The organism is Bradyrhizobium sp. CCGB12 (genome assembly GCF_024199845.1).
In the GTDB taxonomy this organism is placed as follows: Bacteria; Pseudomonadota; Alphaproteobacteria; order Rhizobiales; family Xanthobacteraceae; genus Bradyrhizobium.
This window is the reverse complement of record NZ_JANADO010000001.1, coordinates 7,054,345-7,281,047: the sequence shown is the minus strand read 5'-3', so window position 1 is coordinate 7,281,047 and position 226,703 is coordinate 7,054,345. Positions and strand designations below refer to the sequence as shown.

Genomic DNA, 226,703 nt, shown 5'->3' with positions numbered 1-226,703 from the left:
GAAGCCACGATCGAGGCGAACAGGGAGATGTTGTTGGCGCTGAACGGCAGCGATTTCCGCGAGGGCGTGGCGAGCTTCATGGAGAAGCGGCCGCCGCGGTTTACGGGGAGGTAGGGGGAGATATTCGGAGGGAGCCCGCCGTCGCCCTTCGGGCTATGGCGCGGCAGCCTTCGCTACGAAGCGGCTTGCCGAGCCGAAGCAGGCACAGCCTGCGAAGGCTGGTGGAGCCAGGCGGGATCGAACCGCCGACCTCGTCATTGCGAACGACGCGCTCTCCCAGCTGAGCTATGGCCCCTTTGCTGGCCGCTCTGGTGAACGCGGCCGACAACCGGGCGCCATTTAAGTCCCCGCCAAGGTCAAGTCAAGGACGGGTGTAACCCGGTTTTAGCCATTCGGGACGCCGACTTCCCTTGTTTGGGTCGGGGGGAACCGATATCTAGCAAAAGCCCTCAATCCCGACCGCAGCCAGCGTTTTCAAAGGCCAGAGTCTTCAAAAGCCAGAGTCCTGAAAAATCATGCGTGCCGTTCTCGATATCGTCATCATCGTGCTCGATCTCTACGTCTGGCTGCTGATCGCCTCCGCGATCCTGTCCTGGCTGATCGCCTTTAACGTGGTGAACACCCGCAACCAGTTCGTTTCGGCGGTCGCGGAGTTCCTGTACCGGATCACCGAGCCCCTGCTCGCGCCGATTCGCAATTTCCTGCCCAGCCTCGGCGGCCTCGACATCTCGCCGATCATCCTGATCCTGCTCATCATGTTCATCGAACGGGTGATCCTGTATTACATCTACCCGAACGTGATCTAAGCGGGCTGGAGCGCCTTGGTTGCCAAAGAATCTCGCAAGGAACCTTGGCGCTACTCAACCGCCGGCATCAGCATCGCGCTGCGGGTGACGCCGCGCGGCGGCCGCGACGACATCGACGGGATCGAGCAGCTCTCAGACGGCCGCAGCGTGCTCAAGGTGCGCGTGAGGGCCATTGCCGATGGCGGCGAGGCCAACAAGGCCGTTTTGGTCCTGCTGGCCAAATCGCTTGGTGTGCCCAAGGCCAGCGTCAGGCTTTTGTCGGGGGCAACCTCGCGGCTGAAGCAAATCGCGGTCGACGGCGATCCGGTGCGGCTTGGCGAAGACCTTCGCCAGCTCGCCTCCGCCAAATCGACAGACCAGGGAAACTGACATGACGGCCAAGATCATCGATGGAAAAGTCATTGCCGCGGAACTCCGCGCCCGCGTCGCCGACGAAGTTGCCCGCGTCAAGCGCGAGCACAATCTTGTGCCGGGCCTTGCAGTGGTGCTGGTCGGCAACGACCCCGCCAGCGAGGTCTATGTCCGCTCCAAGCACACCCAGACGCAAGGCGCCGGCATGGCTTCGTTCGAGCACAGGCTGCCGGCCGACGTCGCGCAAGCAGATCTGCTGGCGCTCGTTGCGAAGCTCAATCGCGATCCGGCCGTGCATGGCATTCTGGTGCAATTGCCGCTGCCGAAGGGGCTCAACACCGAAGCCGTCATCAATGCCATCGATCCCGCCAAGGACGTCGACGGGCTGCATCCAAACAATGCCGGCCGGCTCGCCGGCGGCTTCGAAGCGTTGTCGCCCTGTACGCCGCTCGGCTGCATCATCCTGACCAAAAGTGTGCACGCTTCGCTCGAAGGCATGAACGCCATCGTCATCGGCCGCTCCAACCTGGTCGGCCGTCCGCTGGTGCAGTTGCTGCTGAACGAGAACGCCACGGTCACGATCGCGCACTCGCGCTCGCGCGACCTGCCCGGCCTCGTGAAGCGCGCCGACCTCGTCTATGCCGCGGTCGGCAAGCCGGAGATGGTGCGCGGCGACTGGCTGAAGCCGGGTGCAACCGTGATCGACGTCGGCATCAACCGCATTCCCAAGGAAGACGGCAAGACGCGCCTCGTCGGCGATGTCGCCTATCAGGAAGCGCTCGGGGTTGCCGGCGCGATCACGCCGGTGCCGGGTGGCGTCGGCCAGATGACGGTCGCGTGTCTCTTGGTGAATACGCTGCGCGCGGCCTGCGCAATCGCAGGGCTGCCGAAGCCTGCGGTGTAGGCTCGGCGTCATTCCGGGGCGGCTCAAAGAGCCGAACCCGGAATCTCGGGCCACAAACGTCTGGATTCCGGGTTCGCGCTTCGCGCGCCCCGGAATGACGATCAACCCTTCTTCTTCTCGCGCTCGATGCCTTCGAGGATCAGCTTGTGCGCGTCCTCCGGGCCGCCCCAGCGCAGGATCTTCACCCATTTGCCCTTCTCGAGATCCTTGTAGTGCTCGAAGAAGTGCTGGATCTGCTGGAGCGTGATGTCCGGCAGGTCGGAGTAGCTCTTCACCTTGTCGTAGCGCTGCGTCAGCTTGGATGAGGGCACCGCCAAGATCTTCTCGTCGCCGCCGGCTTCGTCTTCCATGAACAGCACGCCGACCGGGCGCACGCTCATGACGGCACCCGGGATGATGGCGCGGGTGTTGATGATCAGGACGTCGCAGGGGTCGCCGTCATCCGACAGCGTGTGCGGGATGAAGCCATAGTTTCCGGGGTAACGCATCGGCGTGTACAGGAAGCGGTCCACGACAAGCGTGCCGGCTTCCTTGTCCATCTCGTATTTGATCGGTTCGCCGCCCACGGGGACTTCGATGATGACGTTGACTTCGTGTGGCGTGTTTTTCCCGATCGAGACCGCATCGATACGCATTCAAGGCTCCGTTGTTGCCGAGGTTAAATCGCGCCCGGCAGCGATTTTGGCGCTGTCATACGCGGGCTTGGCCCGCTGATCCATCGCGTTTTTGTGAAATAATGAATCCAGCGATCACCGGCGCGAAAGGCGGGCGGTATCGACGGATGGGGCGCGCTTCCGGCTAGATTTTCTAGCGGCTCAATTAGTCCAAGCGAAGGCAACCTTGTCGAGCGACTTCGGCCCGAACCGCTCGGAAGAGCGCGCCACCATGCGGCCGCCCAGGGCACGGTAGAACTCGGTGGCCGGATCGTTGTCCGAGAGCGCCCAGACCACCATGCTCTTCAGGCCACTCTGCATCAGGTCGCGGCGAGCGGCCGCGAACAGGCGGCGGCCGAAGCCGAGACCCTGGAATTCCGGCCGCAGGTAGAGCTCGTAAATTTCGCCGTCGAAGTGCAGGCTGCGGGCGCGGTTGCGGCCGTAATTGGCGTAGCCCGCGACCTTATCACCGAACACGAGCACGCTGACGCGGCTGCCCTTACGGATTGCGCTGTCCCACCACTGCGGACCGCGGCGGTTGATCAGCTTCTCCAGCTCGGCGCCGGGGATGATGCCCTGATAGGCCGAGCGCCAGGCTTCGTCATGGGTCGATGCCACCGCAGTTGCATCTGCAGCTTTGGCCGGCCGGACCTCGATCAGGGTTGTGCTCATGAACACGATCAAACCAAGTCGCCGCGCCGGCGGCAAGACCTATCGTTAATTATCGGTTAACGTGTGGACTTTCTGCATCAGTTTTTGGCCATGTTGTACCGAAAGAGGACAAGCCGCCGTTCTGATTGGCCGTGGATCGCCGTGCGTCGGTGCAAAACTCGTTGCGGCAACGAATGAACGGCAATGGCAGCGCAGAAAGTCTGCCCGGAGTGATTCGTTCCTGTCAGAGCGTTTTCGAGCGAAGTGGGTCCGGTTCGCGTAAGGAAAACGCGTCAAAACAAGAATCTAGAGCTTCGGTTCTGATTCAATCAGAACCGATAACGCTCTAATGTGACCATCGCTGTTCGTGTCCGCCTCTTCCGGCAATTCATGCGAATTCTCATCGCACCTGCGCTTCTGTCGTTGCTGCTGACTGCGCCGCCCCTGTGCGCTCAGGTCACGTTTGGCTCATCGGGAGAGGAGGGCGAACCGTTTCGCCGGCAGGAGTGGCGGGTGCCGTCGCCGGACACCGGGATGGCCGCGCATGCCTTGCTGTTTCGTCCCCGAGGCGCCGGCCCGTTTCGGCTCGCGGTCATTGCCCACGCCTCGACGCAAAATGGCTTGCGTCGCGCGCAAATGCCGCAGCCGGAATACCGCGCGCTCACGGCAGATCTTGTCGCGCGCGGCTTTGCCGTGCTGGTGCCGGAACGGCTCGGCCATGGCGCGACCGGAGGCCGCTATGTCGAAGACCAGGGCGGCTGCGACGAGGCGGACTACGCACGATCGGCCCGCGCAACGGCCGACGAGATCTCGCTCGCGATGGACTATTTGCGAAAGCAGGATTTCATCCGCAAGGACGCCGCAACCGTGATCGGCCATTCCGCCGGGGGCTGGGGTGCGCTGGCGCTCGCCAATGCCGATCCGAAGGCGGTCTCCGCCATCATCACCTTCGCGCCGGGGCGCGGCGGCCATGCCAATGATGAGCCGAACAGGATCTGCGCGCCGCACACGCTCCTTGCGGCAGCGGTCGAATTCGGCAAGGCCGCGCGCATTCCCGTCACGTGGCTCGTTGCAACCAATGACAGTTACTTCGCACCGGCCTTTTCCCAAAGGCTGGTCGAGGCGTTTCGCGGCGGTGGCGGCAAGGTCGATTTCCGTATCCTGCCGGCGGTCGGCAGCGAGGGGCATTGGATGATCGAAACCGAGGCTGGCGTCAAAGCCGCAAGCAGTGATCTCGCGCGTGCGCTGAGCCTGCCAAAGCCGATTGCGACCAGGCCATGACGCTGTATTTTCTGATCAAATATCTGCATGTGCTCGGCGCCATCGTCATTCTCGGCACCGGAAGCGGCATTGCCTTCTTCATGCTGATGGCACATCGCACCAATGACGCAGAGTTCATCGCGCGCACTGCCTCGGTGGTCGTGATCGCGGATGCGATCTTCACACTGTCGGCAGTTGTTCTTCAGCCGGTCAGCGGCGGCCTGCTGATGATGCTCTCGGCGACGCCGATCACCGAACGCTGGCTGCTGGCCTCGCTCGCGCTCTATGCCGTCGCAGGTCTGTTCTGGATTCCAGTCGTCTTGATGCAGATCGAGATGCGCGATCTCGCGCGCAAGGCGGTCGGGCGGCGTGCCGCGCTTCCGGAGCGCTACTTCGTGCTGTTCCGCCGCTGGTTCGCATTCGGCTTCCCTGGCTTTGGTGCGACGATGCTCATTCTCTGGCTGATGATCGCAAAACCGTTTTGAGAGACGCGATGGACCGACGAACCATTTTGGTATTCGGCGCCTCCGGCCTGATCGGCCGTTTCGTCACTGATGATCTGCGCGCACGGGGTTTTCGTGTCGTCGGCGTGGCGCGCAGCCTGGCGCCGGCGCAGACAATGAGCGCGCTGGACATCGAATTGCCGATCCTCATCCTCGACGCGGCTGCGCTGACGCGTCTCTTCAGCGAGCATGCCGTCGACGTCGTCGTGAATTGCCTCGGCGTGCTCCAGGACGGGCCCGGCAGCGACACCAATGCGGTGCATCGCGATTTCGTCGCGCGCCTGCTTCAGGCGATTGGGGATAGCGGCCGTGCGATTCGCCTGGTGCACATCTCGATCCCCGGAACGGCAGCGGCCGATCGCACCGCGTTCGCGACAACCAAGCGCGAAGCCGAACGCCTGATCGCGGCCTCAGGCATTTCCCACGCCATCCTGCGGCCGGGGTTCGTGGTTGCGCCATCTGCCTATGGCGGCGGTGCCATGCTGCGCGCACTGGCCGCCTTTCCGATCGATCTTCCGGCTGCGGAGATGGCGACACCGTTCCAGCCCGTTGCGGTCGAGGATATCGCCGCCACCATCGCCTGGCTCGCCGCGCGCGACAGTGACGACGCCTCCGTGAAAGCCGTGAGCTGGGACCTGATGCTACCAGAGCCGGTCACCATGGCCGGCGTCATCAAGCAGTTTCGCCTCGCGTTCGGCACGGCCGCCTGGCCGCGCATCGCGATGCCGACCTTCCTGCTCGATCTCGGCGCGAAAATCGGTGATTTCGCCAATCATCTCGGCTGGACGCCGCCGATGCGTTCCACGGCCATTGCCGAGCTGCGCCGTGGCGTGAGCGGCGATCCCTCGGCATGGATCGCTGCCACCGATATCGTGCCAAAGACATTGGCCGAGACGATCGGGCGTCATCCGGCAAGTATCCAGGACAAATGGTTCGCGCGGCTGTTCCTGGTCAAGGCGCTGATCTTCGCAAGCCTGGTTGCGTTCTGGCTCGTCTCCGGCTTCATCGCGCTGTTCGTGTCTTACCGCGCCGCCGCCGGCATTCTGGCGGCGCATAACTTTCCGCCTGCGCTGGTCGATCCCATCACCATCGGCACCAGCCTGATGGACATGGGCATCGGTATGCTGATCGCCCTCCGCCGCACCGCGGCGATCGGGCTCGTTGCAGGCATCGTCGCCTCGCTGGGCTACATGGTGGGTGCAGCCATCCTCACGCCCGATCTCTGGATCGAGCCGCTCGGCGCGCTCGTGAAGACCGGTCCGGCGATCGTGCTGATGCTGGTCGCGTTTCTGATGCTGGATAATCGCTGATGAGCACGTGGCCCGAAGATGACGTGATCCTGTTCGACGGCGTCTGCATCTTCTGCTCGCGCTGGGTGCGGTTCGTTGCCAAGCGCGATAAGGCGGGGCGATTTCGTTTCACGCCGATTCAGTCGGATTATGGGGCGCGGTTGGCGCGGACATTTGGCATCGATCCCGATGATCCCGACACCAATGCCGTAGTCCACGGCGGCGAGGTCTTCATGAAGTCGGACGCTGCGCTGACCGTTTTGTCACAGCTGCCGAGATGGGGCTGGGTGCGGGTGCTTTTCGCCGTGCCAAAACCGTTGCGGGATTCGGTCTACAGCCTCATCGCGCGCAACCGCTATCGCCTCTTCGGCAAGTACGATGCGTGTTTCGTCCCCGATGCCGATTTGCGGGCGCGGGTGATCGAGTGACGCGTCATTGCACAACTGTCTCATCACCGTCATTGCGAGGAACTCTTGCGACGAAGCAATCCAGAATCCCTCTGCAGAAAGATTCTGGATTGCTTTGCTGCGCTCGCAATGACGGAGGTTGTGGCTATGGCTTGATCAGGACCGCCAGCACTTCCTTCGCCGCCCGCTCCCCGCTATCCCGAGCCCCGTGGGCGGTTGAGAAGAAGTTCGGGGAGGTCGCCTCGCCGGCGAAGAACAGCCGTCCGTCCACCGGCTCCGCCAGCACGGCGCGACGTCCGGCATGGCCGGGGAGCGCGTGCGAATAGGCGCCGCGGGCGAACGGATCGTGGGCCCAGCGCGACTCGCGCAGCGGTCTCAGCTTGCGGCGGATGTCGTTGCCCAGATAGTCCGCGATCTCATCGATGCTTTGCGCGGCGAAGGCGCCGTCGCCGGCATCCTCCAATTCGCGCGCAAAGCGGCCGCCGAAGAAGCCATCGATGCAGGGCTGCCCGAACGGGCGGATGTGATAGGTGCCCATTGCGGTGCGCATGGTGGCACCGCGCAGATTGCCTTCCTTGGGAAAGGCTTCCGGATCTTCGAGCGCCAGCACCACCTTGTCGTCGACGCCGAGCGGCAGGCCGCGCGCGGCGTCGACTTTGGCCGGGAGCGCCGGTCGGAAGCGGATCGCCTCGTCTGCGATCAGGTTGGTCGGCACCGTGACGATCACTTTTTCCGCGGTGAGCGTACCTCGCGACGTTTCGAGCCGGATGTGCTTGCCGGAATGGTCGATCAGCGAGACGTTGCAGTCCAGCGCCACAGGACACGAGGCGCCATAGGCCGCGATCAGCGCGCCATATCCGGCCCGCACACGCCAATTGAAATAGGTGTCCTCGTAGGAATCCATGTCGAGGATCGAGACCCGATCGAGCTCAGAGCCGTTCACGTAGGTCGAGACGGCGTTAATCATCGGGTTCCAACGATTGCCTGGCTCGAGATAGCGCTCCGCCGGTGCATCCTCGCCCGTTTCCGCAGCGTCACTGACGCGGTCGTAGAACTCGTCGATCGCGTGCGCGAATTCGTTCCGCTCGCGCTCCGGAAATACTTCGCCAAAGGCACGATCGCGCCAGGGCGGCAGATCCGTGTTGACCTCGAAATTCAGGCGTTTCGCGATTCCGACGAAGGAGTTCTTGTCGGCCGAGTGCAGCCAGCCGCAGCCGACGTCGAAGGTGACCTCGGGCGAGGCCTGCACGGTCCAGGCGCGGCCGCCGAGCCGGTTGCGTGCCTCCAGCACAATCACGACGAGGCCGGAGCCTGCCAGCGCATGCGCCGCACCAAGGCCGGCGGCACCGGCCCCGATGATCGCGAGTCCACAGAGGAGGGGAAAGGCATGGGCGAGTGGTGAGTTGCGAATGGCGAGTAGCACTATAGCACACCGCGCCGCGCGGTGATTCCCCTATTCGCTATTCGCCACGCTCAGTTCGCCAACTTAAGCCACCGCTTCCTTGGCCTTTTCCGCACGCTTGCGCTCGTTCGGGTCGAGATGCTTCTTGCGCAGGCGGATCGACTTCGGGGTGACCTCGACGAGTTCGTCGTCCTCGATATAGGCGAGCGCCTTTTCCAGCGTCATGCGGATCGGCGGGGTCAGGCGCACGGCTTCGTCCTTCGACGTCGTGCGGATGTTGGTGAGCTGCTTGCCCTTGAGCACGTTGATCTCGAGATCGTTGTCGCGGGTATGCTCGCCAACGATCATGCCGCGATAGACCTTCCAGCCCGGCTCGATCATCATCGGGCCGCGGTCTTCCAGCTTGAACATGGCGTAGGCCACGGCGTCGCCCTGGTCGTTGGAGATCAGGACGCCGTTGCGGCGGCCCTGGATCTCGCCCTTGTACGGGGCATAGCCGTGGAACAGGCGGTTCATGATCGCGGTGCCGCGGGTGTCGGTGAGCAATTCGCCCTGGTAGCCGATCAGGCCACGGGTCGGCGCGTAGAACACCAGGCGCAAACGGTTGCCGCCGGACGGCTTCATCTCGTTCAGCTCGGCCTTGCGCTCGCTCATCTTCTGCACGACGACGCCGGAATGCTCCTCGTCGACGTCGATCACGACTTCCTCGATCGGCTCCATGGTGGCGCCGGTCGCTTCGTCCTTCTGGTACACGACGCGCGGACGCGACACGGAGAGCTCAAAGCCTTCGCGGCGCATGGTCTCGATCAGGATCGCGAGCTGCAATTCGCCGCGGCCCGAGACTTCCATCGCGTCCTTGTCGGAGGCTTCGACGACGCGCAGCGCAACGTTGCCCTCGGCTTCGCGCAAGAGACGGTCGCGGATCATGCGGCTCGTCACCTTGTCGCCTTCGGTGCCGGCGAGCGGGGAGTTGTTGACGATGAACGACATCGAGACGGTCGGCGGGTCGATCGGCTGCGCCGGCAGCGGCACTTCCACGGTCGGATCGCAGAAGGTGTCGGCGACGGTGCCCTTGGTCAGGCCGGCGATGGCAACGATGTCGCCGGCTTCGGCTTCATCGAGCGGCGTGCGCTCGAGGCCGCGAAATGCCAGGATCTTGGTGATGCGCCCGGACTCGACCAGCTTGCCGTCGGCGTTCAGCACCTTGACCTGCTGGTTCGGCTTCAGCGTGCCCGACGAGATGCGGCCGGTGATGATGCGGCCGAGATAGGGATTGGCTTCGAGGATGGTGCCGATCATCTTGAACGGACCTTCCTCGACCTTCGGCGGCGCGACGTGGCGCAGGATCAGGTCGAACAGCGGCTCCATGCCCTTGTCCTTCGGACCCTCGGGGGTCTCGGCCATCCAGCCCTGCTTGGCCGACCCATAGAGAATCGGGAAGTCGAGCTGCTCCTCGCTGGCATCGAGCGCCGCGAACAGGTCGAACACCTCGTTGATGACTTCGGTCGGGCGCGCGTCGGGGCGGTCGACCTTGTTGATGACGACGATCGGCTTCAGGCCGACCTTGAGCGCCTTGGAGACCACGAACTTGGTCTGCGGCAGCGGGCCTTCGGCGGCGTCCACCAGCACCAGCGCACCATCCACCATGTTCAGGATGCGTTCGACCTCGCCGCCGAAATCGGCGTGGCCGGGGGTGTCGACGATGTTGACGCGGGTGTCCTTCCACTGCACCGAGGCCGCCTTGGCCAGGATGGTGATGCCGCGCTCGCGCTCCAGATCGTTGGAGTCCATGGCGCGATCCGTCACCTTCTGGTTCTCGCGGAACGTGCCGGACTGCTGGAGGAGTTTGTCGACCAGGGTCGTCTTGCCGTGGTCGACGTGGGCGATGATGGCGACGTTGCGAAGGTTCATGAGTGAGCTTCTTTGCGGTCGAACAATGGGTTAAGCGCGATCTCGCCGGTCGGACCGGGACCTCTTCTCGAAACAACGCTGGAAGACTGGAAACGGGGCGCTTTCCGCCCAAAAAGGAAGCCCGGCCATATCAGACCGGGCACCCTGTGCGTTGCGGCGCAATATATGCAAAAACCGCCAAAAAACAATGTGTTCTTTGGGCCTTGGTTGACTGAATTTTGTCCGGGAATCTCCGGGGGTTAGGGGTTGGGCGGCGCGTTCTGGTCGCGCACCCGCAATGCCAGGCCGATGAACACGAGCCCGACGGGCAGGCCCATCAGCAGCCAGGTCACGCGCGAATGGTCGGCCCAATAGATGCGGCTTGCACCGTAAAGGACGAAGTAGAGACCGGGGACCAGCAAAGCGAAGCCCACCAGAGTCATCAGTCCGGCGGCGGCCGGTGGACGAACGATGGTCCACCAGATCATGCCACCCCCCGTTGAACCGGTCACGCAGCCGATCAGGAACATCGTAGCATAGCCGGCGTAATCGAAGAGGTCCCGCTCCGGCCCTGAAGGAGGAGGACCCAGCATCAAGAAGCCGAACACGAACGAGCACAGGCCGGGCAGCAACAGGACGATTCCGGCCAGAGCCATGAAGAGCGTGAGGCAGCCGTCCCTTCCGGACGGTGATTGAGGTGCTTCGGGTGCAGCAGCTTGCTTTGGGGATGACCGCCTGCGCTTGGCAATCCGGACCAGAGTGATCCCCGCGCCGCCAACGATGAGGCCGGAGAGGAAGAGCCAGAAAGTTCGGCCTATAGTCCAGTTGAGTGCGATCAAGGCGCGGGTGAGCGGCCACAGTCCGGCGAGGATCAGCAGGCTGCCCACTATCAGCAGTGAGGACGCCGAACAGCCAGCGTTGCCCGACAATCCAACGTAATCTGGGACGCCTTCCGGCGGTCCCTTCCATCGCTCCTTTGGAAGCGGCGGCTTTGCGTCACTCATCGGCGCGCGACTTAGGCAAGGGCGCGTTCATGCAGGGATCTCGTCTTCGCAGCTGTTGCGAGCATGATGGCCGCGTAGACGAAGATGCCAATCGACAGCAGGTGAAACAGCGTGAGCGGGCCGAGCAACGCGCCATACGGCTTGAGGAATTCCCACACGAAACGCTGCGCGCTGTAATAGGCGACAGCGAGGTCAAAGCCATTGGCAATCACGAACGCGTTCCGCTTCAACACGGCTGCCGAGTAAGCGGCCGCAAAAAGGGCCATCGCGGCGCTCTCGTAGAGCTGCACGGGATGGCGCAAAATGCCGTCGCCGAAATCAAGGCCCCAGGGCAGCGTGGTCGGCGTGCCATAGGTGAAGTCGTCGAGGCCGGCGAAGTAGCAGCCGAACCGCCCGACCGCGATGCCGACCGCCAGCGGTAGCGCAAAGCGCGCCCCGGTACGGAAGCTGATGCCAACAGACCATTTATAGAGCTCGACCGCGATGACGCCGCCGGCGATCGCCCCTTCGACCGAGCGCGCCACGCCGCTCTTGCCTGATAGCCACAGATTCAGCGAACCGAACAGGCAGGCGCCAAGCCCGGCACCGAACAGCAGCGCGGCGATGTAAGTCAGCTCGAAGGATTGCGCAGGAAATCGCAGGCCTTGTCGCGACAGAAAGTAACCCGCGCCGGCCGCCGCCAGCCATGCCGCAATATCGAAGATGGTGTGGAGGAAGGCCCCGCTCATGCGAGGCCAGTATAGCACCACCAGCCTCAATCGTAGAGGTTGAGTCTTGTTCTACCCTCTTCCTTCTGTGGAAGAAGCCGTGAGGATTATTGGGCCTGGCCCTCCCGCTCCTCGGTTGGATAGACCCCCCGCAGCACCTCCTCGAAGTGCGACTTGACGGCGTCGTTGCAGAGGCAGGCGCGCAGGCGCAGGCCGTCGCGGCTACGAACGAGAATTGAACCGCGCCTCGTGTCGAGCACGCCCTCGGCCTTGAACGACTGGAGCACACGACTCGCATAGCTGCGCCCGACCCCGAGCAATGTTGCAAGCTGCTCATGTGTCAGCGGCACGCTGCGCTCGTCGCCGGTCCGCTCCATCGCCGCCAAGATCCATTTGGCAGTGCGTTGCTCGATCGAGTGGATGGCGTTGCAGGCGGTCGATTGGAAGATCTGCGCCAGCATGCAGTCGGCATAGCGGGCGAAGATGTTGCGCAGCGTCGGTGAGCGCGCTTTGGCCGCTTCCAGCTTGCCGACGTGAATGCGTGCAAACGGCCCGCCGAACTTCACGCAGATGCGGGTATAGGCCGGCAGAAATCCCTCGCTGACGATGCCGCCCACCGCGCCTTCACGACCGACCAGGATGGTCTCGACATCGCGGCCATCCTCGTTGGGGACGAGAAACGTCGCGAGTGAGGGTCCGCAAGGAAAGTGGACAACCTGGACGTCGTCGCCGGGATTGTAGAGCAACTCGCTCGCCGCGCAGTCTTCGACAGAGACGTGCGGCCCAAGCAGCGCGTAGTCCGTCGGGCTCAGGCGCCGCAGCAGATTGTTTGTCGGCCGGCTGTCGACCTCGATTGTACTGGCGATACGCGCATCCATGGTGAAACCCCTGTCCTCCTTTCCACAATACCGAGTTCCGTCCGTTTCCTGTGTGCACAAGTGGACAGACTGAAGAACTGCGATGTGGTGGGTTTCGTTCCGGGAACCCTCCGATGCGCTGAGCGCAGGTATCGTGGCGCGGCTGTCCTGATCAAAAAACCTCTCGCTTCAAGATGCGATCATGGCACCCGCACTTTCCGATGGTTCACCCTGTCCTGCTGACGTCCTGGTCGTGGAGGACGATCCGATCATTGCAATCGATTTCGAGGACCGTCTGCTCGGGTTTGGCGTGACGCACGTGCGTACCGCCGGATCGGTGTCGCAGGCGCTGGACGCGATCGAGAAGCGCGCCCCGGATTTCGCATTGCTTGATGTCGAGCTGATCCGCGAGAAGAGCTTTGCGATCGCCGAGCGACTGGTCGCGCTCAACATTCCGTTCGTCTTCGTCACCGGCTATGGCGCCGAGACGCGGATTCCGCCCGAATTTGCGGCGCGCCCGCGGCTGCAGAAGCCGTGCTCGAGCGAGGCGCTGGAGGCCGCGCTGCGGACGCACGTCTCCTGAGGTTCAAGCAAGTTTCGGGTCGAGCGTGGTCGACCACAGCGCGACGTCGGCGCGGTCGCGCAGGGTCACCGTCATCTGGCCGGAGGCGCCGTCGATCTTGACGTGGCCGAAGAACTGCATGCCGGCGGACGGCGGCAGGTTCTGGCTGTCCTTGTCCGGTACCTTGACGAAGCGGACCTCCGGTCCAAACGTGTTGTCGAGCGCGTTCGGGCCGAAAGTGCCGGCGTGGAGCGGGCCCGAGACGAATTCCCAGAACGGCTCGAACTCCTGGAATTGCGCCTTGTTCGGGTCGTAATAGTGCGCGGCAGCGTAGTGCACGTCCGCGGTCAGCCATACCGTGTTGCTGATCGGTGCCATCTTGATGAAGCGAAGGATGTCCGCAATCTCGAACTCGCGGCCGCGCACCGGGCCGTCTCCTTGCGCGAATGCTTCCGAGCCACCTTTCGGCGTGTCCGATACGACGAGACTGAGCGGCATGTCGGAGGCGATTACCTTCCAGGTTGCGCGCGAATTGAGCAGACCGCGCTTGAGCCAGGCGATCTGGTCGGGTCCGAGGAAGTAGCTGGCCGGGCCGTATTCCGTTTCCAGATTGGCGCCGTTCGGGCCGCGATAGCTGCGTTCGTCGAGCACGAACACGTCGAGATGCGGGCCGTAGGAGATCTGGCGATAGACCCGGCCGGGCTCGTTGATGCTCTCGCGCATCGGATACATCTCGTGGAAGGCACGCGAGGCGCGCGCGGCGAGCAGGCTGATGTCCCGCACTTTGTAGGTCGCCGGCAGCTCCTTCGAGAGCGACCAGTTGTTGGTCACCTCGTGGTCGTCCCACTGCACGAAGATCGGCACTTCGGCATTGAAGGCACGGAGGTTGTCGTCGGTCAGATTGTATTTGTGCGCGGCGCGATACTCGTCCAGCGTCTCCGCGACCTTGGCCTTCTCGGGGATGGTGAGGTTCTTCCAGGTCTTGCCGTCGGCAAGCTTCACCTCGGACTGAATCGGGCCGTCGGCATAGATCGTGTCGCCCGAATGCAGGAAGAAGTCCGGACGATGCTTGCGCATGGCCGAGAAGGTGTACATGCCGCCGTCATCGGGATTGATTCCCCAGCCCTGGCCGGCGACGTCGCCGCCCCAGACGAAGCTGACATCGCGGCGGTCGGCCGGCGCAGTGCGGAAGCGGCCGGTCACCGCTTCACCTTCGACCGCGCTGTGCGAGAGATCGCGGAAGCGGACGCGGTAAAAGATGTCCTGGCCGGCCGGAAGATTTTCAACCAGCATCTTCGCGGTAAAGTCGCTCTCGGGCAGCGCCGCGATCGGCGGCAGCGCGCGGGCATTCCTGAACGTATCAGTCGTCGCGACCTCGACCAGCATCTGCGCCGGCCGGTCGGTGCGCGCCCAGACCACGCCGCCGTCGACGGTGACGTCGCCCGATTGCACGCCATGGGTGACCGCCGGCCGGTCCGCGGCGCGCGAGAGATAGGGCATCGCGACCGCGCCAAGCGCACCGGCGCTCGTGGAGAGGAAACGGCGGCGGGAAAATTGGATGTTCATGGGATGGTCTCGATATCGCGTGAGACGACCGCCCCGGCGGCCGCCCCGGTGAAGTCAGACGCTATACTGAGACAATGTGACGCAGCAATTACGCGCGCAAGCGTTTACGCGTTGCCGGCGGCCCTGAATTGCGCGCCGGTGCGTTGCAGGCTTGGCGGTAGGCTGAACAGCACCGCCTTGCGGTCGGCAACGGCGGCGTGGAACTGGTCGAGTGCGATGTTGAAGGCGGTGAGCGCGGCTTCCTCGATCGCGCCGTGATCGAAGCAACGCAACGTATCGCGCAAGATCGCGTCGGCTTCGGCCTGCATCTGGTCGAGCTCTTCGGTCGTCTCGCTCTTGCGTGCGGCGGCGATCATGTCGAGCAGGCGTTCGCGCAGATGGCTGTTGTTGTCGCGCTCGTCCTTCTTCAGATAGCCCGCAAACCAGGCGCCGATCGAGCCCGTGGCCGAGAGCGCCATCAGGCTCCACCAGATGTAGTCGCTGTATTTGTCGAGGAAGGTCTTTTCCTCGCCGTCGACGAAGGCGGCGGCACCGGGATGCACGGGGATCACCGCATCCTTGTCGGTGTCGGGCGTCTCGATCTTCGCCGCCAGCGGGAACTCCGCCACCAATTGCTGCCGCACGGCAAACAGCTGGCGCGTGAACGCGGCGATGGTGGTCTCGGACACACCTTTGCGCGCCACGACATGGTGCGAGAAGCTGATGGTCTTGACCTCTTCGTCCGGACGATCCGGTGAGCCGCCGTAAGTGCCTGCGGGAATCTCCGAGGATTCGTAGACCGGGTGGTTCTGCGCGATCGCGTCGGCGGAATCGATGGCGAGGAAGGTCGGTGTGCCGCCCTCCTTGACCGATGCCGTGATCGCGTCCGCCGTGATCTTGCTGTTGACCGGGCCGGCCGCGAGGTAGACGTCGGCCTTCTGCGCCTTGATTGCCTCGGCAACTTCATTGGCCGGGAATTGCACGATCTCGACCTTGGCGGGATCGACGCCGTATTGCTGGAGGATCACCCTGAGGAGGTTGACGTTGGCCTGGGTGCGGCCGACGACGCCGATCCGGTGCCCGGCCAGCTGCGCGACCTTGGTGATCTTCGCGCCCTTCTTCTTGCCCTTGCCGGGCACGGACCACAGCACCACGACGTTCTTGCGCAGCGTCGCGACCGCCTGTGCGTTCTTCGGCACGTCGAGGTCGCCGCGCACGATGGCAAGATCGACCTTGCCTTCCGCGAGGGCATTGGCGCTGGCGGTGGCGCCGTCGGTCTGGATCGGTCGCAGCCGCACATTGCTCTTGTTCTGCGTGAAAGCCTGGGTCAGCGCCTGCACGACCTTGACGTCATCGCTGTTGGCGGGACCAACCGCGATCTTCAGCGTCACCGGCCGCATCGCGAAATAATAACCGCCGGCGAGCGCACCGATGATCGCAAGCACGAGCGCAAGCGACGCCAGCGCCGTCTTCCGCGCTGCGGATCGCGGCGAAGGCGGAGAGGGCGTCTCGGCCAGGTCCAATCCCCCGGTCATCGATCTCCCAAACAGGCGCTTGAGGCTCAGTTTCATCTTGGCCGGCGATTTACGCCGGCAATTGTAGCAAATTTCTTGTCCGGCAGGGTTACATCTCCGTCATGGTTAGCGGATGGGGCGGATCCCGTATGAACCCGGGGCGTCAGGACAGTGTTAGGGTAAAGTTCCCCTAAAAACGGAGGCGATTATGGCAGAGCGGCTGACGGCAGAGGCGCGCAAGCAGGCACTGGGCGGATTACCCGGATGGGGCGAGATTTCCGGTCGCGACGCCATCGGGAAGACCTTTGTCTTCAAGGATTTCAATCAGGCCTTCGGCTTCATGACCCGCGCGGCGCTGGTGGCCGAGAAGATGGATCACCATCCCGAATGGCGCAACGTCTACAAGACCGTGGAGGTGGTGCTGTCGACCCATGATGCCGGCGGCGTCACCGCACGCGACATCGACCTGGCCAAGGCGATCAACGCGCTCGCCGGCTGACATCTGGCTGACGTCTTGCGGTGCCCGGCCTCATCCCCATCTTGTGATCAGCAGGCGATGCGGCGATGCGCCGCTGCGGCCGAACGGGGAGTTTTTGAGCATGGCTGCCGAACACAGCGTCGGCTTCGAGCCGGCCGATCGGCTCGCGAAAGACCGTGAGGGCGTGCGCCGCCGCTTCTGGCGCAAGTTGAAGCGCGTCGCTGCGCAACTGCCGTTCGCGGAAGATCTGCTCGCCGCCTATTACTGCGCTTTCGACCGGCAGACGCCGCGCCATGTCCAGGCCTCGCTGCTCGGGGCGATCGCCTATTTCATCCTGCCGTTCGACTTCGTCACTGACGTGATGCCGATCCTCGGTTTCGCCGATGACGCCGCCGTGCTCGCCACGGCGATCCGCATGGTCGCCGGCCACATCACGAACGAGCATCGCGACGCCGCCCGTACCGCGTTGAAGCGCGGGCTGGATGAGGCGGAGGCGGAGCAGTAGGCGGCTCAATCGCACGCGCTGCTTGTCATTCCCCGCGAAGGCGGGGAATCCAGTACGCCGCGGCGCCTCGGCTCAACCATTGACGTCACGGAGTCCTGGATCGCCCGGTCAAGCCGGGCGACGACGGTGAGTGTGGGGCAAGAGCGCGTCTCAATCGTCATTGCGAGCGCAGCGAAGCAATCCAGAGATGTTTCCGCAGCGGCGGTCTGGATTGCTTCGACGCTTCAGTGCGAAAATTGCTTCGCAAGGTCTATCGCGAACTCATCGCAATGACGGCTTTCACTTCTTCTTCTCCGGCATCGCCTGGGCCCGCGCATTCTCCGCGTCCCACGCCTGGAATTGCCTGAACAGCGCTTCCTTGTCCGCGTCGGACACTTTTGCGGCCGCCGGATTCTGCTTCAGGAACGCCTCGAAGCGCTTCTGCGTCACCGGCTCGACACCGTGTTTGTCGAGCCATTGCTGCGCCACCGGCAATCTGTTCCAGCTCGCCAGGGGCGCCGCGAGCGAGACCTCCTTCCACTTGGGATGGAAGGGCGGGTTCTGAAGCGAGGGGAATTTCGTGAAGAACGCGTCCACGAACAGCGCGATCTTGCGATAGCGCTCGGTGTTCGGCGCCCAATTATACGCCGCAAGCACGGCAGGCACTGCGATCGTGTCCACGCTCTCGCCTTCCTTGATCAGGTTGGGGTAGTCCTTGGCGGTCAGCGTTGCCGGCAGGTAGTCGCTCTGGAGCGGCTTTGCATAATCGACCTTGGCAAGATGGAAGCGGCCGTCATTATTGAAAGTCGAAACCGATTTGTACGGCTTGCCGCCGACCACGATGACGGCGTCGATCTGGCCGGCCTTCAGCTTCTCCATTGCGATGCGCTGCTCGACATAGACGAAGTTCGCCTTGAGCCCGAGACGCTCGAACACGGTGAGCGCGGTGACGAAGGTGCCGCCATTGGGCAGGTCCACGCTCACCGTCTTGCCTTCGAGGTCCTTGAGCGTGGCGATCGACTTCGGCGCGATGACCTGCATCTCTTCATTGTAGAGCTTGGTCACATAGGTGAACTGCTTCTTGATGTCCTTGGCAAAGCCCTTGCGCTCGAGATAGTCGAGCGTGTCGGCCCGCACGATGCCGAGATCGACACCCTGCAGGAACAGGATGTCGGCGACGCTCTGCACCGAGCCGCGGCCGACGATCGGCAGCACGCGGATCTTGTTGCCGTCGTCGAGCACCGAGGCGAGGTCGGCGCCGAACTGCACATAGGTGCCGCCGATCGTGCCGGTGATCAGCGTGACGGTGTTGGCGTTCAGCGCCTGCTTGGTCGAGGTCGAGCCGAACTGGAAGATGGCCTTCAGGCTGTCCGAAACCTTGGCCGGATCGTATTCGGTCTGCGACTCGGCACGTGCCGCGAAGGCACAGATCGTCATGATGGCGGCAAGCGCCATTCCCAAAGCGTTACGCATGATGTCCTCTAAATCAAAGAGTTCTAGTTCTGAAGCTGGCCGAGGCGCTGCCGCGCGTCCGCCGATCCGAGTGCCGCGGCTTTCTGGTACCAATCGCGCGCGGCGGTCGCGTCGGCGGAGATGCGCCGCGAGTCGCTGGTGCCCAGCACCGCCGGGTCATAGCTCTGCGCTAGCATGAACGCCGCCGTCGGATCCTGTGCATTGGCCGCACGTTCAAGCAGCAGGCGGGCCGCAGCGATATCGCCGACGCCCAGCAGGCTCTTCGCGCGCGTCATCAGCCCGGCCAGCGTGTCGGCGTCGAGCGTCTTGGCGGGCGGAGGCGGCGCGGCCGGCGCTGCGACGGACGCGGGCGGTGCCGCAACAGGCACAGGCGGTGCCGCAACGGGCGCGGGCGGTGCCGCGACGGCGGCGGGCGTCTGGGCTTGCAGCGCCGTCTGATAGGCGGTCGCGATCGCCTCACGGCTCGGCGTTGCCGGCGCAAGGATAGCCTGCGTGTCGGCGCTTGCCAGCTTCGTGTCGCTTACGCGGCCCGGATCCTTGAGCGGGGTCTGCGGGATGGCCGGCGTTCTGACCGCCGCCATGGCTTGGTCCGCCGCGAAGCCCACCCAATTGCCGGCATTGGCGGCGAGGAGGCCGCGAAAGTCGGACTGATACAGGGTGACCAGAACTGCCAGGGTGGATACCACCAGAACGGCCGCGAGCACGCGCGGGACGATTCTGGAGCGCAATTCCACCGGCGCATATTCGCTTGGGTCCGGCGCCCCGAGCGGATCGGACAGAAATAGTGGAACCGGATCGTCCTGCGAAAGATCGGCCCGTGCAGCACGCGCTCGGATAAAGGACGCGGTCTGCGGGTGTGATGCGGCTCGATTGAACTCGAACGCGCTTGATTCGTTCGACGGGCGGTATGCCGTCGTCTCCATGGTGAAGCTCCCCATTACTGACGCAACGCAGGGGGCACTCCCGGCTTCAGTTTTCTTGCTTTTGTCCAGAAAGTTCCCTGTCAACTGGAGCGAGTAAATCGCCGTCTGAATCAGCCCAAAAAGCGACAACGGTTTGCGCGAATCAGGAAATATTTAGGTTTGATTGAGGCGAGGTGGGGGAATACACCAAGATTTTGGCGCTATGGTTGAGGAAGGTTTTCCCAATTGTGGCGTCTTTCGCCCGCCCAAGTGCGCAACTGCGCATTGAGCGGTCGATGACAGTGATATGCTTGGCGAATGGGCGTAGCAGGCGACGCCGTCGTCGACATCCTCACGGATGCAAGATGACCTTGCCCATCGCCTGGCGTCCCGCGAGCACCTTCAACGCGTCCGCGGTCTGTGCCAGCGGGAAGGTGCGATCGACATGCGATGAGATCTTGCCTTCCGCCGTCCACTTCACGAGCTTCTCGAGATTGGCGCGGTTCTTCGCCGGATTGAGCCGCGTCCACGCGCCCCAGAATACGCCGCGGATGTCGCAGCCCTTCAGCAGCGCGAGGTTCAGCGGCATCTTCGGAATGTCGCCGGCGGCAAAGCCGATCACGAGGAAACGGCCTTCCCAGGCGATCGAGCGCAGCGCCTGCTCGGCATATGCGCCGCCCACGGGATCGAAGATGATGTCGACGCCTTTGCCGCCGGTGAGCTTGCGTAGACCTTCCTTCAGATCTTCCTTGCCGTAGTTCAATGTCAGCTCGGCGCCATGTGCTTTGGCGAATTCGAGCTTCTCCTCCGACGAGGCGCAGGCGATCACCTTCAGGCCCATCAGCTTGCCGAGCTCGCAGGCGGCAAGGCCCGTGCCGCCGGCCGCGCCGAGCACCGCGAGCGTCTCGCCCGGCTTCGGGCTCGCGCGATCCTCCAGCGCATGCAGCGCGGTGCCGTAAATGATGATGATGCCGGCCGCGCGGTCATAGTCGAGATTGTCGGGAATCTTCACGATCGAAGCCGCCGGCAGCGCGATCTTTTCGCGTGCGCCGTTGTGGCCGCAGGACGCGACGACGCGATCGCCGACTTTGAGATCAGTCACGCCAGCGCCGATGCTCTCGATCACGCCGGCGACTTCGGCGGCCGGCGAGAACGGGAACGGCGGCTTGATCTGATACTTGCCCTGGATCATCAGGATGTCGAAGAAGTTCAGCGCCGCCGCCTTGATCGCGATCACGGCTTCGCCGGGGCCCGCCACGGGGTCCGGCACCTCGGCCAACACGAGATCGTCGGGCTGGCAATATTGCGAGCAGAGGATGGCTTTCATGGCGGCACCTGGGGCGTTTCGAGTGGAATTATAGTTGGCCCGGTTTTGCCGGATATAGTTGGCCCGGTTTTGCCGGATTTAGGCACCGGCGACAATCGGGATTCTTTGCCAGATGCTATGTTCGGCCTATCCTCGTCATTGCGAGCGAAGCGAAGCAATCCAGACTATTTCCGCAGGACGGATTCTGGATTGCTTCGCTTCGCTCGCAATGACGAAGTGTGCGGAAACAGCGAGGATTCAAACGATGTTTGAAACAGGCCTGCTCAAGAACAAGCGCATCCTCGTCACCGGCGGCGGCTCGGGCCTTGGCGCGGCGATGGGGCGTCGTTTCCTCAGCCTGGGTGCCGAGCTCGTCATCTGCGGTCGCAAGCTCGATCGGCTCGAGGCTACGGCGAATGAGATGCGCGAAGAGACCGGTGGCAAGGTCAAGATCGTCGCCTGCGACGTTCGCGACGGCGCGGCCGTGGATGACATGATGGACGCGATCTGGCGAGAGGCGCCGCTCGATATTCTCGTCAACAACGCGGCCGCAACGTTTGTCGCGCAGAGCGAGCATCTCTCATTCCGCGCCGCGGATGCGATCCTCGCGCCAACGCTCCATGGCGCGATGTATTGCACGCTCGCCGCCGGGAAGCGCTGGATCGACGGCAAGCATGGCGGCGTCGTGCTCTCGATCCTGTCGACTTCGACCATCACCGGCCGCGCCTTCACCGTGCCGTCGGCGATGGCGAAATCGGCGGTGCTGGCGATGACCAAGAGCCTCGCGGTGGAGTGGGGTCCGAAGGGAATTCGCACCGTCGCGATCGCCCCGGGTCCGTTCCCGACCGCCGGCGCCACCGGACAGCTGCGTCCCGAAGGCCGCGACGAAGGCTGGACGTCGCGCAATCCGCTGGGACGCACGGGCGAGCACCGCGAGCTTGCCGATCTCGCCAGCTTCCTGGTCTCGGAACGCGCCGGCTACATCAACGGCGAGATGGTGGTGATCGACGGTGGCGCGCACTTGCGCAGTTCCGGCGCCGAGGACCTGCTCGGCTGGAGCGAGGCGCAATGGACCGAGCAGCGCGCCGCGCGATTCAGAAGCCAGCCGCTGTCATCCGGCTAACTGCCTTCCCAAACTGGACTTTTCCGGCTATCCCTGCACGGGGACAAAGCGCGGCCGGGCCATCTTCCAGTCACAATATTGAGGGAACCACTCCAGCATGTGGCGGGTGCTGATTTTAGCTGTGATGACTGGCGTGGCGGCCGGCGGAGTCGCCGATTCCGCGCGGGCGCAGACGACGCAACCGACGCAACCGGCGCCGAAGGCCGCACCGAAACCGGCTGCGCCGGCGGCCCACACGACTGCGAAGACGGCTGCAAAGCCCGAGAGCAAATCGGCGGCCCCGGCCGCCGCGGTTGCGGGCGGTGCAGAGCCGACCTTGATCGGCCAGTTCGGGACCTGGGGCGCCTATTCGGCGACGCCCAGCGGCAAGAAAGTCTGTTTTGCGCTGGCCAAGCCCTCGTCGTCGAAGACCAATCCGCCGAATCGGCCGCGCGATCCCGCCTATGCGTTCGTCTCGACCAGGCCGGCGGAGAAGGTCAGCAACGAAGTCTCGGTCATGATCGGTTACGCGTTGAAACCAGGCTCGGAATCGACAGTCGAGGTCGGCGGCGCTGCTTTCGCAATGTATACGCAGGGCGACGGCCTCTGGATCAAGAACGCGGCGGAGGAGGAGCGAATGGTCGAGGCCATGCGCAAATCCGCCGATCTCGTGGTCAAGGGCGTCTCAGCCAAGGGCACCGAGACGACCGATACCTTTTCGCTGAAGGGTCTCGCCCAGGCGCTCGACCGGATCGCCCAGGATTGCAGGCGGTAAAATTGCAGGCGTTAAGCCTGCGGGCGCTATCACCGTCGCAATCGGCAATTCCGGTTGCTATATAGGGGGCTATCCCAAAGGTGCTGCCGTCATGGCCGGGCTTGTCCCGGCCATCCACGCGCTGGTTCCGGGCGGGAAAGGACGTGGATGCCCGGGACAAGCCCGGGCATGACGACACAGCAGCAATCTCAGGCAACCGATGACCGAGCCGCACAACGCAATATTGGTGGAGAAGATTCCACTCGAAACTTATGTGCCGCCGGCGAAGCCGTCGCTCATCGGCCTGTCGCGCACTGAGCTTGCCGATCGTCTCGGCGAGATCGGCGTCGCACCGGCGCAGCGCAAGATGCGCGTGCAGCAGCTGTGGCACTGGCTCTATTTTCGCGGCGCCCAGAACTTCGACGACATGACCTCGATCTCGAAGGGCATTCGTGCCGAGCTCGCGCAGCATTTCACCGTCGATCGGCCCGAAGTCGTGGCCGAGCAGATCTCCAATGACGGCACCCGCAAATGGCTGCTGCGGCTGCCGAGCGGCGACAATGTCGAGCGCGCCCATGAAGTCGAGTGCGTCTACATCCCCGAGACCGATCGCGGCACGCTCTGTGTCTCCTCGCAGGTCGGCTGCACCCTGAACTGTTCGTTCTGCCACACCGGCACGCAGCGCCTGGTGCGCAACCTCACGGCGGGCGAGATCGTCGGCCAGATCATGGTCGCGCGTGATCGCCTGAACGATTGGGCCGATCGCGAGGACGGCACGCGCCGCGTCACCAACGTCGTCATGATGGGCATGGGCGAGCCGCTCTACAATTTCGACGCGGTGCGCGATGCGCTTTTGATCGTCGGCGACAATGAAGGCATCGGCATCTCCCGCCGCCGCATCACGCTGTCGACTTCGGGCGTGGTGCCGAACATCGTGCGCGCCGGCGAGGAGATCGGCGTGATGCTCGCGATCTCGCTGCATGCGGTGCGCGACGAGCTGCGCAATGAGCTGGTCCCGCTCAACCGCAAATATCCGATCAAGGAGCTGCTGCAGGCCTGCCGCGACTATCCCGGCGCCTCGAACGCGCGCCGCATCACCTTCGAATATGTGATGCTCAAGGACGTCAACGATTCGCTCGACGATGCAAGGCTGCTGGTGAAGATGCTCAAGGGCATTCCGGCCAAGATCAATCTGATCCCGTTCAATCCCTGGCCCGGCACGGTCTATGAATGCTCGGACTGGGACCAGATCGAGAAGTTTTCCGAGTATATCTTCAACGCCGGCTATTCCTCGCCGGTGCGTACCCCGCGCGGCCGCGACATCCTCGCCGCCTGCGGCCAGCTCAAGTCGGAAACCGAGAAGCTCAGCGCCCGCGAGCGCCAGGCGCTGCGCGCCATGGCGATGACGGATTAGCTTGTTATGCCCGCGCTCTCGCATCCTCGTCATTGCGAGGAGCGTAGCGACGAAGCAATCCAGGCAGTCTCCGCGGACGCATTTCTGGATTGCTTCGCTGCGCTCGCAATGACGGCAAAGGTGGCTTTCCCTTCATGTCCCTGATCGGCCGCCTTATCGTCATCTTCCTCGCCTTCCTCGCCGCCTGCTTCGTCGGCGGCATGATCGTGGTCGTCGCGCTGCTGTTTCCGGAATTCGCCGATCTCGGCGCGGGTCCCGTCGATCAAGGCGCGATCGATATCCTGCTCGGTTTCGGCTTCATCTTCGTGTCCGGCTTTGCGCTGGTGCCGGCGGCGGTCATCGTCGCGATCACCGAAGCGCTCTACATCCGCAGCGCGCTCGCTTACGCCGTTGGTGGTGGTGTCGTGGGGCTTGCCTGCTACCTCGGGCTCGTTCCTTTCCACTCCGATACTTTCCAATTCGAGGGCATCGTGCGGCGTCACCTGGAGATCATGACCGGGGCGGGAATCGTCTCCGGCGTGGTCTACTGGCTGATCGCCGGCCGCAATGCCGGTGCCTGGCGCGAGCGGCCGCCTCCGCGCAAGCCGCCCCCGCCGCTACCGTCGAATTCAAGGCCGGATGTGCGGTGACCACATACTCGGTGTCGTCCCGGCCTAGTGCGCAATTGCACACGGGGGCCGGGACCCATTACCCCGAGGAGGGGTTGTGAGCGAACTGGTTGAGTCTTCGCCAAACCACGGCCGGTGGCTATGGGTCCCGGCCTTCGCCGGGACGACGTCGTTGAAGCATTACGCTCCGACAAATGCATGCTCGCTCACGTCGCTTGCCGCGACCGAATCCAGGGTTTCCATCCTCTCTCCACTCCGCTAAACCGCGCGCCATGAACCGGACTGGACTTTTCATCGCCCTGGCGCTGTGGCTCGTGATCGGCGTTGTCTTCGGCCTCTATCCCGAGCTCGATCTCAAGCTCGCGTCGTTGTTCTTCGACCCCGAGACGAGGACGTTTCCGCTCAAGCTGGACGGCTGGGCCAGCTTCGCGCGGGATGCGGCGATGTGGATCGCCTGGGCGTTCGTATTGCCGTCGCTGGTCGCGCTCGTGGTCAAGTTGATCCGGCCCGACCGGCCGCTGCTGGTGTCGGGGCGCGCGATGGTGTTCCTGCTGGTCACGATCATCATGTCTGCGGGCATTCTCACCAACCTGACCTTCAAGACCTATTGGGGACGTCCGCGTCCCGTGGTGGTGACGGAGTTTGCCGGCGACCAGCAGTTCGTGCCGTGGTGGGATCCGCGCGGCGGCTGCGCGCGCAACTGCTCGTTCTTCTCGGGCGAGGGCGCGACCGCCTTCTGGACCCTGGCACCCGCCGCGCTGGCCCCGCCGGCATGGCGGCCGCTCGCCTATGCCGGCGCCGTGGTGTTCGGCGCCTTGACTAGCGGCCTGCGCATGGCCTTCGGCGGACATTTCTTCACCGATGTGGCGATTGCCGGCCTCGTCAGTTTTGTCGTGATCTGGTTCGCCTACGCGCTGATCTACCGCTGGCCGCGCACGCGATTTTCGGACGAGGCGGTCGATGCCGCCCTGACCCGGCTGGCCTGGCCCGGCTACCGGCTCCGCCAGCGCCTGTTTGGCGGCAAGACCGGTCCCGCGCCGTCGATTTGAGCCATTAAATGGGTGCCGAGGCGTGCGAAATTTGATATTCGCCCGGTCAAACCCGCCCTGACATCAGCCCTTGAGACCCGATTGGAAGAGCCATGACAACGATCCTGAAAAGCCTGCCCAAGGGTGAGAAAGTCGGCATCGCTTTTTCGGGCGGCCTCGACACCTCAGCGGCGCTGCTCTGGATGAAGCAGAAGGGCGCGCGCTGCTACGCCTACACCGCCAATCTCGGCCAGCCGGACGAAGCCGACTACAACGAAATTCCGCGCAAGGCACAGGAATTTGGGGCCGAGAAGGCCCGGCTCGTCGATTGCCGCACGCAGCTCGTTCACGAAGGCATCGCCGCGATCCAGTCGGGCGCCTTCCACATCTCGACCGGCGGTATCACCTATTTCAACACCACGCCTCTGGGGCGCGCCGTCACCGGCACGATGCTGGTCGCGGCGATGAAGGAAGACGGCGTCAACATCTGGGGCGACGGCTCGACCTTCAAGGGCAACGACATCGAGCGCTTCTACCGCTACGGGCTGCTCACCAATCCCGGCCTGAAGATCTACAAGCCGTGGCTCGACCAGCAGTTCATCGACGAGCTCGGCGGCCGCGCCGAGATGTCGGCGTTCATGACCGCGCAGGGCTTTGCCTACAAGATGAGCGCCGAGAAGGCGTATTCGACCGACAGCAATCTGCTCGGCGCGACGCACGAGGCCAAGGATCTCGAGAGCCTCGACAGCGGCATCAAGATCGTTAACCCGATCATGGGCGTGCCGTTCTGGCGCGACGACTGCACTGTGAAGGCCGAGAAGGTCGTGGTGCGTTTCGAGGAAGGCCAGCCCGTTGCCCTCAACGGCCAGACCTTCTCTGATCCCGTCGCGCTGTTCCTCGAGGCCAATGCGATCGGCGGCCGCCATGGCCTCGGCATGAGCGACCAGATCGAGAACCGCATCATCGAGGCCAAGAGCCGCGGCATCTACGAAGCCCCCGGCATGGCGCTGCTGCACATCGCCTATGAGCGCCTCGTCACCGGCATCCACAACGAGGACACCATCGAGCAGTACCGCATCAGCGGCATGCGCTTGGGACGGCTGCTCTATCAAGGCCGCTGGTTCGACTCGCAGGCCCTGATGCTGCGCGAGACCGCGCAGCGCTGGGTCGCGCGCGCCGTCACCGGCGAAGTCACGCTGGAGCTGCGCCGCGGCAACGACTATTCGATCCTCAACACCGAGAGCCCCAACCTCACTTATGCGCCGGAGCGGCTGAGCATGGAGAAGGTCGAGGACGCCGCCTTCACGCCGGCCGACCGCATCGGTCAGCTCACCATGCGCAATCTCGACATCGCCGACACCCGGACCAAGCTGAAGCTCTACAGCGACACCGGCCTGTTGTCGGGCAGCGAAGGCTCGCAGATCTTCCGGCTGGAGAGCGACAAGGGTTGAGGCCTTATGTCGCCCGATCGGGCGGCACGACATAATGACGGTGTCATCGTCGACCGTTAGGCTCCTTGCTTTCCCCTCGGAATGGGCATCGCGGAGCATCGAATATGGTCAAGGGATCGGCCGTCGCCTCTCTCATCGTTCTGCTTTGGGCAACGTCACTGTCGGCACAAACGGTCTATCCGATCGATCGTGCCGAGATTCTGGCTGGAGCCCGATTCGACTTCAAGGTCGAACTCCCCGGATTGGTTGATCCGGCCAAGTTGAAGGTGACGGTGAACGGCGCGGATTATGCGACTGCGTTCGGTCGTTCCGGGACCTTCATCGACCGAGAGGATGGCAAGGAACAGTCGGCCCTGATCCTGCGCGACGTCACGCTGACCACGCCGGGCAGCGTTGCCGTGGACGTGAGCGACGGCACGCGTCAGCGTAGCGTTACCTGGACGGTCTACGACACGGGTCCGCGCAAGGCGAAGAATGTCATCCTGTTCATCGGTGATGGCATGTCGCCGGCGCACCGGGTCGCGGCCCGAATCCTGTCCAAGGGTATTTCGGAGGGCAAGAGCCGCGGCAAGCTCGCCATCGACGATATGCCCCATATGGCGCTGGTGGCGACCGCAGGCTCGGATTCGATCATCACGGACTCCGCGAACTCCGCCAGCGCCTATGCGACCGGCCACAAGAGCGCCGTGAACGCCCTCGGCGTTTACGCGGACCGCACCGCAAGTCCGTTCGACGATCCCAAGGTCGAAACCATCACCAGCCTCGCCAGGCGGCGGCACGGCATGGCGATCGGCATCGTCACCAATACCGAGATAGAAGACGCGACGCCGGCGGCGATGGTTGCACACACCCGCCGGCGCGCCGCCTATGACGAGATCGTCGAACAGTTCTTCGCGGCGAAGCCGGATGTGCTGATGGGCGGCGGCAGCGCGAATTTTCTGCCGAAGTCCGCGGCCGGCTCCAAACGCAAGGACGAGGCCGATTACATCGCCAAGTTCCGCGACGCCGGCCATCAGGTCGCGACGACCGCGGGCGAGCTCGGCGTTTCTGCCGCAAAGCCCGAGACGGGCAAGCTGCTCGGCCTGTTCGCCGCCGGCAACATGGACGGCGTGCTCGACCGCAAATTCCTCAAAGGCGGCGGCGTCAAGAAATTCCCCGAGCAGCCTGACCTGACCGAACAGGTGCAGGCGGCGCTGAACATCCTCTCGAAGAACGAGACCGGCTTCTTCCTGATGGTCGAATCCGGATTGATCGACAAATATGCGCATGTTCTCGACATGGAGCGGGCGGTCTACGACACGATCATGCTCGACAACGCTGTGCGCCAGACGCGCGAATGGGCGCAGGCGCGCGGCGACGACACCCTCATCCTGGTGCTGGCGGACCACAATCACCCCAACAGCCTTGTCGGCACGGTGAATGACGACATGGGCACGACGCCCAACGTTCCCTTGCGCGAGCGCGTCGGTGTCTACGAGCAGGCCGGATTTCCAAACTATCCGGCGCCGGACGCGGACGGCTATCCGTCACGCGTCGATGTCAGCCGGCGGCTCGCCATCTTCTCCGCCAGCCTGCCGGACCACTACGAGACGTTCCGTCCAAAACTCGACAATCCCAACGAGCCGACCGTCAAGGCCGGTGATGACGGCACGTTCAAGGCCAACGACAAATACAAGGATGTTCCGGGCGCGGTGCTGCGCCCCGGCAACCTGTCGGCGATGATCGGCGCCAGCGTGCATTCGGGCGAGGACGTCATCCTGACGGCGACCGGACCGGGCAGCGAGCGCGTGCACGGCTCGATGGACAACACGGAAGTGTTTCGTGTCATGGCCGATGCGCTTGGGCTCGCCGCCGTGAAGTAGCGATGCGTGCGCCAAACAAAAATGGCCGGGATCGCTCCCGGCCATCTGTATTGGCTTTCCTGCTTCGACCGGCGCGCATTCAGTTTAGGTCGCGGCATGATCGTCCGATCGTCGCATGCTGCGCGACATTTTGCGGCACCATCTTCGATGAGACCGGAAGGAAGCTGAAACGACCGAACTAAGGGGGCCGGTCACGACGGAGCGTCAAATGGCCAGACACAGGCACGATCTGCCGCAGCATCGAGGCGGCATCTTCCTGACCGACGGTGGCATGGAGACCACCCTGATCTTTCAAAAGGGATTGGAGCTTCCGCACTTCGCTGCATTCGTGCTGCTCGAGAGCGCAGAAGGCCGATCACATCTGAAGCAGTATTACGAAGCCTATCTCACCATCGCACGGCAGCATGGGCTCGGCTTTGTGCTCGACAGTCCGACCTGGCGCGCCAATGCTGATTGGGGTGCCAAGCTCGGCTACGATGTGGACCGGCTCAAGGTGATCAACATGCGTTCCATTCGTTTTATCGAGGAATTGCGTGGCGCCTGGGAGGCTCCTGGCCGGCCTTGTGTGATCAACGGCGCGATCGGCCCGAGGGGCGACGGCTACAAGGCCGGGAACATGGATGCCACTGAGGCGATGGCCTATCACTCGCCTCAGATTGCGGCCTTTGCCGAGGCTGGCGCGGACATGGTGACCGCGTTCACGCTGAACAGCATCAATGAAGCCATCGGTGTCGTCCGCGCGGCGAAGATGCAGGCGGTTCCGGTTGCGGTCTCCTTCACGGTCGAAACCGACGGTCGACTGGTCAGGGGAGAGGCCCTGCGTGAGGCGATCGAAACGGTCGATGATGCAACCGAACGCGCTTGCGAATATTTTCTGATCAACTGTGCTCATCCGACCCATTTCGAGGGTGCCCTCGAAGCCGGCGAGCCATGGGTCGAGCGCATTCATGGTGTCCGGGCCAACGCCTCGACCAAGAGCCATGCCGAACTTGACGAGTCGGAGGTGATCGACAGTGGCGATCCCATCGATCTCGGCCGACGCTATCTGGCGCTCAGGCGCGCGTTCCCGCGCATGCGGCTGCTCGGCGGCTGCTGTGGCACTGATCACCGGCATGCCGCAGCGATCTGCGATGCCTGCATACCGCATCAGGCGCGAGGTGCTTGATCCAAACAAAAATGGCCGGGATCGCTCCCGGCCATTTTCTGTTTGCGACGGACTTACTGGCGCGGCGGAGGCGGCGCTGCGTTGGCCTGGCCGCCATTGAGCAGCGGCGTGATGCGGCGGACGGTGACGCGCCGGTTGATCAGGCTCGGCCCTGTCGTCTGCTCCTTCAGATACTGCTCGCCATAGCCCTGCGACGTCAGGTTCTCCGCGGGCACGTTGAACTGCTGGGTCAGCAATTCGGCCGCGGCCTGCGCGCGGCGGTCCGACAGCGACAGATTGTCGACGTCGTTGCCGACCGCGTCGGTGTGGCCCTCGATCAGGAACACCTCCTGCGGATTGGCCTGGAGCGCCTGGTTAATGCCGTCGGCAATCACCTGAAGCCGCGCCGCCTGGTCCGGCGGAATGGTCCACGATCCCGTCTCGAAGTTGATCGTGTTGACGTCGATGCTCGGCATCTGCATGCGAACATTGGGGCTGTAGCGGATCTCGTCGAGCGAGTAGCGCCGATCGATTCGCTGCACCGGCGGGGCCCGCATCGTGTCGTAGATCACCTGCGGCGACGCCTCCTGGGCGTCGACAATGTAGCGATCGTAGGGGATGCTGACCACCGGCGGCGGCACGTCGACATAGAAGCCGCCGACCGCCCGCGGATCGCGATAGCTGTTGTCGATGATGACGAGCTCGCGTCCGCGCGGGTCCCTGCGGATTCGTCGCAGCAGCGAACCGTCCGCACCGACCACGGTGATCACCTCGCTGCCATCAGGACGCACCACGACGGTGCGGGTCTCGCCGCCGACCGTGTCGGTGCGGATGTCGCGGGCGCCATAGCGGAAGCGATAGAGGTCGTTGCCGCGGACATAGGCCTGCCCACCGGGATCGCGGATGATGATGCGGTCCGGCTCGGTGTAGACGGTGCGGCCGCCTTCGACGACCTCGCGTCGCTGGCTGTGGAGGTCGGCGATGGTCGCGCCGATCACGGCGCCGGCCACTACGCCTGCACCGACCGCGAGCGGCGTCAGATCGCGCTGCTGCGGACGTGGCGGTGGTGGTAGCGGCGCTGCGACCCTAGGCGCAGCGCGGAAGGCGGGCGCAACCGTCGGCGGCGCGTATTGCGCCCTGTTCGGCGGTGGCGCTGCGGCCGGCGTGCCAGGGACGACGGTTGGCGCTGCGGCGCCGGCGGGAGGTGCCGGCGGTCGGGCCGGGGCGCCGGCCTGCGGCGGGGCAGCCGGGGCTCCGGCAGCGGGCGCGCCCGCGGGTGGTGTAGCACCCTGTTGGCCGGGTGTCGGCGTCGCCGTCGGGGCCGCGCCGGGAGCAGGCGTCGGTGCTGCACCGGGACGTCCGGGCGGCGGCGTCGGGGTGCCGGCACCTGGAGCCGGCGTGGCCGTTGGGGCGGCGCCGGGAGCCGGCGACGGTGATCCTGCGGCCGGAGGCGCGCCAGGACGTCCGCCGGGCGGCGGTGCGCCCGGGCGGCCTGGCGACGGTGCCGCGGGCGTCGGGGTCGCCGTCGGTGCGGGGGTGGTCGCCGGGGCAGGTGCGTTCGGGCGCGCCGCGGGCGCGGCTGTCGGAGCAGGGGGCGTCGCCGTGGGCGCAGGCGCAGGCCGTCCCGCAGGACCCGCCGCAGGGGGCGGCGGAGGCGTCGGAGACGGGCGTGCACCTGTCGGCGGTGTGGGCGCGTGCTGCTGCGGAGCCGCCGCGGGAGGCGGTGCCGGCGGCGTGGGAGCCGGGCGTGCTGCAGGCGGTGTCGGGGCATGCTGCTGCGGCGCTGCTGCCGGCGGCGGTGCGGGCTGCTTCGGCGCTGCGGCCGGCGGCTGCGAAGGTTGCTTCGGGGCGGCAGGCGGCGGGGGTGGCGGTGGCGGAGCCGGGCGGGCCGCAGGTGGTGGCGAAGGCGGCGGCGCTGCCGGGCGCGGCGGTGCGGCCGCCGGCGGAGGCGCTGCAGGCGGATGAGGTGCCGCCGCGGGTGGCGGTGTGGCCGGTCGCGCAGGCGGCGTGGCCGCTGGCGGTCCCTTCGGAGGCTGCTTCGGTTTTCCGTCAGGGCCAGTCTCTTGTGGCTGGGCCTGCGCAACCACGAGCGGCGGCGCACTTTGCGCATGCGATGCGGAGCTTGCGAATTGCATCGCGGTCAGAGCCGTCGTTGCAAGCAGCACGAAACGAAGGTTGGTCATGGTGGTGAACTTCCCCGGAAGGTTCTTTGACGAAGTGTCGGGATGAACAGCTACGCGTTAGGCCGCATTGTGGCGGGCGACGTCATCGCGGCCCGATTTATTTCTGCACACAAATCACCTCATTATGGTGACGTTCATTGCGCATTCAGACGCAGGTTGCAATCGCCTCACATGTGATTGCTCGCCTCATATGTGATGCCGCGGCGAACGTGCATCCGTCGCAGGATTGGGCGTGAGCGGTCCGTTCGGCCCGCGTGATGGAATCTCTTCGGGAACGTGCGGCGGCAATTCGTCGGGCCGCGGTGATTCGCCGGGCTCGTGCACCGGCGGCGTGATTTCAGGCTGCGGACCGCCCGGTGGAATCCCCGGCGGAGGCTCGGTCGGAGTCCCCGGTGTTGCCGGCGGAATCTCGGGCGGTTCGATTGGCATCACATCGAGACCTTGCGGTTTTCTCCGATGTCGGGACGTGTATTCGTGACTGCTGCGGCCGCCATCTTCACATAGGAGATGACCGTTCCCGGCGAATCCCAGAACTCGGCATCGTCGGGCGTCACCTTGAGCGCGCGAATGTTGGGATCTTCCGCGCTATCCCACCACGCCTTGGCTGGCGTCGAGAATAGCTCCTTGATCTTCGCACGGTCGTTGGAGACGACGGCAGTGCCGGTCAACGAAACGTACTTCTGGCCGCCGGCATCGGCGAACGACAGGTTGATGGACGGATTGCGCGCGATCTCCTCGTCCTTGTGGCGCCGCGCATCGGTCAGGAAGTAGATCGTGTTCGCGGTGCGGTCGAGATAGGCGCTCATCGGCCGCGCGCGCAGCTTGTCGCCGTCGCGCGTCACCAGCATCGCGAATCCGATCTTCTTCATCAGATCCCAAACGCGGTCGACGTCGCGGGCGTTGTCGTTGGCCATATCGTGCTCCTTGTTGCAAGAGACGATAACGGCCTGCCTGGAACGAGGTTCCTGCCGGAACCCGTCTATTCCGGTGCGTGACAGACGGCCTCGATATTGTGCCCGTCAGGATCGCGCACGAAGGCGCCATAATAGTTCGCGTGGTAATGCGGGCGGATGCCGGGCGGGCCGTTGTCGCGGCCGCCGGCCGCGATCGCCGCTTTGTAGAAGGCGTCCACCGTGGCGCGGTCCTTGGCCGTGATCGCGATGTGCACCGGCTTGTTCATGACGCCTTCGGCGCCGAACCAGAAATCCGGCTTGCCGTCGGCGCCGAAACCGGCGGCCGCAGCGTGGCCGGTCTGCTCCGCCGTCACTTCCATGATCAGGCCGTAGCCGAGCGGCGCCAGCGCCTTGGTGTAGAACGCTTTCGCGCGCTCATAGTCGGAGACGGAGAAACCCAAATGATCGATCATTACAACCTCCGTGGTTCGTCGTCGTCAGCGCGACAGGAACGTATTGCTCCGCGTCTTGCGCGCGATGGCAAAGCCGCGCCCGACCATGTCGGCAATACAATCCTGCTGCCAATCGTTTTGTGACAGGTGCTCGATCACCACCGCGCGCGGCCACAGCGATGGCGGTGCGTCGCGGAAGAAGCCGATCAGCACGCGGTCTTCGAAACCCTCGACATCGATCTTGAGCGCGTCGACGTTGGCAACGCCGGCCTCGTCGAGAATGCGCGTCAGCCGCAGCGACGGGACCCTGATCGCATCGGCGCTCGCAGAGCCCGTGACGACGTGCGTCGCGCCGAGATTGCCGCCGCCGCTCTCGATCATCAGCTCGCCGTCGTCGTCGCCGGCGGCGGCCTGCACCAGCCGCACCTGCGTCGCATGCGATGCGGTGTGATTGAAGACCAGCCGCGCGAACGTCAGCGGATGAGGCTCGATCGCAACGACCTTGCCTGTGGTGCCGACCTGCCGCGCCATCACCAGCGCAAAAGTGCCGACGTTGGCGCCGACATCGACGAACACGCCGCCCGCCGGGGTATGCTGCCGCAGGAAGTCGAGCTCGTCGAGATTGTAGTCGGGATTGAACAGCGCGCCGCGCTCGGTCGCGCTGCCCTGGTGGTAGAAGCGGAACGAGGCGCCCTGATAATGCACATCGACGGGGCCGCCGCGCAGCAAATTGACCAGCCGCGACAGCCAGGGCCGGAACGCGCCGCGCTTCAGCCCCGATCGTGTCGCGAGGCTGATGATCGCGGCCTGCGCCGCATTCGGCGCAAACGCGCCGAATGGCGCGGACGAAGGGACATTGTCGGTCGTCAAGCAGGCGGTCCTCGTTGCAGGCGGCGCATGCATAGCCGGTTTTGTCGGGGACTCCAACGAGGGAAAAGAATGTAGCCCGGATGGAGCGGAGCGTAATCCGGGGCCTTCGCCGCTTGCGGCACGAATCCCGGATCACGCTCCGCTCCATCCGGGCTACGGACTTCATGCCGCCTTCGCCGCCGCCTTGCGCTGGCGCAGGAAGCGGCCGAGCAGCTTGCGCTTGCCCTTGCGCGGGATCAGGTCGATGTCGCTGACCAGCTTGGCGCCGCCCTTGCGGCGCTCCAGCACGATCTTGCGGCTGTGGAAAGCCTCCAGCTCGGCGCGGTGCGCGACGCTGACGATGGTCGCCTTGGGCAGCTCATGGGTGACGACCTTCATCATCTTGTCCTGGCTCTTCTCGTCGAGCGCGGATGTGGCCTCGTCGAGCACGACGATGTCGGGGCTGTGCAGCAGCAGCCGTGCGAAAGCGAGGCGCTGCTTCTCGCCGCCTGATAGGGTCTGGTCCCACGGCCCCTCCTCTTCGATCTTCTCCTTGAGATGATCGAGGCCGACCTTGTGCAAGGCCTTGCCGATCTCCTCCACGGTCCAGTCGTTTTCGGCACCGGGATAGGCCACCGCGCGGCGCAGCGATCCCGAGGGCACGTAGGGCCGCTGCGGCAACATGAACAGCCGCCGGTCGGGATGGAAATTCACGCTGCCGCCGCCCCAGGGCCAGAGCCCGGCGATGGCGCGCACCAGCGTGCTCTTGCCGGTGCCGGATTCGCCGGCGACGAGCAGGCGCTCGCCGGGCTCGATCACCACCTCGGTCTCGCCGACCACGGCGGTACCGTCGTCGAGCGTGACCGAGAGATCGTTCAGCTCCAGCATGGCCTCGTTGCTGGTCTCGCCGCGCTTGATGCGACCAAGGCCGTCGCCCTGCTCGGCGCGCTCGAGGCCATCGAGCGACATCATCAGCGAGGCGATGCGGCGTGCGCAGGCGTTCCAGTCGGCAAGACGCGGATAATTGTCGACCAGCCAGCCGAACGCGCTCTGCACGATCGTGAAGGCGGAGGCCGCCTGCATCACCTGTCCCAGCGTCATGCTGCCGTCGAGGAATTTCGGCGCGCAGAGCAGCAGCGGAACGACCGGGGCAACGAGGCTCGATCCCTGCGACACCAGCGTGGTGCGCATGTGCTGCCCGGCGAGCCGCGCCCATTGCCTGAGCACGCGCGTGAAATTGCGATCGATGCCGTCGCGTTCCTCCTCTTCGCCGCCGAGCAGTGCGATGCTCTCGCCGTTCTCGCGCACGCGCGTCAGCGTGTAGCGGAAATCGGCCTCGGCCTGGTTCTTGTCCTCGGAGACCTGCACGAAGCGGCGGCCGATCACCAGGATCGAGCTGGAGGCGATCGCGGCGTAGAGGATCGCGGCGATCACCAGGAAGCCGGGAATGGTGAGGCTTGAGCCGCCGAGCGTGACGGTGAGCGCGCCGCCGATGGTCCAGAGCACGACGATGAAGGTCACTGCCGACAGCAGCGCGGAGGTCACGCCGGCGAGGAAATCGACCGGCGAGTCGGTCGCGATGCGCAGGTCCTCGGCGATGCGGTATTCGGGATTGCCGTGATCGCCGCCGACGAGGTTGAGCTGATAGTAGCGCCCGTTGGCGAGCCACCGCGTCAGCACGCTCGCCGTCAGCCATGCGCGCCAGCGCCGCTGGATGCCCATGCGCGCGAACACCTGCACGACGGCGAGTACGATGCTGCCGATCGCCAGCGGGAAGAACACCGCCGTGAGATGGAAGACGCTCGTCGCATCACGCTTTTCGATGGCGTCGAAGATCGCGCGATTCCAGACATTGATGCCGTACTGGAAGCCGACGGTCAGGACGATCAGCACGCCGAGGCCGATCGAGAACGGCAAGGCCAGGCGGTCGCCTTTGCGCCCCCAGAAGCCGCGTGCGCTGATCCAGAAGCGCGTCAGCAGATAATCCTTGCGGACCTGCTCGGCTTCCTCGGGGGACAGCTCGGGATCGGGCTCGAGCAGCTCAGGCGGCGGCGCTGCCACTTCATCGCCGTTCTCGCCTGTGATCTCGACGATGGGCGGCTTCCTGCCCTGTTCGCGCTTCGCGGCCGGCTTCTGCATGAGCGGACAACGCAAAGGAAATCAAACGGTTCCCTTTGGTTCCGGCGGCCGCCGAATCACTCGGCCGCGCCGTCCCGGACGCGCCGCAGCCGCGCGGCCCGGTGCAGAACCCGCGACAATTCTTCGATCGAATAGGGCTTTTGCACGAGATCGAAGCCGGTCGCGCCCTCCTGTGACAGGGCCTGGCTGTAGCCCGTGGTCAGCACGACCGGCACGCCGATGTCGCGCTCGCGGATCGCCTGCGCCAGGTCGAGCCCGGTCATCCCCGGCATCACCACGTCCGAGAACACGACGTCGAAACGATCTGCGTCAACGATGAGCTCGGCGAGCGCATCGGTGGCATTGTCGACCAGCGTGATGCTGTAGCCGAGCTCGGTGAGGCCGTCGGCGGCGAAATTGGCGAGCTCGATATTGTCCTCGACCACCAGCACCGACATGCCGCTGCCGGCCACCGCCGGCGCCGTGTTCGGCGCCAGCCGCTGCGGCAGCAGGTCCGGCGGCACGCGCGGGAGATAGAGCGAGAAGGCGCTGCCTTGCCCGACCTCGCTCGTCACCGTCACCTCGCCGCCGGATTGCCGGGCGAAGCCGAATACCTGGGACAGGCCGAGACCGGTGCCTTGGCCGACCTGCTTGGTGGTGAAGAACGGCTCGAAGATGCGGCCTAATCGCGCGGCAGGGATGCCGATGCCGGTGTCGCTGACGGTGACCCCGACGAAGCCATGTTTTGCCGAAACCTGGCTGCCCGAGACATGGGCCGGCCCGTCAGGAACGTTCTTCACGGGCTCGACCTCGAAAGTGATCCTGCCCTTGCCCTGCATAGCGTCGCGGGCATTGGTCGCCATGTTGATCAGCGCTGTCTCGAACTGGCTGGCATCGGCGTTGACGAGGCAGGGATCTGTCGGCAGCCGCATCGCGATCTCGATGGCGGGTCCGAGCAGCGTGGCGAGCATGTCGTGCAGCGACTGCATGCGCTGGCCGACGTCGAACACATCCGGTTTCAGGGTCTGGCGCCGCGCAAAGGCAAGGAGCTGCGAGGTCAGCTTGGCGGCGCGTGCGACCGCATCCGCGATGGCCGTGACGTAGCGCTGTCGCCGCTCGTCGGTCAGTTGCGGCCGGTTCAACAGATCGACGGACGCGCGGATCACGGTCAGGAGGTTGTTGAAGTCGTGGGCGACGCCGCCGGTGAGTTGCCCGAGCGCCTCCATGCGCTGGCTGTGCCTGAGCGCGTCCTCCGCTTCGCGCCGCGCTGCGGCCTCGGCCTGGAGATGCTGGGTGCGGCGGAATGCGAAGGCGAGCAGCAGGAACAGGAGCGCCGTGGCGGGGACGCCGAACACCAGGTGCTGGCCCATGGTGGCGAACCAGCGTGCCCGGATCGCCGAGGTCTCGAGCCCGGCGCTGACATAGATCGGATACTGGGCGATACGCCGATAGCCGATGCGCCGCTCGATCCCGTCCGACGGCCAGGCGATGGTCATCAGGCCATGCTCGGGGCTAGCGGCGATCTTCTGGCCGACAGGTCCACCCGGATCGAGCCGGACGTCGCGGTCGAGCCGTGGGTAATTCGCGAGCAACACGCCATCGGCGCGGCCCATCGCGAAGAAGCTGCCGGGATCGGAGCCGATCCTGGCGTAAAAGCTCTCGAAATATTCCGGCAGGACGGAGGCCTGGATCACGCCGATGAAGCTGCCGTCGTCGGAGTCGCGGCGGCGGCTGACGCTGAAGAAGCGCGCGCCCTGATAGGGGGGACGCGGCGTCAGGGCCGCGCCGATGAACGTGCCGATGCCCTGGTCGATGTGGGCATAGAAGTAATCGCGGTCCGCAAAGCCCAGCTCCGGCGGCGGCGAGGCGAGGCTGTTGACCAGCGCCTTTCCATCCGCATCGAAGATCCAGGCCGATTTGAGCTGCGGCAGCGTATCGGCCAGCCGCTTCAGGCGGCGATGCAGCGCCGGCTCCCGCGCGCGGATGGTGTCGTCGGGAAGGCCGCGCACGACCTCGTTGAGCTCGGCAAGGCTGCGGTCGATGGTCTCGAACACCTTGAGCGCGTGCTCGTGCGCGACATCGAGCGTGCGCTCGATCTCCCGGTCGGCGATATCTTTTGTCGATGCGTAGGAGATCGTCGCGGCAATGACGAACAGCGCGATCGGCAGCGCCAGGGATGCCGCCATCATCCACTGCAACAGTTTTAGCGAATTGCGTTGCGCGCCCTGCACGGTCGCTCCCGGTCCCCCAACCGGAGCTTAGCTGAATTTCCCGCTAAGAAGGAAGTCGCTTGTGAGGGGAACCGGAGGTTGTAATTCGCCGTTTCACGCGTGGCGCTGTGCGGAAGCAAATTTCGCTTGGGGCGGCCGCCGGAGAATGCCCCGGCCGTTCAGGCCGGGGATCGCAGCACGAATGGCCTCTAGATCTGCCGCTCGACCATCTTGAGCTTGAGCTCGGCGATGGCTTCCGCGGGGTTCAGGCCCTTCGGGCAGGCCTTGGCGCAGTTCATGATGGTGTGGCAGCGATAGAGGCGGAACGGGTCCTCGAGATTGTCGAGCCGTTCGCCGGTCGCTTCATCCCGCGAATCTGACACCCAGCGGTTGGCCTGGAGCAGGGCGGCGGGGCCGAGATAGCGGTCGCTGTTCCACCAATAGCTCGGGCAGGAGGTCGAGCAGCAGGCGCACAGGATGCACTCGTAGAGGCCGTCGAGCTTCTCGCGGTCCTCGTGGCTCTGCTTCCATTCCTTCTGCGGCGTCGGCGAGGTCGTCTTCAGCCAAGGCTCGACCGAGGCGTACTGCGCATAGAAATTGGTGAGGTCGGGGACGAGGTCCTTCACGACCGGCTGGTGCGGCAGCGGATTGATCTTCACCGCGCCGTCCTTCACGTCGTGCATCGAGCGGGTGCAGGCCAGCGTGTTCTGGCCGTCGATGTTCATCGCGCAGGAGCCGCAGACGCCCTCGCGGCAGGAGCGGCGGAAGGTCAGCGACGGATCGATGTGGTTCTTGATCCAGATCAGGCCGTCCAGCACCATCGGACCGCAATCATGGGTGTCGACGTAGTAGGTGTCGACGCTCGGATTCTTGCCGTCGTCCGGATTCCAGCGATAGACCTTGAACTCGCGGAGCTCGGTCGCGCCTGCGGGCTTCGGCCAGGTCTTGCCGCCAGTGATCTTGGAGTTCTTCGGAAGTGCGAATTCAACCATTTCGATAAAGCTTTCGCTGTTCGCTCAGTACACGCGAGCTTTGGGCGGGATGTACTGCACGTCGTTGGTCATGGTGTAGTCGTGAACCGGGCGGTACTCGATCTTGACCTTGCCGGACGAGTCCAGCCAGGCCAGCGTGTGCTTCATCCAGTTCTTGTCGTCACGCTCGGAGAAGTCCTCGCGCGCATGCGCGCCGCGGCTCTCGGTGCGGTTGGCGGCCGAGTCCATCGTCACCACCGCCTGCGAGATCAGATTGTCGAACTCAAGCGTTTCGACGAGGTCGGAATTCCACACCAGCGAGCGGTCGGACACGGCAATGTCGGTGATGCCGCTGTGGACCTTCTCGATCAGGTTCTGGCCTTCGCTCAGGATGTCGCCGGTGCGGAACACCGCGCAATTGTTCTGCATCACATGCTGCATGCCTTCGCGCAGTTTTGCGGTCGGCGTGCCGCCGGAGGCGTAGCGGTAATGGTCGAGGCGGCCGAGGGCGAGCTCGGCCGAGTTCGCCGGCAGCTCCGGCTGCTTGGCGTTGGGCGTCAGCTTCTCGGCGAGGCGGAGTGCCGCGGCACGGCCGAACACCACGAGGTCGATCAGCGAGTTGGAGCCGAGACGGTTGGCGCCATGCACGGAGACGCAGGCGGCTTCGCCGATCGCCATCAGGCCGGGAATGATGGCGTTGTCGTCGCCGTCCTTCTTGGTCAGCACCTCGCCGTGATAGTTCGTGGGGATGCCGCCCATGTTGTAGTGCACGGTCGGCACGATCGGGATCGGCTCGCGCGTCACGTCGACATTGGCGAAGATTTTTGCTGATTCCGAGATGCCGGGCAGCCGCTCGGCCAGCACCGCGGGATCGAGGTGGTCGAGATGCAGGAAGATGTGGTCCTTCTTCTTGCCGACGCCGCGCCCTTCGCGGATCTCGATGGTCATCGCGCGCGAGACGACGTCGCGCGAGGCGAGGTCCTTCGCCGACGGTGCGTAGCGCTCCATGAAGCGCTCGCCCTCGGAGTTGACGAGATAGCCGCCTTCGCCGCGCGCGCCTTCGGTGACGAGACAGCCCGAGCCGTAGATGCCGGTCGGGTGGAACTGCACGAACTCCATGTCCTGCATCGGCAGGCCGGCGCGCAGCACCATGCCGCCGCCGTCGCCGGTGCAGGTGTGCGCCGAGGTGCAGGAGGCGTAGGCGCGGCCATAGCCGCCGGTGGCCAGGATCGTGGTCTGGGCGCGGAAGCGGTGCAGCGTGCCGTCGTCGAGCTTGAGCGCGATAACGCCGCGGCAGGTGCCCTGGTCGTCCATGATCAGGTCGATGGCGAAGAACTCGATGAAGAACTCGGCCGCGTGACGCAGTGACTGGCCATACATTGTGTGCAGCATGGCGTGGCCGGTGCGGTCGGCGGCGGCGCAGGTGCGCTGCGCCTGGGCCTTGCCGAACTCCGTGGTCATGCCGCCGAACGGACGCTGGTAGATCTTGCCGTCCTCGGTGCGCGAGAACGGCACGCCCCAATGTTCGAGCTCGTAGACCGCGTCGGGCGCGTTGCGCACCATGTATTCGATCGCGTCCTGGTCGCCGAGCCAGTCCGACCCCTTCACGGTGTCGTACATGTGCCAGCGCCAGTCGTCCTTGTGCATGTTGCCGAGCGAGGCGGAGATGCCGCCCTGCGCCGCGACCGTGTGCGAGCGGGTCGGAAACACCTTGGTGATGCAGGCGGTGCGGAGGCCGGCTTCGCCGCAGCCGACCACGGCGCGCAGGCCCGCGCCGCCGGCACCGACGACGACGACGTCATAGGTGTGGTCTTCGATCGGGTAGGCTTTGCCGTTGGTGGCGGGAGCGCCGCTGCCCGTGCCATTCGTTGTGGTGGCCATGGGGTTACACTCCGGATGACAGTTTCAGGATCGCATAGGTCGAGGCGAGTGCCACCGCGATCGAGAAGAAGTTGTTGAGCATGATCGAGACGAGCTTCAGCTTCTCGTTGTGGATATAGTCCTCGATCACGACCTGCATGCCGATCTTCATGTGCCAGGTGCTGGCGAAGATGAAGAGGAGCAGGATCACTGCGACGGGGATGGAGCTCAGAGTCTGCGCAGCGTAGACCTGGTTGCGGCCGAGCAGCATCATGATGATCACCAGCGCCGGGATCATCAGCAGCGTCATGGCGACGCCGGTGATGCGCTGGCGCCAGAAATCGGACGTGCCGGAATGCGCGGCGCCGAGATTGCGGACGCGGCCGAGCGGGGTGCGCATGCTGCGCTTCGGCGTATCGGGTGCGCTCATCGGCCGCCTCCGTTCGCATAGGCGATGATCCAGATCAGCACCGTCAGCACGATGCCGCCGATCAGGGCGCCCCAGGTCAGCGCTTCGCGCTCATTGGCCTTGAAGCCGAAGCCGAGATCCCAGACGAAATGCCGAATGCCGCTGAGCATATGGTGCATCAAGGCCCAGGTGTAGCCGAACACGATCAGCCGTCCAATGATGCTGCCGGTGAAGGCCTGGACGTGCGCGTAGGCCGTGGGGCCGGAGGCTGCCGCGATCAGCCACCAGACCAGCAGCAGGGTTCCGACATAGAGGGCGATACCGGTGGCGCGATGGATGATGGACATGGCCATCGTCAGCGTCCAGCGATACACCTGCATGTGTGGCGAGAGTGGTCGTTCGATCCGTGCGGTCATGGGCTTTGATGTTGTATTGCGGGCCCAACAGGAGGGCGCGCGGGGATCGGAAAGGTCGGCTCTATTTACGGAGTCGATTCCGCCTGCGCAATCACCAAATCGCCATAAATCGAACCGTGGTTCAGCTCTAGAGCGTTGATGTAACAAGGCCAATCAGGGGCTTGGTATACCAGGACGCCGGTCCGCCAACGAAGAATAGAACATAAATTCAATCCTTCGAGCGAGACCGTGGCGCGTTGAAATTGCTGTTGGAACGCATCTAAACGGACCATGTCGTCCAAACCGGCGTGGGCCGGTCAGTCGTCTCCATCAAAACCCCTCGGTCCGCCCCAACCTGCTTCCACGACGATCGAGACCGACCCGGTCTGGATATGCGCAACCTGCATTCCACCCCAGCCGCGAGACGCGGTGTGTCGACCGCGGGAATCAGATCGCCTAAAGCTCGGCGTGCAGCTTTCCAAACACGTATCGGAGAAGCTGCGGCCAGTCGCGGGGGCAGGTCTGGGTGGTCGCAGGTCTTGATATCAAGGAGATCCTCGAGCTCGCGCTGTTGCTGATTGCAACCGGCGCGCTCTCCGGCTTTCTCGCAGGCGTGTTCGGCATCGGCGGCGGTGCGATCCTCGTGCCTGTCTTCTACGAGTGCTTCCGCATTGCCGGCGTGCCGCTGGAGGTGCGCATGCCGCTCTGCGTCGGCACCTCGCTCGCGGTGATCATTCCAACCTCGATCCGCTCGTTCCAGGCGCATTACAAGCGCGGTGCCGTCGACATGACCATCCTGCGCGCGTGGTGGCTGCCGATCGTGATCGGCGTCGCCGCCGGCAGTGTGATCGCACGCCACGCGCCGGAGCGACTGTTCAAGATCGTGTTCGTCGCTGTCGCCTGGTCAGCGGCTGTGCGGCTGATCTCCGCGCGCGAGACCTGGAAGCTCGGCGATGATCTGCCGAAAGGGCCCTTGATGCGCGTCTACGGCTTCTGCGTCGGAATTCTGTCGACGCTGATGGGCATCGGCGGCGGATTGTTCTCGAACCTGCTGATGACCTTTTACGGCCGGCCGATCCACCAGGCGGTCGCGACCTCATCGGCGCTCGCCGTGCTGATCTCGATCCCCGGCGCGCTCGGCTACGTCTATGCCGGCTGGCCGGCGGCGGCGACCTATCCGGCCGTAGCAGCCCTGCAAGTCCCCTTCGCGCTCGGCTACGTCTCACTGATCGGCGCCGTGCTGGTGATGCCGATGAGCCTCGTCACCGCGCCGCTCGGCGTGAAAGCCGCGCACGCGATGTCGAAGCGGACGCTGGAGATGGCGTTCGGGTGCTATCTGTTCATTGTCGGCAGCAGGTTTGTGATGAGCCTCGTGGGCGGGTAGCAGCCGCCGCAAACTCCGTCATTGCGAGCGGCTTGTCCGCCGTAGCTCGAAGAGCGAAGGCGGAAGCGAAGCAATCCAGAAAATTTTCCGCGGCGGCAGTCTGGATTGCTTCGTCGCAAGGGCTCCCCGCAATGACGAGGCTAGAGCGACTACCCCTCACTTCTTCGCGTAAATATCCTTATACGTGTCGCGCAAGATGTTCTTCTGCACCTTGCCCATCGTATTCCGCGGCAGCTCGTCGACGACGAAGACGCGCTTGGGCATCTTGAACTTGGCCAGCCTGCCGTCGAGCGCCTTCAGCACCGAGGCTTCGCTGATGTCGGCGCCCTTGTTGCAGACGAGAACGGCGGTGACACCCTCGCCGAAATCGGCGTGCGGCACGCCGATCACGGCGGACTCGACCACACCGGGCATGGCGTCGATCTCGCTCTCGATCTCCTTCGGGTAGACGTTGAAGCCGCCGGAGATGACGAGGTCCTTGCCGCGGCCGAGGATGTGGACGTAGCCCTTGCCGTCGATCTTGCCGAGGTCGCCGGTGATGAAGAAGCCGTCGGGGCGGAATTCGGCCTTGGTCTTCTCCGGCATGCGCCAGTAGCCCTTGAACACGTTCGGGCCTTTGACCTCGATCATGCCGATCTCCTCGCGCGGCAGCTCCTTGCCGGTCTCGGGATCGGTGACGCGCACGGAGACGCCGGGGAGGGGAAAGCCGACCGCGCCGGGCACGCGCTCGCCGTCATAGGGGTTCGACGTGTTCATGTTGGTTTCGGTCATGCCATAGCGCTCGAGCACGGCATGGCCGGTGCGCGCCGACCATTCGCGATGGGTTTCGGCCAGCAGCGGCGCGGAGCCCGAGATGAACAGCCGCATGTGTTTTGTGGTCTCGCGCGACAGCGCGGCGTTCTGGAGCAGGCGGGTGTAGAACGTCGGCACGCCCATCAGCACGGTCGCGCGCGCCATCAGCTTGATGATCAGGTCTGGATCGAGCTTCGGCAGGAAGATCATCGATGCCCGCGCGAACAGCGTCACGTTGGTCGCCACGAACAGGCCGTGCGTGTGGTAGATCGGCAGCGCGTGGATCAGCACGTCCTTGTCGGTGAAGCGCCAGTAGCCGACGAGGCTCAGCGAGTTCGACGCGAGATTGTCGTGCGTCAGCATCGCGCCCTTGGAGCGGCCGGTGGTCCCTGACGTGTAGAGGATCGCGGCGAGATCGTCGTTTTGGCGCGGCACCGTCGTAAATTCGCTGCTCGCCTTGTCGGCGGCCTCGGTCAGCGTGCCCTTGCCGTCGGGCCCGAGCGTCTCGACCTTGGCCTTCACCTTGGCGGCGATCGGAGCGAGGCCTTCCGCCTTGGAGGGATCGCAGACCACCAGCGACGGCTCGGCATCGCCGATGAAGTAGTCGAGCTCGTTCAGCGTATAGGCGGTGTTCAGCGGCAGATAGACCGCGCCGGCCCTGACAGTGGCGAGATACAGCACGATGTTGGCGACCGATTTCTCGACCTGCACCGCGATGCGGTCGCCCGGCTTCACGCCGCGCGCGACCAGCACATTCGCCATCTGCCCGGCCCGCGCGATCAGATCGCCATAGCTGATATGGCCGCCGTCCTGCGTCTCGATCGCGAGGCGCTCAGGGTCGTCGAGGCCGTCGAACAGGCGGGAAAACAGGTTGGCGTTGGCTGCTTGGTTCATGCAAGATTTCCTCGACCGCAAGACTGACAAGGCCGGTCAAAACCGAGGGTTGGATTAGCAAAAACCGCCCCGCAGAAGCAACGGAGACAGTTGGCATGACAAGAAACGGGAAACGCGTGGCCTGGGTGACGGGCGGGGGTAGCGGCATCGGGGAGGCCGGCGCCGAGGCGCTCGCGGCCGACGGCTGGACGGTGGTGGTCTCGGGCCGGCGCAAGGCCGCCCTGGATACCGTGGTGGCGAAGATCACCAAGGCGGGCGGGCTGGCCGAGGCCATTGCGCTCGACGTCTCCAACGCGGCTGAGGCCCAGAAGGCCGCCGATCACATCGTCGCGAAGCACGGGCGGATCGACCTGCTCGTGAACAATGCCGGTATCAATGTCCCCAAGCGCAGCTGGAAGGACATGGAACTGGAGGGCTGGGACCAGCTGGTCCAGGTCAATCTCAACGGCGTGCTCTATTGCATGCGCGCGGTACTGCCGACGATGCGCAAGCAGCAGGACGGGTCCATCATCAACGTCTCCTCCTGGGCCGGCCGCCACGTCTCGAAGATGCCGGGCCCGGCCTACACCACGACCAAGCATGCGGTGCTGGCGCTGACCCATTCCTTCAACATGGACGAATGCGTCAACGGATTGCGCGCCTGCTGCCTGATGCCGGGCGAGGTGGCGACGCCGATCCTGAAGCTGCGCCCGGTGGTGCCGAGCGAGGAGGAGCAGGCCAGGATGCTGCAATCCGAAGATCTCGGCCGCACCATCGCCTTCATCGCCAGCATGCCACCGCGCGTCTGCATCAACGAAGTGCTGATCAGTCCCACGCATAACCGCGGATTTATTCAGACGCCGTCGAACCGCGACTGAGGAGCGGCGGAGCCACGAACTCGTCATTGCGAGCGAAGCGAAGCAATCCAGGAATGCTTCCGCGGATACACTCTGGATTGCTTCGTCGCAAGGGCTCCTCGCAATGACGGCGGAGCTCACCACACGGACATGCCGCCCGATAGTTTCACGCATCACAAAGAATTTTTGTCCGAAACCGCCCCGCAAATCCTCCCGTAGTTCGGTCCAACGACGGCGCTGTTGCTTCACGCCTAGAGGTCGCAAGCACCGTTGTTGCCGCAACTCAACGCCGGTCATCACCGGTCACACTTCAATCGGGAGACTCTCCATGTCGAAGCGTATTGCCTATCTCGCTGCCGCCGCCTTCAGCGCCCTGGCCATCACCGCGACCGTCGTCGCCCCCGTCAGCGCCGAGGAAAAGACCGTCATGGTCGGCGGCGCCGCGATGTTCCCGTCCAAGAACATCGTTCAGAACGCGGTCAATTCGAAGGACCACACCACGCTGGTCGCGGCGGTCAAGGCGGCGGGCCTGGTGCCGACGCTGGAAAGCAAGGGCCCGTTCACGGTGTTCGCGCCGACCAACGCCGCCTTTGGCAAGCTGCCGGCCGGCACCGTCGACACTCTGGTCAAGCCGGAGAACAAGGCGACCCTGACCAAGATCCTCACCTATCACGTCGTGCCCGGGAAGCTCGCGGCCTCCGATCTCACCGACGGCAAGAAGATGAAGACCGCCGAAGGCGAGGAACTGACCGTCAAGAAGATGGACGGCAAGACCTGGATCGTCGATGCCAAGGGCGGCACCTCGATGGTGACGATCTCCAACGTCAACCAGTCGAACGGCGTGATCCATGTGATCGACACCGTGCTGATGCCGGCGACGTAACACCGCGCGGTCCTGTTTCATCCCCGACAGGATGCTCGAGACGGCGAGCCGGGGATGCCCCCGGCTCGCTTTTTTGTGACCACGATAGCCCCGCGGTATCGATTCGATACCGGACAGGGCGTAACGAAAGCCGAAGCAGCGGCGTATAATTGGTGTCACACGACGTTCAGGACGGAACCATCATGGCGAGCCTCACAGTCACTGACGAGCAGGTCAGGGCCACCCCGGCGAAAGTGATCCAGCCGGCCTGGGTCCGCGTCATGCATTGGATCAACGCCCTCGCCATGATCCTGATGATCCTGTCGGGCTGGCAGATCTACAACGCCTCGCCGCTGTTCGGCTTCAGTTTCCCGCGCGAGTATACGCTGGGTGGCTGGCTCGGTGGCGGCCTGCTCTGGCATTTCGCCGCGATGTGGCTCTTGATGATCAACGGCCTCGCCTATCTCATCACCGGTTTCGCCACCGGGCGCTTCAGGAAAAAACTGCTGCCGATCACGCCGTCCGGCGTGCTCCATGACGTCAGGGCTGCCCTGACCTTCAAGCTCGGCCATGACGATCTCACCGTCTACAATTACGTGCAGCGCCTGCTCTATGCCGGCATCATCGTGGTCGGCGTGCTGATCGTGCTGTCGGGCCTGTCGATGTGGAAGCCGGTGCAGCTCTATTACCTGGTGATGCTGTTCGGCGATTATCCGACCGCGCGCTACGTCCACTTCTTCTGCATGGCCGCGATCTGCGCGTTCCTCGTCATTCACGTCCTGCTCGCGCTGCTGGTGCCGAAGAGCCTGCGTGCGATGATTATTGGACGTTAAGGGAGCAAGCCATGGCGAAGCGTTCATTCCTGATCCCCGGCGTCGACAAGCGCCTGCTGATCAAGGACTCCCTCAAGACCATGCCTGACGTCACCCGCCGCCGCTTCATCGCGGGCGGCGCCAGTCTCGGCGCACTGACCCTCCTCACCGGCTGCGACGTCGTCGACTCCTCCTCGGCCGAGGCGATGCTGACGCAGGTCTCGAAATTCAACGACGCGGTGCAGGCCTTCATCTTCAATCCCGATGCGCTGGCGCCGACCTTCCCCGAGAGCGCGATCACAAAGCCGTTCCCGTTCAACGCCTATTATGATCTTGACGACGCACCCGACATCGACGGTCAGGACTGGAAGCTCGAGGTGCGCGGTCTCGTCGACAACAAGAAGTCTTGGACGCTGGACGAGCTCTATAAACTTCCGCAGGTCACGCAGATCACCCGCCATATCTGCGTCGAAGGCTGGAGCGCGATCGGCAGCTGGACCGGCACGCCCTTGCGCGATTTCCTCAAGCTGATCGGCGCCGACACGCGTGCGAAATACGTCTGGTTCCAATGCGCCGACAAGGACGGTTACAACTCGCCGCTCGACATGCGCAGCGCGCTGCATCCGCAGACCCAGATGACGTTCAAATATGCCAACGAGATTTTGCCGCGCGCCTACGGCTTTCCGATGAAGATCCGCGTCCCGACCAAGCTCGGCTTCAAGAACCCGAAATACGTGGTCTCGATGGAAGTCACCAACGAGTACAAGGGCGGCTATTGGGAAGACCAGGGGTACAATTCGTTCAGCGGGAGCTGAGGCACGCTGCCGTAGCTTTGTAGGGTGGATTAGCCGAAGGCGTAATCCACCATGCTTCCGCGTCTGCCGAACGAAGTTGGTGGATTACGCTTCGCTAATCCACCCTACGGCACCGGCTACTTGGCCGGCCGCACCTTCCTTTGGCACAGCGCCGCCACCGCCCCGAGCGCCAGCAGCGCGGCAGACACGTTCAGCGCGTAACTCAAGCTCCCCAGCGCATCCGTGATCGCGCCGACCACGATCGGGCCGAGCGTCTGGCCGACGCCGAACGAGATCGTCATCGCCGCGATCGCGGTCGGCCACACCTCCGGTGGATAGTTGAAGCGCACGAAGGCGGTGGTCGAGCCGACCACGGCGAAGAAGGCAACGCCGAACACCACCGCGGAGACCGCGAGCCAGGCCGGCGAGTGTCCGAGCATCGGCAAGGCGGCGCCCAACGCGTTGGTGCCGAGGATGATGGCGGTGGCAAGTCCGCCGCGGTCCAGCGCCAGCACGCCGCGCCAGGCCCAGGGCGTCGCGAAGGCGCTGAGCCCGATCAAGCTCCAGAACGCCGCCTGCGCCGCGGCCCCGCCGCCGCCGTCGCGCACATAGGCGATCATGAAGGTCATGTAGGCGATGTAGCCCGCGCCGAACAGGAAGTAGGCGGCGAGATAGATCAGCACCGGGACAATCGCGAAGGCGGCGTGGCTGCCTTCCGAGAAACGCGCGCCGCTTTCGATGCGGATCAGGAACAGCGGAATCGTCATTGCGACGGACAGCAGCGTCAGCGCCCACCAGACGATCCACCACGAGCCCGGCCCGAAATATTGCAGCGTGAACGGGGCGATCAGCCCCGAGGACAAAATGCCGATGCCGGGCCCGGCATAGAACAGGCTCAGCAGGAAATTGGCCCGCTCCGGGCGCGACTGGGCAATGATGGCGGCCAGTGCGCCGCCGGCGACGAAGCCGGCCGCCGCGCCCAAGCCCAGCACGAGACGCGCGAGACTCAGCGCGACGAAGTTGCCTGTCAGCGCGCAGGTGGCGAGGGCGGCGACGCAGGCCAGGGTTCCCAGGCGGATCGCCGCCGCCCAGCCGATACGCTGGATCAGCCGAGACGCGACAAGCGCGCCCACGAGGTAGCCGACGGCGTTGATGGTGTTCATGAAACCGGCCGCCGAGTAGGACCAGCCGAGGTCCTCTCGCATATCGGGCAGCACCAGCGCATAGGCAAAGCGGCCGATGCCGAGCCCGACCGTCGCCGCCAGCGACAGGGTCAGGATCAGCCGCGCGGGATGCGCGTCGAGTGGGCGGCGGTCTGGGGCGTGCAAGGGGTACTCCGGCAGCCCGCACTGTGGCAGGCCCTGCCTGTCTTGCACAGCCGTGAGGCGGCAATGGTGTCTTGCCAAGCGCGCAACGCCGCTCTAGCACTCCGGCCGAAATTAATCCCCGCTCGTCATGCCCGGGCTTGACCCGGGCATCCATCCTTCAAGAAAGCTGGATTGCCGGGTCAAGCCCGGCAATGACGAGAAAAAACTGAGGTGACGACCTATGGCGACCCACAAACTGCTGCTGCTCCCCGGCGACGGTATCGGCCCCGAGGTGATGGGCGAGGTGAAGCGGCTGATCGACTGGCTCAATTCGGCCGGGATCGCCAAGTTCGAGACCGACACCGGCCTCGTCGGCGGCTCGGCCTATGACGCGCACCAGGTGTCGATCTCCGAGGGCGACATGGCCAAGGCCATGGATGCCGACGCGATCATCTTCGGCGCGGTCGGCGGCCCCAAATGGGATGCCGTGCCCTACGAGGTGCGCCCGGAAGCCGGCCTGCTCCGCCTCCGCAAGGACCTCGCTCTGTTCGCCAATCTCCGCCCCGCCGTGTGCTACCCGGCGCTGGCCGATGCCTCGAGCCTGAAGCGCGAGGCGGTCGAGGGTCTCGACATCGTCATCGTGCGCGAGCTCACCGGCGGCGTCTATTTCGGCGAGCCCAAGACGATCACCGATCTCGGCAACGGCCAGAAGCGCGCCATCGATACCCAGGTCTACGACACCTATGAGATCGAGCGCATCGGCCGCGTCGCCTTCGAGCTTGCCAAGAAGCGCAAGAACAAGGTGACGTCGATGGAGAAGCGCAACGTCATGAAGTCGGGCGTGCTCTGGAACGAGGTCATGACCCAGGTCCACAAGCGCGAATATCCCGATGTCACGCTCGAGCATCAGCTCGCCGATTCCGGCGGCATGATGCTGGTGAAGTGGCCGAAGCAGTTCGACGTCATCGTCACCGACAATCTGTTCGGCGACATGCTCTCCGACATCGCGGCGATGCTGACGGGATCGCTCGGCATGCTGCCCTCGGCCTCGCTCGGCGAGGTCGACGTGAAGAGCAAGAAGCGCAAGGCGCTGTACGAGCCCGTGCACGGCTCGGCGCCTGATATCGCCGGCAAGGGCCTCGCCAATCCCATCGCGATGATCTCGTCGTTCGGCATGGCGCTGCGCTACTCCTTCGACATGGGCGCGCTTGCGGACAAGGTCGATGCTGCGATCGCCGCCGTGCTCGCGAGCGGCCTGCGCACCGCCGACATCAAGTCGGAAGGCACCACCGCCGCCTCGACCACGCAGATGGGTGAAGCGATCTTGAAGGAATTGCAGAAGCTGCACGCCTGACGGTGGACGCCGCTATCGCAGGGTGGGCAAAGCGCAAGCGTGCCCACCAATCGATTGCGATCAGGGAGAGATCGTGGGCACGGCGCTTCGCGCCGTTGCCCACCCTACGGCACCTGCGCCTTGGCGCACTCTACATAACCTCAAGAGCCATTTCATGGATGCACCCCGTCCCAAGATCGCGGAAACCATCATCCATGAAACGGTACGCCAGCGCGAGGCGCAGATCGGGCGGCGGTGCGAGGTCCTTAGCCATACGCGCATCGAATATGCCTCGCTCGGCGACTACTCCTATCTCGGCGAGAATTGCGAGGTCGCCGACGCCGTGATCGGCAAGTTCACGGCCATTGCCAATTCGGTGCGGATCGGCGCGCCGAACCATCCGATGGGCCGTCCGTCGCAGCATCGCTTCACCTATTGTCCTGAATATTACGAGGCGGGCGCGACCCGTGATCGCGACTTCTTCGCGGACCGCCGCGGCGACCGCGTCATCGTCGGCAATGATGTCTGGATCGGCCACGCCGCCATCCTGCTGCCGGGCGTGAGCGTCGGTGACGGCGCGGTGATCGCCGCGGGCGCGGTCGTCAGCCGCGATGTCGAGCCCTACACCATCGTCGGCGGCGTTCCCGCGCGTCCGATCCGCAAGCGCTTTCCTGATTCCGTCGCGGCAAGCCTGCGCCGCATCGCCTGGTGGGATTGGGCGGACCAGCTCATCTTCGCGCGCCTCGGCGATTTCCGCTCCGAGGCGATCGAAGAATTTTGCGAGCGTTATGACCCGGCTTTTGCGGCGGGCCGCTGAATCGTAGGGTGGGCAAAGGCGCAAAGCGCCGTGTCCACCATCTTTCCATAATTGCGAACGATATGGTGGGCATGCTGCGCTTTGCCCACCCTACGGCATCTCGTAAAAACAAATGGCCGGGCGCGAGCCCGGCCATTTTGATTCGATCAGTTACGTCCGCTCAGTACAGCGGGAAGTTCTGCGGATAGCCGCCGACATCGGCCGGTGGCGAGAGCGGCTGGCGGTCGATCGGACGGTTGAGGTTTTCGCGGGCGAAGGACGGATAGCCCACGGCCGGCGGGAAGGCGTAGTCGGTGAACTTGCGGTCGCCCGGATTGACCTCGGTGCCGCCGTCGAGCCAGGAGCGCTTGCTCACATAGATGCGGGTGCGGCCCTGCTGATAGACCGCGTTGGGACCGCTCGGGCCATAATAATGCCGGCCGCGCTCGTCATAGCGCTTGGTCTTGGTGTCGGCCACGGCCGGCGAAGCAAGGGACATGGCAATGACGGCGCCCGCCGCAAGCCAGGTCGCCAATGTGTTCGCCGCAGAGAATTTCAAGCTCATCACGTCCCCTTCAGGCGGCAGGCCGCCAGTCGATTTCATCCCATACTAGCCCGGCCGGGGCGGTTGCAACTAGGTCTATTGGGTCACACCAGGGGGGAATAATCGTGCGCGCCGGCAAAAGTTGCATGAATACCAGCCACTTGGGCTTCATGCGGCCCGGAGCGTGATCCGGACCCGCAGGGCCGCGTTAGCGCAAAGCGTGCAGCGGTTTTCCGGAAAGATCACGCTCAAACAATGACCTATAGCGCCCCGCGCAATTGCGCGTTCGCCGCGCCCAGCAGCCAGTCCGACGATCCCCGGGAATCGCAGGCGCGGCGCTTCAGGTCGGCATGGGCGAACAATTCCGCCAGCCTGGGCTCGTTGCCGGAGGCCAGCAGCGTCAGCCGGTTCAGCGTGCAGGCGATCGCCGCGCGCCTGATGGGCATTGTGTCGCCCTGGCAGGAGAAGCCGGAGATCTGCAGTGCCGGCTCCTCGTTGCGCTTGAGATAGCCGAGGCAAGCGCGCGCACCCTCCGCCGTGCCGATCGGCCGGAACAGGGCGACGGGGCCGAATTTGGTGTCGATCAGGCCGGCCTGCTCCAGCGTATCAGCTGCGCCCAATCCCATCTGGACCGCCAGATCCGCCGTCGCCGGACGGGTCACGTCGAACTCGCCGCCTTCCCGGTAGATTTCGAGCTGGGCCACAGGCTTGTCTGCCTCGCCGTCCCAGCGCAGCACGTCCCTGCGGCCGCCTTCGGGATGTCTGAAAATGGTGTAAGCGGCTGTTTTCTCGGATGAATCGAGCCGACTGACGGCGAAGGCCGGATGCGAGCGATCTGCCACGCTCCAGCCTGGTTTGTCCGCCGGCTCATCCTCGCGCAAGTCAGGCAGCTGGCCGAGCGCTGCGAGGGCGAGGATGGCAAACAGGGCGAGCGCCCCCACATAGGCGATCAGGCGCGCCAGCGTGCCGACGACCTCGTCGGCGAAGGCTGCAAGCGCCAGATGGATCTGGGTAGGGCTAACGGCCGTTCTGGCCTCAGGCGACTGCATCCACGGCCTTCGGGCATGGTCCAACGTTGTCTTGAGGCCGGTTCTCGCATAGAAGCGCTGCTCTTCCTGTTTAAGCGTCAGCTTCGGGAACGGGCTTTTTCGTCGGAGAGTGAACGATGGGTTACAAAGTCGCAGTCGTCGGCGCGACCGGCAATGTCGGACGGGAAATGCTCAACATCCTCGATGAGCGCAAATTCCCCGCGGACGAGGTCGTGGCCCTGGCGTCGCGCCGCAGCATCGGCGTCGAAGTCTCCTATGGCGACCGCACCCTGAAGTGCAAGGCGCTCGAGCACTTTGATTTCTCCGACGTCGACATCTGCCTGATGTCGGCGGGCGGCTCGGTGTCGAAGGAATGGTCGCCGCAGATCGGCGCCGCCGGCGCGGTCGTGATCGACAATTCCTCCGCTTGGCGCATGGATCCGGACGTGCCGCTGATCGTGCCGGAAGTGAATGCAGCCGCGACGGAAGGCTTCAAGAAGAAGAACATCATCGCCAACCCGAACTGCTCGACCGCGCAGCTCGTCGTCGCGCTCAAGCCGCTGCACGACAAGGCGACCATCAAGCGCGTCGTCGTCTCGACCTATCAATCGGTCTCGGGTGCCGGCAAGGACGCGATGGACGAATTGTTCTCGCAGACCAAGGCCGTCTACACCAATGACGAGCTGATCGCGAAGAAATTCCCCAAGCGCATCGCCTTCAATGTCATCCCCCACATCGACGTCTTCATGGAGGACGGCTACACCAAGGAAGAGTGGAAGATGATGGCGGAGACCAAGAAGATCCTTGATCCCAAGATCAAGCTCTCGGCGACCTGCGTGCGCGTGCCGGTCTTCGTCGGCCACTCCGAGGCCGTCAACATCGAGTTCGAGAATCCGATCACCGCCGACGAAGCCCGCGAGATCCTGCGCAAGGCGCCCGGCTGCCTCGTCATCGACAAGCAGGAGCCCGGTGGCTACGCCACGCCGTATGAGGCGGCCGGCGAGGACGCGACTTACATCAGCCGCATCCGCGAGGACGCGACGGTGGAGAACGGTCTCGTGCTGTGGTGCGTGTCTGACAATCTGCGCAAGGGCGCCGCGCTCAACGCGATCCAGATCGCGGAAGTCCTGATCAACCGCAAGCTGATCAGCGCGAAGAAGAAGGCGGCCTGACGGTGCCGTAGGGTGGGCAAAGGCGCAAAGCGCCGTGCCCACCATTTTTTCCGATTGCGATAGGCGGTGGGCACGCTTCGCTTTGCCCACCCTACGAGAGCGGTGCGCTACGCCGCGCCGCGCGCGCTCTTGAATTCCTTGCTCACCTTGTCCAGCACGAACAGCGTCCCCTCGGCGACGCCGAAATAAGCGCCGTGCAGCTGCATCTGGCCGCTCTCGACCGCCTTGCGCACGAACGGGAACGTCATCAGGTTCTCCAGGCTGCGGAACACGGCGGCCTTCTCGATGCGCTCGACGAACTGCGCCATGGTCTCGTGGTCGCGCTGCTCGACCACCTCGCCGGGCTTGATGAACATCTGCATCCACTTGCCGATGAAGTCGCCGGGCGTCAGCGGCTCGATCTTGTCGACGAAGGCGCGGATGCCGCCGCATTGCGCGTGGCCGAGGATGACGATGTGCTTTACCTTCAGCACCGTCACCGCATATTCCAGCGCAGCCGAGACGCCATGGGCGTTGGCGTCGGGCTGATAGGTCGGCACCAGATTGGCGATATTGCGGACGACGAACAATTCGCCCGGACCGACATCGAAGATCGCCTCGGGCGAGACGCGGCTGTCGCAGCAGCCGATCACCATCACTTCCGGCGATTGCCCCTTCACCGACAGTTCGCGGTAGCGGCTCTGCTCGGCCGGCAGCCGGTTGGTGGCGAAGGCGTTGTAGCCTTCCAGCAAGGACTTCGGGAATGTGATCATGGCCTATGCCTAACCATATGCCGCAGGGGCGAACAAGCCTTTCGAATAGGCAGGCCAGGTGCTATCGCCTCCAGTGAATAGCCAACCGGAAGGAACGCTTGCATGACCCGCCCGCGCCGCAGCCATCTGTTCATGCCCGGCTCCAACCCCCGCGCGTTGGAAAAGGCGCGCAATCTCGCCGCCGACGGCCTGATCCTCGATCTCGAGGATTCCGTCGCCCCTGACGCCAAGGCGGTGGCGCGCGACGGCATCGCTGCTGCGATCGCGGCCAAGGGCTTTGGCAAGCGCGAGATTTTGATCCGGACCAACGGTCTCGACACGGCCTGGTGGGCCGATGACGTCGCGATGGCCGCCAAGGCCTCGCCTGATGGCATCCTGGTTCCAAAAGTTTCAAGTGTCGAAGATCTCGACGCGATCGGCCGAAAGCTCGCCGAGCTCGGCGCCGCGCCGACCGTGAAGGTCTGGGCCATGATCGAGACCGCGCGCGCCGTGCTGGACGCCGAGGAATTGGCGGCCGCCGGCCGCGATCCATCGAGGCGGCTGTCAGGCTTTGTGTTCGGCCCGAACGACATCTCGCGCGAGACGCGCATCAAGATGCTGCCGGGCCGTGCCGCGATGATCCCGATGATCACCCATTGCATCCTGGCGACGCGCGCCCACGGTCTCGAAATCCTCGACGGCCCCTACAGCGACATCGCCAATTCCGATGGCTTTGCTACCGAATGCGCGCAAGGCCGCGATCTCGGCTTCGACGGCAAGACGTTGATCCACCCCTCGCAGATCGACGCCTGCAACGCGATCTTCACACCCCCCGAGGAGGAAGTCGCGCGCGCGCGAAAGATCATCGCGGCGTTCGAGCTGCCGGAGAACGTCTCGCGCGGCGCAATCCGCCTAGACGGCGCCATGGTAGAGCGCCTGCACGCCGACATGGCTCGCCGCACCATCGAGATCGCGGACGCGATTGCGGCGATGGCGAAGGGCTGAGGGTGGGCTCAGCGCGTTGCGTTCTCCTCGATCTCGACGGAACATTGGTCGATTCCCAGCCGGGCATTGCCGCGAGCTGTCTGGCCGCGTTGCGTGCGCTCGGTCATGAGCCCGGCGACGCACTCGATATCAAGCGCTTTATCGGGCCGCCGCTCGAAGACGTCTTGCGGGCGTTGCTTGCGACATATGGCGACGACCGGATCGATGAGGCCGTCGTGGCGTATCGCCAGCACTATGGCAAAAGCGGCCTGCTCGGAAGCGAGCCTTATCCCGGAATTGGTGATGCGCTCCGAGCGATGCGGCACGCGGAATTGCAAGTCTACCTGGCGACATCGAAGCGCGAAGTCTTCGCGCGGCGAATACTAGAGAACTTGAAGCTCGCGACGTACTTTGACGGCATCCACGGCTCGGTGCCGGGCGGAGAACTGGATCACAAGCCGGAGCTGCTCGCCCATATCCTGTCCGCGTATGATATCTCCGCCTCACACAGCCTTATGGTCGGCGATCGCAGTCACGACATCAACGGTGCTCATGCGGTCAAGATGCGCGGCCTCGGCGTGCTCTGGGGATATCGCAGCCGCGACGAACTCGAAATGGCCGGGGCTGATCAGCTGGTGGAAGACGCTGCCGATCTTGCGCGCGTGGTTGTCGCGATGCTGAACGGATAGTTCCCGTCGCCAGCCATGCCGCGTCGGCGTGGCTCGACACTGGAGCGCCTGCACGAATGAGCAAAAGCTAGAGCGGAATGGCTTTAGGTTGAATCGATTAGCGCGGCCGCTCGTTCACCTCTCCCGCTTGCGGGAGAGGTCGGCGCGTCCGGGCGATGCGAAGCATCGTCCCGCGCGCCGGGTGAGGGCTTTCTCCTCTTGGGGGGTGTCCCATTGCGGAAACACCCTCTCCCCGACCCTCTCCCGCAAGCGGGAGAGGGAGTCTGTAGTCGCAATCAGGCCTGATCCCATCGCGCTTTAGAGCGTGATCCGGAAAAGTGTGCAGCGGTTTTCCCTCGCGACAAACGCGGAACGCGTTTGCGCGGAGATCATGCTCAAACAACAGCCTAAAGCGCGATGACGATTGATCCAAATCCCCTCGCGCCTTAGGGCGTCGTTTCGGCTTGGCGCGCGATGCCGTGCCATATGGCATCCTTGAGAGCGATGAGTGAGGGCGGTGGAATGATCGGTGGATCGGCAGGTCCGTTCGCTGCTCCCGGCACCAGGACGGCGACGTGGATCTCGCCATCGGTATAGTAGGGGTCGCCGCCACCGTTTCGGCCGAACAGGGTCGGGCCTATGCCGGAGATCTGAAAGACATTGCTGACGACGCGGGCCGCCCGCAAGTCGGCCATCAAGAGATCCCGCTCGGCATCGATATTGGCCGCGATGTGATGGGTGACCTGTCCGGTATCGTGGCTCAGCCCGACGCCTCGGTCGAAAGTCGCCGAACCGAGCCAGACTGGTCGACCGTCATCACCCTTTTCGAGGGCCTTCCAGAACCGAACGTGATTCCGCCGATCTGCACTTTTCCCTGCAGGCTTCTCGAACGCGTATTGCTCCTTCTTTCCGAGATAATAGAGCGGGCTGACAGGTGCGTCGCGATACGGTCGATCCAGGACCACGCTCCCGACGATCTCGATGCTCGATCGCAGCGTCACGGCGTCGGCCGCAAACCATCCGGCCGCATTCATGGCGCGGACGACATCTTCGCCGTCGCCGACAAGTCCAACATTCAGGGGATCACCAGGGATATCGTCCGATGTTCTGGTGAGCATCGGCAACGAAGCGAGCCCTGCTTCGTGTTCGTGGTGAATCCACAGGGTGGGCACCAGAACATATGCGAGGGCTAGATAGACGAGCACAACAAGGGCCAGCACGAAAGGCCACTGTCGCTTCCTCGTCCCGGTCTTGGCGGAATTGGTCATGCGGTATCGTTCGAGCCAGTCTACGCGACACAATACTTATCCAGCATAGTCAGTTACAACGTCTAATGAGCGTACCCTGATCAGGGCGTCGACGTTCGCGATCCCTGCGGGCTCCAGGCCGACGGCCCCGTTCCGGCCGAGAAATTCATTCGTCAGTACCGCCGGCGACTCAGTACGGCACGATCTCTGCGCGGTCGAGTGACTCCAGTGTCGCGGCATTGCCGCAGTAGCCGTGAAAATTCTCCGCGGCGCTGCCGGCGGCGAGCTCGCGGTCGCATTGTCCCTTGTTGTTGCAGAGCGAGCAGACCCGCTCCATGTCGCGCAGCAGCAGCGGTTGCGCGCGGCCGAGCCCTTCGGCGTTGATGCCGAGCTGCTCCAGCATCTTCGGCAGTTCGTCGGCGACATGCTTGCCGTGGCGAACGAGCGCGTCCAGATCATCGGGCGCGATCCTGAGATCGCTGGCGATCCGGTCGAAATCGGCGCGATCGAGCTGCCGCATTTCGTTCATGTCGCGGCGATGCTTCAGCCAGCCGACAAAGGACTCGATGAGGTCCTGAACGATGGGATACGGCCTGCTTGCGGTGCTCATGCGAAGCTCCATTCGAATAGCGGTGTTGGAGCAAGATTAGGCACGATGGTGCAGGCGCGCGTTGCGCTGGATCAAACTGAGAATCGTTGGAGTTTGGCGTCTCTACAGTCGGTCTCGTGTCCCGGACGCGGTGCGGCGCGAAGTGCCGCTCCGCAGAGCCGGGACCCATCTCGCCACATTGCTGGGCCCCGGCTCAGCAGCACGAGAGTTAAGCGAACCGCTCCGCCGCCCACGCATATAGGCTGCCCGGAATCGGCTTCTCGCCGCCGCGTCCCTTGGGCGAGATGTGCAGGCCGATGATGTCGGGGGCGGTGACGAGGCCGAGATAGCTCGAGGGATCGAAGAACAGTTTTGGCTCGGCATGCACGGCGTAGAACGACTGCTTCGGCAGGGCGTTCTGTAATTCACCAGTACGGCGCGCGAGCGCGGTCAGTGCCGCGGGGCCATAGATCGCGACGCGGATGTCGGAGAGGCGGTTCGAGCCGCCGCGCAGGCGGCGGATCATGAAGGTGATGCGATGGCGCACGGACAGCCAGTTCGGCGTCAGCTCCTCCTGCTCCATCAGCTCCTCGAAGGCGGTGACGATGCCGTGCTCGGGCGGAAGGTAGATCACGGAATTGCCGAGCTGGCGCGACCGCTCCCAGGCGAAATAGGGTTTTGCCGGATCGATCTCGACGGGTTTTAGCAGCAGCACGTCGGCATCGAGCCAGAGGCCGAGATTCTTCGCCATCAGCTTCATGCGGAAGAAGTCGCTGAACTGCAGCGTGGTCCAGTCGCGCCAGCTGCCGTCGGGCTGCGGCGGCCGCAGTCTTTCCGAGAACGCGTGCGGCAGGATCGCCTCGGCATCCGCGTTCGCAATGCCCACGGGCAGGCCGGGAATGGTGTCGAAGCTGTAGACGGTGACCGTGTGGCCGGCAGCCAGCTGCGAGCGCAGACAGGTCTGGCGCAGCGCGTCCATCGGGCCATGCCAGAAGGTGACGATCTCGGGCAGCATGCGCAAAGCTATACGGGATGATGAGGGCAAAGAAAAAGCCCCGGCGCTTTGGACGCCGGGGCTCGAACGAAAATCAGAGCATGATCCGGAAACGTGTGCGGCGGTTTTCCGAAAAGATCATGCTCAAAAAAATGAGCTCAGGCCCAGGCGCGTTCGCGCTTGAGCTTGTCCTCATAGGTGTCGATCGACGACTTCTTCTCCATGGTGAGGCCGATGTCGTCGAGGCCGTTGATCAGGCAGTGCTTGCGGAACGGGTCGATCTCGAACTTGACCTTGCCGCCGTCAGGACCACGGATCTCCTGGTTCGGCAGGTCGATCGTCAGCGTCGCGTTGGCGCCGCGCTCGGCGTCATCGAACAGCTTGTCGAGGTCTTCTTGGGCAACGCGGATCGGCAGAATGCCGTTCTTGAAGCAGTTGTTGTAGAAGATGTCGCCGAACGAGGTCGAGATCACGCAGCGGATGCCGAAGTCGAGCAGCGCCCAGGGCGCATGCTCGCGGCTCGAGCCGCAGCCGAAATTGTCGCCGGCGACCAGCACCTTCGAATTGCGATAGGCGGGCTGGTTGAGGACGAAATCCGGGTTCTCGCTGCCGTCGTCCTTGTAGCGCTGCTCGGAGAAGAGCCCCTTGCCAAGGCCGGTGCGCTTGATGGTCTTGAGGTACTGCTTCGGAATGATCATGTCGGTGTCGACATTGATGATCTTCAGCGGCGCCGCAACGCCTTCCAGCGTGGTGAACTTGTCCATTTCAGGCTTCCCGGTTCGAAGTCAGGGGAGGGCTGTTTAGCCCGGTTGGCGCACAAATCCTAGGCCGGATTCGGCAATCTTGGCCTGTCAGCCTCGCGGAGCCATGCTGTCAGGGGCAAAGCCGGTCGGCAGGCCGTCGATGCTCTTCATGTTCTTCAGGCCCCAGTATTTTCGCAAATTGTTGACGCCCTGCGCGGTCCAGTAGCGCACGAGGCTGCCTCGCTCTTGCTTGTAGTCGAACAGTGGCACGCCCATACCGCACGACGTCTGCACGAGGTCGACCGAGAGGCGTACGATCTGGCGTGCTCCGGCCACGTCCTCGAAGTCAGAAACGAGATTGGCGTATTCCGGCGTGCCGCGCATGAGCGATCGACCCTGGCCATAGAGCCGCAGGATCATCGGGGCGCCATCGAAGGCGCAAAACATGATGGTCAACCGTTTGTCGTCAGAGGCGATCAGGTGCGCGCGGGTCTCGCTGCCGCTGCCAGTGCAATCGAGGTAGGCGGCATCAGTGTCTCCGAGGACCCGGAATGAGGAGAGGCCTTTGGGGGACACGTTGATGCGTCCCTTTGGCGGGGCGCTCGCGACGAAGAAGATCTTCTGCTGCTCGATGAAAGCCCTGTGCTCGGGTTCGATCCTTGCGAATTGCTTGCCCATGTCTGTGCGTCCTTTGCGCAGCGAGTCGGGACAAGAGCTAGCATTGCAGATATACCGGTTTAAGTACCTATGTTATACTGGTATAAATACTACCATGAAAGGACAAGACCCAATCGCTCCGGCGCTCTCGCTCAGCGCCTTCTTGCGGGCGCTCCGGGAGCGCCAGTCACCGGCCGAATTCGGCCTCGCCGCTGGACCACGACGGCGCACGCCCGGCCTCCGGCGCGAGGAGGTCGCTCAGCTCTGCGGATTGAGCGTCACCTGGTACACATGGATCGAGCAGGGGCGCGATGTGTCCGTCTCGGCTTCGGCACTTGCGCGCCTCGCACACGGATTGCGCCTGTCACGGGCCGAGCGCAGCTACCTGTTCGAAGTTGCGGGCAGGCGCGATCCCGAACGTCCGGGCAACAGGGATGATCCGCCCGAAGAGATACTGGCCTGCGTCGATGCGATCGATGGACCCGCCTACATCCTCGATCGCACATGGCGCGCGCGGCGCTGGAATGCGAAAGCGTCCCTTCTGTTTGCAGGATGGCTCGATGCAGACGGCGAAAAAAATCTCCTGCGCTACATCTTCCTCAGGCCGGAGGCTCGAACCCTGATCCTTGACTGGCCCTCCCGAGCACGCCGCGTCGTTGCCGAGTTCCGCGCCGCGGTGACAGTCTACTCCGACGATCCGGATATTCGCCGACTGGTGGAGGAACTGAGAATTGGAAGCCCCGACTTCGAACGCTGCTGGGACACGCAGGGCGTTCTGGCTCGCGAAGGAGGCGAACGTGCGTTCAATCATCCGACCATGGGGCCACTGCACTATCAGCAGGTGTCGCTGTCTCTCGCGGGGTGGCCCGACTATCGACTGACGATGCTTCTCTCCGGCACCGCGGCTTGATAAGTCCGCGCCCTAATCCGCCTGCGCCTCAATCGCGGCCATATCGTCGTCCGACAGACCGAAATGGTGGCCGATCTCGTGGATCAGGACATGGCGGACGATGTGCCCAAGGGTCTCGTCGTGCTCGGCCCAGTAGTCCAGGATCGGCCGGCGATAGAGCCAGACCAGGTTGGGCAGCCGCGCCACGTCGCCAAGGCTCTGCTGCGTCAGCCCGACGCCCTGGAACAGGCCGAGCAGGTCGAACTCGCTCTCGCATTGCATCTCGTCCAGGACTTCCTCGGTCGGGAAGTCGTCGACGCGGATGATCACGCCCTCGCAGAGCTTGCGAAACTCCGCCGGCAGCCGCTCGAAGATGTCGTGCGCCGTCGCTTCCATCTCGGCCAGCAAGGGCGCTTTCAATTCGGTCCACATGGGTGTGTTCTAAAGCGTTTTCGAGCGAAGTGGATACCGGTTCGCGTGAAGAAAACGCGTCAAAAACAAAATCTAGAGCCCGTTCCAATTCCATTGGAGCGGGCTCTAGCGCGGGTTCCGTGACGATGCATCTGGCTTTATAAGCGCGGCGAGGTTGACGGGCGCCACCAAAACGGGGAGCGTGGGGCCTCGAGCGGGGACGTTTCAGGTGGGCGGGAAAATGCGAGCGAAAACAGCGCTGACTCTACTGTGCATGGGGTTGTTTTCGCAGTTTTGCGTTGGTGCCGAGGCGCAGACCGCCGGCCCCGAGATTCGTCTCGCGCAGGCGGCCCCGCCGGATGCCCCGTCGCCGCGCAAACGGCCCCCGGCGCGCCTGCGCGTCACGCCCTATTACAGCCCGGACGGCGTCTATCCCCGCTACAATCCCGGCCCCAATGCGGTCCGCGAGTGCAATGCCCATTATGTGCAGGAATTTCGGCCGAGCGGCACGGTGATCGTTCCGCGAATGAACTGCTACTGGCGCCCCGGTTGATGCGCGGGTCAATGCCGTCGCCAACGAAACAGCGCGGTCGCCTCGCGGGGCTCATCGTGATGAGATGGGTTCCATTCGCCGTCGCCGTCGCGCTTGCCGCCGGTCTGCCCCGCGCTTTCGCTGCGCAAAGGGTGCCGTTGCCGGAGGCCTCGGCGGGGATTGCGGTTTTCGATGCGCGACGACACGCGCGAACCCATGACATTGCGCGGCCTGCTGTACGCCGTGATCCACGCTACTACGCGCGGCCGGTGTACTACCGTCCCTATCCCTATGGCGTGCCCGCTTCGTTCGTGTTCGGCTACGGACCCTTCTGGTGACGCCGCCGCGTTAGCCCGCTGGCGCAAATCCCTTGACCAGCAGCACGGTCGCCTGCGCGCCTGCCTTGCGATCGCGCGAGATGTCGATGTAGTCGGGCGCATGCGAGAAGGCGAAGAACGCGGCCTCGTCGGGGAACGACATCATGACGAGCTTGTCATGCGGCCATGCGCCTTCGAGCACGCGCGGATGCTCGTCGGCGGCAAGCAGCCTTCCGCCATACTTCTTGAACACGTCGAAGAACCGCGCCTGGTAGCGGTCATAGGCGGCGCGGTCCGTCATCTTCAATTGTGCAATCGCGTAGACAGTCATCTCCAAAAGTCCTTCCGTCGCGGCACGGCGTCGCATCGCGGAGCCCGACGTCGTTCATTCATGGCGCGTTCACGTCGCTTTCCGCAGTTTAATCCCGGGAGCGACCGTCATTGAACAGCGATGACGCGGCCGAGACCTCGCGTCGCAACTCCGCTGTGCAGATTCAGGGAGGATTCCATGCTGAGGATATTGGGTCTCAGGGCAAGCCCGATGCGCTTGCTCGGGCTCGCGGCCGCCGCGACGCTGATGCTATCGGCCGGCACGGCGCGTCGCGCTGAAGCACTCACCCTCATCAATCCGGCGACGTCGCCAGCGACGAAGGCTGCGGCCGACGACCTCGTCACGCAGGTTCGCCACGGCGGCGGCGGACATGGCGGCGGCTTTCACGGCGGAGGTTTCCGCGGTGGCGGCTTCCATGGCGGCGGATTTCGCGGCGGCCATATCGGCGGTTTCCGCGGTGGTGGATTTCGTGGCGGCCATATTGGCGGCTTCCGCGCCGCGCCGGCGTTTCGCAGCCATGTCGGCGGCTATCGCTATGGCGGCGCTCGCTTCGGCGGATATGGCGGCTACCATCGTCACTGGGGCTATCGTCGCCCCTATTACGGCTATCGTCACTTCCACCGGCGCTATTATTACGGCGGCTATTATCCCTACTACCACTATCCGCGCCGCTGCCGGATCATCTGGACCTATTACGGCCCGCGCCGCGTCTGCCGCTGGCCCCGCTGGCACTATCCGTACCGCTATTGGTGAAGTGAGTTAGCACCGTCATTCCGGGTCCGGCGCTTACGCGCCATCCCGGAATGAGTTTGGTGTTGGATGGCCTACAGCCAATCCTTCAGTTTCCACGACGCGGACTTCCACCGCATCAGGTTATCGAGCTTCCATTGTTTGAACATCGCCGGCGGCCAGCGGCTGAGCTTTGAGGTCTCCTCGACCTCGGGCTTGGCGACGATGCGCAGCGGCGTTGCGCGCCGCCGATGCTGGCGCGTGGCCTCGCTGATCAGATCGACATATTCAGGCTTGTTGGCCATGTGCAGCGTCCTCGCGAAACCGTCGCGAGGACGCAATCTGGGCGATGCGAATTAACGGCGCTTTGCCGCGATCGCTACAATTGCAGGAACTGGCTTACCGCCAGTCCCTGACGTCGACGAAGTGACCCGCGATCGCCGCGGCGGCGGCCATTGCCGGCGACACCAGATGCGTGCGGCCCTTGAAGCCCTGGCGGCCTTCGAAATTGCGGTTCGAGGTCGAGGCGCAGCGCTCTTCCGGCTTCAGCTTGTCCGGGTTCATGGCGAGACACATCGAGCAGCCCGGCTCGCGCCATTCGAAGCCGGCCTTGATGAAGATCTTGTCGAGACCCTCAGCTTCCGCCTGCTCCTTCACGATGCCGGAGCCCGGCACGACCATGGCGTTGACATGCGCCGAGACATGGTTGCCTTCCGCGATCTTGGCGGCAGCGCGCAAATCTTCGATGCGGCCGTTGGTGCAGGAACCGATGAAGATGCGATCGACTTTGATGTCGGTGATCTTTGTGCCCGCGGTCAGGCCCATGTACTTCAGCGCACGATGCTTGGAGAGTCGCTTGGCCTCGTCCGCGATCTTATCAGGATCGGGCACGATGCCCGTCACCGAGATGACGTCCTCGGGGCTTGTGCCCCAGGTCACGATCGGCGGCAGCTTTGCTGCGTCCAGCCGCAGCTCGTTGTCGAAATGCGCGCCCTCGTCCGAGCGCAGCTTCTCCCAGTAGCGCATGGCCGCGTCCCAGGCCGCACCCTTCGGCGATTTCGGGCGGTCGCGCAGGAAGTCATAGGCCTTCTGGTCGGGCGCAACGAGGCCGGCGCGGGCGCCACCTTCGATCGACATGTTGCAGACCGTCATGCGGCCTTCCATGCTGAGCGCGCGGATCGCATCGCCGGCGTATTCCAGCACGTAGCCGGTGCCGCCGGCGGTGCCGATCTCGCCGATGATGGCCAGGATGATATCCTTGCCCGTCACGCCGTCCGGCAATGTGCCGTCGACGGTGACGCGCATGTTCTTGGCCTTCTTCTGGATCAGCGTCTGCGTCGCCAGCACATGCTCGACCTCGGAGGTGCCGATGCCGTGCGCGAGCGCGCCGAACGCGCCATGCGTCGAGGTGTGGCTGTCGCCGCAGACGATGGTGGTGCCGGGCAGGGTAAAGCCCTGCTCGGGGCCGATGACGTGGACGACGCCCTGGCGCTTGTCGAACTCGTCGTAATATTCGATGCCGAATTCCTTGGCGTTCTCGGCCAGCGCCTTGATCTGCTCGATGCTTTCAGGGTCGGGATTCGGCTGGGTGCGGTCGGTGGTCGGTACGTTGTGGTCGACGACGGCCAGCGTCTTCTCGGGCGCGTGGACCTTGCGGCCCGTGGCGCGCAGGCCTTCGAACGCCTGCGGGGAGGTCACCTCGTGCACCAGGTGACGGTCGATATAGAGCAGGCAGGTGCCGTCCTCGGCTTCGTGCACCAGATGGTCGTTCCAGATCTTGTCGTACAATGTGGTCGGTTTGGACATGAGCGTCAGCTCCGAAGAATGTTGTGTAAGCGGATGTGCGCAAGCGGCGCGCAGGCAACAAAATCGTCAGCGCAGCTTTTAGGCTGCGCTCGTAAGCTCTGACGTTGCCGAGGTCGCGAAGCGTCCGAAGAACCGGCCAGGCAGCCGCGAGCGATCGTCGATGACGATGCGCTTGACGGGGGCGAGGCTGGTCAGATCTGGAAACATTCTAGAAGCTATATAGCACGCAGAAGTCAAAGCGCGAGAGTTTAGCGGCGCCGTCATTGCGAGCAGCCCTTGCGACGAAGCCCAGAGTGCTTCTGCGGGAAGACTCTGGATTGCTTCGCTGCGCTCGCAATGACAGCGGGACCAAACAAAAAAGCGCGGAGCCGAGCCCCGCGCTTCGAAAGACGTGCCAAGTGGGCGAAAGACTTACTCGCCGACGGCAGTCGCGCGGTCCTGCTTCTCGACGATGCGGGCCGACTTGCCGCGGAGGTTGCGGAGGTAATAGAGCTTGGCGCGGCGCACCTTGCCGCGACGCACCACCTTGATCGAGTCGATCATCGGCGACATCAGCGGGAACACGCGCTCGACACCCTCGCCATAGGAGATCTTGCGGACGGTGAAGCTCTCGTTGAGGCCACCACCGGAACGGCCGATGCAAACGCCTTCATAGGCCTGCACGCGGGTACGGTCGCCTTCGACGACCTTGACGTTGACGATCACGGTGTCGCCGGGGGCGAATTCCGGGATGTCCTTGCCGGCGGAGAGCTTGTCGAATTGCTCTTGTTCGAGCTGCTTGATCAGGTTCATGGGTAAATCTCCATCGGCGCGCCCAGCCTTCGAAACGGGGGCTGCGCGAAATTCGTCTATCCAGCTATTGCGGATTTGGCCGCTGCTATAAGGCAAGCCGGAGCGTTTGTCACCCGTCTGTCTTGTTTTTTGGCGTTTTTTGGCGCCCGGCCCGATGCGGGGGCTTGGCCGGGATTTGGGCCCACAAATCCGGCCGCCGGGCCGCCGTCAGGGCCTCCGATTGTGCCCGCCGCCACGCCGCAACCTTGGCGTGGTCGCCGGAGGTCAGGATATCAGGGATCGGAGCCCCCTCGAACAGCTGCGGGCGGGTGTATTGGGGGTATTCGAGCAGGCCGTCCGAGAAGCTTTCCTCGGTTCCCGAGGCCTCCTTGCCCATCACCCCCGGCAGCAGCCGGACGCAGGCGTCAATCAGGGCCATTGCGGCGATTTCGCCCCCCGACAGCACGTAATCGCCGATCGAGACCTCCTCCAGGCGCCGCCCGTCGATCACCCGTTGGTCCACCCCCTCGAACCGCCCGCAGACGACCAGGGGGCCGGGGCCTTGGGCGAGCTCCATGACGCGGGCCTGTGTCAATGGCCGGCCCCTGGGGCTCATCAGCAGGCGGGGCCGCTCAGGCCCGATCTCCGCGGCATCGATGGCGGCGGCCAGCACATCCGCCCGCAGCACCATGCCCGGCCCGCCGCCGGCCGGGGTGTCGTCGACGCTGCGATGGCGGTCGGTCGCGGAAGCCCGGATGTCCCGCGCCTCGATCTCCCACAGTCCCGAGGCCAGCGCCCGGCCGGCGAGGCTCACGCCGAGCGGCCCCGGAAACATCTCCGGAAACAGCGTCAGTACCGTCGCGCGCCAGGGTGAGGGGTCTGTCATCCGATCTCAATTGCTGTCGTCCCGGCGAAGGCCGGGACCCATAGCCACCGCAGGTAATTATGCGATGGCTGGAGCTGTCAGCTTAGCCAAAACCACGGCTTGTGGTTATGGGTCCCGGCCTTCGCCGGGACGACCCGAAGAGGGCTCCTCACCCTCGATCTCCTGCGGCAGCGCGATCACCACGCGGCCGCCGGCGAGATCGACCTCCGGCACCACCGCGTTGGAGAACGGCAGCAGCAGCGTCGTGCCTTTGGGCGGCGCGATCTCGATGATGTCGCCGGCGCCGAAATTATGGATCGCGAGCACGCGACCGAGCGCGTCGCCGTCGGTGGTGACGGCGGCGAGCCCGATCAGGTCGGTGTGGTAATATTCGTCCGCGTCGGTCGCGGGCAGCTTTTCGCGCGGGACGTAGAGCTCGATGCCGTTGAGCCGTTCGGCCTCATCGCGGGTCGCGACGCCCTTGAACGTCGCGACCAGATGATCCCTGGCCTCGCGCGCCGTTGCGACCTCGAACTGGCGCTTGCCGTCCTTGGACAGCAGCGGACCGTAGCGGCGGATGGCAAAGGGATCTTCGGTGAAGGTCCATAGTTTGACCGCACCGCGCACCCCATGCGCGGCGCCGATCCGCGCGACGCAGACCAGCGCCGACATGGTCTGACCTTAGCCCTTGGCTGCGGCTTCGGCCTGCGCCTTGCGCTCCTTGCGCGGCACAGCCTTCTGCGGGTTGTTGCGCGCTTCGCGCTTCTTGACACCGGCGGCGTCGAGGAAGCGAGACACGCGGTCCGAGGGCTGCGCGCCCTTGGCGACCCAGGCCTTCACCTTCTCCATGTCGAGCTTGAGGCGGGCCTCGTTGTCCTTCGGCAGCAGCGGGTTGAAATAGCCGAGACGCTCGATGAAGCGACCATCACGGGGAAAGCGCGAATCGGCGACGACGACGTGATAGACGGGACGCTTCTTGGTGCCTGCGCGGGCGAGGCGGATAACGACGGACATCTAGTTCTCCTTCAAAGTACGTTTTGTTCGGTTGATTGGTATTTTCGCGTTGCGCGGGACACTTGCGACCCTTGCGACGAATTCCTCATTTCTTCTTGCCGGGAAAACCGCCGAGCCCCGGAAGGGTCGGCTTGCCGCTGAGGCCCGTAAGCCCCGGCAAATTTGGTAGGCCCGAGCGAAGACCGGGCGGCAGATCCTTCGGCAGGCTGGGCAGACCTTGTCCACCGCCGGCCTGCATCTTCTCCTGCATCGCCTTCATCTCCTCGGGCGACGGCATCTTCATGCCGCCGCCGAAGCCCATGGCCTGCGCGATGCCGGCGAGCGGGCCGCGCTTGCCCGAGCCCATGGCCTTCATGACGTCGGCCATGTTCCGGTGCATCTTGAGCAGCTTGTTGACCTGCTCGACGCTCTGGCCGGAACCTGCGGCGATACGCTTCTTGCGGCTGGCCTTGAGCAAGTCGGGATGACGGCGCTCGTCGCGCGTCATGGAATCGATCACGGCGACCTGGCGCTTCAAGATCTTGTCGTCGATGCCGGCCGCGGCGATCTGGTTCTTCATCTTGGAGATGCCGGGCATCATGCCCATCAGGCCGCTGATGCCGCCCATATTGGACATCTGCAACAGCTGCTCGCGCATGTCATTGAGGTCGAACTGACCCTTGCGCATGCGCTCGGCGGTGCGCGCGGCCTTCTCGGCGTCGATGTTGGCGGCGGCGCGCTCGACCAGCGAGACCACGTCGCCCATGCCAAGGATACGGCCGGCGATACGGTCGGGATGGAAGTCCTCCAGCGCGTCGGTCTTTTCACCGGTGCCGATCAGCTTGATCGGCTTGCCGGTGACCGCGCGCATCGACAGCGCGGCGCCGCCGCGGCCGTCGCCGTCCACTCGTGTGAGCACGATGCCGGTGAGGCCGACGCGCTGATCGAACGCGCGCGCGAGGTTCACGGCGTCCTGGCCGGTGAGGCTGTCGGCGACCAGCAGCACTTCATGCGGGTTCGCTGCGGCTTTGATCGCGGCGGCTTCCGCCATCATGTCTTCGTCGAGCGTGGTGCGGCCGGCGGTGTCGAGCAGCACGATGTCGTAGCCGCCGAGCTTGCCGGCTTCGAGCGCACGCTTCGCAATCTGCGGCGGCTGCTGTCCCGCCACGATGGGCAGGGTCGGAATGTCGAGGTCGCGGCCGAGCACGGCCAGCTGCTCCATCGCCGCCGGACGATAGACGTCGAGCGAGGCCATCAGCACCTTGCGCTTGTCGCGCTGGACCAGGCGGCGGGCGAGCTTTGCGGTGGTGGTCGTCTTACCCGAGCCTTGCAGGCCGACCATCATGATCGGCACCGGCGGCACGGAATTGACGTCGATGGTCTGGCCTTCCGCGCCGAGCGTGTTGATCAGCTCGTCATGGACGATCTTGACCACCATCTGGCCGGGCGTGACCGACTTGACGACAGTGGCGCCGATCGCCTGCTCGCGGACGCGCTCGGTGAAGCTGCGCACGACTTCGAGCGCGACGTCGGCCTCCAGCAGCGCGCGGCGCACCTCGCGCATCGCGGCGTCGACGTCCTTCTCGGTCAGCGCACCGCGCCCCGTCAGACGATCGAGAATGCCACCAAGCCGTTCCGACAGATTGTCGAACAATGCCGTTGTCCTTTTTTACCTCTCCCCGCCTGCGGGGAGAGGTCGCCGCTCCCTTGAGCGGCGGGTGAGGGCGTATGGAACTATCCACGCGCGTCATACGCGGAGAGAGCCCCTCACCCGACCCTCTCCCCGCAAGAGCGGGGCGAGGGAGAAGAAAGTCCAAACACCTTTGCGCCCGAGGGCGCACAGCGCTGTCGGGCGTTGACCTCTGGCCTCCAGGGCCAGTCGGCGGGTCGAAAAGAAAGCCTTTCCGAGAAAGTGGCGGGGTTAAACGCCGCTCACGCCCAAAAGTCAAGGAAAGTTAGGATGCCTCGGCGACCCTGCCAGGGCAAAGCCCTGAAACCACGGGATTTTTTGGTAGCTGGTTCCTTTTCCCTGGGTTCCACCCATATTGGAGGTCATGACCTGCCTCCGCTACGATCGCTGAAGACCGCCGTGCCGATCACCCGCCGCCGCGTTTTCGGACTGCTTGCCGGCGCCGGCGCCTTGGTCGGTGTGTCCTCCCTCTGGATGTCCCGCATGAAAACCTATGACGGCCCGGTCTCCGACCATTTCGACGGCCTGCACTTCTTCGATCCGGACGGGGCGCCGCCACGATCGCTTGGCGAGGTGCTGCGTTGGCAATTGGGCGGCCGGGGGCAGCGTGCGGACTGGCCCGACTGGGCGCCCAGCCCCTATGCCGATACTCCGCCGGAGCGCGTCGACGGCGAAAAGGTGCGGCTTTCCTTCGTCGGCCACGCCAGCTGGCTGATCCAGGCCGGCGGGCTCAATATCCTGGTCGATCCCGTCTGGTCGATGCGGGTCTCGCCGGTCGCCTGGGCCGGACCGAAGCGGCACAATGATCCCGGCATCGCCTTCGATCGTTTGCCGAAGATCGACGTCGTGCTGGTTTCGCACGGTCACTACGATCATTTGGACATCGCGACGCTGTCGCGGCTCACAAAAAACTTTGCTCCGCGCGTCGTCACCCCGCTCGGCAACGACGTGACGATGCGCAGTACCGATCCCACGATCAAGGTGGAAGCGTTCGACTGGCACGACCGTGTCGAGCTCGGCGGCGGCATTGCCGTGCATCTGGTCCCGACAAGGCACTGGACGGCGCGCGGCATGTTCGATCGCAACAAGGCGCTGTGGGCGAGCTTTGTGCTGGAGACGCCTGCGGGGAAAATCTACATCGTGTGCGATTCCGGCTATGGCGACGGCAGGCATTTTCGTCGCGTCGCCGAGAAGCACGGGCCGCTCCGCATGGCGATCCTCCCCATCGGCGCCTACGAGCCGCGCTGGTTCATGCGCGACCAGCACATGAATCCGGAAGATGCCGTGAAGGCGCTAGACGATTGCGGCGCGCAGGAAGCGCTCGGGCATCATCACGGCACGTTCCAGCTGACGGACGAGGCGATCGATGCGCCCGCGAAGGCGTTGGTCGAGGCGCTGGATGCGGCGAAGATTCCGCAGGAGCGGTTCGTGGCGATGGTGCCGGGGCAGGTGGTGGAGATTTAGTCTCGCCACGGACACCGCTCGTGCCCCGGACGCAGCGCAGCGTCTCTTCGACGGTGCGCTGCAGAGCCGGGGCCCATACTGCGGCAATGTACCGTGTTGCTCTCTGGGTCCCGGCTCTGCGCAGCAGCGTTTCACGCTGCAGCGCGTCCGGGACACGAGAGTTATTGCTCCTTGGGCTTGATCGCCCAGCTCACATTCACCGTCACCGACAGCGTCTCCTCGCCCGGCGCGACCGCGGCGCCTGCGGCCATTGGAGCGGTGGCCATGCGGCCCTTGAACAGCGGCACCGGGCCGCCGCCCTCGGTGACGCTGAGCGGCGCGCCCAGCGTCACACCGGTGGCCCTGGCGTAGATCTCGGCCTTGCGGCGGGCGTCCGCGACCGCCTGCTCGCGCGCGTCGTCGAGCAGTTTTGACGCCTGCGTCACCTCGAAGGAGATGTTGCCGATGTCGTTCGCACCGGCGCTGACCAGCGTGTCGATGATGCCGGCCGCCTTGGTCACGTCGCGAATCTTCACGGTGACGCGGTTGGAGGCGCGGAAGCCGACCACGGGCGAGGCACCGGTGGATTTGTTCTGGCCGTATTGCGGCTGCAGCGACAGGCGCGAGGTCTGGTAGTCCTTCTCGGCGATGCCGGCGCCCTTCAGCGCCAGCAGCACCTTGCCCATCGCGGCGTTGTTGGCATCGGAAGCTTCCTTCGCCGTCTTGGCGTCATTGGCGACACCGGCATCGAGTTGCGCGAGATCGGGCGCTGCGGATACGGAGGCTTCGCCGCTCACCGAAATCGCGGAGGGGAAGTCGTCGGCGAGCGCAGGCGCTGCCAGCAGGACGGTGGCGAAAGCGGCGGCGAGTACGGCGGGCTTTTTCATCATTGTCACTTCAGTGGCACGAAAACATTGATCACGAGCTTGTCCTCGGCCGTCTTCAGGGGATCGGTGAGGTACTCCTCGATGAAGGTGTCCTTGGCTTCCAGTCTCTTGTCGTCGAGGTGATTGGTGATCGCCTCATAGGTGTTGTCCATGTTGTCGTAGGAGCCGCGATGGACGAATTTCAGCGCCTTGCCCTCCGGCGATTTGCCGACGCTTGTGTCCTTGGGCAGGTTCTTCGGATCCTGCTCGACCGGGATCTCGGCCAGGAAGGTGAAGCCGGTGTCGTCGGTGGAGGTGTAGACGATCATCGAATTGCCGGCGCGCTTGATGCCCTGCTTGTCCAGGAGCGCGTTCAGCGCCTTGAAGGCGTCGATCAGCGTGTCGAAGGCCGAGTCCCAATTGGCAGTGCCCTTGACCATCACGACCTTCTTGGGCTCGAGCGTGGTCTCGAGGCCAAAGGGATCGGCGGTCTGTACCGGGGCGGGGGTGGTGGCCGCCGCGGGCGGGGGCGCTGCCGGACTTGGTGAGGCACTGGCTGCGGGCGAAGGCGTTGCTGCCGGCGCGGGTGAGGCGCTCGCTGCCGGCGAGGGCGTCGCAGCAGGTGCCGGTGAGGCGCTGGCCGCCGGCGAAGGCGTTGCCACCGGCGCAGGCGAAGCGCTCGCGGCCGGCGCCGGCGAAGCCGACGGGGCCGGCGAGGGGGTTGCCGATGCGGCAGGCGCCGGGCTCGGAGTTTGTGCCCGAGCGGCGGACAGACCAAGCGACATGGCCGCCGCCGGGATCAGCGCGGCCAGAGCGAGACGACGAAACCTAATCATTTTATTCTCCCCAGGACCTTGGGCACCAAGACCTTGCCCACCAAGGCCAAACTCCCGCTTTGCGCCCGGCCGCGCCCCCCCGGCTTGCACGAGCGGCGCCGTTCTAACACGCGAGCGCCGAATTCGTCCCATGACAGATACGTCATGGCGGCTTCCCGAGCGCCCTGCCGCAAAGCGCTGGCCAAGCCGGCAAGGATCGCCATATAAGACGGGCGAAATTCGGGAATTTTCATGAGCGCGCTGGCCAACCACGCATTTGCCAAGATGAACGGCATCGGCAACGAGATCGTCGTTGTCGACATGCGCGATTCCACGGCAAAGGTCACGCCGGACGACGCGCGCGCGGTGGCGTCCGCGAACGGCGGCGTGGCTTACGACCAGCTCATGGTGCTGCAGAGGCCGCGGCTCGACGGCACCGAAGCCTTCATCCGCATCTACAACAATGACGGCTCCGAAGCCGGCGCCTGCGGCAACGGCATGCGTTGCGTCGTGCGTCGTATCTTCGAAAAGGGCGGGCAGACCACGGCAACGTTCGAGACGGCCGCAGGCCTGCTCAATTGCTGGCAGGGCCCCGCGCCCGACCTCTACACCGTCGACATGGGCGCGCCGAAGTTCGGCTGGCAGGACATCCCGCTGGCGGAAGAGTTTCGCGACACCCGCTACATCGAATTGCAGATCGGGCCGATCGACAATCCGATCCTGCATTCGCCCTCCGTCGTGAGCATGGGCAATCCGCATGCGGTGTTCTGGGTCGACGACGTCAACGCCTACGATCTCGAGCGCTTCGGTCCGCTGCTCGAAAACCATCCGATCTTTCCCGAGCGCGCCAACGTCACCCTCGCCCAGATCGTCGATCGCGACCACATCACGATCCGCACCTGGGAACGCGGTGCCGGCCTGACCAAGGCGTGCGGCTCGGCCGCTTGTGCCACGGCCGTCGCGGCGGCGCGGCTGAAACGCGCCAATCGCAACGTCGAGATCACGCTGCCCGGCGGCAAGCTCGGCATCGAATGGCGCGAGCGCGACGACCATGTGCTGATGACGGGCACCGCGACCTTCGAATATGAGGGCAGTTTCGATCCGGCGCTGTTCGCGCCGGTCGGCTGATGACTGTCGACATCGTCACCTTCGGCTGCCGCCTCAATGCGTTCGAGGCCGAGGTGATTCGCCGCGAAGCGGAGGGCGCCGGCCTTTCCGACACCATCGTCATCAACAGCTGTGCCGTTACCAACGAGGCGGTGGCGCAGGCGCGCCAGTCGATCCGCAAATTGAAGCGCGAACGTCCCGGAGTGCGCATCGTCGTCACCGGCTGCGCCGCGCAGACGCAAACGGCGATGTTCGCCGACATGGCCGAGGTCGATCGCGTCGTCGGCAATGACGACAAGATGCGCGGCGAAGCCTGGCGCGAGGCCCGCGATGCGTTTGCCATCGGCGCCAGCGAGAAGATCGCCGTCAGTGACATCATGGCGGTCACGGAAATGGCGCCGCATCTGATCGACGGCTTTGCGGCGGGCCTGCCGCGCGTGTTCGTGCAGGTGCAGAACGGCTGCGATCATCGCTGCACCTTCTGCATCATCCCGTTCGGCCGCGGCAATTCACGTTCGGTGCCGATGGGCGTGGTGGTCGAGCAAGTGCGGGCTCTGGCCCAGCGCGGTCACGCCGAGATCGTGCTGACCGGCGTCGACCTCACCAGCTACGGCACTGATCTGCCGGGCACGCCCAAGCTCGGCATGCTGACCAAGCAGATTTTGCGGCACGTGCCGGAGCTGAAGCGCCTGCGCATCTCCTCGATCGACTCGATCGAGGCGGATGCCGATCTCTTGGATGCCATCGCCGACGATTCGCGGCTGATGCCGCATCTGCATCTGTCGCTACAGTCAGGCGACGACATGATCTTGAAGCGCATGAAGCGGCGGCATTCGCGGCGCGACGCCATCGCGTTCTGCGATCAGGTCCGCCGCCTGCGCCCCGACATCGCCTTCGGCGCCGACATCATCGCGGGCTTTCCGACCGAGACGGATGAGATGTTCTCACGCTCGCTCGATCTCGTCGAGGAATGCGGCCTCACCTTCCTGCATGTGTTCCCCTATTCCCCGCGCCCGGGCACGCCGGCCGCGAAAATGCCGCAGGTTGCGGGCGGCGCGATCAGGGAACGTGCGAAGCGGCTGCGTGCGGCTGGCGAGGCGGCGTTGCGACGGCGGCTGCAAGCGGAGATCGATGCAACGCGCGAAGTGCTGATCGAGAGCGAGTGGCAGGGGCGGACAGAGCATTATCTGCCGGTGGCGATCGTGGGCGAGCGTGTGGGCAGCGTCGTGCCGCTGAGGATCACCGGTCATGACGGCGAGCGGCTGACGGTATAACGCGCCGCTTTCTTCCTTCTCCCCTTGCGGGAGAAGGTGGCGCGAAGCGCCGGATGAGGGGTTGCTTCTGCGAATTCAAATGAGAGTCGGAATCGCGGAGAGATACCCCTCACCCGTCTCGCCGCTATCGCGGCGAGACACCCTCTCCCGCAAGGGGAGAGGGGAAGAAAGCTACGACGCCCTTACCTGCCAGAACCTGAGCGTCCGCCGCGCGTTCTCCGGCGTCATTCTCGCAAAATGCCCCTGCGCCCGCGCAAGGTCCGCCGGCTTCATCACGCCTGTCGCAAAACGGCTTTCGAGCACGGCGGCGGTGGTGTCCCAGCTGAGCTGCGCTGCCTTGCACGGCACCAGGAGGCCGTCGTCGCGCAGGCTCTGCATCAGCGGGCGAATCACCTCGACGGTCGATCCGGACAGTGCTGCCAGGGCAGCGGCGGTCTCTTCATAGCGCCGCTGTGTGGCGAAGCCGAGCAGTGTCGCCTCGCTGAGCTGGCCGGCCGCCTTGAGATTTGCAATCGCGCGCTTGGCGCCTTCGAAATCGCGAACGGCAGACATCTCGCGCGCGACGCCGACGGTCACGGCGGCAATCGCGTTCTGGATTTCCTCGAACAGATGCGGCGGCGCGCGCGACAACAGGCGGGTGCGCACGGCATCCGTCGCGGAACGCAGCAATTGACGGCGCAGCTCCGACGGCAGATCGACGCGAACGCCGACGCTGATTGCGAGGTCCGGATCGCTTTCGGCCTGTCCGACGATGACGGCAAATCCGTTGCCTGAAACCCGAGCCCCCGGATTGGCCGCAAGCCGCCGGCTGACGCTGGGATAGCGGCGCGCCAGCAATGCGTCGGTGACGATCTCCTTCAGCCACCAGCGTCCGGCGACCGCGAGCAGATGCGGCTCGCCCTTGGATGATGCGATCTTCACCAATTCGCCATCGTCGAGGCGCGCGGATTCCTGCAGCACGGGACCGGCGATGCGGATCTCGTCATGGTTGGCGAGGCGGCGGATCACGGACGGAGGCGCCTGCGCGATCGGCGCGAGCTGGGCGCTGATCTCGGCGAGTGCAACGCGGGCGCCGATGTCGGCAATGGCACGCAGCTCGATGGTGCCGATCAGCCGCTCGAGCACGTCGTCGAACAGTGCAATCTGCTCGTCGTCGAAGCTGCCGGCGGAAGACAGGAACAGGTCGGTGACGCGCCGGGCCGTCTCCAGCCCCTTTTCCGGCGAGCCCATCCGTATCGCGGATTCGACCTCGTCGATGATCGATAGCTCGGCCTTGGACATCACGCGCTGCTCGTCCTGAGCGGTTACGGAAGCTTGTTCTAAGCAACCGCCATCATTAGAGGCGAGCGCTGAACGTTTCGTAAACCATGGCGCAATGAGACGAGGCGCGGCCGCGGCGGAGCTGGCGCTCCCTCCCCCGCTTGCGGGGGAGGGTTGGGAAGAGGGTGTCTCCGCAATGGGACAACCCCTAGAGGAGAGAACCCTCACCCGGCGCGCAGGACGATGCTTCGCATCGCCCGGGACGCGCCGACCTCTCCCGCAGGCGGGAGAGGTGCACCGACCTTGCGGCAGCTACTCTCCATTCCACCCGCAGGCGCGGAGTTTTTCGTGCATGTGCAGCGGGGCCGGCGCGACGACGCGGATCGGCTCCTTGTTCCGGGAGATCGGCACCACGATCTCGCGGGAATGCAGGTGCAGGCGCGGCTCGCCGAAGCGCGGGCCGTTGCCGTAAATGTTATCGCCGAAGATCGGCCAGCCGGTCGCGGCCGAATGCACCCGCAATTGATGGGTCCGGCCGGTGACGGGTTCCATGGCGAGCCAGGTCAGGCCCTCGCCCCGGCCCATCACCTTCCAATTGGTGATCGCCTTCTGCCCGTCCGGGTCCGGCTTCTGCCACCAGCCGCGCTCGGCATTGAGGCGGCCGAGCGGCATGTCGATGACGCCTTCATCTTCGGTGGGGCCGCCTTCGACCACGGTCCAGTAGGTCTTGCCGATCTTGCCGTGCTTGAAGAGGAGGCCGAGCGAGGCCGTCGCCTTGCGATGGCGGCCGAGCACGAGGCAGCCGGAGGTGTCCTTGTCGAGCCGGTGAGCCAGCACGGGCGGCCGCGGCAGGCCGAAACGGAGCGCCTCGAAGGAGGCCTCGAGGTTGGCGCCGCCCTTGGGGCCGCGATGCACCGGCAGGCCGGCCGGCTTGTCGATGACCAGCATCAAGCCGTCGCGATGGAGCACGCGCGCCAGGATCTCGTCTGCGGTCAATTCGGGAACATCGAGCAATTGCAAGACTTTCGTTTAATCGCCGGAACGGCTAACACACCCCCGCCATGAACGATACCTCCGAGACCCCCAAGCTGAGCTGGTGGCGCCGCCTGTCCAATGGGCTGAAGCGCACGTCGTCCTCGCTCGGGACCGCGGTCGCCGATCTCGTCACCAAGCGCAAGCTCGACCGCGCCATGCTCGACGACATCGAGGACGTGCTGCTGCGCGCCGATCTCGGCACGCAAGTCGCGGTGCGGATCGCGGACGCCGTCGGCACGGGCCGCTACGACAAGGCGATCTCGGCGGACGAGGTCAAGGACGTCGTCGCCACCGAGGTCGAGAAGGTGCTGGCGCCGGTGGCGAAGCCGCTCGATATCGACGCGGGCAAGAAGCCGTTCGTCATCCTCGTGGTCGGCGTCAACGGCTCCGGCAAGACTACGACCATCGGAAAACTCTCGCAAAAGTTCGCATCCGAAGGCCGCAAGGTGATGCTGGCCGCAGGCGACACGTTTCGCGCAGCAGCCATCGAGCAGCTCAAGGTCTGGGGCGAACGCACGAAGACGCCGGTCATATCAGGCGCGCAGGGCTCGGATTCGGCGAGCCTCGCCTTCAACGCGCTGACCGCGGCGAAGGAGCAGGGCATCGACGTGCTCCTGATCGACACCGCCGGCCGCTTGCAGAACAAGGCCGAGCTGATGAACGAGCTCGAGAAGGTCGTGCGCGTGATCCGCAAGGTGGATGACACTGCGCCGCATGCCGTGCTGCTTGTGCTGGATGCCACCGTCGGCCAGAACGCGCTGTCGCAGGTCGAGGCCTTTCATCGCACCGCCGGGGTCACCGGCCTCGTCATGACCAAGCTCGACGGCACCGCCCGCGGCGGCATTCTGGTGGCGCTCGCGGAGAAATTCAAACTGCCGGTGCATTTCATCGGCGTTGGCGAAGGCGTCGACGATCTCGCGCCGTTCACCGCGCGCGATTTCGCCAGGGCGATCGCCGGAATCGAATAGCGTCGTCCTTCGAGACGCGCGCAAGCGCGCTCCTCAGGACGAGGTTGTGCCACACATGAGGTCCTCATCCTGAGGAGACCGCGAAGCGGTCGTCTCGAAGGATGGGAGAGACGGAAGAGAGAATGGACAAGTCCCAGCCGCATCCGCTGTTCAAGCTCGCGACCGAGCTCGGTCCGCTGCTCGTGTTCTTCTTCGTGAACGCGAAGTTCAATCTGTTCGCCGCGACCGGCGCCTTCATGGTGGCGATCGTGGCGGCGTTGGCCGCCTCCTATGTGGTGACGCGCCACATCCCGGTCATGGCGATCGTGACGGGCGTGATCGTGCTGGTGTTCGGCACGCTGACGCTGGTGCTGCACGACGAGACCTTCATCAAGGTCAAGCCGACCATCATCTACGGCCTGTTCGCCGCGATCCTCGGCGGCGGCCTCCTGTTCGGCCGCTCCTTCATCGCGGTCATGTTCGACCAGATGTTCAACCTGACGCCGCAGGGCTGGCGCATCCTCACGCTGCGCTGGGCGCTGTTCTTCGCCGGCATGGCGGTGCTGAACGAGATCATCTGGCGCACCCAGAGCACGGATTTCTGGGTGAACTTCAAGGTCTTCGGCGTCCTTCCGCTGACCGCCATCTTCGGCATGATCCAGATGCCGCTGATCAAGCGCTACCATCTCGAGCCGGCGTCGCTGGAGGCGAGCGAGGCCGAGGCGGGCGATGTGAGCAAGGGGTAGACTCTCTCAGCTCGTCATTGCGAGCGAAGCGAAGCAATCCAGAATGCCTCCGGGGAGGGACTCTGGATTGCTTCGTCGCAAGAGCTCCTCGCAATGACGGACTTGGTTAGCTCCCCGCCTTCAACGCCTTCTCCATCTGCGGCAGCAACACGGTGCGCAGATTGTCCGGCGTGACCGGTCCGACCAGCTTGTAGACGATGGTGCCCTCGCGTCCGACGACGAAGGTCTCCGGCACGCCATAGACGCCCCATTCGATCGAGGCGCGGCCGTTGGCATCTACGCCGACGCGGCCGAACGGGTTGCCGTAGCGCCCGAGGAAGCGCCGCGCGTTGTCGGCCGCGTCCTTGTAGTTGATGCCAACGAGCTGGAAGCGCTTGTCCTTGGCGAGCTCGGTCAGGAGCGGCGCTTCGTCATGGCACGGCACGCACCAGGACGCCCAGACGTTGACGAGACTGACCTTGCCCTTGAACGCGGCGGGATCGAGCCCCGGCACCGGCACATTGTCGGCCTGCAATCCCTCGAGCGGCGGCAGCAGCGTTTGCGGCGCCGGCCGCCCGATCAACGCGGACGGAATCCGCGAGGGATCGCCGCTGCCGAGCCTGAACCAGAACAGCACCGCAAGGCCAAGGAAGGCGATCAGGGGCAGCGCCATCAGGAAGGTGCGGCGCTGCGGCGTCGCCGGGGTCGATTGATCGCTCATGATCGATGTCTCAAGGCCGATCCACCGCGCTGGCCCGAACGGCGCGTGACGCCGCTGCGGTCGAGCTCGCGCAGGCGCGCCGTCTGGTTGCGATAGTCGAGCACGATCCAGCCGATCAGGATCGCGACCACGACGGCGACCGCGGCATAGGACGTCACGATGAAGGAGGCATAGGGACCGAGCGACATGGTCAAGCGGCTCCGACTTCGTTTGACGCGTTGTCTCCACGCGAACCGGTTTCGCTCGAAAACGCGATGCGGCTGGCCTGCATCATTTGCAGGGAGCGGACGCGCCGGCGCAGGATCTCGTTGCGCATCGCCGCCAAATGGAGCGTGACGAACAGCAGCGTGAAGGCGATCGCCATCACCAGCAGCGGGATCAGGAAGGACTTGTCGAGCGTCGAGCCGCCCATGCGCATCACCGAAGCCGGCTGGTGCAGCGTGTTCCACCAGTCGACCGAGAACTTGATGATGGGCAGGTTGATCGCGCCGACCAGGGTCAGCACGGCGGCGGCGCGCGCCGCGCGCGAGGGATCGTCGACCGCCCGCCACAGCGCCATCAGGCCGAGATACATCAGGAAGAGAATCAGCACCGAGGTCAGCCGCGCGTCCCATTCCCAATAGGTGCCCCACATCGGCCGGCCCCACAGCGATCCCGTGAGCAGCGCGAGGAAGGTGAAGGCGGCGCCGATGGGCGCTGCCGCTTTCGCGGCGACGTCGGCAAGCGGGTGCCGCCACACCAGCGTGCCCAACGAGGCGATGCTCATCACCCCCCACACGAACATCGAGAGCCAGGCATTGGGCACATGGATGAACATGATCTTGACGGTCGCGCCCTGCTGGTAGTCGTCGGGCGCAAGCGCTGCCTGGTACAGGCCGATCGCGAGCAAGATGACGGTCGCAGCTGCGAGCCACGGCAGCAGGCGCGCTGTTAGCGCAAGGAACCGCGTCGGATTGGCCAAGTCGATCAGCGTCATGGTATTTTGATAATCATCCGGGAGCGCTCAGGCAATCAGCACGAATGCGCGTCGCGAAAGTTGATCCGGGTCAAGTTCGGTCGGGTCCATCTCAATCGAGTCCGTGCCGGAGGCTTGCCGCGGCCGCGAAGGGGCCGATCACGAGGCTGACCAGCGACAGCGCGCACAGGATCGAGAACGGCGCGCCGAACGTCATGGGACCGACGATCACGGCTTGCGAGGCGGCTACCCCGAAAATCAGGACGGGAATCGACAGCGGTAGCACCAGCACCGCCATCAGCAGCCCGCCGCGATGCAGGGTCACCGCCAGCGCCGCGCCGATCATGCCGGTGAAGGTCAGCGCCGGCGTTCCCGCCAGCAGTGTCAGCGCCACCGCGCCGGTCGCGACCATGTCGAGGTTGAGCAAGAGGCCGAGCACCGGGGTTGCGACAATCAGCGGCAGGCCGGCCGCCAGCCAATGCGCCAGCGCCTTGGCGGCACAGGCAAGTTCCAGCGGCGTCCGGCTCATCGTGATCAGGTCGAGCGAGCCGTCCTCGTGGTCGGCCATGAACAGCCGGTCCAGGGTGAGCAGGCTTGAGAGCAAAGCCCCGAGCCAGAGAACGGCCGGCCCCAGCCGCGACAGCAGCGCCAGATCCGGCCCCACCGCGAACGGCATCAGCACCACCACGGTCAGGAAGAACAGCACGCCGATCAGCGCCCCGCCGCCGACGCGAAGCGCGATCCGGATGTCCCGGCGAATGAGGGCGGACAGGGCGGTCATGGTGCGCTCCCGTCGTGCCCCGAGGGCGGTACGCTCCCTCCCCCGCCTGCGGGGGAGGGTTGGGGAGAGGGTGTCTCGACAACGAAGGCTCCCCCAGAGGAGAGAACCCTCACCCGGCGCTGCGCGCCGACCTCTCCCGCAAGCGGGAGAGGCGAAGGAGTCCGCGGCGACCACTGTCTCATCGGTCCGAGCGCCGCGCCTAGCCGCTCGAAAAACTGAGGGTCGGGTCGTCTCATGCCATCCCCCCGATCCGCAGCTCCCGCGAGTCGATCCCCAGCGGGGCGTGGGTGGCGGCGATGATCAGGCCGCCTTGGCCGAGGTGTTCGCGCATGAGGCCGCCGAACATGTCCTGGCCCGCGGCATCCAGCGCCGTGGTCGGCTCGTCCAGCAGCCAGACCGGGCGGCGCACGGTCAGCAGCCGCGCCAATGACAGCCGGCGGCGCTGGCCGGCGGAGAGGAAGGCGGCGGGCAGGTGGGTGGCGTGGTCGAGGCTGACCTTGGCGAGGCTCTCGGCGGCATCGCGGCGCTCGCCGCCGAGAAAATCAGCCCAAAACGTCAGATTTTCCACCACGCTCAGGGCCGGCTTCAGGGCATCGCGATGGCCGAGATAGTGGCACTGCTCCGGCAGGGTCAGCTCAGCGTCGCCCCCGTCCAGCGTGATCGTTCCGCCGGCCGGAATGAGCAGGCCCGCGATCAGCCGCAGCAGCGAGGTCTTGCCCGACCCGTTGCGACCCATCACCGCCACGGCTTCGCCCGCGGCGGCGGCGAAATCGAGCCCGGAAAACACCTCGCGCCCGCCCCGCACGCATCTGAGCCCGCGACCGAAAAGCTGCATCTCGCCTCGTTTCAGCCCGCTCACAACCAGGCCTCAGGAAAACTTGGGGTAGCGCATGGGAATTTTTGGCTCAGCGATTGCTGCGGCACGATTGTGGCTGTGGCGGCGCGGTTAGAAAGCTTCTATAAGCCCGGAACTACTTGATGCAGCAACTCAACCTGCCCCTGCAAGCGGCCCAGCCTGATACGCTGACGGTGTTAAGATACCCTGCCGGGTATAACTAACAATTGGGATTTCCTACATGACCTCGCTCGACAGCTTCAAATGCAAAAAGACCCTCAAGGTCGGCGCCAAGACCTATGTCTATTACAGCCTGCCCACGGCCGAGAAGAATGGTCTGAAGGGAATTTCGAAACTTCCCTATTCGATGAAGGTCCTGCTCGAGAACCTGCTGCGCAACGAGGACGGCCGCTCGGTCAAGAAGGAAGACATCGTCGCGGTGTCGAAATGGCTGCGCAAGAAGTCGCTGGAACATGAGATCGCGTTCCGCCCGGCGCGCGTCCTGATGCAGGACTTCACCGGCGTGCCCGCGGTGGTCGACCTTGCCGCGATGCGCAACGCGATGCAGAAGCTTGGCGGCGATGCCGAGAAGATCAATCCGCTGGTGCCGGTCGACCTCGTCATCGACCACTCCGTGATCGTGAACTTCTTCGGTGACAACAAGGCTTTCGCCAAGAACGTCACCGAGGAATACAAGCAAAACCAGGAGCGCTACGAGTTCCTGAAGTGGGGCCAGAAGGCGTTCTCGAACTTCTCCGTCGTGCCGCCCGGCACCGGGATCTGCCACCAGGTCAATCTCGAATATCTCTCCCAGACGGTCTGGACCAAGAAGGAGAAGATGACGGTCGGCAAGAAGACCGGCACCTTCGAGGTCGCATACCCTGACTCGCTCGTCGGCACCGACTCCCACACCACCATGGTCAACGGTCTCGCCGTGCTCGGCTGGGGTGTCGGCGGCATCGAGGCGGAAGCCTGCATGCTCGGCCAGCCGCTGTCGATGCTGCTGCCCAACGTCGTCGGCTTCAAGCTGAAGGGCGCGATGAAGGAAGGCGTCACCGCGACCGACCTCGTGCTGACCGTCACGCAGATGCTGCGCAAGTTAGGGGTGGTCGGCAAGTTCGTCGAGTTCTTCGGCCCCGGTCTCGACAATCTCTCCGTTGCCGACAAGGCGACCATCGCCAACATGGCGCCGGAATACGGCGCGACCTGCGGCTTCTTCCCCGTTGACGCTGCCGCGATCGACTACCTCAAGACCTCCGGTCGCGCGCCGGCGCGCGTCGCGCTGGTGCAGGCCTATGCCAAGGCGCAGGGCCTGTTCCGCACCGCCAAATCGGCTGATCCGGTGTTCACGGAAACGCTGACGCTCGACCTCGCCGACGTCGTGCCGTCGATGGCCGGCCCGAAGCGTCCCGAAGGCCGCATCGCGCTGCCGTCGGTCGCCGAAGGTTTCTCGCTCGCGCTCGGCACCGAGTACAAGAAGGCCGAGGAGCCGACGAAGCGCTTCGCCGTCGAAGGCAAGAATTACGAGATCGGCCATGGCGACGTCGTCATCGCCGCCATCACCTCCTGCACCAACACCTCGAACCCGAGCGTGCTGATCGGTGCCGGCCTGCTGGCCCGTAACGCTGCTGCCAAGGGCCTCAAGGCAAAGCCGTGGGTGAAGACCTCGCTGGCCCCGGGGAGCCAGGTCGTCGCGGGCTATCTCGCCGATTCCGGCCTGCAGACCGATCTCGACAAGGTCGGCTTCAACCTGGTCGGCTTCGGCTGCACCACCTGCATCGGCAATTCCGGTCCGCTGCCGGAGGAGATATCGAAGTCGATCAACGACAACGGCATCGTCGCCGCTGCCGTGCTCTCCGGCAACCGCAACTTCGAAGGCCGTGTCTCGCCGGACGTGCAGGCGAACTATCTGGCCTCGCCGCCGCTGGTCGTCGCCCACGCGCTCGCGGGCAGCGTCACCAAGAATCTCGCGGTCGAGCCGCTCGGCGAAGGCAAGGACGGCAAGCCGGTGTACCTGAAGGACATCTGGCCGACGACGAAGGAGATCAACGCCTTCATGAAGAAGTTCGTGACCGCGTCGATCTTCAAGAAGAAGTATGCCGACGTGTTCAAGGGCGACACCAACTGGCGCAAGATCAAGACCGTCGAGAGCGAGACCTATCGCTGGAACATGAGCTCGACCTACGTTCAGAACCCGCCTTATTTCGATGGCATGAAGAAGGAGCCGGAGCCGGTCACCGACATCGTCGAGGCGCGCATCCTCGCGATGTTCGGCGACAAGATCACCACCGACCACATCTCGCCGGCCGGTTCGATCAAGCTCACCTCGCCCGCGGGCAAATATCTCAGCGAGCACCAGGTGCGCCCGGCCGACTTCAACCAATACGGCACGCGTCGCGGCAACCATGAAGTGATGATGCGCGGCACCTTCGCCAACATCCGCATCAAGAATTTCATGCTGAAGGGCGCCGACGGCAACATTCCGGAAGGCGGTCTCACCAAGCACTGGCCCGACGGCGAGCAGATGTCGATCTACGACGCCGCGATGAAGTACCAGGAGGAGAAGGTGCCGCTGGTGGTGTTCGCCGGCGCCGAATATGGCAACGGCTCCTCGCGCGACTGGGCCGCGAAGGGCACGCGCCTGCTCGGCGTTCGCGCCGTGATCTGCCAGAGCTTCGAGCGCATCCACCGCTCCAACCTGGTCGGCATGGGCGTGCTGCCGCTGACCTTCGAGGAAGGCACCTCCTGGCAGTCGCTGGGTCTCAAGGGCGACGAGAAGGTCACCCTGCGCGGCCTCGTCGGCGACCTCAAGCCGCGCCAGAAGCTGACCGCGGAGATCGTCTCCGGCGACGGCTCGTTGCAGCGCGTTTCGCTGCTTTGCCGCATCGATACGCTGGACGAGCTCGACTACTACCGCAACGGCGGCATTCTGCACTACGTCCTGCGCAAGCTCGCGGCGTAAGCGCGGATTTGTGAACGATGGCTCACTGCGAAGTGAGTAGAAGCCTGAACGAAGGCGGCCTATCAAAAGGCCGCCTTCGCGCGTTTGCGGCACGTTTCGGATGGGCCCGCCCGGCGGAAAACTTCGCTTTGGACGGATAAACGTGGCGCCCCCGTAAGACTACGGTGACCATCAGGCGATAATCTTCCCCCACGAGTTCGGTGTGTGACGTTCGACATGACAGCAATGACGGCTTCTCATCTGGTTTCACGTTGGTCCGGCGCCCTCTGGTCGGGAGCTCTCGGCATCTGTGCGATCATCGCCGTCATCCGTCCCGCCGAGGCCGATCCCCGCGCCGTCGTCGAATTGTTCACCTCGCAGGGCTGTTCGTCCTGTCCGCCCGCCGACAAGATCATCGGCGATCTCTCCAAGGATCCCTCGGTCATCGCGCTGAGCATGCCGATCGACTATTGGGACTATCTCGGCTGGAAGGACACGCTGGCGGATTCACGCTTCTCCGCACGGCAGCGTGCCTATTCGCGCATGCGCGGCGATCGTGAAGTCTACACGCCGCAGGTCGTCGTCAATGGCTCAACCCATGTCATCGGCAGCGATCGGACTGGCATCGAAGGTGCGATCGGCAAGACCGACAAGGGCCTTGGTGTGATGAGCGTGCCGGTGACGATGTCTCTTGCGGGCAAGCAGATCAACGTCTCGGTGGCCGCGAGCAAGGAGCCCACGGTCTCGCATGGCGAAGTCTGGATCTGCTCGATCGCCAAGTCGGTGCCGATCACGATCACCCGCGGCGAGAATCGCGGACAGCAGGTCACCTACCACAACGTCGTTCGCAACCTGCTCAAGGTCGGCGACTGGACTGGCCGTCCGGAAAGCTGGACCGTGCCGATCGAGAATCTCACGCGCGATGGCGTCGACGGCGCAGTGGTCTATGTCCAGGATGGCAACCGGGAGAAGCCGGGTGCGATGTTGGGCGCGGCGTACACGTCGCTGCACTGATTCGAAATTCTCTCTAGCGTCACACTCTGCTCTCAACCCTCATGGTGAGGAGCGCGCCCTTGCATCCTTCGAGACGCCGCTTCGCGGCTCCTCGGGATGAGGAGAGAGAGTTTTTGCGCTGGTCGGGAAGAAGTCGGGCGCGCCAGAAATATCCCGACACAAACAAAAAAGGACCAACTTGCGTTGGCCCTCCTTGTCGCGCGAACAGACCCGATCCTGTCGACCCCGGGGGGCTGGGGGCTGAGGAATCCGGAACCGAAAGGACCGGGTCAACGCACGTGAGTCTTTTCGCAATGCAGGGCGGCAGGCGCTGGGCGGAAAAGCGGCGACACTATGATTCCTGCTAACGATCCCGTGACGGTTTGCCGCGACGAAGTTCCACCATTGCGTGTGCTCTGACACGCCGCTGATTCGATGGGTTGAACAAGGAGCCCCCTTGCGGTGGCGCACGGTTGGCGCAATCATGCAACTGTCATGATCCCAGGGTTCCGGGACGGTTTTCGCGGACCAGCGGGCATGCGAGGCGGGAGGCACTTCTCATGAGTCTGATGTCGGAGGATGCGGATCCGAGCGAGCAGCGCGCGGCGGCGCGCCCCGCCGCTGCGGCGACGCAGCCGAACCGGGTAACGTTCAACCGCCTCGAGTTGCACCGGATTCTCAATCTCTACGGCCGCATGGTCGCCGACGGCGAGTGGCGCGACTATGCCATCGATTTCCTGAAGGACCGCGCCGTGTTCTCGGTCTATCGCCGCGCCTCTGAAGTCCCGATCTACCGGATCGAGAAGGACCCGCGGCTCGCGCGCAAGCAGGGCATGTACAGCGTGATCTCGGCGACCGGCCTCATCCTGCGCCGCGGTCACGAGCTCGAGCGGGTGCTGCTGGTGATCGATCGGAAGCTGGCGGTGGTGTAGCCGCACGAACGGTGCCGTAGGGTGGGCAAAGGCGCACCGCGCCGTGCCCACCATGTTTCCTCAATCGCGCTGAAGTTGGTGGGCACGCTTACGCTTTGCCCACCCTACGGAGGCTGTCGCGTAGCGAGGCCTCGTAGCCCGGATGGAGCGTAGCGCAATCCGGGGCCGTTGTATCAGCGGATGGACCTGTCCCGGATTTCGCTGCGCTCCATCCGGGCTACAAGAGTGCCCCTACTTCCCCGGTACCGTGCTCGCACCCTCGCCGAGGTCGCGCTGCATCATCACCGTGTCTAGCCAGCGGCCGAATTTCAGCCCGACACTGGGATGCGTGCCGATCATCTTGAAGCCGCCCTTGGTGTGAACGCCGATCGAGCCGGCATTGGCGGAATCGCCGATCACCGCGATCATCTGGCGGAAGCCGCGCGCTTCGCATTCGGTGATCAGTCGCTCCAGCAGCAGAGAGCCGACGCCGCGGCGGTGGAAGGAGGGATCGAGATAGATCGAGTTCTCGACCGTGAAGCGATAGGCCGGCCGCGGCCGGTAGGCGCCGGCATAGGCATAGCCGGCCACGCGTCCGTCGAGCATGGCGACGAAATAGGGATAGCCGCCGTCGATCAGCGCGCGATAGCGGCGCGTCATCTCGGCAAGATCAGGCGGCTCCAGCTCGAATGTCGCGGTGCCTTCGCGGACGGCCTGCTGGTAGATGGCGGTGATGGCGGGGAGGTCGGCCTCGACAGTGGGCCTGATTTCGGGTGCGGACATGGCGGGAAGACTAGAGCCTTCCCGCAGCCGCTGGAAGGGGCTCCGGTGTTGCCGCACCCGTCATTGCGAGCGCAGCGAAGCAATCCAGAAATGCGTCCGCGGAAGGGCTCTGGATTGCTTCGTCGCATCAGCGCAAAATTGCTACGCAATTTTGTCGCGAGCTCCTCGCAATGACGCGGAGAGGTCACGGCCCCAAACAAAAACCCCGGCCTTTCGGCCGGGGTTCATGTCGTTCACTCGGTTGGTCGCTTAGTCGCGCTGGCCGAGGAGCTGCAGGAGCAGCGTGAACAGGTTGATGAAGTTCAGGTACAGCGACAGTGCGCCGGTGATGGCCGCACGCTCTGCGATTTCACCGCCGGCCGAGGCGTAACCGTAGATGTAGTCGTTCTTCAGCCGCTGGGTATCCCAGGCGGTGAGGCCCGCGAACACCAGCACGCCGACCACCGACACGATGAACTGCAGCAGCGAGCTGGCCAGGAACAGGTTCACCAGGCTCGCGATGACGATACCGATCAGGCCCATGAACAGGAACGAGCCCATGCCGGTCAGGTCACGCTTGGTGGTGTAGCCGTAGAGGCTCAGCGCACCGAAGGTCGCCGCGGTGATGAAGAACACCCGCACGATCGAGGTGTGCGTGAACACCAGGAAGATCGACGACAGCGAGATGCCCATCAGCGCCGCGAACACCCAGAACAGGATTTGGGCGGTCGAGGGTGCGAGACGGTTGATGCCTGCCGAGATCACGAACACCATCGCGAGCGGCGCGAGCATGAACAGCCACTTCAGGGGGCTGACGAACATCGCATAGCCAAACGGCGTCAGGAACAGCTTGCCGACGCGGACGGCTTCCGGGGTCGGAACGTCAGTCACGGCAGCCATGTAGACGCCGAGCGCGGCGAGGCCGGTGATGGCGAGGCCGATGCTCATGTAATTGTAGATGCGCAGCATATAGGCGCGCAGGCCGGCATCGACCGTCGCGGCGTCGACACGCCCGGCGGCCCTGCCGAAAGGAGAAGCGTAGTTACGGTCTAGGTCCGACATGGTCGAATTCCCGTTGGTTGGCCCGGTCCGGCATGAGGGTCGCCATGCCGCCGGTTCGTCAATTCTATCTCGGATACCGATGTCAGCCGACTAAATTCTGGCTCACAATCGGGGCTCCGAACCCATTAGATATGTGGGAAACTAACACATTAGCTGCAACCGTCCACGCGCGGCTGAATGTCGCCCTCACCCCACGATCCCGACGGGCAGTCGTGGTTAATCGCAGGAATCGTGCGATTCCGCTTCCGCGCCGCCACCCGCTACATTTTGTCACAAATTCCGCAACACCGTGGCAGGCTTTTTGTTCAACGCCAGCAGCGTGCCGGCGAGCCCGAGCCCGACCGTGACGACCAGAGCGGCCGCGACCACGCCGGCCGCGCTGCCGGCCTGCCAGACGAAGCTCAGCGTCATCAGCCGCGTCACGATCATCCAGGCTGCGATGCTGCCGGCGATCACGCCGAACAATGCGGTGGCGAGGCCGATCAGGAGGTATTCGAGCGCATAGGCTCCGAGCAGCCGCAGCCGCGTCGCGCCAAGCGTCTTCAGGATCACCGCATCGTAGACCCGGTGGCGATGGCCGGCGGCGAGCGCCCCGCCCAGCACCAGGATGGCCGAGATCAGGGTCACGGCGCTGGCGCCGCGGATCGCCAGCGCCAGGTTGGTCACCACCGAGCCGACCGTCTCCATCACCTCGCGCACGCGCACGCTCGTCACCATCGGATAGGCGTCCGCCACCTGCTTGATGATCTTGCCGTCGCCCGCGGCATCGCCGCCGGCTTCGGTCAGCGTTGCGACATGGGTATGCGGTGCGCCCTTGAACGCGTTCGGCGAAAAGACGAGGACGAAGTTGATGCCGAGGCCCTGCCAGTCGATGGTGCGCAGATTGCCGATTTTGGCCGGGATGTCGCGGCCGAGCACGTTGACCACGACCTCGTCGCCGAGCTTGAGGCCGAGGCCGTCGGCGATCTTCTTTTCCATCGAGACCAGCGGCGGGCCGGAATAGTCGGCGCTCCACCACTCGCCCTCGACCACCTTGGAGCCCTTTGGCAGCTCGCCGGTGTAGGTCAGGCCGCGGTCGCTCTGCATCACCCATTCGGAATCGGTGGAGGGCTTGAGCTCCTCGGCGCGCAACCCGCGCGCTCCGACGATGCGGCCGCGCAGCATCGGCACGTCCTCGACCTTCGCGCCGGGAGCGATCTGGTGCAGATAACCGTCGAACTGCTCGGCCTGCGTGCTCGGGATGTCGATGAAGAAGAACGATGGCGCCTGGTCGGGGAGCGCCGCCAGGAACTGCCGGCGCAAATTGCCGTCGATCTGGGTGATGGTGACCAGCACGGCAAGCCCAAGGCCGAGCGAGAGCACGACGGACGGCGTCAGCGCGCCCGGCCGGTGGATGTTGGCGATCGCCAGCCGCAGCATCGGCAACTGCGTCCGTGGCAGGCGTCGCGCCAACGCCATCAGCAAAGCGGCGATGCCGCGGAGCAGGGCGAACACGACGACGGAGGAGGCCACGAACACCGCGGCGATGCGCTTGTCGAAGGACAGGCCGATCACGACGGCGACGAGCAGGACGATCACGAGCCCCATGAACACGAGATAGCCCACACGCGGCCGGTGCCATTCGGAGCTGATGGTGTCGCGGAACAACGCGGCCACCGGCACGTCATGCACGCGACCGAGCGGCCACAGGCCGAAGGCCAGTGCGGTGAGGAGGCCATAGACGAAGGACAGCGCGAGCTCGTCGGCATGCACGGCCGGCACCACCGGCAGCGGCAAGAGCTTGCCGAACAGGCCGACGATGGCGAAGGGCATCGCGGCGCCGAGCGCAAGGCCGATCACCGAGCCGATGGCGGCGAGCAGGATGACCTGCGCGAGATAGATGCCGAACACGTCGCGGCCGGTGGCGCCGACGGCCTTGAAGGCCGCAATCACCTCGAGCCGGCGGTCGATATGGCTCTTCACGGCATTGGCAACGCCGACGCCGCCAACCAGCAGCGCGGCGAGACCGACCAGCGTCAGGAATTGCGTGAAGCGGTTGATGTTGCGCTCGAGCTGCGGCGAGGCGTTGGAGCGGCTGCGGATCTCCCAGCCGGCCTGTGGCGCGGCGTTGCGCGCATCCGCGATGAAGGCCTCGGTGGCACGCTCGCTGTTGGCGGCGGCAGGCAGCTTCACCCGGTAGACCCAGCGCACCAGGCTGCCGGGCTGGATCAGGCCGGTGGCGTGCAAGCCCGCTTCGCTGATCAGGAAGCGCGGCCCGAAGCCGATGCCGCCGGCGAGCTTGTCCGGTTCGGCCTCGACAGTAGAGCGGATCTGGAAGGTCGCCGAGCCGATGGTGACGCGATCGCCGGTCTTCAGCGAGAGCCGCGCCAGCAGCGTCGGATCGGCGGCCGCGCCGAACGCGCCGTCACGCTCCGCGAGCAGATCGGACATCGCCAGCTGCGGCGCAAGTTTGAGCTGTCCGAGCATCGGATAGGTGTCATCGACCGCCTTCATCTCGACCAGTGCCAGCTTGCCATCGCTCGAGCGCGCCATGCCGCGCAAGGTCGCAGCGGTCGAAACCGTGCCGCGCGAACGTAGGAACGCGACCTCTTCCGGTTTCGCTTCGCGCTGGAACAGCACGAAGGAGACGTCGCCGCCGAGCAGGGTGCGGCCTTCGCGCGCGAGCCCGTCGCTGAGGCTCGACGAGACCGAGCCGACGCCGGCGATCGCCATCACGCCGAGCGCAATGCAAGCGATGAAGACGTAGAAGCCGCGCAGGCCCCCGCGCAACTCGCGCAGCGCATAGCGGAGCGACAGCGCGACGCCGTTGGGCTTCACGAACGGTTCGGCAGCGGTGCTCATGCCGGTGCGGACTGCGTGTCGATGCGCCCGGAGCGCAGGCGGATGACGCGATCGCAGCGATGCGCGAGCGAGGAATCATGCGTGACCAGCACCAATGTCATGCCGCGCTCGGCATGCTTGCTGAACAGCAGGTCGACGATCTGCCTTCCCGTGGCCTCGTCCAGATTGCCGGTCGGCTCGTCGGCGACGAGAATGGCCGGATCGGGCGCCAGCGCGCGCGCGAGCGCGACGCGCTGTTGCTCACCGCCGGAGAGCTGCGTCGGATAGTGATGCAGGCGGTCGCCGAGCCCGACCGATTGCAGCTCCTGCGCCGCGCGCTTTGCGGCATCCGGATTGCCGGCGAGCTCGAGCGGCACCGCGACGTTTTCCAGCGCCGTCATGGTCGGGATCAGATGGAAGGACTGGAAGACGATGCCGACGTGGCGGCCGCGGAAGCGGGCCAGGGCATCCTCGTCGAGGGCATTGAAAGGCGTGCCTGACACCACCACCTCTCCACTATCAGGACGCTCCAACCCCGCCATCACCATCAGCAGCGTGGATTTGCCCGAGCCTGACGGGCCGATCAGGCCGATCGTCTCGCTCCGGCCCACACGCAGGCTGATATCCTTGAGGATGTGAACGCGTGCCGCGCCCGTGCCCAATGAGAGATTGACGTTGGAGATGGCGATGGTGTCCGCGGCGGTAGCGGCGAGCGAAGAGGTTTCGATGCGACTGTCCATGGTCCGGTCATATGGCAACTCCGATAGCGCGGTCGAGAGGCGTTACGGATTGTTCATGCACATAGCCGTGTTGATGCTCGCTTTGATGACGATTGCGAACCCCGCTTGGGCGGACGCGACAAAACCGGTCAAGCTTGTCGTTCTCGGCGATTCCCTCAGCGCGGGTCTTGGCCTCCCGGCCCAGGACGCATTCCCCCAGAAACTGAAAAAAGCCTTGCAGGCCAAGGGTATAGTGGTCGACATGACCAATGCCGGGGTGTCCGGCGACACCACGTCCGGCGGCCGCGACCGGCTCGACTGGTCGGTGCCGGAGGGAACCGACGGCGTCATCGTCGAGCTCGGCGCCAACGACGCGCTGCGCGGGATCGATCCCGATTTGACGCGCGCCGCGCTCACCGACATCATTCAGCGGCTGAAGGCACGCAAGATCGCGGTGATGCTGTGCGGCATGCTGGCGCCGCCGAATTATGGCGCCGATTACGCTGCACGCTTCAATTCGATTTATCCGGATTTGGCGAAGAAATTCGATGTGGCGCTCTATCCGTTCTTTCTCGAGGGCGTCGCCGCCGATGCGAAGCTCAACCAGGCTGACGGCATTCATCCGACCGCAGCCGGCGTCGACATCGTCGTCGGCAACATCATGCCCACGGTGGAGGCATTCCTTGGCACGATCGCTGAGCAACGGCGTTGAAAAGCAGGCAGCGCTCACCGTAATTCCCAGGGTTTTACGGGGGTGGCTCGCGTGATGCTTCGCAGAGTCACACAACTGCGATAGGAATCAGGGTACCGGTTGATTCGTCGCCGGCTCTAATTTGGATATGATCCTGCTCAGGGATTGTACCCAAGCATCGGGAGTGCGAAACGATGCCGCGTTTGTTCACTGGTCTGGAAATTCCGGCCGAGATCGGCCAGTCGCTTTCCAACTTGAGGGGTGGCCTTCCCGGCGCCCGGTGGATCGATCCCGAAAACTATCACGTCACTCTGCGCTTCATCGGCGATATCGACGGGCTGTACGCCAACGAGATCGCATCGATGCTGTTTCGCGTCGACCGCAAGCCGTTCGAGGTGAAGGTGCAGGGGCTCATGAGTTTTGGCGGCCGCAAACCGAGGGCAGTCGTTGCGACGATCGCGCCCAGCAAGCCGCTGATGGAATTGCAGGCCGAGCTCGAACGCATGATGCAGCGGATCGGCCTCGACCCCGAGGGGCGCAAGTTCATCCCGCATGTGACGCTGGCCCGGCTGCACGATGCCTCCGACCGCGACGTCGCCGACTATCTCTCGCTGCGCGGCTACTTCCCGAGCAAGGCGTTCATGGCCGAGCGCTTCGTGTTGTTCTCGTCGCGCGCATCCACGGGCGGCGGGCCGTATGTCGTCGAGGACGCCTACGAGCTGTGTGAGTAGCACCGCTCTCGTGCCCCGGCCGCAGAGCCGGGGCCCCTCCGTTCAGCGAGAATGGACGAAACAGTGGGTGGCTCTGCGGAGCGGCACTTCGCGCCGCACCGCGTCCGGGACACCAGCGCATGCCTCTCGCATCAATTCACGGCTTGCAATTTCCGCCAGTCTCTGGCCGTAAAGGGCCATGCTCTCGACCCCCAGTTCCACGTTCCGCGAAGCCTATCAGGCCCAGATCGCCTCAGGCGCGATCGAGCCCGATGCCGCGCAGGCCGAGGTCGCCGAGGCCTATGCGGCGCTCGACCAGCGGCTCGCCGACTACAAGCCGCAGCGCAAGCAGGGCCTGCTCAGCCGCCTGTTCAGCAGCGACAAGGACGAGGCGCCGCGCGGGCTCTACATCCATGGCGAGGTCGGCCGCGGCAAGACCATGCTGATGGATCTGTTCTTCCAGCACTCTTCCGTCGAGCACAAGCGGCGCGCGCATTTCCACGAATTCATGGCGGAGGCGCATGAGCGCATCTACGACTATCGGCAGAGCATTTCGCGCGGCGAGATCGCCGATGGCGACGTCATCGCGCTGACCGCGAACGCGATCTTCGAGGAGAGCTGGCTGCTCTGCTTCGACGAATTCCACGTCACCGACATTGCGGATGCGATGATCCTCGGACGCCTGTTCGCGAAACTGTTCGAGCTCGGTACGGTGGTGGTCGCGACCTCCAACGTCGCGCCCGACGATCTCTACAAGGGCGGTCTGAACCGGTCGCTGTTCCTGCCCTTCATCAAGCAGATCACCGACCACATGGACGTCGCGCGGCTCGATGCGCGCACCGACTTTCGGCTCGAGAAGCTTCAGGGCGTGCCGATGTGGCTGACGCCGGCAGACGTCGATGCGGATGCCGCGCTCGACCGCGCCTGGTCCAAGATGTCGGGCGGCGCCAAATGCAAGCCGCGCGATATTTCGATCAAGGGGCGCATCCTGCACGTGCCGTGCTCGGCCCATGGCGTCGCGCGCTTTTCCTTCGCCGATCTCTGCGAGAAGCCGCTCGCGGCATCGGACTACCTCAGGCTCGCACACGACTATCACACCATCCTGGTCGACCATATTCCAGTGATGGACTTGTCCCAGCGCAATGCCGCCAAGCGCTTCATCACGCTGATCGACACGCTCTATGACAATGCGGTGAAGCTGATGGCTTCGGCCGATGCCAACCCGATCTCGCTCTACCTCGCCCATGAAGGCAACGAGGCCAACGAGTTCAAGCGGACCGCCTCGCGCCTGATCGAGATGAGCTCAAAATCCTATCTGGCGCTGCCCCACGGCCGCAAGGATTCCACCGCCAGCGGCTCCACCAAGGGCCTGGTAGAGACTTAAGTCCTATTTGCCAGCGCTGTCATTTCCGGGGCGCGACTTAAGTCGCGAGCCCGCAATCCATCGCGCCACCAACTCTGCCGCCCGATGGATTCTGGGCCTTCGCCTGTCGGCGCATCCCGGAATGACAGGGATGCGCTTGAATACTCGGCAAGCCCGACAATTGGGCATCCACCGACTTGAACGGGGGAGGCGAAAGGGATAACCACCCGTCTCAGTTTTCCCTCCTTACGTGTCTAAAGGACAGGTTCACATGGCGCGCGACAAGATTGCTTTGATTGGCTCCGGTCAGATCGGCGGAACGCTGGCTCACCTCATCGGCCTGAAAGAACTGGGCGACGTCGTGATGTTCGACATCGCCGAGGGCGTGCCGCAGGGCAAGGCGCTCGACATCGCGCAGTCCTCGCCGGTCGACGGCTTCGATGCGCACTACAGCGGCGCCAACTCCTACGAAGCGCTCGACAACGCCAAAGTCTGCATCGTCACCGCGGGCGTGCCGCGCAAGCCCGGCATGAGCCGCGACGACCTCCTCTCCATCAACCTCAAGGTCATGGAGCAGGTCGGTGCCGGCATCAAGAAGTACGCGCCCGACGCATTCGTCATCTGCATCACCAACCCGCTCGACGCGATGGTGTGGGCGCTGCAGAAGGCCTCGGGCCTGCCGCATAAGAAGGTCGTCGGCATGGCCGGTGTGCTGGATTCGGCGCGCTTCCGCTACTTCCTGGCCGACGAGTTCAACGTCTCGGTCGAGGACGTCACCGCCTTCGTGCTCGGCGGCCATGGCGACACCATGGTGCCGTTGGTGAAGTACTCCACCGTCGCCGGCATCCCGCTGCCCGACCTCGTCAAGATGGGCTGGACCTCGCAGGCGCGCCTCGACGAGATCGTCGACCGCACCCGCAATGGCGGCGCCGAGATCGTCAACCTGCTCAAGACCGGCTCGGCCTTCTACGCGCCGGCGGCGTCCGCGATCGCGATGGCCGAGAGCTATCTGCGTGACAAGAAGCGCGTGCTGCCCTGCGCCGCCTATCTCAATGGCGAGTACAGCGTGAAAGACATGTATGTCGGCGTTCCCGTCGTGATCGGCTCCAAGGGCGTCGAGCGCGTCGTCGAGATCGAACTCGCGGGCAAGGATCGCGAGGCCTTCGACAAGTCGGTCGGTGCCGTGAAGGGTCTGGTCGACGCCTGCAAGAAGATCGCACCCGATCTTCTCGGCCGCTAAGCGCGAGCAAATCCCCGCCGAAGCCCGAAAACCGGTCTTCGGCGGTTTCATTTCCGGGGCCCGGCCGCAGCACTTGTTGAGGGCTCGGCAGGCTTCCCGGGTTCGACAGTCCAGAGACCGAAGTCAAAGAATCCGGGTTGCAGTTCCTGTGGTATATGGTATGCCAGCCACAAGACAGAGGTGGGCCGTTGAGGTCACCGCCCGCGGGTTCAGGGAGCGACCATATGAATATCCATGAATATCAGGCCAAAGCGCTGCTCAGCGAGTTCGGCGTTGCGATCTCCAAGGGCGTGCCCGTCCTGAAGCCCACAGACGCGGAAGCTGCCGCCAAGGCGCTGCCGGGCCCGGTCTGGGTGGTGAAGAGCCAGATCCATGCCGGCGGCCGCGGCAAGGGCAAGTTCAAGGAAGCTTCCGCCGGCGACAAGGGCGGCGTCCGCATCGCCAAGTCGGCCGCGGAGGTCTCCGAATTCGCCAAGCAGATGCTCGGCGCGACCCTCGTGACCGTGCAGACCGGCCCCGCCGGCAAGCAGGTCAACCGCCTCTACATCGAGGACGGCTCCGACATCGACAAGGAGTTCTATCTCTCGATCCTGGTCGACCGCGAGACCTCGCGCGTCTCCTTCGTCGTCTCGACCGAAGGCGGCGTCAACATCGAGGACGTCGCGCACAACACGCCCGAGAAGATCGTGACTTTCTCGGTCGATCCCGCCACCGGCATCATGGGCCATCACGGCCGCACCGTTGCGAATGCGCTCAAGCTCTCCGGCGATCTCGCCAAGCAGGCCGAGAAGCTCACCGCGCAGCTCTATGCCGCCTTCGTCGCCAAGGACATGTCGATGCTGGAGATCAACCCGCTGGTCGTGACCAAGCAGGGCCAGCTCCGCGTGCTCGACGCCAAGGTCTCGTTCGACGACAACGCGCTGTTCCGTCATCCCGAGGTGCTCGCGCTGCGCGACGAGACCGAGGAAGACGCCAAGGAAATCGAGGCGTCGAAGTACGACCTCAACTACGTCACCCTCGACGGCAACATCGGCTGCATGGTCAACGGCGCCGGACTTGCCATGGCGACGATGGACATCATCAAGCTCTACGGCATGGCGCCGGCGAACTTCCTCGATGTCGGCGGCAGCGCCAGCGTCGAGAAGGTTGCGGCCGCCTTCAAGATCATCACCGCGGACCCGAACGTAAAGGGCATCCTGGTCAACATCTTCGGTGGTATCATGAAGTGCGACGTGATCGCCGAGGGCGTCACCGCCGCCGTGCGGCAAGTCGGCCTCACCGTGCCGCTGGTGGTTCGTCTCGAAGGCACCAATGTCGAGCTCGGCAAGAAGATCATCCGTGAATCCGGCCTGAACGTGGTGCCGGCGGACAATCTCGACGACGCCGCGCAGAAGATCGTGAAGGCCGTCAAGGGAGGCTAACGCCATGGCCCAAGACCATCTCGCCGCATCATCCCCACTTGCAGAGCATGCGCGTCTCGCCGCGTTCGCCGGCGAATGGAATGGCGAAGAAGTGGTCTTTCCGTCACGCTGGACGGAGGGCGGACCGGCGACCTCTCACGTCGTCGCGCGCATGGACCTCAACGGGTTCTACCTGATCCAGGACTCGGTCCAGATGCGCGACGGCAAGCAGATCTTCGCCACCCACGGCATCTTCACCTACGACCGCGACGACCGGACCTACAAGCTGTTCTGGTACGACTCGCTCGGCTACACGCCGCCCGCGCCCGCCTCCGGCGGGTGGGTTGGCAAGACCCTGACCCTGGTGCGCGGCTCGCTCCGCGGCAATGCACGCCACGTCTACGAGATCATCGACGACGATTCCTACTCGTTGAAGGTCCAGTTCTCGCCGGACGCGGAAGGCTGGGCCGACGTTCTCACCGGCGTCTATCGCCGCATCCACTGACCCCTCACTCGTTAGTTCGCGAAAGCAGACCTCATGTCCATCCTGATCGACAAGAACACCAAGGTCATCTGCCAGGGCTTTACCGGCAAGAACGGCACCTTCCACTCCGAAGCCGCGATGGCCTATGGCACCAAGATGGTCGGCGGCACCTCGCCGGGCAAAGGCGGCTCGACGCATCTGGGCCTGCCGGTGTTCGACACCGTGCGCGATGCGCGTGAGAAGACCGGGGCCGATGCCTCGGTGATCTACGTGCCGCCGCCGGGCGCGGCGGACGCGATCTGCGAAGCCATCGACGCCGAGATCCCGCTGATCGTCTGCATCACCGAGGGCATTCCTGTGGTCGACATGGTGCGCGTGAAGCGCTCGCTGATCGGCTCCAAGTCGCGTCTGATCGGGCCGAACTGCCCGGGCGTCATGACCGCCGGCGAGTGCAAGATCGGCATCATGCCCGCCAACATCTTCAAGACCGGCAGCGTCGGCATCGTCTCCCGCTCCGGAACGCTCACTTACGAAGCCGTGTTCCAGACCTCCCAGGAAGGCCTCGGCCAGACCACCGCGGTCGGCATCGGTGGCGACCCGGTCAAGGGAACCGAGTTCATCGACGTGCTCGAAATGCTGCTCGCCGACCCCAAGACGGAATCGATCATCATGATCGGCGAGATCGGCGGTTCCGCCGAGGAGGACGCCGCCCAGTTCCTCAAGGACGAGGCCAAGCGCGGCCGCAAGAAGCCGATGGTGGGCTTCATCGCCGGTGTCACCGCACCTCCCGGCCGCCGGATGGGTCATGCTGGCGCAATCATCTCGGGCGGCAAGGGCGACGCTGGTTCCAAGACCGAAGCGATGAAATCGGCCGGAATCACGGTCTCTCCGTCGCCGGCGCGCCTCGGGCATACGCTTGCCGAAAAATTGAAGGGCTAATTCACTTCTTCGTGCTTTTCCGGGCGAAGTTTCGTAGCAAATAGGATAAATGGTGCCTGTCGCGCCGGGCCTCTGCCGGGGAGCCCGACGCCAGCGCCGTTTGTTATGCGCGAACCGAAATCGCCAGGAACTCAAGTATGTCTCGCCAGGACGCGAACGCAGCCTTTGCCCTCTCCTCCTTTTTGCAGGGCACCAACGCCACCTACATCGACGAAATCTACGCCCGCTACGAGAAGGACCCGTCCTCGGTCGACGCCGAGTGGCAGGAGTTCTTCAAGAGCCTGAACGACCAGCCCTCTGACATCAGCAAGAACGCCGAGGGCCCGTCCTGGGAGCGCGCCAACTGGCCGTTGACCCCGCAGGACGATCTGATCTCCGCCCTCGACGGCAATTGGGCCGAAGTCGAGAAGGCGGTCGGTGCCAAGATCGCCGCCAGGGCGCAGCCCAAGGGCGGCAAGGGCGCCGATATCTCCTCCGCCGACGTGCTCCAGGCAACGCGCGACTCCGTCCGCGCCCTGATGCTGATCCGCTCCTACCGGATGCGCGGTCACTTCCACGCCAAGCTCGATCCGCTCGGCATCGAAGCGCCGCGCAACCGCGAAGAGCTCGACCCCCGCAGCTACGGCTTCAGCGAGGCCGATTTCGACCGAAAGATCTTCCTCGATCACGTGCTCGGCCTCGAATACGGCACGCTGCGCGAGATCACCGCGATCTGCGAGCGTACCTACTGCCAGACGCTCGGCGTCGAGTTCATGCATATCAGCAATGCCGCGCAGAAGGCCTGGATCCAGGAGCGCATCGAGGGTCCGGACAAGGAGATCTCGTTCACCCGCGAAGGCCGCAGAGCCATCCTGATGAAGCTGGTCGAGGCCGAAGGCTTCGAGAAGTTCTGCGACACCAAGTTCACCGGCACGAAGCGCTTCGGTCTCGACGGCGGTGAATCGCTGATCCCCGCGCTGGAGCAGATCATCAAGCGCGGCGGCAATCTCGGCGTGAAGGAGGTCGTGCTGGGCATGCCGCATCGCGGCCGCCTCAACGTGCTGACCCAGGTGATGGGCAAGGCGCATCGCGCGCTGTTCCACGAGTTCAAGGGTGGCTCGGCCAACCCCGACGCGGTCGAAGGCTCGGGCGACGTCAAGTATCACCTTGGCGCGTCCTCGGACCGTGAGTTCGACGGCAACCGCATCCATCTGTCGCTGACCGCGAACCCCTCGCATCTCGAGATCGTCGATCCCGTCGTGCTCGGCAAGGTCCGCGCCAAGCAGGACCAGCACGGCGATCCCCCGGACATGCGTATCTCCGTCATGCCGCTGCTGATGCATGGCGACGCGGCATTCGCGGGCCAGGGCGTCGTCGCGGAGTGCTTCGGTCTGTCGGACCTGAAGGGCTACCGCACCGGCGGCTCCGTGCACTTCATCGTCAACAACCAGATCGGCTTCACCACCTATCCGCGTTACTCGCGCTCCTCGCCCTATCCCTCTGATGTGGCGAAGATGATCGACGCGCCGATCTTCCATGTGAATGGCGACGATCCGGAAGCGGTCGTGTTCGCGGCCAAGGTCGCGACCGAATTCCGGCAGAAATTCCACAAGCCCGTCGTCATCGACATGTTCTGCTACCGCAGGCATGGCCATAACGAGGGCGACGAGCCGGCCTTCACCCAGCCGGTGATGTACAAGCGGATCGCGGCGCATCCGTCGACGCTGGAGCTTTACGCCCGCCGCCTCATCAGCGAAGGCGTGATGACCGAGGGCGAGGTCGACAAGGCCAAGGCCGACTGGCGCGCGCGGCTTGATGCCGAATTCGAGGCCGGCACCTCCTACAAGCCGAACAAGGCCGACTGGCTCGACGGCAAGTGGGCGGGCTTCAAGATCGCCGACCAGGAAGAGGATGCGCGCCGCGGCGTTACCGGCGTCGACATCGCCGCGCTGAAGGACATCGGCCGCAAGATCACCAAGGTGCCTGACGGCTTCCGCGTCCACCGCACCATCCAGCGCTTCCTGGAAAACCGCTCCAAGGCGATCGACAGTGGCAACGGCATCGACTGGGCAACCGGCGAGGCGCTGGCTTTCTGCACGCTGCTCCAGGAAAACCATCACGTCCGCCTGTCCGGGCAGGATTCGGAGCGCGGCACGTTCTCGCAGCGCCACTCGGTCCTGATCGACCAGGAAGACGAGAGCCGCTACACGCCGTTCAACCATCTCGGCAACGAGCAGGGCCATTACGAGGTCATCAACTCGCTGCTGTCGGAAGAGGCCGTGCTCGGGTTCGAATACGGCTATTCGCTCGCCGAGCCGAACACGCTGACGCTGTGGGAAGCCCAGTTCGGCGACTTCGCCAACGGCGCGCAGGTCGTGTTCGACCAGTTCATTTCCTCGGGCGAGCGCAAATGGCTGCGCATGTCTGGTCTCGTCTGCCTCTTGCCGCACGGCTATGAGGGCCAGGGACCGGAGCACTCCTCGGCGCGTCTGGAGCGTTATCTGCAGATGTGCGCGGAAGACAACATGCAGGTGGTCTATCCGACCACGCCGGCGAACTACTTCCACGCGCTGCGGCGCCAGCTCCACCGCGAGATCCGCAAGCCGCTGATCTTGATGACGCCGAAATCGCTGCTGCGCCACAAGCGGGCGGTATCGCGTCTCGAGGAACTCGCGAAGGGAACGACCTTCCACCGCATCCTCTATGATGACGCCCAGATGCTGCCGAACGAGGCGGTCAAGCTCGTCCCCGACGAGAAGATGCGCCGCATCGTGCTCTGCTCCGGCAAGGTCTATTACGACCTCTACGAGGAGCGCGAGAAGCGCGGCATCGACGACATCTATCTGATGCGTGTCGAGCAGCTCTATCCGGTGCCGCTGAAGGCGCTGGTGGCCGAGCTGTCGCGCTTCAAGAAGGCTGAAGTGGTGTGGTGTCAGGAAGAGCCCCGCAACATGGGCGCCTGGCACTTCATCGAGCCCTATCTGGAATGGGTGCTCAATCAGGTGAACGGCGTGAGCCGGCGTCCGCGTTATGTCGGCCGCGCCGCCTCGGCTGCGACCGCCACGGGTCTGATGTCCAAGCATCAGGCTCAGCTGAAGGCGTTCCTGGACGAAGCACTGAGCTGAACTTTCTGAACTGCGTCATGCCCCGCTCCCAGTGCGCAATTGCGCACAAGGGCGGGGCATCCAGTAGCCTTGACGTCCGTGCAGAGTACGAACGTCCGGCTTGCTGGATGGCTTGCTTTTCGCAGGCGATGGCATCCGCACTTATGACCGCACCGGCGATCCCTGAGGACAAAGACCATGACTGAAATTCGTGTGCCGACGCTCGGCGAATCCGTCACCGAGGCCACCATCGGCCGCTGGTTCAAGAAGGCTGGCGAGGCCGTCGCCGTCGACGAGCCCTTGGTGGAGCTCGAGACCGACAAGGTCACCATCGAAGTCCCCGCGCCCTCGGCGGGTACGCTGAGCGAGATCGTCGCCGCCGATGGCGCGACCGTCGCCGTAGGCGCGCTGCTCGGCCAGATCACCGACGGAGCCGGCGCTGCGAAGCCCGCCGCGGCGCCGGCCAAGGCTGCCGCTCCTGCCGCCGCCGCTGCTGCACCCGCTCCGAGCGCGCCGAAGGCGCCGCCGGCCGACGCCCCACTCGCGCCGTCCGTGCGAAAACTCTCGGCCGAGACCGGCGTCGACGCCTCCACCGTTCCGGGCTCGGGCAAGGACGGCCGCGTCACCAAGGGCGACATGCTCGCCGCGATCGAGCGCGCCGCTTCAGCGCCGACCCCAGTCAACCAGCCCGCCGCCGCCGTGCAGGTCCGCGCGCCGTCGCCGGCCGATGACGCCGCGCGCGAAGAGCGCGTCAAGATGACCCGGCTGCGCCAGACCATCGCGCGCCGTCTCAAGGACGTGCAGAACACCGCCGCCATGCTCACGACCTTCAACGAGGTCGACATGACCAACGTCATGGCCCTGCGCGCCCACTACAAGGATGCGTTCGAGAAGAAGCACGGCGCCAAGCTCGGCTTCATGGGCTTCTTCACCAAGGCCGTCGTGCAGGCGCTGAAGGACATCCCGGCGGTCAACGCCGAGATCGACGGCACCGACCTGATCTACAAGAACTATTATCACGTCGGCGTCGCCGTCGGCACCGACAAGGGCCTCGTCGTGCCCGTCGTCCGCGACTGCGACCACAAGTCGATCTCCGACATCGAGAAGAGCATCGCCGATTTCGGCCGCCGCGCCCGTGACGGCCAGCTCAAGATCGACGAGATGCAGGGCGGCACCTTCACCATCACCAATGGCGGCATCTACGGCTCGCTGATGTCGACCCCGATCCTGAACGCGCCGCAGTCCGGCATCCTCGGCATGCACAAGATCCAGGAGCGGCCGATGGTCGTCGGCGGCAAGATCGAGGTCCGCCCGATGATGTATCTGGCGCTGTCCTACGATCACCGCGTCATCGACGGCAAGGAAGCCGTCACCTTCCTGGTCCGCGTCAAGGAAAGCCTGGAAGATCCGGCGCGGCTGGTGCTCGATCTCTGATCCCTGATGCTCTGCGAGCGCCGTCGTCATTCGCGACGGCGGATGTCGAACCATGGAGGCGCGCGTGACGGATAAAGTCGTTGTCATCACCGGCGGCAGCCGCGGCATTGGACGTGCGACCGCGATTGCGGCGGCCGCGCGCGGCTTCCGTGTCGTCGTCGGTTACGCCAGCAACAAGACAGCCGCCGACGAGGTCGTCGCGCAGATCGAGGCCAGCAATGGCAAGGCCATCGCAGTGAAATGCGACGTCGCCGAGGAAAGCGACATTCTCGAATTGTTCAAGGAAGCGGACAAGTTCGGCACGTTGGGCGCGCTCGTCAACAACGGCGGCATCGTCGGCAAGAGCGGCGTGCGCGTCGACGAGATGTCCGCCGAGCGCATCCAGCGCGTGATGGCGGTGAACGTCACCGGCTCCATTCTCTGCGCGCGCGAGGCGGTGAAGCGGATGTCGACCAAGCACGGCGGCAAGGGCGGCGTCATCGTCAACCTGTCGTCGGTCGCGGCCAAGCTCGGCTCACCCAATACCTATGTCGATTATGCGGCGTCCAAGGGCGCGATCGACTCCTTCACCGTCGGGCTCGGCCATGAGGTCGCAAGCGAAGGCATTCGCGTCGCCGCAATCCGCCCCGGCCTGATCGATACCGAAATCCACGCCGCCGGCGGCGAGCCCGACCGCGCCCATCGTCTGGCCCATATGGTGCCGATGAAGCGCGTCGGCACCGCAGACGAAATCGCCAACGCCATCGTCTGGCTGATCTCGGACGAGGCCTCCTACGTCACCTCAGCCATTCTCGATGTGTCCGGCGGACGCTGACGCGCCGCGCGGACGCTGACACATCCTCATCACGCTAAACCTACGGGACTTCCTCTCATGGCTACCTACGATCTCGTCGTCATCGGCACCGGACCGGGCGGTTACGTCTGCGCGGTGCGCGCCAGCCAGCTCGGCATGAAAGTCGCCGTGGTCGAAAAGAACGCAACCCTCGGCGGCACCTGCCTCAATGTCGGCTGCATGCCGTCGAAGGCGCTGCTGCACGCCTCCGAAATGTTCGAGGAAGCCGGGCATTCCTTCGCGAAAATGGGCGTGAGCGTTTCCGCGCCGAAGCTCGATTTGCCCTCGATGATGAACTTCAAGCAGCAGGGCATCGACGGCAACGTCAAGGGCGTCGAGTTCCTGATGAAGAAGAACAAGATCGACGTGCTCAAGGGCGCCGGCAAGATCTTGGGCGCCGGCAAGGTCGAGGTCTCCGCCGACGGCAAGTCGCAGGTGGTCGAGACCAAGAACATCGTCATCGCCACCGGCTCGGACATCGCGCGTCTCAAGGGCATCGAGATCGACGAGAAGCGCATCGTCTCCTCGACCGGCGCGCTGTCGCTGGAGAAGGTGCCTGGCAGATTGCTGGTCATCGGCGCCGGCGTGATCGGGCTTGAGCTCGGCTCGGTGTGGCGCAGACTCGGGTCCGAGGTCATGGTCGTCGAGTTCCTCGATCGCATCCTGCCCGGCATGGACGGCGAGATCGCGAAGCAGTTCCAGCGCATCCTCGAAAAGCAGGGATTTGCGTTCAAGCTTGGTTCGAAGGTCACCGGCGTCGAAGCGAACGGCAAGGCGTTGCTTGCGAAAATCGAACCGGCTGCGGGTGGCGCGGCCGAGACCATCGAGGCCGACGTCGTGCTCGTCTGCATCGGCCGCGTGCCGTACACCGAAGGGCTGGGCCTGAAGGAAGCCGGCGTTGCGCTCGACAATCGCGGCCGGGTGCAGATCGATCCGCATTTCGCCACCAGCCTGAAGGGCGTCTATGCCATCGGCGACGTCGTCGCAGGCCCGATGCTCGCGCACAAGGCCGAGGATGAGGGCGTTGCGGTCGCCGAGATCATCGCAGGGCAAGCCGGTCATGTGAACTACGACGTTATCCCAGGCGTCGTGTATACCACGCCGGAAGTGTCCTCCGTCGGCAAGGCCGAGGAGGAACTCAAGCAGGCGGGCGTGGCTTATACGGTCGGAAAGTTTCCGTTCACCGCCAATGGCCGTTCCAAGGTCAACCAGACCACGGATGGCTTTGTGAAGATTCTCGCAGATGCGAAGACCGATCGCGTGCTCGGCGTGCACATTATCGGCCGCGAAGCCGGCGAAATGATCCATGAAGCCTGTGTTCTCATGGAATTTGGCGGTAGTGCGGAAGATCTTGCGCGCACCTGCCACGCGCATCCGACCCGCTCGGAGGCCATCAAGGAAGCCGCGCTTGCAGTCGGCAAGCGAGCCATCCATATGTAGGCACGTGCCCAGCTCCAAATCGGGCGGGAAACACATGCTGCGCCGCCTTCTTCAACCGGTCTGGGTCCTGCTGGCGATCGTCTTCCTGATCGAAGCCTGGCTGTGGGACCATCTCGAGCCGATCGTAGCCAAGGTCGTCGCGGCCATCCCGCTCGCGCGCTTCAAGCAATGGCTCACGGAGCGCGTCGATGCGCTGTCGCCGGCCATGACGCTGATCGTGTTCGCGGTCCCGATCATCCCGCTGTTTCCGCTCAAGCTGGTTGGCCTTTGGCTGCTCGCGCACGAATACTGGGCCAGCGCCGTCTTCACGATCGTGTTCGCGAAACTGCTTGGCGTCGGCGTCACCGCCTTCGTGTTCGACGTGACGCGCGCCAAGCTTCTGGAGATGCACTGGTTCGAGCGGATCTATGATCTGGTGCTGAAGGTGCGCGCCAAGGCCGCGGAGCTAGTGGACCCGATCAAGCGTCGCATCCGCGAGCTGATCGCCGGCGACGGCGAGGGGTGGTCGTCACGTACGCTGCGTTTGATCCAGCGCTTTCGCAAGAGCGTGCACGAAGCGCGGTGAGTGCGCTCTCGGTTGTTGAGCCCGAGCTTTCGCCAATTCTCCAGTGTCGTCCCGGCGAACGCCGGGACCCATAACCCCAGGGAGAAGTTTGGCGAAGACCCGTAGTTCGGTACTGCTGCCGACCGCAATCGATGGATCACGCGGTATGGCTTCCGGCATTCGCCGGGACGACGGCGGAGTAGGCCGTCTCAATGCCTCAATGCAAATGCAGCAGATGCGGCCACCACAGGCCGAGCGCGGTCATGAGGAGGCCGGCGATGGTCAGCGCGCCGCCGACATAGGCGAGCGCGATCATGCCGGTGATGATGGTGGCCGACGCCAGCACGATGCCGATCTGGAACGCGGCCGAAGCCAGTTCGAAGTGGTGGTATTTCGCGGTCGCCTCGTCGCGAGCGTGCTCGGCGTGCTTGGCCTTCTCCGCGAGCTGCTCGGTGCCTTCGCCGGTCTCGGGCTCTGAGCGGTAGCGCTGCGCGGTCTTGGTCCAGTCGTCGACCTGCTTCTGCACCGCCGCCTTCATGGCGTCGTCGGTCGTACCACCCAGCGTCAGCTTGCCCTGCTCGGCAGCAGTGATCACCACGGTGCGGCGGATGCTCTTGGCCTGGAAGAATGCCCAGAGATTGGCGGCCTCGACGTTCTTGCTGATCGATTCGGTCTGGGCGCCCTTCCCGAGTGTCTCCGAGATCGCCAGGAACAGCGCCAGGACGGCAATCAGGAGCGCGATCTTCTTGTTCGAGCCGGACGCGTGTTCGGCGTGCTCGGCATGCTCCATGCTTTCATGTGCGCTCATGATTCCCCTCTTGGCTGTCGCGCGCTACGATTGACCGAATGTCCGGCCCGACGCAAGCACCAAGCCGCGTCCGCCGGCATTGGGCGCACGCTGCGCGCGGACTATCTCACGCGCTCCGCCGGATATTCGATGGCGCGGCCGAAATCCGCGCTGTTGTCATACGGCGTTACGAAAAATCGTGGATGATGCGGCTTGAACTCCGCGCCGGAGAGGCAGGAGAGCACCAGGGGAAACGTGTCGATCAGCGTCAGGTCGTCAGCCGCCATCGCACGACAGGAGCGGGGCAGCCGCATCGCGTCGAGGGCACCGAATCGTTCGTGCAGATCCTCCTCGGTCCATGCGGTCGGCGGCTTCTGGAATTGGCCGCGAAAGGCCGTGCCGTGATCCGACTGGAGCAGGATCAGCGCGTCCGGATCGGTTCTCGTGATGTCATGCAGCAGCGCCAGCGTCTGTGAATTGACGCAAGTCAGCTGCTCGACAAACGCCGGCCGCGCCTCCGGGCTCCAGAGCTGGAGATCCGGATCGGCAGGACGAAAACTGCAATCCGACCGGAAGCGGATCGGTGGATGCGGCGCCAGCACATGCGCATAGAGGAAGAATGGCGACGGCATCGCACGGATGGCGTTCAGTTTCGCGCTGAGATCATCGACGCCGCCCCACGCGAACGGCGTCGATTGACGGTGCTGCACCATCAGGTCGACGATCGGCGTGTTGGAGAGGATCGCGATATCGAGCTCGTCGAGACCGACATTGCCGCGCACGCATCGCGGCTCGTCGGGGGCGCATTCGGTGAGGTAATCGTAACCGTTCTCGAAATGCACATAGGTGTAGCCCGCCGATGTCAGGCGGGCCACCGTGCGGTTCTTGCCCCTGACGCGCGCCCGCATGTCCTGCAACGGCAGCGGCCGAAGCGCCTCGCCTTCGCCCTCGACGGTGTAATCGAAACTCACGGTGCTGGAAATCGAGTTGACGGTGGCGGGGAAATTGGAGCGGCTCTTGGCCAGCACGGTGAAGTCGAGCCCGCGCAGCGACCGGATGAAATCTCCGTTGTCGAACTTGAAATCCTCGGCGAGCACGTCCTGTCGTGGATATCCGTCGAGCACGATCCAATAGATGTTGGGCGAGCGCGCAAACCGTTCGCGGGTCCCGGCCAAGTCCGATTTGGCGGCGCGTGCGGTCTCGCCGCGCGTCGCAAATGTCGCAATGCGCGCGATCGAAGGCGCCGCGAATGCGGCCGACAGAGCGAGAGCGATAGACACAGCGGCGCGATTGCGGATGGTGGCGAGCGCCACGATGCCGGTGCCCAAGGCGGCTGACACCCAGACCAGCGGCGCGAAATGGCCCAGATGGATCTTCAGCTCGCGGTGGATCGGGTCGATGTCGTAGGCGCAGAAGACGAACACCATCAATCCGGTTGCCAGCAGGATGCGCCAGAGTGGAACTCTCCGCAGCATGATCTTCAGTGCGGCGGCCAGCATAGCCGTGATCGCCAATGTGCCGGCGGCGTAGTGCAGCACCCGGGATGGACCGGCAAGCGCCGTCATGTTCTCGGCGTAGAAATCGAGCAGCGCCACCGTGGACAGGATCGCGGCCGCCAGCAGCGATCGCAGAAGCAGCCAGTGATCGTCTCGTGTCTGCATCCCGGCTAACCCGCAGCGCGTTCGAATTCGTACAGCGTGCGGCCGCCCGCTGCGAGTTCGAGCCGTCCGACGATGCGGACGTGGCGGCTGAGCGCCTGCTCGAATTGGATGCTGTCGTAGTTGCCAAAGATGTCGTGCCGCAGTCGCAGCATGCGCTGGACCATCGGATCTGCCTTCGGCACGAACTCGATCACGCCGCGCGGTGCGTGACCGACCAGCCATTCCACGACGAAGGGCAGGGGCACGTTGCGGCCGATCGCGAGATGATGCACCAGCGCAAGCGCGATGATTGCGTCAGCGTTGCGGCGCGAGGCGAGGCCGGATCGCTCGGCCTCGGCCCAGCCTTGCGCGGGGCTCGGGTTGGCTGCATCGAAGAACAGCGGCAGGAAGTCGAGGTTTTTGCTTGAAGCGCGCGCTGCCGCGCCCTCCAGCGCATCGAGGTCGGCATCGAAGCCGATCACCGATTGCGCACCGTTTTGCAACAGCGCCTCGGCGTAGCGACCGGTGTTGCAGCCGATGTCCCAGGCGCAGGCGGGTGCGTGGCGCCGGGCGAAATCCGCGACGAAGTCCTGCTTCCTGCGCTCCTCGTCGCCGGCATAGGAGACGTTGCCGGTCTCGTAGCGCTGCCATTCCGTCGGCGCGATCGCTTTCGGCGTCAGCTTCGAGATCCAGCGGTGCAGCCGCCGCAACAGCAGTTGCAGCGCGGCCCTGGGCAGCGGCTTCGCCGGTCCGGCGGGCGCATCCGACGTGTGCCGTGCGCGTCGCTGCATCAAATCGGGCAGGGTGATGTTGGTCAGGATGTCAGGCGCGAGCCAGCGCCTGAGGCGGCCGAGCAGTGCGACGATGTCGCGGCTCGCGATGCCCTCGAGCGCGCCGCGGTACCAGGCATTGTGCGCAATCCCGAACAGCGCCCGCAGCAGCAGCGGATTGACGAATTGCTCGATGAACTGGCGCTGGCCGGTCCAGTAGTCGCCGTCGCGGTAGGGAACGAAGGACGGGATATCGATGAAGACGGGGCGGTGGCCTGCAAACTGAACGTTGTAGGCGCTCGCATCCGACAGCGCGAAGCCGAAATCGAGTGCGCGCAGCTGGACGTCGAGGTGCAACAGCGCGGCGCGCTTGAGCAGCGCGAAGGGCCACTCGTAGGGATATGAGACGAACGGCAGTTTTGGATGCACGAGGGTGCATGCGCCTCGCGCCGATGCCGGCACATCAGCAAGCAATTCCGCATCGGCCTCTTCCGCGCCGACGATCCATCCCCTGCCGACCAGATCGTCATAGGCGCCGGACGATTTCAGCCGCAGGAAGTTCTGCGCGGCCTCGCCGTTGATCGGGCGCAGGATCGTGTCGCCGGACGAGAAGATGGTGCCGGAGGGATCGCGGAATGAGCCGGGATCACGAATGGCCATTGCCGGAAGTATCCTTGGGCCAGTCCTCCGGCGGTGCCTTCGAACGCCAGAACATTCCCAGGATCCGTCGCCCATAGGCACGGATGGCAATCAAGCCCCCGGCGACGGCCGCGATCAGGCTCTGCACCGCGAAAGCGCCCGTTCCCGGATCGAGATAGGCATAGGCGCTGGTCGGCATGAGCGCGGCGAGACACGCCAGCGTGGTCATGAAGACCACAGGAGATTTCTTCTTCATTGAAGCCCCGTCACGACAGGTACGACCGGCCCGCAACGGGCTGGCCCCGCCATCTGTGACAGATTGTAGCATTCGATCTGCGCGCGTAACCTTAAATCTTGTCCATCAAGGCGCAGGTGGCCCGAATTTCGCCATCGCAGCACCGCTGCATTTCGCAAATAAGCCAGGTTGGAAATGCCGGGAAACAATTTCGTCGACGTGCGCGCGCCCGCGAATTTTCTGCATCCGGTTTACCGATGATTGACCGCACGGCGCAATCGATGGCGACGGCGCGCGCCTTGCTGTTCCCAATTAATGGTTTCGCGTGCGGGCTGTTCTAGTCCTGTCCCATGACCACGGCGGAATTCATCGCAGCCTGCTTCTGGCCCTTTATCGCCATCGCGGTGTTTGCGCTGCTGAAGGCCCGCGACACCGAGGCCCTCGGGTTCGTCGTCAAGATTGTGCCCGTGCTCGTGCTGGCCTACGTGGTCCTCGGGATACTTTACGACAAGAGCTCGATCATCGCGGTCAACGACGTCCATATCGGCCTCGTTATTCTGGGCCTGATCACGGCGGGCTCCCAGCTGCGGCAACCTCCGCTTTACGGTTCATGGCGCGACAAGGCGAAGGCGTTTGCCTCGATGATCCTGATCGTGCTGCTCGGCAGCGGCCTCGCATGGTATGCCGGACGAATGCTGTTTCTCGATCACCTGACGTCCCGGATTGTGATCGAAGGCCAGGTCGATCGTGCGTGGAGGTCAGGTGGCAGCCGCAAGGCGGACTATCTCGTCCGCATCGCAAACCAAACGGTGAAGGTTGCGGCGCCGCTCTACGAACGCCTGGAGAAATTCAGGCCGGCGGTCCGCGTCGAGGTCGGACGCGGGTCGAACTATGTCTACGATATCGAGTATCTCGCCAACTGAGCTGCTACCGCCGCGGATGCGCGCTGGCATAGACTTCGAGCAGGCGCTCGGAATCGATGCCAGTATAGATCTGCGTGGTCGAGAGCGAGGAATGGCCGAGCAATTCCTGGATCGCGCGCAAATCGCCGCCGCGTGACAACAGATGCGTGGCGAAGGAATGCCGGAGCGCGTGTGGCGTGGCGCTGTCGGGTAGGCCGAGCGCGCCGCGCAGCCGCTCCATCGCGAGCTGGATGATGCGCGGGCTCAAGGGGCCGCCGCGCGCGCCGACGAAGATCGGGCCCTCCGCCGGCAGCGGATAGGGGCACATCGCAACATATTCCTGCACCAGCGCGAGCACGTTCTGGAGTACCGGCACCATGCGGGTCTTGTTGCCTTTGCCCGTGACGACGAGCACGTCGCCTTCGCCTGGCTTCGGCACCTCGCGGCGCTTCAGGCCGAGCGCTTCGGAGATGCGCAGGCCCGAGCCATAGAGCAGCGCCATCACCGCGGCGTCGCGCGCCAGGATCCAGGTCTCGCGTTCCTCGCCGGCGCGCTCGTCGGCATCGGCAAGGCGTTTTGCAGATGCCATCGGCAACGGTTTTGGCAGGGACTTGGCGACCTTCGGCGCGCGGATTGCCGACAATGCGCCGACCTTGCCCTTGCCTTCGCGCTCGAGGAAGCGGCCGAAGGAGCGCAGGCCGGCCAGCGCCCGCATCAGGCTGCGGCCGGCAATGTCGTCGGCGCGGCGCATCGCCATGAAGGCGCGGACGTCGGTGGCTTCGAGCGAGGCAAACCGTTCGAGCGTCACGCGCTCGCCCCAATGGCTGCAGAGGAAATCCAGGCATTGCCGCAAGTCGCGGCCATAGGCCTCAAGCGTCTTCGGCGACAGCCGCCGCTCGGCGCCGAGATGCGACAGCCAGCGTGTCATCTCCAGCGCGATCGAGGGATCGGCGCTGGCGAGCTCGATTTGCGGGGCGACCGGTTTGCTCATGCGCTCTGGACGTAATGATTCCGCACAGTATATCGCATCACACAAGTTTACTGTTCGCTAAGGCCGCCGCTCGGCGCTAGCCTTGAGGTCCCCCAGGTTCCGATTCTCCCGCCAAAGACCATCGATGGATCATTCGTCGCGCAGCACGACCACCCCCGCCAACGCGACCCGCATGGTCGACGTGCTGGTGCCGGTCGCGCTCGACCAGACCTATTCCTACAAGGTGCCGCGCGGGATGGAGCTGAAGGCGGGCGATCTCGTCGGCGTGCCGCTCGGCCCGCGCGAGGTCTTGGCCGTGGTCTGGGCGGAAAACGCCAATCCCGATCCGCGCCTGCACAACCGCCTCAAGGAGGTCAGCGAAAAGCTCGACGTTTCGTCCCTGAAACCCGAATTGCGCTCAGTCGTCGACTGGGTCGCCAACTACACGCTGAGCCCGCGCGGCATGGTGCTGCGCATGTGCCTGCGGATGGGCGACAATCTCGGCCCTGAACGGGTGCGCCCCGGCGTGCGCCTGGTCGGCGATCCCCCGAAGCGCCTGACGCCGGCGCGCCAGCGCGTCATCGCGGTGCTGTCGGACCGGCTGCTGCACGGCAAGTCCGAGGCGGCCAAGGAGGCGGGTGTCTCGGCGGGCGTGATCGACGGCCTCGTCGACGAAGGCACGCTCACGGTCGAGCCGATGCCGCCGCCTCCGCCCCCGCCGGCGCCCGATCCGGAGTTTGGCCGGCCGGAGTTTTCGCCGCTCCAGCGCGCCGGCGTCGATGCGATGCGCGCGCTCGCGGCCAACGGCACCTTTCACGTCGCGCTGCTCGACGGCGTCACCGGCTCGGGCAAGACCGAGGTCTATTTCGAGGCGGTCGCGGAAGCCATCCGCCGCGGCAAGCAATCGCTGATCCTGATGCCGGAGATCGCGCTGACCGGCCAGTTCCTCGATCGCTTCGCGCAACGTTTCGGCGTGCGGCCGATCGAATGGCATTCGGAGCTGACGCCGCGCACCCGCGCGCGCAATTGGGCGGCGATCTCGGCGGGCACCGCGCCGGTCGTGGTCGGCGCGCGCTCGGCTCTGTTCCTGCCTTACGCCAATCTCGGCCTCATCGTCGTCGATGAGGAGCACGACCAGGCCTACAAGCAGGACGAGGGCGTGCATTACCACGCCCGTGACATGGCGGTGGTGCGCGCCCATATCGCAAAGATCCCGATCGTGCTGGCCTCGGCAACGCCGTCGGTCGAATCCGAGGTGAATGCACGCAAGAACCGCTATCAGCGCATCGCGCTGCCCTCGCGCTTCGGCGGCCAGCACATGCCGCATATCGAGGCGATTGACATGCGCCGCGAGCCGCCCGCGCGCGGCCGCTTCATCTCGCCGCGGCTGGCCGGGGAAATCAGAACCGCGATCGAAAAGCGCGAGCAGGCGCTGCTGTTCCTCAATCGTCGCGGCTATGCGCCGCTGACGCTGTGCCGCGGCTGCGGCCATCGCTTCGCCTGCACCATCTGCGATGCCTGGCTGGTCGATCATCGTTTCCGCCAGCGGCTGGTCTGTCATCATTGCGGCTTCTCGATGCCGCGCCCGCATCTCTGTCCGAACTGTTCCGCGGAGGAATCGCTGGTTGCGGTCGGGCCCGGCGTCGAACGCTTGCAGGAGGAGGCGGCCGCGCTGTTCCCGGACGCGCGCACCATGGTGCTGTCGAGCGACCTCATCACCTCGATCGAGACGATGCGCTCGGAGCTCGCCGAGATCGCGGAGGGCCGCGTCGACATCATCATCGGCACGCAGCTCGTGGCCAAGGGCCACAATTTTCCGCGGCTCAATCTCGTCGGCGTGGTCGATGCCGATCTTGGCCTTAGCAATGGCGATCCGCGCGCGGCGGAACGGACCTGGCAATTGCTCAACCAGGTGATCGGCCGCGCCGGGCGCGAGCAGGGCCGAGGCGTCGGCTATCTCCAGACCCACCAGCCCGATCATCCCGTCATGAAGGCGCTGATCGCCTGCGACCGCGAGGCCTTCTACGACAGCGAGATCGACCTGCGCGAGAGGACGCTCTATCCGCCGTTCGGACGGCTCGCGAGCCTGATCATCTCGGCGGGCGACCGCCCGAGCGCCGAAGGCTTTGGCCGCAGGCTGGTGGCGCTCGCGCCGCGCGATGAGCGCGTGGTCGTGCTGGGGCCGGCGGAAGCGCCGCTCGCGGTCATCAAGGGCCGCTACCGCTTCCGCATCCTGGTGAAATCGGCGCGCGGCTTCGACCTGTCGGATTACTTGCGCAACTGGCTCGCCGTCTGCCCGAAGCCGAAGGGCAACCTGAAGCTCGAAGTCGACGTCGACCCGCAGAGCTTTCTGTAAGGCTGCGCACACTCTCGCCACGTCATTGCTGTGGAGCTCTCGCGACGAAGCAATCCAGAATCCCTCCATGGAAAGATTCTCGATTGCTTCGCTGCGCTGGCAATGACGGCACGTAAAAAAGCCCGTGGTCCCCCAAGACCACGGGCTTGTTTTTTAGGCGCGCATCAAACTGATGAAACTGCGCGTGCGAGCTAAGGCGCTTGGAACGCGCCTTAGGAGATGACTTCCGCGGTCACGCGGCCGACGCCGGCCCCGGTGAGGCCGATGGCGCGGGCAGCGCCGGTGGAGAGGTCGAGCACACGGCCGCGAATGAACGGGCCGCGGTCATTGATGGTGACGATGACGCTCTGGCCGCCATGGGTGACGCGCAGCTTGGTACCGAACGGCAGCGAACGGTGGGCGGCGGTCATGGCGTTCTGGTTGAAGCGCTGGCCCGAGGCGGTCCGGCTGCCGGACTCGTTGCCATAATAGGAGGCGACGCCGGAGAAGCTGCGGCCCGTGCCCGACGACGGCGTCATCGCGGCGTTGGCATTGCGCCAATCGGAGGTCGCGTTGGTATCGGCCTGGGCGTGGTGGCGGTGATGATGGTGGTGATGCCGGTGATGCCGGGATTTGGCGGACGCCTCGGTGGCAGTTCCACCGACGACGAGGGTTGCGGCAACGAACGCGATCGCCGTGCGCGGCCGGGTCACAGCGCCCAGCTTCTTCAAAGACAGCATTGATTGGTCCCTAAGCTAGTATTGCCACATATGTGGCCAGTGGAGCCCCTATCAGTTTGAGAGCGGGATCGCGTTTCGATTCCTAATAAGGCGCGAGTTAGGCAGTAAATCCGTCCGACGTCGTCATGAAACATCTTGTTACTGGGCATCGATATTGCAGTCGAGTTTCCGTAGGCTTCGGCTTTAACGATTTGTTAATCTAATTATTACTTGCGAATACTGTAAAGCGAAGTTGTTGTTCCGGATATTTAGAATTGAGTAAGTATTCGACGCGGCGAGCAATGCCCGGCGGATTCACGCCTCTGCGATCTGTGTTCATGGCGGCTATGCGCTGAGAGCAGGAACAAGAACGTCGGATGCCGACGCGATGCTCGGGCAATTCCGCGACGCGGCAGGTCATCATGCCCGTCACTTAAAGCGTCGCGTACTGCGACGAACTGGCGACAGAACCTCGTGCCTTTAATTTGGCGTCATGTTGCACGTGCGCGCCTGCTATGTTAGCAAAGCCGCGATTTTAACGAGCCCGGCACCTCCCGTGCTGGTCGAAAAATCGAAGTCCCGCTTGAATTCCAAGGGCTTGGATCGCTAGGCGCCGCGTTCGTGGCGACGGTTTTTCCCTTGCGAGTTTGACAGCAAAAAGAGCGCGTCTGTGGCTGCAGAAGATACGTCCGTTTCAGGTGTGTCCGGCCGTTATGCAACGGCCTTGTTTGAACTGGCCCGCGACCAGAAAGTGGTCGACGAGGTCAAAGCCGATCTCGATAAATTCGAGGCGTTGCTGACCGAGAGCGCCGATCTGAAGCGCCTCGTCCGCAGCCCGGTGTTCGCGGCCGATACCCAGTCCAGGGCCCTTTCGGCCGTGCTGGACAAGGCCGGGATCTCCGGCATCTCCGCCAATTTCCTGAAGGTTCTGACCGCCAACCGCCGATTGTTCGCGGTGGCTGACGTCATCCGCGCCTACCGCGCCCTCGTCGCCAGGTTCAAGGGTGAGGTGACGGCCGACGTCACCGTGGCGGAAACGCTCTCGGACAAGAATCTCGACGCCCTCAAGGTTGCCCTGAAATCGGTGACCGGCAAGGACGTCGCGCTGAACGTGAAAGTCGATCCCTCGATCATCGGTGGCCTCGTCGTCAAGCTGGGCAGCCGCATGGTGGATGGTTCGCTTCGCACCAAACTCAATTCGATCAAGCACGCGATGAAAGAGGCAGGCTGATGGACATCCGCGCCGCGGAAATTTCCGCGATCCTCAAGGACCAGATCAAGAATTTCGGCCAGGAAGCTGAAGTCTCCGAAGTCGGACAGGTGTTGTCCGTCGGCGACGGCATCGCCCGCGTCTACGGTCTGGACAACGTCCAGGCCGGTGAAATGGTCGAGTTCGAGAACGGCACCCGCGGCATGGCGCTGAACCTCGAAACCGACAACGTCGGTGTCGTTATTTTCGGTGCTGACCGCGAGATCAAGGAAGGCCAGACCGTCAAGCGCACCCGCGCCATCGTGGACGCGCCGGTCGGCAAGGGCCTGCTCGGCCGCGTCGTCGACGCGCTCGGCAACCCGATCGACGGCAAGGGCCCGATCCAGGCCGACAAGCGCATGCGCGTCGACGTCAAGGCGCCCGGCATCATTCCGCGCAAGTCGGTGAACGAGCCGATGGCGACGGGCCTCAAGGCGATCGACGCCCTGATCCCGATCGGCCGCGGCCAGCGCGAGCTGATCATCGGCGACCGTCAGACCGGCAAGACCGCGATCGCGCTCGACACCATCCTGAACCAGAAGCCGCTCAACGCGCAGCCCGACGAGAACATCAAGCTGTATTGCGTCTACGTCGCGGTCGGCCAGAAGCGTTCGACCGTTGCCCAGTTCGTGAAGGTGCTGGAAGAGCAGGGCGCGCTCGAATACTCGATCGTCGTCGCCGCGACCGCCTCGGATCCGGCGCCGATGCAGTACATCGCGCCCTTCACCGGCTGCACCATGGGCGAATACTTCCGCGACAACGGCATGCACGCCGTCATCATCTATGACGATCTGTCCAAGCAGGCCGTCGCCTACCGCCAGATGTCGCTGCTGCTGCGCCGCCCGCCGGGCCGCGAAGCCTATCCGGGCGACGTGTTCTATCTGCACTCCCGCCTGCTCGAGCGCGCGGCGAAGCTGAACAAGGACCAGGGTTCGGGCTCGCTGACGGCGCTGCCGGTCATCGAAACCCAGGCCAACGACGTGTCGGCCTACATCCCGACCAACGTCATCTCGATCACCGACGGCCAGATCTTCCTGGAAACCGACCTGTTCTTCCAGGGCATCCGTCCCGCGGTGAACGTCGGTCTGTCGGTGTCGCGCGTCGGCTCCTCGGCGCAGACCAAGGCCACCAAGAAGGTCGCCGGCAAGATCAAGGGCGAGCTCGCACAGTACCGCGAAATGGCGGCGTTCGCGCAGTTCGGCTCCGACCTCGACGCCTCGACTCAGCGCCTGCTCAACCGCGGCTCCCGCCTCACCGAGCTCCTGAAGCAGCCGCAGTTCGCGCCGCTGAAGATGGAAGAGCAGGTCTGCGTGATCTGGGCCGGCACCAACGGCTATCTCGATCCGCTCCCGCTCAACAAGATCAAGGCGTTCGAGGACGGTCTGCTGTCGCTGCTGCGCGGCAAGAACGCAGACCTCCTCAACGCGATCCGCGACAGCCGCGACCTCTCCGATGACTCCGCCGCCAAGCTGAAGTCGGTGGTCGAAGGCTACGCGAAGTCTTTCGCATAAGACGGCTCCATGGCCGGGCTAAAGCGCGAAGCGCGTCTTCGCATCTGAAGTCCCGGCCATCCACGCGTCACCGCGTGGTGGGAGAAGACGTGGATGCCCGGGACAAGCCCGGGCATGACGAAAGGATCGGGTCGCGGTCGAGCCACAGGCTGATCGCTGGGGACGAAGAATGGCGTCACTTAAAGACATGCGGGTCCGCATCGCCTCCACCAAGGCGACGCAGAAGATCACCAAGGCCATGCAGATGGTCGCAGCCTCCAGATTGCGCCGCGCCCAGCAGGCGGCCGAGGCGGCCCGGCCCTACGCCGACAAGATGAGCGCGGTGATCGCCAACATCGCCGGCGCTGCGGCGGGATCACCCGGCGCACCGGCGCTGCTCACCGGCACCGGCAAGGACCAGGTTCATCTGCTTCTCGTCTGCACCGGCGAGCGTGGCCTGTCCGGCGCATTCAACTCCTCGATCGTTCGCCTCGCGCGCGAGCGTGCGCAGGCGCTGATCGCGCAGGGCAAGGAAGTGAAATTCTTCTGCGTCGGCCGCAAGGGCTATGAGCAGCTCCGCCGGCTGTATGACAAGCAGATCGTCGAGCACCTCGATCTGCGCAGCGTTCGTCAGCTCGGCTTCGTCAACGCCGAGGATATCGCCAAGAAGGTGCTGGCGCGTTTCGAGAACGGCGAGTTCGACGTCTGCACGCTGTTCTACGCTCAGTTCAAGTCGGTGATTGCCCAGATCCCGACCGCGCAGCAGATCATTCCGCTGGTCGTCGAAGAAAAGTCGGCGACCGCGCCGACGACGTCCTATGAATATGAGCCGGAGGAGGACGAACTCCTGTCCGGCCTGTTGCCGCGCAATATCGCGGTGCAGATCTTCCGCGCGCTGCTGGAAAACAACGCCTCGTTCTATGGGGCGCAGATGAGCTCGATGGACAACGCCACCCGCAACGCGGGTGAAATGATTCGCAAGCAAACCCAGATCTACAACCGAACCCGTCAAGCCCAGATCACCAAGGAGCTGATCGAGATCATCTCCGGCGCCGAGGCGGTCTGACGCACGAACTAACGACGGTCGTTCAAGTACAGAATTTCGAAGGAGAGCTTCATGGCTACAGCAGCTAACCCGGTCGGTCGCGTCACCCAGGTCATGGGCGCCGTTGTCGACGTTCAGTTCGAAGGCCACCTGCCGGCCATTCTCAATTCGCTGGAAACCAAGAACGGCAACATCCGCCTCGTGCTGGAGGTTGCGCAGCATCTCGGTGAGTCCACCGTGCGCACGATCGCGATGGACGTGACCGAAGGTCTGGTGCGCGGCCAGGAAGTGACCGACACCGGCCAGCCGATCGCCGTTCCGGTGGGCGACGGCACGCTCGGCCGCATCATGAACGTGATCGGCGAGCCGATCGACGAAGCCGGTCCGATCAAGTCCGAAGGCGTGCGCGCCATCCACCAGGAAGCGCCGACCTACACCGACCAGTCGACGGAAGCTGAAATTCTCGTCACCGGCATCAAGGTCGTCGACCTCCTCGCTCCGTACGCCAAGGGCGGCAAGATCGGCCTGTTCGGCGGCGCCGGCGTCGGCAAGACCGTGCTGATCCAGGAGCTGATCAACAACGTCGCGAAGGCGCACGGCGGTTACTCCGTGTTCGCCGGCGTCGGCGAGCGTACCCGCGAGGGCAACGACCTCTATCACGAGTTCATCGAGTCCAAGGTCAACGCGGACCCGCACAATCCGGATCCGAGCGTGAAGTCGAAGTGCGCGCTGGTGTTCGGCCAGATGAACGAGCCGCCCGGCGCCCGCGCCCGCGTCGGCCTCACCGGTCTGACCGTCGCCGAGCACTTCCGCGACCAGGGCCAGGACGTGCTGTTCTTCGTCGACAACATCTTCCGCTTCACCCAGGCCGGCTCGGAAGTGTCGGCGCTGCTCGGCCGTATCCCTTCGGCGGTGGGTTATCAGCCGACGCTCGCCACTGACATGGGCGCGCTGCAGGAGCGCATCACCACGACGCAGAAGGGCTCGATCACCTCGGTGCAGGCCATCTACGTTCCGGCGGACGACTTGACCGACCCGGCGCCCGCGACCTCGTTCGCGCACTTGGACGCGACCACCGTGCTGTCGCGCGCGATCTCGGAAAAGGGCATCTACCCCGCGGTGGATCCGCTCGACTCGACCTCGCGCATGCTCTCGCCGCTCGTCGTCGGCGAGGAACACTATCAGACCGCGCGCATGGTCCAGCAGGTGCTGCAGCGCTACAAGTCGCTCCAGGACATCATCGCCATTCTCGGCATGGACGAGCTTTCCGAAGAGGACAAGCTGACGGTGGCCCGCGCCCGCAAGATCGAGCGCTTCCTGTCGCAGCCGTTCCACGTCGCCGAAATCTTCACGGGATCGCCGGGCAAGTTCGTCGACCTCGCGGATACCATCAAGGGCTTCCGCGGCCTCTGCGAAGGCAAGTATGACCACCTGCCGGAAGCCGCCTTCTACATGGTCGGCACCATCGAAGAAGCCGTCGAGAAGGGCAAGAAGCTGGCGGCGGAAGCGGCCTAAGCTTTCTCATCTCGTCATCGCCGGGCTTGACCCGGCGATCCATCGAAAGAGAATTTTGATGGCTGGACCCGCGGGTCAAGCCCGCGGGTGACTAGCGGAAAACAACGGATAGCCCATGGCCACCTTCCATTTCGATCTCGTCTCTCCGGAAAAGCTCGCCTTCTCGGGTGAGGTCGATCAGGTCGACATTCCCGGCGTCGAGGGTGATTTCGGCGTGCTGGCAGGACATGCGCCGGTCGTCGCTGCAATCCGTCCGGGCATTCTCACCGTCACCGCCGGCGGCCGCCACGAGAAGATCATCGTGCTCGGCGGTCTCGCTGAAGTCTCCGAGAAGGGCCTGACTGTGCTCGCCGACGTCGCGACCTCGCTGGCCGAGCTCGACCGCGCCCAGTTCGCCGCGACGATCTCGGAGATGGAAGAGGGGCTGAAGGAGCACGAAGGCGGCGAGCTCGATCAAGCCATCGAGCGGCTCGACCATTTCAAGAGCATCCAGCAGCAGCTCAACTCGACGGCTATGCATTAAGCCCCGGGGCATTGCTCCGGGGCTCAAGCCTAGAATTCCTGAACAGGTTCAGCGCTCGTCACGGAAGTGGCGGGCGCTGAAACTTTGTTGCACCGCGCCGTCGATAGCGGCATTCTGCGCCCGCGAATTTGTTCCGGGGCGGGACACAGATGAAACGCAAGATCGCAGCGATTTTCGCGGCCGATATTGCCGGTTACTCGAGATTGGTCGCGGAAGACGAAGAGGAGACGCTGCGGCGTCTGGCCTCCTATCGCGAGGTCGTCGACGATTTCATCGCCAAGGCGGGCGGGCGCATTTTCAACACGGCGGGCGATGCCGTGCTCGCGGAATTTCCGAGCGCGGTCGATGCGGTGCGCTGCGCGATCGACATCCAGGAATCGTTGCGAACCCGCAATATGGCCTATCCGCCGAGCCGGCAGATGTCGTTCCGCATCGGCATCACCATCGGCGACGTCGTCGAGCGCGACGGCGATCTCCTGGGCGACGGCGTCAACATCGCGGCGCGGCTGGAGGGCCTTGCCGAGGTCGGCGGCATCTGCGTCTCCCGCGCTGTGCACGAGCAGGTCGCCAACAAGCTGTCGGTGCAGTTCGCCGATATCGGCGCGCAGGAGGTCAAGAACATCCCGACGCCGGTGCATGCCTACATGGTGGCGATGCGGCGCGAGGACGGCAGCTATACCAAGCCGGTGCTGAAGAAGCCGAGCGCAAAGCTCGCCGCCGCGCCCGTGTGGATGTGGCCGCTGGTGGTCGCCGTCGTCTCGGTCGCCGCGATCGGCGTCAGTGGCTTCCTCTACAACACCAAGCTGAAGCAGGCGGCCACCGTCACGGCGGTGCCGGCCGCGACACCAAGCGCTGCGCCGACTGCGAATGCAGCGGCGCCGAGCCCCATGCCGACGCAAATGGCAAAGTCGCCGATGACGTCGATGGCACCGGCGAATGCCGGCGCCGCGATGGCGCCGATGCCTGCACCGTCACCATCCGCCGCGCCGATGACTGGCAAATTTTCGGCTGCCAGCGTCCCCTTCATCAACGAGCGAGTCCGCAGTTACCTGGCTGGCGACTATGCTGATGGCGGGGACTACAAGGCGTTTGCCCTCAATGTCGGCGGCTTCACCGGCTCGGCATTGAATCAGCCGAACGAGGGGGCCGCGCGCAATATGGCGCTCGAGCAGTGCCAGAAGCGGGCCGACGCCGCGCAATCGCCGCGTCGCTGCGAGCTCTACGCGGTCGGCAACATGATCGTCTACGCGCACGGCAAGCCGCCGATGCCGCCGCAGCCCTGGGTGCGGCACGATGCCATGACCGAGCGGCCATTCGCGTCGAAGGACTTTCCAATGGTGCGCGATCCCCAGAAGGTCCGGCTTGAGAACATGTTCGTCCCGGCCGCGAAATCCCGCTCGGTCGCGCTCGGCCCGGGCGGACAATATTTCATGGTGCTGGGCGCGCTGTCCGCCGACGACGCCGCGCGACGTTCCCTGGAATCGTGCGGCGCGATCGCCGGCGTTGCCTGCCTGGTCGTCGTGATCGACGACAATTTCGTCGTGCCGATCCCGACCCTGTTCAGGACCACCGGCTTCTTCAATGCCGCCTCCAACGCCTCGATCATGGCGGATGCGCGCACTGAGGTCATGCGCAAGCTCGAAGGCGCCATGGGCTGGACTGCCGTCGCCGTCGGCACCGCAGGCCGGCCGGGCCTCGGCCTGAAGGCGGCCGACGAGCAGACCGCCGTCAATTCCGCACTCGCCGACTGCGCCAAGCGCGACAGCGATTGTCGCGTCATCGCGGTCGGTCCGTTCACGGTGGGCCCGATCAATTAAAGCGTGCTGTGCTTGGGCCCGATCGCTACCGCAAGCGAGATGCGCTCCCTCCCCCGCTTGCGGGGGAGGGCTGGGGAGAGGGTGTATCCGCAACGGGATAATCCCCAAGAGGAGAAAGCCCTCACCCGGCGCGCGGGACGATGCTTCGCATCGCCCGGGGCGCGCCGACCTCTCCCGCAAGCGGGAGAGGTACGAGGAGCCCGCGGCGGCCTGCGCAGTCCTCAAGCCCGATCGATTCCAGCGATGAAAAGTACCTCGCAGGGGCACTGCCAATTGACGTCGCGCCGCTTGCGCCTCGCCGCCGATTCCGTCCGACGTCTCAAATACTTCACCCAGCCCACCGCGCTTCGCATCGACGCTGGCCTTCTACTGTGCATGGGGTTGTTTTCGCAGATTCAGTTTGTGAAGCGCGCGAACTCTCGCGCGACCGCGCGGTAGACCTCACGGCGGAACGGCACCACGATTTCGGCGATGTGCTCGAGGCGCTCCCAGCGCCAGGCGTCGAATTCCGCGGGCTGGTCGTTGCGCGGCGTCAGCGGGTCGATCTCGTCGTCGCGGCCGGTGAAGCGCAGCGCGAACCATTTTTGGCGCTGCCCGCGGAACTTCGCCAACCGGTGCGTCTGCGGTCCGTCGTAAGGCGGGAATTCGTAGGTGAGCCAGTCGGTCTCGCCGAGATAATCGGCGCTGACCACGCTGGTCTCCTCCCAGAGTTCGCGCATCGCGGCATCGCGCAGATTCTCGCCCTCATCGACGCCGCCCTGCGGCATCTGCCAGTCGAGGCCCGGCAGGATGATCTCGGGTCCATCGCCCTTGAAGCGGTGGCCGATCAGCACACGGCCGTCGGCATTGAACAGGGCGATGCCCACGTTGGGGCGGTAGGGTTTTTCACTGGTCACTTGCGCGTCTTTCGTCGTCGTTTCCCGGGTGATGCGCAGCGTCGAGCCCAAAACCTCGAGATTCTCAGGTACGCACTGCGCACCAGGGTTCGTGCTTCGCACGCCCCGGAATGACGATGCAAATCATTCATCCGCCAGCGACGAAAATTCCTTCACCACGCGCTCATAGACCGGGCGCTTGAAGGGAATGATCAGCCCGGGGAGGTTCTTCATCGGTTCCCAACGCCAGCTCACGAACTCGGCCTTGTGGCCGCCGCCGCCGGGCTTCTCGACATTGATCTCGCTGTCCTTGCCGGTGAAGCGCATCGCAAACCATTTCTGACGCTGGCCGCGATAGCGGCCCTTCCAGGCGCGGCCTGCGACCGTGCGCGGAATGTCGTAGATCAGCCAGTCCGGGACCTCGCCGAGCCGTTCGAGCGAGCGCACGCTGGTCTCTTCATAGAGCTCGCGCTTGGCGGCCTCCCAAGTGTCCTCGCCGGGATCGACGCCGCCTTGCGGCATCTGCCAGACATGGGTGTCGTCGACGTGCTCGATGCCGCCGGCGCGGCGGCCGATGAACACCAGACCCTTCGTGTTGATCAGCATCACACCGACGCAGGTCCGGTAGGGCAGATCCTCGTAACGCGCCATTCCGCGAGACCCCTCGCATGTTGTTGTCGGTAAGGCACAATGCGACCCCGCAGGGACCCGTGCCGTACCAATTCGTTGATTTAGCTGGATTTTGATTTCAGCATCGCGGTTGTCAATGGCACCAAAAGGATACCCCGGTCGTTCAATGTCTTGGTCCAGGCGCCGATGCGCTCGATCGAGACGGGCAGGGCCGAGGCGGTGCCGACGGCGATGCCGCGCTCGCGCGCCGTCGATTCGAGCTTGTTCAGGGCGCGGTCGATCTCCGTCGGGGTCGGCACCACGTCGATCGCAATGTCGCCCTTGCCGAACGGCATCGCCTGGTTGGCCGCAGCCTGGGATGCGATGCTGCGGGGCGAGGAACCGTCATCGAAGAAGCCGAGCCCGCGCTTGGCCGCCTCGCGGATGATCGGCTGCATCGCGGGCTCTGTCGCGATGAAGCGGGCGCCCATGAAATTGGCGAGGCCGGCATAGCCCTGCATCCGGCTCAGATGCCAGTACAGACGATCCATGTTCTGGTCGGCACTGAGCGAGGTCAGCAGCGTCTGCGGCCCGGGATCATTGTCGGGGAAATCGTAGGGCTCCATCGGGATCTGGAGGAAGATCTCGTGGCGCTGGGCGCGAGCTCGCTCGGCAAGCTTGCCGGGATCGGATCCGTAGGGCGTGAAGGCCAGCGTCACCGCCGGCGGCAGCTTCATGATCGCATCGGTGGTCTTGGCGGCGCCGACGCCGAGTCCGCCGATCACGATGGCGACCACCGGCATCTTTGCGGCCTTGGCGCGGTCGGCGTCGGCCGCGTAGACGTTGAACGGCCTCAAGTCCCCGGCGACCACCGGGATCATGCCGTAGCGTGATTTCTCCAGCAGTTTGGGATCGATCCCGTTCATGACCGGCGGCGGCGCGGAAGCGGCAGCCGCCTCGCCCTTGTCGGCGGCGTCGCCCCCGATCACCACGTCATGGCGTGCGCCGGTGGAGCCGTCGATCATGGTGACGGTTTTCTGCTCGCCCGCCTGCTTCGGCGCGTCCTTGGTGTCGTGCTTGCCCTCTTGCTTGCTCTCGCTGCCATGGCCCGAGGCCACTGGCTTTTCATCCGTTCCTTTAAGCTCGCGGATCGCGATCCGCGTCATCGGCTCGCCGCCGAGCGGATCCTTGTTGAAGATGGCGAAGCCGGCAAAGGTAACGAGGAACAGGCCGAGCAGGACGGCGAGCAGCTGCATGGCCGTGAACGGCAGCCGCAGCCGGCGTTTCCGGCGCGGCTTGTCCTGTCCGAGCGGCGCGCTCAGATCATCGGCCGTTTCAGTCATGCGCGATCCCGAATCACTCGCGATGACGATACCACGCCGAGGTCAAGCGGCGGCAGGCCGGGATAGGCCGGGGCACTGGGAGTTCCAAGCAAAAAGGGCGGCTTCTGGAGCCGCCCTTTTCGTCAGATCGTCGGATGCGAGGACTTAGTTCGCAGCCTTGGGCTTGTCAGCGGCGGCCTTGTCGCCACCCGGCGTGGGTGCGGCCGAGGCGCTGTTCTTGATGCCATGGAGCAGGTCGTCGGCGAGCTTGAGCGCCTTGTCGTCCTTGGCGTCCGGCGGGACGTAGGACTGCGAGCCGGTTTTCTCGTCGCCGTCATTCTTGAGGTGGCCGCGCAGCGACGCCTCGCCCTTGGTGTCGGTACGGGACTTCAACTCGTCCGGCACGTCCTGGAGCACTTCGATGTCGGGCACGATGCCCTTGGCCTGAATCGACTTGCCCGACGGCGTGTAATAGCGCGCCGTGGTCAGCCGCAACGCGCCGTTGCCCGAGCCGAGCGGGATGATGGTCTGCACCGAACCCTTGCCGAACGAGCGCGTGCCGACGATGGTCGCGCGCTTGTGGTCCTGCAGCGCGCCGGCGACGATCTCGGAGGCCGAGGCCGAGCCGCCATTGACCAGCACGATAACAGGCTTGCCCTTGGTGAGATCGCCCGAATGCGCGGTACGGCGCTGGGTCTCCTCGGCATTGCGGCCGCGGGTCGACACGATCTCGCCCTTCTCCAGGAACGAGTCGGAGACGGTGACCGCTTCCTCGAGCAGGCCGCCCGGATTGTTGCGGAGGTCGATGATGTAGCCCTTCAGCTTGTCGCCGATCTGATTCGAGAGGTTGGTGACCTCGCGCTTCAGGCCTTCGGTGGTCTGCTCGTTGAAGGTGGTGATGCGGATATAGGCGATGTCGTCCTGTTCGACGCGCGCACGCACCGAGCGGACGCGGATGTTATCGCGCACGAGCGTGACGTCGAGCGGATTGTCCTGGCCCTTGCGGATGATCTTGAGCTTGATCTTGGTGTTGACCGGACCGCGCATCTTCTCGACCGCCTGGTTCAGGGTCAGGCCCTGCACCGCCTCGTCGTCGAGATTGGTGATGATGTCGTTGGCCATGATGCCGGCGCGCGAGGCTGGCGTGTCGTCGATCGGCGAGACCACCTTGATCAGGCCGTCTTCCATCGTGACCTCGATGCCGAGGCCGCCGAACTCACCGCGCGTCTGCACCTGCATGTCGCGGAAGCTCTTGGCGTCCATGTAGCTCGAATGCGGATCGAGGCCGGTGAGCATGCCGCTGATGGCGGATTCGATCAGCTTGGTGTCGTCCGGCTTCTCGACATAGTCGGAGCGCACGCGCTCGAAGACGTCGCCGAACAGGTTGAGCTGGCGATAGGTGTCCGCGGTGGCGGCGCGCGCGCTCGAGCCCATGAACACCGCACGCGGCTGGGTCACGAACAGCGTCAGCGCCGCGCCGGTGGCCGCGCTGAGGAGGATTACTGAAGTCTTGCGCATCATCCGCGAACCTTCTCGCCTTCATTTGTGGCCCACCATGGGCCTGGATCGATTGGAGTGCCGTCTTTACGGAACTCGACATACAGCACAGGTTGACTCGCGTTCGTGGCGAGAATGGAGGCGACTTGAGAAGTCGACCCCATGGTCGCGACCGGCTCCCCCGTGAGCACAAACTGTCCGATGTTGACCGAAATGCGCTCCATCCCGGCGATCAGGACATGATACCCGCCCCCGGCGTTGAGGATCAAGAGTTGTCCATAGCTGCGGAAGGGGCCGGAATAGACCACCCAGCCGTCACACGGCGTTGTGACCTGGGAGCCCGGCTTGGTGGCCAGCGAAATGCCCTTCTGGACCCCGCCGACCCCGTCGGAACCGCCAAAGTCCCGGATCTTGTTACCGTTAACCGGAAGCGGCAGGAGCCCCTTGGCCGACGCGAAGGCCATCGCCGGGGTGGTCCGGGATCTGTCCTTGAAAGCGCCCGGACCGGACTTGGCACTGGCCGCCGCCTTCGCCTCGGCCTGCCTTGCCGCCTCGGCCGCCTTCTCCGCAGCCTTGGCGGCGCTCTGCAGATCCTGCTCCATCTTGGTGATCAACCCCTGGAGGTCCCCGACCTGTCTCGACAGCGCGATGGCGCGCGTGTTCTCGGCGTCAAGATCCTTTTCACGCGCCGCCTGCTGGCGCTGCCGCTCGTCCACCAAAGCCGTGAGCTTGGTCTGGTCGTTGCGAACCTTGTCGCGATCCGACGCGAGCTGGTCGCGTTCGGTGGCGATGTTCTTGCGCAAGGCCACGAGCTCGCCGAGCTCGCCTGCGATCTTTTCCGCACGGCCGCGCAGCTCCGGCACAACCGCGCCGAGCAGCATCGCCGTACGCAACGATTGTAGCGCATCTTCGGGCCGCACCAGTAGCGCCGGCGGCGTCCGCCTCCCGGCGCGCTGCAACGCCGCCAGAACTTCGACGATGTCGGCGCGGCGCGAATCGAGCGAGGCGCGCATCTCCTGCTCGCGGCCGTTCAGGTTTCGCAGGCGGATCTCGGTTTCGTCGATCTTGGTCTCGACGGCGCGCACATTGGCGGCGGTGTCGATCAGCTGCTGATTGAGCTGGGTGCGGTCCTGGCCGAGTGCGGTGATCTCGGCCTTGAGCTTGGCCTGCGCTTCCTCCGCGCTCTTCTGGCTGGCGCGTGCGGCCTCGAGCTCCTGCTCACGCTGCTTGATCGCATCGGGCGAGACCGCCGCGGTCTGCGGCGGCGCCGCCGTCTGAGCTTGCGCGAGGCTTGCGCCGGCGCAGCTTGCGATCAGCAACAGGTTGAGGAGCGGTGCTCGCATCGTGTCGGCAAAGGTGCTCGTTGTGGCGCGCATCACGCGCGGTGATAGGGATGGCCAGCCAGAATGGTGGCAGCCCGATAAAGCTGTTCCAGAAGCATGACGCGGACCATTTGGTGCGGCCAGGTCGCAGAGCCGAACGCAATCGCGAGCTTGGCCTTACGGCGCAATTCGGGCGAAAGTCCGTCCGCCCCTCCGATCACGAAGATAGTATGTCCGGCACCCTCGTCGCGCCAGCGCCCGAGATGCCGTGCGAATACGGTGGAGTCGAGATTTTGCCCGCGCTCGTCCAGCGCCACCAGGATCGATTTTTCCGGAATATGCGCAGCTATCGCCGCGGCTTCTTCGGCCATCCGCGTCGCGGTGTCGCGCGCGCGGCTTTCCGGGATTTCGTGGACCATGAGCTCGCGGAATCCGAGCTTGCGGCCGGCCTCGTCGAACCGCTCGAAATAGCGATCGGCAAGCTCCCGTTCGGGGCCCTGCTTCAGCCGGCCCACGGCAATGACAGCAACACGCATGACGTCTCTAGGGCGATGGCTTCAGCGTCGTGTTTTCGAGGTCGCGCGCATCAGGCGCGCGCACGACGCTAGCATGCGCGTCAGCCGATTCGAAATCGGCTCAGTGAGCCTAGATCGCCTTCGCCGCCCCCGGGCCCTGCGTGTACAACCTCTCGAGGTTGTAGAACTCGCGGACTTCGGGTCTGAACACGTGCACGATCACGTCGCCGGAATCGATCAGCACCCAGTCGCAATTGGGCAAGCCCTCGACATGGATGTTCTTGATGCCGTTTTCCTTGAGGCTCTTGGTGACGTTTTCCGCGATCGCACCCACGTGCCGGTTGGCCCGGCCGGTCGTGACGATCATGTAGTCGGAGTACGCCGATTTGCCGCGAAGGTCGATGGTGACCGTCTCTTCCGCCTTCATGTCCTCGAGGCGGGAGAGGATCAGGCTCAGCGTCTTGTCGGCGTCGGGTTGCGCCTTCAAGGCCGCAGCTTTGGTCGATGTTTTACGCGTAGGCTTAGCAACCTTGGGTAAAACAGACTTGGACAATACAGACGTGGCCAGGGACCATTCCTTTCACTGTATCGCGAACACCGAATCCGGCGCTCACTGGTTACACTACATCATGTGGGGTTAAGGGTTTCAATATGCCAGAGAGCCCATATCCGCACACACTCTGTCTCACTTCGTACCTTTCCAGCTCCCGTCCGGGTTCCGCAGGCCCGTCGAGGAGAGGTTCAGCTTCAATCCGGTCAAAAACACCCAGGCCGGCGGCGTCTGGTCCGCAAGCAATGCGGCCTTGTCCTCGGGCAGGCGGTAGCGCGATAACGCTTGCCCTGCGGGAGAGGCGAGGGCGCGAAAACTCTGGGGCGGGCGATCGATCACTGCCATCGGCACCTGGGCGGCGATGCGCCGCCAGTTCTGCCAGCGGTGGAATTGAGCGAGGTTGTCGGCGCCCATAATCCAGACAAAGCGCAAGCCCGAGAAGCGGCGGCGCAAGATGTTGATCGTGTCGATAGTATAGCGTGTACGAATGACGGATTCGAGACAGCTCACCTCGATCCTGGGATCGTCAGCGACGTCACGCGCCGCCTGCATGCGCGCGCCGAGCTCGTGCAACGCGCCGTTCTCCTTGAGCGGATTGCCCGGGGTCACCAGCCACCAGACGCGATCGAGCTGCAATCGCTTCAGCGCGAACTGGCTGATGGCGCGATGGGCCTGGTGCGGCGGATTGAACGAGCCGCCGAGCAGGCCGATGCGCATGCCCGCCGTATGGGGCGGAGCCGCTTGCGCCACGAAACGCGGCACGACGAATGTGTTGCTCAATGCCCGCCCCGCGACATTGCTTACGGCCGCGTCTGCCCGGTGCCGTGAACGCGATATTTGAAGCTCGTCAACTGCTCGGCGCCGACAGGGCCGCGGGCGTGGAAGCGGCCGGTGGCGATGCCGATCTCTGCGCCAAAACCGAACTCGCCGCCATCGGCAAACTGCGTCGAAGCGTTGTGCAGCACGATCGCGGAATCGACCTCGCTCAAAAACTTCTTCGCGGCGGTCTCATCCGCGCTCACGATGGCGTCGGTGTGATGCGAGCCGTGATTCTGGATGTGTGCGATTGCGCCGTCGACGCCGTCGACCACCTTCGCCGCGATGATCGCATCGAGATATTCGGTATCCCAATCGTCTTCGCTGGCAGGCTTTACGCGCGCATCGGTCTTCTGCACGACATCGTCACCGCGCACCTCGCAGCCGGCCTCGATCAGCATCTCCACCAGCGGCTTCAGGCTCGATGCAGCAGCGGCGCGATCGACCAACAGCGTCTCGGCGGCGCCGCAGACGCCGGTGCGGCGCATTTTGGCGTTGAGCACGATCGACTTCGCCATGGCGAGGTCCGCGCTGCCGTCGACATAGACGTGGTTGACGCCTTCGAGATGCGCGAAAACAGGCACGCGCGCTTCCTGCTCGACGCGCGCAACGAGGCTTTTTCCCCCGCGCGGCACGATCACGTCGATGGCGCCGTTCAGGCCGGACAGCATCATGCCGACCGCCGCGCGGTCGCGCGTCGGCACCAGCGTGATCGCGGCTTCAGGCAGGCCCGCTTCGCGCAGGCCCTGCACCAAGCATTCATGGATGGCGCGGCACGACCGAAAACTGTCCGAGCCGCCGCGCAGGATCACGGCGTTGCCGGACTTCAGGCACAGCACGCCGGCGTCGGCGGCGACATTGGGCCGGCTCTCGAAGATCACGCCGACGACGCCGAGCGGCACGCGCACGCGCTCGATGGTCATGCCGTTCGGCCGCTGCCAGCTCTCGGTGACGACACCGATCGGATCGGTAATGCCGCGCACGATGCCGATGCCCTCGGCCATCCCTTCGACGCGCGCCGGGGTCAGCGTCAGGCGGTCGATGAAGGACGAGGTCGCATTGCCGGAGGCGCGGGCCTCCGCGACGTCCTCGGCATTGGCGGCGAGGATCGCCGCGGCATTGCTGCGGATCGCGCGTTCCATGGCCTCGAGCGCCCGGTTCTTCTGCTCCGGCGGCGCCAGCGCCAGCACGCGCGCGGCAGCGCGGGCACGGGTGGCGAGATCGGACATCAGCGCCAAGAGATCGCTGGTCCGATCGGCATTGCCGTCAACGGCTTTGAGGGGGGCGGCCATGGGGGTTCAACCTTCTGCTAAGGCGGTGTCCTAGCACGGAAATCCCGCATCTGCGAAGGGTCGGGAGCGTATGGCAGGGCTTCGGCTGGTGGTTTGGGCTAGGCCACTGGCCCAGCAAAAGGACCGTCGCGGTCTTACCCGCCCACCACCAGATCGTCGCGGTGGATCATCTCCGACCTGCCGCTGATGCCGAGGATGGCCATCACGTCCGGGGAGGAGCGTCCCTTGATCCGCTCGGCGACCTCGGCGTCGTAAGCGATCAGGCCGCGCCCGACCTCGCTGGTATCAGGACCGCGCACGATCACGGCGTCGCCGCGGGCGAACTGGCCCTCGACCTTGACCACGCCGGCCGGCAGCAGGCTGGCACCGGCGCGCAGCGCCGTCACCGCGCCGGCATCGATGGTCAACGTGCCCTTCGGCTCCAGCGTGCCCGCGATCCAGCGCTTTCGCGAGGTGATGGGATTGGCCGGAGTCAGGAACCAGGTGCACCGGCCGCCATCGGCGATGGCCTGGAGCGGATGCTCGATCTTGCCGGAGGCGATCAGCATATGCGTGCCGCCGGTGGTGGCGATCTTGGCCGCCTCGACCTTGGTGCGCATGCCGCCACGCGACAGCTCGGACTCGGCATCTCCCGCCACTGCCTCGATCTCCGAGGAGATGCTCTCGACCACCGGAATGAGCCTGGCGTTCGGATTGTTCTTGGGCGGGGCGTCGTAGAGCCCGTCGATGTCGGACAGCAGCACGAGCAGGTCGGCGCTTGCCATGGTGGCGACGCGCGCGGCGAGGCGGTCGTTATCGCCGTAGCGGATCTCGTTGGTGGCGACCGTGTCGTTCTCGTTGATCACGGGGATCGCGCGCCACTCCAGCAGCTTGCCGATGGTGGAGCGTGCATTGAGATAGCGACGGCGCTCCTCGGTGTCCTGAAGCGTGACCAGGATCTGGCCGGAATCGATGCCGTGGGCCCCGAGCACCTCGGACCAGATCCGCGCCAGCGCGATCTGGCCGACCGCTGCGGCGGCCTGGCTCTCCTCGAGCTTCAGCGGACCGCGCGGCAATTTGAGGCGGCTGCGGCCGAGCGCGATCGAGCCGGAGGAGACGACCAGTACGTCACGGCCCTCGCGGTGCAGTTTGGCCATGTCGTCGGCCAGCGCAGCCAGCCAGGATGCGCGCACCTCACCCCTGTCGGAGTCCACCAGCAGCGCGGAGCCGACCTTGACGACGATGCGGCGGAATTGACTGAGTTCGGGGCTGGCCATGTGTATTTGTGTTGGCGCTGGATGCGAGTTGCTCGGGAAACGGCGGAGCGACAGGCGGCGCCGATGAGCCTGCTTTTGCAGCAGGATGGTGACCGGCGCAAGGCAGCCGGCATGGTAAACGGCGCATGTCGGCCTTGTGTCGGGCGTCCGCCTGGCTCTAATTGCGGCCAACGATAACGAGCCGAAAGAGGAAACGAATGGATCGCCGCAAATTCGTGGCCGGATGTCTGGGTCTTCCGTTCCTGGCGCCGGCGGGCGGCGCGCAAGCCCAGGCTGGGCTGACAAAGGTCATCTTCCCGTTCGCAGCCGGAGCTGGCGGCGATACGTTGTGCCGGCTGATCGCGCAGGAGATGGCGCCGGTTCTGCAAAGGACCATCGTGGTCGAGAACCGCACCGGTGGCGACGGCCTGATCGGCATCAAGGCGGTGAAAGGCGCGAGCGCCGACGGCAGCATGGTGCTGGTGACGACGGGGCCGACGATGTACTTGCTGCCGATGGTGGAGACGACACCGAGCTTCGATACGGCCAAGGACTTCCTGCCGGTCTCGCTGCTGGCGCGGTTCGAATTCGCGCTGGTAATCAACCCGACGGTCGACGCCACCGATTTCAGGAGCTTTGTGACGTGGCTCAAGGCGCATCCGGACAAGACGTCGTTCGGCGTGCCGAGCAACGGCACCATCCCGCATTTCATGGGCTCCAAGCTCGAGAAGGATCTTGGCATTCCCCTGACCCGCGTGCCCTATCGCGGCAGTGCGCCGATCCTCAACGACCTCGTCGGCGGCCACATCTCGTTCGGCATCACGACGCTGGCGGATGCACTGCCACAGCATCGCGCCAAGGGCGTGAAGATCGTCGCGGTCAGCAGTGCAGAGCGTTCGCCCTTCGCGCCCGAGGTGCCGACGCTGAAGGAGAGCGGCATCGATCTCGTCGCGGATGCCTGGTACGGCATGTGGCTTCCCGCCGGCAGCCCGCCGGACTTCGCCAGCAGGCTCGGTGCAGCCGCGAGCGCCGCGCTCGCCAAGCCCGAGGTGAAGGAGAAGCTCACCGCGATCGGGCTCATTCTGGTCGGCAGCACCGCGGACGGGCTGTCGAAAGAGCTCGCCGCGAACACGGCGTTGTGGCAGCCGATCGTCAAGGCGACGGGATACAAGATCGAGAATTGAGTCTCTCCTCCCGTCATTGCGAGGAGCTCTTGCGACGAAGCAATCCAGAGTCCCTCCGCGGAGAGATTCTGGATTGCTTCGCTGCGCTCGCAATGACGACGTGGATGGATTTTCGATTGAATCGATGATGCGCTGCGCGCGTCGGCCTCTCCCCGCAGGCGGGGAGAGGCGAAGCGAAGCAAGACTTACATCTTCGCGCGCTGCGCGATGCCGTCCTTGATCGCCGCGAGTTCGGCTTCGTCCCAGATGCCGATCAAAACACCGCCCTTCACCTGGAGCTGGTTGTCGGCATAGGCCGCGATCTTCTCGCGCGGGGTGGTGATGTGGTCGTTCGGATGCAGCGCCCAGTCGAACAGCTCGGCTTGAAGCCGCGCGATGACGCCGGTGCAATCAGGGTCGTCGCCGCGATCGACGTATTCCTCCGGGTCGGTTTCGAGATCGTACAGCATCGGGCGGAAGCCGGAGGCATGGATGTATTTCCAGCGGCCGTCGAACACCATGAACAGGCGGCAGCGCTCGATCGGCTGGTTCAGCTTCAGCCGCACGTCCTGCATGGCGTAGTCGTATTCCGAGAATGCCACCTTGCGCCAATCCGGCGGCGTGGGACCACGGAGCAACGGCAGCAGCGAGCGTCCTTCGAGGATGTGGCCGGGCACCTTGCCGCCGAAATAATCGACGAAGGTCGGCGCGAGGTCGATGCCTTCCACCAGCGCGTCATTGCGCGTGCCGCGCGTGGCGTCGGCTTCGTTGAAAGGATCGATGATGATCAGCGGAATTTTTGCCGACTGCTCGTGGAACAGATCCTTCTCCCCCATCCAGTGATCGCCGAGATAGTCGCCGTGATCGGAGGTAAACACGATCATCGTGGTGTCCAGCAGGCCGCGCGCCTCCAGAAACTTCATCAGCACGCCCATCTGGTCGTCGATCTGGGTGATCAGACCCATATAGGTCGGGATCACCTTCTCGCGGGCATCGTCGCGCGCCATGTTGCGGGAATAGCGCATGTCCATGTAGGCGCCGAACACGGGATGCGGATTCTGCCGCTCGCGGTCGGAGCGGATCACCGGGATCATGTCATCCGTCGAATACATGCTCGCATAGGGCTCGGGCGCGATATAGGGCCAGTGCGGCTTGATGTAGGATAGATGCAGGCACCACGGCCGACCGTCGGTCTCGGCCTCGCTGATGAAATCCATGGCGCGCCGCGTCATGTAGGGCGTCTCGGAGTGCTCGTCCGGCACGCGCGCGGCCTTGTCGGCATGCACCAGCAGCCAGCCGTTCTGCAACGAGCCGTCGTCGGCCGCGCCGGAATTGGCCCAATGCTCCCAGGGGTTGGTGGCTTCAAAGCCCTGCTGTCGCAGATATTCGTCGTATTTCGGCCGCGGCCGGCCGGTCGGATGCAGGCCGTCGTCGCGCTCATAGGGCTCGAACCCGCATTCGGCGACGTGCACGCCGATGACAGATTCCGGGGGGATGCCGAGCGCCTTCATGCCTTCGATATCAGGCGCCATGTGGGTCTTGCCGACCAGCACGTTGCGCACGCCGATTTTCTTGAGATGATCGCCGAGGGTGGGCTCGCCGACACGCAACGGCCAGCCGTTCCAGTGCGAGCCGTGCGAGCGCATGTAGCGGCCGGTGTAGAACGACATCCGCGACGGGCCGCAGATCGGCGATTGCACATACGCTTTGCTGAACAGCACGCCACGCTTGGCCATGGCGTCGATGTTCGGTGTCTTTAGCGTGGGATGGCCGGTGCAGCCGAGGTAATCATAGCGAAGCTGGTCGCACATGATCCAGAGAACGTTCTTCGCGCGCGCCATGCGTCGTCCTGTCGTTTCTTGATGATGCGATGCTGCGCTATCAAGACGGCGATGACAAGCTATCAGCGAGGCGTGTCCCTGTGGCCGCATATTCCATGTCGTTCCGGCGAAGGCCGGGACCCATAACCACAGGGAGTGGTTGTAGAACGAGCTGGTAACTCCGAGTCTTCGCAAAACTATTGCTGCGGCGTATGGGTCCCGGGCTCTGCCGGGACGACAGTCAGGCCGACCACGGCTCCGCTTCCGCCGCACTCTTCGCCTTCGCGGAGACCGGGCTCTCGCCGATCACCTCCGCCAGCGCGCGCAGGGCTTCCTTGACGCCCTGGCCGGTCACGCCGGACAGCAGCAGCGGCGTCTTCTTGGCGGCGCGCTTCAGGCGGTCCTTCTGCTTCTTCAGCTCGTCCGGCTCGACCGCGTCGATCTTGTTCAGTGCGACGATCTCGATCTTGTCGGTGAGCTGACCGCCATAGGCATCGAGCTCCTTGCGCACCGTCTTGTAGGCCTTGCCGGCGTGCTCGCTCGTGGCATCGATAAGATGCAGCAGCACGCGGCAGCGCTCGACATGGCCGAGGAAGCGATCGCCGAGGCCGGTGCCTTCATGCGCGCCTTCGATCAGACCCGGAATGTCCGCGAGCACGAATTCGCGGCCGTCGGCGTTCACGACGCCGAGCTGCGGATGCAGCGTGGTGAAGGGATAGTCGGCGATCTTCGGCCGCGCCGCGCTGACCTTGCTCAGGAAGGTCGATTTGCCGGCATTGGGCATGCCGACCAGGCCGGCATCTGCGATCAGCTTCAGCCGCAGCCAGATCCAGCGCTCTTCACCCACCTGGCCGGGATTGGCGTTGCGCGGCGCGCGGTTGGTCGACGATTTGAAATGCGCATTGCCGAAGCCGCCATTGCCGCCTTCAGCCAGCACGAACTTTTCGCCGACCTTGGTGAAGTCGTGGATCAGCGTCTCGCGGTCCTCGTCGAAGATCTGCGTCCCCATGGGAACCTTCAGCACGATGTTCTTGCCGTTGGCGCCGTGGCGGTCCGAGCCCATGCCGTTCTCGCCCTTCTGGGCCTTGAAGTGCTGCTGGTAGCGGTAGTCGATCAGCGTGTTGAGCCCATCGGCGACCTCGATGATGACATTGCCGCCGCGGCCGCCATTGCCGCCGGAGGGGCCGCCGAATTCGATGAACTTCTCGCGGCGGAACGCCACGCAGCCGTTCCCGCCGTCACCGGAGCGGATATAGACCTTTGCTTCGTCGAGGAATTTCATGCGCCATAGGTAGGCCAGCGACGAGGACGCGGCAACCCGGATTGATCCGCAAATCGGCGGAAATTCCGCGATTTCGGAGCGTGCTTAACCAGCCGGTCGCCTCCGGATCAGGAATTTCTGCATGCCCTCCAGCACCAGCTCCTTGCGCTGGTTGAATACGGTGCTTCCAAGCGTCACCGCTCCGGTCGTGCGGCCCGGCGCCAGCTCGGTGACCTCGAGCGCCGGATAGAGCGTGTCGTCGGCAAACACGGGTTTGAGGAACCGGCTCGACTGCTCGAGGAAGCCGACCAGGGACTCCTCGACCATGAACGGAAACAGCCCGGCGCCGGGCGCGGTGTGGATCAGGGTCTGAAAACCGTGGGCGAGCAGATGCGGCATGCCGCGGGCGCGGCAATATTCCACGTCGTAGTGCACGGGGTGAGTGTCGCCGCTCGCGGTCTGGAACGCCGCGAACACCGCCGAGGTCTGGGTCCGGCTCGGCAGCACGAAGCGTTCGCCGACCATGAAATCCTCAAACCAGCGTTGCGTGGGGATCATGCGGTGCTGGGTCGGATCGAAGTCGGTCATGTCCATGCTCATTTATCGGTGGGGCGCTTATCGCTACCGCGATGCGAAGAGTGCGACAATCCGTTCAATTCGACTTGCGCGGGCTTGTCGCGCTCGCTCACGTCATTAAAACGACGGCAAGCGGCTCTAGTCGCCGGGTTTTCGACGCTCTCTCCTCCCGTCGTTGCGAGGAGCGAAGCGACGAAGCAATCCAGACTATTTCCGCCGAAGCACTCTGGATTGCTTCGCTTCGCTCGCAATGACGACCTCTCATAGTCCGACCGGTTCAATGCCCTTCTTCAAGAATCTCTCCGCCTATGACGACCGCTCCGCGCGCCTTGCCGGCATCGCGCTGATGGTGCTGTCGATCTTCATGTTCTCGTTCGGCGATGCCATGGGCAAGTTCCTGGTCGGGACGTATTCGGTCGGGCAGCTGCTGTTCCTGCGCGCCTGCGCCGCGCTGCTGCTGCTGTCGCCGCTGATCTGGACGCAGCGTCATCAGTTCCTGCATCTGGAGCGGCCGCGCCTGCAGCTGTTTCGCGTCGTGCTGTCGACGCTCGAGGTCGCCGCGTTCTTCCTCGCGACCGTCTACCTGCCGCTCGCCGACGTCATCACCTATTATCTCGCCGGTCCGATCTTCGTCACCGCGATGTCGGCGATCTTCTTAGGGGAGAAGGTCGGCTGGCGGCGCTGGACCGCGATCCTGATCGGCTTCTGCGGCGTCCTGATCGCACTGCGCCCTTCCGCGCAGACCGTCAGCCTGCCGGCGCTGATCGCGCTCGGCGGCAGCCTGTCCTTCGCGACCCTGATGCTGATCACGCGCAGCTTGCGCAAGACGCCCGACATCGTGATGGCGTCCTCGCAATTCGTCGGCACGTTTTCACTGGGTGCCGTGCTGTCGGCATTTCACTGGGTGCCGCCGACATCAGGCAGCCTCGTGATCTTCGCGCTGGCGGGATGTGTTTCGGTCACCGCGCTGTTCTGCGTCAACCGATCGCTGAAGCTCGCGCCGGCCAGCGTCGTCGTGCCCTACCAATATTCGATGATCGTCTGGGCCGTGATCTTCGGTTTCGTCGTGTTTGGCGACGTGCCGGAGGTCGCCACCATCGTCGGCGCGGCCATCATCATCGGCGCGGGATTCTATATCTATCTGCGTGAGCGCGATCTGGGCCGCGAGAGCGAGCCGGTGAATCCGCCGGCTTGAGGTCGATCGATTAATCTCGCCGTCGTCCCGGACAAGCGCAGCTCCCGACAACGCGCAGCGTTGTCTGGAGCGGAGCGCTGATCCGGGACCCATACCCCCAGGAAGAAGTTTGGCGAAGAATCGGAGTGGGAGCCTTCGCACGACGACAGTCGGGGTAACGGGTCCTGGCCTTCGCCAGGACGACACGCGGGAGGAGTTGGGGCTACCGCACCCTCCTCGCGCTGCTCCAGCTCTTCAGCGACGCCCACACGCCGCGCGAGAGGCGGAAGCAATCGACCGGCGTGGAGGATCCCAGCGCCAGGAAGCGGTGCAGCTGGACGCCGCTCCACTGGAAGCCGCACTTCTCCAGCACCTTGCGCGAGGCCGGGTTGGTGACGCGCGCGCCGGCATAGAGATGGTCGTCCTCGAATTCCTCGAAGAAGAAATCGATCGCGCCGCGCGCGGCCTCGGTGGCAAAGCCCTGGCCCCAATGCTCGACGCCGAGCCAGTAGCCGAGCTCGGCATTGTCGGGCGTGGAGCAGTCGATGCCGACCATGCCGACCGGCCCGGTGTCGTGCTCGATCAGGAACACGGTCTCGCTGCCGAGCGCGGCGGTGGCGCGGACGAACGCGACGGCGTCGTCCTGCGAATAGGGATGCGGGAGGCGGCGGGTGTTTTCCGCGATGCGGCGGTCGTTGGCGAGGTGGGCGATGGTCCTGACGTCGGCGAGTGTCGGCCGCCGCAAGGTCAGTCGCTCGGTGGCGACGACGTTCGGTCTCGCCTCCTGCAAGGTCGCGCTCGAGAAATCCTGCAACATGTCCGGCTCCTGGAAAGTCACTAAGTCAAAGTGAGCAAGTCAAAGAAAAGGGGAGGCCGGTTTCCCGCCTCCCCTTGGAGCCTTCGATCTCGATGATCTCTGGACTCCGCCGGTTTGGTCAGGACCCGGCGGACTCCAAATTGATCCACCGTCTATTCAGCCGCCTCTGCGATCGGGAGTACCGATACGAAGGTGCGGCCGTTGGCTTTGGCCTGGAACGCAACACGACCTTCAACCTTGGCGAACAAAGTGTGGTCCGTGCCCATGCCGACATTAAGGCCGGGGTGCCAGGTGGTGCCGCGCTGACGCGCAATGATGTTGCCGGGAGTGACGATCTCCCCGCCGAACGCCTTGATGCCGAGGCGCTTGCCCTTCGAATCGCGTCCGTTGCGCGATGAACCGCCTGCTTTTTTGTGAGCCATGGCTCGTCTCCGAAATCCTGCGTATGTCTAGATCAATTCCTTGACGGAATCATTTCACGATTTCTCACGCATCAATTCGTGAATTGGCGTGATCAAATCTCGTTATTCGGCGGCTTCCTGTGCGGGCTCCTTGGCCACCTTCTCCTTCTTCGGACGCGGGCCCTTGGTGGGCTTGGCGCCGTCCGTCAGGATCTCGCTGACGCGCAGAACCGTGATCTCGTCGCGATAGCCGCGCTTGCGGCGCGAGTTCTTGCGGCGGCGCTTCTTGAACGCGATGACCTTCGGTCCGCGCTTGTGGTCAAGCACCTCGACCGCAACGGACGCGCCTGCGACCGTCGGGACGCCCAGGACCGGCGTGTCGCCGCCGACCACGAGCACTTCATTCAGCTGCACGATCGTGCCGACTTCGCCGGCGATCTTGCCTACTTCGAGAACATCATCCGGCACGACGCGGTATTGCTTGCCGCCGGTTTTGATGACTGCGAACATCGTTTTTTTCTCCGTGTTCAATCCCGGCCTCGCGACGAGAAGCGTCGGGGCCGGCTTTTTGTCAGTCGCTAAGGGTTTATGCGCGTTTTGTGCGGGAGGGGAGTTATCCCTTTGAAAACCCACGCAAAAACAAGCGGCGCGAGAAACGCCCCGCGCCGGCTGTGGGACTTATAGCCGCCATCAGCGGCAAGTCAAGGAAAACCGGCGAAAAAGGCCCGGATTTGAAGGATTTGGCCGCGCTGTAGAGCTTCAGCGGAATCTCGACCAGCTTTGCAACAAACGGGTTCCCCCGCCGTTGTCCCCGCCGGAACAGGTAAGCGGGCAAGGGCTCCCATGGCAACAGACGAACTGGTCAAGACGACGGGCATCGCCCATCACGGCGCCGAGCGGCTGCCGTCGGTGGACGTCGACAGTTTCAACATCGAATTGAAGGACGAGGACGGCTTCCTCGGCGACCGCGCCAGCAAGGGCGCCTTTCGCGACATTCTCGACCGCTGGCGCAAGCCGCTGCGCAAGACCGGCGAGGACCCGTTCGGCAAGGAGCCCTCGGAAAACATCAGCAAGAAGACGCTGGACGCCATCCTGGTCGGCGACGACACCGAGGCCTCTGCGGTGGTGCACAGCGCGATCGAGGATTTTGCCCAGGAGCTCGCTTACGTCACGCGCCGCTTCCTCAAGACCAAGGCCTGGGCCAAGACCGAGCGTATCGTGGTCGGCGGCGGTTTTCGCGATTCCCGGCTCGGCGAGCTCGCGATCGCGCGCACCGAGATCATCCTGAAAGCCGAGGACTTCAAGATCGACCTGATGCCGATCCGCCATCACCCCGACGAGGCTGGCCTGCTCGGCGCGCTGCATCTGGCGCCGTCCTGGATCTTCGAGGCCCATGACAGCATCCTCGCCGTCGATATCGGCGGCACCAACATCCGCTGCGGCCTGGTGGAAACCAATTGGAAGAAGGCGAAAGACCTGTCGAAGGCCAAGGTGGTGCACTCCGAGCTGTGGCGTCATGCCGACGACGAGCCGACGCGCGAAGGCGCGGTGAAGCGCCTCACCAAGATGCTGAAGGGGCTGATCGCAGAGGCCGAGAAGGAAGGCTTCAAGCTCGCGCCTTTCATCGGCATCGCCTGTCCCGGCGTGATCAACGCGGACGGCTCGATCGAGAAGGGCGCGCAGAACCTGCCGGGCAATTGGGAGAGCAGCAAGTTCAACCTGCCGGCGAGCCTGATCGAGGGCATCCCCGTCATCGGCGAGCACGATACCGCGATCCTGATGCACAATGACGGCGTGGTTCAGGGTCTCTCGGAGGTGCCGTTCATGCAGGACGTCGATCGCTGGGGTGTGCTCACCATCGGCACCGGCCTCGGCAATGCGCGCTTCACCAATCGCCGCAAGGAGAATGGAAAGGACCGGGATTCTACGGAGAATGGCAAGAAAAAGGGCAAGGACAACGGCAAGAACGACACCAAGTAACCTTGACCGGTTAGGTTAAGGGACGGATTGCGTTGCGGTGCACGCCCTGCACGCTAGGGTCGAATCGTCGCCTCGCCTGGCCGGCGAAGCCGCCCTTCCTGGCCAGAGTTTCAATGAGCGGCACGGGACCGCCAGTGTTTACCGCGTCTGGCGGTCCCACCCCTTGGGGGCCGGACCTTCCGCTGGTCCCGCTCTCCCGATCATTCTGGCACAAACTGCACTGGGCGACCGCTGATCCAGTCCTAAAATGCCCGTCATGGGCAATGATCTCACCTTTTGCATCGTCGTGGTCGTGCTCGGGACCTTACCGGTTCTGTTCGCAGCCTTGGCCGCGTTTGGCGGCTAGCTCCAGTCAGCGGCTAGCTCCAGTCAATACGCTGAAAGAACGCCGCGATCTCCGCGGCCGCGCGATCCGGATCTTCCCGATGCGGGAAGTGGCCGACGTCAGGAAACATCGCAAGATCGAGCGCGCTGAACGTCTCGCCCAGCCGATCGGTCCACGCATAGGGAAACAGCGGGTCGTGCTCGGCCCAGCGCACGCAGGTCGGTACATCGATCGGCGGCAGCCGCACGGCCTCCCCCTTCATCATCGCGACCCGTCCGGCATGTGAGGCGCGATAATGCGCAAAGCCGCCGGCGAGGTTGCCTTTCTTGAAGAAATTGTCGGCGAAGGCGTCGAGAACATCGTCGAACGCGTTCTTGCGATGCGCCCAGCCTTTGAGGAAATGGCTGATATAGAGGGCGCAGGTCTCGCGGCTCGCACCGATCAGCGCAGGCGCCATCTCCATCTGGTGGAAGGACTGGTACCAGATGTGGTTGAGCCTGTCGGGCGCCGCCATGCGCGGCCCGATGCCGGGATAGACGAAATCGAAGAAGAACAGCCCGGCGAGCCGCTCCGGCGCCTGCCGCGTCAGCGGCTGCATCACGGCGCCGCCGACATCGTGGCCGACCAGGCCGAATCGCTCGATGCCGAGCCCGTCCATCAGCGCCAGCATGTCGGCGGCATGGCCGTCCGGACCAAAAGGCCCATCCGGCTTGTCGCTGTCACCGAAGCCGCGCAGGTCGGGCGCGATCAGCATGAAGCGGTCCGCCAGCCCAGATATCACCGGCTCCCAGGTCAGCCAGAATTCCGGCCAACCATGCAGCAAAAGCACCGGTTTTCCTTGTCCGGCGCGAGCCACGTGGAATTTGGCGCCATTGGCCGAGACCGTGAGATGCTCCATGGCGGTTCCCCTCAAAGGCAAAGCGTTTTCAAGCGAAGTGGACGCCGGTTCGCGTCAAGAAAACGCGTCAAGACAAGAGTCTAGAGCTCCGTTCCGATCCATCGGAGCGGGGCTCTAGGGATTGGGGGTCAAAGAGGCAGCGGATTTTCCCCTTTCGCGCCTTGTCTGGCCCGCCATCCTCGCCTATTAACGCCCCCAACCACAGGGGCCGCAGCTCCTATATGGCGCCTTCAGGAGAGGTGGCAGAGTGGTTGAATGCACCGCACTCGAAATGCGGCATAGGTGCAAGCCTATCGGGGGTTCGAATCCCTCCCTCTCCGCCAGCAGCCGCGAAAACATCGGTAGAAATCGCCGTTCTTAAGATCTGAATGGACTTTTCGCGTTCGCTCCGGACGACCATCGGCACACGGGACCATGGTCAACGCGCTGTTCACGCCGAACCGGCATCGGGAAAGCGGAATCTAATCCCTCTCTGGACGTCAAGTTCGTGCGAACGGCCGCGTCGGGCCCACCATCGTCCACGGCGACATCGGCCCCTTCCGCTCCTTCGCGATCGGTCGGCGCCGCCCCGACGGCCGCTCCTTCGCGTGCGCGACGTACACGGCCGTACGCCGAGCTACTGCGCACCGATCCCCGCGCTCTCGATCACCCGCTTGTTGCGTGCCGTCTCCTCGACGATGAACGGCACCAACTCGGCCGGGCCTTTGTCGGCGATCGACACCTGGCCGTTGGCGGTGAGGTCCGCGGCGATGCCGGGGTCGGCGAGCACGGCGGCCATCGCCTCGGAGAGTTTGGCCACGATTTTCGGGTCGGTCCCGGCCGGGAGCGAGACCCAGGTCGAGCCGGCATTGACCGCGTCGGGGTAGCCGGCCTCGAGCACCGTCGGCGCATCCGGCAGCGCGGCCATCCGCGCCGCGCCGGTGGTGCCGAGCACCTTGACCTTGCCGGTGTCGATCAGGGGCCTCAGCACGGTGAGGTAGTCGAAGGAGACGTCCAGGATGCCCGACATCATGTCGGTCATCTGGCTCGAGCCCGACTTGTAGGGCACGTGGGTCAGCTTGATGCCGGCGGCCGCCTGAAGCATCTCGCCGGCGAGGTGCTGGGCGGTGCCGGGGCCGGGGGAGCCGAAATTGACCTTGCCCGGATTGGCCTTCGCGTAGGCGACGAACTCAGCCAGCGTGTTGTAGGGCGCAGCCGCGGTCGCGACGAGGATCTGGTTCGACGAGCTCACGCCGCGGACGTGGACGTAGCTCTTGAGCGGGTCGTAGTTGAGCTTCGTCAGCCCGAGATTCGGCTGGATCGTCATCGGCCCGCCGGAGGCGTAGAGCACGGTGTAGCCGTCGGGCTGGGCCCGGGCCACGAACTCCGTCCCGATGGTCCCGCCAGCGCCGGGTCGGTTCTCCACCACCACGGGCTGCCCAAGCCGTATCCGCAGCAGCTCCGCGATCTTGCGCGAGACGAGGTCGGTGACGCCGCCGGCCCCGAACGGCACCACCCAGGTGATCGCGCGGTTCGGCCAGGATTCCGCGGTCGTCTGGGCCCTCGCGGCGCCCGCCTGGAGCGCCAGCGTCGTCGCGGCGACGAGACATAGCAGCGTTCTCGGGAGTGTTCTTGGGAGCGCTCTCGCCACCGTCCCTTCGGGGCGCCCGCTCAGGCCGCTGCGCGCGCCAAATCCCGCGGCGGGCCCTTGCGGACCGCCGGTATGATCCGCTCCCCCCATGGATGCAGTCCTCCCTCGTTGCAGTGTGGCCGCTCATGGCCATCTTGACCGAAGGCTACAGCCCCGAGTGTCTTCCAACCATTGGCGCAGTCCGAGCATCACTTTTGCAAAATATGAAAAGATCGATGCATCAGATGGTTCGTTGGACCCAGCAAACGCCAGGCCTGCAGTCGCGGGCTACGGTGCATGGGGTTGTTTTCGCCATTATTGTTATCCAGCCCTCGAAAACCCCCTCAGCCCGCCGCCAGCTTGAACCCATTCCCCGCAGGATCCGACCTAGCAAGGTCCCGCCATCAGGCGGGAGCCAGGTGATCTCACCACGATGTTCGACAAGACCTACCGGCAGCGCCTCGAAGCTGATCTTGTGCAATGGGAGGCCGATGGCGTGATCGCGCCGGCGGCTGCCGCCTCCATCCGCAATGCGCTGCCGCCGCTCCCTGCCGGCATCAACGTCGCCGTTGTCGTCGCCATCGTCGGCGGCCTCCTGATCGCGGCGGCTTTCCTTGCCTTCGTCGCGGCGCACTGGACCGAGATCGCGCGTCTCTTGCGGTTCGCGATCCTGATTGCCGGCATGGTCGTCGCAGGGGGGCTCGGGGCGTGGTTCGCCAGCACGGGTCGCACGGTTCTCGCCGATCTCTGCGCCAGCATCGGTGCGATCATCTTCGGCGCGGGCATCGCGCTGGTCGGCCAGATGTATCATCTCGGCGAGGATTTTGCCGGCGGCATGCTGCTGTGGTCGATCGGTGCGTTTGCCGGGGCATTGTTGACCGGCTCGCGCGGCGCGCTCGCGGTCGGTCTCGTCGCCGCCTGCATCTGGACCTGCATGCGGACTTACGATACGGCGGACGCCCTGCATCTTCCGTTCGTGGCGGCCTGGCTGATCGCCGCCGCGACGGCCTTCGCATGGAATTCCCGCGTGGCGGCGCATCTCGTCGCGATCGCCGTGATCCCGTGGTGGATCGCGACGTCACTTCGCTTCGAATTCGATGGCGCCCAGCCGTCATTCCTGCTCGCGAATGGCGCGGCGCTGTTGTTCGGTTCCGGGCTCGCGATCGCCGCTGCGCCGTCGCCGAGGGCGCTCCGTCTCGGCAGCGTGCTGTCGATCTACGGCGCGTTTGCGCTGGCCGGCGTCGCCTTCCTCGAGGTGACGACGGTCGACGACCTCATCCGCTTTCGCACCGGCACGGTGCCGGCCCAACCGCTTTGGGCGATCCTGTGCGGGATTGCGGGTGTGATCCTTGCGCTCGCATCCGCGGGGATCACCAGGCGCGCCGGCGAAGTCCTGGCGGGAGTCGCCATCGGGCTCGTGCTGCTCGCCGCGCCGATCTGGCCGGCATCTGCGGCCGGCGAGCCCTGGCTCGCCTATGCTGCGCTGCTCTGCGCCATGCTGTGCCTCGTTGTATCAGGCATGCTCGATGACGTCCGTCCGCGCATCGTTGCCGGCTGGCTCGGCATCGCCGGCGTGATCGCCGGCATCACCTGGGCGGTGAAGGGCTCGCTGCTGCGTCGCTCGGCCTTCCTTGCGGTGGCCGGGATCGTCGCCGTCGCATTTGCGACCGCGCTCAATCGCATGCTGCCGAGGGGTGCGCGATGATCGAGCTGGCTGTAACAGTCACCAAACTCTGGCAGCGCATTCCGAAAGCCGCGTTGGTCGGGGTCGCCGTCCTGCTGCAATGCGTGCTGCTGGTCCTGATGGTCGCCGATCGCATGCAGATCCTCCGCGAAGGGCGCGAGGTGACCTTGCAGACGCAGCCGGTCGATCCCCGCGATCTCCTGCGCGGCGACTATGTCGTGCTCCGCTACGACATCTCGCAAGTGCCGGCGGGCGCGCTCGCCGGCAAGCCCGCGGACGCGCGTCATCCCGTCGTGTTCGTCAAGCTCGCGCCCAATGCCAACGGCCTTTACCAGGCGGTCTCGGTGCATGCCGAGCCTGTCGCCGTCACGGCGCCCCAAGTGCTGATCCGCGGCCGCGTCGGCAATTACGGCGGGTCCTGTGGCGCAGACCGGCGTAGCTTCTGCGACAATCTGCCGATCAAATTCGGTCTCGAAAGCTATTTCGTGCCCGAAGGCGAGGGCAAGAAGCTCGAGCAGGCGCGCAACGAGCAGAAGCTGCGCATCGTCGCCGCGGTGTTGCCCTCGGGACGCGCCGCCATCAAGCGCCTGCTGCTCGACGGCGAGCCGGTCTATGAGGAACCGTTGTACTAGGCGCCATTGTTTGGGACGCGCTTCAACGCCCGCCGCAGCACGTCCCACACGAGCGGTTCGCTCATATGCGCTACATTGAAGCGCATGAAGTCCGTCGCCGTCTGTGACACGCTGAACACGTTGCCCGGCGCGAGCACGACATCCTCTTCGAGAGCGGCGCGCGCAACTGAGCTGGCATCTTGCCCATCGGCGAGGCGGCACCAGAGGAAGAAGCCGCCGCGCGGCATCAGCCACGGCTCGATGCCCAGCGCCTGAAGCTTTCGCGCGACGTCTCGGCGGGTCCGCGTGAGCTTTTGCCGGAGCTCGTCCATGTGCTTGCGATAGCTGCCGCCGGCCAGGACCCTGGCGATGATCTCGGTCGCGACCGGGCTCGGGCCGCCAAAACTGGTTGCGACCTGGAGGTCGACGAGATGCTCGATCCAGTCGGCCCGCGCAGCGATATAGCCGCAGCGCACCGAGGCCGACAGCGTCTTGGAGAAGCTGCCGATGCGGATCACGCGGGCGAGCCCATCGAGCGCAGCAAGGCGCGGCGAGCGCTCCGGCTCGAAGTCGCCGAAGATGTCGTCCTCGATGATGGTGAGGTCGTGCGCGGCGGCCGCGGTCAGAAGCCGGTGCGCGGTCTGGAGCGACAACGTCGCGCCGGTCGGGTTGTGCAGCGCTGAATTGGTGATGTAGAGCCGCGGCCGCTCGCGCGCGAGGATCTGCTCGAAGCCCGTCACGTCCGGGCCTGATGGCGTGTAGGGCACGCTGACGATCTTCGCCTGATGCGCCCGCAGTAGCGCACGGAAATTGAAGTAGCAGGGATCGTCGACCAGCACCGTGTCGCCGGGACGGAGCAGGAAGCGGCAGATCAAGTCGCAGCCCTGCGTGCCTGACCCCGTCAGCATGAGCTGATCGGTCGACGCCTCGATCGCATCTTCAGCCAGACGCGTAAGCAGCAGCCGGCGCAGCGCCATCGCGCCGCGCGTGCTGCCGTAATTGGTCAACACGCCGGCGTCGCTGCGGGCCAGCGCACGGGTGGCGCGTCGCAGCGCCGCTTCCGGCATCCACTCCGGCGGCAGCCAGCCGCAGCCGGGCTTCGGCACGGCAGCATCGGCGTCGAGCGACTGGCGCGAGACCCAGAAGGGATCGACCTCGCGGTCGCGGCGCGGCTCGACCTCGGCCAGCGCCAGAGGCGGCATGATCGTCGGCGCGACGTAGAAGCCCGAGCCGCGACGGGCACGGATCAGGCCTTCCGCGGCGAGGCGGTCATAGGCCTCGACGATGGTGGAAGGCGAAACCTTCATGGTCGCGGCAAGGCCGCGGATCGACGGCAGGCGGTCGCCAGCATTAAGCGCGCGTCCGGCGACCTTGGCACGGATGGCGCTCATCACATCAAGGGTCCGCGTTCCGCTCCGTCCCTTCGTTTGCGTCTCGCCGTCCAAGCTGTATTGCCTTCCATACCCATACAGATTTGCCAGATTGTACTGGATTGTCGCTGGTCTCGCCATTGCTGAAGCGCGAGGATCAGCACCCAAAAGACGGGACGGACATGCAATCTGCGGGCAGCGGCTGGGGCAACGGGCTTCTCGGCGTCATCATCTTCAGCGGCTCGCTCCCGGCGACGCGCGTGGCGGTCGGCGGCTTCTCGGCGCTGTTCCTGACGTCCGCGCGCGCGGTCATCGCGGCGCTGATCGGATTGGCCGTGCTCTTTCTGCTGCGTCAGGCGCGGCCGCAGCGACAGGATCTCGCCTCGCTGACCATCGTCTCGCTGGGCGTCGTGGTCGGCTTCCCCTTGCTGACCGCGCTCGCGCTCCAGCACATTACCTCGGCCCGTTCGATCGTCTTCATCGGCCTGTTGCCGCTGTCGACCGCGATCTTTGCCGTGCTGCGCGGCGGCGAGCGGCCGCAGCCGTTGTTCTGGCTGTTCGCCGTCCTCGGCAGCGCCACGGTAGCGGGCTTCGCCCTGTCGAACGGCGGCTCGGCCTCGCTCACCGGCGACCTCCTGATGGTGGCCGCGATCGTCCTGTGCGGGCTCGGCTATGCCGAAGGCGCCGCGCTGTCGCGCCGCCTCGGTGGTTGGCAGGTGATCTCCTGGGCGCTGTTGCTCGCGCTGCCGCTGATGGTGCCGGTTGCGGCCTGGACCTGGCCATCGACGTGGAGCGGCGTCAGTGCGCCCGCCTGGATCGGGCTCGCCTACGTCTCCGTGTTCAGCATGTTCGTCGGCTTCATCTTCTGGTATCGCGGGCTCGCGATCGGCGGCATCGCGCGTGTCGGCCAGTTGCAGCAGCTCCAGCCGTTCTTCGGTCTCGCGCTTGCCGGCTTCCTGCTGCACGAGCCCGTCGCCTGGAGCATGATCGCCGCGACTGCGCTCGTGGTCGTCTGCGTCTTCTTCGCGCGACGGTTTGCCTGAGCCGCTAGCGTCAGTCCTGCTTGATCAGCGTCCGCGTCAGCGCATTTGCGATGCAACAAACCGCGTTGATCTAGATCAACGCCCGTTCCGGTGCGCTGTGCCTCCCTTCATGGGGCGAGTTTATCTTGTTGGTGCGCCGCGGGCCTTATTCGCAGGGAACAGCATCCGCATATCCACCCGTCACGTGCGCGGGGGAGCGGCCACCGGCATCCTCGCTCGATTGAGAGAAGAGAGATATCCGCGCATCGTTGTTGAGCAAGTTCAGTTTGACCGTCTCACCTGTATTCAGGCCGCCGAATTGGCGAACCCACCGGGCCCGGCACCTCTAAAAGGCGCAAGCAAGAATCGGAACGCGAAGTAGCTTTTTCGGAAACTCAAGCGAGGGAGGTCGTCATGCGAAACACAACCAGGTTGTGGCTGGCCGGCGCAGTCGTTGCCTGCGCAGCCATGGGCTCGGTGCAGCCGTCAGAAGAAGGCGGTTTTTCATTCACCATTCAGAGCGCAGAGGCTCGCGTAGGGCGACCAGCGACTCCGGCAAGTGTCGCTGGCGTTGCGCGTCGAACGACGCGCCGTGCCGTCGTCGGCGGAGCGGCCGTCGGTGCAGCAGCCGCAGGAGCCGCCATAGCGGCGCCAACCTGCGCCCGCGTGCTGGTCAATGGCGTCTGGGTCTGCCGCTAGCAGAGCTGTCCTTGCTTGCGAGGTGATCGCCACGACCGCGCTCCTGGTCGTGTGCGTCTGCGCGCGGCGGTTCGCCTGAGGGGAGTAGGTCACTCTCCCCCCATCACGGTCCTTGTCAGCGTGCTCCTTGCAAATTTCTTCAGCGGCATCGGCTTGCCGAACAGAAAGCCCTGCACGAGATCGAAGCCGAGCTCGTTCGCGGCGACGAGGTCGGCGCGGCTCTCGACGCCCTCGGCGACCGCGCACGCGCCGTAGCCCTGCGCGAGTTCGACGATGTGACGACACACCGTGCGCTTCAGCCGGTCACTGCCGCTGCCGGTCACGAAGTGCCGGTCGGCTTTCAGCTTGACGAAGGGAATCTTGTCCAGGCCCATCAGCGCCGGCCAGTCGGCGCCGAGATTGTCGACCGCCAAGCCGATATTGTGCAGGCCCACCTCGCGCGCGATCTCGGTCAGGTGGTCGAGATCGCGGGTCGCCTCTTCGCTGTTGATCTCGATCGTCAATCCGCCGAAGGCCGGATGCGTCGGCACGCGGCGACAGAGATCGCGCACCGCCTGCGGCTCCTTCAGATAGGACGCCGGCAGGTTGATCGAGAGATCGACCGGGCTCTGCTGCTCCAGCAGATAGTGCCAGTCCTGCATGGCGCGCTCGATCACGAATTCCGAGAGGTCACGCAGATGCGGATCGTGCTCCTCGGGGATGAAATAAGCCGGCGGCACGACGCCCCAGGTCGGATGGCGCATGCGCACCAGCGCCTCGGCGCCGCTGCGGACCAGCGTGCGGGCGTCGATCCTGGGCTGGTACCAGAGCTCCAGCCAGCCGGCATGCAGGGCTTCGCCGACATGCACGGCCGGGCTCGGCGCCGGCTCCTCCGGCAGCAGCATCGCGATACGCTCGCGCAGCGTCTCCGCGGCAAAGGGCGTGGTCAGCGGCGGCAGCATCGCGAGGCCATATTCCTCGCCGACCTGCCGCACCGCCCTGACGATGATCGATTCGCGGGCACCGACCGCCAGGACTTTCCCGGCAAATGCCTCGCGCACCAATATCTCCAGGAATCTCCCCGGCTCGATGCCGTCGGTGGCGACGCCGAGCAGGATCAGGTCCGGCAATTCGGTGGCGAGCACGGTCTGCAGTTCGTCGGCGCTGGCGCATTCGCAGGTGACGAAGCCAAGATCCTCGAGCACCTCGCTGAGGAAGGCGCGCAAGTGCCGCTTGCTGTCGGCCACGCAGGCGCGCGGCGTCACCTTTCGTCGTCCGAAGGTCACAGGCCTTCGTCCGACGAGCTCAACAATCCCATCGTTCATCAACACCACTCCCGTTCCGTGACGGTTTCTTAAACGGCGAGCGTGGGTTCAAATAAGGAGAGCTTCACATCGTTCTTGAATTATTTGAGTAACGTTAAGCCCTGCAATTTGAGCTAATTTGTCGACAGTCTTTTCGAAAAATATCCGCATACTCGGGCACCGCACACGCAACGACAGCCAGCGCATGCGAAATTTCGCTCGCGCCATCGACGGCTGCTCGGCTTGTCGGCGGACGGGCTCGAGCGATGCAGCGGAGCGGTTCTGCAGTGCGATGATGGGGCTGTCGGGGAGTTAATTTCCGGCGGCTTTTTCGTGTTGCGCCATGCCGACCGCCTTGTAGTCGTAGGTCGGATAGAATTCGGTGCGATAAGAACCCCACGCCGTGTCCTCGATGACGCGGTTCACCTCGCGCAGCCGCGAGGCTGGCAGGCGCAGCGTGATCACCTGGCCGATTCCCATCATCACATACCAGCTCACGACCTCGATGCCGGGTGGCGGAAACGCTTTGTAGAAGCCCTGCTTCTCGAGCTGTGCGTTGAGCTCGTGCAGCGGCCGGGACTGATCATGCTTGAAGAAGACGGTCAGCAGCACCGCGTTGTCGGCGGTCGGCGCAGCATTGCTCTGCGGCGGCGACGTCGTCTGTGCCATCGTCGTCGACGTGAGCGCGAGCGCGCTCGCGAGCAACGTCACCATCGTCACTCTTCGTCGGTTCGAGCTCATCATGGCCTCCTTGCGATTTGTTGTTGCGTTGCATCGGAGGATAGGGGCGGCTGCTACGATCGAAGAACTCATTTTCGCGCGATGCGCGCAAGTTTCGCCTTCGCTCGTGACAGTTCTGCGACAATGCGTCTGCGCCTGGCGGCACGAATGTGAAGTAGATCACATGCGCATTGCTGCGGCTGCGCTATTGCTCCGCACAGCCGGTGGTGGGCTGTCAAGGATTGCAGCAATGACGACGCGGCGAATGATATATTGGTGGTTCAGATTCGTGCTGTCGGGGCGATTTCTCGATCGCTTCCTGTGCCTGCCGCGCGCGCATTAGCTTTGATGGTTGCGCGCTATCAGGTCTGTCCGATCAATTTGCGAAACGCGGCCGCGCCGTCCTGCACGGCGTCGCGTCCCTTCCAGGCCAGATAGGACAGCTTGCCGCCGAGGGTATCGTAGCTGCGCAGCCGGCGTGAGCCGAGGATGTGTCCGACATTGGAAGGGAAGCGACTGACTTCGGCGGACACCAGCGCCGCGATCGCGTCCATCAATTGCTGGAGGCGGATGCCCCATTCGCAATGCTCGAGGTCGTCGATGCGGACCTTCAGCGCATATTCAGTGTCGTAGATCTCGGCGAGCAGGTCGCGGGCAACCAGCACGCGGTTGTGCCGGAGCGCCACGCGAAGCGCGAGGCGCTTGTCGTCGAGCCGGTCGAGCACCATGGGAACGACGCAGGCATAGGGCGCGGCGGCGATGTCGGCTGCGCTCTTGCTCGCGGCGGGCTTGGTGGCGAGGCGCACCAATTGCCAGGACGTCTTCAGCCGCCTTGCCACCAGCGCCAGCGCGAAGGGCAGCGCCTCGGGATGGGTCTTCTTCAAGGCGTCGAGTTGCGCGGTGATCTGGGCGACCTGGCCGTCGTCGAATTTGGCGATCTTCTCGGGCAATTTTTCGTTGAACTTCGGCAATGCGTCGCCCGCGCGCAGCACTTGCTGCATCTTCCTCACATCGTCGAAGGCGCTGCGTGAGGCCGTGTACTGCGCGAGCTTGCCGCGTGCGAGCTCGGCGCTCTCGGACGAGGCGAGGGTGTTCTCGAGGACCTTGACGACCTTGATTTGGAAGGTCGAGGCGGTCTTCAGCACTTCCTTCGGGTTGTTGGCGGCGACCTGGTCGTTGATCGCCTTGATGTAGTCGCGCGCCATGGTCGGCAGCAGGTCGCGACAGATCCACTCCCAGATCGGGGTGAGGGTGTTGCGCGAGATCCTTCCCATATTGGCATGCTCGGGCGCACCGTCGATCAGGAGCAGCTCGAGCGGCGCGAAGAAATAGCGCGAGGGGCTGGTGGCGCGCGCCTGGGTCGATCCGTCCTTACGAAATTCGGCGCGCAGGCGGGACTGGATGTCGGCCGAGCCCGGCATGTCGATGCCGCACAGCTCGAGCCGTTCCAGCTCACTGAGCAGACAGCTGCGCGACAGTGGCGTCAGCCTCTGCAGGAATTCCGACAGCCGATTGATCTCGTTCATGGCACGCAATCTTTCGCAGCGTTTCCCGCAGGCGTGCGGGCCCAATGCGTGGAGGCATTTGCGCGCTCTCAACCTCCCAAGAGAAGCAAGTCGCCGTTAATTAATCCGTAAAACCCGGGGGATGGGCAGCGAGGCGAGGCGGCGGGTTAAGGGGTTTCCCGTCCGTTCGCCCAAGAACGGAGCGAAATCTCAACCCTGGCGTAGTCGGAGAGGAACCCGCGCAAGCACAAATTGTGCCTGTGACAATATTTTTGCGTAAAACTGCCGAAATCACCGTAGTCTTACGGAGCAAAAAGTTAACCACAGACGGGACCCGGTTCCGCTAAACGAGTGACATGGGGTCACAGAATGATACGGCCATCGATTCGCGGCCGTCGGAATGGTACGAAACCAGCGCTGCTCCAGCTGAAGAGCTCGATTTCGTCCGCCTGAACGCCGCCCGCGCCAAAGCTGCCGACGAAATGGCCGCCGCCATTGCCCGCGAGCTCAACGGCCCCCTGACTGCGCTCCTGCTCTACATGGGCGAGATCAAGCATCACAGCGATCAGCTCGCGCCCGTCACCGCCGACCGCGCCTATTTGCAGCGCGTGGTGGAGAACGCGCTGGCGCAGACCGAGCGCGTCTGCGGCCTGGTCAAGCAGCTTGCCGGTCCTCACAAGGGCAGCCCGCCGATCCCGTCCGGCATCGAGAACGCCGAAGTGCGGTCCGCCCGCGTGCCGCAGCCGCAGCGCGTGCCCAGCGCCGAACTGCTTGGCCTGCCTGGCCAGAAGCGGCTGACCAAGCGCGAGCGCGAGGTGCTGAGGTTGATCAGCGAAGGTTATTCGAACAAGCAGGGCGCGCTTCGGATGCAGATCAGTCCGCGCACGTTCGAAAGTCACCGCGCCGAGGCGATGCGCAAGCTCGGTGCGCGCAACACCGCGGACCTCGTCCGCGCCGCGCTGCTGCACTCGATCGACTGAGATTGATGATTGCATTGCGCCCGGCCGGCGGTGCGGCCCGGCAGAAAGCCGATCGGGCTCAGAAATAGTCTTCGGCAAAGGGGCGCGCGCGCGATGTGGGCCGCAGCGGCTTGATCTCTTCCTTCGGCGCGTTCGGGATGATCGTGATGGTCCAGCGGGGAGGCATGCTCGCTTCCTGTTCGAGCACCGAGCGCACGAAGCCAGTCACCGTCGACTCGCCAGACTTCACCGTCGCCATCCGGCCGTTGAACTGAGCGATGCGGAAGCGACGGACTTCCTTCTGGTCCGCAGTCTCGTAGGTGAACATGGAAACCCTCCTGGTTTCCCGCGACTATCGCCAGCTATGATTAGCCTTATATGAAAATCCCAAACCGTAGAAGTACGGCGGAATTTCGCGCATTTCGCTAGTCTCGCGACTCCTGCGCGCGCGCGGCGGCGTAGGCGGCATCCATCAGGTCCAGGAGATCATGGAATTCGGCCTCGCCGAGCCGCTCCGTGGACGTCTCCAGCCGCAGCGCCAGCGCTGCGAGCCTGACATAGCCGAACGTGCCGGCCGCGCTCTTCAGCGAATGCGCCTCGCGCACGATCCTGGCGTGGTGCTGCTCGCGCGGAAGCGTGCGGAACAATTGCAGGCGCGCGCAGGTCTCGCTCCAGAACACGGCGCGGACCTCGCAGGCCCCGTCCTCGCCGATCTCGCGCACCAGCGCCGCGTAAGCGTTCGGGTCGCGCGCGGGTGCGACGGTCACTTCAAACATGGCTCTGCCTGCCTCGATCACGGTTCGATGCCGCGCGGGCCGATATCGGTGCGAGGCACGCCGTGTCTACGGCATCCAGATTTCAGTTCCGGAAGCAGGACGGCTCGTGTTTAGGGGCCGGCGTTAGCCGCAGGTTTACCACGCGTACGGTCAGCGCTGGCCGAGCAGCCGGTCATACTGCGCCTTCACGGTGGCGTAGCATTCGCACGCGGTCTGGCGCAGCCCGTCCAGGTTGATGATCTGGATGTGTCCGCGGCTGTAGTGGATGAAATTGGCCTGCTGCAAGGTGTTGGCGACCAGCGACACGCTGTTGCGCCGCGCCCCGATCATCTGTGCCATAGCCTCCTGGGTCAGCAGCAGCCGGTAGTCGCCGCTGAGGTCATGGGTGTGCAGCAGGCAGCGCGACAGCCGCGACTCCACCGGATGGGCGGCGTTGCAGCCCGCGGTCTGCTGGACCTGCGCATAGACCGCCAGGCCGTGGCGCGTGAGCGAGGCCCGCAAGCTGCTGCTCTCGTCGGCAGCGCCGCGCAGCCGATCGAGATCCATCACGGACGCGACCCCGGAAACCAGCACGACGGCCGTGTTCAGCGCACATGCGTCGCCCATGATCGAGAGCGTCCCGAGCAGACTGTCGCGGCCGATCATCGCGACCTGTACATGCTCGCCCTTGGCGATATTCACCACCAGAGAGATGACGCCGCGGTGGGGAAAGTAGGCGCGCTTGAGCGTCTCGCCGGCCTCGACCAGCACCGCGTCATGGGGCAGATCGACCGTGCGCAGGTGCGGGCGGATCAATTCATAATCGTCCGCCGACAGCGCAGACAGGAAACCGTTGGCTGGGCGCACCATCGTTTCCAAGGCTGTCTCCCGTCTTCCTGCGCGAGTAAGTTCCATCATCTTCCCGTAGGGATATATTGGCAATTGGGACAATATGTCCGAGCACAGCGTGTCGGCTGATCGCCGCCCTGCGACATGTGCGCGCGTCGGCATGCAGTCCGGGCGTGCGGAGCTTCCCCATCACCGCCGGGAAAGAGCACGACGGCGTCTGCCGGCGCGATGCCGTCGGCAAGCGCTGCACCACCGCCCACGACGCTGTCACGGCCCAGCATCGCGATCCCGATCATCTGTCCGTCGGACAGGCCGACCGTGATCGAAACCGATCCGCCGTGCGGAAAGTAGAGTGTCTCAGCGCGGCGCCCGCCTCGCCCAAGACAGTTTCCCTGACCATTTCGACCGTCACCAGATGAGGGCGCAGCAGATCCAAATCCGCCGCGTCGAGCATTTGCAGCAACTGGTTGGGTGGGGGGCCGCTTGCGGTCATGCAGGTCAGTCCGGCGCGTTCGCTGTTCCAATCGGCGCCGCGCCCGTTCGTCGTCGATTTGCACGGCCACAAAACTATTGCAAAGGTTGTATCGCTGTCTATATACCCGTCAAAAGGCAGGCAGGTTGCGGCAGTTGGCGGAAATTAAGAGTGGCGCGCCGATCCGCTGGCAGGCCCGCCCGTCTTGCAGGGGTTGCGCAGGGAAAAAGCGGCAAAGGGGCCTTCATGAGCCGGAAGCATGGCGCCCGTGCTTGCGATCGGACGCCGGTGGACCCGCGCTGTCTTGTCCATCGGCGAGTGCTTTCAGCGACCCCGCATTGCTTCGAACCAAGGCGCCGCTTGGCCGCGGATTTCGCGTCCATCGTTCCCGTTTTTTACGGCGCCGCCAACGACATTGGCGACCACCCATTTCCCGATCGAAACCAGAGGAGAAAGGCGTGTCCCACGGCTCGATGAGTGAATTGCCGAAACGCGAAGGTCACATGGAGAGGGACGGTTTGCGTCATATCCTCGTTGTCGACGACGACCCGATGGTGTGCATGGCCATCGAGATCTATCTCCAGCGCAACCATTTTCGAGTGACGATCGCCGAGGGAGGCGAAGCCGGGCTGCGGGCCCTCAAGCACGAACAGTTCGATCTGATGATCATCGATATCTTCATGCCGCACATGCGCGGATTCGAATCGATCCGGGTCTTCCACGAGCGGGCGCCCGCCGTTCCGCTGATCGCGATGTCGGGCTACGCTTTCGCGAATCTGAATTCGCCCGCACCCGATTTCCTTCGGATGGCGCTGGAGCTCGGTGCCGCGCGCTGCCTGCGCAAGCCTTTCACCCCGCTCGCACTGCTCGCCGCCATCAACGATTGCCTGGCCGAGCATCGTCCGGATGCCGCGATGACCTCGCCCGCGCGACTGGGTTAGCGCGGCACGGGCCGCAGGGTAACCGTTCGTTTACCGAAAACGCGAACTTTTCCGATCCCGGCAAAGCACGCAACGAGGGTCGCGGAAGCATGCGCGATTGCGGGCGGCTTCGTTCAACTCCGCACGGGCCGTGCCTATCGTCCTTCACATGCAGGACTTTCTCGCGCGCACCGTCGCGCAATTGTCGGCGCGTTTACCCCACCTCTCTCGTCGTCGCGACCCGGCGCCGGTTCTGCCGAAAAAACTCGCATGGCAGCCGAACGGCAAACTTCTCTTCAAAATCCGTATTAGCACGGAGGCTGAAATTAACGGGACCGTGAAAGGGGTTGTCTAACGATCCAAGAGAGGACTTCCGTTGATTCCAAGCGAGGCTCAGGCGTCGAGGTCCATTCAGTAAGGCGTAGCTCATGGATGATCTGTTGCGAGAGTTTTTGACGGAGACCAGCGAGAGCCTGGACACCGTCGACAATCAGCTGGTGAAGTTCGAGCAGGAGCCGAACAACGCCAAGATCCTGGATAACATCTTCCGCCTCGTCCACACCATCAAGGGTACCTGCGGCTTCCTCGGCCTGCCCCGACTGGAAGCGCTGGCGCATGCCGGCGAGACCTTGATGGGCAAATTCCGTGACGGCATGCCGGTGACGGGGCAGGCGGTGACGGTGATTCTGTCCTCGATCGACCGCATCAAGGAGATTCTGGCCGGCCTCGAGGCGACCGAAGCCGAGCCTGAAGGCAACGACCGCGATCTCATCGACAAGCTGGAAGCGATGGTCGAGCAGGGCATGGCGGCAATGGCGGCTGGAAGTGCCGCTGCTCCCGTTGCAGAAGCCCCGCCGCTCGTGCCGGAAGCCCCGGCCGCTGCGCCGGCAAAAGATATGACCACGGGCACGCTGATCGAGCAGACCCTGGAGCGTCCCTTGCGTCCGGGCGAGGTCTCGCTCGACGAGCTCGAGCGCGCCTTCCGCGAGACCGCGATCGAAGCGCCGGCCCCGGCCCCCGTTGCCAAAGCCGAGCCCGCGCCTGAAGCTCCGGCCGCCAAGGAAGCTGCAAAACCCGCCAGGGAAAAGGCCGCGCCGAAGAAGTCGATGGCCGACGAGGCCTCCGGCGAGGGCGACCGCATCGCCAACCAGTCGATCCGCGTCAACGTGGATACGCTGGAGCATCTGATGACCATGGTCTCCGAGCTGGTCTTGACCCGCAACCAGCTTTTGGAGATCTCCCGCCGCAACGAGGACACCGAGTTCAAGGTGCCGCTGCAGCGCCTGTCCAACGTCACCGCCGAGCTGCAGGAGGGCGTCATGAAGACGCGCATGCAGCCGATCGGCAATGCCTGGCAGAAGCTGCCCCGCATCGTCCGGGATCTGTCGAGCGAACTCGGCAAGCAGATCGAGCTGGAGATGCACGGCGCCGACACCGAGCTCGACCGCCAGGTGCTCGACCTGATCAAGGACCCGCTCACCCACATGGTGCGCAACTCCGCCGATCATGGCCTGGAGACCCCCGCCGAGCGCCTCGCCTCCGGCAAGGGCGAGCAGGGCACCATTCGCCTGTCCGCCTATCACGAGGGCGGCCACATCATCATCTGCATCGCCGACAACGGCAGAGGCCTCAACACCGAGAAGATCAAGGCCAAGGCCATCTCTAGCGGTCTCGTCACCGAGGCCGAGCTGGAGAAGATGAGCGAAGCCCAGATCCACAAGTTCATCTTCGCGCCGGGCTTCTCGACCGCGGCCGCCATCACCTCGGTCTCCGGCCGCGGCGTCGGCATGGACGTGGTCCGCACCAATATCGACCAGATCGGCGGCACCATCGACATCAAGAGCGTGGCCGGCGAGGGCTCGTCCGTCACCATCAAGATCCCGCTGACCCTGGCCATCGTCTCGGCCCTGATCGTCGAAGCCGCCGGCGACCGCTTTGCCATCCCGCAGCTCTCGGTGGTCGAGCTGGTGCGCGCCCGCGCCAATTCCGAGCACCGCATCGAGCGCATCAAGGACACCGCGGTCCTCAGGTTGCGCAACAAGCTCTTGCCGCTGATCCATCTGAAGAAGCTCCTGAAGATCGACGACGGCGCCGCGTCCGATCCCGAGAACGGTTTTATCGTGGTGACGCAAGTCGGCAGCCAGACCTTTGGCATCGTCGTCGACGGCGTGTTCCACACCGAAGAAATCGTCGTGAAGCCGATGTCGACAAAGCTGCGTCACATCGACATGTTCTCCGGCAACACCATTTTGGGCGATGGCGCGGTCATCATGATCATCGACCCCAACGGCATTGCCAAGGCGCTCGGCGCCGCCGGCTCCTCGGCCCATGACATGGGCGACGAGAACGGGGCGCATCATATCGGCGCGGGCGAGCAGACCACTTCGCTTCTCGTCTTCCGCGCCGGCTCGTCGCAGCCCAAGGCGGTTCCGCTCGGGCTTGTCACGCGCCTCGAAGAGCTCCCCGCCGACAAGATCGAGTTCAGTAACGGCCGCTACATGGTGCAGTACCGCGAGCAGCTGATGCCGCTGGTCGCCATGGAGAGCGTCACCATTGCGAGCCAGGGCGCCCAGCCGATCCTGGTGTTCGCCGATGACGGCCGCTCCATGGGCCTCGTCGTCGACGAGATCATCGACATCGTCGAGGAGCGGCTCAACATCGAGGTCGGCGGCTCCAGCCAGGGCATTTTGGGCTCGGCCGTGATCAAGGGCCAGGCCACCGAGGTGATCGACGTCGGCCACTTCCTCCCCATGGCGTTCGCCGACTGGTTCACCCGCAAGGAGATGAAGCCGTCGATGCACTCGCAGTCGGTGCTGCTGGTCGACGACAGCGCGTTCTTCCGCAACATGCTGGCGCCGGTGCTGAAAGCGGCCGGCTACCGCGTCCGCACCGCGCCGACCGCGCAGGAGGGCCTCGCCGCGCTGCGCGCGCAGAGCTTCGACGTGGTGCTGACCGACATCGAGATGCCCGACATGAACGGGTTCGAGTTCGCGGAAGTGATCCGCTCCGACAACAATCTGGGCGCGATGCCGATCATCGGCCTGTCCGCCCTGGTGTCGCCGGCGGCGATCGAGCGCGGCCGTCAGGCCGGCTTCCACGACTACGTCGCCAAGTTCGACCGTCCCGGTCTGATCGCGGCGCTGAAGGAGCAGACCGCGGGTGCCGCCGGCGCCTCCGAGCTGAGCCGCGCGGCAGCCTAGGCAGGACCTGAGGAGAGACGAGATGAGCAAAAAGACGCAAGTGGGCGAAGGCGCCATGGTCGAATACGTCACCGCGATGATCGGCGGCCAGCTGTTCGGCCTGCCGATCTCCCGCGTCCAGGACGTGTTCATGCCCGAGCGCGTTACCCGCGTGCCCTTGTCCTCGCGCGAGATCGCGGGCGTGCTGAACCTGCGCGGCCGTATCGTCACCGTGGTCGACATGCGCGCCCGGCTCGGCCTGCCCAAGGCCGAGGACGGCAAGGTGCCGATGGCGGTCGGCGTCGACCTGCGCGGCGAATCCTACGGCCTCTTGATCGACCAGATCGGCGAGGTGCTGCGCCTGCCCGAGGACGGCAAGGAAGACAACCCCGTCAACCTCGACCCCCGCATGGCCAAGCTCGCCGGCGGCGTCCACCGTCTCGACGGACAGCTCATGGTCGTCCTCGACGTCGATCGCGTCCTCGAGCTCGAAACCAAAGTGCAAATGGCTGCGTGAGCCAACATCGAAGCCGGAGAACCAAAATGAAAACGTGTTTGGTGGTCGATGATTCCAGCGTCGTGCGCAAGATCGCGCGTCGGATCCTCGAAGGCCTCGAGTTCGAGGTCACCGAGGCCGAGGACGGGTCCAAGGCGCTAGAAATCTGTCAGCGCAAGCTGCCCGATGCGGTGCTGCTCGACTGGAACATGCCCGTGATGGACGGCTTCGAGTTCATGGGCCACATGCGCCGCCTGCCCGGCGGCGACCAGCCCAAGGTCGTGTTCTGCACCACAGAGAACAATGTGGCTCATATCGCCCAGGCGCTCAGCGGCGGCGCCAACGAGTACATCATGAAGCCCTTCGACAAGGACATCATCGCCGACAAATTCGCTGAGGTTGGTTTGATCCCGGTCGGACAAGCCATGGTCTGAGTGTGTCTGGCCGAGTGCTTTGGCCAGAGTGTTCCAGTACAGCTTCGAAGAGGCCATCCGTGACCCCGACCGAGTATGAGTATCTGCGCAAGTTCCTGAAGGACAATTCCGGGCTCGACCTGTCCGCAGACAAGCAATATCTGATCGAAAGTCGCCTGCTGCCGCTCGCCCGCAAGGCCGGGCTCTCCGGTATCGGAGAGCTCGTGCAGAAGCTGCAGGGCGGCTCGCGCACGCTGATCACCGACGTGGTCGAAGCCATGACCACCAACGAGACCTTCTTCTTCCGCGACAAGGTCCCGTTCGATCATTTCCGCGATACCATCATGCCCGAGATCATCAAGGCGCGCGCCGGACGTCGCAGCGTGCGCATCTGGTGCGCCGCCGGCTCGACCGGGCAGGAGCCCTATTCGCTCGCGATGTGCCTGAAGGAGATGGGCGCCGCTCTCACCGGCTGGCGCGTCGAGATCATCGCCACCGACCTGTCGCAGGAGGTGCTGGAGAAGGCCAAGGCCGGCGTCTACAGCCAGTTCGAGGTGCAGCGCGGCCTGCCGATCCAGATGCTGGTCAAATATTTCAAGCAGACCGGCGAGACCTGGCAGATCAATCCCGAATTGCGCGCGATGATCCAGCACCGCCAGCTCAACCTGCTGCACGATTTCGCTCAGCTCGGCGCCTTCGACGTCATCTTCTGCCGCAACGTGCTGATCTATTTCGATCAGGACACCAAGATCAACATCTTCAACCGCCTGGCGCGCCAGATCGAGCCCGATGGCTTCCTGGTGCTGGGCGCTGCCGAAACCGTGGTCGGACTGACCGACACGTTCAGGCCGATTCCGGAGCGGCGCGGCCTCTACAAGCCGAACGACCCGCGTGCCGCGGCCACCAAGCCGGTTCTGGCCGGCGCGGCGCCGCGCATGGCGGTCATGGCAGGACGCTAGACATGGCCGAGGATGGCAAGGGCACGGAACGCGTAACGTTCAGTCGCGGCTATGACGTCTGCATCATGGCCATCGACGGCACCTGGCGCCGCGACTGCAAGCTCAACGCGATCTCCGACACCGACGCCATCCTCACGGTGGAAGGCTCGATCCAGGGGCTGAACCTGAAAGAGTTCTTTCTGCTGCTGTCGTCCACCGGGCTTGCCTACCGTCGCTGCGAGCTGGTCCGCGTCAACGGCGCCGAGATGGACATCCAGTTCCTGCGCGGCAAGAACAGGAAGAAGCGCGGCGCGGCCGGCGGCCACGACGCGGCAGCCTGATCGGCGTGGCTGCCGCCACGTTGCTTTATATTTGCTGAAACATCCGCACGAATTTACCGTAGCTGCTTTACGTGGCCTAAGCGCGAACCGTGCAACCATTGCTGGTCTCAATCTCAGGATACGGTAATGCCCAGAAGCTCTCTCTCCCCCATCCCGTCAAACCTGCCCGACGTCGCCGAGCGCCGTGCGCTCCAGCTCCTGGTGGTCGATGACGACGCCACGCAGCGCAGCCTGATCACGGTCGCCGCCAAGCAGGCCGGGCACGAAGTTACCGTGGCGCCGTCCGTGGCGGAAGCGATCGAGAAGCTCCGCGCCGCGCGCTTCGACTGCGTGACGCTCGATCTCGTGCTGGAGGATGGCGACGGCATCGACGTGCTGCGCGAGATGGCGAAGGCGAAATTCGCCGGCTCCGTGATTGTCATCAGCGGCATGGACGGCAAGCGCCGCAGCGCCGCCCGCAGCTTCGCCCGTTCCGTTGGGATCGAGCTCCAGAGCCTGCCGAAGCCGCTGGATCTCGCGGCCCTGCGCATCAGCCTCGCCAATCTCGGCAAGATCGCGATGGGCCTGCCGGCGATCCATACCTGGGGTGGTGTCGCCACCGATGCGATCGTGGAGCGGCACCGCGCCTGAGGCGCGGAGCTGCCATGCGATCGGACGCGTCCGTCCGCCGCGCGATCGCGATCTAGGCCGGGATTCCGGATTCCGACAGGTATTGCAAGGCGTGGTCGAGGCCCGCCCTGCAGGCAGTGAGGGCCGCGCTCGCGGTGGCATAACGGGGCGTGACGTCGTCGAGTATGAAGACGTCTGCGGAACCTTCGGGATCGCCGGTGTGTTGATCCATGGCTGCGGCGATCCGGCGCATGCTGGTCTCGATCTGTGCGATCAGCAGGCGAAGGTCGGCCGCGATCAACTCACGGCTCTCGACGGCGGGTGTTGCGACCAGAGGCGGCGTATCGGCGAAATTTAACATGGATATTCTCCGTCCCCCGCAATTAGGCGCGTTGCCGCTACTTGTGCGTTAAGTCCATGTCCCGTACAAATACGGGTGGGCCGACTCCGCGCCGAGAGCCATAACGATTGGTGCGGACGCGAGTCCGTAATGCCAACTGGATGTGGCACATGGCCGAGCAAACCTCTCGTGGTGAAATCTTCGTGGTCGACGACGACCCTGCCGTTCGCGACACCTTGTCGATGGTGTTGAAGGCGGCGGGCTATGAAGTGATCTGTTTCGCGGACGGCGCAGCGCTGCTCTCCGTCGCGCGAAACCGCACACCGGCTGCGGTCCTGCTCGACGTGCATATTCCCGGAAAGTCGGGCCTCGACATTCTCAAGGAGCTGCAGGGCGAGGACTATCCGGCGCCGATCTTCATGATCTCCGGGCAGGGCGACATCGCGATGGCGGTGGGCGCCATCAAGAGCGGCGCGCTCGACTTCATCGAGAAGCCGTTTCGCGGCAGCGAGATCGTCGGCCGGCTCGACGAGGCGATCGGCGCCTATGCACGCAGGCAGGCGGAGAATGCGTCACCGAAATTCGGCGCGCTGCATTTCCCCGGACGCGAGCCGTTGACGCGAAGGGAGCGCGAGGTGCTCGAGCAGTTCGCCTCCGGCGCGTCCAACAAGGAAGCCGGCCGCACGCTCGGCATCAGCCCGCGCACCATCGAAGATCACCGCGCCAACATCATGAAGAAGCTCGGCGCGCGCAATGCCGCCGATCTGATCCGCATCGTGATGACCGCGGCCCAGCGGGCGTCGTAGGTCGTTTCGTTCTCTCGTGCCCCGGACGCAGCGCGTTTACGCGCGTCTTTGACGCGCTATGGTGATGCGTTGCAGAGCCGGGCCCCATTTCTCCTCACCGATAGCTTCGTAGCCCGGATGGAGCGAAGCGTAATCCGGGGCCGCTGTATCCGTGGATGATCCTGTCCCGGATTGCGCTGCGCTCCATCCGGGCTACAGGAGATTTGTCCTCAGGCGCCCAGCGCCTTGCGGATGATCCGCGCCAGATCCGATTTGCGGTAGGGCTTGGCCAGCAGCAGAACGCCCGCATCCAGCCGGCCGTGATGGATGATCGCATTCTCGGTGTAGCCGGACGTGTAGACCACCCTGAGATCTGGGCGGGTCTTCTGGAGCTCGTCAGCGAGCTGACGTCCGTTCATCTTGCCAGGCATGATGACATCGGTGAACAGGAGGTCGAACGGCTTGCCGGCGGCGACGATGGCGAGCGCCTCCGCGGCGTTCGCAGCCTGCAAGGTGACGTAACCCAGCGCATGCAGTTGCGCCAGCACGTAGTCGCGCACCAGCCGGTCGTCCTCGACCACGAGGATCGTCTCGTGTCCGCCCTCGATCGTCACAGGCGTCACGCCTTCGCCGACCGCCGTCGCCGTCTTGCCCGGCGGCAGATACATCTTGATCGTGGTGCCGTGGCCTTCCTCGCTGTAGATCTTGATGTGGCCCGCGGACTGCTTGATGAAGCCGTAGACCATCGAAAGCCCGAGTCCGGTGCCCTTGCCGGGCCCCTTTGAGGTGAAGAAGGGGTCGAATACCCTGGCCAGCATGGTCGCGGCAATTCCGGTACCGGTGTCGCTCACGGCGATCATCACGTAGTGCCCCGGCCGGACATCGTTGACGTTGGCATAGACCTCGTCGAGATAGGCGCCGCCCGTCTCCAGGATCAGCTTGCCGCCGCCAGGCATGGCGTCGCGGGCATTGAGCGCGAGGTTGAGGATCGCAGTGGTGAGCTGGTTGGGATCGACGATCGCGACGCAGTTCTCGTCCTCGAATACAGCTTCGATCTGGATCTGCTCGCCCAGCGTCGGTCGCAGCAGTTTCGCGGTGTCGACGATCAGCGAGTTGATGTCGATCTCGCGCGGCTGGAGCGGCTGCTTGCGCGCGAAGGCGAGCAAATGCTGGGTCAGCTCGGCGCCGCGCCCGGCGGCCTCGTCGATCATCTTGGTGATGGCCGCAAGCTGCGGCTCCTTCTCGACTGCCTCCGCGAGGATCTCGATCGTTCCGGTGATGACGGTGAGGATGTTGTTGAAATCATGCGCCACGCCGCCGGTGAGCTGGCCGACCGCCTCCATCTTCTCGGCATGGCGGATGCGCTCCTCGGCCGCGATCTTGTCGGTGAGGTCGCGGTAGAAGACGTTGAACAGCAGGCCCTCGCGGCGCTTCAGCGCGGTGACGCTCAGCTCGGCCATGAATTCCTTGCCGTCGCGGCGTTGGCACATCAGCTCGCGGCGGCGGTTCAGCGTCCTGCCGTCATCGTTTGCGAGGAATTGCGTCAGGCCCGCGCTGACCCTGTCACGCTCGCTCTCGGCTACGATCAGATCGATCGTGCTCTTGCCGAGCACCTCGTCGCGGCGCCAGCCGAAGAGCTGTTCGGCCTGCGAGTTCCAGTTCAGGATGCTGCTGGTCTCGTCGGTCTGGACGAAGGCGTCGAGTGAGGTCTCGACGATGTTGCGGGCGAGCCGTTCGCTCTCGCGCAGCGATTCCTGCGCACGCCGCGCCTCCGTCATGTCACGTCCGATGAAGAAGAAGCGTTGCGCCGGCTCGGACCAGTTGCCGAGCCAGGAGAGCCAGACCTCGTGCCGGTCCTTGTGGATGCAGCGGGTGTCGGCGAGCTTGGGGCGCTCGCCGCGCCGCAGCGCGCGCATGTCCTCGCGGGACTGCTCCAGATGATCGGGGTGAATGAAATCGGCACCGCTGCGGCCGATCATCTCCTCCGGGCTGAAGCCGAGAATGGCTTGGCTGCTCGGGCTGATCTGCACGATGTGGCCGCGCGCATCCATGACCATGATCAGGTCCTGCGAGGCATCGAAGATCTGCCGCCGCTCCTCGAGCTGCTGCTGGAGCGCCCGCTCGGCCCGCCGCGCCTCGGTGAGGCTGCGCGCGGTCCCGGAGGCCCCGATGATCTCGCCCGACGGGCCCCTGATCGGCGAGAGGCTGAGTGAGATCTCGACCGGGGTGCCGTCCTTGCAGAAGCGCACCGTCTCGAAACGTTCGATCGGCTCGCCCCGGGCGATCCGTCGCAGATAGTCCTTGCCGTGCTCGCGACGGTCGGGGGGAACGATGATCGCGGTGGATTTCCCGATCGCCTCGTCAGCCGAATAACCATAGAGGCGTTCGGCGGCCGGATTCCAGCCCGTGATGATGGCATCGAGCGACTGCATCACGATCGCATCGTCGGACGATTCGATCGCGGCGCTGAACAAGCGCTCGCGCGCCGCGTGGTGGCTTCGCGCGACCTCGGTGCGGCGATGCTCCTCGACCTCGCGTTGAAGCGCGGCTGTTTTCGCCCGGGTTTCCTCGACCATCTGGGCAAAGGCCCGTGCCAGCACGCCTGTCTCGCCGCTGGCATCGACGGGGATGTCCGCCGGCCGTCCGCTGCCGATTGCCTGCACCGCCGCGGTCAGACGCCCGATCGGGCGCGTCAATGAGCGCGCCAGCAGCACCGCAAGTGAGGCCGCCGCGAGCACGGCCAGGATGCCGACCACCAGAGAGGTCTTTTGGATCGCCGCCGGCACGCGGCCGAACACAGGCGGAGGGACCGTCTCGACGATCGCAACCCATTCCTTGCCGACCAGCAGCGCCGGCGCGATCGTCACGCCGCTCGGCCGGCCCGACCCGTCGGTCATGAGATGCGTGGTGCCCTCCAGCGAGCCGACCTGGGTTGCGAAGAATGGAAAGTCACGGCGCCAGTCGGTGGGGTGGCCACGCAATGAGCCGAATTCGCGCGCGCGATCGGGATGGACGAGATAGTCACTGCGCGAATTCACGACATAGATCTCTCCCCCTGCGCCCGGGGTCGAGCGGACGCGGTCGAGGGCCGTGCGCATGTCGATATTGGCGATGATGATGCCGAACGGCTTGCTGTCCGGCGTGAACAGGGGCGTCGCGACCCGCAACGTCGGAACGTGGAGCTCGGCCGTCCCTCCCTGGCGGGTGGCGAGATCGATGCCGGACACATAGATCTCGCCACCCGCCAGTCGAATCGTCTCCTGAAAGTAGGTTCGTTCGCTCTTGCGCTCCAGTTCCTCCTTGGGGACGATCCGCGCCTTTCCATTCGGGCCGGACCGATCGACGCGGACCAGCTCGCGCTGGTCGTCGTCCAGGCCGATGATTCGGAATTGTCCGTAGCTCGGCTTGGCGTCGATCTCGGCGGCGAGGCGCGCTGCGATGCGCTCGCGCCAAGTTTGCTCCGAAACGCCGTCGAGAGGATCGATGCCGCCACCGATATGAGCGCGGATCAGGCCGTTGATGGCTGCGGCCGAGCGATAGCCGAGCAGATCGCCGCGAGCTCCGGCAACATAGGATTCGAGATGGATTGCCAGCAGGCGAGACTGGGCCTCGACGCGTTCCAGCACCCGCGGAATGACGGCCTGGGTCGTGTTGCGGTAGCCCAGCCATCCGACGGCGGCCACGGTCACCGCCACCAGCAGGATCATCGCGATGGCAAGCCGCGTCGCGAGCGTCATGTGGAAATTCGCGCCGCTTCTCGAATGGCCGCGCCAGTTCCGGCCTGGAACGGAATGAAGCTCCTTGTCATCGGCGGCCGGCGCTGACATCGGGTGCCTCCGGCCGGGCCGCCTTCAGGCAGCCATCGACCGCGGCGAGCAGGGCGCCGGGGTGAAACGGCTTTTGCAGGCTTGCCACCGCGCCGAGCTTGGTCGCCATCTTCAGGAAATCCGGCTCCGCATAGGCATCTGGCGTCATCGAGCGGCCGGAAATGACGATGATCGGAATGGCCGGAGCCAGCGCCCGGATGTGGCGCATGGTCTCCAGCCCGTCCATGCCGGGCATGAAGATGTCGAGAAACAGCAGGTCGAACTGGCTGGCCTCGAACAGCGCCAGTCCTTTGCGGCCATCGCCGGCGACGGTGACGTGGTGACCGGCCCTCTCCAGGATCAGCCGGATCGTGATCTGCACGGCCGGGTCGTCATCCACGATCAGGATGTTGGCCACGTCTGAAATCCTCCGGGTCGGATGGGAATGTCCCAGCGACCGCAAATCAAGCCATCAAATACGAAATTGTTGCGCGGATTCTGCTCGACCTGCAAGCACTTCGCGACCGATGCGAATCCCGCATGTCGTGCTTGAAGATGATAGGCCCATATGCATGCTTCCGTGCACAAAATTACCGGGGACCGGCCGGAATATGTTTCCCGCCGCGGGTGCACGGAGCCCGGGCTTCACTGCGGATTAAAGAGGCCTGGTTAATCGGTCAGGTACTCGGGATAATGGCTCCGGATCTTGTCCAGTTCGCTCAGCGTGCCCGACAGATGCTTGCGCAGGTGTTGTTGCGCAGCGTCGGCGTCTCCGGCCTCGATCGCGCGGGTGATCAGTTTGTGGTGGCGCACGATGTTCTGGGCCTTGCCCGGCGAGGGCAGGTGCAGACGGCGCAAACGATCGCTGTGCCCGCTGCGGCTGCGCACCAGCGCCCACAGATCCTGCTTGCCGGCGGCCGTGTAGAGCTGGGCGTGAAAATCGTTGTCGCCGGCCATGAAGGCCTCGAACTCACCGGCCCTCGCGAATTGCTGCTGCAACGCGATGGCGTGATCGAGGCGAACGATCAGGGACGCGTCGGGGTTGGTTGCGAGCAGGCGGACGATCTCCAGCTCCAGCGCCTGGCGCAGGAAATGCGCCTGTTGCGCGCGATTGACGTCGATCCGGCTGACCACGGTCGCATGCTGCGGAAACACGTCGACCAGGCCTTCCTCCTCGAGCCGCATCAGTGCGTCGCGCACCGGCGTGGAGCTGACGCCGAACTGCCCGGCGAGCTCGGCGCGTGACAGCGGGGCGCCGGGCGGCAGTTCCAGGGCGATGATCGCATTGCGCAACCGCTCGAACACCTGCGGAGCGGCTTGACGGCCGCGATCGAGCCGGGCGGCGGGTCGTGGTGCCGCGCGCGGCGCGGGGTGGGGTGATTCCATGGCGGGTCCCGCGGGCTTGCCTTTGATGCACTAATATATTAGTGCATCAGCAGCGTCAACGCAGCTCGACGATGACCGGAGGAAACACACAACAATGATCACGCATCTTCGTAGCCGGCTTGCGGCTGCCGTCTTGATCGCCGCAGCCGCCCTGTCGGCATCCGCCGCGCACGCCCAGCAGAAATCCGAGATCGCGCTGTCGCGCCAGCCCGGCATCTTCTACATGCCGAGCCACATCATGGAGAAGCTGAAGCTGATCGAGAAGCACGCCGCTTCCCTCGGCGTCTCCGGTGTCACCACCAAATGGATCACCTTCTCCGGCGGCGGGGCGCAGACCGATGCGCTGCTCGCTGGCGGCGTCGACATCCTCAACACCGGGACAGGCAATCTGCTGCTGTTGTGGGATCGCACCCGCGGCGGCGTGAAGGGCATCGTCGCGACTTCGGCGCAGCCGATGACGCTGATCAGCCGTGACGCCAACATCAAGTCGATCAAGGATTTTGGCCCCGGCGACAAGATCGCGGTGCCGACCGTCAAGGTCTCGACCCAGGCGATCGTACTTCAGATCGCGGCCGCCGAGGCTTTTGGCGCCGACCAATGGTCGAAGCTCGACCCCAACACGGTGCAGCTCGGCCATCCCGACGCCTATGCCGCGCTGTCCAACCCGAAGCACGAGGTGCACAATCACTTCTCGATCCCGCCCTTCACCTTCCTGGAGCTGAAGAACGTGCCGGGTGCGCATGTGGTGCTGTCGTCGCCCGACGTGATGGGCGGCCCGCTCAGCCAGGCGCAATTCTTCACCACGACGAAGTTCGCCGACGCCAATCCAAGAATCATCCAGGCCGTGCGTGACGCCACCAAGGAAGCGCAGGACCTGATCCGCAGCGACACCAGGCAGGCGGTCGAGATCTACAAGGAGATCACCGGCGACAAGACCTCGGTGGAAGAGCTGCTCGACCTCCTCAAGGAGCCCGGCATGATGGAGTGGAATCTCGAGCCGCAGGGCACGATGAAATTCGCCGCCCATCTCTACAAGACCGGCACGCTGAAGAACCAGCCCAAGGCCTGGACGGATTATTATCTCCCCGTCGCGCACGACCTGAAGGGCAACTGATGGCGCTGCTCGACGTCAGCTCCGTGACGCTGCGCTACAAGACTTCCAGCGCAGTCGTCACCGCAACCGAAAAAGTGAGCTTCACCGTCGACCGGTCCGACCGCTTCGTGCTGCTCGGTCCCTCCGGCTGCGGCAAGTCGACCCTGCTCAAGGCCGTCGGCGGCTACATGACGCCGAGCGAAGGCCGCATGACCATCGATGGCCGCGAGATCCACGGTCCCGGCGCCGACCGCATGATGATCTTCCAGGAGTTCGACCAGCTCCTGCCCTGGAAGAGCGTGCTCGCCAACGTGATGTTCCCGCTGCTCACGGCGAGAAAGCTGTCGCGCAAGGACGCCGAGGCGAAGGCGCGGGCCTATATCGAGAAGGTCGGCCTCACGCGCGTGGTCGATGCCTATCCGCACACGCTCTCCGGCGGCATGAAGCAGCGCGTCGCGATCGCGCGCGGCATGGCGATGGAGCCGGACATCCTGCTGATGGACGAGCCGTTCGCGGCGCTCGACGCGCTGACGCGCCGGACCTGCCAGGATGAGCTGCTCCAGCTCTGGAGCGAGACCAAATTCACCGTGCTGTTCGTGACCCATTCGATCGCGGAGGCGATCCGCATCGGCAACCGAATCCTGCTGCTGTCGCCGCATCCCGGCCGCGTCAAGGCCGAGGTGATCGACGTCGACAAGGTTTCGAATGAGGACGGCAGCGCCGGCCGGCTGGAGAAAGAGATCCACGATCTTCTGTTCGCCTCCGAAGCAACCGCGCACTGAAGGAGCCACCATGGGCGAAGCGAGAATCCTGCTGCGTGAAGCGCCGGTGGCTGCCGGCGGCACAGGCGAAGTCGAGCGCAAGCTGAGCGTTGCCGAGCTGTTGTGGAATGACGGCTTCGTCCGCAAGTCCGTCATCATCCTGTTCCTCGCCGCGGTCTGGGAGGCCTACGGCGTCGCTCTCGACAATCCCCTGCTGTTTCCGACACTGCACGACACCTTCGTGACGCTGTTCGAGCGCGTCAAGGACGGCACGATTCCGATGCGCGCGTGGACCTCGCTGAAGGTGCTGTTCATGGGCTATTCGGCCGGCATCGTGCTGGCCGCGATCTTCACCGTGCTCGCGATCTCGACCCGGATCGGCACCGACTTCCTGGAGACGGTGACGGCGATGTTCAATCCGCTGCCGGCAATCGCGCTGCTGCCGCTGGCGCTGATCTGGTTCGGGCTCGGCAATGGCAGTCTCGTCTTCGTACTGATCCATTCGGTGCTGTGGCCGGTCGCGCTCAACACCCATTCCGGTTTCAAGAGCGTGTCCAACACGCTGCGCATGGTCGGCCGCAATTACGGCCTGCGCGGGCTGCCCTACGTCGCCAAAATCCTCATCCCGGCGGCCTTCGGCTCGATCCTCACCGGCCTGAAGATCGGCTGGGCGTTTGCCTGGCGCACCCTGATCGCGGCCGAGCTGGTGTTCGGCGTGTCTTCGGGCCAGGGCGGGCTCGGCTGGTTCATCTTCGAGAACCGCAATTTGCTCGACATACCTGCCGTCTTCGCGGGCCTCTTGACCGTGATCATCATCGGGCTCTTTGTCGAGAACCTGATCTTCCGCGCCATCGAGCGGAACACCGTCCAGAAATGGGGCACCCAATCGTGACCAAGACAAAAACGCCCGACCAGCTCCGCAGCGCGCGCTGGTTCGCACCCGACGATCTCCGCTCGTTCGGCCACCGCTCACGCGCCATGCAGATGGGCTATGCGCCGGAAGAGTGGAAGGACCGGCCGTGCATCGCGATCATCAACACCTGGTCGGAGGCGCAGCCTTGCCACATGCACTTCAAGTCGCGCGTCGACGACGTCAAGCGCGGCATCCTGATGGCCGGCGGCCTGCCGGTGGAGTTGCCGGCGCTGTCGCTGTCGGAATCGCTGCTCAAGCCGACCACCATGCTCTATCGCAATCTCCTTGCGATGGAGGCTGAGGAGCTCTTGCGCAGCCATCCCGTCGACGGCGTGGTGCTGATGGGCGGCTGCGACAAGACCACGCCGGCGCTGCTCTTGGGCGCGACCTCGATGAACATTCCGGCCATCTATTTGCCGGCCGGCCCGATGTTGCGCGGCAACTGGAAGGGCAAGACGCTCGGCTCCGGCTCGGATGGCTGGAAATACTGGGACGAACGCCGCGCCGGCAAAATCTCCGACAAGGACTGGCTCGATATCGAGGCCGGCATCGCCCGTAGCTACGGCACCTGCATGACCATGGGCACCGCCTCGACCATGACGGCGATTGCGGAGGCGATCGGCATGACGCTGCCGGGCGCTTCCTCGATTCCGGCCGCGGATGCCAATCACATCCGCATGGCCTCCGAATGCGGCCGCCGCATCGTCGAGATGGTGTGGGAGGATTTGACGCCGAAGGCGATCCAGACCCGCAAGGCGTTCGAGAACGCCATCGCGGTGGCGATGGCGATGGGTTGCTCGACCAACGCGATCATCCATCTGATCGCGCAGGCCCGCCGCGCCGGCCAGGACATCGGTCTCGACGATTTCGAGATTGCGAGCCGCAAGGTTCCCGTGATTGCCAACGTTCGCCCGAGCGGCGATGCCTATCTGATGGAGGATTTCTTCTATGCCGGCGGCCTGCCGGCGCTGATGGGCGAGATCAAGTCGCATCTGCATCTCGACTGCATCACGGTAACAGGCAAGACCCTCGGCGAGAACATCGATGGCGCCGAGGTGCACAACCCCGATGTGATCCGCTCCGTCGACAATCCCATCTACAAGGAGGGCGCGCTCGCCGTGCTCAAGGGTAATCTCGCGCCCGACGGCTGCGTCATCAAGCCGAGCGCCTGCGCGCCGCGCTTCCTCAAGCACACCGGGCCCGCGCTGGTGTTCGACGACTATCCGTCGATGAAGAAGGCGGTCGACGATCCCAACCTTGATGTCACCGAGGACCACATCCTGATCCTGCGCAATGCAGGCCCGCAAGGAGGGCCGGGCATGCCGGAATGGGGCATGCTGCCGATTCCCACAAAACTCGTGAAGCAGGGCGTGCGCGATATGGTGCGCATCTCCGACGCGCGCATGAGCGGCACCAGCTACGGCGCCTGCATCCTGCACGTCTCGCCGGAGTCCTATATCGGTGGCCCGCTGGCGCTGGTGCAGAACGGCGACTGCATCACGCTCGATGTCGCCGCGCGCACCATCAATCTCGATGTGCCCGAGGCCGAGCTCGCCAAGCGCCGCGCCGCCTGGAAGCAGCCCGAGCGCCGATTCGAACGCGGCTATGGCTGGATGTTCACAAAACACATCAAGCAGGCCAATGACGGCTGCGACTTCGACTTCCTCGAGACCGATTTCGGCGCGCCGATCGGCGAGCCGTCGATTTATTGATGTCCCCGTCATTCCGGGGCATCGCGAAGCGATGAGCCCGGAATCCATCGTGCCGCAGTCGGTGTCGCCCGATGGATTCCGGGTTCGCGCTACGCGCGCCCCGGAATGACAACAGAGAGTGCCCTTATGACCAAACTCAGCGAAGCCACCCGCAACAAGCTCAAATCCGTCTCCACCGCCACCGTCGCCACCGCCTTGTTCAAGCGCGGCCTGCGCATCCAGATGATCCAGGATGTGCATCCCGTCGGTGCCGATCAGCCGACCATGGTCGGCGAGGCCTTCACGCTGCGCTACATGCCTGCGCGCGAGGACCTCAACACCATCGATGTCTTCAAGGACCGCTCGCATCCGCAGCGCAAGGCGGTCGAGGATTGCCCGGCAGGTAGCGTGCTGGTGATGGATAGCCGCAAGGACGCGCGCGCGGCCTCGGCCGGCGCGATCCTGGTGACGCGCTTGATGAAGCGGGGTGTTGCCGGCGTCGTCACCGACGGCGGCTTTCGCGATTCCGCCGAAATCGCAAAGCTCGGCATCCCCGCCTACCATCATCGCCCCTCGGCGCCGACCAACCTGACGCTGCACCAGGCCATCGAGATCAACGTCCCGATCGGCTGCGGCGATGCGCCGGTGTTTCCCGGCGACGTCATCCTTGGCGATGCCGACGGCGTCATCGTGATCCCCGCGCATCTCGCCGATGAGATCGCCAACGAAACCTTCGAGATGACCGCGTTCGAGGACTTCGTCACCGAGGAAGTCGGCAAGGGCCGCGGCATCTTCGGTCTCTATCCCGCCACCGACCCGCAGACGCTGACCGACTTCGCGGAATGGCGGAAGAAGAACGGCCGCTAAGGCCGAGACGAATTCGCATCAAGATATGAGCCGGCGCATCAAGCGCCGGCCTTTTGTCAAGCAGGGAGGACTTCGATGAATTTCACGCGACGCAATCTCATGGCCGGCGCCGGCGCAGCAGTGGCATCCACGCTTCTCGCCCGCGCCGCCAGCGCGCAGTCGTTCCCGTTCACGCCGAACCAGCGTTATCCCGATCCCGCTGTTCAGATCCTCGATCCGGGTTTCGGAAAGTACCGGCTCTATTCCTCGACGGTCGAGCAGGTCGCGACCGGCATGCGCTGGGCCGAAGGCCCGGCTTATTTCCCGGACGGCGGCTATCTCCTGTTCTCGGACATTCCCAACAACCGGATCATGAAGTTCGACGAGAAGACCGGCCAGACCAGCGTGTTCCGCGCCAATGCCAACTACGCCAATGGCAATGCGCGCGACCGCCAGGGCCGTCTCGTGACCTGCGAGCACTCCGTCACCCGCTGCATCACCCGCACCGAGAAGGACGGCAAGATCACCGTACTCGCCGACAAGTTCGAGGGCAAGCGGCTCAACGCGCCGAATGACATCGTGGTGAAGTCCGACGACAGCATCTGGTTCACCGATCCCTTGTTCGGCATCAATGGCGAGTGGGAAGGCAAGAAGGAGAAGGCCGAGCAGGCTACCACCAACGTCTACCGCATCGCCAAGGACGGCAAGCTCACCGCCGTCCTCACCGACCTCGTCAATCCCAACGGCCTTGCCTTCTCGCCGGACGAGAAGAAGCTCTACGTCGTCGAGTGGAAGGGCACGCCCAATCGTAGCATCTGGAGCTACAATGTCGGCGACGACGGCAGTCTTAGCGGCAAGACAAAATTGATCGACGCCGCTGACCAGGCCTCGCTCGACGGCTTTCGCGTGGATCGCGACGGCAATCTCTGGTGCGGCTGGGGCTCGAACGGCGCGCTGCAATCCGAGCCCACCGAAGTCGGTGGCCGCAAGATCTATCAGCTCAAGGGCAAGCCGGAGGATCTCGACGGCGTGATGGTCTTCAACGCGGACGGCAAGCCGCTCGCCTTCATCAAGCTGCCGGAGCGCTGCGCCAATCTCTGTTTCGGCGGCCCCAAGAACAACCGTCTCTATATGGCCAGCAGCCACTCGGTGTATGCGCTCTACGTCGAGGCGCATGGGGCGGTGTGAGTCTCCGCCTCTCCCCGCAAGCGGGGAGAGGGAGAAGATCACGCCTCTGCCATCCCCGCCGCCCACAGCGCGAACGCATAGACGATCGCGACCTCATCCAATCGGTCGAACCGTCCCGAGGCGCCGCCATGGCCGGCGCCCATGTTGGTGCGGAGCAGGACCGGGCCGCCGCCGCTCATGGTGGCGCGCAGGCGCGCGATCCATTTGGCGGGCTCCCAGTAAGTGACCCGAGGATCAGTAAGCCCGCCCATCGCGAGGATCGCCGGATACTCCTTTGCCGCAAGATTGTCGTAAGGCGAATAGGACAGGATGGTGCGAAAATCCTTCTCGCTCTCGATCGGGTTGCCCCATTCCGGCCATTCCGGCGGCGTCAGCGGCAGCGTGTCGTCGAGCATGGTGTTGAGCACGTCGACGAACGGCACTTCGGCGACGATGCCGGCGAACAATTCGCCGGCGCGGTTGGCGACCGCGCCCATCAGCATGCCGCCGGCCGAGCCGCCATGGCCGACGATGCGTTTGGCGCCGGTGTATTTCGCCGCGATCAATGCTCGGGCGCTGGCGGCAAAATCGTCGAAGCTGTTCGTCTTCTTCTCGCGCTTGCCGTCGAGATACCAGCCCCAGCCCTTGTCGGCGCCGCCACGGATATGGGCGATGGCGTAGACGAAGCCGCGATCGACCAGCGACAGGCGGTTGGCGCTGAACGAGGCCGGCATCGCCATGCCGTAGGAGCCGTAACCGTAGAGCAGCAGCGGCGCGGTGCCGTCGAGCTTCAGCCCGCGGCGATGGAGGATCGAGACCGGCACCTCGGCGCCGTCATGCGCCTTCGCCATGATGCGCGTGGTGACGTAATCGGCCGCATCATGGCCGGACGGGATCTCCTGGCGCTTGCGCAGGATGCGCGTGCGCTTGATCATGTCGTAATCGTAGACTTCCGACGGCGTCGTCATCGACGAATAGGCGAAGCGCAGATTCGTTGTCTCGAACTCGTAGGAGCCCATCGTATCCAGTGAATAGGCGGCTTCGTCGAAGGCGATGGCGTGCTCGTCCCTGGTGGTGAGATCGCGGATCACGATCGACGGCAGCGCATTGGCGCGCTCCAGCCGCACGAGATGGCCGGCATAGAGATCGAGGTCGATGATGTAGATGCCCGGACGATACGGGATCAGGTCGCGCCAGTTCCTGCGCTCGGGCGCGCTGAGCGGCGCCGTGACGATCTTGAAGTCGATGGCGTCGTCGGCGTTGGTGAGGATGAACAGCTCGTCGCCGCGGTCGGCCAGCGAATATTGCACGCCTTCCTCGCGCGCCGCGACCAGGCGGGGCGGGGCCTCAGGGTTTGCCAGATCGATCAGCCGCTGCTCCGAGGTCTCGTGGTCGCCGCCCGCGATCACGCAGAAGCGGCCGCTGGTGCTCTCGTGCAAATGGGTGAACCAGCCGGAATCCTGCTCCTCATAGACCAGCGTGTCGTCGGCCTGCTTGGTGCCGAGCTTGTGCCGCCACACCTGCATCGGTCGGTGATTGTCGTCGAGCTTCACATAGAAGAAGCTCATGCAGTCAGCACTCCAGACGATGCCGCCATCGGTCTCCTCGACGAGGTCGTCGAGGTCCTTGCCGCTCGCCCAGTCGCGGACGCGGATCGAGAAATATTCGGAGCCCTTGGTGTCGGCGCTCCAGGCCTGCAGCTTGTGGTCGTGCGAGTGCCGGCTGCCGCCGAATTTGAAATATTTATGGTTTTTTGCCAGCGCATCGCCGTCGAGCACAATCTGGCCTTCGCCGCCGTCACGCGGCATGCGGCCGAACAGCTCGTGCTGCCCGCCCTCGCGAAACCTGCGGAAATAGGCGAAGGGACCGTCCGCCGACGGCACGCTGGAATCGTCCTCCTTGATCCGCCCGCGCATCTCGCGCACCAGCGTCTTTTGCAGCGCCGCGGTGTGGCCGAGCAGGCTCTCGGTGTAGACGTTCTCCTCATCCAGATATTTGCGGATGTCGAGATCGAGCACCGCGGGATCGCGCAGCACCTCCTGCCATTTCTCGTCCTTCAGCCAGGCATAATCGTCGGTCACGGTGATGCCGTGCCGCGTGAAGGAATGCGGCCGGCGTGGGGCGACGGGCGGCTGGGAAGCTGTTTTGGCTTGTGTCACTCGATCCTCGTTCATGTCCGTACGTCGCTGCTCTTCGCCTCTCCGCGCTTGCGGGGAGAGGCCGGAATGCGCGCGTAGCGCGGATTTCGGGTGAGGGGCACTCTCCGCGAGTCCAACTATCACCGTCCTTGCGGAGGCTCCCCCTCACCCCGACCCTCTCCCCGCAAGCGGGGCGAGGGAGAAGGCTCGTCCGCCTTATATCGTCCCGTTTCCGCGAATTGCCAGCGCGACGGCCAAGTCGCCGGGTTGTTGATCGCCCCCTTGTATGCTTTAGGCTCCATAATCCCGCCGCCGGTCCAGCCTGATGCTGTTCAATTCCTATCCGTTCATCCTGCTGTTCCTGCCGGCCGTGCTGGCCGGCTATTTCTGGCTCGGGCGGCGCAGCAATCTGGCGCCGGTGATCTGGCTGGCGCTGGCCTCGTTCGCCTTCTACGCCATCGGCAACTGGCAATTCCTGGCCCTGCTGCTGATCTCGATCGCCTTCAACTACGGCATCGGCCACCTCCTCATCGTGTCGAAGCTCGCCCCAATGCAAAGAAAAGCGGCGCTCGCTTTCGGCGTCATCGGCGATCTCGTCGTGCTCGGCATCTTCAAATATGCCGGCTTCGTCACCGAGAACATCAATGCGCTGGCCGACACGCAACTCGCCGTCCACATCCTGCTGCCGGTCGGCATCTCCTTCTACACGTTTACCCAGATCGCGTTCCTGGTTGACGCATATCGCGGCCAGGTCGCGGCCTACGCGTTGCCGCATTACGCGCTGTTCGTGACATATTTTCCGCATCTGATCGCGGGGCCGATCCTCCACCACAAGGACATGATTCCGCAATTCGAGCGGGAGAAGGCCAAGGATCCGGACCCGCATCTGATGCTTTGCGGAGTCATCATCTTCGCGATCGGCCTGTTCAAGAAGACCTGCCTTGCCGACGGCATCCAGCCGCTGGTCGCGCTCGCCTTCGAGGCGCGCTCGCCGAGCTTCGACCAGGCCTGGTGTGGTGTGCTCGCCTACACGTTCCAGCTCTATTTCGATTTCTCCGGCTATTCCGACATGGCGATCGGGATATCGCTGATGTTCGGCATCTTCCTGCCCGTCAATTTCAACTCGCCCTACAAGGCCACGAGCATCGTCGAGTTCTGGCGCCGCTGGCACATGACCTTGTCGCAGTTCCTGCGTGACTACCTCTATATCCCGCTTGGTGGCAATCGCAGGGGGCGCGTGCTGCGCTACGTCAATCTGATGATCACGATGCTGCTCGGCGGGCTCTGGCACGGCGCCGCCTGGACACTCGTGGCGTGGGGCGCGCTGCATGGCGCCTATCTCTGTGTCAACCACGCCTTCAATGCGCTGGTGCCGAGCATTCCGTCGCCTCTTGTGAGGCCGGTCCGCATCGCCGGCTCCGCGCTGACCTTCCTCGCCGTCGTGATTGCCTGGGTGTTCTTCCGCGCCGAGAGCGTCACATGGGCGCTGCGGGTCCTCCAGGCCATGGCCGATCCCGCGAATATCGTCTTCGGTCGCGAGGAGATCGCAGCGCTGGTGCTGGTCTCGATCTACGCCGCGCTGGTGTGGTTGGCGCCGAACACGCAAGCGATCATGGGATACGACCACGGCAACCGCAGGGTGGGCGAGGCCTTGCGGGCAGGGCGCATGCGACCGCTGTTTCTCTATGGCGCGTCGCTGGTGCTCGCGTTCGGGATTTTGGGCATCCAGAGCCACAGCGAATTCATCTATTTCCGGTTCTGATGCAGGGCATTTCCACCAGTCTGAAGCGTCTTCTCCTCGCCAGCATCGCGTGCGTGCTGGGCTCGGCGGCGCTCACCTATATCGTCGATCCCCTGCAGCTGTTCCGCCCGTCGCGCCTTGGCACGGCCTTCTATTCCGACGACACGCGCGTGCAAAATGCCGGGCTGATCCGCAGCCAGTCGTTCGACACCGCCTTCATGGGCACTTCGCTCGCGATCCATTTCCGCCAGAGCGACATCGATCGCGTGCTTGGCGTGCGCTCGCTCAAGCTGGCGATGACGGGCTCCAACTCGCGCCAGCAGGGTTTTGTGCTGGAGCAAGCGATCGACCGCGGCGCAAGGCGTGTGATCTGGGCGATGGACGATTTCATCTTTGTCGATGCCGCCGACATCGAGGCCGATCCCTATCTGTCCGTCGATCTCTACCGCGGGACGGCCAAGGGCATCGCGTCCTATCTGTTCAATGCGGCGATGGCGAAGGAATCCGTGTTCGCATTGCTGCGGTCGGTCCCGCCGCTGCGGACGCCGCTGACCCGGGCGGCGCCTTATCTCCCGCTCAAATTTGCGCTGCCCGACGTCGACGACATCTACGCGCTGCCCAGGGATTTCGATGTCACGAGCGGCTACAATGCGAAGCGGACGCGTGCCGCCTTCGCCTACATCACCGCTCCCGCGCGCAGCCGTTTCCTCGGCGAGGGTTACGGCTATGACGTCATGGTCAGGCATTTCGAGCGTGATGCCGTCGGGCTGATCGCACGCTATCCCGACGTGATCTTCGACATCTACTTCCCGCCCTATTCGATCCTGCAGTTCGTCGCGATGCGCGATGCCTCGCCCGAGACGCTGAAGATCGTCACCGATCTCACCGCACGCATCGCGCAAGACCTGACGCAGCTTCCCAACGTGCGCCTGCACGATTTCCGCGCGATCAAGCACGTGACGCATGATCTCGGCAATTACAGCGACGTCATCCACCATTCGCCGGTGATCGACGCGAAGGTGCTGGCGTGGCTGGCGAACGGGGAATATCGCGTCGATCCGAAGGCGCCGCTCATGTCGCTGGATGAGCTGAAGGCGCAGGTGGAGGCGTATCGCGTCGAGCGCTGATCTTCCCCTCTCCCCCTGTGGGAGAGGGTGGCTCGCCGCGTAGCGGCGAGTCGGGTGAGGGGTATCTTTCGGTGAGCCCGTCTGGCAGTTGGAGCTGAGGATAGAACCCCTCATCCGGCGCTTCGCGCCACCTTCTCCCGCAAGGGGAGAAGGAAGAGAGGAGCGAGGCTTTCGCAGGGACGACAGCGGAGTTTGTCGCTCCGCCTTAAACCGCCACCTCTTCACCGAGATACGCGACCGCGGCTTCCAGCCCGCCCTTGCCATGCAGGATCTTCAGTGCATTGAGCCCGACCTCGATCACGCCCAGCGTGCCGAGCAGCATCGGCGCATTCACATGACCCATATGAGCGATGCGGAAGGCTTGTCCGGAGAGATCGCCGATGCCCGTGCCGAGCACGACGCCGCACTTCTCCTTGCAATAGCGTTGCAGCACGGCCGGGTCATGGCCGTTGCTCATGGTCACCGTGGTCACGGTGTTGGAACGCTCGCTGGCTTCGGCGACGTTGAAGCCGAGCACCTGGCCTTCCGACCAGACGGACACCGCGCGGCGCGCGGCTTCGCCGAGCAGGCTGTGGCGGCGGAAGGCGCTCTCCAGCCCTTCCTCGTGCAAGAGGTCGATCGCCTGGCGCAGTGCGAACAACAGATGCACCGGCGCGGTGCCGGCATATTTGCGATAATTCTCGGTGCCCTCGCGCTCGCTCCAGCTCCAATAGGGCGTCGCCATGTTCGCCGTCTTGTGCACCTCGAGCGCGCGCGCATTGGCGGCGACGAAGCCGAGGCCGGGCGGCGTCATCAGGCCCTTCTGCGACCCGGACATCGCAACATCGATGCCCCATTTGTCCATCTCGAACGGCATGCAGCCGAGCGAGGCCACGGTGTCGACCATGTACAGCGCGGGATGCCCGCTCGCCTTGATCGCCTTGCCGATTGCCTCGATGTCGTTCTGCACGCCCGAGGCCGTATCGACCTGGACCACGACAACCGCCTTGATGGAGTGCTCCTTGTCGCGGCGCAGGCGCTCCTCGACCTCGTGCGGCCGCACCGCGCGGCGCCAATCGCCCTTGAGCACCTCGACCTCGGCGCCCATCAGGGCTGCCGCATTGCCCCAGCCGATCGCAAAGCGGCCGCTCTCCAGCACCAGCACCTTGTCGCCGCGCGACAGCACGTTGCTCAGCGCCGCTTCCCAGGCGCCGTGGCCGTTGGCGATGTAGATGTAGGACTTGCCCTTGGTCGCAAACAGCTTCGAGATGTCGCTGAGCAGGCTCTCGGTCAGATCGAGCATCTGCTGGGAGTAGATGTCGATCGCCGGACGGTGCATCGCCTGCAGCACCTCGTCGGGCATCGTGGTGGGCCCGGGGATGGCCAGAAATTCCCGGCCCGCGCGAACGGTCATTGCTGTTGGTCCTTGTTGCTGGAGGACAGGCTGGTGGGTTGCTGATTCAGGGTTTTACGCGCCGTCGGGCTCCTGGAAAAGCGCGTAAAATGCAGGTCTGGGGTGGATTATCTCTTGGTTTCGCGGCAGCCGGCGGCCTCGGCCTCTTCCACCGAGCAGAACCAGCGGGTGCCCTTGCTGATCTTCATCTTGATCTGGGTGTACCAGCGGCTGGTCGGCTGGTGGTAGATGCATTCGCCTGATGTGTTGACGTTGCCCTTGATGGTGCAGTCGGGCGAGGGCGCGACCGGCCCCGAGGCCGAGGCGAGCAGCACCGCATGCGCCCCGTCGGGCGGCTTGGTGGCGCCCAAGATGGCCGTCTTCTTGTTGCGCACGCGCCAGTCCCAGGGCGCGATGAAGGCGCCCTGCCACATCCCGGCCTTGGCCTCTCGCGCGGCGGCTTCGTCTGCGGCGTAATCATGGGACATGCGGGTGTAGGCCAGCGCCCAGCCGTTGCGCACCAGCCATTTCTGGATGTCCTCGCCGCCGACCTCGCAGCGTGCCACGGTGCGGCCGCGCCGGTCGATCGCGCGGGTGTGGCAGACCCAGTTCTTGCCCTCGGCGTGTTTGGCGAGCTCGTCGCGTGCGGCGACGCCGCAGGTCCAGCGCTCGGTCTTGGTGTTGAGGCAGAGCTGGTCGACCGCGGGCGCGTCGATGCCGCCGAGCCGGATCCGCGTGTTCCCGATCACGATGGCGTCGCCGGCGCGCACTTTTGCCATGCCGGTGATGTCGGCGGCCTCAGCCAGGGACGGGAGCGCGATGAAAGACAGCGCAATCAGGACTTTTCGCAACATGCCGGTCCGGGTTTTCAGGACATTTGGATAGATCGCGCAATTGTGGTCGGCTTTTGGTCGCCCGGCCAGCTTATGCCTGACGATTGAGCTTTCAACTTCCTGTCATTGAACGCGCGAGTTGCGAACAGGGAATCGCGAATAGGGATGCATGAGCCCCATTCGTTACTCGCCATTCACCATTCGCCTCCGCGCCACCGCCAGTCCCATCAGCACGAACGCCGACGTCACCTCGGGACCGCCGACCAGGATCCGTGTCGGTGTCTTCATCTTGTTCCATTCATAGGCGCGGAACGGGCCGCGGCGGCCGCCTTCGCCGATGGCGCCGACGATCACGTTCAGCGCCGGCGCGAAGGCGCGCGGGTCGGCGCCGAGATGGCCGAGCGCGATCAGCGCGAGCGCCGCGTCGAACACGTTCATCTCGGCGGCCATCAGCTCGCCCTTGACGTAGGATAGCACGCGGTGGCGGATGAAATCGAAATCGCCAGCGGGATCAATTGCGGCCTGCGCCGCCAGCGGCAGCGACAGGAAGGTCGCATAGCAGCGCCCGAAATAGGCACTGTAGAGCTCCGGCAGATAGTAGATGTGCGAGCGTGGATTGGCGAAGGCGCCGCTGGCCGCCAGGCGCTTCTGGAAGCCGATGATGCGATGCACGGTGGCGAGCCGCGCCGGCGTCTCCAGAATTTTCCAGCGCGCCAGGTTGCGAAAGCTGACCTCGAGAATGTCGAGATTGAGCGTCGGATCGAGATCGTTGCCGTAGGGCCGCTCGCCCGCGAGATTGTCGATCCAGGTCGCGACCCCGCCCTCATAGTCGATATTGTCGTTGAGCGGCACGGTCACGCGCGGTTCGTTGACGCCGGCGCGGACCTGGTAGCCGGCGTAGAAATCCAGTAGCGGCTGGTCGATGATGGGATCGGTGCAGCCGGCCTGTGTCGCTGCAGAGATCGAGCAGGCCGTGGTGTCGCAATCCGGCACGTAGATGCCGAAGCCGAGATCCTGCTTGATCTGGGCGAAGAAGCGCGAGAAGCGCGGATGCGGCGCCGGCGCGAGCGCGGTGATGACATTGAACCGCGCGCCGTCGATGCCCTCGACCTCCTCGCGGCTGATGTTGACGCAGAAATCCACCATGCCGGCGATCGCGCGCTCCGCCGCCATCTTGTCGGCGGATGAGGCGAGCCCGGTCTCGACATAGCTCAGCAGCGCCTCGATGAAGAACGCGTCGTAATAGGCTGAGCGGTGACGGATCTGCACCGGCTCCCACATCGGCTCGGCAATCCCTCGCCAGGGCGGATTGACGACCGCGCGCGCCGGCGAGCGTGCGATGAAGACGCGGGCGAGATTGAATAGCAGCGAGGAGTTCTTGTAGCCGCGCGCGTTCAGCCCCGTGAGCGCCATGATCAGCTCGCGCCCGCGGCAATCGGGATCGCCGATCAGGTTGAACGCGGCATAGGTCGGCAGGAAGCCGTTCTTGCGGTACGAGCCGAGCAGGTGCTGGGCGCAGTCGCGGATCACGCCGTCAATCTCAGATTGTTGCGGCGCGGAGCCGGTGAACATCGCCGGCGGCGGCCGGGGATGGTCGAGCGCGATGCTGTCGACGAGGTCGGCCACTGGCTGGCCGACGGCCGCCCAGTCGGGCTCGGCGTCGTCGCGGGCACGGGAGAGCGCCTTGCGCAGCGCCGTCAGCCGGGCCTCGTCGCGCAGCTCGGGGACGCCCGCGCGTCGCAGCAGTATCCGCAGTGCGGGATTGCCGAGCGCGGTCTTGTAGAACTTGGCCAGATGCGGATCGCCGTTGGCAGGGCCCGACAAGACGGGATCGCAGACGTCATAAAGAGAAGGCCCCTCCTTCGGCGCCGTCAGCGCCCGGCAGGCGGCGCCGGCAAAATATGGAAAGCTCATGAAATACCTGGTGGCGGGGTCTTGTCGCGGGAGCCTGGCCGGGGGCCAGCTAGCGCGCTCCGAGCCACGCGCCACCCCCCTGCAAGCCTTTGAAAAAGCTACCCGGATTCGCAGGAAATACAAATGTGATCGCAGTCACGGAAAAAGTCGGCATGAGGGCTGCATGATCCGGCTCCGGATGAGCACGGGGAACCAACAAAACAGAGGAATTTGGCTTGGAGAATTAACTAATATCTTCATGGGCTTAGCTCAAATTTTGGACGATCTATTGCTGCGAAGGCGATATCCGGTTAAGGGTTTGTTTGGTGCGGCGCCGCAAATTGCGCGCAATTCGGGGGCACTTCCCCGGCCAATCCCTCAAACCTAAAGACGCTATCGCGCTACTCAAACAGTGTGCGCGCGCTTGGCTGGTCTTTGGCACTGACAGGAATGAAGCGAGATGAATGTAAGGCAGCTCGACATTTCCCGACGCACGATCGCCCTCGCTGCGGCCCTCATCGGCACGGTTTCGCTCGTGATCGGTGCCCATGCTGCGCTCAACATGCGCGCCATCGATGCTGCCAAGGCCGTCTCGACCGACCAGATCACCGGCTCGATCGGCCAGACCTCGCGCCTCGCGCTGGTCATCGGCAATGGACATTACCCCGACGCCAGCGCGCCGCTGACGCAGTCGATCAACGACGCCCGCGCGCTGTCCTCGTCCCTGCGCAAGAACGGCTTTGACGTCGACATGGTGGAAGATGCGACCAAGGATGACATGGTCCGCGCCGTCAACCGCCTGAAGTCCCGGATCAAGCGCGACACCGTCGTCATGCTGTTCTTCGGCGGCTACGGCGTGCAGGCCGGCCGCGAGAGCTACATGCTGCCGGTCGATGCCGCGATCTGGAAGGAAAGCGACGTCCGCCGCCAGGGCGTCTCCATCGACGGCGTGCTCGACATGATGAAGGAGCAGGGCGCCAAGGCCAAGCTCGTCGTGGTCGACGCCTCCCGCCGCAATCCCTTCGAGCGCCGCTTCCGCTCCTACAGCCACGGCCTCGCGCCGATCAGCGCGCCCGACAATGCGTTGATCCTCTCCTCCGCCTCGCCCGGCAAGGTCGTCGACGACGGCAAGGGCGAGCACAGCGTGCTGGTCAGCGAGTTCCTCACCAACCTCAATGCGCAGGGCAGCGCCGAAAGCGTCTTCAACAAGACCCGCGTCGCCATCTCCCGCGCCAGCGAAGGCGACCAGGTCCCGAGCATCTCGTCCTCATTGCTCGAGGACGTTCATTTCGGCGAAGCCGGCGGCTAGTTCTTCGCGGCGATTGTAGGGTGGGTTAGCCCTGCAGATGCGTAAGGCGCATCTGCTCGGCGTAATCCACCTTCTTCATCCCCACGTCATTGCGAGCGCAGCGAAGCAATCCAGAGTCCCTCCGCGGAAAGATTCTGGATTGCTTCGCTGCGCTCGCAATGACGGTTGTGGTGACCTACTTCGCCGCCTCCGCGGCCATCACCGGGCGCACCGGATCGCCCTCGCGCAGCAGCGCGCCGGCGCGGGCGACGATGACGTCGCCATCGTTGAGGCCGTCGCGGATCTCGATATTGCCACCCGACATCAATCCGACCTCGACGCGCTTGGTCTCGACGCGATTGCGGCGGATTACCTGCACCACGGTGCCGGCCGAGGAATATTGCACCGCCGTCAGCGGCACCGCGACGTTGCAGCTCTGCCCGGACTTGATCAGCGCACGCCCGCTCGCGTTGAGCAACAGACGCTTCTGCGAGGAGATGCCGATATAGACCATGCCCTGCTGGATGTTCGGCTCGACGGTCGGCCCGATGCGGCGAATCTTGCCGTCCATATCGCCGGCGCCGGCGATGCGCACGGTCGCCTGCTGATTGACGGCGAGCTTGCGCATGTCGGTGGTTGCGACCAGGCCGACCAGGTCGTATTCGCTGCGCGCCACGATCGTGAACAGGGCCTCGCCCTTGGCCGAGGCGAAATTGCCGATCTGTGCGGTCGAGGTGGCGATCACGCCCGCCACCGGCGCGGTGACCTGAAGCGTGCCGCCTTCTGGCAGTGCCAGCCGTGCCAGCACCTGGCCGGCAGTGGTGGTCTGGCCGGCTTCCGCCAGCACTTCCGTCACCTTCAGGCCGGGACGCTCGGGCCGCACCGAGGTTTCCTCGCGCGCAATGATCGTGCCGGTCGCCTCGACGATGTCGGAGAAGCAGGATTTCGCGACCTTCAACACCGTGACCGCCGGTCCCTTGGGGGCGTCGTCCTCGGCGGCTCCGGCCGGATATTGGCCGAGAACGAACACGCCGGCGATGGCTGCGGGGAACAGGCTTCGGGCAACGGCACGGGGCAAATGACGCATCGAAAATTCCACCGGGGTTCAAGCCCTTCAATCGATAGCAGATGGCAACGGGCCGGACTATGGCAGCGTGGCCCCCTGGCAGGATGCCACGCCGGAGCGCGTCGCCGCGGCCAGTTCTTGATTACAAGTCCTTGATTAGTCGCGGGATTGGAGATCAGGTTCGCTGCCGTTGGGGCCGGCGCCGCTGCCCGTGGGATTTGCATCCCGCCGCAAGTCGCGGCGAAGCAATAGCTGCCCGTCAGCTTCGGCGATCACCCAGCAGCTTGCCGGTGGAACGATCGATCAGGTGCAGGCGCGTACAGGCCTGACACGGCACGGAAACATGCGTCCGATCGGCTGGCTCGTCGCCAAGCCGATACTGCACGTTAATGCCGGTCTGGGGGCACTTGAAGACGATTTGACGGTCCATCCCCGATAACATGGCGCCAAAGCGGGCCTCGCGAAATTGCGGATCTTTACGTAGGCCCGCCGCGCGCCCCTCATGGCAGGTTCAGGAACTCCACCCAGTTCGGCTTCTTGCCGGTGGGATAGGATTTCAGCTTGGTGAGCGCGCCGCTGTTCTGGTCGATCGCATAGACCGTCATGCCGTCGGAGAGCTCGCCGACCGCGGCGAGGTAGCGCCCCGAAGGATCGATGTTGAAACCGCGCGGCTGCTTCTCGGTCGGCACGCTGCCGATCGTGGTCAGCTTGCCGCTTGTTGTGTCGATCTTGTAGGCGGCGAGCGTGTTCGTGGTGCGCTCGGAGGCGTAGAGAAAGCGCCCGTCAGGGGTGATGTGGATGTCGGCCGCCCAAGGCTTTCCTGAAAAGCCTTCCGGCAGCGCGGTGGTGCGCTGGATCTCGGCCCATGCGCCGCTCTTGGCCTCATAGCTGAACGCCGCGACGTCGCCGTTGAGCTCATGGATGAGATAGACGAACTTGCCGTTGGGGTGAAATACGAAATGCCGTGGCCCTGATTTTTCCGGCACCTTGATCGCCGGCGGATCGCTCGGCGTCAGCGTGCCGGCGGTGGCATCGAATGCGAAGCTCAGCACCTGATCGGAGCCGAGATTGGTCGCGAACACGAAGCGGTTGTCGAGCGAGGGCAGGAAGGCGTGCGCGTTCAGTCCGGTCGGGATCACCTGCTTCGGCTCGCCGGCGGCGCCGTTTGCCTGAAGCGGATTGAGCGCAACCTTGTTGCCGCCATAGGAGGCGCTGAACAGGAACTTGCCGCTGCGGTCGACGGCGATATTGGCCATGCTGTCGGCGAGCGGTCCGTTGCCGATGTGACTGAGCTGACCGGTTTTGGGATCGATCGCGAAGCTCACCGCGAGATAGGGCTGCGAGCGGACGCCGGCGATCAGCACACGGTGATCGGGCGTGATCGCGAGCGGCGTCGAGGAGCCGGGCTTGTCGACGCCGGTGAAGGCGGCGGTCTGCACCGGTGTCATCTCGCCGCTCTCGGCCATCTTGAACACGCTGATGTCGTTGCTGTCGGCGTTGCCGACATAGGCGAAGGTTTCGGCCATGCCGGCGCGGACTCCAGGAACGAGGGCGAGTAAGGCGAGGGTGGTCGCGACCGCAGCGCGCGGCAGGCGCGATCCGATGCGTCGGGTCGATCTCAACATGTTTTCCTCCTCAAAGCCGGGACGGCATTGTCGTTTTGCCGTCGAGGATAGCGGGCGGCGCGCCGTCGCACCAAATTCCAGTTGAGGATCGATCGATGCCGAAATTGTATCGGTCGCGCGGGATAACTACCGCACCGCCGCGGTCACACTGCGGGAGGGCAGATGCGGGCCGGGCGGGGGTGCGGGCGGACCGAGCACGGTCCATAGGGTGACCGCGAGCAGCCCGCAGGTCAGGATGGTCCAGGCGATCAGTCGTTTCCGCATCAGGCCGAATCCGTTGGTCGAATGCCCCGCCAACGATCGTGCACTGCAAACCTCGACGATCCTATGACCTCGTTCACAGGCGAACCAATGCCACGCCAGTGCATTGAAGCATCATGCCCCGCGAAAACGATCTCGAAGGCCAGCCCGACATGGGCGGCAAGCATGGCGGTCAGAAAGGCCAGCCCAAACCGCCGCCGCGCCCGCAGGAGGGCGAGCGCGACGAGGACGTCGTGGCAAAGCGCCACACCGGCCAAACCGAGCGCGCGCCGCCGCCGACCAAACAGAAATAGCGCCGCCTCGCGCCGGAACGGCAACCTCACCTTGTCGTTACCCTGATCCCGCGGGCGGAAGAGATGGAAACGGAGGCTGGCACGTGTTTTGGATTTATTGGAACACCGCCTGGTCGCTCATCATCAGCGGCATCATGTTCGCCACCATCGTCAGCCATCCCGACGCTGAGTTCGCCGAGATCCGGGCGGCCAAGCTGGAGAAGTGAGCCGCTGGTGTCCGAGGCCTAAAACCTCGACTACTCGCAATCCTCAAGTCATGCTGCCGGGGATGAAGCAGCGGATCATGGCACGACCGTTGACGTAATAGGGCCAGACGAAGGTGCGGCCGGCGCGGTTCGGTACGGTGATCACGGCGTCGTCGGGCACCGCGATCCACTCGCCCTGAAGCCGCACCCGGTAATGGCCGTCTTGCGTGTCCCAGTCGACATCGTCGAGTGCGGTGCCGTCGGCGTCCGAGCAGCAGGGTCCACCCGCTTTGCTTTTCAGGCTCTCGAACCAGCCCTTGAGCGGTGAGTTTGCGTAGCGACCGTCGTCACGGGCCTCCGCGGGCAGGCCGATCAAGACTGTGATTGCCACCAGCGGGGTCATCCTGAAAGCCACGATCGCCATTTTGCCTCGCTCGATCTCGCCCGCGCAGCGGCGCTGACGCGCGCGAGGCGGCGTTGGCTGATGCCCGCCGGACGGAGTTCCGGCGGCTAAGCAGGGCGATAACCGCAAGGGTCGAGGTTTGATCCTATTTTCGACAGCGGCGGTGGGGCGCAGGCGGTAGCGCAAAAACGAGGGCGCGAGCTCATTGACGCAATGGAGCGCGCCCTCGTTCAGTCCCGTCTCGACGGGCGTCAATAGTCCCAGAAGACCGGGACCCAGCGGAAGGCGTCGCCCTCGGCCGCGACCCTGCCGACGGACGGGAACGGCAGGTGAGTGGCCACCAGCATCTCGCCGGACTCGGCAAGCTCACGCAAAAGGCGGATACGAACGCGCGCCGCCTCCTCGGGGTCGTGTTCGAAACCGTTGTGCCAGTCGGGCTGCTCGAACCCGACGGCAAACACGGCGTCGCCGGCGAAGGTCAGCGCGTCGCCGCCGGACGCGATGCGAACCACGCTGTGTCCGGGCGTGTGACCGCCGGTGCGACGGGCAACGACGCCAGGCGCAACCTCGTGCTGCTCATCGAACAGCCGCAGTTGGTTGCCGTACTCCTTCACGAACCGCTTCGCGGTCGACCGAAGCGCGTCCGGAAATCCCTGCGGCATGTTGGTGTGGGTGAAATCGGGCGCCTCCCAGAATTTGACCTCGGCGGCGGCCACATGGATCCGCAGATCCGGACGCAGTCGCTCCTTCACCCCGTCGACGAGCAGTCCGCCGATATGGTCCATGTGCATGTGGGTCAGCACCAGGTCGGTGACGGACGGAAGGTCGATGCCAGCGGCCTCCAGTCGCTTGATCAGCTGCCCGGCCCGCGGCAGGTGCAAGTCCGGATCTGATCCTAGTCCCGCGTCGATGAGAATGGTCTTGCCGCCGCTGCGCACCATGACGGCGTTCAGCGCCCAGTCGAATGCATCCGGCGGCAGGAACATGTGGTTCAGCCACGCAGACCGGGCGGCCGGGTCGACATTGTGTCCCAACATCACCGTTGGCAGCGGCAGCACGCCGTCGCTGACCACCAGCACGTCGATCTCGCCGATCTTCAGCGCATAGCGCGATGGCACGAGCTCTTCAGGGGCGGGCCCGCCGAGATGTGAGGTGTTGTGTAGATTCATGTTTGTCTCCTTCTGAGGGTTGGGGATCATCTGGTTCATTTTGAAATCTCCTTCGCTCTGTCTTGATGCTCAGTTCTGGGGGGGCGGCGATTGGCGATGGTGACGGTCTAACGGATCAGCTTTGCCGCTGCGCCAGAGCGATTGCCGTCGCTGTCGAGCGATTGCTGCGAACATCCAGCGCGAAAGCGTCTTCATGGCGCCTCTCCGTTCTCGCGAACGATGGCTGATTGGCATTGGCTCTCTGTGCGGTCCGGTTACCGTCAATAGAGATCGCGATGCCGGTGATCTCCGGCTCTTCGGTACGGCGTGCCTGCGCTGCGCGCATTTGGGCGTATCGGTGCAGCCCCAGCTTGACGGTGACGAGCACCGGCACCGCGAAGACAAAGAGCAGGGCGACCGCATTGAACGCCGCGTCGAAGGCGATCACCGTCGACTGGCCGATGAGCACGCGGTCCAGCAGGCTCGTGGCGGCGCGGCCGGCCGCCGCGTCCATTCCCCTCGCGGCGAGCATCGCGGCCGTCGAGGTCAGCCGCTCGCTGACTGCGGGCACGCCGGCAGTGAGGTTGGCGCCGAGCACCGTCAAATTGCCTGCGGTGTGGTGCTCGATCAGGGTCTCCAGGCCGGCGACGCCGATGAGGCCGCCGAGCTGCCTGCTCGTGTTGAACAGGCCGATGCCGAAGGCGCGGTTGCGTTCGCTGAGGTTGCCGAAGGCGATCAGGGTGATCGACAGGAACAGGAAGCCGAGACCGAGGCCGCGCAGGAGGATGGCGGCCATCATGTCATGCGCACCGCTTTCGCTGGTCGAACCCGACAACATCCACATCGCAACCGTGATCATCAGGATGCCAAAAGGCACCGTGGCGACGGGAGGGACACGACGGACCTGCATGAGGAAGGCAGCGACCAGCAGCGTGGCGACGAAGAACGCGCCACTCGGCAGCAAGAGCAGACCGGCGTCGGTCGGCCTGAACGCCAGAACCGACACGGCAAAGAACGGGATCAGGAACGCGCTGCCGAACAACGCGGCGCCCGCAACGAAGCTGACGACGAAGGCGAAGCAAAAATCCTCGCACTCGAACAAGGAGAAGTCGAGCAGGCCCTCACCCCCGGCCAGCACCTGCCTGCCGAGAAATGCCAGCAGCGCGGCCGTCCCGCTCACCGTGAGCCAGAGGATGCAGGGCTCCTCGAACCAGGCCCATCGACTGCCCTGGTTGAGGACATAAGTGAAGCAGAAGAGCGCGACCGAGATCAGCCCCAGGCCGATCCAGTCGAGCGGGCGACGCTGTTGCTCGACGGGCTTCGGGCCATCGGCGATCAACAGCAGGCCGGCAGCCGCCAGCGCCAGCGGAATGACGCTGAAGAAGATCCACGTCCAGGACCGGCTGTCGATCAGCCAGCCTTGCAGGGCCGGGGCGATCGTCGCGGGCGCGACCACCGATCCCATCGCAAACAAGGCCTGAAGGATCGGCTGGCGGGATTGCGGATAGGCGTGAAAGAGCGTCGCCTGGCCCGCGACGAGCAGGATGCCGCCAGCGAGGCCCTGCACCATGCGGAGCACGATCAGCAGATCCAGCCGTGCGGTAACGATCGTCAAGCCGCATGTGATGCCCATCACCAGGGTCGAGCCGATGATCAGGCGGCGAGGATCGACGCGGTGCACCAGCAAAGGCGCGGTCATGAACCCGATCAGCTTCAACGCGATGTAGCCGATGTCGAGCCAGGCGAACTCGTCGGGTGTGACATGGACGTCTCCGATGATGTAGCTGCGTCCGAGCGACAGAACCGTGCTCGCGATCGCCTCCGTCAGCGTGGCCAGCACGATGCCTGCGACGAACAGGGCTCCCGCCGCAGATCGTTCGCGGCGCGGCGCGATGGCGAGGATCGCCGTCATGAGCCGCTCCCTTGATCGACGTCGACGCGTGCCGACAGGCCCGGTACCAGCCGGCCGGGCAGCCGATTGCTGGTGAAGCGGATCTTCACCGGTACGCGTTGAACGACCCGAATGAAGTTGCCTGTCGCGTTGTCCGAGGGGAGCATGCTGAAGGCGGATCCGCTGCCTGGCGCAAAGCTGTCCACGACGCCGTCGAGCGCCGTGTGCCTGTAACCGTCGACGACGATGCGCACGCGCTGGCCCGGCCGGATATGCTCGACCTGGGTCTCCTTGAAATTGGCCACGACCCACACATCCCTGACCGGAACGATGTCGAGCAGGGCGGTACCTGGCGCGACCAGGCGGCCGATGCGAACCTGGCGGTTGCCGATGACGCCGTCGACCGGCGCACGGACGATGGTGTTGTCGAGATCGATTTGAGCGAGGTCGCGTGCGGCCTGTGCCTGCGCCACCGCAGCTACGGCAGCTTCGCGCTGGCTGGCGAGGACGGCGATGCGCTGCCGCTGCGCCTCGATCGTTGCTTCCGCTGCGGAGACCGCCGCCTCGGCCTTCGACAGCGCCGCGTCGCTTTCATCGACCTGGGCCTGGCTGACGGCATTGGTGCGGATGAGCTCGCGGCGACGGTCGGACGCCTTGCGGGCCAGATTCTTCTCGGCCACGCTCGCAAGCCCTTGAGCTTCGGCCTGCCGGATCAGGGCATGCTGAAGCTGGATCTCCGCATCGACGTTCGTCAAGCGGGCCTGTGCGGCTTCGACATTGGCGACGGCCTGGGCGAACCGCGCGCGGTGGTCCCGATCGTCGATCCGGAACAGGACGTCACCCGCCCGCACAGCCTGGTTGTCCTGAATCTCCACCGCCGTGACGTAGCCCGCAACCTTCGGCGCGAGCGAGGTCACGTCGCCGCGGATATAGGCGTTGTCTGTAGAGGTCTCGCCGGATTGGGCATAGGTAAACCCTGCGGCCACGACCGCGACGGAGGCAAGGCACAGCGACAGGCCGATCGCCCTCTTGTTCAGATGCATCACGACACCCTCCTGGAACGGCTATGATCACTGATGCCCATGTTGGCGCTCCCGGTTACTGTGCGGTCCACCCGCCATCGACCGAGATCGCGGTCCCCGTGATCTGGTCCGCCGCGGCCGAACAGAGGAAGGCGACCGTGCCGCCGAGTTGCGCGGGAGAGACGAAGTCGAGCGATGGCTGCTTTTCCGCCAATAGCTCGTTCGTCGCCTGTTTCTGGCTGATGTGCTTGTCGGCGGCGATATCGCTGATCTGCTTTTCGACCAGGGGCGTGCGCACCCAGCCGGGGCAGACCGCGTTGCATGTGACGCCGCTGCCGGCGGTCTCGAGGCCGACCACCTTGGTGAGGCCGACCAGCCCGTGCTTGGCCGCGACATAGGCGGCCTTGTGTGTCGAGCCGACGAGGCCATGCGCGGAAGCGATGTTGACGATCCGTCCCCAACGCTGCAGCTTCATCTGCGGCACCGCGGTGGCCATGCCGTGGAATGCCGCCGACAGGTTGATGTCGATGATGGCCTGCCACTTGGCCGGCGGGAATTCGTCGACCGGCGCGGTGAACTGGATCCCGGCATTGTTGACGAGAATGTCGAGCCGCCCGAACCTCTCGATCGTCGCCGCGATCAGGCCGCGCACCGCCTCGCCCTTCGACATGTCGGCGCCGTCATAGACGACGCGCACGCCATGCTCTCGCTCGACGCCGTTGCGGATATTCTCGATCGCGCTTGCGTCGCCAAAGCCGTTCAACACGATGTCCGAGCCGAGACGTGCGAGCTCTTTCGCGATTCCGAGGCCGATGCCGCTGGTCGAGCCCGTGACGATGGCGACCTTGCCCTTCAACATGAGATGTCCTTTCTGCAATCGTTCAGTTCCGTTTGCTCTCGTTCATGCCGGGCCTGATGCGCGACATGGCATTCGTCCGGGCCGGCGACGCTGCGACCCGCTCAGTCGCGGCGATGGATGTCGTGAGTGACGATGCCGCGCTCGGGCGGCGGCGGGTCGAGACGCCGCCGGTCCGAGAGCGTGCGGCGGATGTCCTCCAGCCCGCTCTGCCAATGCCTGCGCATCGCACTCAGCCCGAACTCGTAATCCCTCGAATGGCCCTCGTTGGGCTTGGTCTGATAGATCAGGTGGACGATGTTGTAGGAGCGATGGCGGGCCATGTCCGCGATGGTGCGGATTTCCGGATCCTGCTTCGCCGCTTCCGGCAATTTGTCGATCGTCCGCTGGAGCGCCTGTCGCATCTTCTGCATTTGCAGCACCTGGTCGGTGACGGCGCGCGTGCGGCTCGAGTACTGAATGTCTTTCTGGCGGCTCGACACTTCCATCATGTCGTAGGGGACGCGGCCCTTGGCCGACCAGAGGTCGATCTGGAACGTCAACGCTTTGCGCGCGTCGCCCGAGAGCACGCGGGAAAGCGGCGTGTTGGAGACGACGCCGCCGTCCCAGTAGTGCTCGCCCTCGATTTCAACGGCGGGGAATCCCGGCGGCAGCGCGCCGGACGCCATGAAATGCTTCGGCCCCAGCCGGCGCTCGGCGGTGTCGAAATAGGTCAGGTTGCCGGTGCGGACGTTGACCGCGCCGACGCTGACGCGCACGTCGCCCGAATTCAACCGATCGAAGTCGACGAGTCGCTCCAGGGTCGCGTGCAACGGTGCCGTGTCGTAGAAGCTGGTCGCCGCATCGCCCGAGAATGGCGACCAGAGCGGCGACGGGAAGCGCGGCTTGAAGAAGCCGGGCTGCCCCTGGACCAGCGCCCGCATCGCCGCCAGCGCATTCCGCACCGAGCTGATGTCGAATGCAAAAGGCAGAGCATTGGCCAGCCCCTCGCCGGCGGGCCACTCGATCGAGAAGGCGCAAATGGTCTCCCAGAACTCGCGCAGCCGCTCGACGCGCTCGTCCTCGGGCGAGCCCGCGATGATCGCCGCGTTGAGCGCGCCGATCGAAATCCCGGCGAGCCAGTTCGGCCGGATGCCGGCCTCGTGCAGCCCTTCGTAGACCCCGGCCTGATAGGCGCCGAGGGCGCCGCCGCCCTGAAGGACCAGCGCAACGACATCGTAAGGCAGCGGCTCGATCTGCTGCGCAGCCTCGATGGACTCCCGTGTCACATTCAACATTGCCAGTACTCCCTGCATTGCGGCCGATCCGGTCAGCCGGCGATCAAGTTTTCGGAAGCCGGTGCGCGCCGTCGTTCGGACGCGCCCGGCGACAGGTAGTCGTGCACGACGGTGCCGAGCCCGAGGGTGAGGTCGGCGACGACATGCTTGGCCGACAGCACTTGCAGCACCGGCAACTCGGCGACGGGTGCTAGGGCATGCGAGCAGAGGTCGAGCGCAGCCGGCCCGGTCCACGCGCCCTTCACGGTGATGTCCTCGCAATGGAAGCGCACCAGCTCGCAGATGCGCGCCGTGCCGTCGACATGCGGGATAACCTTGAGCAGGAAATTCGGGGCGGCGAGCTTCTTCGCCTCGGCAGCGGCATCGAGGGCGCGATGCTTGTAGCCCATGGTGCCGGTGGCGATGCGAACCGAGCCGTAGTTCAGCGTGCCGACGAGCGTGTCGATCTCGACCGCCAGCTTCGGCTGCGCCAGCTTCTTGGGGAAGCCCCACAATTCGCGTCCGCCGGCGATCGGCGGATGATCATTGAGGAACATCTGGTGGACGAAGCTGCCGGCCTGGCCCTGGTAACTCACCGGGATGACCTGGCCGCTTTCGGTGTAGTCGCCGAAGCCGGTCGAGTCGGGCATGCGAATGAACTCGTAGTTCACGACGGGCTCAGTGAGCACGAGCGGCTCCGGCACGATGCGACGCAGCGCCTCGGGATCGGTCCGGTACTGGATAATGAAATATTCGCGGTCGACGAAGCGGTAGGGGCCGGGCGGAAAGGCCGGGTTGGTCAGCGGCATGGCGAAGGCGCTGGTGCGCACGGTCTCGTGTTTCATCGCGGTCGAGCTCCAGAATGATCCAGGGTGTGAGCGGGCTGCGCCTCGGCGGCGACGCGCAGCCCGTTTCGCGTGAAGGGACTAGAGGAAGCCGGTCACGTCGGTCACACGCTCCGGATCGGCCGAGGCGAGCGCAGCGGCGCGCTCGGCTCTGGGCGGATAGATCCAGACGGTGTTGATCTCCTGCTTGGTCTTCTTGGCGACGTCGCCGACCATCGTCACCTCCCGCTCCCAGCCCCGCGTGAACAGCGCGCCGGCTCCGCCAAGGTCGAGGCAGGTGACGTAGCCCTTCTGGTGGTAAGGCCTGGTCGCAAGGCCGAGCAGCTCGGCCGCGGCATTGTTGCCGGCGAAAGCGCCCATGCGCGTCGCGTGCTGGCACGACATCAGCGCGTAATTGCCTTCGTCGTCGCAGGCCGCACGCGCCGCATCGCCGGCTGCGAAGACGCCCTCAACGCCTGTCACCTGCAGACAGCGGTCGACCAGCAACCGGCCGAAATTGTCGCGCTCGGCGGGAATCTGCGCGGTCAGGGGCGCGGCACGAATGCCCGCCGCCCAGATCACGGTCTCGGTCTCGATGTGCTCGCCGCTGGACAGGGTGACGCCGGATTTGTCGAGCGAGGCGACACCTACACCGAGGCGTGCCTCCACGCCGAGCTTGCCGAGGGCCTCCTCGATGACGGGGCGGGGACCTGCGCCCATGTCGGGCGCAATCGCGTTGTTGCGTTCGACGATGATGACGCGGGTGCTGGCGTTAGCGCCGAGGATGTCGCGAAGCCGCGCCGGCATCTCGGTGGCCGCCTCGATGCCGGTGAAGCCGCCGCCGGCGACGACGACCGTGTCGCGCCCGTTCGTGGCCGGCCGCTTGGCGAGGCCATGCAGATGCTTGTCGAGCGCGATTGCATCCTCGAGCGAATCGACGCTGAAGCCGTGCTCGACAAGACCCGGAATGTTCGGACGAAACAGCCGGCTGCCGGTGGTCACGACGAGGCGGTCGTAGGAGAGAGACTTTTTCGTGCCCTTCACTGTCGCGATCTTCACCATGCTGGATTTGGTGTCGACCGTCTCGGCGGTGCCTTGCACATAGGTGACGTCGATGGATTTGAGCACGTCGAGCAGGGGCGCCGTCAAGGTCTCCGGCTTCGGTTCATAGAGCCGCGGGCGAACCACGAGCGTCGGCTCGGGGGCAACCAGCGCGATATCGAGCTGGTCTGGCGAGACGCCCTGGATCTCGCGCAGGCGGGCTGCGGAAAGGGCGGCGTACATGCCGGCGAAGCCGGCGCCGATGATGACTAGTCGCATGGGTCTACTCCTTGATCTCTGCGTTTCGAAAGTCCGTGCGCGAGCCGCCGCTACCCCGCTCAGGGTAGCGTCCGGTGACGGCACGAAGAGGTGAAGTGAATTCCTGGTCTTAAGGCGCTACGCAGCGCGACAGCGGCGAGTTCTGCGGCCAGCCTTGGCGAAAGACGACCGACTGAGCTGCCCTTGGGCCCCAGTCCTGATAGGGAAGGCCGGAGGCATCCCGGTTCATGATGGACACCAGCGGGTAGATCGGGTGCATGGCGTGCGCGGGAATCTCCACCTCCTCGCCTGTCGCCGACGTGAAGCGAACGGCCAGCGAGAGTCCGTACAGGGTCGCGGTCGCAAGGCCTCGGCGGCGCGACGCGATCACTCGCCGGCTGATGAAGTTCTTCCAGGTCATCTTTGGTCTCCGTCGATTGGACTGAGCATGGTGATGGTTTAGCGGATCGGATCTGCCGCTGCGCCAGAGCGATTGCCGTGATTGCAGCGCGATTGCTGCTACCGTCGGCGTCTGCGCCAGTCGCTCGGGCTCCGGCCGGTCAGCTTCCTGAAGGCTGCGATCGGGACGATCGAATTGCTGCGCCATCTTGCGGACGCGCTTCACTTCCGCGTGGGCATGGGATGTTCGCCGAACGGCGAATCGCGCGCATTCGTTTCGGAGGCGTTCGGCTGGGTCTGCAAAGCGTCGCACCGGACCGGCTTGCAGCCCGTGGACGTGTCCTCGCTGTCGAGAACGATCTCGTTGCGCTTCGAGCGGTTGTCGTCAGCGCGTGTGGTGCCTGCGCCAGTCGCTCGGGGACTCGCCGGTCAACTTGCGGAACGCCGCTGCGAACGCCGTCTGCGAGGAATAGCCGAGTGCGGCCGCGATCGAGACAACCGGGTCGTCGCCGTCGCGCAGCATCTTCATGGCCTGCTCGAGCCGGTGCTGGCGCAGCCAGGCATGCGGGGACAGGCCGGTGCTTTCCTTGAAGGCCCGGCAGAAGTGAAAGCGCGACAGGCCCGCATCGGACGCCAGCGCATCGAGCGAGACGTCCGCATCGCTGTCCGAGCGCAATCGTTCGATCGCGCGGAGCAGGATTTTTGGCGACAGCCCGCCCATGGTCGTATGGAACGTGGTTGGCGAACCCGTATGCGCAGCCAGAACGCGCGTGGCCAGAAGATCCGTCAGCTGATGCCGGAACAGATTATCCAGCGCGCCATGGCCCTCCAGCGCGTCTGCCGCGCTCAGGAGCAACCGCGACGTAACGGGGTCGGGATGCGCCGTTCGCTCCAGCAGGTCGGCCGCGCCCGCGGTCCCGGCTTCGTCGGCAACGCGCTTCAGCGTCGCATCCGGAAGATAGAGCTGAACCACGTCGACGGGCTTGGGAATATCCCACCTGGAGCTCGATCCTTCCGGGATGATGATCAGGACCCCGGGGCGAAACGTTCCGATCGCGACCGATCGTCCCGACCGCCGCTCCATGCGCTGCATCACGCCGTTATATGCCATGATCACGTGGTGACTCATGGGCTCGACGACGTCGTGCAGCGGATCGTGCTTCCAATGTGCGATGCCGGCACCGGAGGAGTCCAGCGCCATGCGAAACGGCTCGGTCCTGAGCACGCGCGCCATTTCCGCACCGGCGACGGGCCGGTCGGAATGCGAGCTGTCCTCCGGCTGTGTGTGGGGTGCTGGTGGCAAGCCTTGCTGCTGCGAGGGATCGCGCATGGGAGCGGTGTTCCCGGTCATTGTGGCTCCTCCTGATCGCCTCAGGATTCCGATCGGTCGCCCGTTTTTGTACGTACCGGCGTGGGTTCTAAGCGTTGCGAGGGGTGGCGTATTGCCTGAAGCGGCCATGTCTTGCCCGATCCTGCTCCAAGCCGGCGCGCGCTTGCGCAAACGCACGACGGAGAGGCGGAGGAGGGAGGAATGGTCTGTGAGAACGGGCGCCGCAGCTCGTCACGTGGCTGTCGCTAGCGGACGTTCCGCGTTTGGTCGCGTGACGTCAATCGAGCCGCATAAGCGCGTCTCGATGCGATCGTCACGGATTCCGCCGATTCGGCTGCGGCAAGGGGCGCGCTAAGCCGCCGCCGCCTGCGCCGACAAAAGCTGCTTCAGCTTCGCCGCGGGCACAGCCGGGCTGAACAGCCAGCCCTGCATCTGGCTGCATCCGAGCTGGCGCAGCACCTCGCGCTGAGCTTCGGTCTCGACGCCTTCGGCCGTCGTCGCCATGCGGCGGGCGGCAGCCATGTGCACCACGGCCTGCACGATCGGAGAGGAATCCTCGGGCTCGCCGATGTCGCTGATGAAGCTGCGGTCGATCTTGATCTTGTCGAACGGGAAACGGTGCAGATAGCTCAGCGAGGAGTAGCCGGTGCCGAAATCGTCGAGCGCGATGCGCACGCCAAGCGCGCGCAACTGCTGCAGGATCGTCAACGCCTCCGCGTCGTCGCGGATCAGCACGGTTTCGGTGATCTCGAGCTCGAGCCGTCCCGGGGCAAGGCCGGACTCCGCGAGCGCGGCGGCGACCTTGAGCGCCAGCGTTCGCGAGCTGAACTGGACCGGCGAGACGTTGACCGCGACGTGGATCTGGCCGGGCCAGCTCGCAGCCTCGAGGCAGGCCTGCTTCAGCACCCACTCGCCGATCTCGCCGATCAGCCCGATCTCTTCGGCGATCGGGATGAAATCCGCGGGCGAGACCATGCCGCGCTCCGGGTGGCGCCAGCGCAGCAGCGCCTCGCAGCCGGTGACGACATTGGCCGCGAGGTCGACCAGCGGCTGGTAGTGCACCTCGAACTCGCCGTGCGCGAGCGCCTGGCGCAAATCGAGCTCGAGCTGCCGCCGCTGCCGCGCCTTGGCGTCGTATTCGGGCGAGAAGATGCGGAAGGTGCGGCGCCCTTCCGACTTCGCCGCATACATCGCAAGATCGGCGCGCTTGAGCAGATCGTCGATATTGTCGCCATGGTCGGGCGCGATTGCGATGCCGATGCTGGCATCGGTCGGGATCTCCTGGCCTTTGCAGCTCACGGGCATGCGCAACGCCCCAAGGATCGCTTCCGCCATCGCCGTCAGCTCAGCTGGGTCGTTCGTGCCGGCCTTGACGATGGCGAATTCGTCGCCCCCGAGCCGCGCGACGAGGTCGTTGCCGCTGACGCAGGCCCGCAGTCGGTTCGCGACCTGGCGCAACAGCTCGTCGCCGACCTCGTGTCCCAGCGAATCGTTGACGCCCTTGAACTCGTCGACGTCGATATAGAGGATAGCGAACGGCTTGCCCTGGCTGAGCTCGGCGACGCGGCGCTCCAGATGACCGCGCATCATCACGCGGTTGGGCAGGTCGGTCAGCGCGTCGTAGTGCGCCATATGCGCGATGCGCTCGTCTGCCCGAATGCGCTCGGTGACGTCGTCATGGGTTGCGAGCCAGCCGCCTGCGGCACCGGGATGGTTCTTGATCTCGATCAGCCGGCCGTCGGCGGTCTCGACGATGGCGCTCTGGGTGCGCCCGACATTGCTCAGGATGTCGTCGCAATAGGATTCGACGTCGCCTTCGAACGAGCCGGTGTCGTGGCGATGCTGGATCACGTCGCGGAAATAGGCCCCGGGTTTCACGATGTCGGCGGAGAGCCGGTACATCTCGATGTAGCGCCGGTTGCAAACGATCAGCCGCTCGTCCTGATCGAACATCAGCAGGCCCTGCGTCATGGTGTTCATGGCAGTGTCGAGCCGCTGCTTCTCCAGCGAGAGCCGGCGCGTGACCTGGCGGAAGATCAGAGAGAGCGTGAGCACGAGCAGGCCGATCGACAGCACGGCGACGGTGACGAAGAACTTCGTCTGGGTGCGCCAGGTGGCGAGCGTCGCATCCAGCGACTTGGTCGCGACCACCACCAGCGGCTCGCCGGTGAGAAGGCGCGAGGCGACGATGCGGTCCTTGCCGTCGATCGGGCTTGCGAGCTGGGTGGTGACGAAGGTGCGCTCGAACACCGCCATTTGCGCCGGCGTGCCCTTGCGAAAGTTCTGCCCGATCATGTCATCGACATGCGGGATGCGCGCGAGCAGCTGGCCGTTCTGGTGGTGCATCGCGATCGAGGATTCCTCGCCGAGCCCGGTCGAGGCGAAGAAGGATTCGAGCTGCTCCGGCGCAATCGCGCGCGAGACGAGTCCAAGGAATTCGCCATGCGGGCCGGACACGCGCCGCGCGAACACGATCGCCGGCCCGCTGCCGAGCCGGCCCCGTACCACCTCGACCTCTTCCTGTGCGGCCGGATCGTTCTTGAGGCGATTGAAATAGCCACGGTCGGCCACGGAGATGTCGGCGACCGGCCAGCGCCGCGACGAGTTGATCAGGATGCCGTTCGAATCGAACACGTTGGCACCCGCGACGTCGGACCAGCCGCTGGCCTTTGCGCGCAGCACCTCGTGCATGGCGAGCGTGCCCATCTCGCTGCGGAAGACCGCGGCGGATTCGACGCCATGGCTTTCGAGCTCCGCGATGATGCTCTTCTGGAGCACCGCAAAGTCCTCGAACTCGCGGTCGAAATGCCGGGCCAGCAGCCGGACGGAGCTTTCCAGGCTGTCGCGGCCGCTCTCGATCGCATTTTGCCGGAAGCGGTCGACGGTGAGCCCGGTGCCGACCGCGGTCGCGGCCATCAGCACGAAGCCGCCGACGATCAGCCATGTCAGCGGTGCCCCCCGCCAGCGGCGCAGCAACGCGCGCATCCGTGCGGTCCATCGGATCGATGTGCCCATGCAGCCCCTCCCGTGGGATGCAAGATGCGGCAAAACCGACAAGACCTCGTTACCAGCGAAGGTTAGGAAAATATGAATCGGAGGGAAATCAGGGGGTTGGTTTCCTGAGATGCGTCTTTTGCTGAGGCCTCGCCGGTCTCACCGACGGATCTCCCACCGCAAGGCTTCCGCATTCGCCTTGGCGAACATCGCCGGCACGTCGAAGGTCCCGGTCTTGAGGTCATAGCGGCAGCGCCAGTCGGCGAGGCCCTTCACCGCGACGTTCTTCGGATGCTTGTCCATTTCGCCCGACAGCGAGATCACGAGGTAACGGTTGTCGGGCCATTTCACGCCGAGCCCGCGATAGGCTTCCTCCGTGCCTTTCACGAGGTTGGCCGAGATGTGGTAGTCGAGCTTCATCTTCCGCGTGTCGGTGCGGCTGTGGAAATAGGCCCAGGCGAGGTCGCTCAGCGACGTCTTCGTCGCATTCGTGAAAGTACCGTTCACGACACGATAGAGGTGGAGGTCTTGCTCGCCGGAGCCGGTCTTCTGCATCCGGACCAGCCATTGCGAGTCGCTGGTGAAACGGAAGCCGGCTGGATAGCCCTGCTCGGGCTTCAGCTCGGTCATCTCTCCGCCGTGCCGCGCCCAGACCTGCCATTTGACGTCGAAATCCTCGCCCTCCTTCATATACTGCTCGAGCCTGGTGGCTTTGTCGGGCGAGGCGAAGGCGAGATCGGCATCGTCGGTGAGGACGAAGTCCGGCGGCGGGCCGGAGGCAGCCAGCGCCGGAGACGCGACCATCAGGGCAAGCGCCAGCCAGGGTGCAGGGCGGCAAAATGCGTTCACGGGGGAAAATCCCTAAAAAATGGCCGCGATGCGGTCTCATTCATTTGACGCCAGGGGGGCCGCGCCGGTTCATCCCGGGCCTTGCAAGACAGGCGAATCATCCCAACGATCGTCTTGCTGCCGCAGCCAAATCGGCGCAATTTGCCGCCCTCGGCTGATTTGCGAGCCGAGGTTCTGATTAAGGTTTCTTTTCCTATGACCACCGCGTCCAAGGTCTTCATTGCACTCTGTCTGCTCGCGTTGGTCGGCACCGTGATGGTGATCGGCCCCACCGAGCTGCGCCGCCTGCTGCCGTCGGGCACGAAGACCGAGATCGCCGCCGCCGCCAAGCCGGAGGTCAAGGCCGAAGCCAAGGTCGAGCCCAAGCTCGAAACCAAGCCTGAGCCCAAGCTTGAGCCCAAGCCGGAAGAGCAAAAGCTTGCTGCCAGCGCGCCGCCGGCATCAGCCGCATCGCCGACACCGGCGCCCCAGCCGAAGGCGGACGCGCTGGCCGAGACGCAGAAGCAGGTCGCGGCGCTGGCCGATCTCGCGCCGGTCAAGCCGCCGCCGGCTGTGGCCGATGCGGGCCCCCGTTTCGACGTTGCGCGCGTCGACGATCATGGCGAGTCGGCGGTGATCGCCGGCCGGGCCACGCCGGGTGCGAAGGTCGAGCTGCTGCGCGACGGCAAGCCGCTCGACTCGGTCGTGGCCGATGCCTCGGGCCAGTTCGTGATGACCCCGCCGCAGCTTCCTGCCGGGTCCTATGAGCTGACCCTGCGGGCGAGATCGACCGACGGGACCGTCACGCAATCCGGCCGCTCGATGCCGGTGACGATCGCCGAGGCCGCGCTGCCGCCGGCTCGCCCCGCACCGGCCGCTCGGCAAGAAGCGAAGCAAGAGCCGAAGCAGGCCGAGAAGCCCGACGACAAGACGGATGTCGTGGCCGCCTTGCCCTCGGCATCGCCGCGTCTGGCCTCAGCACCCGACCGGCCTGCGGCTCGGTCCAGCGTGACGGGTACACCGAAGCCCAGGTCCATGGCGCGGGCGCCTGCGCAAACGACCGTTGCATCGGCTTCGCCGGCGGACGCGCTCAGTGGTGCGCCTGCGGAAGCGGGTGGCAGCCGCGTGATCTCCCGCGGCGACAGCCTGTGGGCGCTCAGCCGGCGCCTCTATGGCGACGGCGCCCGCTACGCCGTGATCTTCAACGCCAACCGCGACAAGATCCAAAATCCCAATCTGATCTATCCCGGCCAGACCTTCGTGATGCCGCAAAAGGCGGAGTGACTGCATCTCTCACTGCCCCGTACGCGATCAGGGCAATCGCATTGGAGACCGTTTCTTCGCGGCCATCCTTCGAGACGCCCGCCTTTGGCGGGCCCTCAGGATGAGGACGGAGGGTGCGGTAGCATTTCGACAAGCAAAGACGCGGCTTAGCCTCATCCTGAGGAGACCGCTGGAAGCGGTCGTCTCGAAGGACGAGGCGCGCGCCGGACGGCGGCCCCGCGACGCTTTGCCCTGTGTCTCTGCGGAACATTCGGTTCCCCCGCGCGTCATTGTGATGCGGCGCAGTGCGCGCATGGCGCCGGGAGGAGGCCCGAGGTGGTCAGGTCAGCTTTCGTGTCGGGACGCATGCGACTGGCGCTGGCGGGTGCTGCCCTGATGTTTGCGGCAGTGCTGCTGCCTGAGAGGGCCGAGGCGCAATTTGGAATCCGCGGCGGTCCGCTCGGCGTTGCGCGCTTCGCCGTCGGCCACATGCTGGGCATGTCGCGCCTGCGCCATTCCCGCATGGCGGTGCGCGGAAGCCGCTACCGCTCGGCCGCGCTGCAGTCGCAGGATCCCCGCGGCGCCGAGCGCGGCCAGCCTGCCAACCCCTACGTTCTGCGTGCGGCGCTCACGGCGCGGGCTGCGCTGTCGGGCTGGCATGGCGGCCGGCGCCCGCAGGGCTGGTGGCGCCACCCCGACGGCAGCTATGGCTGGGTCGGCCCGGTGTTCTGGCCGTTCGCGCATGACGATCTCACCACCGCAGTCATCTTCGGCGACAGCACCAGCCTCTCGCTCTATGGCTATGGCGACATCTATGCCGCGATCTTCGCGCCCTACGCAGCCACGGAGCTTGCCACCTACATCGTGCCGCAAGGCCGGCGCGCGCGGCGCATCCCGTCCGCAGAGACGCTTTGCGATGCCAGCGATACCGGCGGCTTGCCCGTCGAACGCATTGCCAGCGCCGTGCAGCCGAACGAATTGCAGCGCACCGCGCTCGACGAGATCGCATCCGCCTGGAATGCCGCGCGCGACACCATCCGTGCCGCCTGCCCGGCGCAGGCCCCGGCGACAGCCTCCGAGCGCCTCGGCCTGATGCGCGAGCGCCTCGAAGCCATGATCAAGGCTACGGACGCGGTCGCGCCGCCGCTCTCGAAATTCGTCGATCTGCTCGACGACGGTCAGAAGGCAAAGCTCGATGGTCTAGGCAAGGAGCGTCGCGCCGCGCTGGCTGCGGTCCAGCGCAAGGACGCGCAGGCGGCTGCCGCCTGCCAGCCGGACTATGATCCCCGCTATGACGAGAAGGCGCAGCGCCAATATGAGCAGCTGGTGCAGCAGCAATGGCCCGCCGCCGACATCGCCTCCACGCTCAAGCTCGACGAGATCGCCCGCGCCCGCCTCGACGTGCTCCAGGACACGACGCTGCGCACGATGGAGACGCTGAGCGCCTGTCCCTCGAAGCCGGCGGAGACGCCGCAGGCCCGGCTCGCGGCCGCGAAGTCGCGGCTGGAGACGATGCTGCAGGCGGTCGGCGGCATCAGTGAAGCGCTCGACGATTTCGAGGCCGATTTGAGCGACGAGCAGAAGGCCGGCTTCGAGGCGATCGGGCCGAAGCGGGGCGCGTGAGCGGTTGCTCGGAACGACCGACGGCAGACAACGCGGCACCTTGGTCGTCGGCACAATTTTAAGATATCCATTGGGATCGTGTTGAGCCGAATAACCTATGTTGTCCGGGGTTTCCTACGGCCATCAACAGGATCGTGAAGGACGCATGTATTCAGCCTTCATCTGGTATTTCCTATCCATGAAAGGCCGCATTGGTCGGCAGGAATTTGGCTTGGGGCTCGTTGGACTTGTCCTCATCGATATGCTCGTCGTGCGGATCGGGGTGAAGCTCAGTGACGGAGGACCCCGATACTACGACCACAGCCCGCCACTCGAGTGGTCCATCCTCCATAGTCTCCTCATCGCCTCATTGTGGCCGTTCGCCGCAATCCTCGTGAAGCGACTGCACGACTTCAACATCTCGGGTTGGTGGGCGCTCACAATCCTCGCGGTCCCCTACCTCGCTCAGGCGCTCAGCATTCCCTATTGGATTCCTTATTTGTTGGTGGCGGCAACCCTGAGTGTGCTTCCGGGATCACCGGGGGACAATCGGTTCGGCTCCGACCCGCTGCCGCGCATGAGCGCTTAGCAGGCACAAAGCTGCAACCATAAGAGGACGTCCGCTACGGTCCCGAGCGAACACGACATGATGGTTACATGACGATCCGTGGCTTGCGCTCGATGACGTTCCTTAACAAACGCAAGACTACAGTGCGGTCGCCGAACCAGAACAGGGCGAGAGCCGGTGCTTAAGAAATTGGTTGTGATGGCTGTGCTTTCCGGGTTGGTGGCCTATGGCCTCCTGCTCACGGATTGGCCTGCCCCGCGCTCGCAGCACACGGGATACTTCGCCGTTGCGCCGTCGCAAAAGGCGGACCTTTCGCATCTCGACGATTGGAATCGCGCAGCCAAAGCCAAGTATGGACCGAATGCGTCGACGGCCATGCATGGACGGAAATGGGTGACCGTTGTCGGGGACAAGGTCGTCGACACGCGTCCGTTTGCATGGTCGGTGTACGGCTTCTCGGGCGTGTTCATGGTGTCGAGGGTAGAGAGCTTTCCGTTCGAGCTTTCGCTCGATCCAAGAGATGCCGTTGATCCCCAGCAGACTGCCGCACAGGTCAAGACGCGCTTCGCGGGGACCGTGCCGGCGGAGGCGCTCGAATTTGGCAGCCGTGAATGGCGTCCGGCTCTCTGCCATTACCCGAAACCACCCGACTTCGGATTTCCGTTGCCCAGCTCGGCCCTCAGCGTCGATGCGAGCACGATTTGCCTGATGCGATCCGGTGCCGAGGGCTCGCATACCGCGTTAATCGGCTTTGCCCGTGTCGATGCCAGCTTCTGGGTGCGTCTGCTCTCCCGAAGGGTGTGCCGCATCCTGTCGGCATCTTGGATCGAATCGATGATGTCACGGCCGGACTCGAGGCGTCCCGACTATGTCGCCTGTATGCTGGCAACAAAAGCCGAGGGCGCCGAACATGAGGCCGTGACCGCCCGCTTCTTCGAGGTCCGCGAAGACAGGACGCTGGCCGCTTTCGACTGAGGCGTGGCGCGGCATGATCCTTTTCGGAAGCTCTAGCTGAAGAAATGCCCGCCCGAGGCCTGCGCGTAGGCCTGCCACTGATGATCGAGCACGACCGTCTCGTGGCTGCCGTTGCTCTGGCTGATGTCGATCACGAGGTCGTTGGCGCCGCCGCGATGGGCGGTGACGTCGGCCGAATCCTTGACGAGGTCGACCAGCGCCGCCATCGACTTCACCGCCGTGCCGGAGCCAGGACCTTCGCCGGTGTCGAGCACGGTCGCGGGATGCGCACCGGATGAGGCAAACGTGCCGGCCTCGTAGTCGTAGAACACCAGCGCATCGCCCTTGCCAAAGTTGAGGTCGAACACCGTGTCGGTGGCGCGCTGGCCGGCCGCCTGGTCAGTGCCATTGAAGCGGAATTGATCCGCGCCGGCGCCGGCGTAGAGCAGGTCGTTGCCGGCGCCGCCGTTGAGCACGTCGGAATGCAGGCCGCCGATCAGGATGTCGTTGCCGCCCTTGCCGTCGAGGAAGCTGCCGACCGGGCTGAACAGCTTTGCGATCAGCAGATTGTTGCCGTCATTGCCTTCGACCAGGTTGTCGGCCACGGCCGTGATCTTGGTGCCGCCATTGCCGTCGGAGGACAGCTGGAAGTTCAGCCCCGAAGCATAGGCATGCGCGTCGAGCTGAAGCGTGATGGTGCCGGACTTGCCGCCGGTGATGGTGAGGACGTTGTCGGCCGACAGCGTCACCTGGGAGGCCTTGCCGATGCCGGCGAGATCGATGGTGTCGCCGACGCCAAAATCTTCGATGGTGTTGTCGAGATGGCCGTGGTCGAGCGCCGCCTTGTCGATCCTCAGCGTCTGCGCGCCGTCCTCGAAAGCGATCGCGCCGGTGCCGGCGGCACCGCGCGCCGCAAGCTCCAGCGTGCCGGCATGCAGCGTGGTGCCGCCGCTATAGCTGTTGGTCTGGCTCAGTACCGTGGTGCCGGTGCCGGCCTGGTCGAACGCGCCGCTGCCGGAGATCGTCGCGTTGAACACGAAGAGGTCGGAATGGGTGGAGGCGAAGACGCCGTTGTCGATGACGTCGCCCGCGAGCGAGCCGCCGTTCGCGATCGCGAGCCTGGCGCCGGCATCGATCGTGATGCCGGCGACGAAGCTTTCGGCATCCGTGACGCTCCAGTTGCCGGCTTGCACGTCGAGCAGCTCGAAATTCAAGGCATGCGCCAGCTTGCCGGAGCCGGTGCCGAGCAGGTTGAATGTGTCGGTGCCCTCGCCGCCATCGATAAATGCGGTGAAGGTCGCGCCGACGTAGTCGTTTACCGTGTCGTCGCCGCCGCCGAGGGCGACGCTGCCGTCGATGACGCCCTTGTTGGTGAGCGTGTCGGCGAAGGTGTCGGTGATCGAGATCGCCTCCCCGTTGCCGCCGCGGATCGTGCCCTCGTTATAGATCGTCGTCGGCGCAAAGGCGTTGCCGAGATTGGAATCGTCGACCGTGATGGCGCGCTCGACGCTGTCGATCGTGCCGTAATTGGTGATGCTGCCGCCGCCGATCGTGATCGCCTCGGCGAGGATGCCGTCGCTGTGGCCCGACGTGGTGATCGCGCCGTAATTGGTCAGCGCGATCAGGCCGTCGATGTCGATGCCGTCGCCGTCGCTGATACCGTCGGCGTGCCCGGTGATGAGACCGGCGTTGAGGATGGTCGTGGTGGTCGTGCTCGCGGTGTCCATGTTGATGCCGGAGCCGGCATCGCCGATGATGCTGCCGCCGGCGTCATTGCTGATCGCAATCGGCTGGTCGCCCGTGATGCCGTGACGCGTGCCCTCGATGGTGCCGCCGGCATGATTGTGGACGACGCCACCGGCATTGCCCTGGAAGTCGACGCCGTCATTGCTTTCGCCGCTGGCGTTGCCGCCGAAGACCTTGCCGTAATTGTCGATCACCATGTTGACGCCGCCGCGGATCGCATCCGCATCCGCCGCCTTGATCACGCCGGTCGCCTGGTTGATGAGGTGGATGGTGCCGCTGGTCGAGACCAGGTCGGTGAAATCGATCGCCTGGCCGTTGCTGGATCCCGAGCCCGTCGACTGGATAGTGCCGGCGTTGTCGACCGTGACCGCATAGGTGGCGGAAGCGGTCAGCGTCGAGGCCGTGATGCGGACAGTGTCGCCCTGCGACTGGATCATGCCGTGCTGCCCGTTCGTCAGCGTGAACGAGGTGATGCTCGTGAGATTGGAGGTGCTGAGGTTGATCGCGCGGCTTGCCGAGGCGGTCGCGTCGATCAGCCCATCATTGCTGATGGTGATGATGCCGGCGCCCGGACGGATCGCGTCGTTGCCGGAGACGCCGATCACAGCGCCGGTGTGATTGGTGATGTTGATCACCGCGCTCGCCGAGACGATCGCGGCGAAGTCGAGCGCCTGCCCGCTCGAACCAGCGAGGATGTTGCCATTTGCGTCCACCGTGCCCGAGACGATGGTCCCGGAATTGTCGACCGTGATGGTGCCGGTGGAGAGCGCCGTGTTGATGCGGAATGCGTCGTCGCCCGTGATCAGCTTGGCGCCGCCCTCGTTGACGAAGGTGAGGTTGCCCGTCGTGAACGAGCCCTTGGTGTCGATGCCGCGGCCCGTCGCGCTGATGGTTCCGGCATTGTCGATCACGACGGTCTGTCCGGCCGTGCCGCCGGTCCAGGTGATGTCGGTAGTGGAGGCCAGCGTGCCGCCCGCCTCGATGGTGCCGGTATCGGTATTGCCGACGGTCTTCGCGGACGTGACTGTGGAGCCGCTTGCCACGGTGAAAGAAGCCATGATCCCTCCCTGACGTGCCCTGGATATGCGGCGCCAGCCCGGCGCCGCGAAAATGCGTGTGGGACGAGAGCGGTATCGGGAGGAGATGACGATGGGATGACGCGCTGTGGAAAGCGCCCGGCGATCACAGATCCGTAGCCCGGATGGAGCTTGCGCCGTAGCTCGAAGAGCGAAGGCGCAAGCGCAATCCGGGACCTCAATCCCACATTCCGCAGAGCTTGATGCGGGCTACGAGCGGAGAAGGATAAGAGCCGGCTACCACACGCCCAGTCGAGCTTCATATCCCTGAAGTCGAGCTGCGCGTTGCCGCCGAAATTGTAGCCGCCGCAATATTCCTCAAGAGAATGAGATGCGTCATCAGCGGAGATGCTACTTCGCGAGGAAGTAAAAGTCCTCGCGGCCAGGCAGCGAACCGTAGGTGTAAGGCTCTTGGCGGCCGGCGGTTGCCTCCATGACGTCGTCACGTACGAGGCGGAAAAGCTTGTTGATCTCGACGTTGGGCGTCGCGATGCGCTGTGCAAAGGCTACCGCAAACGGAGAGTTGCCGCCCTCGCCGTCGAGCGCGACCTGGCCGTGCTTGGCGGCGTACACGACTAGCGTCGCCCCGGAGACTTTTACCTCGCTGAGGCCGCGGCTGGTCGAGCGCGTCCGCGTACCGGTTGCAGGTGCGCCCGGCGCGGCCGCCGAGGCGATCGCAGGTTGCGAGACCGACGCCTTCCGCATCTGTGCGGCGAACGGATTGTCACGGCAGGCATCGAGCATCACGATGCGAAGCTTGTGCGCGCCTTCCACCGCCGCCATGACCTGGTCGAGTGGTACCGCCTCGAACTGGATGTCGCGATCAACGCCGATCCTGGCCTCGACGGGGATCAAATAATTCGTGCCGTTCACTTCGAGTCCGTGGCCCGCGTAATAGACCAGCGCCCATTCCGAGGTTTCGGCCTGGTTGGCAAAGCTGCGCAGCGCGTCGAGCAATCTTTCACGATTGGAGTCGCTGACCAGCGTCACCTCCTGGAAGCCGACCGCGCGGATCGAAGCCGCGATCGCTTCCGCGTCACGCTTCGGATTGGCGAGCGTCGCCACATTCTTGTAGGCGGAGTTGCCGATGACGAGCGCGATCCGCTTGCCCTGCTTCGGTGTGGCAGCGCTTGGCGCGACCACGGGGACGGCGGCTGCAGGTGTCGGAATCGATGTCGCCGAGGTGGCTTTCGAAGGCGCTGCGGGAATCGATGGCTGCAGCGCGCCGGAGTCGAGAGAGGCGAGGCGCGCACGCGCGGTGGCCAACGCCTCGCGGTTGATGCTGCTCCGCTCCTGCGATTTCGACACCAGCGCTTGCTGGAACAGAGTCTTGGCGCGCGCGACGTCACCCATTTTCTCATAGGTGAGGCCGGAACTCGTCAGCGCTGTGAGGTCATCCGGATTGCGCTTCAGCACCGTTTCATAATCGGCCAGCGCTGCCTTGAAGTCGCCCTTGTAGCGATAGACGTGGCCGCGATAGAGATAGCCGAGGATGTCCCCTGGGTTCAGCTGGATCGCACGCTCATGGTCGGCGATGGCGCGCACCAGGTCGCCCTTCAGCCGCCACAGCTCGCCGCGATTGGAGTAGCTCTTGTTCAGACGAGGATTGACCCGCACGGCCTCGTCGTAGTCCGCCATCGCGCGCTCGTACTCGCCGAGGTCGACCCAGACCAGCCCGCGATTGCCACGCACGACCGCGTTCTTCGGATTGAGCGCGAGCGCTTCGCCGTAAGTGGTGATCGCCCGCTCGTTCTCGCCTTTCTCATAGTAGAAGGCGGCGAGTGAGCCCACGAAGTGCGAATTCTTCGGCTGCAGCCGAAGCGCTTCCTTGAGCTCGGTGAGCCCGCGATCGAGCTGGTCGCGCTCGCGCCAAATCACGGCGCGACCGGCATAGCCGTCGGCATGACGAGGGTTGATGCTGATGGACTTGTCATAGTCTGCCATGGCGCGATCGAAATCGCTCTTTTCGTACCAGACATCGCCCCGCGTGGAGTAATGCGACGGCTCCGTCGGATCGAGGCGAATCGCCTCGTTGTAGTCGGCGATCGCGCGGTCGTACTGGCCGGACTCCTTGTAGGCATTGCCTCGACCGACATAGGGATCCGCTTTCTTTGGCTCCAGCCGAACCGCCTCGTCGTGCTCGGCAATGGCCTTCGAGACGTCGCCCTTGTTCAGCCAGGCGATGCCGCGGCCGGTGTACGGGCGGGATGCTTTGGCATCCAAAGCGATCGCCTTGTCATAGTCGGCCATCGCTTTGTCGTACTCGACCGCGCTGATCCAGACATCGGCGCGGTCGCAATAGCGCTCGGCATTGGGCTCGAGCCGGATCGCTTCATCGAGGTCGGCAATCGCGCGCGCGGTCTCGCCCTTGCCGTCCCAGGCGCTGCCGCGGGCGGAATACGTCCCGGCAAATTTGGGGTCGAGACGGATCGCCTCGTCATAGTCGGCAATCGCCAGATCAAATTCGTATTTGCTCTTATGGGCATTGCCGCGACCGTGATAAGCAGCGTCAAGCGTCGCGTCGAGGCCAATGGCCACGGAGTAATCCGCGATCGCGCGGTCGTGGTCGTTCTTGTCTTCGAGCGCATTGGCGCGCGCGAGATAATTATCGCCAGATTTCGGCTCGAGCCGGATGGCTTCGTTGTAATCGGCCATCGCGCGCTCGAACTCGTCCTTGTTCTTCCGCGCATCGCCACGATTGCGATAGGCGTCGGCGTATTTCGGATCGAGCTTGATCGCCTGATTGTAGTCGGCGATCGCGCGATCATGGTCGCCCTTGTTTTCCCAAACATTGCCGCGGCTATTGAAGACGAGGGAATTCTTGGGATCGAGCCGGAGGGCCTGGCTATAGTCCTCGATCGCCCTGTCATGCTCGCGCTTGCTGTTCCGGGCGTCGCCTCGGCCGCTATAGGCCGGCGCATGTTTGGGGTCGAGGCGAATCGCCTCGGAGTAATCGGCGATCGCCTTGTCATGCTCTTTTTTGAAGTCCCAGCAATCGGCACGTCCGCTCCAGGACGGCGCGAAGTTCGGATCGAGCTTGATCGCAAGATTGAAATCGGCGATGGCGCGATCGTAGTCCTTGCGCTCCTGCAGGATCAAGGCGCGGTTGTGATAGGGATCGCTGAACGATGGATTGGTGCGGATCGCCGCGCTGTAGTCGTCGAATGCCTTGTCGCTGTCGCCCTTGTTGCCCCATGCGATGGCGCGCTTGTTGTAGGCCGAGGCCAGCGTATTGGCGGAGATGTCGCCAGCCTTGATGACGCGAGAGCAGGCTGCGATCTTGGCATCGCCGCGCGCATCGTCGCAATCCCTAAGATCCTTTGAGCTGGCCGCGAAGCCCGGGCCGGCGAGTGTGACGGAGGAAAACACGGCAAGCAGAGATATGAACCGCATCATCGTACCGGAAATGGCATTGCAACAGAAAATCACTTTTGGACGCGCGCAACGCGCCCGACATTCTAGCCGGATCATGCAGCGAAGACGAGTGTGATGCACCGTTGCATGTCTGCCTGCGTATGTGATGGGCGTCACAGCCAAGTCAGCAGATCGTGCGCGACGCAACGCGCAAGGGTCAGCGGAGCCAACCTGCCTTTGGCACGCTGTTTCCAGATTTACGTCGTGCCCTCGTGCCACCATCCGGCGATGATGACACGTTGTGGATCGCGTCCGGCGATCTGCGTGCTACCCGCACGCCCAGTCGAACTTCATATCCCTAAAGTCGAGCTGCGCGTTGCCGCCGCCGAAATTGTAGCCGCCGAAATATTCCTCGAATTCGATGTAGAACGGGCTCATCTCCGGCACCGCCTGGCACGGCCGCATGGTGCCGCCGAGATGGTTGTGGGCGTGGTCCTTGCTCCAGTCGTGCAGGCGGAAATTGTCGCGGCCCGGCACGCCGCCGACATAATAATAGTAAGGCTGATAGCCGGTCGGCGGGTTTTCGCGACCATGCTCGTCCTGCGGACCCTTGCCGGCATTGGGATCGCTCGCGCGCGGCGATAGCGCGATCGCGCGGGTCTCAGCGAGATCGGCGCGCGGGGAGCTGGGGAACATCTTTTTCGCGTAGGTCGGCGCGGCCTCGTAGAAGGCGCTGGCGCCGCCGACGTCGAGCCAGCGCGGCCGCTCGGCCGTGGCAAGCGCGAGCGGCGCAGGCGGTGTCGCGAACGCGCCCTCATATTCGGCCCTGGTCAGCAGCAGCGCGGCATATTCATAGTCGAGAACGTCGGTCATCCGCGACAGACGCGGATGTGAGGTGCGCGCCAGCACCGCCTCGCGGATCTCGGGATCATCAGGCGCGCCGCCGTCATTGTGGTCGGGCGCGGTAGCAAAGAACGACACCGCGACGATGTCCTCGCCATGCACGCGATAGTCCTCCGGCAGCAGAAGCGTAAACCCGTGCATCAGCGGATAGCCGCTGACGGGATCAAGCGGCCATTGTTCGCTCGCGATGCCCGGCGGCAGCCCATAGACCCAGCCCTGATCGCGCGCGCGGTCGGCGGGCCGGTCCAGCATCTGCAAATCATAAGCACGCGAAGGCAGGGCAAACGCCACGGGTCGTCTCCATCCGAGTTCGAGCCTCGCCGTTGAGGCGATCGTTAGTCGCGGGGCGGAGTGATGTGGTTCGTGGGAGGAGTGGAGAGATGATGCCATTTTGCCGGGGTGTTGCCCGACGTGTCAAACCACGCCGCACCCGCGCAAGTCCCCGCGTAAGTCATTGATCCCACAGCCCCCGGCTACTGTGCATGGGGTTGTTTTCGCACTTTTTGTTTTGGCTAGCCTCGCCGCCGTGCCGCCGCGGACGCGTCGACCACGTTGTCCACCTCCTCGCGCCAGGACAGGATCTCCATCGCGAGCACGGGGTGATTGAAGCCCTTGAGCTGGAGATCGTCGAGGGCGCGGGCTTCGACCCAGGGTTCGACCATGCCGTAGACGCGGCGGCTGACCACGACCTGGCCGGCCTTGGCTTCGCCGCAGAGGCGGGAGGCGAGATTGGTGACGCTGCCGATCGCGGCATATTCCAGCCGCTGCTCGAAGCCGACCTGGCCGAGCGTGGCATAGCCGAGCGCGATGCCGATGCCGAAGCCGAGGCTGTGCCCCCGGTTGCGCCAGCGCTCGGTCAGCGGACCGATGGTGTCGCGCATCTCCATCGCCATCTTCACGGCGCGCTTTGTGTGGTCCTCGAACTGGATCGGCGCGTTGAACAGGATCATCACGCCGTCGCCGGCATATTTGTCGAGCGTGCCCTCGTATTTGAAGATCAGCTTGCCGAGCGCGGCGTGATATTCGCGCAGCACGTTCATCGCCTCTTCCGGCTCGGTCGCTTCCGTGAACGCGGTGAAGCCGCGCAAATCGCAGAACACCACGGTCACCTCGCGGCGCTGGCTGGTGAGCAGCCCCTCGGGGCTGTCGGAGGAGGCGATCAACTGCGCGACCTGCGGCGCCAGGAAACGCTCGAGCTTGCGGATGCGCTCGATCTCGCCGAGCTGGGTCTTGACGCGCGCCTCCAGCGACTTGTTCCAGTCCTTGAGCTGCTCGGTCTGCTCGCGCAGCTTGTCGGCCTGGGCGCGCACGGTCGCGTTCGCCGCCTCCAGCTCGTGGCCCTTGTGATCGACCTCGGTGAACAGGCGGGCATTGCGCATCGCCAGCACCGCCTGGTTGGCGAAGGTGCGCATCAGGCCGATGATGCTGGGCGCGAACGCGCCGCTGGCGCGGCGCAGCACCACCAGCGAGCCCAGCGTGCCCTGCTGGTCGACCAGCGGCACCACCAGCACCGAATGGAAGCCGGCATTGACGGCGACGTCGCGCAGCGGCTGCTCGGTGGCATGGTCGAGATCGGCAAGCGCAATCGGCGCGCCGCTCACCGCAGCATCGCTCAGGATGTTGTCGCCTTCCTCGATGGTGACATGGGCGCCCTCGGCCGATTTGTCGATGCCGTTGGCTTCGACCAGGTTGAAGCGGCGCGCTGCCGCGTCGTAGCCGTAGATCAGCACGGCATCGGCGCGGGTGATCTCGATGGCGCGGGCCGCGATCGTCGGCAGCACGGCGTTGAGATCGAGCGAGGAGGCAACCGCGCGGCCGACCTCTTCCAGCACCTTGAGCTCGTGGTTCGACTGCGCGAGGTCGCGGGTGCGCTCCTCGACCTTGGTCTCCAGGTTCGAATAGGTCTCCTGGATCTGGCCGGCCATGCGGTTGAACTGGCCGGCGAGATCTTCCAGCTCGTCGGAGGTGTGCACGTCGATGCGGTGGCTGAAATCGCCCTCGCCGAGCTTGTGGGCGCCGTCGCGCAGCGCCGTGATCGGGATGATCATGCGGCGTGCCAGCAGCGTGCCGGCGAGGATCGCGACCATCAGGCCCATGCCGATCAGAAGCGCGATGCGCACCAGCTGGTCGCGGATCGGCATCAGGGCCTGTGTGGTCGGCTGCTCGAACAGCACGCTCCAGCCGAGCTTCGGCACCGTGCTCGCGGCGCTCATCACCGAATGGCCGTTGAAGTCGGTGCCCGACGTGTCGGGCTCGCGGCCGGGCGCGACCGCAGCCGCGACCTGCGGCAGCTTCGACAGATCCTTGCCGACATCGGGCCCTCGAGAGGACGTCGCCAGCACACGGCCGCGCGGATCGACCACATAGGCAAAGGCCGCCTTGCCGACCTGGGCGTCGGACAGGAGCTCGGAGAGGAAGCTGAGATCGATCTCGGCGACCGTGACGCCGGCGTTGAAGCCGGAATGCGCCACCGAGATCGACATGTACGGCGTCCGGTCGGCGAACCAGGCCGGCGCATAGCTGACGCCGCGGGCGACGGTGTCGGTGAAGCGCATGTCGCGCGAGAGGTCGGCATTGCTGCCGGTCGTGGTCGACTGGCGCGAGACGCGCAGCACCTCGCGGCCCTCGCCGTTGAGCTGGAACAGCTGGTTGACGACCGCGACCTGGTGCAGCAGCGATGCGTAGTCGGCGCGGCGCTTCTCGAGCGTGTCCTGGCTCGCCCGCGTCACCCAGCTGATCTGGCGCTCGAGCTCCGAGATCGACTGCTCGATCCGCCGGGCGGCGCCTTGCGCCTTGTCCTCCAGCCCGTCGGTCAGCTGTGTCCTGGTGGCGCGGTAGGAGATCCAGGTCTCCATCGCGCCGTTGACGGCGAGCACGAACACGACGAGGCCGACGAGGGAGACGACGTATTTGGCGAACAGGCCCTCGCGCAGAAACCGTGTCTTGTCGTTCGCTCCCGCCATCCCGATCCTCTCGCGCCGCCATGACGCTGCGCGCTACGGGGCGAACGGCCCCCTTCGAGCCGTTCTACCACAATTTGGGCCAGGGGATGGTCAAGGGCCCGGCCGGGCCGTCGTTGTGGTTACCCGCTGCGGACGCCAGGACGGGGTGGAAAAGGGACGGGTGGGGAGGGACGGGTCGAAAAGGGGATGACGTCCCGCGCGCTGGTCCGCCGATCATCGATTGAAGAGCTGCCGCAGCACGTCGTTCATCGGCTGACTGTCCTGCTGCGCCACCGGTGCGTCGTCCTGGGCCGGCGGCGCCGGGGAGGCCTGCGGGGCCGGTGTCGATGGCGTTGCCGGCAGGCTGCGGCTGCGGCCGGTGCCAGTGTTGGCCCCCGCGCCGCTGGAAAGCCCCTGCTGGATCAGATTGCCGAGGGCTTCGCCCAGGGGACCGCCGAGCAGGTTGCTCTGTCCTGGCTGCTGTCCTTGCGGATTGGCATTGCCAGCCGCGTTGCCGCCGCCCGGCACGGTGGCGCCGCCGAGGCCAAGGTTACTGCCAAGGTTGCCGAGGATATTGCCGAGCCCGGCGCCATCGGGGCCGAACAGGCCTTTGCCCATCTCGCGCAGCTTGGCATAGGCGGCATCCGGATTGTCCAGCATGCCGGCCATATCAGGGTAGATTCGCGGTTGCGACCAGGTGCCCTGGATCATCACGGGAATGCCGAAGCCGACCGGATCGGAGGTGCGGCCCTGGCCCTCGGTCGTCATCACGAGCTTCGGCTCGACGCGAAAGCCCATCATCTTGGTGTCGAGGGCGATGGTGCCGGCGCCGGTCACGCGCACCAGCGGTCCGATCAGGTTGAGATCGGTCGTCACCGCTTGGCCCTTGTCGATGCGGAAGGAGGCCGAGAGCTGCGACAGGTCTGTGCTCTGCTCCTGGCCGGGGTTCTGGTTTTCTTGCCAGCCGGACAGCGTGCCCGATGTCAGTGAGCGGATCATCTGCGCGACATTGATGCCGCGGATCGCCCCGTCCTGGAAATTGACGAAGGCCGTGCCCTGCATGTTCGCCATCAACGCGCGCTGGCTGGTGCCGGCGCTGCGCAGTGCGAGCTTGGCTTGCAGCTTGCCGTCGATCCGGTCGAATTCGGCAAGGCCCTGGAGCAGCGGCAGCGCGCGCACGCCGACGAGATCGGAATGCATGGCAAAGCTCGGCGCGCCGGTGGTCGCATCCAGGATCACTTCGCCGGAGACCTGGCCGCCATAGGCACCGAGATTGGCGGTGCCGGCCTTCAGCACGCCGCCGGCGAGCTTTGCATCGAGCGCCAGCGGCGCGAAGCGCGCGTCGCCGATCACGGCTTCGTTCGCGGAGATCCTTACTTGCGCATCGATGTAATTGAGCCCGGAGACATCGATCGGCGCATTGCTCCAGGGTTGCCCGGACGTGCCTGACGGCGATTTCGCCAGCGGAATCGCGAGCCGCTGGAAGTCGAGGTCGACCTTGACCAGCGGCTTGCTCGCGATGTCGACCGAGGCCCAGCCGTTGAAGGTGTCGTCGCCGAGCCTGCCGCTCACGCCGTTGATCATCACGACATCGCCGTTCATCCGCATCTCGGCGTGACCTGCGAGCTGGGACTTCAGCACGTCGGGCATGTCGATGGCGAAATCCACCGGAATCGTCGGCCGGTCGCCTGGCGCCGCCGGCGTGGTCGCGTTGATGTCGAACTTGGTCGGGTGCTCGCCGACGCGCGCGGTGCCGGTGATGTTGACCTTGCGGTCGCGGCCAACGACGGCATCGGCATTGATGGCGCTGATGCGCCCCTCGACGCGATCGCGCATGCGCGCGAATGCAACTTCGCCGTCATTGATCCTGACGCGGTCGATGGTCGCGCCGTCGGTGTCGAGCGCAAGCGGCTTCGATGCGGTGCCGGCGTTCGGCAGGCGCTCACGCAGCAGCGGCTGGTAGAGCACGGGATGGGTGACGACGAGCTCGGTGATCTCAGGGCGGCCCGACCATACGCTGGCCAGCGACATGTCGGCCTGCACGCGGTCGACCGTCAGGCGCGTAATGCCGCTGCGGTCCTTGGGGTCGGCAAGCGTGAGGTCGTTCAAGGTGACGTTCAGCGTCGGCCACAGGCTGATCTTCGTGGTGCCGTCGATCGACAGGCGATAGCCGGTCGCACTCTCGACCCGCGAGGCGATCGTCGAGGTCAGGAAGCCGGAGGGGATCCCGACCACCAGCAGGATGGCGATCACGACGATGACGACGGCCAGTGCCGCGCCGACGAACTTCAGTGCTCTCATCTCGACTTCCCAACGACGGACGATCGGCGCCAAACCCGGCAGATTGCCCGTCCTTTGCACGTGAGTTTATCCCGGGACGGGAAGCGGCTCCAAGCACGCAAAAATAGTCGGGGGGTGCTGCAAAGTTATGTGACTTATGACACACTTCTCCGGCGCTGTTTTACGCGATCCTGATGTTGATGGTTCCAAGCGATTTGCCAAGGTCATTCACGACCAAATTGACAAGGACATTGAAATGAGCAAGCAGGCCGAATTTGCGGTCATCCTGAAGATGAACGCGATGTTCGCGGATCTCGGCGCGGACGAACTGCAGCGATTGTCCAACCTCTGCCACACCCAGCATCTGGCCAATGGCGAGATGCTGTTCCAGAAGGGCGATCCCGGAAACGCGCTGTTCGGCGTGCGCCGCGGCCAGGTCCGCATCGAGACCGGCGCCTCCGACGGCAGCCGTCTCACGCTGAACTTCATGGGCCCCGGCGACCTGTTCGGCGAGGTCGCGGTGCTGGATGGCCAGAGCCGCACGGCCGATGCGACCGCGGGCGAGCCCAGCGAATTGTTCGTGCTACGACGCGAGGACTTTCTCAGCTTCCTCGAGCGCGAACCGAAGGTCGCGATCAAGATCATCGCGTTGCTGTGCCAGCGCATCCGCTGGCAGAGCGAGCGGATGGAGGAATCCATGCTGCAGCCGCTGCCGGTTCGTCTGGCGCGACGGCTCTGCGCGCTCGCCGCCGATTTCGGCTCCGAGGTGCACATCTCGCAGGAGCAACTGGGCGTCTTCGTCGGCGCCGCCCGCGAGAGTGTCAACCGTCAGCTTCAGGCCTGGCGCAAGGAGGCGATCCTGGATCTTCAGCGCGGCCGCATCCTGCTGCGGAACATGACGAAGCTGACCGCGATCGCGCGGAACGAATAGGGCTCAATCGATCGGGAGCCTGCGCCGGCGGACGCGATCCCGGTCGACGGTGACCATGCTGCTCTGGATCTCGTCCTCGGACAGCCGCTTCCGTCCAGTTGCCGCCTCGGAAAAGCACGAGACTTGGGCTGTCGCTGCCCGCCGGTTCACTCGGCCGCAGGGTGCACCACGTTCTTTGGTGGCGTTGCCGCCGGACTGGCACCCGCTGGTGCTGCTCCGTGATGACCGTCAACCTCCGCATCCTCGCTGTGCACGATCAGCCGCTTGGCGAATCGCCAGATCAAGGCGCCGAAATCGTCCATCACCATGAACATCGCAGGCACGAACACCAGCGACAGGATGGTCGAGAAGATCAGGCCGCCGATCACCGCGAGCGCCATCGGCGAGCGGAATTCGCCGCCGGCACCGACCGCGAGCGCACTCGGCATCATGCCCGCGGCCATCGCGATCGTGGTCATCACGATCGGGCGGGCGCGCTTCATGCCGGCGTCGATCATGGCTTCCTCGCGCGGCTTGCCGTCGCGAATCGCTTCGATCGCGAACTCCACCAGCATGATCGCGTTCTTGGTGACGATGCCCATCAGCATCAGGATGCCGATCCACACCGGCGTGGTGAGCTGCTTGCCGGTGACGAGCAGGGCGGCGATCGCGCCGCCGATCGAGAGCGGCAGCGAGAACAGGATGGTGATCGGCTGGAGGAAGGTACCGAATAGCAGCACCAGCACGGCGTAGACCATCATCAGGCCCGCCGTGATCGCGGTGGCGAAGCCGTCGGACAGCTCGTTGAGGCTTTCGGCGTCGCCGGAGGGCGAGACCTTCACGCCTTTCGGCCGGCTCTTCATCACCGGCAGGTCGTAGATCTTCTTGGTGGCGTCGCCGAGCGCGGCCGAGCCGACGAGGTCGGCGGCGACGGTCGCCTGCCGTTCGCGATCGTAGCGATTGATGCTGGTCGGACCCTGGTCGAGCTTGACGTCGGCGATGACCGAGAGCGGCACGCCGCCCTTCTCGCCGCGCTCGCCGAGCGGCACGCGGAGCTGCTCGAGTGTCTTGAGATTGCCGCGCGCGGCGTCCTCGAGCTGCACGCGGATCGGCACCAGGCGGTCGCCGACGTCGAACTTGGCGAGCGCGGGACCGACGTCGCCGATGGTGGCGACGCGGATGGTCTGTGACAGGCTTTCCGTCGAGACCCCGAGTCGTGCGGCGAGATCGGCCCGCGGTTCGACGCGCAGCTCGGGCCGCTCCAGCGTGGTTTCCGAGATCACGTTGGAGATGGTCGGAATCCGCTTCATCTGCGTCGCGAGCTCGCTCGCGAAGTTGTTGACGATGTTGGCGTCGACGCCGGTCACGACCAGCGAGATGGCGCGCAGGCCGTTCTCGTCGAGGAACCAGAAGCGGATGTCGGGAATGTTCTCCAGTTCCTGGCTGATCGAGGATTCGAGCTCGCGCTGGGTGATGTCGCGGTCGTCCTTGGGCGTGTAGTTGATGATCAGAGATGCGCGCCGGACTTCCTGGGTGCCCGGCGGAACGCGCCCGCCGTCGACGAAGATGCTCTTCACCTCGGGCCGTTTGCGCAGGCGCGCGACGATGTCCTCGGTGACCTTTTCGGTGTAGGCGAGCTGAGTGCCCGGCGGCAGCTCGAGGGCGAGCAGTGAGCGTGCGCTGTCCTGCGCCGGCAGGAAGCCCTGCGGCAGCAGCGTGATGCTCCAGATCGAGGCGGCGAAGACGCCGAGGCCGATCAGCACCGTGATGTAGTGGTGCTTCACCGACCAGGCCACCATCCGGTGGTAGGACCGCAGCACGCGGCCGGGGGGCGGCTCCTCATGCGCATGGTGCTTGAGGAAGTAGGCGGCCAGCACCGGCGTGACGAAGCGCGCCGCGAGCAGCGAGAAGAACACCTGCACCGAGACGGTGATGCCGAACTGCTTGAAGAACTGTCCGGCGATGCCCGACATGAAGCTCGCGGGGGCGAAGATCGCGATGATCGTCAGCGAAATCGCGATCACCGCGAGGCCGATCTCGTCGGCGGCCTCGAGCGCGGCACGATAGGGCGACTTGCCCATGTTCATGTGCCGGACGATGTTCTCGATCTCGACGATGGCGTCGTCGACGAGAATACCCGTCGACAGCGTGATGGCGAGGAAGCTGACGAGGTTGAGCGAGAAGCCGAGCAGGTCCATCGCCCAGAATGCCGGGAAGATCGACAATGGCAGCGAGATCGCGGCGATGATGGTGGCGCGCAGGTCGCGCAGGAACAACAGCACGATGATGACGGCGAGGATGGCGCCTTCGAACAGCGTCGAAATCGCCGCGTGGTAATTGCCGTTGGTGTATTCGACCGAGGTGTCGATCACCTTCAGGTCGACGTCGGGATAGGCGGCCTTGAGCGCATCGATGCGCTTCTGCACGGCCTCGGCCACCTTCA

Annotated in this window: 209 protein-coding genes and 2 tRNA genes (2 of these 211 only partly in view); 95 read left to right on the top strand and 116 right to left on the bottom strand. The window is 64.8% G+C overall.

Annotated elements, in window-relative coordinates:
• Positions 1-114 carry the final stretch of an enoyl-CoA hydratase gene (locus tag NLM27_RS33290; RefSeq protein WP_254147303.1) on the top strand. 699 nt of this gene lie to the left of the window's left edge, so the window shows 114 of its 813 coding nt (coding positions 700-813); its start codon lies off the left edge, out of view; the stop codon is at positions 112-114.
• A gap of 105 nt (positions 115-219) precedes the next feature.
• Here NLM27_RS33290 and NLM27_RS33285 read toward each other — a convergent pair.
• Positions 220-295, bottom strand: a tRNA-Ala gene (locus NLM27_RS33285).
• Between the two features lie 220 nt (positions 296-515).
• Here NLM27_RS33285 and NLM27_RS33280 point away from each other — a divergent pair.
• The 3 genes from NLM27_RS33280 to folD are packed head-to-tail and all read left to right on the top strand — an operon-like array spanning position 516 to position 2,061.
• Positions 516-806, top strand: a complete 291-nt coding sequence (locus NLM27_RS33280) for a YggT family protein (RefSeq protein ID WP_008539240.1) — start codon at positions 516-518, stop codon at positions 804-806.
• Positions 807-821: 15 nt separating this feature from the next.
• The gene (locus tag NLM27_RS33275; RefSeq protein WP_254147302.1) at positions 822-1,175 is read left to right on the top strand and encodes a DUF167 domain-containing protein; all 354 of its coding nucleotides are present in this window, start codon (positions 822-824) and stop codon (positions 1,173-1,175) included.
• Position 1,176: 1 nt separating this feature from the next.
• The gene (gene folD / locus NLM27_RS33270) at positions 1,177-2,061 is read left to right on the top strand and encodes a bifunctional methylenetetrahydrofolate dehydrogenase/methenyltetrahydrofolate cyclohydrolase FolD (RefSeq protein ID WP_254147301.1); all 885 of its coding nucleotides are present in this window, start codon (positions 1,177-1,179) and stop codon (positions 2,059-2,061) included.
• A 101-nt stretch (positions 2,062-2,162) separates the two neighbouring features.
• On the opposite strand, the gene ppa is transcribed toward folD, so the two are convergent.
• Positions 2,163-2,696, bottom strand: coding sequence for an inorganic diphosphatase (ppa, locus tag NLM27_RS33265; protein WP_254147300.1), 534 nt, complete (start codon positions 2,694-2,696; stop codon positions 2,163-2,165).
• Positions 2,697-2,876: 180 nt separating this feature from the next.
• Positions 2,877-3,386: a GNAT family N-acetyltransferase gene (locus tag NLM27_RS33260; protein ID WP_254147299.1), complete on the bottom strand. Its 510-nt coding sequence runs from the start codon at positions 3,384-3,386 to the stop codon at positions 2,877-2,879.
• Between the two features lie 369 nt (positions 3,387-3,755).
• On the opposite strand from NLM27_RS33260, the gene NLM27_RS33255 reads away from it, so the two are divergent.
• From NLM27_RS33255 to NLM27_RS33240, 4 genes are read left to right on the top strand one after another with little or no spacing between them, the layout of a single operon-like run.
• Positions 3,756-4,646 carry a dienelactone hydrolase family protein gene (locus NLM27_RS33255; protein WP_254147298.1) on the top strand — a complete coding sequence of 297 codons (891 nt, stop codon included), beginning with the start codon at positions 3,756-3,758 and terminating at the stop codon, positions 4,644-4,646.
• The gene (locus NLM27_RS33250) at positions 4,643-5,110 is read left to right on the top strand and encodes a DUF2269 domain-containing protein (RefSeq protein WP_254147297.1); all 468 of its coding nucleotides are present in this window, start codon (positions 4,643-4,645) and stop codon (positions 5,108-5,110) included. The genes NLM27_RS33255 and NLM27_RS33250 overlap by 4 nt, the downstream gene beginning before the upstream one ends.
• A gap of 8 nt (positions 5,111-5,118) precedes the next feature.
• Positions 5,119-6,438 carry an SDR family oxidoreductase gene (locus tag NLM27_RS33245; protein WP_254147296.1) on the top strand — a complete coding sequence of 440 codons (1,320 nt, stop codon included), beginning with the start codon at positions 5,119-5,121 and terminating at the stop codon, positions 6,436-6,438.
• The gene (locus NLM27_RS33240; protein ID WP_254147295.1) at positions 6,438-6,845 is read left to right on the top strand and encodes a thiol-disulfide oxidoreductase DCC family protein; all 408 of its coding nucleotides are present in this window, start codon (positions 6,438-6,440) and stop codon (positions 6,843-6,845) included. The genes NLM27_RS33245 and NLM27_RS33240 overlap by 1 nt, the downstream gene beginning before the upstream one ends.
• A gap of 124 nt (positions 6,846-6,969) precedes the next feature.
• Here NLM27_RS33240 and NLM27_RS33235 read toward each other — a convergent pair whose 3' ends face one another.
• The 5 genes from NLM27_RS33235 to NLM27_RS33215 form a co-directional block, all read right to left on the bottom strand.
• Complete coding sequence (locus NLM27_RS33235; RefSeq protein WP_254147294.1) at positions 6,970-8,247, bottom strand: NAD(P)/FAD-dependent oxidoreductase; 1,278 nt, start codon at positions 8,245-8,247, stop codon at positions 6,970-6,972.
• 63 nt (positions 8,248-8,310) lie between these two features.
• Positions 8,311-10,137 carry a translational GTPase TypA gene (gene typA / locus NLM27_RS33230; RefSeq protein ID WP_254147293.1) on the bottom strand — a complete coding sequence of 609 codons (1,827 nt, stop codon included), beginning with the start codon at positions 10,135-10,137 and terminating at the stop codon, positions 8,311-8,313.
• A gap of 239 nt (positions 10,138-10,376) precedes the next feature.
• Positions 10,377-11,120: an FxsA family protein gene (locus NLM27_RS33225; protein WP_254147292.1), complete on the bottom strand. Its 744-nt coding sequence runs from the start codon at positions 11,118-11,120 to the stop codon at positions 10,377-10,379.
• 11 nt (positions 11,121-11,131) lie between these two features.
• Complete coding sequence (locus NLM27_RS33220) at positions 11,132-11,848, bottom strand: prolipoprotein diacylglyceryl transferase family protein (protein ID WP_254147291.1); 717 nt, start codon at positions 11,846-11,848, stop codon at positions 11,132-11,134.
• 86 nt (positions 11,849-11,934) lie between these two features.
• Positions 11,935-12,705: a Crp/Fnr family transcriptional regulator gene (locus NLM27_RS33215; RefSeq protein WP_254147290.1), complete on the bottom strand. Its 771-nt coding sequence runs from the start codon at positions 12,703-12,705 to the stop codon at positions 11,935-11,937.
• Positions 12,706-12,886: 181 nt separating this feature from the next.
• Between NLM27_RS33215 and NLM27_RS33210 the strand changes: the two genes are divergently transcribed.
• A complete protein-coding gene (locus NLM27_RS33210; protein ID WP_254147289.1) occupies positions 12,887-13,267 on the top strand; it encodes a response regulator in 381 nt (126 codons plus the stop codon).
• Between the two features lie 3 nt (positions 13,268-13,270).
• On the opposite strand, the gene NLM27_RS33205 is transcribed toward NLM27_RS33210, so the two are convergent.
• Together NLM27_RS33205 and NLM27_RS33200 are read right to left on the bottom strand one after the other, a co-directional pair.
• Positions 13,271-14,812: an alkaline phosphatase gene (locus tag NLM27_RS33205; RefSeq protein ID WP_254147288.1), complete on the bottom strand. Its 1,542-nt coding sequence runs from the start codon at positions 14,810-14,812 to the stop codon at positions 13,271-13,273.
• A 104-nt stretch (positions 14,813-14,916) separates the two neighbouring features.
• The gene (locus NLM27_RS33200) at positions 14,917-16,362 is read right to left on the bottom strand and encodes a TAXI family TRAP transporter solute-binding subunit (RefSeq protein ID WP_254147287.1); all 1,446 of its coding nucleotides are present in this window, start codon (positions 16,360-16,362) and stop codon (positions 14,917-14,919) included.
• 151 nt (positions 16,363-16,513) lie between these two features.
• On the opposite strand from NLM27_RS33200, the gene NLM27_RS33195 reads away from it, so the two are divergent.
• Positions 16,514-16,804: a 4a-hydroxytetrahydrobiopterin dehydratase gene (locus NLM27_RS33195; RefSeq protein WP_254147286.1), complete on the top strand. Its 291-nt coding sequence runs from the start codon at positions 16,514-16,516 to the stop codon at positions 16,802-16,804.
• Between the two features lie 100 nt (positions 16,805-16,904).
• Positions 16,905-17,288 (top strand): YkvA family protein, encoded by a 384-nt coding sequence (locus NLM27_RS33190; RefSeq protein WP_254147285.1) that lies wholly within the window; start codon positions 16,905-16,907, stop codon positions 17,286-17,288.
• 279 nt (positions 17,289-17,567) lie between these two features.
• On the opposite strand, the gene NLM27_RS33185 is transcribed toward NLM27_RS33190, so the two are convergent.
• The 3 genes from NLM27_RS33185 to NLM27_RS33175 form a co-directional block, all read right to left on the bottom strand.
• Positions 17,568-18,740, bottom strand: coding sequence for a TAXI family TRAP transporter solute-binding subunit (locus NLM27_RS33185; protein ID WP_254147284.1), 1,173 nt, complete (start codon positions 18,738-18,740; stop codon positions 17,568-17,570).
• A 23-nt stretch (positions 18,741-18,763) separates the two neighbouring features.
• The gene (locus NLM27_RS33180; protein ID WP_254147283.1) at positions 18,764-19,663 is read right to left on the bottom strand and encodes a hypothetical protein; all 900 of its coding nucleotides are present in this window, start codon (positions 19,661-19,663) and stop codon (positions 18,764-18,766) included.
• A gap of 331 nt (positions 19,664-19,994) precedes the next feature.
• Positions 19,995-20,969 (bottom strand): NADPH:quinone oxidoreductase family protein, encoded by a 975-nt coding sequence (locus tag NLM27_RS33175; RefSeq protein ID WP_254147282.1) that lies wholly within the window; start codon positions 20,967-20,969, stop codon positions 19,995-19,997.
• 244 nt (positions 20,970-21,213) lie between these two features.
• On the opposite strand from NLM27_RS33175, the gene NLM27_RS33170 reads away from it, so the two are divergent.
• The 8 genes from NLM27_RS33170 to NLM27_RS33135 all read left to right on the top strand — a co-directional run bounded on the left by NLM27_RS33170 (position 21,214) and on the right by NLM27_RS33135 (position 30,332).
• Entirely contained in the window at positions 21,214-22,071 is an 858-nt protein-coding gene (locus tag NLM27_RS33170) for an SDR family oxidoreductase (protein WP_254147281.1), read from the top strand.
• Positions 22,072-22,168: 97 nt separating this feature from the next.
• Positions 22,169-22,825, top strand: coding sequence for an invasion associated locus B family protein (locus NLM27_RS33165; RefSeq protein ID WP_254147280.1), 657 nt, complete (start codon positions 22,169-22,171; stop codon positions 22,823-22,825).
• Positions 22,826-23,024: 199 nt separating this feature from the next.
• Positions 23,025-24,218: a 23S rRNA (adenine(2503)-C(2))-methyltransferase RlmN gene (gene rlmN / locus NLM27_RS33160; protein WP_254147279.1), complete on the top strand. Its 1,194-nt coding sequence runs from the start codon at positions 23,025-23,027 to the stop codon at positions 24,216-24,218.
• Between the two features lie 134 nt (positions 24,219-24,352).
• A complete protein-coding gene (locus tag NLM27_RS33155) occupies positions 24,353-24,847 on the top strand; it encodes a hypothetical protein (RefSeq protein WP_254147278.1) in 495 nt (164 codons plus the stop codon).
• A 251-nt stretch (positions 24,848-25,098) separates the two neighbouring features.
• Positions 25,099-25,875, top strand: a complete 777-nt coding sequence (locus NLM27_RS33150; RefSeq protein ID WP_254147277.1) for a phosphatase PAP2 family protein — start codon at positions 25,099-25,101, stop codon at positions 25,873-25,875.
• A 92-nt stretch (positions 25,876-25,967) separates the two neighbouring features.
• Positions 25,968-27,305, top strand: a complete 1,338-nt coding sequence (gene argG / locus NLM27_RS33145; protein ID WP_254147276.1) for an argininosuccinate synthase — start codon at positions 25,968-25,970, stop codon at positions 27,303-27,305.
• A 104-nt stretch (positions 27,306-27,409) separates the two neighbouring features.
• The gene (locus NLM27_RS33140) at positions 27,410-29,167 is read left to right on the top strand and encodes an alkaline phosphatase (RefSeq protein WP_254147275.1); all 1,758 of its coding nucleotides are present in this window, start codon (positions 27,410-27,412) and stop codon (positions 29,165-29,167) included.
• Positions 29,168-29,375: 208 nt separating this feature from the next.
• Positions 29,376-30,332, top strand: a complete 957-nt coding sequence (locus NLM27_RS33135; RefSeq protein ID WP_254147274.1) for a homocysteine S-methyltransferase family protein — start codon at positions 29,376-29,378, stop codon at positions 30,330-30,332.
• 53 nt (positions 30,333-30,385) lie between these two features.
• Here the strand turns inward: NLM27_RS33135 and NLM27_RS33130 are convergent, their stop codons facing one another.
• The 11 genes from NLM27_RS33130 to sdhC all read right to left on the bottom strand — a co-directional run bounded on the left by NLM27_RS33130 (position 30,386) and on the right by sdhC (position 42,672).
• On the bottom strand, positions 30,386-32,494 hold the full coding sequence (locus NLM27_RS33130) for an OmpA family protein (protein WP_254147273.1): 2,109 nt from the start codon (positions 32,492-32,494) through the stop codon (positions 30,386-30,388).
• A 186-nt stretch (positions 32,495-32,680) separates the two neighbouring features.
• Positions 32,681-32,923 (bottom strand): hypothetical protein, encoded by a 243-nt coding sequence (locus tag NLM27_RS33125; protein ID WP_254147272.1) that lies wholly within the window; start codon positions 32,921-32,923, stop codon positions 32,681-32,683.
• Positions 32,923-33,408 (bottom strand): pyridoxamine 5'-phosphate oxidase family protein, encoded by a 486-nt coding sequence (locus NLM27_RS33120; RefSeq protein WP_254147271.1) that lies wholly within the window; start codon positions 33,406-33,408, stop codon positions 32,923-32,925. The genes NLM27_RS33125 and NLM27_RS33120 overlap by 1 nt, the downstream gene beginning before the upstream one ends.
• Positions 33,409-33,473: 65 nt before the next feature.
• Positions 33,474-33,860, bottom strand: a complete 387-nt coding sequence (locus tag NLM27_RS33115; RefSeq protein WP_254147270.1) for a VOC family protein — start codon at positions 33,858-33,860, stop codon at positions 33,474-33,476.
• Between the two features lie 24 nt (positions 33,861-33,884).
• Positions 33,885-34,709 carry an FkbM family methyltransferase gene (locus NLM27_RS33110; RefSeq protein WP_254147269.1) on the bottom strand — a complete coding sequence of 275 codons (825 nt, stop codon included), beginning with the start codon at positions 34,707-34,709 and terminating at the stop codon, positions 33,885-33,887.
• 162 nt (positions 34,710-34,871) lie between these two features.
• Positions 34,872-36,827, bottom strand: coding sequence for an ABC transporter ATP-binding protein/permease (locus tag NLM27_RS33105; RefSeq protein ID WP_254147268.1), 1,956 nt, complete (start codon positions 36,825-36,827; stop codon positions 34,872-34,874).
• Between the two features lie 56 nt (positions 36,828-36,883).
• Positions 36,884-39,037, bottom strand: a complete 2,154-nt coding sequence (locus NLM27_RS33100) for an ATP-binding protein (protein ID WP_254147267.1) — start codon at positions 39,035-39,037, stop codon at positions 36,884-36,886.
• A 188-nt stretch (positions 39,038-39,225) separates the two neighbouring features.
• Positions 39,226-40,008: a succinate dehydrogenase iron-sulfur subunit gene (locus NLM27_RS33095; protein ID WP_254147266.1), complete on the bottom strand. Its 783-nt coding sequence runs from the start codon at positions 40,006-40,008 to the stop codon at positions 39,226-39,228.
• Between the two features lie 24 nt (positions 40,009-40,032).
• The gene (sdhA, locus tag NLM27_RS33090; RefSeq protein ID WP_254147265.1) at positions 40,033-41,868 is read right to left on the bottom strand and encodes a succinate dehydrogenase flavoprotein subunit; all 1,836 of its coding nucleotides are present in this window, start codon (positions 41,866-41,868) and stop codon (positions 40,033-40,035) included.
• A gap of 4 nt (positions 41,869-41,872) precedes the next feature.
• The gene (gene sdhD / locus NLM27_RS33085; RefSeq protein ID WP_254147264.1) at positions 41,873-42,277 is read right to left on the bottom strand and encodes a succinate dehydrogenase, hydrophobic membrane anchor protein; all 405 of its coding nucleotides are present in this window, start codon (positions 42,275-42,277) and stop codon (positions 41,873-41,875) included.
• Positions 42,274-42,672 carry a succinate dehydrogenase, cytochrome b556 subunit gene (gene sdhC / locus NLM27_RS33080; RefSeq protein ID WP_254147263.1) on the bottom strand — a complete coding sequence of 133 codons (399 nt, stop codon included), beginning with the start codon at positions 42,670-42,672 and terminating at the stop codon, positions 42,274-42,276. The genes sdhD and sdhC overlap by 4 nt, the downstream gene beginning before the upstream one ends.
• Positions 42,673-43,177: 505 nt before the next feature.
• Between sdhC and NLM27_RS33075 the strand changes: the two genes are divergently transcribed.
• Entirely contained in the window at positions 43,178-44,035 is an 858-nt protein-coding gene (locus NLM27_RS33075) for a TSUP family transporter (protein ID WP_254147262.1), read from the top strand.
• Between the two features lie 156 nt (positions 44,036-44,191).
• Here NLM27_RS33075 and NLM27_RS33070 read toward each other — a convergent pair whose 3' ends face one another.
• Positions 44,192-45,721 (bottom strand): malonyl-CoA synthase, encoded by a 1,530-nt coding sequence (locus tag NLM27_RS33070; protein WP_254147261.1) that lies wholly within the window; start codon positions 45,719-45,721, stop codon positions 44,192-44,194.
• A gap of 95 nt (positions 45,722-45,816) precedes the next feature.
• Here NLM27_RS33070 and NLM27_RS33065 point away from each other — a divergent pair, with 95 nt between their 5' ends.
• The 4 genes from NLM27_RS33065 (at position 45,817) to NLM27_RS33050 (ending at position 49,046) form a co-directional block, all read left to right on the top strand.
• On the top strand, positions 45,817-46,578 hold the full coding sequence (locus NLM27_RS33065; RefSeq protein ID WP_254147260.1) for an SDR family oxidoreductase: 762 nt from the start codon (positions 45,817-45,819) through the stop codon (positions 46,576-46,578).
• A 307-nt stretch (positions 46,579-46,885) separates the two neighbouring features.
• Positions 46,886-47,440: a fasciclin domain-containing protein gene (locus NLM27_RS33060; protein ID WP_254147259.1), complete on the top strand. Its 555-nt coding sequence runs from the start codon at positions 46,886-46,888 to the stop codon at positions 47,438-47,440.
• Positions 47,441-47,622: 182 nt separating this feature from the next.
• Positions 47,623-48,252, top strand: coding sequence for a cytochrome b/b6 domain-containing protein (locus NLM27_RS33055; RefSeq protein ID WP_254147258.1), 630 nt, complete (start codon positions 47,623-47,625; stop codon positions 48,250-48,252).
• Positions 48,253-48,263: 11 nt separating this feature from the next.
• Positions 48,264-49,046 carry a molybdopterin-binding protein gene (locus NLM27_RS33050; protein WP_254147257.1) on the top strand — a complete coding sequence of 261 codons (783 nt, stop codon included), beginning with the start codon at positions 48,264-48,266 and terminating at the stop codon, positions 49,044-49,046.
• Positions 49,047-49,162: 116 nt separating this feature from the next.
• Here the strand turns inward: NLM27_RS33050 and NLM27_RS33045 are convergent, their stop codons facing one another.
• Entirely contained in the window at positions 49,163-50,353 is a 1,191-nt protein-coding gene (locus NLM27_RS33045) for a YbfB/YjiJ family MFS transporter (RefSeq protein WP_254147256.1), read from the bottom strand.
• Positions 50,354-50,573: 220 nt separating this feature from the next.
• On the opposite strand from NLM27_RS33045, the gene leuB reads away from it, so the two are divergent.
• Both leuB and NLM27_RS33035 read left to right on the top strand, forming a co-directional pair.
• Positions 50,574-51,686, top strand: coding sequence for a 3-isopropylmalate dehydrogenase (leuB, locus tag NLM27_RS33040; RefSeq protein ID WP_254147255.1), 1,113 nt, complete (start codon positions 50,574-50,576; stop codon positions 51,684-51,686).
• Between the two features lie 154 nt (positions 51,687-51,840).
• Positions 51,841-52,482, top strand: a complete 642-nt coding sequence (locus NLM27_RS33035) for a DapH/DapD/GlmU-related protein (protein WP_254147254.1) — start codon at positions 51,841-51,843, stop codon at positions 52,480-52,482.
• A 160-nt stretch (positions 52,483-52,642) separates the two neighbouring features.
• Here NLM27_RS33035 and NLM27_RS33030 read toward each other — a convergent pair whose 3' ends face one another.
• Both NLM27_RS33030 and NLM27_RS33025 read right to left on the bottom strand, forming a co-directional pair.
• On the bottom strand, positions 52,643-53,026 hold the full coding sequence (locus tag NLM27_RS33030) for a hypothetical protein (protein WP_254148994.1): 384 nt from the start codon (positions 53,024-53,026) through the stop codon (positions 52,643-52,645).
• 239 nt (positions 53,027-53,265) lie between these two features.
• Positions 53,266-54,054 (bottom strand): hypothetical protein, encoded by a 789-nt coding sequence (locus NLM27_RS33025; protein WP_254147253.1) that lies wholly within the window; start codon positions 54,052-54,054, stop codon positions 53,266-53,268.
• 116 nt (positions 54,055-54,170) lie between these two features.
• On the opposite strand from NLM27_RS33025, the gene NLM27_RS33020 reads away from it, so the two are divergent.
• A complete protein-coding gene (locus NLM27_RS33020) occupies positions 54,171-55,205 on the top strand; it encodes an aspartate-semialdehyde dehydrogenase (RefSeq protein ID WP_254147252.1) in 1,035 nt (344 codons plus the stop codon).
• Positions 55,206-55,312: 107 nt separating this feature from the next.
• On the opposite strand, the gene NLM27_RS33015 is transcribed toward NLM27_RS33020, so the two are convergent.
• Positions 55,313-55,957 (bottom strand): carbonic anhydrase, encoded by a 645-nt coding sequence (locus tag NLM27_RS33015; protein WP_254147251.1) that lies wholly within the window; start codon positions 55,955-55,957, stop codon positions 55,313-55,315.
• A 102-nt stretch (positions 55,958-56,059) separates the two neighbouring features.
• Here NLM27_RS33015 and NLM27_RS33010 point away from each other — a divergent pair, with 102 nt between their 5' ends.
• Together NLM27_RS33010 and NLM27_RS33005 are read left to right on the top strand one after the other, a co-directional pair.
• A complete protein-coding gene (locus NLM27_RS33010) occupies positions 56,060-56,941 on the top strand; it encodes a CoA ester lyase (RefSeq protein ID WP_254147250.1) in 882 nt (293 codons plus the stop codon).
• A gap of 2 nt (positions 56,942-56,943) precedes the next feature.
• On the top strand, positions 56,944-57,609 hold the full coding sequence (locus tag NLM27_RS33005; RefSeq protein WP_254147249.1) for an HAD hydrolase-like protein: 666 nt from the start codon (positions 56,944-56,946) through the stop codon (positions 57,607-57,609).
• Between the two features lie 425 nt (positions 57,610-58,034).
• On the opposite strand, the gene NLM27_RS33000 is transcribed toward NLM27_RS33005, so the two are convergent.
• The 5 genes from NLM27_RS33000 to NLM27_RS32980 all read right to left on the bottom strand — a co-directional run bounded on the left by NLM27_RS33000 (position 58,035) and on the right by NLM27_RS32980 (position 61,839).
• Positions 58,035-58,856, bottom strand: coding sequence for an LssY C-terminal domain-containing protein (locus tag NLM27_RS33000; protein ID WP_254147248.1), 822 nt, complete (start codon positions 58,854-58,856; stop codon positions 58,035-58,037).
• A gap of 169 nt (positions 58,857-59,025) precedes the next feature.
• Complete coding sequence (locus NLM27_RS32995; RefSeq protein ID WP_254147247.1) at positions 59,026-59,445, bottom strand: DUF6455 family protein; 420 nt, start codon at positions 59,443-59,445, stop codon at positions 59,026-59,028.
• Between the two features lie 208 nt (positions 59,446-59,653).
• Positions 59,654-60,439, bottom strand: coding sequence for a capsular polysaccharide synthesis protein (locus NLM27_RS32990; protein WP_254147246.1), 786 nt, complete (start codon positions 60,437-60,439; stop codon positions 59,654-59,656).
• 137 nt (positions 60,440-60,576) lie between these two features.
• Positions 60,577-61,182, bottom strand: coding sequence for a 3-isopropylmalate dehydratase small subunit (gene leuD / locus NLM27_RS32985; protein WP_254147245.1), 606 nt, complete (start codon positions 61,180-61,182; stop codon positions 60,577-60,579).
• 87 nt (positions 61,183-61,269) lie between these two features.
• Positions 61,270-61,839 carry a pyridoxamine 5'-phosphate oxidase family protein gene (locus NLM27_RS32980; protein ID WP_254147244.1) on the bottom strand — a complete coding sequence of 190 codons (570 nt, stop codon included), beginning with the start codon at positions 61,837-61,839 and terminating at the stop codon, positions 61,270-61,272.
• 94 nt (positions 61,840-61,933) lie between these two features.
• On the opposite strand from NLM27_RS32980, the gene NLM27_RS32975 reads away from it, so the two are divergent.
• Positions 61,934-62,728, top strand: coding sequence for a helix-turn-helix transcriptional regulator (locus tag NLM27_RS32975; RefSeq protein WP_254147243.1), 795 nt, complete (start codon positions 61,934-61,936; stop codon positions 62,726-62,728).
• Positions 62,729-62,740: 12 nt separating this feature from the next.
• Here the strand turns inward: NLM27_RS32975 and NLM27_RS32970 are convergent, their stop codons facing one another.
• Complete coding sequence (locus NLM27_RS32970; protein WP_254147242.1) at positions 62,741-63,139, bottom strand: metallopeptidase family protein; 399 nt, start codon at positions 63,137-63,139, stop codon at positions 62,741-62,743.
• Positions 63,140-63,392: 253 nt separating this feature from the next.
• Here NLM27_RS32970 and NLM27_RS32965 point away from each other — a divergent pair, with 253 nt between their 5' ends.
• Both NLM27_RS32965 and NLM27_RS32960 read left to right on the top strand, forming a co-directional pair.
• Positions 63,393-63,671 carry a hypothetical protein gene (locus tag NLM27_RS32965; protein WP_254148993.1) on the top strand — a complete coding sequence of 93 codons (279 nt, stop codon included), beginning with the start codon at positions 63,393-63,395 and terminating at the stop codon, positions 63,669-63,671.
• A gap of 59 nt (positions 63,672-63,730) precedes the next feature.
• Positions 63,731-63,988, top strand: coding sequence for a hypothetical protein (locus tag NLM27_RS32960; protein WP_254147241.1), 258 nt, complete (start codon positions 63,731-63,733; stop codon positions 63,986-63,988).
• A gap of 10 nt (positions 63,989-63,998) precedes the next feature.
• Here the strand turns inward: NLM27_RS32960 and NLM27_RS32955 are convergent, their stop codons facing one another.
• The gene (locus NLM27_RS32955) at positions 63,999-64,298 is read right to left on the bottom strand and encodes a DUF1330 domain-containing protein (protein WP_254147240.1); all 300 of its coding nucleotides are present in this window, start codon (positions 64,296-64,298) and stop codon (positions 63,999-64,001) included.
• Positions 64,299-64,475: 177 nt separating this feature from the next.
• On the opposite strand from NLM27_RS32955, the gene NLM27_RS32950 reads away from it, so the two are divergent.
• Entirely contained in the window at positions 64,476-65,051 is a 576-nt protein-coding gene (locus tag NLM27_RS32950; RefSeq protein ID WP_254147239.1) for a hypothetical protein, read from the top strand.
• A 71-nt stretch (positions 65,052-65,122) separates the two neighbouring features.
• Here NLM27_RS32950 and NLM27_RS32945 read toward each other — a convergent pair whose 3' ends face one another.
• The 7 genes from NLM27_RS32945 to ffh all read right to left on the bottom strand — a co-directional run bounded on the left by NLM27_RS32945 (position 65,123) and on the right by ffh (position 71,116).
• Positions 65,123-65,332, bottom strand: a complete 210-nt coding sequence (locus tag NLM27_RS32945) for a hypothetical protein (protein ID WP_254147238.1) — start codon at positions 65,330-65,332, stop codon at positions 65,123-65,125.
• A gap of 94 nt (positions 65,333-65,426) precedes the next feature.
• Entirely contained in the window at positions 65,427-66,833 is a 1,407-nt protein-coding gene (gene leuC, locus NLM27_RS32940) for a 3-isopropylmalate dehydratase large subunit (protein WP_254147237.1), read from the bottom strand.
• Between the two features lie 411 nt (positions 66,834-67,244).
• The gene (gene rplS / locus NLM27_RS32935) at positions 67,245-67,625 is read right to left on the bottom strand and encodes a 50S ribosomal protein L19 (RefSeq protein WP_254147236.1); all 381 of its coding nucleotides are present in this window, start codon (positions 67,623-67,625) and stop codon (positions 67,245-67,247) included.
• Positions 67,626-67,734: 109 nt separating this feature from the next.
• On the bottom strand, positions 67,735-68,490 hold the full coding sequence (gene trmD, locus NLM27_RS32930) for a tRNA (guanosine(37)-N1)-methyltransferase TrmD (protein WP_254147235.1): 756 nt from the start codon (positions 68,488-68,490) through the stop codon (positions 67,735-67,737).
• A gap of 105 nt (positions 68,491-68,595) precedes the next feature.
• Positions 68,596-69,141, bottom strand: coding sequence for a ribosome maturation factor RimM (rimM, locus tag NLM27_RS32925; RefSeq protein WP_254147234.1), 546 nt, complete (start codon positions 69,139-69,141; stop codon positions 68,596-68,598).
• Positions 69,142-69,150: 9 nt separating this feature from the next.
• A complete protein-coding gene (gene rpsP, locus NLM27_RS32920; protein WP_011083313.1) occupies positions 69,151-69,483 on the bottom strand; it encodes a 30S ribosomal protein S16 in 333 nt (110 codons plus the stop codon).
• An 85-nt stretch (positions 69,484-69,568) separates the two neighbouring features.
• Positions 69,569-71,116 carry a signal recognition particle protein gene (gene ffh, locus NLM27_RS32915; protein WP_254147233.1) on the bottom strand — a complete coding sequence of 516 codons (1,548 nt, stop codon included), beginning with the start codon at positions 71,114-71,116 and terminating at the stop codon, positions 69,569-69,571.
• Positions 71,117-71,551: 435 nt separating this feature from the next.
• On the opposite strand from ffh, the gene NLM27_RS32910 reads away from it, so the two are divergent.
• Positions 71,552-72,616: an MBL fold metallo-hydrolase gene (locus NLM27_RS32910; protein ID WP_254147232.1), complete on the top strand. Its 1,065-nt coding sequence runs from the start codon at positions 71,552-71,554 to the stop codon at positions 72,614-72,616.
• 161 nt (positions 72,617-72,777) lie between these two features.
• Here NLM27_RS32910 and NLM27_RS32905 read toward each other — a convergent pair whose 3' ends face one another.
• Together NLM27_RS32905 and NLM27_RS32900 are read right to left on the bottom strand one after the other, a co-directional pair.
• Positions 72,778-73,482 carry an SIMPL domain-containing protein gene (locus tag NLM27_RS32905; protein ID WP_254148992.1) on the bottom strand — a complete coding sequence of 235 codons (705 nt, stop codon included), beginning with the start codon at positions 73,480-73,482 and terminating at the stop codon, positions 72,778-72,780.
• A gap of 5 nt (positions 73,483-73,487) precedes the next feature.
• Complete coding sequence (locus NLM27_RS32900) at positions 73,488-74,297, bottom strand: GyrI-like domain-containing protein (protein WP_254147231.1); 810 nt, start codon at positions 74,295-74,297, stop codon at positions 73,488-73,490.
• A gap of 231 nt (positions 74,298-74,528) precedes the next feature.
• Here NLM27_RS32900 and dapF point away from each other — a divergent pair, with 231 nt between their 5' ends.
• Both dapF and mtaB read left to right on the top strand, forming a co-directional pair.
• The gene (gene dapF / locus NLM27_RS32895) at positions 74,529-75,404 is read left to right on the top strand and encodes a diaminopimelate epimerase (RefSeq protein WP_254147230.1); all 876 of its coding nucleotides are present in this window, start codon (positions 74,529-74,531) and stop codon (positions 75,402-75,404) included.
• Entirely contained in the window at positions 75,404-76,657 is a 1,254-nt protein-coding gene (gene mtaB / locus NLM27_RS32890) for a tRNA (N(6)-L-threonylcarbamoyladenosine(37)-C(2))-methylthiotransferase MtaB (RefSeq protein ID WP_254147229.1), read from the top strand. The genes dapF and mtaB overlap by 1 nt, the downstream gene beginning before the upstream one ends.
• Positions 76,658-76,828: 171 nt before the next feature.
• On the opposite strand, the gene NLM27_RS32885 is transcribed toward mtaB, so the two are convergent.
• A complete protein-coding gene (locus NLM27_RS32885) occupies positions 76,829-77,938 on the bottom strand; it encodes a DUF2336 domain-containing protein (RefSeq protein WP_254147228.1) in 1,110 nt (369 codons plus the stop codon).
• Between the two features lie 291 nt (positions 77,939-78,229).
• The gene (locus tag NLM27_RS32880) at positions 78,230-78,931 is read right to left on the bottom strand and encodes an RluA family pseudouridine synthase (protein WP_254147227.1); all 702 of its coding nucleotides are present in this window, start codon (positions 78,929-78,931) and stop codon (positions 78,230-78,232) included.
• A 47-nt stretch (positions 78,932-78,978) separates the two neighbouring features.
• On the opposite strand from NLM27_RS32880, the gene ftsY reads away from it, so the two are divergent.
• Both ftsY and NLM27_RS32870 read left to right on the top strand, forming a co-directional pair.
• Positions 78,979-79,920, top strand: coding sequence for a signal recognition particle-docking protein FtsY (gene ftsY, locus NLM27_RS32875; protein WP_254147226.1), 942 nt, complete (start codon positions 78,979-78,981; stop codon positions 79,918-79,920).
• Between the two features lie 122 nt (positions 79,921-80,042).
• Positions 80,043-80,645: a septation protein A gene (locus NLM27_RS32870; RefSeq protein ID WP_254147225.1), complete on the top strand. Its 603-nt coding sequence runs from the start codon at positions 80,043-80,045 to the stop codon at positions 80,643-80,645.
• A 106-nt stretch (positions 80,646-80,751) separates the two neighbouring features.
• Here the strand turns inward: NLM27_RS32870 and NLM27_RS32865 are convergent, their stop codons facing one another.
• The 5 genes from NLM27_RS32865 to ccmA form a co-directional block, all read right to left on the bottom strand.
• Complete coding sequence (locus NLM27_RS32865; protein ID WP_254147224.1) at positions 80,752-81,345, bottom strand: DsbE family thiol:disulfide interchange protein; 594 nt, start codon at positions 81,343-81,345, stop codon at positions 80,752-80,754.
• Complete coding sequence (gene ccmD, locus NLM27_RS32860) at positions 81,342-81,533, bottom strand: heme exporter protein CcmD (RefSeq protein WP_375142290.1); 192 nt, start codon at positions 81,531-81,533, stop codon at positions 81,342-81,344. The genes NLM27_RS32865 and ccmD overlap by 4 nt, the downstream gene beginning before the upstream one ends.
• A 2-nt stretch (positions 81,534-81,535) precedes the next feature.
• The gene (locus NLM27_RS32855) at positions 81,536-82,321 is read right to left on the bottom strand and encodes a heme ABC transporter permease (protein WP_254147222.1); all 786 of its coding nucleotides are present in this window, start codon (positions 82,319-82,321) and stop codon (positions 81,536-81,538) included.
• Positions 82,322-82,412: 91 nt separating this feature from the next.
• Positions 82,413-83,081: a heme exporter protein CcmB gene (gene ccmB / locus NLM27_RS32850; protein WP_254147221.1), complete on the bottom strand. Its 669-nt coding sequence runs from the start codon at positions 83,079-83,081 to the stop codon at positions 82,413-82,415.
• Between the two features lie 232 nt (positions 83,082-83,313).
• Complete coding sequence (gene ccmA / locus NLM27_RS32845) at positions 83,314-83,916, bottom strand: heme ABC exporter ATP-binding protein CcmA (protein WP_254147220.1); 603 nt, start codon at positions 83,914-83,916, stop codon at positions 83,314-83,316.
• A 241-nt stretch (positions 83,917-84,157) separates the two neighbouring features.
• Here ccmA and acnA point away from each other — a divergent pair, with 241 nt between their 5' ends.
• From acnA to NLM27_RS32830, 3 genes are all read left to right on the top strand, one after another.
• A complete protein-coding gene (acnA, locus tag NLM27_RS32840) occupies positions 84,158-86,878 on the top strand; it encodes an aconitate hydratase AcnA (protein WP_254147219.1) in 2,721 nt (906 codons plus the stop codon).
• A gap of 216 nt (positions 86,879-87,094) precedes the next feature.
• Positions 87,095-87,871 (top strand): thioredoxin family protein, encoded by a 777-nt coding sequence (locus tag NLM27_RS32835; RefSeq protein WP_254147218.1) that lies wholly within the window; start codon positions 87,095-87,097, stop codon positions 87,869-87,871.
• A gap of 539 nt (positions 87,872-88,410) precedes the next feature.
• Positions 88,411-88,782 carry a DUF2794 domain-containing protein gene (locus tag NLM27_RS32830; RefSeq protein ID WP_254147217.1) on the top strand — a complete coding sequence of 124 codons (372 nt, stop codon included), beginning with the start codon at positions 88,411-88,413 and terminating at the stop codon, positions 88,780-88,782.
• Between the two features lie 231 nt (positions 88,783-89,013).
• Here the strand turns inward: NLM27_RS32830 and NLM27_RS32825 are convergent, their stop codons facing one another.
• From NLM27_RS32825 to NLM27_RS32810, 4 genes are all read right to left on the bottom strand, one after another.
• Entirely contained in the window at positions 89,014-89,544 is a 531-nt protein-coding gene (locus tag NLM27_RS32825) for a GNAT family N-acetyltransferase (RefSeq protein WP_254147216.1), read from the bottom strand.
• A gap of 249 nt (positions 89,545-89,793) precedes the next feature.
• The gene (locus tag NLM27_RS32820) at positions 89,794-90,585 is read right to left on the bottom strand and encodes a Bax inhibitor-1/YccA family protein (protein ID WP_254147215.1); all 792 of its coding nucleotides are present in this window, start codon (positions 90,583-90,585) and stop codon (positions 89,794-89,796) included.
• Positions 90,586-90,855: 270 nt separating this feature from the next.
• Positions 90,856-93,426 (bottom strand): ABC transporter permease, encoded by a 2,571-nt coding sequence (locus NLM27_RS32815; RefSeq protein ID WP_254147214.1) that lies wholly within the window; start codon positions 93,424-93,426, stop codon positions 90,856-90,858.
• On the bottom strand, positions 93,423-94,145 hold the full coding sequence (locus tag NLM27_RS32810) for an ABC transporter ATP-binding protein (protein WP_254147213.1): 723 nt from the start codon (positions 94,143-94,145) through the stop codon (positions 93,423-93,425). The genes NLM27_RS32815 and NLM27_RS32810 overlap by 4 nt, the downstream gene beginning before the upstream one ends.
• Before the next feature lie 55 nt (positions 94,146-94,200).
• Between NLM27_RS32810 and NLM27_RS32805 the strand changes: the two genes are divergently transcribed.
• The 12 genes from NLM27_RS32805 to NLM27_RS32750 all read left to right on the top strand — a co-directional run bounded on the left by NLM27_RS32805 (position 94,201) and on the right by NLM27_RS32750 (position 108,305).
• Positions 94,201-94,836: an arylesterase gene (locus tag NLM27_RS32805; RefSeq protein ID WP_254147212.1), complete on the top strand. Its 636-nt coding sequence runs from the start codon at positions 94,201-94,203 to the stop codon at positions 94,834-94,836.
• 173 nt (positions 94,837-95,009) lie between these two features.
• Positions 95,010-95,546 (top strand): RNA 2',3'-cyclic phosphodiesterase, encoded by a 537-nt coding sequence (gene thpR / locus NLM27_RS32800; RefSeq protein ID WP_254147211.1) that lies wholly within the window; start codon positions 95,010-95,012, stop codon positions 95,544-95,546.
• Positions 95,547-95,724: 178 nt separating this feature from the next.
• Positions 95,725-96,909, top strand: coding sequence for a cell division protein ZapE (zapE, locus tag NLM27_RS32795; protein ID WP_254147210.1), 1,185 nt, complete (start codon positions 95,725-95,727; stop codon positions 96,907-96,909).
• Between the two features lie 250 nt (positions 96,910-97,159).
• Positions 97,160-98,128, top strand: a complete 969-nt coding sequence (gene mdh, locus NLM27_RS32790; RefSeq protein WP_254147209.1) for a malate dehydrogenase — start codon at positions 97,160-97,162, stop codon at positions 98,126-98,128.
• 224 nt (positions 98,129-98,352) lie between these two features.
• Positions 98,353-99,549: an ADP-forming succinate--CoA ligase subunit beta gene (sucC, locus tag NLM27_RS32785; protein WP_254147208.1), complete on the top strand. Its 1,197-nt coding sequence runs from the start codon at positions 98,353-98,355 to the stop codon at positions 99,547-99,549.
• A 4-nt stretch (positions 99,550-99,553) separates the two neighbouring features.
• Positions 99,554-100,033 (top strand): DUF1579 family protein, encoded by a 480-nt coding sequence (locus tag NLM27_RS32780; protein WP_254147207.1) that lies wholly within the window; start codon positions 99,554-99,556, stop codon positions 100,031-100,033.
• A gap of 33 nt (positions 100,034-100,066) precedes the next feature.
• Positions 100,067-100,951 (top strand): succinate--CoA ligase subunit alpha, encoded by an 885-nt coding sequence (sucD, locus tag NLM27_RS32775; protein ID WP_166811271.1) that lies wholly within the window; start codon positions 100,067-100,069, stop codon positions 100,949-100,951.
• Between the two features lie 137 nt (positions 100,952-101,088).
• A complete protein-coding gene (locus NLM27_RS32770) occupies positions 101,089-104,055 on the top strand; it encodes a 2-oxoglutarate dehydrogenase E1 component (protein ID WP_254147206.1) in 2,967 nt (988 codons plus the stop codon).
• 177 nt (positions 104,056-104,232) lie between these two features.
• On the top strand, positions 104,233-105,468 hold the full coding sequence (gene odhB, locus NLM27_RS32765) for a 2-oxoglutarate dehydrogenase complex dihydrolipoyllysine-residue succinyltransferase (protein ID WP_254147205.1): 1,236 nt from the start codon (positions 104,233-104,235) through the stop codon (positions 105,466-105,468).
• Between the two features lie 52 nt (positions 105,469-105,520).
• Positions 105,521-106,282, top strand: a complete 762-nt coding sequence (locus NLM27_RS32760) for an SDR family oxidoreductase (protein ID WP_256570050.1) — start codon at positions 105,521-105,523, stop codon at positions 106,280-106,282.
• A gap of 57 nt (positions 106,283-106,339) precedes the next feature.
• Positions 106,340-107,740 (top strand): dihydrolipoyl dehydrogenase, encoded by a 1,401-nt coding sequence (lpdA, locus tag NLM27_RS32755; RefSeq protein WP_254147203.1) that lies wholly within the window; start codon positions 106,340-106,342, stop codon positions 107,738-107,740.
• Positions 107,741-107,774: 34 nt separating this feature from the next.
• Entirely contained in the window at positions 107,775-108,305 is a 531-nt protein-coding gene (locus NLM27_RS32750; protein ID WP_254147202.1) for a hypothetical protein, read from the top strand.
• Between the two features lie 196 nt (positions 108,306-108,501).
• On the opposite strand, the gene NLM27_RS32745 is transcribed toward NLM27_RS32750, so the two are convergent.
• From NLM27_RS32745 to NLM27_RS32730, 4 genes are all read right to left on the bottom strand, one after another.
• Positions 108,502-109,092, bottom strand: coding sequence for a DUF4337 domain-containing protein (locus tag NLM27_RS32745; protein ID WP_254147201.1), 591 nt, complete (start codon positions 109,090-109,092; stop codon positions 108,502-108,504).
• Positions 109,093-109,193: 101 nt separating this feature from the next.
• Complete coding sequence (locus tag NLM27_RS32740) at positions 109,194-110,732, bottom strand: sulfatase-like hydrolase/transferase (protein ID WP_254147200.1); 1,539 nt, start codon at positions 110,730-110,732, stop codon at positions 109,194-109,196.
• Between the two features lie 5 nt (positions 110,733-110,737).
• The gene (locus NLM27_RS32735; protein WP_254147199.1) at positions 110,738-112,141 is read right to left on the bottom strand and encodes a bifunctional 2-polyprenyl-6-hydroxyphenol methylase/3-demethylubiquinol 3-O-methyltransferase UbiG; all 1,404 of its coding nucleotides are present in this window, start codon (positions 112,139-112,141) and stop codon (positions 110,738-110,740) included.
• Entirely contained in the window at positions 112,128-112,376 is a 249-nt protein-coding gene (locus tag NLM27_RS32730; protein ID WP_254147198.1) for a hypothetical protein, read from the bottom strand. Before NLM27_RS32730 ends, NLM27_RS32735 begins: the two co-directional genes overlap by 14 nt.
• A gap of 98 nt (positions 112,377-112,474) precedes the next feature.
• Here NLM27_RS32730 and NLM27_RS32725 point away from each other — a divergent pair, with 98 nt between their 5' ends.
• A complete protein-coding gene (locus NLM27_RS32725) occupies positions 112,475-112,696 on the top strand; it encodes a hypothetical protein (RefSeq protein ID WP_254147197.1) in 222 nt (73 codons plus the stop codon).
• A 9-nt stretch (positions 112,697-112,705) separates the two neighbouring features.
• Positions 112,706-113,278 (top strand): hypothetical protein, encoded by a 573-nt coding sequence (locus NLM27_RS32720; protein WP_254147196.1) that lies wholly within the window; start codon positions 112,706-112,708, stop codon positions 113,276-113,278.
• Between the two features lie 4 nt (positions 113,279-113,282).
• On the opposite strand, the gene NLM27_RS32715 is transcribed toward NLM27_RS32720, so the two are convergent.
• Positions 113,283-114,248 (bottom strand): tyrosine recombinase XerC, encoded by a 966-nt coding sequence (locus NLM27_RS32715; protein ID WP_254147195.1) that lies wholly within the window; start codon positions 114,246-114,248, stop codon positions 113,283-113,285.
• 124 nt (positions 114,249-114,372) lie between these two features.
• Here NLM27_RS32715 and NLM27_RS32710 point away from each other — a divergent pair, with 124 nt between their 5' ends.
• A complete protein-coding gene (locus tag NLM27_RS32710) occupies positions 114,373-116,583 on the top strand; it encodes a primosomal protein N' (protein ID WP_254147194.1) in 2,211 nt (736 codons plus the stop codon).
• Between the two features lie 212 nt (positions 116,584-116,795).
• Here the strand turns inward: NLM27_RS32710 and NLM27_RS32705 are convergent, their stop codons facing one another.
• Positions 116,796-117,302 (bottom strand): septal ring lytic transglycosylase RlpA family protein, encoded by a 507-nt coding sequence (locus NLM27_RS32705; RefSeq protein WP_254147193.1) that lies wholly within the window; start codon positions 117,300-117,302, stop codon positions 116,796-116,798.
• A gap of 649 nt (positions 117,303-117,951) precedes the next feature.
• Here NLM27_RS32705 and NLM27_RS32700 point away from each other — a divergent pair.
• The 6 genes from NLM27_RS32700 to NLM27_RS32675 all read left to right on the top strand — a co-directional run bounded on the left by NLM27_RS32700 (position 117,952) and on the right by NLM27_RS32675 (position 124,920).
• Positions 117,952-118,512 (top strand): F0F1 ATP synthase subunit delta, encoded by a 561-nt coding sequence (locus NLM27_RS32700; protein WP_254147192.1) that lies wholly within the window; start codon positions 117,952-117,954, stop codon positions 118,510-118,512.
• A complete protein-coding gene (gene atpA / locus NLM27_RS32695; RefSeq protein ID WP_254147191.1) occupies positions 118,512-120,041 on the top strand; it encodes a F0F1 ATP synthase subunit alpha in 1,530 nt (509 codons plus the stop codon). Before NLM27_RS32700 ends, atpA begins: the two co-directional genes overlap by 1 nt.
• Positions 120,042-120,210: 169 nt before the next feature.
• Positions 120,211-121,086 carry a F0F1 ATP synthase subunit gamma gene (locus tag NLM27_RS32690; RefSeq protein WP_254147190.1) on the top strand — a complete coding sequence of 292 codons (876 nt, stop codon included), beginning with the start codon at positions 120,211-120,213 and terminating at the stop codon, positions 121,084-121,086.
• A gap of 51 nt (positions 121,087-121,137) precedes the next feature.
• The gene (atpD, locus tag NLM27_RS32685) at positions 121,138-122,580 is read left to right on the top strand and encodes a F0F1 ATP synthase subunit beta (RefSeq protein WP_254147189.1); all 1,443 of its coding nucleotides are present in this window, start codon (positions 121,138-121,140) and stop codon (positions 122,578-122,580) included.
• Positions 122,581-122,695: 115 nt separating this feature from the next.
• Positions 122,696-123,103, top strand: coding sequence for a F0F1 ATP synthase subunit epsilon (locus tag NLM27_RS32680; RefSeq protein ID WP_254147188.1), 408 nt, complete (start codon positions 122,696-122,698; stop codon positions 123,101-123,103).
• 149 nt (positions 123,104-123,252) lie between these two features.
• A complete protein-coding gene (locus NLM27_RS32675) occupies positions 123,253-124,920 on the top strand; it encodes an adenylate/guanylate cyclase domain-containing protein (protein ID WP_254147187.1) in 1,668 nt (555 codons plus the stop codon).
• Between the two features lie 395 nt (positions 124,921-125,315).
• On the opposite strand, the gene NLM27_RS32670 is transcribed toward NLM27_RS32675, so the two are convergent.
• From NLM27_RS32670 to proB, 10 genes are all read right to left on the bottom strand, one after another.
• Positions 125,316-125,816 carry an RNA pyrophosphohydrolase gene (locus NLM27_RS32670; RefSeq protein WP_254147186.1) on the bottom strand — a complete coding sequence of 167 codons (501 nt, stop codon included), beginning with the start codon at positions 125,814-125,816 and terminating at the stop codon, positions 125,316-125,318.
• Between the two features lie 123 nt (positions 125,817-125,939).
• Complete coding sequence (locus tag NLM27_RS32665) at positions 125,940-126,446, bottom strand: RNA pyrophosphohydrolase (protein ID WP_254147185.1); 507 nt, start codon at positions 126,444-126,446, stop codon at positions 125,940-125,942.
• An 80-nt stretch (positions 126,447-126,526) separates the two neighbouring features.
• The gene (locus tag NLM27_RS32660) at positions 126,527-127,747 is read right to left on the bottom strand and encodes a divergent polysaccharide deacetylase family protein (protein WP_254147184.1); all 1,221 of its coding nucleotides are present in this window, start codon (positions 127,745-127,747) and stop codon (positions 126,527-126,529) included.
• A 144-nt stretch (positions 127,748-127,891) separates the two neighbouring features.
• Positions 127,892-129,247 carry a S41 family peptidase gene (locus NLM27_RS32655; protein WP_254147183.1) on the bottom strand — a complete coding sequence of 452 codons (1,356 nt, stop codon included), beginning with the start codon at positions 129,245-129,247 and terminating at the stop codon, positions 127,892-127,894.
• Positions 129,244-130,566, bottom strand: a complete 1,323-nt coding sequence (locus tag NLM27_RS32650) for a murein hydrolase activator EnvC (RefSeq protein ID WP_254147182.1) — start codon at positions 130,564-130,566, stop codon at positions 129,244-129,246. The genes NLM27_RS32655 and NLM27_RS32650 overlap by 4 nt, the downstream gene beginning before the upstream one ends.
• A 32-nt stretch (positions 130,567-130,598) precedes the next feature.
• Positions 130,599-131,081, bottom strand: a complete 483-nt coding sequence (rlmH, locus tag NLM27_RS32645; RefSeq protein ID WP_254147181.1) for a 23S rRNA (pseudouridine(1915)-N(3))-methyltransferase RlmH — start codon at positions 131,079-131,081, stop codon at positions 130,599-130,601.
• A 109-nt stretch (positions 131,082-131,190) separates the two neighbouring features.
• Positions 131,191-131,547, bottom strand: a complete 357-nt coding sequence (rsfS, locus tag NLM27_RS32640) for a ribosome silencing factor (protein WP_100179365.1) — start codon at positions 131,545-131,547, stop codon at positions 131,191-131,193.
• A gap of 198 nt (positions 131,548-131,745) precedes the next feature.
• A complete protein-coding gene (locus NLM27_RS32635) occupies positions 131,746-132,390 on the bottom strand; it encodes a nicotinate-nucleotide adenylyltransferase (protein WP_254147180.1) in 645 nt (214 codons plus the stop codon).
• A 20-nt stretch (positions 132,391-132,410) separates the two neighbouring features.
• The gene (locus NLM27_RS32630) at positions 132,411-133,718 is read right to left on the bottom strand and encodes a glutamate-5-semialdehyde dehydrogenase (RefSeq protein WP_254147179.1); all 1,308 of its coding nucleotides are present in this window, start codon (positions 133,716-133,718) and stop codon (positions 132,411-132,413) included.
• Positions 133,719-133,852: 134 nt separating this feature from the next.
• Positions 133,853-134,974: a glutamate 5-kinase gene (proB, locus tag NLM27_RS32625; RefSeq protein WP_254147178.1), complete on the bottom strand. Its 1,122-nt coding sequence runs from the start codon at positions 134,972-134,974 to the stop codon at positions 133,853-133,855.
• 197 nt (positions 134,975-135,171) lie between these two features.
• Here proB and NLM27_RS32620 point away from each other — a divergent pair, with 197 nt between their 5' ends.
• On the top strand, positions 135,172-136,137 hold the full coding sequence (locus NLM27_RS32620; protein WP_254147177.1) for a Bug family tripartite tricarboxylate transporter substrate binding protein: 966 nt from the start codon (positions 135,172-135,174) through the stop codon (positions 136,135-136,137).
• Positions 136,138-136,322: 185 nt separating this feature from the next.
• Here NLM27_RS32620 and NLM27_RS32615 read toward each other — a convergent pair whose 3' ends face one another.
• The 3 genes from NLM27_RS32615 to NLM27_RS32605 form a co-directional block, all read right to left on the bottom strand.
• Entirely contained in the window at positions 136,323-137,957 is a 1,635-nt protein-coding gene (locus NLM27_RS32615) for an alkaline phosphatase family protein (protein ID WP_254147176.1), read from the bottom strand.
• 220 nt (positions 137,958-138,177) lie between these two features.
• Positions 138,178-139,218, bottom strand: coding sequence for a GTPase ObgE (gene obgE / locus NLM27_RS32610; RefSeq protein ID WP_254147175.1), 1,041 nt, complete (start codon positions 139,216-139,218; stop codon positions 138,178-138,180).
• 84 nt (positions 139,219-139,302) lie between these two features.
• Complete coding sequence (locus tag NLM27_RS32605) at positions 139,303-139,785, bottom strand: MaoC family dehydratase (RefSeq protein WP_254147174.1); 483 nt, start codon at positions 139,783-139,785, stop codon at positions 139,303-139,305.
• 268 nt (positions 139,786-140,053) lie between these two features.
• Between NLM27_RS32605 and NLM27_RS32600 the strand changes: the two genes are divergently transcribed.
• A complete protein-coding gene (locus NLM27_RS32600; RefSeq protein ID WP_254147173.1) occupies positions 140,054-140,968 on the top strand; it encodes a DMT family transporter in 915 nt (304 codons plus the stop codon).
• 202 nt (positions 140,969-141,170) lie between these two features.
• Here NLM27_RS32600 and NLM27_RS32595 read toward each other — a convergent pair whose 3' ends face one another.
• The 3 genes from NLM27_RS32595 to rplU form a co-directional block, all read right to left on the bottom strand.
• A complete protein-coding gene (locus tag NLM27_RS32595) occupies positions 141,171-141,764 on the bottom strand; it encodes a GNAT family N-acetyltransferase (RefSeq protein ID WP_254147172.1) in 594 nt (197 codons plus the stop codon).
• A gap of 152 nt (positions 141,765-141,916) precedes the next feature.
• A complete protein-coding gene (gene rpmA / locus NLM27_RS32590) occupies positions 141,917-142,186 on the bottom strand; it encodes a 50S ribosomal protein L27 (protein WP_018643862.1) in 270 nt (89 codons plus the stop codon).
• Positions 142,187-142,288: 102 nt separating this feature from the next.
• Complete coding sequence (gene rplU / locus NLM27_RS32585; protein ID WP_254147171.1) at positions 142,289-142,675, bottom strand: 50S ribosomal protein L21; 387 nt, start codon at positions 142,673-142,675, stop codon at positions 142,289-142,291.
• A gap of 333 nt (positions 142,676-143,008) precedes the next feature.
• On the opposite strand from rplU, the gene NLM27_RS32580 reads away from it, so the two are divergent.
• Complete coding sequence (locus NLM27_RS32580; RefSeq protein WP_254147170.1) at positions 143,009-144,145, top strand: ROK family protein; 1,137 nt, start codon at positions 143,009-143,011, stop codon at positions 144,143-144,145.
• A 359-nt stretch (positions 144,146-144,504) separates the two neighbouring features.
• Here the strand turns inward: NLM27_RS32580 and NLM27_RS32575 are convergent, their stop codons facing one another.
• Positions 144,505-145,368, bottom strand: coding sequence for an alpha/beta fold hydrolase (locus NLM27_RS32575; RefSeq protein WP_254147169.1), 864 nt, complete (start codon positions 145,366-145,368; stop codon positions 144,505-144,507).
• Between the two features lie 233 nt (positions 145,369-145,601).
• On the opposite strand from NLM27_RS32575, the gene NLM27_RS32570 reads away from it, so the two are divergent.
• Positions 145,602-145,691, top strand: a tRNA-Ser gene (locus tag NLM27_RS32570).
• A 293-nt stretch (positions 145,692-145,984) separates the two neighbouring features.
• Here NLM27_RS32570 and NLM27_RS32565 read toward each other — a convergent pair.
• A complete protein-coding gene (locus NLM27_RS32565) occupies positions 145,985-147,088 on the bottom strand; it encodes a tripartite tricarboxylate transporter substrate binding protein (RefSeq protein WP_254147168.1) in 1,104 nt (367 codons plus the stop codon).
• A 322-nt stretch (positions 147,089-147,410) separates the two neighbouring features.
• On the opposite strand from NLM27_RS32565, the gene NLM27_RS32560 reads away from it, so the two are divergent.
• Positions 147,411-148,682 (top strand): DUF2157 domain-containing protein, encoded by a 1,272-nt coding sequence (locus NLM27_RS32560; protein WP_254147167.1) that lies wholly within the window; start codon positions 147,411-147,413, stop codon positions 148,680-148,682.
• Entirely contained in the window at positions 148,679-149,293 is a 615-nt protein-coding gene (locus tag NLM27_RS32555; RefSeq protein ID WP_254147166.1) for a GDYXXLXY domain-containing protein, read from the top strand. Before NLM27_RS32560 ends, NLM27_RS32555 begins: the two co-directional genes overlap by 4 nt.
• Here the strand turns inward: NLM27_RS32555 and NLM27_RS32550 are convergent.
• A complete protein-coding gene (locus NLM27_RS32550) occupies positions 149,290-150,663 on the bottom strand; it encodes a PLP-dependent aminotransferase family protein (RefSeq protein ID WP_254147165.1) in 1,374 nt (457 codons plus the stop codon). The two genes, NLM27_RS32555 and NLM27_RS32550, sit on opposite strands and share 4 nt — an antisense overlap.
• A gap of 161 nt (positions 150,664-150,824) precedes the next feature.
• Here NLM27_RS32550 and NLM27_RS32545 point away from each other — a divergent pair, with 161 nt between their 5' ends.
• Positions 150,825-151,685 carry a DMT family transporter gene (locus NLM27_RS32545; RefSeq protein ID WP_254147164.1) on the top strand — a complete coding sequence of 287 codons (861 nt, stop codon included), beginning with the start codon at positions 150,825-150,827 and terminating at the stop codon, positions 151,683-151,685.
• A gap of 767 nt (positions 151,686-152,452) precedes the next feature.
• On the opposite strand, the gene NLM27_RS32540 is transcribed toward NLM27_RS32545, so the two are convergent.
• The 3 genes from NLM27_RS32540 to NLM27_RS32530 form a co-directional block, all read right to left on the bottom strand.
• Complete coding sequence (locus tag NLM27_RS32540) at positions 152,453-153,667, bottom strand: EAL domain-containing protein (RefSeq protein ID WP_254147163.1); 1,215 nt, start codon at positions 153,665-153,667, stop codon at positions 152,453-152,455.
• Positions 153,668-153,958: 291 nt separating this feature from the next.
• Entirely contained in the window at positions 153,959-154,387 is a 429-nt protein-coding gene (locus NLM27_RS32535) for a hypothetical protein (protein ID WP_254147162.1), read from the bottom strand.
• A gap of 341 nt (positions 154,388-154,728) precedes the next feature.
• Entirely contained in the window at positions 154,729-155,892 is a 1,164-nt protein-coding gene (locus NLM27_RS32530) for a hypothetical protein (protein WP_254147161.1), read from the bottom strand.
• A 335-nt stretch (positions 155,893-156,227) separates the two neighbouring features.
• On the opposite strand from NLM27_RS32530, the gene NLM27_RS32525 reads away from it, so the two are divergent.
• Entirely contained in the window at positions 156,228-156,851 is a 624-nt protein-coding gene (locus tag NLM27_RS32525; protein WP_254147160.1) for a helix-turn-helix transcriptional regulator, read from the top strand.
• A 58-nt stretch (positions 156,852-156,909) separates the two neighbouring features.
• Here NLM27_RS32525 and NLM27_RS32520 read toward each other — a convergent pair whose 3' ends face one another.
• From NLM27_RS32520 to NLM27_RS32510, 3 genes are all read right to left on the bottom strand, one after another.
• Positions 156,910-157,158, bottom strand: coding sequence for a hypothetical protein (locus NLM27_RS32520; RefSeq protein ID WP_254147159.1), 249 nt, complete (start codon positions 157,156-157,158; stop codon positions 156,910-156,912).
• Positions 157,159-157,255: 97 nt separating this feature from the next.
• Complete coding sequence (locus NLM27_RS32515) at positions 157,256-157,606, bottom strand: Hpt domain-containing protein (RefSeq protein ID WP_254147158.1); 351 nt, start codon at positions 157,604-157,606, stop codon at positions 157,256-157,258.
• Positions 157,607-157,756: 150 nt separating this feature from the next.
• A complete protein-coding gene (locus NLM27_RS32510; protein WP_254148991.1) occupies positions 157,757-158,455 on the bottom strand; it encodes a Crp/Fnr family transcriptional regulator in 699 nt (232 codons plus the stop codon).
• A 969-nt stretch (positions 158,456-159,424) separates the two neighbouring features.
• Between NLM27_RS32510 and NLM27_RS32505 the strand changes: the two genes are divergently transcribed.
• The 8 genes from NLM27_RS32505 (at position 159,425) to NLM27_RS32470 (ending at position 165,823) form a co-directional block, all read left to right on the top strand.
• Positions 159,425-159,847: a response regulator gene (locus tag NLM27_RS32505; protein ID WP_254148990.1), complete on the top strand. Its 423-nt coding sequence runs from the start codon at positions 159,425-159,427 to the stop codon at positions 159,845-159,847.
• A 148-nt stretch (positions 159,848-159,995) separates the two neighbouring features.
• Positions 159,996-160,181, top strand: a complete 186-nt coding sequence (locus tag NLM27_RS32500; RefSeq protein WP_254147157.1) for a hypothetical protein — start codon at positions 159,996-159,998, stop codon at positions 160,179-160,181.
• A 73-nt stretch (positions 160,182-160,254) separates the two neighbouring features.
• Positions 160,255-163,026, top strand: coding sequence for a hybrid sensor histidine kinase/response regulator (locus NLM27_RS32495; RefSeq protein ID WP_254145812.1), 2,772 nt, complete (start codon positions 160,255-160,257; stop codon positions 163,024-163,026).
• Positions 163,027-163,048: 22 nt separating this feature from the next.
• On the top strand, positions 163,049-163,522 hold the full coding sequence (locus tag NLM27_RS32490; protein ID WP_254147156.1) for a chemotaxis protein CheW: 474 nt from the start codon (positions 163,049-163,051) through the stop codon (positions 163,520-163,522).
• 26 nt (positions 163,523-163,548) lie between these two features.
• Positions 163,549-163,935 carry a response regulator gene (locus NLM27_RS32485; protein WP_027577509.1) on the top strand — a complete coding sequence of 129 codons (387 nt, stop codon included), beginning with the start codon at positions 163,549-163,551 and terminating at the stop codon, positions 163,933-163,935.
• A gap of 59 nt (positions 163,936-163,994) precedes the next feature.
• Positions 163,995-164,873, top strand: a complete 879-nt coding sequence (locus NLM27_RS32480; protein WP_254147155.1) for a protein-glutamate O-methyltransferase CheR — start codon at positions 163,995-163,997, stop codon at positions 164,871-164,873.
• Positions 164,874-164,875: 2 nt separating this feature from the next.
• Positions 164,876-165,193, top strand: coding sequence for a hypothetical protein (locus NLM27_RS32475; protein WP_027563592.1), 318 nt, complete (start codon positions 164,876-164,878; stop codon positions 165,191-165,193).
• Between the two features lie 126 nt (positions 165,194-165,319).
• Positions 165,320-165,823, top strand: coding sequence for a response regulator (locus tag NLM27_RS32470; RefSeq protein ID WP_254147154.1), 504 nt, complete (start codon positions 165,320-165,322; stop codon positions 165,821-165,823).
• A gap of 52 nt (positions 165,824-165,875) precedes the next feature.
• On the opposite strand, the gene NLM27_RS32465 is transcribed toward NLM27_RS32470, so the two are convergent.
• Complete coding sequence (locus tag NLM27_RS32465; protein WP_254147153.1) at positions 165,876-166,163, bottom strand: hypothetical protein; 288 nt, start codon at positions 166,161-166,163, stop codon at positions 165,876-165,878.
• A gap of 149 nt (positions 166,164-166,312) precedes the next feature.
• Here NLM27_RS32465 and NLM27_RS32460 point away from each other — a divergent pair, with 149 nt between their 5' ends.
• Positions 166,313-166,948, top strand: a complete 636-nt coding sequence (locus NLM27_RS32460; RefSeq protein WP_254147152.1) for a response regulator transcription factor — start codon at positions 166,313-166,315, stop codon at positions 166,946-166,948.
• Positions 166,949-167,157: 209 nt separating this feature from the next.
• On the opposite strand, the gene NLM27_RS32455 is transcribed toward NLM27_RS32460, so the two are convergent.
• The 3 genes from NLM27_RS32455 to NLM27_RS32445 all read right to left on the bottom strand — a co-directional run bounded on the left by NLM27_RS32455 (position 167,158) and on the right by NLM27_RS32445 (position 172,119).
• Positions 167,158-170,754 carry a PAS domain S-box protein gene (locus tag NLM27_RS32455; RefSeq protein ID WP_254147151.1) on the bottom strand — a complete coding sequence of 1,199 codons (3,597 nt, stop codon included), beginning with the start codon at positions 170,752-170,754 and terminating at the stop codon, positions 167,158-167,160.
• Positions 170,732-171,151: a response regulator gene (locus NLM27_RS32450; RefSeq protein ID WP_254147150.1), complete on the bottom strand. Its 420-nt coding sequence runs from the start codon at positions 171,149-171,151 to the stop codon at positions 170,732-170,734. The genes NLM27_RS32455 and NLM27_RS32450 overlap by 23 nt, the downstream gene beginning before the upstream one ends.
• A 251-nt stretch (positions 171,152-171,402) precedes the next feature.
• A complete protein-coding gene (locus NLM27_RS32445; RefSeq protein ID WP_254147149.1) occupies positions 171,403-172,119 on the bottom strand; it encodes a GntR family transcriptional regulator in 717 nt (238 codons plus the stop codon).
• A gap of 94 nt (positions 172,120-172,213) precedes the next feature.
• On the opposite strand from NLM27_RS32445, the gene NLM27_RS32440 reads away from it, so the two are divergent.
• The 6 genes from NLM27_RS32440 to NLM27_RS32415 all read left to right on the top strand — a co-directional run bounded on the left by NLM27_RS32440 (position 172,214) and on the right by NLM27_RS32415 (position 178,611).
• Positions 172,214-173,233: an ABC transporter substrate-binding protein gene (locus NLM27_RS32440; protein ID WP_254147148.1), complete on the top strand. Its 1,020-nt coding sequence runs from the start codon at positions 172,214-172,216 to the stop codon at positions 173,231-173,233.
• Positions 173,233-173,994 carry an ABC transporter ATP-binding protein gene (locus NLM27_RS32435; protein WP_254147147.1) on the top strand — a complete coding sequence of 254 codons (762 nt, stop codon included), beginning with the start codon at positions 173,233-173,235 and terminating at the stop codon, positions 173,992-173,994. Before NLM27_RS32440 ends, NLM27_RS32435 begins: the two co-directional genes overlap by 1 nt.
• A 10-nt stretch (positions 173,995-174,004) precedes the next feature.
• Positions 174,005-174,865, top strand: a complete 861-nt coding sequence (locus NLM27_RS32430) for an ABC transporter permease (protein ID WP_254147146.1) — start codon at positions 174,005-174,007, stop codon at positions 174,863-174,865.
• On the top strand, positions 174,859-176,598 hold the full coding sequence (araD, locus tag NLM27_RS32425; RefSeq protein WP_254148989.1) for an L-arabinonate dehydratase: 1,740 nt from the start codon (positions 174,859-174,861) through the stop codon (positions 176,596-176,598). The genes NLM27_RS32430 and araD overlap by 7 nt, the downstream gene beginning before the upstream one ends.
• A 126-nt stretch (positions 176,599-176,724) precedes the next feature.
• On the top strand, positions 176,725-177,444 hold the full coding sequence (locus NLM27_RS32420) for a ribonuclease activity regulator RraA (protein WP_254147145.1): 720 nt from the start codon (positions 176,725-176,727) through the stop codon (positions 177,442-177,444).
• Positions 177,445-177,519: 75 nt separating this feature from the next.
• On the top strand, positions 177,520-178,611 hold the full coding sequence (locus NLM27_RS32415) for an SMP-30/gluconolactonase/LRE family protein (protein ID WP_254147144.1): 1,092 nt from the start codon (positions 177,520-177,522) through the stop codon (positions 178,609-178,611).
• Positions 178,612-178,649: 38 nt separating this feature from the next.
• Here NLM27_RS32415 and NLM27_RS32410 read toward each other — a convergent pair whose 3' ends face one another.
• Entirely contained in the window at positions 178,650-180,749 is a 2,100-nt protein-coding gene (locus tag NLM27_RS32410; protein ID WP_254147143.1) for a S9 family peptidase, read from the bottom strand.
• A gap of 304 nt (positions 180,750-181,053) precedes the next feature.
• On the opposite strand from NLM27_RS32410, the gene NLM27_RS32405 reads away from it, so the two are divergent.
• Both NLM27_RS32405 and NLM27_RS32400 read left to right on the top strand, forming a co-directional pair.
• The gene (locus NLM27_RS32405) at positions 181,054-182,490 is read left to right on the top strand and encodes an MBOAT family protein (protein WP_254147142.1); all 1,437 of its coding nucleotides are present in this window, start codon (positions 181,054-181,056) and stop codon (positions 182,488-182,490) included.
• Complete coding sequence (locus tag NLM27_RS32400) at positions 182,490-183,596, top strand: hypothetical protein (protein ID WP_254147141.1); 1,107 nt, start codon at positions 182,490-182,492, stop codon at positions 183,594-183,596. The genes NLM27_RS32405 and NLM27_RS32400 overlap by 1 nt, the downstream gene beginning before the upstream one ends.
• A 205-nt stretch (positions 183,597-183,801) precedes the next feature.
• Here the strand turns inward: NLM27_RS32400 and NLM27_RS32395 are convergent, their stop codons facing one another.
• The 3 genes from NLM27_RS32395 to NLM27_RS32385 all read right to left on the bottom strand — a co-directional run bounded on the left by NLM27_RS32395 (position 183,802) and on the right by NLM27_RS32385 (position 187,715).
• Positions 183,802-184,989, bottom strand: a complete 1,188-nt coding sequence (locus NLM27_RS32395; protein WP_254147140.1) for an alanine--glyoxylate aminotransferase family protein — start codon at positions 184,987-184,989, stop codon at positions 183,802-183,804.
• 107 nt (positions 184,990-185,096) lie between these two features.
• Complete coding sequence (locus NLM27_RS32390; protein ID WP_254147139.1) at positions 185,097-185,822, bottom strand: thermonuclease family protein; 726 nt, start codon at positions 185,820-185,822, stop codon at positions 185,097-185,099.
• Between the two features lie 162 nt (positions 185,823-185,984).
• Positions 185,985-187,715 carry a hypothetical protein gene (locus tag NLM27_RS32385; RefSeq protein ID WP_254147138.1) on the bottom strand — a complete coding sequence of 577 codons (1,731 nt, stop codon included), beginning with the start codon at positions 187,713-187,715 and terminating at the stop codon, positions 185,985-185,987.
• 439 nt (positions 187,716-188,154) lie between these two features.
• On the opposite strand from NLM27_RS32385, the gene NLM27_RS32380 reads away from it, so the two are divergent.
• Positions 188,155-189,003, top strand: a complete 849-nt coding sequence (locus tag NLM27_RS32380) for a caspase family protein (RefSeq protein WP_254147137.1) — start codon at positions 188,155-188,157, stop codon at positions 189,001-189,003.
• A 175-nt stretch (positions 189,004-189,178) separates the two neighbouring features.
• On the opposite strand, the gene NLM27_RS32375 is transcribed toward NLM27_RS32380, so the two are convergent.
• From NLM27_RS32375 to NLM27_RS32365, 3 genes are all read right to left on the bottom strand, one after another.
• On the bottom strand, positions 189,179-190,069 hold the full coding sequence (locus NLM27_RS32375; RefSeq protein ID WP_254147136.1) for an efflux RND transporter periplasmic adaptor subunit: 891 nt from the start codon (positions 190,067-190,069) through the stop codon (positions 189,179-189,181).
• 479 nt (positions 190,070-190,548) lie between these two features.
• The gene (locus NLM27_RS32370; RefSeq protein WP_254147135.1) at positions 190,549-191,673 is read right to left on the bottom strand and encodes a beta-propeller fold lactonase family protein; all 1,125 of its coding nucleotides are present in this window, start codon (positions 191,671-191,673) and stop codon (positions 190,549-190,551) included.
• A 126-nt stretch (positions 191,674-191,799) separates the two neighbouring features.
• Positions 191,800-191,937: a hypothetical protein gene (locus NLM27_RS32365; RefSeq protein WP_254147134.1), complete on the bottom strand. Its 138-nt coding sequence runs from the start codon at positions 191,935-191,937 to the stop codon at positions 191,800-191,802.
• A gap of 113 nt (positions 191,938-192,050) precedes the next feature.
• Here NLM27_RS32365 and NLM27_RS32360 point away from each other — a divergent pair, with 113 nt between their 5' ends.
• Complete coding sequence (locus NLM27_RS32360) at positions 192,051-192,227, top strand: hypothetical protein (protein WP_254147133.1); 177 nt, start codon at positions 192,051-192,053, stop codon at positions 192,225-192,227.
• An 83-nt stretch (positions 192,228-192,310) separates the two neighbouring features.
• Positions 192,311-192,433 (top strand): hypothetical protein, encoded by a 123-nt coding sequence (locus tag NLM27_RS43680; protein WP_309144772.1) that lies wholly within the window; start codon positions 192,311-192,313, stop codon positions 192,431-192,433.
• Between the two features lie 43 nt (positions 192,434-192,476).
• Here the strand turns inward: NLM27_RS43680 and NLM27_RS32355 are convergent, their stop codons facing one another.
• The 12 genes from NLM27_RS32355 to NLM27_RS32300 form a co-directional block, all read right to left on the bottom strand.
• A complete protein-coding gene (locus NLM27_RS32355) occupies positions 192,477-192,836 on the bottom strand; it encodes a hypothetical protein (RefSeq protein ID WP_375142289.1) in 360 nt (119 codons plus the stop codon).
• A 230-nt stretch (positions 192,837-193,066) separates the two neighbouring features.
• Positions 193,067-194,023, bottom strand: a complete 957-nt coding sequence (locus NLM27_RS32350) for an MBL fold metallo-hydrolase (protein WP_254147132.1) — start codon at positions 194,021-194,023, stop codon at positions 193,067-193,069.
• 76 nt (positions 194,024-194,099) lie between these two features.
• Positions 194,100-195,875 carry a DHA2 family efflux MFS transporter permease subunit gene (locus NLM27_RS32345; RefSeq protein ID WP_254147131.1) on the bottom strand — a complete coding sequence of 592 codons (1,776 nt, stop codon included), beginning with the start codon at positions 195,873-195,875 and terminating at the stop codon, positions 194,100-194,102.
• Complete coding sequence (locus tag NLM27_RS32340; RefSeq protein WP_254148987.1) at positions 195,872-196,897, bottom strand: HlyD family secretion protein; 1,026 nt, start codon at positions 196,895-196,897, stop codon at positions 195,872-195,874. The genes NLM27_RS32345 and NLM27_RS32340 overlap by 4 nt, the downstream gene beginning before the upstream one ends.
• Positions 196,898-196,952: 55 nt before the next feature.
• Positions 196,953-197,735, bottom strand: a complete 783-nt coding sequence (locus NLM27_RS32335) for a 3-hydroxybutyrate dehydrogenase (protein ID WP_254147130.1) — start codon at positions 197,733-197,735, stop codon at positions 196,953-196,955.
• A 101-nt stretch (positions 197,736-197,836) separates the two neighbouring features.
• Positions 197,837-199,009, bottom strand: a complete 1,173-nt coding sequence (locus tag NLM27_RS32330) for a patatin-like phospholipase family protein (protein ID WP_254147129.1) — start codon at positions 199,007-199,009, stop codon at positions 197,837-197,839.
• 32 nt (positions 199,010-199,041) lie between these two features.
• Positions 199,042-199,833, bottom strand: a complete 792-nt coding sequence (locus NLM27_RS32325; protein WP_254147128.1) for an acetoacetate decarboxylase — start codon at positions 199,831-199,833, stop codon at positions 199,042-199,044.
• Between the two features lie 81 nt (positions 199,834-199,914).
• On the bottom strand, positions 199,915-201,132 hold the full coding sequence (locus NLM27_RS32320) for an NAD(P)/FAD-dependent oxidoreductase (protein ID WP_254147127.1): 1,218 nt from the start codon (positions 201,130-201,132) through the stop codon (positions 199,915-199,917).
• A 109-nt stretch (positions 201,133-201,241) separates the two neighbouring features.
• Positions 201,242-201,532: a hypothetical protein gene (locus NLM27_RS32315; RefSeq protein ID WP_254147126.1), complete on the bottom strand. Its 291-nt coding sequence runs from the start codon at positions 201,530-201,532 to the stop codon at positions 201,242-201,244.
• Between the two features lie 363 nt (positions 201,533-201,895).
• Entirely contained in the window at positions 201,896-202,861 is a 966-nt protein-coding gene (locus NLM27_RS32310; protein ID WP_254147125.1) for an AraC family transcriptional regulator, read from the bottom strand.
• Between the two features lie 330 nt (positions 202,862-203,191).
• A complete protein-coding gene (locus tag NLM27_RS32305) occupies positions 203,192-205,855 on the bottom strand; it encodes an EAL domain-containing protein (RefSeq protein ID WP_254147124.1) in 2,664 nt (887 codons plus the stop codon).
• A 138-nt stretch (positions 205,856-205,993) separates the two neighbouring features.
• Complete coding sequence (locus NLM27_RS32300; protein WP_254147123.1) at positions 205,994-206,683, bottom strand: hypothetical protein; 690 nt, start codon at positions 206,681-206,683, stop codon at positions 205,994-205,996.
• A 195-nt stretch (positions 206,684-206,878) separates the two neighbouring features.
• Between NLM27_RS32300 and NLM27_RS32295 the strand changes: the two genes are divergently transcribed.
• From NLM27_RS32295 to NLM27_RS32280, 4 genes are all read left to right on the top strand, one after another.
• Positions 206,879-207,946 carry a LysM peptidoglycan-binding domain-containing protein gene (locus NLM27_RS32295; RefSeq protein ID WP_254147122.1) on the top strand — a complete coding sequence of 356 codons (1,068 nt, stop codon included), beginning with the start codon at positions 206,879-206,881 and terminating at the stop codon, positions 207,944-207,946.
• Between the two features lie 375 nt (positions 207,947-208,321).
• Entirely contained in the window at positions 208,322-209,548 is a 1,227-nt protein-coding gene (locus NLM27_RS32290) for a Spy/CpxP family protein refolding chaperone (protein ID WP_254148986.1), read from the top strand.
• Positions 209,549-209,693: 145 nt separating this feature from the next.
• Positions 209,694-210,116, top strand: a complete 423-nt coding sequence (locus tag NLM27_RS32285) for a DUF805 domain-containing protein (protein ID WP_254147121.1) — start codon at positions 209,694-209,696, stop codon at positions 210,114-210,116.
• Positions 210,117-210,272: 156 nt separating this feature from the next.
• On the top strand, positions 210,273-211,070 hold the full coding sequence (locus tag NLM27_RS32280; RefSeq protein ID WP_254147120.1) for a hypothetical protein: 798 nt from the start codon (positions 210,273-210,275) through the stop codon (positions 211,068-211,070).
• A 32-nt stretch (positions 211,071-211,102) separates the two neighbouring features.
• On the opposite strand, the gene NLM27_RS32275 is transcribed toward NLM27_RS32280, so the two are convergent.
• The 5 genes from NLM27_RS32275 to NLM27_RS32255 form a co-directional block, all read right to left on the bottom strand.
• A complete protein-coding gene (locus tag NLM27_RS32275) occupies positions 211,103-213,853 on the bottom strand; it encodes an autotransporter-associated beta strand repeat-containing protein (protein ID WP_254147119.1) in 2,751 nt (916 codons plus the stop codon).
• Positions 213,854-214,222: 369 nt separating this feature from the next.
• Positions 214,223-217,264, bottom strand: a complete 3,042-nt coding sequence (locus NLM27_RS32270; RefSeq protein WP_254147118.1) for a tetratricopeptide repeat protein — start codon at positions 217,262-217,264, stop codon at positions 214,223-214,225.
• A 288-nt stretch (positions 217,265-217,552) separates the two neighbouring features.
• Entirely contained in the window at positions 217,553-218,419 is an 867-nt protein-coding gene (locus NLM27_RS32265) for a hypothetical protein (protein WP_254147117.1), read from the bottom strand.
• A gap of 221 nt (positions 218,420-218,640) precedes the next feature.
• On the bottom strand, positions 218,641-221,091 hold the full coding sequence (locus tag NLM27_RS32260; RefSeq protein ID WP_254147116.1) for an adenylate/guanylate cyclase domain-containing protein: 2,451 nt from the start codon (positions 221,089-221,091) through the stop codon (positions 218,641-218,643).
• Between the two features lie 213 nt (positions 221,092-221,304).
• Positions 221,305-223,371 carry an AsmA family protein gene (locus NLM27_RS32255; protein WP_254147115.1) on the bottom strand — a complete coding sequence of 689 codons (2,067 nt, stop codon included), beginning with the start codon at positions 223,369-223,371 and terminating at the stop codon, positions 221,305-221,307.
• A 235-nt stretch (positions 223,372-223,606) separates the two neighbouring features.
• On the opposite strand from NLM27_RS32255, the gene NLM27_RS32250 reads away from it, so the two are divergent.
• On the top strand, positions 223,607-224,281 hold the full coding sequence (locus tag NLM27_RS32250; RefSeq protein WP_254147114.1) for a Crp/Fnr family transcriptional regulator: 675 nt from the start codon (positions 223,607-223,609) through the stop codon (positions 224,279-224,281).
• A gap of 146 nt (positions 224,282-224,427) precedes the next feature.
• On the opposite strand, the gene NLM27_RS32245 is transcribed toward NLM27_RS32250, so the two are convergent.
• On the bottom strand, positions 224,428-226,703 hold the 3' portion of the coding sequence (locus tag NLM27_RS32245) for an efflux RND transporter permease subunit (RefSeq protein ID WP_254147113.1). The gene runs 883 nt beyond the window's last position; 2,276 of the gene's 3,159 nt are visible here — the last part of the coding sequence; its start codon lies beyond the right edge, outside the window; the stop codon is at positions 224,428-224,430.

Bases quoted from the DNA above. Each gene is read 5' to 3' on its own strand.
- NLM27_RS33150 (WP_254147277.1), top strand. From the start codon at position 25,099: ATGAACCGGACTGGACTTTTCATCGCCCTGGCGCTGTGGCTCGTGATC.
- dapF (WP_254147230.1), top strand. From the start codon at position 74,529: ATGAGCGCGCTGGCCAACCACGCATTTGCCAAGATGAACGGCATCGGC.
- NLM27_RS33255 (WP_254147298.1), top strand. From the start codon at position 3,756: ATGCGAATTCTCATCGCACCTGCGCTTCTGTCGTTGCTGCTGACTGCG.
- leuC (WP_254147237.1), bottom strand. From the start codon at position 66,833: ATGTCCAAACCGACCACATTGTACGACAAGATCTGGAACGACCATCTG.
- NLM27_RS33065 (WP_254147260.1), top strand. From the start codon at position 45,817: ATGACAAGAAACGGGAAACGCGTGGCCTGGGTGACGGGCGGGGGTAGC.
- NLM27_RS32285 (WP_254147121.1), top strand. From the start codon at position 209,694: ATGTATTCAGCCTTCATCTGGTATTTCCTATCCATGAAAGGCCGCATT.
- NLM27_RS32455 (WP_254147151.1), bottom strand. From the start codon at position 170,754: ATGTCAGCGCCGGCCGCCGATGACAAGGAGCTTCATTCCGTTCCAGGC.
- rplU (WP_254147171.1), bottom strand. From the start codon at position 142,675: ATGTTCGCAGTCATCAAAACCGGCGGCAAGCAATACCGCGTCGTGCCG.
- NLM27_RS32805 (WP_254147212.1), top strand. From the start codon at position 94,201: ATGCACATAGCCGTGTTGATGCTCGCTTTGATGACGATTGCGAACCCC.
- NLM27_RS32885 (WP_254147228.1), bottom strand. From the start codon at position 77,938: ATGTCCAAGGCCGAGCTATCGATCATCGACGAGGTCGAATCCGCGATA.
- NLM27_RS32720 (WP_254147196.1), top strand. From the start codon at position 112,706: ATGACCACGGCGGAATTCATCGCAGCCTGCTTCTGGCCCTTTATCGCC.
- NLM27_RS32715 (WP_254147195.1), bottom strand. From the start codon at position 114,248: ATGAGCAAACCGGTCGCCCCGCAAATCGAGCTCGCCAGCGCCGATCCC.
- NLM27_RS32250 (WP_254147114.1), top strand. From the start codon at position 223,607: ATGAGCAAGCAGGCCGAATTTGCGGTCATCCTGAAGATGAACGCGATG.
- thpR (WP_254147211.1), top strand. From the start codon at position 95,010: ATGCCGCGTTTGTTCACTGGTCTGGAAATTCCGGCCGAGATCGGCCAG.
- NLM27_RS32970 (WP_254147242.1), bottom strand. From the start codon at position 63,139: ATGTGGACCGAATTGAAAGCGCCCTTGCTGGCCGAGATGGAAGCGACG.
- NLM27_RS32680 (WP_254147188.1), top strand. From the start codon at position 122,696: ATGGCCACCTTCCATTTCGATCTCGTCTCTCCGGAAAAGCTCGCCTTC.
- NLM27_RS32330 (WP_254147129.1), bottom strand. From the start codon at position 199,009: ATGTTGAATGTGACACGGGAGTCCATCGAGGCTGCGCAGCAGATCGAG.
- NLM27_RS32260 (WP_254147116.1), bottom strand. From the start codon at position 221,091: ATGGCGGGAGCGAACGACAAGACACGGTTTCTGCGCGAGGGCCTGTTC.
- NLM27_RS32980 (WP_254147244.1), bottom strand. From the start codon at position 61,839: ATGGGCAAGCAATTCGCAAGGATCGAACCCGAGCACAGGGCTTTCATC.
- NLM27_RS33060 (WP_254147259.1), top strand. From the start codon at position 46,886: ATGTCGAAGCGTATTGCCTATCTCGCTGCCGCCGCCTTCAGCGCCCTG.
- NLM27_RS32350 (WP_254147132.1), bottom strand. From the start codon at position 194,023: ATGAACCAGATGATCCCCAACCCTCAGAAGGAGACAAACATGAATCTA.
- NLM27_RS32310 (WP_254147125.1), bottom strand. From the start codon at position 202,861: ATGACCGGGAACACCGCTCCCATGCGCGATCCCTCGCAGCAGCAAGGC.
- odhB (WP_254147205.1), top strand. From the start codon at position 104,233: ATGACTGAAATTCGTGTGCCGACGCTCGGCGAATCCGTCACCGAGGCC.
- NLM27_RS32740 (WP_254147200.1), bottom strand. From the start codon at position 110,732: ATGCAGACACGAGACGATCACTGGCTGCTTCTGCGATCGCTGCTGGCG.
- NLM27_RS32395 (WP_254147140.1), bottom strand. From the start codon at position 184,989: ATGACCGTTCGCGCGGGCCGGGAATTTCTGGCCATCCCCGGGCCCACC.
- NLM27_RS32320 (WP_254147127.1), bottom strand. From the start codon at position 201,132: ATGCGACTAGTCATCATCGGCGCCGGCTTCGCCGGCATGTACGCCGCC.
- NLM27_RS32865 (WP_254147224.1), bottom strand. From the start codon at position 81,345: ATGAGCGATCAATCGACCCCGGCGACGCCGCAGCGCCGCACCTTCCTG.
- NLM27_RS33220 (WP_254147291.1), bottom strand. From the start codon at position 11,848: ATGAGCGGGGCCTTCCTCCACACCATCTTCGATATTGCGGCATGGCTG.
- NLM27_RS32255 (WP_254147115.1), bottom strand. From the start codon at position 223,371: ATGAGAGCACTGAAGTTCGTCGGCGCGGCACTGGCCGTCGTCATCGTC.
- NLM27_RS32440 (WP_254147148.1), top strand. From the start codon at position 172,214: ATGATCACGCATCTTCGTAGCCGGCTTGCGGCTGCCGTCTTGATCGCC.
- rimM (WP_254147234.1), bottom strand. From the start codon at position 69,141: ATGTCGGCGCTGGTCTGCGTCGCGCGGATCGGCGCCGCGCATGGGGTG.
- NLM27_RS33190 (WP_254147285.1), top strand. From the start codon at position 16,905: ATGGCTGCCGAACACAGCGTCGGCTTCGAGCCGGCCGATCGGCTCGCG.
- NLM27_RS32960 (WP_254147241.1), top strand. From the start codon at position 63,731: ATGAGATGGGTTCCATTCGCCGTCGCCGTCGCGCTTGCCGCCGGTCTG.
- NLM27_RS33135 (WP_254147274.1), top strand. From the start codon at position 29,376: ATGGCCAGACACAGGCACGATCTGCCGCAGCATCGAGGCGGCATCTTC.
- NLM27_RS32445 (WP_254147149.1), bottom strand. From the start codon at position 172,119: ATGGAATCACCCCACCCCGCGCCGCGCGCGGCACCACGACCCGCCGCC.
- NLM27_RS32510 (WP_254148991.1), bottom strand. From the start codon at position 158,455: ATGGTGCGCCCAGCCAACGGTTTCCTGTCTGCGCTGTCGGCGGACGAT.
- NLM27_RS32750 (WP_254147202.1), top strand. From the start codon at position 107,775: ATGCTGCGCCGCCTTCTTCAACCGGTCTGGGTCCTGCTGGCGATCGTC.
- NLM27_RS32565 (WP_254147168.1), bottom strand. From the start codon at position 147,088: ATGGGGGGAGCGGATCATACCGGCGGTCCGCAAGGGCCCGCCGCGGGA.
- rlmH (WP_254147181.1), bottom strand. From the start codon at position 131,081: ATGCGTGTTGCTGTCATTGCCGTGGGCCGGCTGAAGCAGGGCCCCGAA.
- NLM27_RS32660 (WP_254147184.1), bottom strand. From the start codon at position 127,747: ATGACTGAAACGGCCGATGATCTGAGCGCGCCGCTCGGACAGGACAAG.
- NLM27_RS33120 (WP_254147271.1), bottom strand. From the start codon at position 33,408: ATGGCCAACGACAACGCCCGCGACGTCGACCGCGTTTGGGATCTGATG.
- sdhC (WP_254147263.1), bottom strand. From the start codon at position 42,672: ATGACCGCACGGATCGAACGACCACTCTCGCCACACATGCAGGTGTAT.
- NLM27_RS32295 (WP_254147122.1), top strand. From the start codon at position 206,879: ATGACCACCGCGTCCAAGGTCTTCATTGCACTCTGTCTGCTCGCGTTG.
- NLM27_RS32415 (WP_254147144.1), top strand. From the start codon at position 177,520: ATGAATTTCACGCGACGCAATCTCATGGCCGGCGCCGGCGCAGCAGTG.
- NLM27_RS32475 (WP_027563592.1), top strand. From the start codon at position 164,876: ATGGCCGAGGATGGCAAGGGCACGGAACGCGTAACGTTCAGTCGCGGC.
- trmD (WP_254147235.1), bottom strand. From the start codon at position 68,490: ATGACAGACCCCTCACCCTGGCGCGCGACGGTACTGACGCTGTTTCCG.
- NLM27_RS32975 (WP_254147243.1), top strand. From the start codon at position 61,934: ATGAAAGGACAAGACCCAATCGCTCCGGCGCTCTCGCTCAGCGCCTTC.
- NLM27_RS32340 (WP_254148987.1), bottom strand. From the start codon at position 196,897: ATGCATCTGAACAAGAGGGCGATCGGCCTGTCGCTGTGCCTTGCCTCC.
- sucD (WP_166811271.1), top strand. From the start codon at position 100,067: ATGTCCATCCTGATCGACAAGAACACCAAGGTCATCTGCCAGGGCTTT.
- NLM27_RS32530 (WP_254147161.1), bottom strand. From the start codon at position 155,892: ATGAACGAGATCAATCGGCTGTCGGAATTCCTGCAGAGGCTGACGCCA.
- NLM27_RS32290 (WP_254148986.1), top strand. From the start codon at position 208,322: ATGTTTGCGGCAGTGCTGCTGCCTGAGAGGGCCGAGGCGCAATTTGGA.
- rpsP (WP_011083313.1), bottom strand. From the start codon at position 69,483: ATGTCCGTCGTTATCCGCCTCGCCCGCGCAGGCACCAAGAAGCGTCCC.
- NLM27_RS33130 (WP_254147273.1), bottom strand. From the start codon at position 32,494: ATGACCAACCTTCGTTTCGTGCTGCTTGCAACGACGGCTCTGACCGCG.
- NLM27_RS33035 (WP_254147254.1), top strand. From the start codon at position 51,841: ATGGATGCACCCCGTCCCAAGATCGCGGAAACCATCATCCATGAAACG.
- atpD (WP_254147189.1), top strand. From the start codon at position 121,138: ATGGCTACAGCAGCTAACCCGGTCGGTCGCGTCACCCAGGTCATGGGC.
- NLM27_RS32965 (WP_254148993.1), top strand. From the start codon at position 63,393: ATGGGGTTGTTTTCGCAGTTTTGCGTTGGTGCCGAGGCGCAGACCGCC.
- NLM27_RS32500 (WP_254147157.1), top strand. From the start codon at position 159,996: ATGCAGGACTTTCTCGCGCGCACCGTCGCGCAATTGTCGGCGCGTTTA.
- NLM27_RS32520 (WP_254147159.1), bottom strand. From the start codon at position 157,158: ATGTTCACCTACGAGACTGCGGACCAGAAGGAAGTCCGTCGCTTCCGC.
- NLM27_RS32275 (WP_254147119.1), bottom strand. From the start codon at position 213,853: ATGGCTTCTTTCACCGTGGCAAGCGGCTCCACAGTCACGTCCGCGAAG.
- NLM27_RS33195 (WP_254147286.1), top strand. From the start codon at position 16,514: ATGGCAGAGCGGCTGACGGCAGAGGCGCGCAAGCAGGCACTGGGCGGA.
- NLM27_RS33030 (WP_254148994.1), bottom strand. From the start codon at position 53,026: ATGAGCTTGAAATTCTCTGCGGCGAACACATTGGCGACCTGGCTTGCG.
- NLM27_RS32390 (WP_254147139.1), bottom strand. From the start codon at position 185,822: ATGTTGCGAAAAGTCCTGATTGCGCTGTCTTTCATCGCGCTCCCGTCC.
- NLM27_RS33025 (WP_254147253.1), bottom strand. From the start codon at position 54,054: ATGCAGTCGCCTGAGGCCAGAACGGCCGTTAGCCCTACCCAGATCCAT.
- lpdA (WP_254147203.1), top strand. From the start codon at position 106,340: ATGGCTACCTACGATCTCGTCGTCATCGGCACCGGACCGGGCGGTTAC.
- ccmB (WP_254147221.1), bottom strand. From the start codon at position 83,081: ATGACCGCCCTGTCCGCCCTCATTCGCCGGGACATCCGGATCGCGCTT.
- NLM27_RS32650 (WP_254147182.1), bottom strand. From the start codon at position 130,566: ATGCGAGCACCGCTCCTCAACCTGTTGCTGATCGCAAGCTGCGCCGGC.
- NLM27_RS32360 (WP_254147133.1), top strand. From the start codon at position 192,051: ATGCCCCGCGAAAACGATCTCGAAGGCCAGCCCGACATGGGCGGCAAG.
- NLM27_RS33070 (WP_254147261.1), bottom strand. From the start codon at position 45,721: ATGAACCAAGCAGCCAACGCCAACCTGTTTTCCCGCCTGTTCGACGGC.
- NLM27_RS32760 (WP_256570050.1), top strand. From the start codon at position 105,521: ATGGAGGCGCGCGTGACGGATAAAGTCGTTGTCATCACCGGCGGCAGC.
- NLM27_RS33140 (WP_254147275.1), top strand. From the start codon at position 27,410: ATGGTCAAGGGATCGGCCGTCGCCTCTCTCATCGTTCTGCTTTGGGCA.
- argG (WP_254147276.1), top strand. From the start codon at position 25,968: ATGACAACGATCCTGAAAAGCCTGCCCAAGGGTGAGAAAGTCGGCATC.
- NLM27_RS33250 (WP_254147297.1), top strand. From the start codon at position 4,643: ATGACGCTGTATTTTCTGATCAAATATCTGCATGTGCTCGGCGCCATC.
- NLM27_RS32540 (WP_254147163.1), bottom strand. From the start codon at position 153,667: ATGAACGATGGGATTGTTGAGCTCGTCGGACGAAGGCCTGTGACCTTC.
- NLM27_RS32515 (WP_254147158.1), bottom strand. From the start codon at position 157,606: ATGTTTGAAGTGACCGTCGCACCCGCGCGCGACCCGAACGCTTACGCG.
- NLM27_RS32995 (WP_254147247.1), bottom strand. From the start codon at position 59,445: ATGAGCACCGCAAGCAGGCCGTATCCCATCGTTCAGGACCTCATCGAG.
- NLM27_RS33050 (WP_254147257.1), top strand. From the start codon at position 48,264: ATGGCGAAGCGTTCATTCCTGATCCCCGGCGTCGACAAGCGCCTGCTG.
- sucC (WP_254147208.1), top strand. From the start codon at position 98,353: ATGAATATCCATGAATATCAGGCCAAAGCGCTGCTCAGCGAGTTCGGC.
- rplS (WP_254147236.1), bottom strand. From the start codon at position 67,625: ATGAACCTGATCAAGCAGCTCGAACAAGAGCAATTCGACAAGCTCTCC.
- NLM27_RS33240 (WP_254147295.1), top strand. From the start codon at position 6,438: ATGAGCACGTGGCCCGAAGATGACGTGATCCTGTTCGACGGCGTCTGC.
- NLM27_RS33020 (WP_254147252.1), top strand. From the start codon at position 54,171: ATGGGTTACAAAGTCGCAGTCGTCGGCGCGACCGGCAATGTCGGACGG.
- NLM27_RS32375 (WP_254147136.1), bottom strand. From the start codon at position 190,069: ATGCGTCATTTGCCCCGTGCCGTTGCCCGAAGCCTGTTCCCCGCAGCC.
- typA (WP_254147293.1), bottom strand. From the start codon at position 10,137: ATGAACCTTCGCAACGTCGCCATCATCGCCCACGTCGACCACGGCAAG.
- sdhA (WP_254147265.1), bottom strand. From the start codon at position 41,868: ATGGCCACCACAACGAATGGCACGGGCAGCGGCGCTCCCGCCACCAAC.
- NLM27_RS33015 (WP_254147251.1), bottom strand. From the start codon at position 55,957: ATGATCACATTCCCGAAGTCCTTGCTGGAAGGCTACAACGCCTTCGCC.
- NLM27_RS32385 (WP_254147138.1), bottom strand. From the start codon at position 187,715: ATGAGCTTTCCATATTTTGCCGGCGCCGCCTGCCGGGCGCTGACGGCG.
- NLM27_RS33210 (WP_254147289.1), top strand. From the start codon at position 12,887: ATGGCACCCGCACTTTCCGATGGTTCACCCTGTCCTGCTGACGTCCTG.
- NLM27_RS32270 (WP_254147118.1), bottom strand. From the start codon at position 217,264: ATGCGGTTCATATCTCTGCTTGCCGTGTTTTCCTCCGTCACACTCGCC.
- NLM27_RS33185 (WP_254147284.1), bottom strand. From the start codon at position 18,740: ATGCGTAACGCTTTGGGAATGGCGCTTGCCGCCATCATGACGATCTGT.
- NLM27_RS32460 (WP_254147152.1), top strand. From the start codon at position 166,313: ATGGCCGAGCAAACCTCTCGTGGTGAAATCTTCGTGGTCGACGACGAC.
- zapE (WP_254147210.1), top strand. From the start codon at position 95,725: ATGCTCTCGACCCCCAGTTCCACGTTCCGCGAAGCCTATCAGGCCCAG.
- NLM27_RS32675 (WP_254147187.1), top strand. From the start codon at position 123,253: ATGAAACGCAAGATCGCAGCGATTTTCGCGGCCGATATTGCCGGTTAC.
- NLM27_RS33175 (WP_254147282.1), bottom strand. From the start codon at position 20,969: ATGAAAGCCATCCTCTGCTCGCAATATTGCCAGCCCGACGATCTCGTG.
- NLM27_RS32555 (WP_254147166.1), top strand. From the start codon at position 148,679: ATGATCGAGCTGGCTGTAACAGTCACCAAACTCTGGCAGCGCATTCCG.
- NLM27_RS32705 (WP_254147193.1), bottom strand. From the start codon at position 117,302: ATGCTGTCTTTGAAGAAGCTGGGCGCTGTGACCCGGCCGCGCACGGCG.
- leuB (WP_254147255.1), top strand. From the start codon at position 50,574: ATGGCGACCCACAAACTGCTGCTGCTCCCCGGCGACGGTATCGGCCCC.
- NLM27_RS33170 (WP_254147281.1), top strand. From the start codon at position 21,214: ATGTTTGAAACAGGCCTGCTCAAGAACAAGCGCATCCTCGTCACCGGC.
- NLM27_RS32615 (WP_254147176.1), bottom strand. From the start codon at position 137,957: ATGGCGCGCGCGAAGAACGTTCTCTGGATCATGTGCGACCAGCTTCGC.
- NLM27_RS32575 (WP_254147169.1), bottom strand. From the start codon at position 145,368: ATGGAGCATCTCACGGTCTCGGCCAATGGCGCCAAATTCCACGTGGCT.
- obgE (WP_254147175.1), bottom strand. From the start codon at position 139,218: ATGAAATTCCTCGACGAAGCAAAGGTCTATATCCGCTCCGGTGACGGC.
- NLM27_RS32815 (WP_254147214.1), bottom strand. From the start codon at position 93,426: ATGAGCACCGCTGCCGAACCGTTCGTGAAGCCCAACGGCGTCGCGCTG.
- NLM27_RS32430 (WP_254147146.1), top strand. From the start codon at position 174,005: ATGGGCGAAGCGAGAATCCTGCTGCGTGAAGCGCCGGTGGCTGCCGGC.
- NLM27_RS33095 (WP_254147266.1), bottom strand. From the start codon at position 40,008: ATGGTTGAATTCGCACTTCCGAAGAACTCCAAGATCACTGGCGGCAAG.
- NLM27_RS32835 (WP_254147218.1), top strand. From the start codon at position 87,095: ATGACAGCAATGACGGCTTCTCATCTGGTTTCACGTTGGTCCGGCGCC.
- NLM27_RS32325 (WP_254147128.1), bottom strand. From the start codon at position 199,833: ATGAAACACGAGACCGTGCGCACCAGCGCCTTCGCCATGCCGCTGACC.
- NLM27_RS32370 (WP_254147135.1), bottom strand. From the start codon at position 191,673: ATGTTGAGATCGACCCGACGCATCGGATCGCGCCTGCCGCGCGCTGCG.
- ftsY (WP_254147226.1), top strand. From the start codon at position 78,979: ATGAACGATACCTCCGAGACCCCCAAGCTGAGCTGGTGGCGCCGCCTG.
- NLM27_RS32665 (WP_254147185.1), bottom strand. From the start codon at position 126,446: ATGGCGCGTTACGAGGATCTGCCCTACCGGACCTGCGTCGGTGTGATG.
- NLM27_RS33125 (WP_254147272.1), bottom strand. From the start codon at position 32,923: ATGCCAATCGAACCGCCCGAGATTCCGCCGGCAACACCGGGGACTCCG.
- NLM27_RS33280 (WP_008539240.1), top strand. From the start codon at position 516: ATGCGTGCCGTTCTCGATATCGTCATCATCGTGCTCGATCTCTACGTC.
- NLM27_RS32630 (WP_254147179.1), bottom strand. From the start codon at position 133,718: ATGGCCGCCCCCCTCAAAGCCGTTGACGGCAATGCCGATCGGACCAGC.
- NLM27_RS33010 (WP_254147250.1), top strand. From the start codon at position 56,060: ATGACCCGCCCGCGCCGCAGCCATCTGTTCATGCCCGGCTCCAACCCC.
- NLM27_RS32345 (WP_254147131.1), bottom strand. From the start codon at position 195,875: ATGACGGCGATCCTCGCCATCGCGCCGCGCCGCGAACGATCTGCGGCG.
- sdhD (WP_254147264.1), bottom strand. From the start codon at position 42,277: ATGAGCGCACCCGATACGCCGAAGCGCAGCATGCGCACCCCGCTCGGC.
- NLM27_RS32595 (WP_254147172.1), bottom strand. From the start codon at position 141,764: ATGTTGCAGGATTTCTCGAGCGCGACCTTGCAGGAGGCGAGACCGAAC.
- leuD (WP_254147245.1), bottom strand. From the start codon at position 61,182: ATGGACAAGTTCACCACGCTGGAAGGCGTTGCGGCGCCGCTGAAGATC.
- NLM27_RS32600 (WP_254147173.1), top strand. From the start codon at position 140,054: ATGCCCTTCTTCAAGAATCTCTCCGCCTATGACGACCGCTCCGCGCGC.
- NLM27_RS33215 (WP_254147290.1), bottom strand. From the start codon at position 12,705: ATGGATGCGCGTATCGCCAGTACAATCGAGGTCGACAGCCGGCCGACA.
- ccmD (WP_375142290.1), bottom strand. From the start codon at position 81,533: ATGTCGCTCGGTCCCTATGCCTCCTTCATCGTGACGTCCTATGCCGCG.
- NLM27_RS32770 (WP_254147206.1), top strand. From the start codon at position 101,089: ATGTCTCGCCAGGACGCGAACGCAGCCTTTGCCCTCTCCTCCTTTTTG.
- NLM27_RS32470 (WP_254147154.1), top strand. From the start codon at position 165,320: ATGCCCAGAAGCTCTCTCTCCCCCATCCCGTCAAACCTGCCCGACGTC.
- NLM27_RS32560 (WP_254147167.1), top strand. From the start codon at position 147,411: ATGTTCGACAAGACCTACCGGCAGCGCCTCGAAGCTGATCTTGTGCAA.
- NLM27_RS32690 (WP_254147190.1), top strand. From the start codon at position 120,211: ATGGCGTCACTTAAAGACATGCGGGTCCGCATCGCCTCCACCAAGGCG.
- NLM27_RS32870 (WP_254147225.1), top strand. From the start codon at position 80,043: ATGGACAAGTCCCAGCCGCATCCGCTGTTCAAGCTCGCGACCGAGCTC.
- NLM27_RS32990 (WP_254147246.1), bottom strand. From the start codon at position 60,439: ATGCTGCCCGAGATCGTCACCTTCTGGCATGGCCCGATGGACGCGCTG.
- NLM27_RS32810 (WP_254147213.1), bottom strand. From the start codon at position 94,145: ATGGACAGTCGCATCGAAACCTCTTCGCTCGCCGCTACCGCCGCGGAC.
- acnA (WP_254147219.1), top strand. From the start codon at position 84,158: ATGACCTCGCTCGACAGCTTCAAATGCAAAAAGACCCTCAAGGTCGGC.
- NLM27_RS32900 (WP_254147231.1), bottom strand. From the start codon at position 74,297: ATGATTAGGTTTCGTCGTCTCGCTCTGGCCGCGCTGATCCCGGCGGCG.
- NLM27_RS33245 (WP_254147296.1), top strand. From the start codon at position 5,119: ATGGACCGACGAACCATTTTGGTATTCGGCGCCTCCGGCCTGATCGGC.
- NLM27_RS32315 (WP_254147126.1), bottom strand. From the start codon at position 201,532: ATGACCTGGAAGAACTTCATCAGCCGGCGAGTGATCGCGTCGCGCCGC.
- NLM27_RS32905 (WP_254148992.1), bottom strand. From the start codon at position 73,482: ATGAAAAAGCCCGCCGTACTCGCCGCCGCTTTCGCCACCGTCCTGCTG.
- NLM27_RS32365 (WP_254147134.1), bottom strand. From the start codon at position 191,937: ATGCGGAAACGACTGATCGCCTGGACCATCCTGACCTGCGGGCTGCTC.
- NLM27_RS33225 (WP_254147292.1), bottom strand. From the start codon at position 11,120: ATGAGTGACGCAAAGCCGCCGCTTCCAAAGGAGCGATGGAAGGGACCG.
- NLM27_RS33205 (WP_254147288.1), bottom strand. From the start codon at position 14,812: ATGAACATCCAATTTTCCCGCCGCCGTTTCCTCTCCACGAGCGCCGGT.
- NLM27_RS32305 (WP_254147124.1), bottom strand. From the start codon at position 205,855: ATGGGCACATCGATCCGATGGACCGCACGGATGCGCGCGTTGCTGCGC.
- NLM27_RS32830 (WP_254147217.1), top strand. From the start codon at position 88,411: ATGAGTCTGATGTCGGAGGATGCGGATCCGAGCGAGCAGCGCGCGGCG.
- NLM27_RS32605 (WP_254147174.1), bottom strand. From the start codon at position 139,785: ATGACCGACTTCGATCCGACCCAGCACCGCATGATCCCCACGCAACGC.
- NLM27_RS32355 (WP_375142289.1), bottom strand. From the start codon at position 192,836: ATGGCGATCGTGGCTTTCAGGATGACCCCGCTGGTGGCAATCACAGTC.
- NLM27_RS33115 (WP_254147270.1), bottom strand. From the start codon at position 33,860: ATGATCGATCATTTGGGTTTCTCCGTCTCCGACTATGAGCGCGCGAAA.
- NLM27_RS32420 (WP_254147145.1), top strand. From the start codon at position 176,725: ATGACCAAACTCAGCGAAGCCACCCGCAACAAGCTCAAATCCGTCTCC.
- NLM27_RS32580 (WP_254147170.1), top strand. From the start codon at position 143,009: ATGGCAACAGACGAACTGGTCAAGACGACGGGCATCGCCCATCACGGC.
- proB (WP_254147178.1), bottom strand. From the start codon at position 134,974: ATGGCCAGCCCCGAACTCAGTCAATTCCGCCGCATCGTCGTCAAGGTC.
- NLM27_RS32495 (WP_254145812.1), top strand. From the start codon at position 160,255: ATGGATGATCTGTTGCGAGAGTTTTTGACGGAGACCAGCGAGAGCCTG.
- NLM27_RS32335 (WP_254147130.1), bottom strand. From the start codon at position 197,735: ATGTTGAAGGGCAAGGTCGCCATCGTCACGGGCTCGACCAGCGGCATC.
- NLM27_RS32825 (WP_254147216.1), bottom strand. From the start codon at position 89,544: ATGTCCGCACCCGAAATCAGGCCCACTGTCGAGGCCGACCTCCCCGCC.
- NLM27_RS32545 (WP_254147164.1), top strand. From the start codon at position 150,825: ATGCAATCTGCGGGCAGCGGCTGGGGCAACGGGCTTCTCGGCGTCATC.
- NLM27_RS33155 (WP_254147278.1), top strand. From the start codon at position 24,353: ATGTCCCTGATCGGCCGCCTTATCGTCATCTTCCTCGCCTTCCTCGCC.
- NLM27_RS32735 (WP_254147199.1), bottom strand. From the start codon at position 112,141: ATGGCCATTCGTGATCCCGGCTCATTCCGCGATCCCTCCGGCACCATC.
- ccmA (WP_254147220.1), bottom strand. From the start codon at position 83,916: ATGCAGCTTTTCGGTCGCGGGCTCAGATGCGTGCGGGGCGGGCGCGAG.
- NLM27_RS32435 (WP_254147147.1), top strand. From the start codon at position 173,233: ATGGCGCTGCTCGACGTCAGCTCCGTGACGCTGCGCTACAAGACTTCC.
- NLM27_RS32620 (WP_254147177.1), top strand. From the start codon at position 135,172: ATGGATCGCCGCAAATTCGTGGCCGGATGTCTGGGTCTTCCGTTCCTG.
- NLM27_RS32400 (WP_254147141.1), top strand. From the start codon at position 182,490: ATGCAGGGCATTTCCACCAGTCTGAAGCGTCTTCTCCTCGCCAGCATC.
- NLM27_RS32820 (WP_254147215.1), bottom strand. From the start codon at position 90,585: ATGTCGGACCTAGACCGTAACTACGCTTCTCCTTTCGGCAGGGCCGCC.
- atpA (WP_254147191.1), top strand. From the start codon at position 118,512: ATGGACATCCGCGCCGCGGAAATTTCCGCGATCCTCAAGGACCAGATC.
- NLM27_RS32945 (WP_254147238.1), bottom strand. From the start codon at position 65,332: ATGGCCAACAAGCCTGAATATGTCGATCTGATCAGCGAGGCCACGCGC.
- NLM27_RS32950 (WP_254147239.1), top strand. From the start codon at position 64,476: ATGCTGAGGATATTGGGTCTCAGGGCAAGCCCGATGCGCTTGCTCGGG.
- NLM27_RS32655 (WP_254147183.1), bottom strand. From the start codon at position 129,247: ATGATGCGCAAGACTTCAGTAATCCTCCTCAGCGCGGCCACCGGCGCG.
- NLM27_RS32535 (WP_254147162.1), bottom strand. From the start codon at position 154,387: ATGAGCTCGAACCGACGAAGAGTGACGATGGTGACGTTGCTCGCGAGC.
- NLM27_RS33000 (WP_254147248.1), bottom strand. From the start codon at position 58,856: ATGACCAATTCCGCCAAGACCGGGACGAGGAAGCGACAGTGGCCTTTC.
- rpmA (WP_018643862.1), bottom strand. From the start codon at position 142,186: ATGGCTCACAAAAAAGCAGGCGGTTCATCGCGCAACGGACGCGATTCG.
- NLM27_RS33260 (WP_254147299.1), bottom strand. From the start codon at position 3,386: ATGAGCACAACCCTGATCGAGGTCCGGCCGGCCAAAGCTGCAGATGCA.
- NLM27_RS33105 (WP_254147268.1), bottom strand. From the start codon at position 36,827: ATGCAGAAGCCGGCCGCGAAGCGCGAACAGGGCAGGAAGCCGCCCATC.
- NLM27_RS33165 (WP_254147280.1), top strand. From the start codon at position 22,169: ATGTGGCGGGTGCTGATTTTAGCTGTGATGACTGGCGTGGCGGCCGGC.
- NLM27_RS33180 (WP_254147283.1), bottom strand. From the start codon at position 19,663: ATGGAGACGACGGCATACCGCCCGTCGAACGAATCAAGCGCGTTCGAG.
- NLM27_RS32405 (WP_254147142.1), top strand. From the start codon at position 181,054: ATGCTGTTCAATTCCTATCCGTTCATCCTGCTGTTCCTGCCGGCCGTG.
- rlmN (WP_254147279.1), top strand. From the start codon at position 23,025: ATGACCGAGCCGCACAACGCAATATTGGTGGAGAAGATTCCACTCGAA.
- NLM27_RS33200 (WP_254147287.1), bottom strand. From the start codon at position 16,362: ATGAAACTGAGCCTCAAGCGCCTGTTTGGGAGATCGATGACCGGGGGA.
- mtaB (WP_254147229.1), top strand. From the start codon at position 75,404: ATGACTGTCGACATCGTCACCTTCGGCTGCCGCCTCAATGCGTTCGAG.
- folD (WP_254147301.1), top strand. From the start codon at position 1,177: ATGACGGCCAAGATCATCGATGGAAAAGTCATTGCCGCGGAACTCCGC.
- NLM27_RS32525 (WP_254147160.1), top strand. From the start codon at position 156,228: ATGGGGTCACAGAATGATACGGCCATCGATTCGCGGCCGTCGGAATGG.
- NLM27_RS32955 (WP_254147240.1), bottom strand. From the start codon at position 64,298: ATGACTGTCTACGCGATTGCACAATTGAAGATGACGGACCGCGCCGCC.
- NLM27_RS32780 (WP_254147207.1), top strand. From the start codon at position 99,554: ATGGCCCAAGACCATCTCGCCGCATCATCCCCACTTGCAGAGCATGCG.
- ppa (WP_254147300.1), bottom strand. From the start codon at position 2,696: ATGCGTATCGATGCGGTCTCGATCGGGAAAAACACGCCACACGAAGTC.
- NLM27_RS32550 (WP_254147165.1), bottom strand. From the start codon at position 150,663: ATGAGCGCCATCCGTGCCAAGGTCGCCGGACGCGCGCTTAATGCTGGC.
- NLM27_RS32465 (WP_254147153.1), bottom strand. From the start codon at position 166,163: ATGTTAAATTTCGCCGATACGCCGCCTCTGGTCGCAACACCCGCCGTC.
- mdh (WP_254147209.1), top strand. From the start codon at position 97,160: ATGGCGCGCGACAAGATTGCTTTGATTGGCTCCGGTCAGATCGGCGGA.
- NLM27_RS32380 (WP_254147137.1), top strand. From the start codon at position 188,155: ATGAATGTAAGGCAGCTCGACATTTCCCGACGCACGATCGCCCTCGCT.
- NLM27_RS32490 (WP_254147156.1), top strand. From the start codon at position 163,049: ATGAGCAAAAAGACGCAAGTGGGCGAAGGCGCCATGGTCGAATACGTC.
- NLM27_RS32855 (WP_254147222.1), bottom strand. From the start codon at position 82,321: ATGACGCTGATCGACTTGGCCAATCCGACGCGGTTCCTTGCGCTAACA.
- NLM27_RS32730 (WP_254147198.1), bottom strand. From the start codon at position 112,376: ATGAAGAAGAAATCTCCTGTGGTCTTCATGACCACGCTGGCGTGTCTC.
- NLM27_RS32745 (WP_254147201.1), bottom strand. From the start codon at position 109,092: ATGAGCGCACATGAAAGCATGGAGCATGCCGAGCACGCCGAACACGCG.
- NLM27_RS33055 (WP_254147258.1), top strand. From the start codon at position 47,623: ATGGCGAGCCTCACAGTCACTGACGAGCAGGTCAGGGCCACCCCGGCG.
- NLM27_RS32485 (WP_027577509.1), top strand. From the start codon at position 163,549: ATGAAAACGTGTTTGGTGGTCGATGATTCCAGCGTCGTGCGCAAGATC.
- NLM27_RS32710 (WP_254147194.1), top strand. From the start codon at position 114,373: ATGGATCATTCGTCGCGCAGCACGACCACCCCCGCCAACGCGACCCGC.